The sequence below is a fragment of the Pantoea sp. OVA07A genome (assembly GCF_019969975.1).
Lineage (GTDB): Bacteria > Pseudomonadota > Gammaproteobacteria > Enterobacterales > Enterobacteriaceae > Pantoea > Pantoea agglomerans.
The window spans coordinates 691,690-916,367 of sequence record NZ_JAHXYM010000001.1; the positions used below are offsets into that span (position 1 = coordinate 691,690).

At 55.1% G+C, this 224,678-nt stretch carries 234 protein-coding genes and 2 pseudogenes (2 of these 236 only partly in view); 102 read left to right on the forward strand and 134 right to left on the reverse strand.

Annotated elements, in window-relative coordinates:
* A protein-coding gene (locus LC417_RS03185; protein ID WP_223565438.1) for an FUSC family protein crosses the window boundary here: on the forward strand, positions 1–1,665 show its 3' portion. It extends 381 nt beyond the left edge of the window; the window shows 1,665 of its 2,046 coding nt (coding positions 382–2,046); the start codon falls outside the window, past its left edge; the stop codon is at positions 1,663–1,665.
* Positions 1,666–1,897: 232 nt separating this feature from the next.
* Here the strand turns inward: LC417_RS03185 and LC417_RS03190 are convergent, their stop codons facing one another.
* The 8 genes from LC417_RS03190 to LC417_RS03225 all read right to left on the reverse strand — a co-directional run bounded on the left by LC417_RS03190 (position 1,898) and on the right by LC417_RS03225 (position 11,650).
* Complete coding sequence (locus LC417_RS03190) at positions 1,898–2,233, reverse strand: gamma-glutamylcyclotransferase family protein (RefSeq protein ID WP_158149307.1); 336 nt, start codon at positions 2,231–2,233, stop codon at positions 1,898–1,900.
* A 225-nt stretch (positions 2,234–2,458) separates the two neighbouring features.
* On the reverse strand, positions 2,459–3,175 hold the full coding sequence (locus LC417_RS03195; protein ID WP_172608564.1) for a fimbrial assembly chaperone: 717 nt from the start codon (positions 3,173–3,175) through the stop codon (positions 2,459–2,461).
* Positions 3,141–4,466, reverse strand: a complete 1,326-nt coding sequence (stbD, locus tag LC417_RS03200) for a fimbrial usher protein StbD (protein WP_033771784.1) — start codon at positions 4,464–4,466, stop codon at positions 3,141–3,143. The genes LC417_RS03195 and stbD overlap by 35 nt, the downstream gene beginning before the upstream one ends.
* A 4-nt stretch (positions 4,467–4,470) precedes the next feature.
* Entirely contained in the window at positions 4,471–7,032 is a 2,562-nt protein-coding gene (locus LC417_RS03205; protein WP_223565439.1) for a fimbrial outer membrane usher protein, read from the reverse strand.
* Positions 7,004–7,750, reverse strand: coding sequence for a fimbria/pilus periplasmic chaperone (locus tag LC417_RS03210; protein WP_223565440.1), 747 nt, complete (start codon positions 7,748–7,750; stop codon positions 7,004–7,006). The genes LC417_RS03205 and LC417_RS03210 overlap by 29 nt, the downstream gene beginning before the upstream one ends.
* Positions 7,751–7,807: 57 nt before the next feature.
* Positions 7,808–8,353, reverse strand: a complete 546-nt coding sequence (locus LC417_RS03215; protein WP_223565441.1) for a fimbrial protein — start codon at positions 8,351–8,353, stop codon at positions 7,808–7,810.
* A 20-nt stretch (positions 8,354–8,373) separates the two neighbouring features.
* Positions 8,374–8,892, reverse strand: a complete 519-nt coding sequence (locus LC417_RS03220; RefSeq protein WP_223565442.1) for a LuxR family transcriptional regulator — start codon at positions 8,890–8,892, stop codon at positions 8,374–8,376.
* 1,738 nt (positions 8,893–10,630) lie between these two features.
* A complete protein-coding gene (locus tag LC417_RS03225) occupies positions 10,631–11,650 on the reverse strand; it encodes an alpha/beta hydrolase (protein WP_010244912.1) in 1,020 nt (339 codons plus the stop codon).
* Positions 11,651–12,391: 741 nt separating this feature from the next.
* On the opposite strand from LC417_RS03225, the gene uraH reads away from it, so the two are divergent.
* Positions 12,392–12,814 (forward strand): hydroxyisourate hydrolase, encoded by a 423-nt coding sequence (gene uraH, locus LC417_RS03230; protein ID WP_010244915.1) that lies wholly within the window; start codon positions 12,392–12,394, stop codon positions 12,812–12,814.
* A gap of 14 nt (positions 12,815–12,828) precedes the next feature.
* Here uraH and LC417_RS03235 read toward each other — a convergent pair whose 3' ends face one another.
* Complete coding sequence (locus LC417_RS03235; RefSeq protein WP_223565443.1) at positions 12,829–13,752, reverse strand: LysR family transcriptional regulator; 924 nt, start codon at positions 13,750–13,752, stop codon at positions 12,829–12,831.
* Between the two features lie 152 nt (positions 13,753–13,904).
* Between LC417_RS03235 and LC417_RS03240 the strand changes: the two genes are divergently transcribed.
* Positions 13,905–14,654, forward strand: a complete 750-nt coding sequence (locus LC417_RS03240; RefSeq protein ID WP_223565444.1) for an SDR family oxidoreductase — start codon at positions 13,905–13,907, stop codon at positions 14,652–14,654.
* Between the two features lie 263 nt (positions 14,655–14,917).
* Positions 14,918–16,018, forward strand: coding sequence for an NADH:flavin oxidoreductase/NADH oxidase (locus LC417_RS03245; protein WP_223565445.1), 1,101 nt, complete (start codon positions 14,918–14,920; stop codon positions 16,016–16,018).
* A gap of 43 nt (positions 16,019–16,061) precedes the next feature.
* On the opposite strand, the gene LC417_RS03250 is transcribed toward LC417_RS03245, so the two are convergent.
* Positions 16,062–16,646 carry an NUDIX domain-containing protein gene (locus LC417_RS03250; protein ID WP_010670144.1) on the reverse strand — a complete coding sequence of 195 codons (585 nt, stop codon included), beginning with the start codon at positions 16,644–16,646 and terminating at the stop codon, positions 16,062–16,064.
* A gap of 83 nt (positions 16,647–16,729) precedes the next feature.
* On the opposite strand from LC417_RS03250, the gene LC417_RS03255 reads away from it, so the two are divergent.
* Entirely contained in the window at positions 16,730–17,479 is a 750-nt protein-coding gene (locus LC417_RS03255; RefSeq protein WP_223565715.1) for a DeoR/GlpR family DNA-binding transcription regulator, read from the forward strand.
* Here LC417_RS03255 and LC417_RS03260 read toward each other — a convergent pair.
* From LC417_RS03260 to LC417_RS03270, 3 genes are all read right to left on the reverse strand, one after another.
* A complete protein-coding gene (locus LC417_RS03260) occupies positions 17,472–17,990 on the reverse strand; it encodes a glutamate racemase (protein WP_223565716.1) in 519 nt (172 codons plus the stop codon). The genes LC417_RS03255 and LC417_RS03260 overlap by 8 nt on opposite strands.
* A gap of 120 nt (positions 17,991–18,110) precedes the next feature.
* Entirely contained in the window at positions 18,111–18,509 is a 399-nt protein-coding gene (locus LC417_RS03265; protein WP_223565446.1) for a VOC family protein, read from the reverse strand.
* A 141-nt stretch (positions 18,510–18,650) separates the two neighbouring features.
* On the reverse strand, positions 18,651–18,794 hold the full coding sequence (locus LC417_RS03270; protein ID WP_223565447.1) for a hypothetical protein: 144 nt from the start codon (positions 18,792–18,794) through the stop codon (positions 18,651–18,653).
* A 433-nt stretch (positions 18,795–19,227) separates the two neighbouring features.
* Here LC417_RS03270 and LC417_RS03275 point away from each other — a divergent pair, with 433 nt between their 5' ends.
* A complete protein-coding gene (locus LC417_RS03275) occupies positions 19,228–20,259 on the forward strand; it encodes an NADP-dependent oxidoreductase (protein WP_010244937.1) in 1,032 nt (343 codons plus the stop codon).
* 41 nt (positions 20,260–20,300) lie between these two features.
* Here LC417_RS03275 and LC417_RS03280 read toward each other — a convergent pair whose 3' ends face one another.
* From LC417_RS03280 to LC417_RS03310, 7 genes are all read right to left on the reverse strand, one after another.
* Positions 20,301–21,161, reverse strand: a complete 861-nt coding sequence (locus LC417_RS03280) for a PfkB family carbohydrate kinase (protein ID WP_223565448.1) — start codon at positions 21,159–21,161, stop codon at positions 20,301–20,303.
* A gap of 2 nt (positions 21,162–21,163) precedes the next feature.
* Positions 21,164–22,021, reverse strand: coding sequence for a MurR/RpiR family transcriptional regulator (locus LC417_RS03285; protein ID WP_010244943.1), 858 nt, complete (start codon positions 22,019–22,021; stop codon positions 21,164–21,166).
* Positions 22,021–22,992, reverse strand: coding sequence for an ABC transporter permease (locus LC417_RS03290; protein ID WP_010244946.1), 972 nt, complete (start codon positions 22,990–22,992; stop codon positions 22,021–22,023). Before LC417_RS03290 ends, LC417_RS03285 begins: the two co-directional genes overlap by 1 nt.
* Before the next feature lie 32 nt (positions 22,993–23,024).
* Entirely contained in the window at positions 23,025–24,527 is a 1,503-nt protein-coding gene (locus LC417_RS03295) for a sugar ABC transporter ATP-binding protein (RefSeq protein ID WP_223565449.1), read from the reverse strand.
* Between the two features lie 16 nt (positions 24,528–24,543).
* On the reverse strand, positions 24,544–25,584 hold the full coding sequence (locus tag LC417_RS03300; RefSeq protein ID WP_223565450.1) for a substrate-binding domain-containing protein: 1,041 nt from the start codon (positions 25,582–25,584) through the stop codon (positions 24,544–24,546).
* Between the two features lie 55 nt (positions 25,585–25,639).
* The gene (locus LC417_RS03305) at positions 25,640–26,620 is read right to left on the reverse strand and encodes a TIM barrel protein (RefSeq protein WP_022625661.1); all 981 of its coding nucleotides are present in this window, start codon (positions 26,618–26,620) and stop codon (positions 25,640–25,642) included.
* A gap of 307 nt (positions 26,621–26,927) precedes the next feature.
* Entirely contained in the window at positions 26,928–29,285 is a 2,358-nt protein-coding gene (locus LC417_RS03310) for a membrane-bound PQQ-dependent dehydrogenase, glucose/quinate/shikimate family (protein WP_010670139.1), read from the reverse strand.
* Positions 29,286–29,953: 668 nt separating this feature from the next.
* On the opposite strand from LC417_RS03310, the gene LC417_RS03315 reads away from it, so the two are divergent.
* Together LC417_RS03315 and LC417_RS03320 are read left to right on the forward strand one after the other, a co-directional pair.
* On the forward strand, positions 29,954–30,967 hold the full coding sequence (locus tag LC417_RS03315; protein WP_223565451.1) for a GT-D fold domain-containing glycosyltransferase: 1,014 nt from the start codon (positions 29,954–29,956) through the stop codon (positions 30,965–30,967).
* A 191-nt stretch (positions 30,968–31,158) separates the two neighbouring features.
* Positions 31,159–32,481, forward strand: coding sequence for an MFS transporter (locus tag LC417_RS03320; RefSeq protein WP_223565452.1), 1,323 nt, complete (start codon positions 31,159–31,161; stop codon positions 32,479–32,481).
* Positions 32,482–32,573: 92 nt separating this feature from the next.
* Here LC417_RS03320 and LC417_RS03325 read toward each other — a convergent pair whose 3' ends face one another.
* Together LC417_RS03325 and LC417_RS03330 are read right to left on the reverse strand one after the other, a co-directional pair.
* Entirely contained in the window at positions 32,574–34,004 is a 1,431-nt protein-coding gene (locus LC417_RS03325; RefSeq protein WP_045140358.1) for a cytosine permease, read from the reverse strand.
* A 353-nt stretch (positions 34,005–34,357) separates the two neighbouring features.
* Complete coding sequence (locus LC417_RS03330) at positions 34,358–34,813, reverse strand: helix-turn-helix domain-containing protein (RefSeq protein WP_223565453.1); 456 nt, start codon at positions 34,811–34,813, stop codon at positions 34,358–34,360.
* A 129-nt stretch (positions 34,814–34,942) separates the two neighbouring features.
* On the opposite strand from LC417_RS03330, the gene LC417_RS03335 reads away from it, so the two are divergent.
* On the forward strand, positions 34,943–36,154 hold the full coding sequence (locus LC417_RS03335) for an MFS transporter (RefSeq protein ID WP_223565454.1): 1,212 nt from the start codon (positions 34,943–34,945) through the stop codon (positions 36,152–36,154).
* Complete coding sequence (locus LC417_RS03340) at positions 36,151–37,035, forward strand: EamA family transporter (protein ID WP_061703966.1); 885 nt, start codon at positions 36,151–36,153, stop codon at positions 37,033–37,035. Before LC417_RS03335 ends, LC417_RS03340 begins: the two co-directional genes overlap by 4 nt.
* Before the next feature lie 13 nt (positions 37,036–37,048).
* On the opposite strand, the gene LC417_RS03345 is transcribed toward LC417_RS03340, so the two are convergent.
* From LC417_RS03345 to LC417_RS03360, 4 genes are all read right to left on the reverse strand, one after another.
* The gene (locus LC417_RS03345; RefSeq protein WP_010244979.1) at positions 37,049–37,681 is read right to left on the reverse strand and encodes a DapH/DapD/GlmU-related protein; all 633 of its coding nucleotides are present in this window, start codon (positions 37,679–37,681) and stop codon (positions 37,049–37,051) included.
* A gap of 626 nt (positions 37,682–38,307) precedes the next feature.
* Positions 38,308–39,609 (reverse strand): sorbosone dehydrogenase family protein, encoded by a 1,302-nt coding sequence (locus tag LC417_RS03350; protein ID WP_010670132.1) that lies wholly within the window; start codon positions 39,607–39,609, stop codon positions 38,308–38,310.
* Between the two features lie 12 nt (positions 39,610–39,621).
* Positions 39,622–40,029: a hypothetical protein gene (locus tag LC417_RS03355; protein ID WP_010244987.1), complete on the reverse strand. Its 408-nt coding sequence runs from the start codon at positions 40,027–40,029 to the stop codon at positions 39,622–39,624.
* A 165-nt stretch (positions 40,030–40,194) separates the two neighbouring features.
* A complete protein-coding gene (locus tag LC417_RS03360) occupies positions 40,195–41,310 on the reverse strand; it encodes an ABC transporter substrate-binding protein (RefSeq protein WP_223565455.1) in 1,116 nt (371 codons plus the stop codon).
* Between the two features lie 346 nt (positions 41,311–41,656).
* Here LC417_RS03360 and LC417_RS03365 point away from each other — a divergent pair, with 346 nt between their 5' ends.
* The 6 genes from LC417_RS03365 to LC417_RS03390 all read left to right on the forward strand — a co-directional run bounded on the left by LC417_RS03365 (position 41,657) and on the right by LC417_RS03390 (position 48,108).
* On the forward strand, positions 41,657–42,811 hold the full coding sequence (locus LC417_RS03365) for a mandelate racemase family protein (protein ID WP_010244993.1): 1,155 nt from the start codon (positions 41,657–41,659) through the stop codon (positions 42,809–42,811).
* Between the two features lie 123 nt (positions 42,812–42,934).
* The gene (locus LC417_RS03370; RefSeq protein WP_191921255.1) at positions 42,935–44,566 is read left to right on the forward strand and encodes an ABC transporter substrate-binding protein; all 1,632 of its coding nucleotides are present in this window, start codon (positions 42,935–42,937) and stop codon (positions 44,564–44,566) included.
* On the forward strand, positions 44,563–45,594 hold the full coding sequence (locus LC417_RS03375) for an ABC transporter permease (protein WP_010245000.1): 1,032 nt from the start codon (positions 44,563–44,565) through the stop codon (positions 45,592–45,594). The genes LC417_RS03370 and LC417_RS03375 overlap by 4 nt, the downstream gene beginning before the upstream one ends.
* Positions 45,591–46,496 carry an ABC transporter permease gene (locus LC417_RS03380; protein ID WP_010670128.1) on the forward strand — a complete coding sequence of 302 codons (906 nt, stop codon included), beginning with the start codon at positions 45,591–45,593 and terminating at the stop codon, positions 46,494–46,496. The genes LC417_RS03375 and LC417_RS03380 overlap by 4 nt, the downstream gene beginning before the upstream one ends.
* Positions 46,468–47,334, forward strand: coding sequence for an ABC transporter ATP-binding protein (locus LC417_RS03385; RefSeq protein WP_010245006.1), 867 nt, complete (start codon positions 46,468–46,470; stop codon positions 47,332–47,334). The genes LC417_RS03380 and LC417_RS03385 overlap by 29 nt, the downstream gene beginning before the upstream one ends.
* A gap of 9 nt (positions 47,335–47,343) precedes the next feature.
* Positions 47,344–48,108 carry an ABC transporter ATP-binding protein gene (locus tag LC417_RS03390; RefSeq protein ID WP_223565456.1) on the forward strand — a complete coding sequence of 255 codons (765 nt, stop codon included), beginning with the start codon at positions 47,344–47,346 and terminating at the stop codon, positions 48,106–48,108.
* 70 nt (positions 48,109–48,178) lie between these two features.
* Here the strand turns inward: LC417_RS03390 and LC417_RS03395 are convergent, their stop codons facing one another.
* The gene (locus tag LC417_RS03395; RefSeq protein WP_003853539.1) at positions 48,179–48,817 is read right to left on the reverse strand and encodes an RpiB/LacA/LacB family sugar-phosphate isomerase; all 639 of its coding nucleotides are present in this window, start codon (positions 48,815–48,817) and stop codon (positions 48,179–48,181) included.
* Between the two features lie 139 nt (positions 48,818–48,956).
* On the opposite strand from LC417_RS03395, the gene LC417_RS03400 reads away from it, so the two are divergent.
* From LC417_RS03400 to LC417_RS03410, 3 genes are all read left to right on the forward strand, one after another.
* Positions 48,957–49,286, forward strand: coding sequence for a cupin domain-containing protein (locus LC417_RS03400; protein ID WP_033757603.1), 330 nt, complete (start codon positions 48,957–48,959; stop codon positions 49,284–49,286).
* Positions 49,287–49,551: 265 nt separating this feature from the next.
* Positions 49,552–49,791: a hypothetical protein gene (locus tag LC417_RS03405; RefSeq protein ID WP_010245020.1), complete on the forward strand. Its 240-nt coding sequence runs from the start codon at positions 49,552–49,554 to the stop codon at positions 49,789–49,791.
* Between the two features lie 322 nt (positions 49,792–50,113).
* A complete protein-coding gene (locus LC417_RS03410) occupies positions 50,114–50,608 on the forward strand; it encodes an ATP-binding protein (RefSeq protein WP_158149317.1) in 495 nt (164 codons plus the stop codon).
* 19 nt (positions 50,609–50,627) lie between these two features.
* Here the strand turns inward: LC417_RS03410 and LC417_RS03415 are convergent, their stop codons facing one another.
* A complete protein-coding gene (locus tag LC417_RS03415) occupies positions 50,628–51,521 on the reverse strand; it encodes a dihydrodipicolinate synthase family protein (protein WP_223565457.1) in 894 nt (297 codons plus the stop codon).
* Positions 51,522–51,646: 125 nt separating this feature from the next.
* On the opposite strand from LC417_RS03415, the gene LC417_RS03420 reads away from it, so the two are divergent.
* From LC417_RS03420 to LC417_RS03440, 5 genes are all read left to right on the forward strand, one after another.
* Positions 51,647–51,961, forward strand: coding sequence for an antibiotic biosynthesis monooxygenase (locus LC417_RS03420; RefSeq protein WP_223565458.1), 315 nt, complete (start codon positions 51,647–51,649; stop codon positions 51,959–51,961).
* A gap of 1 nt (position 51,962) precedes the next feature.
* Positions 51,963–52,346, forward strand: a complete 384-nt coding sequence (locus tag LC417_RS03425) for an amino acid-binding protein (protein WP_223565459.1) — start codon at positions 51,963–51,965, stop codon at positions 52,344–52,346.
* Positions 52,347–52,350: 4 nt separating this feature from the next.
* Positions 52,351–53,061 carry a helix-turn-helix transcriptional regulator gene (locus LC417_RS03430; protein WP_010670123.1) on the forward strand — a complete coding sequence of 237 codons (711 nt, stop codon included), beginning with the start codon at positions 52,351–52,353 and terminating at the stop codon, positions 53,059–53,061.
* Positions 53,062–53,386: 325 nt separating this feature from the next.
* On the forward strand, positions 53,387–54,694 hold the full coding sequence (locus LC417_RS03435) for an MFS transporter (RefSeq protein WP_304622685.1): 1,308 nt from the start codon (positions 53,387–53,389) through the stop codon (positions 54,692–54,694).
* A 10-nt stretch (positions 54,695–54,704) separates the two neighbouring features.
* Complete coding sequence (locus tag LC417_RS03440; protein WP_223565461.1) at positions 54,705–55,514, forward strand: substrate-binding domain-containing protein; 810 nt, start codon at positions 54,705–54,707, stop codon at positions 55,512–55,514.
* Here the strand turns inward: LC417_RS03440 and LC417_RS03445 are convergent.
* Both LC417_RS03445 and LC417_RS03450 read right to left on the reverse strand, forming a co-directional pair.
* The gene (locus tag LC417_RS03445) at positions 55,489–56,388 is read right to left on the reverse strand and encodes a LysR family transcriptional regulator (protein ID WP_223565462.1); all 900 of its coding nucleotides are present in this window, start codon (positions 56,386–56,388) and stop codon (positions 55,489–55,491) included. The two genes, LC417_RS03440 and LC417_RS03445, sit on opposite strands and share 26 nt — an antisense overlap.
* Positions 56,389–56,402: 14 nt before the next feature.
* Entirely contained in the window at positions 56,403–56,894 is a 492-nt protein-coding gene (locus LC417_RS03450; protein WP_010670119.1) for a MarR family winged helix-turn-helix transcriptional regulator, read from the reverse strand.
* A 73-nt stretch (positions 56,895–56,967) separates the two neighbouring features.
* On the opposite strand from LC417_RS03450, the gene LC417_RS03455 reads away from it, so the two are divergent.
* Entirely contained in the window at positions 56,968–57,906 is a 939-nt protein-coding gene (locus LC417_RS03455; RefSeq protein WP_010670118.1) for a zinc-binding alcohol dehydrogenase family protein, read from the forward strand.
* Here the strand turns inward: LC417_RS03455 and LC417_RS03460 are convergent.
* From LC417_RS03460 to LC417_RS03535, 16 genes are all read right to left on the reverse strand, one after another.
* A complete protein-coding gene (locus LC417_RS03460; RefSeq protein ID WP_033779212.1) occupies positions 57,893–58,342 on the reverse strand; it encodes a thiol-disulfide oxidoreductase DCC family protein in 450 nt (149 codons plus the stop codon). The genes LC417_RS03455 and LC417_RS03460 overlap by 14 nt on opposite strands.
* Positions 58,311–58,934 carry an AAA family ATPase gene (locus LC417_RS03465; protein WP_223565463.1) on the reverse strand — a complete coding sequence of 208 codons (624 nt, stop codon included), beginning with the start codon at positions 58,932–58,934 and terminating at the stop codon, positions 58,311–58,313. Before LC417_RS03465 ends, LC417_RS03460 begins: the two co-directional genes overlap by 32 nt.
* Complete coding sequence (locus LC417_RS03470; protein WP_010245049.1) at positions 58,931–59,368, reverse strand: PTS sugar transporter subunit IIA; 438 nt, start codon at positions 59,366–59,368, stop codon at positions 58,931–58,933. Before LC417_RS03470 ends, LC417_RS03465 begins: the two co-directional genes overlap by 4 nt.
* Before the next feature lie 9 nt (positions 59,369–59,377).
* Positions 59,378–59,647, reverse strand: coding sequence for a hypothetical protein (locus LC417_RS03475; protein WP_010245053.1), 270 nt, complete (start codon positions 59,645–59,647; stop codon positions 59,378–59,380).
* 95 nt (positions 59,648–59,742) lie between these two features.
* Positions 59,743–60,585: a class II fructose-bisphosphate aldolase gene (locus LC417_RS03480; RefSeq protein ID WP_010670115.1), complete on the reverse strand. Its 843-nt coding sequence runs from the start codon at positions 60,583–60,585 to the stop codon at positions 59,743–59,745.
* Positions 60,572–61,939, reverse strand: a complete 1,368-nt coding sequence (locus LC417_RS03485) for a PTS sugar transporter subunit IIC (RefSeq protein ID WP_008925155.1) — start codon at positions 61,937–61,939, stop codon at positions 60,572–60,574. Before LC417_RS03485 ends, LC417_RS03480 begins: the two co-directional genes overlap by 14 nt.
* Positions 61,932–62,246, reverse strand: a complete 315-nt coding sequence (locus tag LC417_RS03490) for a PTS sugar transporter subunit IIB (protein ID WP_010245062.1) — start codon at positions 62,244–62,246, stop codon at positions 61,932–61,934. Before LC417_RS03490 ends, LC417_RS03485 begins: the two co-directional genes overlap by 8 nt.
* Before the next feature lie 10 nt (positions 62,247–62,256).
* On the reverse strand, positions 62,257–63,237 hold the full coding sequence (locus LC417_RS03495; protein WP_223565464.1) for a 6-phosphofructokinase: 981 nt from the start codon (positions 63,235–63,237) through the stop codon (positions 62,257–62,259).
* A gap of 458 nt (positions 63,238–63,695) precedes the next feature.
* Positions 63,696–64,280 carry a YceI family protein gene (locus LC417_RS03500; RefSeq protein WP_010245067.1) on the reverse strand — a complete coding sequence of 195 codons (585 nt, stop codon included), beginning with the start codon at positions 64,278–64,280 and terminating at the stop codon, positions 63,696–63,698.
* A gap of 114 nt (positions 64,281–64,394) precedes the next feature.
* Positions 64,395–66,671 (reverse strand): pyrroloquinoline quinone biosynthesis protein PqqF, encoded by a 2,277-nt coding sequence (gene pqqF / locus LC417_RS03505; RefSeq protein ID WP_223565465.1) that lies wholly within the window; start codon positions 66,669–66,671, stop codon positions 64,395–64,397.
* Positions 66,671–67,837 carry a pyrroloquinoline quinone biosynthesis protein PqqE gene (gene pqqE / locus LC417_RS03510; protein WP_161939645.1) on the reverse strand — a complete coding sequence of 389 codons (1,167 nt, stop codon included), beginning with the start codon at positions 67,835–67,837 and terminating at the stop codon, positions 66,671–66,673. The genes pqqF and pqqE overlap by 1 nt, the downstream gene beginning before the upstream one ends.
* Positions 67,800–68,078: a pyrroloquinoline quinone biosynthesis peptide chaperone PqqD gene (gene pqqD, locus LC417_RS03515; RefSeq protein WP_010245072.1), complete on the reverse strand. Its 279-nt coding sequence runs from the start codon at positions 68,076–68,078 to the stop codon at positions 67,800–67,802. The genes pqqE and pqqD overlap by 38 nt, the downstream gene beginning before the upstream one ends.
* Positions 68,079–68,081: 3 nt before the next feature.
* Positions 68,082–68,837, reverse strand: a complete 756-nt coding sequence (gene pqqC, locus LC417_RS03520) for a pyrroloquinoline-quinone synthase PqqC (protein WP_010245074.1) — start codon at positions 68,835–68,837, stop codon at positions 68,082–68,084.
* Positions 68,838–68,840: 3 nt separating this feature from the next.
* Positions 68,841–69,758, reverse strand: coding sequence for a pyrroloquinoline quinone biosynthesis protein PqqB (gene pqqB / locus LC417_RS03525; RefSeq protein WP_061901461.1), 918 nt, complete (start codon positions 69,756–69,758; stop codon positions 68,841–68,843).
* 54 nt (positions 69,759–69,812) lie between these two features.
* Positions 69,813–69,884: a pyrroloquinoline quinone precursor peptide PqqA gene (gene pqqA, locus LC417_RS03530; protein WP_010245082.1), complete on the reverse strand. Its 72-nt coding sequence runs from the start codon at positions 69,882–69,884 to the stop codon at positions 69,813–69,815.
* A 143-nt stretch (positions 69,885–70,027) separates the two neighbouring features.
* Positions 70,028–71,044 carry a dipeptidase gene (locus LC417_RS03535; protein ID WP_033767177.1) on the reverse strand — a complete coding sequence of 339 codons (1,017 nt, stop codon included), beginning with the start codon at positions 71,042–71,044 and terminating at the stop codon, positions 70,028–70,030.
* 195 nt (positions 71,045–71,239) lie between these two features.
* Between LC417_RS03535 and leuA the strand changes: the two genes are divergently transcribed.
* Positions 71,240–72,955 carry a 2-isopropylmalate synthase gene (leuA, locus tag LC417_RS03540; RefSeq protein WP_223565466.1) on the forward strand — a complete coding sequence of 572 codons (1,716 nt, stop codon included), beginning with the start codon at positions 71,240–71,242 and terminating at the stop codon, positions 72,953–72,955.
* Here the strand turns inward: leuA and LC417_RS03545 are convergent.
* Both LC417_RS03545 and LC417_RS03550 read right to left on the reverse strand, forming a co-directional pair.
* Positions 72,876–73,655 (reverse strand): helix-turn-helix domain-containing protein, encoded by a 780-nt coding sequence (locus LC417_RS03545; RefSeq protein WP_010245094.1) that lies wholly within the window; start codon positions 73,653–73,655, stop codon positions 72,876–72,878. The genes leuA and LC417_RS03545 overlap by 80 nt on opposite strands.
* Positions 73,652–74,638: an NAD(P)-dependent oxidoreductase gene (locus tag LC417_RS03550; RefSeq protein WP_255601827.1), complete on the reverse strand. Its 987-nt coding sequence runs from the start codon at positions 74,636–74,638 to the stop codon at positions 73,652–73,654. Before LC417_RS03550 ends, LC417_RS03545 begins: the two co-directional genes overlap by 4 nt.
* Positions 74,639–74,706: 68 nt before the next feature.
* On the opposite strand from LC417_RS03550, the pseudogene LC417_RS03555 reads away from it, so the two are divergent.
* Positions 74,707–74,979 (forward strand): annotated as a pseudogene (locus LC417_RS03555) (TonB-dependent siderophore receptor); the annotation flags it as partial.
* 152 nt (positions 74,980–75,131) lie between these two features.
* Positions 75,132–75,203, forward strand: coding sequence for a pyrroloquinoline quinone precursor peptide PqqA (pqqA, locus tag LC417_RS03560; protein WP_010245103.1), 72 nt, complete (start codon positions 75,132–75,134; stop codon positions 75,201–75,203).
* Positions 75,204–75,233: 30 nt separating this feature from the next.
* Here the strand turns inward: pqqA (LC417_RS03560) and LC417_RS03565 are convergent, their stop codons facing one another.
* The 6 genes from LC417_RS03565 to LC417_RS03590 form a co-directional block, all read right to left on the reverse strand.
* Positions 75,234–75,557, reverse strand: a complete 324-nt coding sequence (locus tag LC417_RS03565; protein ID WP_223565468.1) for a phage repressor protein — start codon at positions 75,555–75,557, stop codon at positions 75,234–75,236.
* Positions 75,558–75,559: 2 nt separating this feature from the next.
* Positions 75,560–75,799: a DNA polymerase V gene (locus LC417_RS03570; RefSeq protein ID WP_187501001.1), complete on the reverse strand. Its 240-nt coding sequence runs from the start codon at positions 75,797–75,799 to the stop codon at positions 75,560–75,562.
* 212 nt (positions 75,800–76,011) lie between these two features.
* Positions 76,012–77,184 (reverse strand): tail fiber domain-containing protein, encoded by a 1,173-nt coding sequence (locus tag LC417_RS03575; RefSeq protein WP_223565469.1) that lies wholly within the window; start codon positions 77,182–77,184, stop codon positions 76,012–76,014.
* A 62-nt stretch (positions 77,185–77,246) separates the two neighbouring features.
* A complete protein-coding gene (locus LC417_RS03580) occupies positions 77,247–77,531 on the reverse strand; it encodes a TonB family protein (RefSeq protein ID WP_223565470.1) in 285 nt (94 codons plus the stop codon).
* Between the two features lie 81 nt (positions 77,532–77,612).
* Entirely contained in the window at positions 77,613–78,263 is a 651-nt protein-coding gene (locus LC417_RS03585) for a hypothetical protein (RefSeq protein WP_223565471.1), read from the reverse strand.
* A gap of 311 nt (positions 78,264–78,574) precedes the next feature.
* Positions 78,575–81,781, reverse strand: coding sequence for a host specificity protein J (locus tag LC417_RS03590; protein ID WP_223565472.1), 3,207 nt, complete (start codon positions 81,779–81,781; stop codon positions 78,575–78,577).
* Positions 81,782–81,859: 78 nt separating this feature from the next.
* Between LC417_RS03590 and LC417_RS03595 the strand changes: the two genes are divergently transcribed.
* Entirely contained in the window at positions 81,860–82,201 is a 342-nt protein-coding gene (locus LC417_RS03595) for a YkvA family protein (RefSeq protein ID WP_223565473.1), read from the forward strand.
* A gap of 2 nt (positions 82,202–82,203) precedes the next feature.
* Here LC417_RS03595 and LC417_RS03600 read toward each other — a convergent pair whose 3' ends face one another.
* The 29 genes from LC417_RS03600 to LC417_RS03740 form a co-directional block, all read right to left on the reverse strand.
* Entirely contained in the window at positions 82,204–82,827 is a 624-nt protein-coding gene (locus LC417_RS03600) for a tail assembly protein (protein ID WP_223565474.1), read from the reverse strand.
* Positions 82,820–83,539, reverse strand: a complete 720-nt coding sequence (locus LC417_RS03605) for a C40 family peptidase (protein ID WP_223565475.1) — start codon at positions 83,537–83,539, stop codon at positions 82,820–82,822. The genes LC417_RS03600 and LC417_RS03605 overlap by 8 nt, the downstream gene beginning before the upstream one ends.
* Positions 83,540–83,541: 2 nt before the next feature.
* Positions 83,542–84,279, reverse strand: coding sequence for a phage minor tail protein L (locus LC417_RS03610; protein WP_191939816.1), 738 nt, complete (start codon positions 84,277–84,279; stop codon positions 83,542–83,544).
* 52 nt (positions 84,280–84,331) lie between these two features.
* Positions 84,332–84,673: a phage tail protein gene (locus tag LC417_RS03615; RefSeq protein WP_191939815.1), complete on the reverse strand. Its 342-nt coding sequence runs from the start codon at positions 84,671–84,673 to the stop codon at positions 84,332–84,334.
* 2 nt (positions 84,674–84,675) lie between these two features.
* Positions 84,676–88,023 carry a phage tail tape measure protein gene (locus tag LC417_RS03620; RefSeq protein WP_223565476.1) on the reverse strand — a complete coding sequence of 1,116 codons (3,348 nt, stop codon included), beginning with the start codon at positions 88,021–88,023 and terminating at the stop codon, positions 84,676–84,678.
* A 241-nt stretch (positions 88,024–88,264) separates the two neighbouring features.
* Complete coding sequence (locus LC417_RS03625; RefSeq protein ID WP_191939813.1) at positions 88,265–88,633, reverse strand: phage tail protein; 369 nt, start codon at positions 88,631–88,633, stop codon at positions 88,265–88,267.
* A 56-nt stretch (positions 88,634–88,689) separates the two neighbouring features.
* A complete protein-coding gene (locus LC417_RS03630; protein ID WP_223565477.1) occupies positions 88,690–89,142 on the reverse strand; it encodes a phage tail protein in 453 nt (150 codons plus the stop codon).
* A 33-nt stretch (positions 89,143–89,175) separates the two neighbouring features.
* Positions 89,176–89,577, reverse strand: coding sequence for an HK97-gp10 family putative phage morphogenesis protein (locus LC417_RS03635; RefSeq protein WP_223565478.1), 402 nt, complete (start codon positions 89,575–89,577; stop codon positions 89,176–89,178).
* A gap of 2 nt (positions 89,578–89,579) precedes the next feature.
* Positions 89,580–89,963, reverse strand: coding sequence for a hypothetical protein (locus LC417_RS03640; protein ID WP_191939810.1), 384 nt, complete (start codon positions 89,961–89,963; stop codon positions 89,580–89,582).
* Complete coding sequence (locus LC417_RS03645; RefSeq protein ID WP_223565479.1) at positions 89,956–90,291, reverse strand: phage head closure protein; 336 nt, start codon at positions 90,289–90,291, stop codon at positions 89,956–89,958. Before LC417_RS03645 ends, LC417_RS03640 begins: the two co-directional genes overlap by 8 nt.
* A gap of 7 nt (positions 90,292–90,298) precedes the next feature.
* Positions 90,299–90,628, reverse strand: a complete 330-nt coding sequence (locus LC417_RS03650) for a head-tail connector protein (protein ID WP_223565480.1) — start codon at positions 90,626–90,628, stop codon at positions 90,299–90,301.
* Positions 90,628–91,614 (reverse strand): phage gp6-like head-tail connector protein, encoded by a 987-nt coding sequence (locus LC417_RS03655; protein WP_223565481.1) that lies wholly within the window; start codon positions 91,612–91,614, stop codon positions 90,628–90,630. The genes LC417_RS03650 and LC417_RS03655 overlap by 1 nt, the downstream gene beginning before the upstream one ends.
* Positions 91,607–92,965, reverse strand: a complete 1,359-nt coding sequence (locus tag LC417_RS03660; RefSeq protein WP_223565482.1) for a phage portal protein — start codon at positions 92,963–92,965, stop codon at positions 91,607–91,609. The genes LC417_RS03655 and LC417_RS03660 overlap by 8 nt, the downstream gene beginning before the upstream one ends.
* A gap of 19 nt (positions 92,966–92,984) precedes the next feature.
* On the reverse strand, positions 92,985–93,206 hold the full coding sequence (locus LC417_RS03665; RefSeq protein WP_223565736.1) for a hypothetical protein: 222 nt from the start codon (positions 93,204–93,206) through the stop codon (positions 92,985–92,987).
* A complete protein-coding gene (locus LC417_RS03670; protein ID WP_223565483.1) occupies positions 93,175–95,112 on the reverse strand; it encodes a phage major capsid protein in 1,938 nt (645 codons plus the stop codon). The genes LC417_RS03665 and LC417_RS03670 overlap by 32 nt, the downstream gene beginning before the upstream one ends.
* 57 nt (positions 95,113–95,169) lie before the next feature.
* A complete protein-coding gene (locus tag LC417_RS03675; protein WP_052271412.1) occupies positions 95,170–96,831 on the reverse strand; it encodes a terminase large subunit in 1,662 nt (553 codons plus the stop codon).
* Between the two features lie 2 nt (positions 96,832–96,833).
* Positions 96,834–97,334 (reverse strand): terminase small subunit, encoded by a 501-nt coding sequence (locus LC417_RS03680; protein ID WP_052271452.1) that lies wholly within the window; start codon positions 97,332–97,334, stop codon positions 96,834–96,836.
* 171 nt (positions 97,335–97,505) lie between these two features.
* Positions 97,506–97,814, reverse strand: a complete 309-nt coding sequence (locus tag LC417_RS22520) for an HNH endonuclease (RefSeq protein WP_223565484.1) — start codon at positions 97,812–97,814, stop codon at positions 97,506–97,508.
* A complete protein-coding gene (locus LC417_RS03690; RefSeq protein WP_255601846.1) occupies positions 97,792–98,415 on the reverse strand; it encodes a hypothetical protein in 624 nt (207 codons plus the stop codon). The genes LC417_RS22520 and LC417_RS03690 overlap by 23 nt, the downstream gene beginning before the upstream one ends.
* Entirely contained in the window at positions 98,397–99,854 is a 1,458-nt protein-coding gene (locus LC417_RS03695) for a glycosyltransferase family 2 protein (RefSeq protein WP_223565486.1), read from the reverse strand. Before LC417_RS03695 ends, LC417_RS03690 begins: the two co-directional genes overlap by 19 nt.
* A 50-nt stretch (positions 99,855–99,904) precedes the next feature.
* Positions 99,905–100,690 carry a DUF4393 domain-containing protein gene (locus LC417_RS03700; protein ID WP_223565487.1) on the reverse strand — a complete coding sequence of 262 codons (786 nt, stop codon included), beginning with the start codon at positions 100,688–100,690 and terminating at the stop codon, positions 99,905–99,907.
* Positions 100,691–100,928: 238 nt separating this feature from the next.
* A complete protein-coding gene (locus LC417_RS03705) occupies positions 100,929–101,363 on the reverse strand; it encodes an Rz lytic protein (RefSeq protein WP_223565488.1) in 435 nt (144 codons plus the stop codon).
* Between the two features lie 14 nt (positions 101,364–101,377).
* Positions 101,378–101,794 carry a structural protein gene (locus LC417_RS03710; protein WP_223565489.1) on the reverse strand — a complete coding sequence of 139 codons (417 nt, stop codon included), beginning with the start codon at positions 101,792–101,794 and terminating at the stop codon, positions 101,378–101,380.
* Complete coding sequence (locus LC417_RS03715) at positions 101,778–102,131, reverse strand: phage holin, lambda family (RefSeq protein ID WP_210456362.1); 354 nt, start codon at positions 102,129–102,131, stop codon at positions 101,778–101,780. Before LC417_RS03715 ends, LC417_RS03710 begins: the two co-directional genes overlap by 17 nt.
* A gap of 156 nt (positions 102,132–102,287) precedes the next feature.
* Positions 102,288–102,695: a type II toxin-antitoxin system HicB family antitoxin gene (locus tag LC417_RS03720; RefSeq protein WP_223565490.1), complete on the reverse strand. Its 408-nt coding sequence runs from the start codon at positions 102,693–102,695 to the stop codon at positions 102,288–102,290.
* Between the two features lie 48 nt (positions 102,696–102,743).
* The gene (locus LC417_RS03725) at positions 102,744–102,920 is read right to left on the reverse strand and encodes a type II toxin-antitoxin system HicA family toxin (protein WP_052271421.1); all 177 of its coding nucleotides are present in this window, start codon (positions 102,918–102,920) and stop codon (positions 102,744–102,746) included.
* A gap of 304 nt (positions 102,921–103,224) precedes the next feature.
* Positions 103,225–103,653: an antiterminator Q family protein gene (locus LC417_RS03730; RefSeq protein ID WP_107319670.1), complete on the reverse strand. Its 429-nt coding sequence runs from the start codon at positions 103,651–103,653 to the stop codon at positions 103,225–103,227.
* A 21-nt stretch (positions 103,654–103,674) separates the two neighbouring features.
* Positions 103,675–104,691: a DUF968 domain-containing protein gene (locus LC417_RS03735; RefSeq protein WP_223565491.1), complete on the reverse strand. Its 1,017-nt coding sequence runs from the start codon at positions 104,689–104,691 to the stop codon at positions 103,675–103,677.
* Between the two features lie 7 nt (positions 104,692–104,698).
* Positions 104,699–105,478 carry a KilA-N domain-containing protein gene (locus LC417_RS03740; protein ID WP_223565492.1) on the reverse strand — a complete coding sequence of 260 codons (780 nt, stop codon included), beginning with the start codon at positions 105,476–105,478 and terminating at the stop codon, positions 104,699–104,701.
* A 380-nt stretch (positions 105,479–105,858) separates the two neighbouring features.
* Here LC417_RS03740 and LC417_RS03745 point away from each other — a divergent pair, with 380 nt between their 5' ends.
* Complete coding sequence (locus LC417_RS03745) at positions 105,859–107,367, forward strand: AAA family ATPase (RefSeq protein ID WP_223565493.1); 1,509 nt, start codon at positions 105,859–105,861, stop codon at positions 107,365–107,367.
* Positions 107,357–108,031 carry an HNH endonuclease gene (locus LC417_RS03750; RefSeq protein WP_223565494.1) on the forward strand — a complete coding sequence of 225 codons (675 nt, stop codon included), beginning with the start codon at positions 107,357–107,359 and terminating at the stop codon, positions 108,029–108,031. The genes LC417_RS03745 and LC417_RS03750 overlap by 11 nt, the downstream gene beginning before the upstream one ends.
* Positions 108,032–108,257: 226 nt before the next feature.
* Here the strand turns inward: LC417_RS03750 and LC417_RS03755 are convergent, their stop codons facing one another.
* The 7 genes from LC417_RS03755 to LC417_RS03780 all read right to left on the reverse strand — a co-directional run bounded on the left by LC417_RS03755 (position 108,258) and on the right by LC417_RS03780 (position 112,213).
* Complete coding sequence (locus LC417_RS03755) at positions 108,258–109,589, reverse strand: chromosome partitioning protein ParB (protein ID WP_223565495.1); 1,332 nt, start codon at positions 109,587–109,589, stop codon at positions 108,258–108,260.
* A complete protein-coding gene (locus LC417_RS22405; RefSeq protein WP_255601829.1) occupies positions 109,586–109,708 on the reverse strand; it encodes a hypothetical protein in 123 nt (40 codons plus the stop codon). The genes LC417_RS03755 and LC417_RS22405 overlap by 4 nt, the downstream gene beginning before the upstream one ends.
* Complete coding sequence (locus LC417_RS03760) at positions 109,705–110,139, reverse strand: PerC family transcriptional regulator (protein WP_223565496.1); 435 nt, start codon at positions 110,137–110,139, stop codon at positions 109,705–109,707. The genes LC417_RS22405 and LC417_RS03760 overlap by 4 nt, the downstream gene beginning before the upstream one ends.
* A 12-nt stretch (positions 110,140–110,151) precedes the next feature.
* Positions 110,152–111,036, reverse strand: coding sequence for a conserved phage C-terminal domain-containing protein (locus tag LC417_RS03765; protein ID WP_223565497.1), 885 nt, complete (start codon positions 111,034–111,036; stop codon positions 110,152–110,154).
* Entirely contained in the window at positions 111,014–111,208 is a 195-nt protein-coding gene (locus LC417_RS03770; RefSeq protein WP_223565498.1) for a DUF4222 domain-containing protein, read from the reverse strand. The genes LC417_RS03765 and LC417_RS03770 overlap by 23 nt, the downstream gene beginning before the upstream one ends.
* A 186-nt stretch (positions 111,209–111,394) precedes the next feature.
* Complete coding sequence (locus LC417_RS03775; protein ID WP_223565499.1) at positions 111,395–111,943, reverse strand: YmfL family putative regulatory protein; 549 nt, start codon at positions 111,941–111,943, stop codon at positions 111,395–111,397.
* A gap of 54 nt (positions 111,944–111,997) precedes the next feature.
* Positions 111,998–112,213 carry a helix-turn-helix transcriptional regulator gene (locus LC417_RS03780; protein ID WP_223565500.1) on the reverse strand — a complete coding sequence of 72 codons (216 nt, stop codon included), beginning with the start codon at positions 112,211–112,213 and terminating at the stop codon, positions 111,998–112,000.
* 108 nt (positions 112,214–112,321) lie between these two features.
* On the opposite strand from LC417_RS03780, the gene LC417_RS03785 reads away from it, so the two are divergent.
* From LC417_RS03785 to LC417_RS03800, 4 genes are all read left to right on the forward strand, one after another.
* A complete protein-coding gene (locus tag LC417_RS03785) occupies positions 112,322–112,969 on the forward strand; it encodes a LexA family transcriptional regulator (protein ID WP_223565717.1) in 648 nt (215 codons plus the stop codon).
* A gap of 168 nt (positions 112,970–113,137) precedes the next feature.
* Entirely contained in the window at positions 113,138–113,422 is a 285-nt protein-coding gene (locus LC417_RS03790) for a type II toxin-antitoxin system HigB family toxin (protein ID WP_223565501.1), read from the forward strand.
* Complete coding sequence (locus LC417_RS03795; protein ID WP_255601830.1) at positions 113,410–114,012, forward strand: transcriptional regulator; 603 nt, start codon at positions 113,410–113,412, stop codon at positions 114,010–114,012. Before LC417_RS03790 ends, LC417_RS03795 begins: the two co-directional genes overlap by 13 nt.
* A 28-nt stretch (positions 114,013–114,040) precedes the next feature.
* Positions 114,041–114,469 carry a protein-export chaperone SecB gene (locus LC417_RS03800; RefSeq protein ID WP_223565502.1) on the forward strand — a complete coding sequence of 143 codons (429 nt, stop codon included), beginning with the start codon at positions 114,041–114,043 and terminating at the stop codon, positions 114,467–114,469.
* Here the strand turns inward: LC417_RS03800 and LC417_RS22580 are convergent.
* A complete protein-coding gene (locus LC417_RS22580; protein WP_374197795.1) occupies positions 114,436–114,750 on the reverse strand; it encodes a DUF2767 family protein in 315 nt (104 codons plus the stop codon). The two genes, LC417_RS03800 and LC417_RS22580, sit on opposite strands and share 34 nt — an antisense overlap.
* 818 nt (positions 114,751–115,568) lie before the next feature.
* Between LC417_RS22580 and LC417_RS03810 the strand changes: the two genes are divergently transcribed.
* The 12 genes from LC417_RS03810 to LC417_RS03870 all read left to right on the forward strand — a co-directional run bounded on the left by LC417_RS03810 (position 115,569) and on the right by LC417_RS03870 (position 119,803).
* The gene (locus LC417_RS03810) at positions 115,569–115,733 is read left to right on the forward strand and encodes a DUF1317 family protein (protein WP_223565503.1); all 165 of its coding nucleotides are present in this window, start codon (positions 115,569–115,571) and stop codon (positions 115,731–115,733) included.
* Positions 115,734–115,743: 10 nt separating this feature from the next.
* Positions 115,744–116,187: a hypothetical protein gene (locus LC417_RS03815; protein WP_223565504.1), complete on the forward strand. Its 444-nt coding sequence runs from the start codon at positions 115,744–115,746 to the stop codon at positions 116,185–116,187.
* Positions 116,184–116,588 carry a hypothetical protein gene (locus LC417_RS03820; protein ID WP_223565505.1) on the forward strand — a complete coding sequence of 135 codons (405 nt, stop codon included), beginning with the start codon at positions 116,184–116,186 and terminating at the stop codon, positions 116,586–116,588. The genes LC417_RS03815 and LC417_RS03820 overlap by 4 nt, the downstream gene beginning before the upstream one ends.
* Before the next feature lie 12 nt (positions 116,589–116,600).
* The gene (locus LC417_RS03825; RefSeq protein WP_223565506.1) at positions 116,601–116,912 is read left to right on the forward strand and encodes a hypothetical protein; all 312 of its coding nucleotides are present in this window, start codon (positions 116,601–116,603) and stop codon (positions 116,910–116,912) included.
* A complete protein-coding gene (locus tag LC417_RS03830; protein ID WP_223565507.1) occupies positions 116,912–117,184 on the forward strand; it encodes a hypothetical protein in 273 nt (90 codons plus the stop codon). The genes LC417_RS03825 and LC417_RS03830 overlap by 1 nt, the downstream gene beginning before the upstream one ends.
* Positions 117,181–117,525 carry a hypothetical protein gene (locus LC417_RS03835; protein WP_223565508.1) on the forward strand — a complete coding sequence of 115 codons (345 nt, stop codon included), beginning with the start codon at positions 117,181–117,183 and terminating at the stop codon, positions 117,523–117,525. The genes LC417_RS03830 and LC417_RS03835 overlap by 4 nt, the downstream gene beginning before the upstream one ends.
* 199 nt (positions 117,526–117,724) lie before the next feature.
* Positions 117,725–118,300: a hypothetical protein gene (locus tag LC417_RS03845; protein ID WP_223565510.1), complete on the forward strand. Its 576-nt coding sequence runs from the start codon at positions 117,725–117,727 to the stop codon at positions 118,298–118,300.
* Positions 118,297–118,572 carry a hypothetical protein gene (locus tag LC417_RS03850; RefSeq protein WP_223565511.1) on the forward strand — a complete coding sequence of 92 codons (276 nt, stop codon included), beginning with the start codon at positions 118,297–118,299 and terminating at the stop codon, positions 118,570–118,572. The genes LC417_RS03845 and LC417_RS03850 overlap by 4 nt, the downstream gene beginning before the upstream one ends.
* A gap of 5 nt (positions 118,573–118,577) precedes the next feature.
* Positions 118,578–118,784 (forward strand): hypothetical protein, encoded by a 207-nt coding sequence (locus LC417_RS03855; RefSeq protein WP_223565719.1) that lies wholly within the window; start codon positions 118,578–118,580, stop codon positions 118,782–118,784.
* Positions 118,777–119,115 carry a hypothetical protein gene (locus LC417_RS03860; protein ID WP_223565512.1) on the forward strand — a complete coding sequence of 113 codons (339 nt, stop codon included), beginning with the start codon at positions 118,777–118,779 and terminating at the stop codon, positions 119,113–119,115. Before LC417_RS03855 ends, LC417_RS03860 begins: the two co-directional genes overlap by 8 nt.
* Before the next feature lie 27 nt (positions 119,116–119,142).
* Entirely contained in the window at positions 119,143–119,565 is a 423-nt protein-coding gene (locus LC417_RS03865; protein WP_223565513.1) for a DUF2513 domain-containing protein, read from the forward strand.
* 46 nt (positions 119,566–119,611) lie between these two features.
* Positions 119,612–119,803 carry an AlpA family transcriptional regulator gene (locus tag LC417_RS03870; RefSeq protein ID WP_008926250.1) on the forward strand — a complete coding sequence of 64 codons (192 nt, stop codon included), beginning with the start codon at positions 119,612–119,614 and terminating at the stop codon, positions 119,801–119,803.
* Here LC417_RS03870 and LC417_RS03875 read toward each other — a convergent pair.
* Positions 119,784–120,962, reverse strand: a complete 1,179-nt coding sequence (locus LC417_RS03875) for a site-specific integrase (RefSeq protein ID WP_223565514.1) — start codon at positions 120,960–120,962, stop codon at positions 119,784–119,786. The genes LC417_RS03870 and LC417_RS03875 overlap by 20 nt on opposite strands.
* 212 nt (positions 120,963–121,174) lie before the next feature.
* On the opposite strand from LC417_RS03875, the pseudogene pqqU reads away from it, so the two are divergent.
* Positions 121,175–123,049 (forward strand): annotated as a pseudogene (gene pqqU / locus LC417_RS03880) (TonB-dependent receptor PqqU); the annotation flags it as partial.
* A 51-nt stretch (positions 123,050–123,100) separates the two neighbouring features.
* Here pqqU and LC417_RS03885 read toward each other — a convergent pair.
* From LC417_RS03885 to LC417_RS03895, 3 genes are all read right to left on the reverse strand, one after another.
* Positions 123,101–123,661, reverse strand: a complete 561-nt coding sequence (locus tag LC417_RS03885; RefSeq protein ID WP_010245270.1) for an isochorismatase family protein — start codon at positions 123,659–123,661, stop codon at positions 123,101–123,103.
* 15 nt (positions 123,662–123,676) lie between these two features.
* The gene (locus tag LC417_RS03890; protein WP_010245273.1) at positions 123,677–124,102 is read right to left on the reverse strand and encodes a MarR family winged helix-turn-helix transcriptional regulator; all 426 of its coding nucleotides are present in this window, start codon (positions 124,100–124,102) and stop codon (positions 123,677–123,679) included.
* Between the two features lie 66 nt (positions 124,103–124,168).
* Positions 124,169–124,726 carry a helix-turn-helix domain-containing protein gene (locus LC417_RS03895; RefSeq protein ID WP_045140377.1) on the reverse strand — a complete coding sequence of 186 codons (558 nt, stop codon included), beginning with the start codon at positions 124,724–124,726 and terminating at the stop codon, positions 124,169–124,171.
* An 84-nt stretch (positions 124,727–124,810) separates the two neighbouring features.
* Here LC417_RS03895 and LC417_RS03900 point away from each other — a divergent pair, with 84 nt between their 5' ends.
* The 4 genes from LC417_RS03900 (at position 124,811) to LC417_RS03915 (ending at position 132,891) form a co-directional block, all read left to right on the forward strand.
* Positions 124,811–126,022 carry a benzoate/H(+) symporter BenE family transporter gene (locus LC417_RS03900; protein WP_152545237.1) on the forward strand — a complete coding sequence of 404 codons (1,212 nt, stop codon included), beginning with the start codon at positions 124,811–124,813 and terminating at the stop codon, positions 126,020–126,022.
* Between the two features lie 172 nt (positions 126,023–126,194).
* On the forward strand, positions 126,195–127,562 hold the full coding sequence (locus LC417_RS03905; protein ID WP_223565515.1) for an SrfA family protein: 1,368 nt from the start codon (positions 126,195–126,197) through the stop codon (positions 127,560–127,562).
* Between the two features lie 2 nt (positions 127,563–127,564).
* Positions 127,565–130,528 carry a virulence factor SrfB gene (locus LC417_RS03910; protein WP_060680157.1) on the forward strand — a complete coding sequence of 988 codons (2,964 nt, stop codon included), beginning with the start codon at positions 127,565–127,567 and terminating at the stop codon, positions 130,526–130,528.
* Positions 130,525–132,891 (forward strand): virulence factor SrfC family protein, encoded by a 2,367-nt coding sequence (locus LC417_RS03915; protein ID WP_223565516.1) that lies wholly within the window; start codon positions 130,525–130,527, stop codon positions 132,889–132,891. The genes LC417_RS03910 and LC417_RS03915 overlap by 4 nt, the downstream gene beginning before the upstream one ends.
* On the opposite strand, the gene LC417_RS03920 is transcribed toward LC417_RS03915, so the two are convergent.
* From LC417_RS03920 to LC417_RS03930, 3 genes are all read right to left on the reverse strand, one after another.
* Positions 132,888–133,151, reverse strand: coding sequence for a barstar family protein (locus LC417_RS03920; RefSeq protein ID WP_010670099.1), 264 nt, complete (start codon positions 133,149–133,151; stop codon positions 132,888–132,890). The genes LC417_RS03915 and LC417_RS03920 overlap by 4 nt on opposite strands.
* Positions 133,152–133,153: 2 nt before the next feature.
* On the reverse strand, positions 133,154–133,588 hold the full coding sequence (locus LC417_RS03925) for a ribonuclease domain-containing protein (protein WP_010670098.1): 435 nt from the start codon (positions 133,586–133,588) through the stop codon (positions 133,154–133,156).
* A gap of 86 nt (positions 133,589–133,674) precedes the next feature.
* Positions 133,675–134,016 (reverse strand): helix-turn-helix domain-containing protein, encoded by a 342-nt coding sequence (locus LC417_RS03930; protein ID WP_009090299.1) that lies wholly within the window; start codon positions 134,014–134,016, stop codon positions 133,675–133,677.
* A gap of 302 nt (positions 134,017–134,318) precedes the next feature.
* Here LC417_RS03930 and LC417_RS03935 point away from each other — a divergent pair, with 302 nt between their 5' ends.
* Both LC417_RS03935 and oqxB read left to right on the forward strand, forming a co-directional pair.
* Positions 134,319–135,473 (forward strand): efflux RND transporter periplasmic adaptor subunit, encoded by a 1,155-nt coding sequence (locus LC417_RS03935; protein WP_010245312.1) that lies wholly within the window; start codon positions 134,319–134,321, stop codon positions 135,471–135,473.
* A 12-nt stretch (positions 135,474–135,485) separates the two neighbouring features.
* A complete protein-coding gene (gene oqxB, locus LC417_RS03940; RefSeq protein ID WP_223565517.1) occupies positions 135,486–138,638 on the forward strand; it encodes a multidrug efflux RND transporter permease subunit OqxB in 3,153 nt (1,050 codons plus the stop codon).
* A 234-nt stretch (positions 138,639–138,872) separates the two neighbouring features.
* Here oqxB and LC417_RS03945 read toward each other — a convergent pair whose 3' ends face one another.
* The 4 genes from LC417_RS03945 to LC417_RS03960 all read right to left on the reverse strand — a co-directional run bounded on the left by LC417_RS03945 (position 138,873) and on the right by LC417_RS03960 (position 141,586).
* Positions 138,873–139,298 carry a type II toxin-antitoxin system HicB family antitoxin gene (locus LC417_RS03945; protein ID WP_010245317.1) on the reverse strand — a complete coding sequence of 142 codons (426 nt, stop codon included), beginning with the start codon at positions 139,296–139,298 and terminating at the stop codon, positions 138,873–138,875.
* Positions 139,299–139,320: 22 nt separating this feature from the next.
* Positions 139,321–139,503 (reverse strand): type II toxin-antitoxin system HicA family toxin, encoded by a 183-nt coding sequence (locus tag LC417_RS03950; protein ID WP_010245321.1) that lies wholly within the window; start codon positions 139,501–139,503, stop codon positions 139,321–139,323.
* A 196-nt stretch (positions 139,504–139,699) separates the two neighbouring features.
* A complete protein-coding gene (locus LC417_RS03955; protein ID WP_010245324.1) occupies positions 139,700–140,194 on the reverse strand; it encodes an Rrf2 family transcriptional regulator in 495 nt (164 codons plus the stop codon).
* Between the two features lie 207 nt (positions 140,195–140,401).
* The gene (locus tag LC417_RS03960) at positions 140,402–141,586 is read right to left on the reverse strand and encodes an MFS transporter (protein ID WP_223565518.1); all 1,185 of its coding nucleotides are present in this window, start codon (positions 141,584–141,586) and stop codon (positions 140,402–140,404) included.
* A 202-nt stretch (positions 141,587–141,788) separates the two neighbouring features.
* Here LC417_RS03960 and tus point away from each other — a divergent pair, with 202 nt between their 5' ends.
* The gene (gene tus / locus LC417_RS03965) at positions 141,789–142,718 is read left to right on the forward strand and encodes a DNA replication terminus site-binding protein (protein ID WP_033757557.1); all 930 of its coding nucleotides are present in this window, start codon (positions 141,789–141,791) and stop codon (positions 142,716–142,718) included.
* 43 nt (positions 142,719–142,761) lie between these two features.
* Here tus and fumC read toward each other — a convergent pair whose 3' ends face one another.
* Positions 142,762–144,159 (reverse strand): class II fumarate hydratase, encoded by a 1,398-nt coding sequence (fumC, locus tag LC417_RS03970; RefSeq protein ID WP_010245332.1) that lies wholly within the window; start codon positions 144,157–144,159, stop codon positions 142,762–142,764.
* A 199-nt stretch (positions 144,160–144,358) separates the two neighbouring features.
* Between fumC and manA the strand changes: the two genes are divergently transcribed.
* On the forward strand, positions 144,359–145,534 hold the full coding sequence (gene manA, locus LC417_RS03975; protein WP_223565519.1) for a mannose-6-phosphate isomerase: 1,176 nt from the start codon (positions 144,359–144,361) through the stop codon (positions 145,532–145,534).
* Between the two features lie 132 nt (positions 145,535–145,666).
* Positions 145,667–147,166, forward strand: coding sequence for a YdgA family protein (locus LC417_RS03980; RefSeq protein ID WP_010245343.1), 1,500 nt, complete (start codon positions 145,667–145,669; stop codon positions 147,164–147,166).
* A gap of 42 nt (positions 147,167–147,208) precedes the next feature.
* On the opposite strand, the gene malI is transcribed toward LC417_RS03980, so the two are convergent.
* Positions 147,209–148,234, reverse strand: coding sequence for a Mal regulon transcriptional regulator MalI (gene malI, locus LC417_RS03985; RefSeq protein ID WP_033779241.1), 1,026 nt, complete (start codon positions 148,232–148,234; stop codon positions 147,209–147,211).
* Positions 148,235–148,408: 174 nt separating this feature from the next.
* Between malI and malX the strand changes: the two genes are divergently transcribed.
* The 3 genes from malX to add all read left to right on the forward strand — a co-directional run bounded on the left by malX (position 148,409) and on the right by add (position 152,326).
* Entirely contained in the window at positions 148,409–149,998 is a 1,590-nt protein-coding gene (malX, locus tag LC417_RS03990; protein ID WP_124889941.1) for a maltose/glucose-specific PTS transporter subunit IIBC, read from the forward strand.
* 16 nt (positions 149,999–150,014) lie between these two features.
* Positions 150,015–151,187 carry a MalY/PatB family protein gene (locus tag LC417_RS03995; RefSeq protein ID WP_223565520.1) on the forward strand — a complete coding sequence of 391 codons (1,173 nt, stop codon included), beginning with the start codon at positions 150,015–150,017 and terminating at the stop codon, positions 151,185–151,187.
* A gap of 143 nt (positions 151,188–151,330) precedes the next feature.
* A complete protein-coding gene (gene add / locus LC417_RS04000; RefSeq protein ID WP_158149336.1) occupies positions 151,331–152,326 on the forward strand; it encodes an adenosine deaminase in 996 nt (331 codons plus the stop codon).
* 80 nt (positions 152,327–152,406) lie between these two features.
* Here add and LC417_RS04005 read toward each other — a convergent pair whose 3' ends face one another.
* From LC417_RS04005 to LC417_RS04025, 5 genes are all read right to left on the reverse strand, one after another.
* Positions 152,407–153,453 (reverse strand): oxidoreductase, encoded by a 1,047-nt coding sequence (locus LC417_RS04005; RefSeq protein ID WP_010670085.1) that lies wholly within the window; start codon positions 153,451–153,453, stop codon positions 152,407–152,409.
* Between the two features lie 102 nt (positions 153,454–153,555).
* Positions 153,556–154,473: an arabinose operon transcriptional regulator AraC gene (gene araC / locus LC417_RS04010; protein WP_003853440.1), complete on the reverse strand. Its 918-nt coding sequence runs from the start codon at positions 154,471–154,473 to the stop codon at positions 153,556–153,558.
* Between the two features lie 76 nt (positions 154,474–154,549).
* Positions 154,550–155,533, reverse strand: coding sequence for an L-arabinose ABC transporter permease AraH (araH, locus tag LC417_RS04015; protein WP_010245363.1), 984 nt, complete (start codon positions 155,531–155,533; stop codon positions 154,550–154,552).
* A gap of 12 nt (positions 155,534–155,545) precedes the next feature.
* Positions 155,546–157,066: an L-arabinose ABC transporter ATP-binding protein AraG gene (araG, locus tag LC417_RS04020; protein WP_010245364.1), complete on the reverse strand. Its 1,521-nt coding sequence runs from the start codon at positions 157,064–157,066 to the stop codon at positions 155,546–155,548.
* Positions 157,067–157,165: 99 nt separating this feature from the next.
* Positions 157,166–158,149 carry an arabinose ABC transporter substrate-binding protein gene (locus tag LC417_RS04025; protein ID WP_010245365.1) on the reverse strand — a complete coding sequence of 328 codons (984 nt, stop codon included), beginning with the start codon at positions 158,147–158,149 and terminating at the stop codon, positions 157,166–157,168.
* A gap of 365 nt (positions 158,150–158,514) precedes the next feature.
* Between LC417_RS04025 and LC417_RS04030 the strand changes: the two genes are divergently transcribed.
* The 3 genes from LC417_RS04030 to LC417_RS04040 all read left to right on the forward strand — a co-directional run bounded on the left by LC417_RS04030 (position 158,515) and on the right by LC417_RS04040 (position 163,449).
* A complete protein-coding gene (locus LC417_RS04030) occupies positions 158,515–160,218 on the forward strand; it encodes a ribulokinase (RefSeq protein ID WP_010670083.1) in 1,704 nt (567 codons plus the stop codon).
* A 202-nt stretch (positions 160,219–160,420) separates the two neighbouring features.
* Complete coding sequence (gene araA, locus LC417_RS04035) at positions 160,421–161,920, forward strand: L-arabinose isomerase (protein WP_010670082.1); 1,500 nt, start codon at positions 160,421–160,423, stop codon at positions 161,918–161,920.
* A 1,061-nt stretch (positions 161,921–162,981) separates the two neighbouring features.
* Positions 162,982–163,449: a GNAT family N-acetyltransferase gene (locus LC417_RS04040; protein ID WP_022625709.1), complete on the forward strand. Its 468-nt coding sequence runs from the start codon at positions 162,982–162,984 to the stop codon at positions 163,447–163,449.
* A gap of 44 nt (positions 163,450–163,493) precedes the next feature.
* On the opposite strand, the gene yjfF is transcribed toward LC417_RS04040, so the two are convergent.
* From yjfF to ytfQ, 4 genes are all read right to left on the reverse strand, one after another.
* Entirely contained in the window at positions 163,494–164,480 is a 987-nt protein-coding gene (yjfF, locus tag LC417_RS04045; protein WP_010245373.1) for a galactofuranose ABC transporter, permease protein YjfF, read from the reverse strand.
* Positions 164,477–165,493: a galactofuranose ABC transporter, ATP-binding protein YtfT gene (ytfT, locus tag LC417_RS04050; protein ID WP_031591461.1), complete on the reverse strand. Its 1,017-nt coding sequence runs from the start codon at positions 165,491–165,493 to the stop codon at positions 164,477–164,479. The genes yjfF and ytfT overlap by 4 nt, the downstream gene beginning before the upstream one ends.
* Positions 165,486–167,006 carry a sugar ABC transporter ATP-binding protein gene (locus LC417_RS04055; protein WP_010245377.1) on the reverse strand — a complete coding sequence of 507 codons (1,521 nt, stop codon included), beginning with the start codon at positions 167,004–167,006 and terminating at the stop codon, positions 165,486–165,488. Before LC417_RS04055 ends, ytfT begins: the two co-directional genes overlap by 8 nt.
* Positions 167,007–167,082: 76 nt before the next feature.
* Positions 167,083–168,039 (reverse strand): galactofuranose ABC transporter, galactofuranose-binding protein YtfQ, encoded by a 957-nt coding sequence (gene ytfQ / locus LC417_RS04060; RefSeq protein WP_010245380.1) that lies wholly within the window; start codon positions 168,037–168,039, stop codon positions 167,083–167,085.
* A 687-nt stretch (positions 168,040–168,726) separates the two neighbouring features.
* Here ytfQ and ydgT point away from each other — a divergent pair.
* From ydgT to LC417_RS04120, 12 genes are all read left to right on the forward strand, one after another.
* Complete coding sequence (ydgT, locus tag LC417_RS04065; protein WP_003853427.1) at positions 168,727–168,942, forward strand: transcription modulator YdgT; 216 nt, start codon at positions 168,727–168,729, stop codon at positions 168,940–168,942.
* A gap of 110 nt (positions 168,943–169,052) precedes the next feature.
* Positions 169,053–169,496 carry a DUF2569 domain-containing protein gene (locus tag LC417_RS04070; protein WP_010245382.1) on the forward strand — a complete coding sequence of 148 codons (444 nt, stop codon included), beginning with the start codon at positions 169,053–169,055 and terminating at the stop codon, positions 169,494–169,496.
* A 123-nt stretch (positions 169,497–169,619) separates the two neighbouring features.
* Positions 169,620–170,201: an electron transport complex subunit RsxA gene (gene rsxA / locus LC417_RS04075; RefSeq protein WP_003853423.1), complete on the forward strand. Its 582-nt coding sequence runs from the start codon at positions 169,620–169,622 to the stop codon at positions 170,199–170,201.
* A complete protein-coding gene (rsxB, locus tag LC417_RS04080; protein WP_010245386.1) occupies positions 170,201–170,779 on the forward strand; it encodes an electron transport complex subunit RsxB in 579 nt (192 codons plus the stop codon). The genes rsxA and rsxB overlap by 1 nt, the downstream gene beginning before the upstream one ends.
* Complete coding sequence (rsxC, locus tag LC417_RS04085; protein WP_223565521.1) at positions 170,772–173,468, forward strand: electron transport complex subunit RsxC; 2,697 nt, start codon at positions 170,772–170,774, stop codon at positions 173,466–173,468. Before rsxB ends, rsxC begins: the two co-directional genes overlap by 8 nt.
* Positions 173,469–174,527, forward strand: a complete 1,059-nt coding sequence (rsxD, locus tag LC417_RS04090) for an electron transport complex subunit RsxD (protein WP_010670076.1) — start codon at positions 173,469–173,471, stop codon at positions 174,525–174,527.
* 3 nt (positions 174,528–174,530) lie between these two features.
* Positions 174,531–175,163: an electron transport complex subunit RsxG gene (gene rsxG, locus LC417_RS04095; RefSeq protein WP_010245397.1), complete on the forward strand. Its 633-nt coding sequence runs from the start codon at positions 174,531–174,533 to the stop codon at positions 175,161–175,163.
* The gene (locus LC417_RS04100; protein ID WP_010245400.1) at positions 175,156–175,860 is read left to right on the forward strand and encodes an electron transport complex subunit E; all 705 of its coding nucleotides are present in this window, start codon (positions 175,156–175,158) and stop codon (positions 175,858–175,860) included. The genes rsxG and LC417_RS04100 overlap by 8 nt, the downstream gene beginning before the upstream one ends.
* Positions 175,857–176,489: an endonuclease III gene (nth, locus tag LC417_RS04105; protein WP_010245402.1), complete on the forward strand. Its 633-nt coding sequence runs from the start codon at positions 175,857–175,859 to the stop codon at positions 176,487–176,489. Before LC417_RS04100 ends, nth begins: the two co-directional genes overlap by 4 nt.
* A 207-nt stretch (positions 176,490–176,696) precedes the next feature.
* Complete coding sequence (locus tag LC417_RS04110) at positions 176,697–177,416, forward strand: HPP family protein (RefSeq protein WP_010670074.1); 720 nt, start codon at positions 176,697–176,699, stop codon at positions 177,414–177,416.
* A gap of 257 nt (positions 177,417–177,673) precedes the next feature.
* Entirely contained in the window at positions 177,674–179,017 is a 1,344-nt protein-coding gene (locus LC417_RS04115; protein ID WP_022625714.1) for an MFS transporter, read from the forward strand.
* Positions 178,995–180,338, forward strand: coding sequence for an enolase C-terminal domain-like protein (locus LC417_RS04120; RefSeq protein ID WP_061703994.1), 1,344 nt, complete (start codon positions 178,995–178,997; stop codon positions 180,336–180,338). The genes LC417_RS04115 and LC417_RS04120 overlap by 23 nt, the downstream gene beginning before the upstream one ends.
* 39 nt (positions 180,339–180,377) lie before the next feature.
* Here LC417_RS04120 and LC417_RS04125 read toward each other — a convergent pair whose 3' ends face one another.
* The gene (locus LC417_RS04125) at positions 180,378–181,073 is read right to left on the reverse strand and encodes a CTP synthase (RefSeq protein WP_111533765.1); all 696 of its coding nucleotides are present in this window, start codon (positions 181,071–181,073) and stop codon (positions 180,378–180,380) included.
* A gap of 669 nt (positions 181,074–181,742) precedes the next feature.
* Here LC417_RS04125 and dtpA point away from each other — a divergent pair.
* Both dtpA and gstA read left to right on the forward strand, forming a co-directional pair.
* Complete coding sequence (gene dtpA / locus LC417_RS04130) at positions 181,743–183,239, forward strand: dipeptide/tripeptide permease DtpA (protein WP_010245419.1); 1,497 nt, start codon at positions 181,743–181,745, stop codon at positions 183,237–183,239.
* 151 nt (positions 183,240–183,390) lie between these two features.
* A complete protein-coding gene (gene gstA, locus LC417_RS04135) occupies positions 183,391–183,996 on the forward strand; it encodes a glutathione transferase GstA (RefSeq protein ID WP_033757533.1) in 606 nt (201 codons plus the stop codon).
* A gap of 32 nt (positions 183,997–184,028) precedes the next feature.
* Here the strand turns inward: gstA and pdxY are convergent, their stop codons facing one another.
* The 4 genes from pdxY to LC417_RS04155 all read right to left on the reverse strand — a co-directional run bounded on the left by pdxY (position 184,029) and on the right by LC417_RS04155 (position 187,358).
* On the reverse strand, positions 184,029–184,889 hold the full coding sequence (gene pdxY, locus LC417_RS04140) for a pyridoxal kinase PdxY (RefSeq protein ID WP_010245428.1): 861 nt from the start codon (positions 184,887–184,889) through the stop codon (positions 184,029–184,031).
* A gap of 57 nt (positions 184,890–184,946) precedes the next feature.
* A complete protein-coding gene (tyrS, locus tag LC417_RS04145; RefSeq protein WP_223565522.1) occupies positions 184,947–186,221 on the reverse strand; it encodes a tyrosine--tRNA ligase in 1,275 nt (424 codons plus the stop codon).
* Between the two features lie 140 nt (positions 186,222–186,361).
* Complete coding sequence (gene pdxH / locus LC417_RS04150; protein WP_010245431.1) at positions 186,362–187,018, reverse strand: pyridoxamine 5'-phosphate oxidase; 657 nt, start codon at positions 187,016–187,018, stop codon at positions 186,362–186,364.
* Positions 187,019–187,043: 25 nt separating this feature from the next.
* On the reverse strand, positions 187,044–187,358 hold the full coding sequence (locus tag LC417_RS04155; RefSeq protein ID WP_010245432.1) for an MliC family protein: 315 nt from the start codon (positions 187,356–187,358) through the stop codon (positions 187,044–187,046).
* Positions 187,359–187,547: 189 nt separating this feature from the next.
* On the opposite strand from LC417_RS04155, the gene LC417_RS04160 reads away from it, so the two are divergent.
* From LC417_RS04160 to LC417_RS04175, 4 genes are all read left to right on the forward strand, one after another.
* Entirely contained in the window at positions 187,548–187,751 is a 204-nt protein-coding gene (locus tag LC417_RS04160) for a hypothetical protein (protein ID WP_003848989.1), read from the forward strand.
* Positions 187,752–188,124: 373 nt separating this feature from the next.
* The gene (locus LC417_RS04165; protein ID WP_039391948.1) at positions 188,125–188,358 is read left to right on the forward strand and encodes a YgdI/YgdR family lipoprotein; all 234 of its coding nucleotides are present in this window, start codon (positions 188,125–188,127) and stop codon (positions 188,356–188,358) included.
* A 15-nt stretch (positions 188,359–188,373) separates the two neighbouring features.
* Positions 188,374–188,604: a YgdI/YgdR family lipoprotein gene (locus LC417_RS04170; RefSeq protein ID WP_010245445.1), complete on the forward strand. Its 231-nt coding sequence runs from the start codon at positions 188,374–188,376 to the stop codon at positions 188,602–188,604.
* Between the two features lie 443 nt (positions 188,605–189,047).
* Positions 189,048–189,320, forward strand: coding sequence for a hypothetical protein (locus tag LC417_RS04175; protein ID WP_022625718.1), 273 nt, complete (start codon positions 189,048–189,050; stop codon positions 189,318–189,320).
* Positions 189,321–189,585: 265 nt separating this feature from the next.
* Here LC417_RS04175 and LC417_RS04180 read toward each other — a convergent pair whose 3' ends face one another.
* From LC417_RS04180 to umuD, 5 genes are all read right to left on the reverse strand, one after another.
* Positions 189,586–189,726, reverse strand: a complete 141-nt coding sequence (locus tag LC417_RS04180; RefSeq protein ID WP_223565523.1) for a hypothetical protein — start codon at positions 189,724–189,726, stop codon at positions 189,586–189,588.
* A gap of 145 nt (positions 189,727–189,871) precedes the next feature.
* Positions 189,872–190,486, reverse strand: a complete 615-nt coding sequence (locus LC417_RS04185; protein WP_033771678.1) for a TetR/AcrR family transcriptional regulator — start codon at positions 190,484–190,486, stop codon at positions 189,872–189,874.
* Positions 190,487–190,672: 186 nt separating this feature from the next.
* Positions 190,673–190,948: a hypothetical protein gene (locus LC417_RS04190; RefSeq protein WP_033771676.1), complete on the reverse strand. Its 276-nt coding sequence runs from the start codon at positions 190,946–190,948 to the stop codon at positions 190,673–190,675.
* Positions 190,949–191,099: 151 nt separating this feature from the next.
* On the reverse strand, positions 191,100–192,368 hold the full coding sequence (umuC, locus tag LC417_RS04195; protein ID WP_223565524.1) for a translesion error-prone DNA polymerase V subunit UmuC: 1,269 nt from the start codon (positions 192,366–192,368) through the stop codon (positions 191,100–191,102).
* 2 nt (positions 192,369–192,370) lie between these two features.
* On the reverse strand, positions 192,371–192,790 hold the full coding sequence (gene umuD / locus LC417_RS04200; RefSeq protein ID WP_010245460.1) for a translesion error-prone DNA polymerase V autoproteolytic subunit: 420 nt from the start codon (positions 192,788–192,790) through the stop codon (positions 192,371–192,373).
* A 335-nt stretch (positions 192,791–193,125) separates the two neighbouring features.
* Between umuD and LC417_RS04205 the strand changes: the two genes are divergently transcribed.
* Complete coding sequence (locus tag LC417_RS04205; RefSeq protein WP_010670062.1) at positions 193,126–193,377, forward strand: hypothetical protein; 252 nt, start codon at positions 193,126–193,128, stop codon at positions 193,375–193,377.
* A gap of 109 nt (positions 193,378–193,486) precedes the next feature.
* Here the strand turns inward: LC417_RS04205 and LC417_RS04210 are convergent, their stop codons facing one another.
* Positions 193,487–193,711 (reverse strand): hypothetical protein, encoded by a 225-nt coding sequence (locus LC417_RS04210; RefSeq protein WP_010245468.1) that lies wholly within the window; start codon positions 193,709–193,711, stop codon positions 193,487–193,489.
* A gap of 540 nt (positions 193,712–194,251) precedes the next feature.
* Here LC417_RS04210 and LC417_RS04215 point away from each other — a divergent pair.
* The 3 genes from LC417_RS04215 (at position 194,252) to LC417_RS04225 (ending at position 196,575) form a co-directional block, all read left to right on the forward strand.
* On the forward strand, positions 194,252–194,509 hold the full coding sequence (locus LC417_RS04215) for a biofilm development regulator YmgB/AriR family protein (RefSeq protein WP_022625723.1): 258 nt from the start codon (positions 194,252–194,254) through the stop codon (positions 194,507–194,509).
* A 289-nt stretch (positions 194,510–194,798) separates the two neighbouring features.
* Positions 194,799–195,647: a manganese catalase family protein gene (locus LC417_RS04220; RefSeq protein WP_223565525.1), complete on the forward strand. Its 849-nt coding sequence runs from the start codon at positions 194,799–194,801 to the stop codon at positions 195,645–195,647.
* A gap of 64 nt (positions 195,648–195,711) precedes the next feature.
* A complete protein-coding gene (locus LC417_RS04225; RefSeq protein ID WP_033757525.1) occupies positions 195,712–196,575 on the forward strand; it encodes an SDR family oxidoreductase in 864 nt (287 codons plus the stop codon).
* Here the strand turns inward: LC417_RS04225 and LC417_RS04230 are convergent.
* Positions 196,568–197,578: a UV damage endonuclease UvsE gene (locus LC417_RS04230; protein WP_129062893.1), complete on the reverse strand. Its 1,011-nt coding sequence runs from the start codon at positions 197,576–197,578 to the stop codon at positions 196,568–196,570. The two genes, LC417_RS04225 and LC417_RS04230, sit on opposite strands and share 8 nt — an antisense overlap.
* 101 nt (positions 197,579–197,679) lie before the next feature.
* Between LC417_RS04230 and LC417_RS04235 the strand changes: the two genes are divergently transcribed.
* Positions 197,680–198,045: an MmcQ/YjbR family DNA-binding protein gene (locus LC417_RS04235; RefSeq protein ID WP_010245482.1), complete on the forward strand. Its 366-nt coding sequence runs from the start codon at positions 197,680–197,682 to the stop codon at positions 198,043–198,045.
* A gap of 105 nt (positions 198,046–198,150) precedes the next feature.
* Here the strand turns inward: LC417_RS04235 and LC417_RS04240 are convergent, their stop codons facing one another.
* The 3 genes from LC417_RS04240 to zinT all read right to left on the reverse strand — a co-directional run bounded on the left by LC417_RS04240 (position 198,151) and on the right by zinT (position 199,536).
* Positions 198,151–198,435 carry a helix-turn-helix transcriptional regulator gene (locus LC417_RS04240; protein WP_010245485.1) on the reverse strand — a complete coding sequence of 95 codons (285 nt, stop codon included), beginning with the start codon at positions 198,433–198,435 and terminating at the stop codon, positions 198,151–198,153.
* Positions 198,428–198,748 carry a type II toxin-antitoxin system RelE/ParE family toxin gene (locus tag LC417_RS04245; RefSeq protein ID WP_010245489.1) on the reverse strand — a complete coding sequence of 107 codons (321 nt, stop codon included), beginning with the start codon at positions 198,746–198,748 and terminating at the stop codon, positions 198,428–198,430. The genes LC417_RS04240 and LC417_RS04245 overlap by 8 nt, the downstream gene beginning before the upstream one ends.
* Before the next feature lie 140 nt (positions 198,749–198,888).
* Positions 198,889–199,536 (reverse strand): metal-binding protein ZinT, encoded by a 648-nt coding sequence (gene zinT / locus LC417_RS04250; RefSeq protein ID WP_010245496.1) that lies wholly within the window; start codon positions 199,534–199,536, stop codon positions 198,889–198,891.
* Positions 199,537–199,925: 389 nt separating this feature from the next.
* On the opposite strand from zinT, the gene katE reads away from it, so the two are divergent.
* Complete coding sequence (gene katE / locus LC417_RS04255; protein ID WP_010245500.1) at positions 199,926–202,190, forward strand: catalase HPII; 2,265 nt, start codon at positions 199,926–199,928, stop codon at positions 202,188–202,190.
* A gap of 68 nt (positions 202,191–202,258) precedes the next feature.
* Here katE and LC417_RS04260 read toward each other — a convergent pair whose 3' ends face one another.
* Positions 202,259–203,917 (reverse strand): methyl-accepting chemotaxis protein, encoded by a 1,659-nt coding sequence (locus tag LC417_RS04260; RefSeq protein WP_223565526.1) that lies wholly within the window; start codon positions 203,915–203,917, stop codon positions 202,259–202,261.
* Positions 203,918–204,139: 222 nt separating this feature from the next.
* Here LC417_RS04260 and LC417_RS04265 point away from each other — a divergent pair, with 222 nt between their 5' ends.
* Complete coding sequence (locus tag LC417_RS04265; RefSeq protein WP_039391856.1) at positions 204,140–205,396, forward strand: mechanosensitive ion channel family protein; 1,257 nt, start codon at positions 204,140–204,142, stop codon at positions 205,394–205,396.
* 54 nt (positions 205,397–205,450) lie between these two features.
* Here the strand turns inward: LC417_RS04265 and LC417_RS04270 are convergent, their stop codons facing one another.
* Positions 205,451–205,747, reverse strand: coding sequence for a hypothetical protein (locus tag LC417_RS04270; RefSeq protein ID WP_033767119.1), 297 nt, complete (start codon positions 205,745–205,747; stop codon positions 205,451–205,453).
* Between the two features lie 426 nt (positions 205,748–206,173).
* Here LC417_RS04270 and treZ point away from each other — a divergent pair, with 426 nt between their 5' ends.
* The 4 genes from treZ (at position 206,174) to LC417_RS04290 (ending at position 213,510) form a co-directional block, all read left to right on the forward strand.
* A complete protein-coding gene (gene treZ, locus LC417_RS04275; RefSeq protein WP_064691270.1) occupies positions 206,174–207,958 on the forward strand; it encodes a malto-oligosyltrehalose trehalohydrolase in 1,785 nt (594 codons plus the stop codon).
* Positions 207,955–210,483 (forward strand): malto-oligosyltrehalose synthase, encoded by a 2,529-nt coding sequence (treY, locus tag LC417_RS04280; RefSeq protein WP_223565527.1) that lies wholly within the window; start codon positions 207,955–207,957, stop codon positions 210,481–210,483. The genes treZ and treY overlap by 4 nt, the downstream gene beginning before the upstream one ends.
* Before the next feature lie 60 nt (positions 210,484–210,543).
* The gene (glgX, locus tag LC417_RS04285) at positions 210,544–212,619 is read left to right on the forward strand and encodes a glycogen debranching protein GlgX (protein WP_010245519.1); all 2,076 of its coding nucleotides are present in this window, start codon (positions 210,544–210,546) and stop codon (positions 212,617–212,619) included.
* Positions 212,620–212,745: 126 nt separating this feature from the next.
* Complete coding sequence (locus LC417_RS04290; RefSeq protein ID WP_010245522.1) at positions 212,746–213,510, forward strand: SDR family NAD(P)-dependent oxidoreductase; 765 nt, start codon at positions 212,746–212,748, stop codon at positions 213,508–213,510.
* A 114-nt stretch (positions 213,511–213,624) separates the two neighbouring features.
* Here the strand turns inward: LC417_RS04290 and LC417_RS04295 are convergent, their stop codons facing one another.
* Positions 213,625–213,897 (reverse strand): hypothetical protein, encoded by a 273-nt coding sequence (locus LC417_RS04295; RefSeq protein ID WP_010245525.1) that lies wholly within the window; start codon positions 213,895–213,897, stop codon positions 213,625–213,627.
* A gap of 380 nt (positions 213,898–214,277) precedes the next feature.
* Between LC417_RS04295 and LC417_RS04300 the strand changes: the two genes are divergently transcribed.
* The 3 genes from LC417_RS04300 to LC417_RS04310 are packed head-to-tail and all read left to right on the forward strand — an operon-like array spanning position 214,278 to position 216,124.
* Positions 214,278–214,436, forward strand: a complete 159-nt coding sequence (locus LC417_RS04300; protein ID WP_022625733.1) for a hypothetical protein — start codon at positions 214,278–214,280, stop codon at positions 214,434–214,436.
* Between the two features lie 3 nt (positions 214,437–214,439).
* Positions 214,440–214,979, forward strand: a complete 540-nt coding sequence (locus tag LC417_RS04305) for a TetR/AcrR family transcriptional regulator (protein WP_010670050.1) — start codon at positions 214,440–214,442, stop codon at positions 214,977–214,979.
* Entirely contained in the window at positions 214,976–216,124 is a 1,149-nt protein-coding gene (locus LC417_RS04310; RefSeq protein ID WP_223565528.1) for a sugar MFS transporter, read from the forward strand. Before LC417_RS04305 ends, LC417_RS04310 begins: the two co-directional genes overlap by 4 nt.
* Before the next feature lie 151 nt (positions 216,125–216,275).
* Here LC417_RS04310 and LC417_RS04315 read toward each other — a convergent pair whose 3' ends face one another.
* Positions 216,276–216,509: a hypothetical protein gene (locus LC417_RS04315; protein ID WP_010670048.1), complete on the reverse strand. Its 234-nt coding sequence runs from the start codon at positions 216,507–216,509 to the stop codon at positions 216,276–216,278.
* Between the two features lie 289 nt (positions 216,510–216,798).
* Between LC417_RS04315 and LC417_RS04320 the strand changes: the two genes are divergently transcribed.
* The 3 genes from LC417_RS04320 (at position 216,799) to LC417_RS04330 (ending at position 219,095) form a co-directional block, all read left to right on the forward strand.
* The gene (locus LC417_RS04320) at positions 216,799–217,320 is read left to right on the forward strand and encodes a GNAT family N-acetyltransferase (RefSeq protein WP_010670047.1); all 522 of its coding nucleotides are present in this window, start codon (positions 216,799–216,801) and stop codon (positions 217,318–217,320) included.
* 100 nt (positions 217,321–217,420) lie between these two features.
* Positions 217,421–218,632, forward strand: coding sequence for a diguanylate phosphodiesterase (locus tag LC417_RS04325; protein WP_223565529.1), 1,212 nt, complete (start codon positions 217,421–217,423; stop codon positions 218,630–218,632).
* A 229-nt stretch (positions 218,633–218,861) separates the two neighbouring features.
* Entirely contained in the window at positions 218,862–219,095 is a 234-nt protein-coding gene (locus LC417_RS04330; RefSeq protein WP_010245542.1) for a DUF4060 family protein, read from the forward strand.
* Between the two features lie 46 nt (positions 219,096–219,141).
* Here LC417_RS04330 and anmK read toward each other — a convergent pair whose 3' ends face one another.
* On the reverse strand, positions 219,142–220,263 hold the full coding sequence (gene anmK, locus LC417_RS04335) for an anhydro-N-acetylmuramic acid kinase (protein ID WP_033767108.1): 1,122 nt from the start codon (positions 220,261–220,263) through the stop codon (positions 219,142–219,144).
* Between the two features lie 282 nt (positions 220,264–220,545).
* On the opposite strand from anmK, the gene slyB reads away from it, so the two are divergent.
* Positions 220,546–221,013, forward strand: coding sequence for an outer membrane lipoprotein SlyB (gene slyB, locus LC417_RS04340; protein ID WP_010245548.1), 468 nt, complete (start codon positions 220,546–220,548; stop codon positions 221,011–221,013).
* 40 nt (positions 221,014–221,053) lie between these two features.
* On the opposite strand, the gene slyA is transcribed toward slyB, so the two are convergent.
* Positions 221,054–221,491: a transcriptional regulator SlyA gene (gene slyA / locus LC417_RS04345; protein ID WP_010245551.1), complete on the reverse strand. Its 438-nt coding sequence runs from the start codon at positions 221,489–221,491 to the stop codon at positions 221,054–221,056.
* 150 nt (positions 221,492–221,641) lie between these two features.
* Between slyA and LC417_RS04350 the strand changes: the two genes are divergently transcribed.
* The 3 genes in view from LC417_RS04350 to LC417_RS04360 are tightly spaced (at most 5 nt apart) and all read left to right on the forward strand, a layout consistent with a single transcriptional unit that may run on beyond the window.
* Positions 221,642–221,878: a DUF1656 domain-containing protein gene (locus LC417_RS04350; protein WP_010245554.1), complete on the forward strand. Its 237-nt coding sequence runs from the start codon at positions 221,642–221,644 to the stop codon at positions 221,876–221,878.
* Between the two features lie 5 nt (positions 221,879–221,883).
* A complete protein-coding gene (locus LC417_RS04355) occupies positions 221,884–222,741 on the forward strand; it encodes an HlyD family secretion protein (RefSeq protein ID WP_223565530.1) in 858 nt (285 codons plus the stop codon).
* Positions 222,738–224,678, forward strand: the 5' portion of a protein-coding gene (locus LC417_RS04360) for an FUSC family protein (RefSeq protein ID WP_223565531.1). The gene runs 60 nt beyond the window's last position; only the first 1,941 of its 2,001 coding nucleotides appear in the window; the start codon lies at positions 222,738–222,740; the stop codon falls past the right edge of the window. Before LC417_RS04355 ends, LC417_RS04360 begins: the two co-directional genes overlap by 4 nt.

Genomic DNA, 224,678 nt, shown 5'->3' on the forward strand with positions numbered 1-224,678 from the left:
CCGTTGGCAATCATCAACACCGTAGTTTCACGTATTGAGGAGATTACGCTGGGCATCCTTTGCAGCACGCTGGTTCACCGGCTGGTGTTTCCGGTTTCGATGCATCATCTGCTGGGGCAGAGCGTTAATCTCTGGTTTCAGAACGCGCGCAAACTCTGTGATGAACTGATCAGCGGAATGGCAAAGAACAAATCGCTGGAGCGCGAAGATATCCTGATTCAGATGGCGGGTTATCCGTTGAATGTTGAAACGCTGCTGACCCACTGCGTCTATGAGGGCGAAGCGGCGCGTAATGTCATCCGTCTGGTCAGCGTACAGTATCAGCATCTGACTTATCTGCTGCCGACACTGACGGCGATTGAATCACGGCTGGGTGTGCTGGCCGAACTGAATATTCGTTTTCCGCCGTGCGTCACCGACGTGTTTCAGCAGTTCCTGTTGTGGCTGCATCACGATCGGATTAACGATATTGCCGGACTGCGTGAAGCGATTGCTGCCAGTCAGGCAACCCTGGAGCACGAATGGCGGGCCGGGCTGCTGGCAACCGAAGAGAGCCTGCTGCTGATTGGTCTGCTGGAGCGGCTGGCTAACTTTGTGCGCATTGCCGATGCTTATGAGAATGTCAGTGCGCGCGCAGGGGATCTCTACAGCCACGGGGATGGGGCGGCGATCCGCAATATCCGGGAACACCGGCATATCGACAAGGGACTGTTACGGCTGTCCGCGCTGACGGCATTTATGGCGACCTTCCTCTCCAGCTTGTTCTGGATCGGCAGCGGCTGGGCCGATGGGGCGAATGCACCTCTAATGGCGGCGATCATCAGTTCATTTTTTGCTGGTGTCGATTCCCCGGTAACGCCGATGAAGCTGTTCGTGAAAGGGGTGATGATTGCGCTGGTGGTCAGCCTGTTCTACATCGCTTTTCTGATCCCGCAGGCCAATACCTTACAGGCGCTGATGATCATACTGCTGCCCGGTCTGATGCTGCTGAGCCTGGTTATTGCCAATCCGGCGACCAATCTGGTAGGGCTGAGTGTCGCCATCCAGATCCCGGGTTTTATCGGCTTAAGCCATCACTATGTCCCGAATCTGATCGTCACGCTGAATGCGGCCATCTCCTCGATGGTGGGGATTATGTTTGCGGTGGTGCTGACGGCGTTGATCCGCAACAAACGGCCGTCATGGATAGCCAGAAGAGCGGTGCAACGGGGACTGCGCGATCTGTTAGGGTTTATTAAAATGGTGGAGCGCAATTCCGCCACGCTATTGTCACGGCAGCAATTTATTGCGCGGATGCTCGACCGGGTGAATATCATTCTGCCGCGTAAAAGGCTCGATCCGGTGCCGGATATCGTGGTGGGGGGGTATCTGATTACTGAAACCTGGCTGGGCGCCAACTGTTATGACTTCTACGCACGTTATCGTGAGGTGCTGGAGAGTCATCAGATTGATAGTGGTCAGATGTTTCACGAGCTGGCGCTATACCTGAAGCGCAAGATGAAGTCGCTGCAGTTAGCGCCACATCAGGATCTGCTGGAAGAGCTGGATCTGTTGCTGCTAAGACTGGAGCCGATCGCCCGAGAGGAGAGTGTGGCTATTGCGCCCTTAATCCATCTGTTTAATATTCGGGTATCACTGTTTCCACATCAGCGCTGGCCAGATTAACCCGATATAACAAGGCTGGCTGGTGGATTTAAGATAGCGTAAAGCGGGACCAGAGCGGACGATCTCATTTTAGTTACATCATACATTAGATCTTAATTAAATTGAGAATCAGGCAACGTGCCCGTATATATTGTCTGACAGGAAAGTAGGGTCAGCAGACAATAAGAGCAGGGCGCGCGCATCTCACTGCAGAAAAGCAGGGTTGATGCAGGAAAAGTTCAGCGGTAATAACTCAGCGGCTTTCCTGCGGCTGAAGCTGATAAATCCACGCACTGTATTGCCGATTATCTTCGGCAGAAACACAAACTTCGACGCGATCGTAGCCATCTTCAAACGCATCCAGCATCGGCCAGTGGGCGTCCAGCTGGTCGGAGAGAAACAGATAACCCGGCACGTCGGGCCCATGCTCATCCAGAACGATGCCCGGAAAATCAGCCGCTGCGCCCCAGCCGCGCTGATAGAAGGTACCGTTCACCGAACCGGCCAGCCATTCTCCGCCAATATTTTCCAGGATATGGGCATTCTCGCGGCCCGGACAGAGCGTGCCATAGACAAATAAGCGCTTCATTTTTTCTCGTCGTTGAAACAGTGGAAGCCAGCAACTCTAGCGCGGCTAAAATGGATTGTCTTGCGGAACTGCCTCTTGAGCCTCTCAAAACGCCATGCGTAGGTAAATTCTGCGTACTGCCCAGCCCCATCAGATGCGCAGAATTCATGTAGCGACGCCCTGGACTGCCGCAAAAGGTCGGATTTATGTGCACTCTGCCTGTCGGCAGAGGGCACTCCCGTCCGGTTACTTCAAGGTTGTCGTGTAGTTAACCGGAATCCCCTGGTCATTGATCACCGCATAACTCACTGACTCACCGGGTTTCGGCGGAGTGTGACTGTCAATGTAAGCATCAGATTGTGGGGCAAGAGTGAGATTTTTTATTGATTGCTGACCTTCAGAATAGACATTCATGCTCATGAACCAGGGAGTAGGGTTGGTTATGGCGATTTTATTTCCCTTTACCGCGAAACGGAGCTTTTCCGGATCGGTGGTCAGCGGGGCGTTTAGTCCCTCAGGCCGTATAAAGATTTTTAGCCGGATTCGCAGCGGTAACACCACTTTACGTTCAGCCGCGTTAAGCTCTTTTTTCAGCGCAGGGATCTGATAAATATTTAACCAGTAGAGGCTCTCTTTGTCCGCGGGCAGCGCCTGACGTGAAGTGAGTACCAGACGCAACGATCGCATTTCTCCCGGATACATTTTTACCACCGGCGGTATGACTATGACGGGCGTGATGCTGGCGTCGGGTGAGAGAGTCAGGTCACCGTCATCTGTCCAGATTTGCAAATACGTTTCGTTTCCGCCGCTGTTGACGACGTTAACAGACTGGCTCAGATCCGATTGATTGAAAACGATCCGGGTTTTATCCACATTGACCACCGCCCAGACGCTGAATGAGAGCAGGACGCCAGATAACACAACGACGTTACTGAAAACTGACCACAACCTGTAACTGCGCATTGACTGTTCCTGCTGTAATAGTTTGCCCGCTGAGCGCTTCAAGAGAGGCGGTGAAATCACCACTGTAAATATCAGCGCCTCCTGAGGAGATTTGCGACGTTAAATCTTTATAGGCATACCAGCCACGGCTGTTGCCCGTGCCCGTCACTGTTCTGTCAGGCAGTAAATTGAGCGCCATATTATGACTGTCATAAATTTTTATACCGACGCCGGAGGCGGCAGCGCTGCTACCATAGTGGGTATCCAGCAGCCAGGTTAACCCGCCGCCAGCTGTAGTCAGCCCCAGATTTCTTGCCTGCGTTACCGCATTTGACTGGTTAACGAGAAAGCCCATAGCGACATTTGCTGACGTGATCGTCGATGTACTGGTGCCGGAGATGGCACCGGACTCGCACTGGATAGTGATAGTAAAAGGAGCCTGACTTTTCCCGCCCGCGGCAAGGGTATTCACGCTTACGGTAGGCAGCAGCACCACCGAAGGATAATCCTGGACTTCGCATAGCGCGCCACGCACATAGGTGACATTTGAGAAGGTGCTCCAGGCAGCGGGCCAGTTACGGTAAAAACCATACCAGTAAGAAAGACTATCCTGGCCCACTTTCAGATTATTGGTATCCAGCCCGGGTCCTTTAAAAGCAATATATCCGCGAGGTTGTGTCCAGTTGTCCACATAGCGATTGCTGTTGCTGGCGTAATAGCGCGTAGAGTCTATTTTAAACATTTCATACAGCACATTGCTGAAAGCACTGGCCGGAATATAAATATAGGTGCCATCAGAATACCAGTCACTGGCTGTCAGCTGTCGGGCTTTCCAGTAGCGACTGTAATATTCGCCGGTTGTCAGGTTAGTTAGCCTGACGGCAACATTTGCAGCGACATCATAATAGGCGCCGTCCACTTCAGAGGTAATATATTGACCGGCATAGGGGCTGTCGCCATTGGTGGCATACATCTCATACAAACTGTCTGCATCTGCCACGGCGCAGCGGTAAAGAATCTGGTTAGCTGAGTAGGAAACATTGCTGGCCGATGACAGAAAGCTGCCTACCGAGCTGGCCAGCAGTGTGCCAGAGGGCTGGAAGGTCTTTCCGCTATTGATGCTGATCACAGATGGCAGGCCCACATTCCCTGAGCAGGTGTCGCAAGCGCCGGTCCAGTAGGCGGCGGTATAGCCTGCTGCAATCGCGCTTTGAGACAACGAGGATGTGGCGGTAACAACACTGCAATTAGCCCAGGCGGGCACATTGAACAGCAATAATAAGATATACAGGAAATATTTTTCGATTCTCACACGATTAACCCTTATGGCAGACAGCATCCAGGCGAACAATATTCTCATTCACGCGACCGGTTATTTGATAATTAACAAAACATGTTTTATTGCCCTTATATTCCCAGTTTACCTTTAAGGTTCCAGAGTCATGCGGTACACGTGCATATAATTGACCACCCTGGCCCACAATACCTATCACGGTATTATCAGCATCACGGACCTCGGTGCCCATTGGCGGGATTTCATGATCTTCATTTTTGAGCGCGATTAAGACGGCCTTACCCTGCAGCGTGGCAAAATTAATTCGGGTAACGGAACCGGCATAGGGCACAACGCGCTGGCTTCCGCCGCTTAATTCGGCATCAGCATTCATATAGCGTGTATCAAGGCTGACGGTGTTGGCCTGATATGGCGTCAGCGACGGCAGGATAGCGTAACCAAAATGATCAATGACGGCACCCTGACCATTGCGTACGCTGGCGCCCTGGGCACCATCCGCATGGATAAGCGCAAAAGTGTCGCTGGTATAAGGTCCGGCGGTGACGCCGCCGCGATGAATCAGCAACGTACCAGAAAGCCCTAATCCAGCCTGGCGATAATTATCCCCCTGACCATAATTCGCTCTGACCGCGCCTGCGCGCGTATTCTGCTGAATATTTCCGCCGAACGAGACACTGTGGCCGCTGTTACTTTGCGTATTTTCGGTTCCGCCATACAGGGACCAGGATCGCTGATTGTTCTCGCCAGATGAACCGGTCAGTGAGAGCGTCGAATTGCGCGTTTCTTTAGACTGGTTGTAGTTATAGGCCACAGAGGTAGTGTGATTGCCCCAGTTCAGCGGAACCGAGACATTCAGTGAAACGGTATTTTCGGTATATTTCTCGCGGTATGCGTTATCACCATCGTCCAGGTTCAGCCCGAAACGATCATAATTCCAGGTAGTACGCTGACGGGCAACGTTGAGACTGTAACTGATGTTATTCCAGCTGTTGCTGTAACCTAACTGAAGCTGAGTAATACGTGACCGGTTATTATAGTAATCCGCCGTGCTGCCGCTCAGGCTGATTAAGCCATAATCGGCCATTGACTGACTCAGGGTCACAGAAAAATTATTACGCTGATGCAGCGTATCTGAATAGTAACTGATGCCATTGTCCTGCTGGCGCCGAACGCCCAGCACATCCTGCAGGTCGCGATAACCGCTGGTTGAGTAACGATAGGCGGCCAGGACCAGGTTGGTGCCGGTAGCAAAGGTTTTGCTGTAGCTCAGCTCGGCGCGCCATCCCGAGGCATTTCTGTTCTGTGCGACCTTTGCATCAGAAAAGGTGGTGTTTAATCCCACTGCGCCCGCTGCCGAAGTCCAGACACCGCCAAGCAGCCAGGCCTGATAGTCCTGAGCCAGCCGCGATCCTGCCGTAGCGGTCAGTCGGTTACTGATACCGCGCTGCAACAGCCCTTCAAAGAAGGTGTTATTAACTGAGTAGAATTGCCGTACCCGACCCAGTGCAACCGAGTAATGCCAGTTTCCCGGCCTGACCGAATCAGGCACAGAGGCATAAGGAACGGTAAACGAGGACGTTTTGCCATTGGCTTCAATAATCTCAACATCGAGATCGCCCTGGCTACGGGTATTGTACAAATCGTTGATCATGAAGGGACCAGGCGCCACGCTGGTCTCATAAATAACGCGATTCAGTTGTCTGACGATAACCCGGGCACTGGAGGAGGCCACACCGCGAATTTCGGGCGCATAACCACGCCGGCTTTGCGGACGCATCCTTTCATCGGTAGTGAGCTTAATGCCATTATAAGAAAGGCTGCCAAACTGCGAACTTTCTGTATAGCTGTCGCCCAGTGTCAGCAGACTGTTCAGCGGTTCAATGGGGCGCTGAAGCCAGGTTCTGACCGTTGTGTAGCGAACGTCGCTGCCGGTAACGTTATTGTCGATAAACCGCAGATTGCCCTGATGGCGCAGCTGCCAGTTATCAATATTAGTGCCCGCCGTGATGCCACTCCAGAGATACTGGTATCTGTAACCGGAAGCGCTATTTTCCGTCCAGCTATAATTGGTGTTATGCCGGATGAAAAGGGCGGAGATCCCTTTATCCCATTCGGCGACGGGAATATTTCCCCTGGGCAGATGAATTAACTCCGCATCCGGAATGGTGAACTGCAGCCGCAGTGAAGCCTGATCAAATTGCCAGCGGGCCGCTGATGACCAGTGACGCAAGGGCTGACAGCCCTCGCTGGCTGAGGATTTATTCAGTGACTTAAGGCTTAATGATTCAGCCACCGTCAGCGGGAGACAAGGTTCTATCGGCTGACCTTTCTCAGCTGACAGAAAGTTCAGGGTGACGCCGCTTTTAACCAGCTTATTGTTAACATAGATATCGACATAATAGTTGCCGGGGGCGATAGTCTGATGGTTAAACTGATCAATATTCTGGCCAAAGGCGGAACCTTTAAACAGCGAAGGATCGAAGTAGTATTCATCAGCGTGTCCATACGGTGAAAAAGTAAATGATGCACAGAGAGGCAAAAAAAAGATGCGGATATTACCTGCCTGCAATCGGATAGTCTTCACTGACTTTAGCTCCCTGGTCATTCATTGCTGAAAGAGAAATCACGCTATTAGCTGATAAAGAGTGCGTTGCCGGTTTACACCTGACTATTTTTTTGGCAAAGGGCGCAATCATTTCGGCTTCGCAGGCTGTTTTTTTGCCTGCTGTTTTTATTACAACTTCTGTAAGTGAGAGATACCAGGGTTGAGTGTTGTTGATTTCAACCCCCTCTTTTTGCATCGTTACTTTTACACCGTCGAAAACATTAACCGGCTGACCAATCGCTTTAGGACGATAAAAGAGTTTCATGCGGTTACGTAACATTAAAACAATACTGTTACGGCCTGATTCCGCCTGAATATTACCAGGGGGGACCTGCAGGGAGTTGAACCAGTAAATCGTCTCGCGATCCTGTGGTAATGAGATATTAGGTATGAATCGGATTCTTAAAACCTGGCCGGTCAGAGGCTGGATCCGAAACAGCGGTGGCGTGATAATAAAAGGCACGTCACTCTTATCGCCAGGTTGCGAATCCATATTGCCATTATCAAGCCAGGCCTGAATGACATAAGGAATATTATCGTTGTTCTTTAACTGAACATCGACGGAGAGAGCATTACCCGGATAAATAATTCGGCTGCCAAGAATAGTGACGCTTGCCTGGACGTTATCCGAAATAAACGTCATCAAAAAAATCAGTATTACCATTTTTAATGGGAACAGCATAATGCGCGAATACATGTCGGATATCTCAAGCGTGGCGTGCGTATCTGGCTATCCAGATACGCACGAAAAATATTACTGGTAAGTCACGGCATATTGCAGTGATGCGGTAACGGTACCCGCCGTTGGCGTGCCGGATGCGTAATAACGGGCAGAGTAAGTGGCAGAGCCAGAAGTTTCACCGGTCTGCAGTGTCAGATCACCGCTGCCGGTATAACCACTGGTCAGATTAACCACCGCATCTTTCGGATCGAGGATTTGTACCTCAACATTTTTTGCGGTTCCGGTGTTAGATAAATTACCGGCAGCGCTAACGTTATTCCCCACAAACACCGTCGAGATTTTGGTGACCGAGGTACTGTCCCCGGCGCAGCCGCTAACGCCCACGGTGAAGGTGGTATCACCCGCAGTTGCACCAGAGGCAGCAAGGTCCGAAGTACTGACCGTTGGCAGCAGCACGACAGGGGACGCATTGTTGCCATTTACGGAAACAGAACAGGTTTCAGTGGTCACTTCTCCCTGAAAGTTGATGGTGTTATCTGAAGCTGCAAACACGCTGGCTGACACCAGCCCGGCACTGATTAACACAGCAAGATTAAGCGTTCTGAATTTGGTGTTCATTTAATACTCCTTTATCATAATTATGCGGAAAATAACTGATTGAGGCTGATGCCCATTTTCCGGCGAATGGCATCTTTGATGTTATAAACACGCTTGACTTCAACTCCCATTTCTCTGGCAATAATCGGTAGTGACAGTCCGTTCATCGCCAGATCAAGGAACCGAACTTCATCCTGTTTAAGTGCATTCACTTTTTTCCTGACCTCGCCTTTTAAACCGAAATAACAGCCCTGGATTTGTCTGTTTATCTCATCCAGGGACAAATCGGCATAAATCACAGTTTGTATACGCAGGTCCTCTTTTTGCCAGTACGCCGCAAGCGGCTCCATATGGCGATCACTGACGATAATCAGCATTAATCCCGTATGTTTCAAATACTCAATCCAGTTGCTATTGGTAAAATACCTGACATTTTCCCTGGAGAAGTCAACGAATACACATCCTCTGCAAAAGAGGCTCTCATATTTTCCAGCGACCATGCTGAGTATGGATGAAGAGAAAAAATGATTCCCTCCAGGCCAGGTGGTAATTTTTTGCAACGGACATCTGTTATAAATGTCTGATGCGCGATGGGTGAGATCACAGCCATATTTACAACTGGCGCAGCGAATTTCCTCTCTGGTTATCTTTATCATAATATTTTGGCGTTGTTGCGAGAGTTGTGATTATTTTATCGATAAAAATCTCCGCGTTTCAAGGCGATGAAAATTATCCGCTATTTTCTTCATTCGGATTTTTCTTAAGGGGTCACCTCCACGGGCGGGAGTAATATTTGTTGAAAATTCGGGACAAAAAGGGCGACGACGCCCTCAGCAGTGCTGAGAGACCAGGATTTTTTTACGTCCGTTAGGAATATTTCGCAAATAACGCCACTTTGATCAATAAAAATTCCGCACTCAATGCTAAATATGAGCGAATTTTGTTCAGTGATCAATTTTGTATATAGCGGCCACTATGATGGCATTGATAAATGATTTTTTACTGACTCTATTATTGCTTTCTCCCTTACTTCATTGAAACGATCTGCATTTTAAATGGCTTTTATAAAAAAATTAGCGACGATATTTATAGTTCACATCCCATTTTATTAAGAATACTCCTGGTAACAAAGATGTTAATTGACGCACTTGCTATAAATATTGATCTAAATCAGTTATTTAGTGCATGGAAACATCACTATTTTGGTCAGTGTCATTAAAAGAAAAGAGATCTATATTTATTTCTTTCCCGGGCGTTATCATTCAGATTTTGTATACGAAGAATCATTCTTGCTGTGCGAAATTTACGTTCTGCTTTTTTGTCAGATTATACAAGATAGTTATTGGATGACAGGACAGAGCAGGGACGTTACACCTCATTTTGCGTGTCGCTGATAGTGCTGAAAACGACCGGATGTTACTGACTCTTATTTTCAATGCTCAGGGCAAAAGCATCACTGCGCTGCGTTGACTGCCTTGCAATCGCAATGCGAATAGCCGGTACGAGTCCGGCTGACCAGACAGCCAGCAGAAAGCTGACTCAGGCTTTCTTGCTCATTACAGGATTAACCTGGCAAGGAACAGAGTGAAGAAAGCGTAGTTACACGTGGACGCGTTTACGACAATTTAGTGGTACGCACGGCAGACAACGAGGATGAACATAAAGCGGTGATGCATAGACGCCTCTACAGCATTTTTGTGGCCGACAGCCCTGATGAATGCGCTAATTTTCACGTAGCGACGTCACTGCTTAAGTTGTGCAAAGCACCTGAGCAGAGAAACGGTCAGAATGCGCAGCAGTGCATCCAGCCAGCCGCAAAGGGCGAAGTCGTCATTGCATCGTCCGGCTGCAAATCTCCGATATCAGGTTTGTTGATGAGAGGATAGCGTGTAGAGTCGCTGAAGAAGATGTCCCGCAGGGAAAGCCATGCTGAATAACGTAGCATCACATTATTTCAGTTTCGGAACAGAATAAGCGACAGTAACAAGGTCAGGCAGACATTGTGATCGTTTCTGACAGATTTTGCTGTAAAGAGTAAAACAGTCAGGATCAGCCCAAAATGGTGAGCAGACCATACAATAGAGCATCACGCTCCCAATCATAATCAATATGCGCATAATGTATATTATGTTAAATTAGATATTAACAGCGCACTTATCGGCTGGATACTGCTCCGTTCTTTCCTGGTGTTCCGGCAATCGCACTGCCCTGCGTCTTAGAACTGATTCCTTCAAACTTACTGACCGATAAGAACCCCAGACGACGATTAGGTCCGGGGTTGGTTTCATGACCGGTCAGTTATTTGAGATGCGAACGCAACTCTTCACCCGCCTGATTAATAGCTGTTCTGACCGTGGGTTCCTGACTTAACGCGTTCAGCAAACCGTAATCATGAATCATGCCATTGTAGCGCGTTACGGTAACCGGCACGCCTGCAGCATCCAGCTTACGACCGAACGCTTCACCTTCATCACGTAACACATCCAGCTCTGCAGTCTGAATCAGCGTTGGCGGCAGCCCTTTCAGCTGTTCAGTGGTGGCACGCAACGGTGATGCCAGGATGTTATTACGATCTTTTTCCGAAACGGTATAGTTATCCCAGAACCACTTCATCATGTTCTTCGTCAGGAAATGTCCGTCAGCAAATTGATCATACGACGCGGTGTCGAAACGCGCATCGGTAACCGGCCACAGCATCACATCATAACGGATGGCCGGCGTTTTAAACTGCTTCGCCTGCAAGGCAACCGCCGCCACCATGTTACCGCCAACGCTATTACCAACCAGCGCCAGACGTTTTCCGTCAACGCCAATTTCAGCGCCATGTTCGGCGACCCATTTAGTGGCTTCATAAGCCTGAGTAATTGCCACCGGGAAATGGGCTTCTGGCGATGGTTGATAATTGACAAATACCGCAGCAGCGCCGGATGCATTCACCATGTCACGTACCAGTCGCTCATGGGTCGGAAAATCACCCAGCACCCAGCCACCGCCGTGGAAGAACATAAACACCGGCAAGGTGCTGCTGGCGTGCTCGGGCTTAACGATGGTCAGCGTCAGAGGCTTGCCCTGTACGGTAATGATCTTCTGTGAAATCTGTGCCGGCGGCAGTTCTGCGCCCTTCTGCGCCCCCGTCAACACCGCTCGGGCATCTTTGACGGAGAGTTGCTCAATCGGTTTACCACTCCCGCTGTTGAGCGCCTTCAGGAAAGCGGCCACGCCTGCGGTCGGTTGCGGACTGTTTTCAGTGGGTGCAGCAAACGCGGTACTCATCTGGCTGGCTAACAATAATGCACTGGCGATCAGTTTCATTTTCATCACAGGGTTCCAATTAACTTGCTATTAAGTAGTGTGCTATCTGGTTGGCAGGACAATGACACGGCGAACCTGGATTGTAAACTACTAAATAGCACACTATTTATCTCAAGCTTTTACCCTCTCTGACTATTTTCGTCATTAACAGACTACTTTGCTGCTATCTGTATCGATTTTCAGCAATTAAGCACTGCGCCTGAGCACCTGAAAAAAGTTAAAAGCATAGAGTTTTTTTCTGGTTAAGTTCAGCATGGACGCCAACGGTGCTCGCTACCCTATCCCGCTGCCGCTGCTGAGTCCGTTCGGTTATACACCCTGTCTCGGTCAGACCTTTGTACGTATCCGGCTCGCTGACCAGACGTGCCGGATTCACATTCTCACGTCATTCGCGACGGAAAGCAGCCCGCCCACGAGTCGATACATGTCCGGTAGTTGATAACTGACGAGACGATTCTGTGGATAGATCAGAGGATTGCTATCGCTACGTTGCCCGCCAGGGGCCAGGCTTTGTTTTATTGCTGAATTCAGAGAGGATTTCATCTGGTGCCTCTGTTCCCTGATTAGCTATGACTGCACAGGTGCTGGACTATGATTAAGCAGAAACTTTGTATGATGTAACTAAAGACATTTTCCTTCTTTCTCAGAAATTTCACATTTCCTGCGGCTAAATATCTCTTTGCCCTCAGGCGCATTACTCTCTCTGCACTGTCACCCGACTTCAGACAATCAATAAAGGAAACATTGATGAAAACTTCATATGCCTTGATCGCAACATTACTGATGACCTCTGGCGCATCCGCTATCGCTGCTCAGCCTGCTACCGCTAAAAACCCACTGAGCGTGCACGTTCTTAACCTGCAAACTGGCCAGCCAACGGCAGGCATCGAAGTTGAACTGGATCAGAAGCAGCAGGATAACTGGGTGAAACTGGCATCAGGCGTCACCGATAACAATGGTCGCATCAGCGCCCTGTTCCCGCAGGACAAAACAGCCAGTGCGGGTAGCTACCGCGTGGTGTTTAAAACCGGTGACTTCTATAAAAAGAACAACCAGAAAACCTTCTTCCCGGAGATCCCGGTTGAGTTCAACATGGAAGCCAGCGGTGAGCACTACCATATCCCGTTGCTGCTGAGCCCGTTTGGTTACTCTACCTATCGCGGCAACTGATCCCGATCCGGCACTCAGGTGCCGGATCTCCCCTCTCCCGCTACCCGCGCCGGAAAGCACTCCACCAGCCAGTCGATAAATACCCGTAGCCGTTGCGTCACGTGCCGGTTTTGCGGATAAACCAGATGAAACGGAAAACCCGCCGGACGCCAGTCGTGCAGGATCTCAACCATTTCTCCCTGCCGCAGAATCGACGACAGCGAATAATTAAATGTCTGAATGATCCCAAGCCCTGCCAGTCCCGCGACCAGATGCGCGTTGCTTTCATTGACGCCAATGCGATGCGCACTGGTGATCTCAATTTTCTCTCCCTGACGTTCGAACCGAAGCGGAAATGGCTTGCCGGTTTGCGGCGAGAGATAACTCACCAGCCGGTGTCCGTTGCGCAGTTCATCAGGATAGGCGGGCACGCCAAACGCTTTAAGGTAGGCGGGTGTCGCGCAGGTAATGAGCGTAGCGTGCCCTATCAGGCGGGCAATCAGTGAGGAATCGACCAGCGGACCGCCGCGGATCACACAATCAACGTTGTCACTGATAAGATTGACCGGGCGATCGGATACGCCCAGATCCAGCGTAATATCAGGATAGCGGGCAAAGAAATCAGGCAGCAGCGGAATCAGAACGTCCCTGGCGGTAGATCCGCCGACATCGATGCGTAACTGCCCACGCGGCTTACTGCGCAGTGAATTGAAACAGGCATCAATATCCTCGAGATCGTGCAGGATGCGCAGCGCTTTCTCATAGTATTCACGCCCTTCTGCGGTGACGGTCACGCGTCGGGTGGTGCGCTGCAGTAGCCTGACGGAAAGATGCGCCTCCAGCTCCTGAACCAGCTTACTCAGCGTCGCCTTCGGCATATTCAGCGAGTCCGCCGCCCGGGTAAAACTGCCGCTTTCCACCACCCGTGAAAAGGCTTTTATCGCCAGCAGCTGATCCATTCTATCTCCCTATTATCCACCCGTGTGGATAGTCATTTTCATTTTAGCGGATTTATCCGCCAATCCTCCTCTCTTACAGTAGCAATCAGTCCGGCAGCCCCGCTGACCGGGAATAACCCAAACTGTCTAAGAGACTATCCGGAGAAGAACTTATGAAAGCATCACTCGCAGGAAAAATTGCACTGGTTACGGGCGGAACAAGCGGAATTGGCCTGGCTACCGCCCGGGAGCTGGCGGCACAGGGCGCACAGGTTTTTATAACCGGCCGTCGTCAGGCGGAGCTGGATGCCGCCGTCGCTGAAATCGGCGGAACCGTCAGCGGCATCCGCGCAGACGCCTCACAACTGCACGATCTCGATGAGGTTTACTCGCGAATTGCAGCGCAGGCGGGACGCCTCGATATTCTCTTTGCCAACGCCGGGGGCGGCGACATGCTGCCGCTGGGGGCGATTACTGAAGAGCATTTTGACCGTATCTTTGGCACTAACGTACGCGGCGTGCTGTTTACCGTCCAGAAAGCCCTGCCTCTGCTGGTTGATGGCGCATCGGTAATTCTGACCGGATCGACTGCCGGAGCGCAGGGTACTGCGGCTTTTAGCGTCTACAGCGCCAGTAAAGCGGCAGTGCGCAATTTTGCCCGTTCGTGGGCGCTGGATCTGAAAGATCGCGGAATCCGGGTCAATGTCGTGAGCCCCGGCCCTGTCCGTACGCCTGGGCTGGGTGATCTGGTCAGTGAAGATCAGCGTCAGGGCCTGTTTGATGCGCTGGCAGCACAGATACCGCTTGGCCGCCTGGGTGAACCGCAGGAGGTTGCCCGCACCGTTGCGTTTCTCGCCTCGGATGCCGCCAGCTTTATCAATGCGGCAGAATTGTTTGTTGATGGCGGAATGGCACAGGTCTGAGACTCACCCTGTAGCTGAAAATCAGACCCTGGTGATTGTCCTTACCCGTTACGTAAAATCCCGGTTCGCCGGGCGTGAGCAGCAAAGCGCGCCAGGCTGAACCGTTAACGTATCAATGCCTGCCTGAGACATCAGGCTGTGTTGATCTGTAACCTGAATCCGGCACGCCGTCATAAAATGTCACGTTGAAGAAACACCCGCCTGGCAAATCCCCCGCTATAGTTATTGCCTGTCACGTCAGTCATAAAAACCATGGAGATAACATGAGCCAACTTTTTTCCACTGTCTCGCTGGGCGAACTTACGCTGGATAACCGCATTGTGATTGCGCCGATGTGCCAGTACTCCGCTGAGGCGGGCAATGCGACCGCCTGGCACCGTATCCATCTTGGCCAGCTGGCCTTTTCCGGCGCAGGTCTGATGATTATTGAAGCCACCGCCGTAGAGGATATTGGTCGCATCTCCCCAGGCGATCTCGGTTTGTGGAATGATGATAATGAAGCTGCGCTGAAAACGGTTCTGGAAGATGTCCGCCGCTACTCCTCTATTCCGGTTGGTATTCAGCTGGGCCATGCGGGACGCAAAGCGTCGTGTGCCGTACCCTGGGAAGGCGGTAAGCAGATTGCGCCTGAAGCCGGCGGCTGGCAAACCGTGGCTCCGTCCGCACTGAGCTACAGCGCGGATGAAGTGAAACCGGTTGCCATGAACACTGACGATCTGGCGCGGGTAAAACAGGCCTTTGTCGACAGCGCCCTGCGAGCGGTGCGTCTGGGAATTCAGCTCATCGAAGTGCATGCCGCACACGGCTACCTGCTGCATCAGTTCCTGTCGCCGCTGTCGAATCAGCGCAGTGATGAATATGGCGGCTCGCTGGAAAACCGTATGCGCTTCCCACTGGAAGTCTTCAAAGCCGTTCGCGATGCCGTACCCGCTTCCGTGCCGGTAGGCGTGCGCATTTCTGCCACTGACTGGGTTGAAGGCGGCTGGGAGATCAATCAGTCAATCGCCTTCTCGCGTGAGCTGGAAGCGCTGAACAGTGCTTATATTCATGTCTCAAGTGGTGGTTTGTCGGAAGACCAGAAAATCAGCGTCGGACCTAATTATCAGGTGCCGTTCGCCCGCGATATTCGTGAGCAGGTGTCGATTCCGGTGATTGCGGTCGGCTTAATTACTGAGCCGCAGCAGGCAGAAGATCTGCTGCAACAGGGTGAAGCTGACCTGGTGGCGCTGGCGCGCGGTATTCTCTACGATCCGCGCTGGCCGTGGCACGCAGCCGCTGCGCTGGATGGTAAAGTCCAGGTTCCGCCACAGTATCTGCGTTCTGAACCGCACGATGTAAAAGGCATTCTGACGCAGGAGCAGTAAGCTTTAACGGGCAGACCGCATTAACAACGGTCTGCCCGTTCTCTTATAAAATGCCTTTCAGCCGCAGATGCTGCAGCAGCATGATGGTCTTGGCATCCACAATCTCACCCTGGTCAATCGCCTGTAGCGCCTGGTCGAAACCGATCTCAAGCACCTCAATATCCTCACCCTCTTCCGCTATTCCGCCGCCTTCACCGCTACGCTGCTGATCGCCATACTCGGCAATAAAAAAGTAGAGTTTTTCAGTAACCGAACCGGGGCTCATAAAGGCTTCAAACACCTTCTGGACATGGCTGACGCGAAAACCGGTTTCCTCTTCGGCTTCGGCAACAATACGCGCTTCCGGCGAGGCGTTATCCAGCAGACCGGCGGCCGCTTCAATCAGAAAGCCATCATGCCCGTTAAGGAAAATCGGAAAGCGAAACTGACGGGTCAGTACCACCGTACGTTTGTCACGGTTGTAGAGCAGGATCACTGCGCCGTTACCGCGGTCATAGGCTTCACGGCTCTGCTCCTGCCAGCGACCGTCACGGCGCAGCAGTGAGAACGTATATTTCTTCAGGGTATACCAGTTGTCTGACAGCAACTGCTCATTGATGATGCGCACGCGGGGATGGTTCTGCTGCATGATGCTCTCCAGGATAGGTAGACAGCCATCACGCTATCATGCATAATCGTGCAAATTCAAGAAAAAGCATGCAAAGGCCAGTTATGCTATCCAGCCAGCGAAAACAGACGATTCTTGCCCTGCTCGCCCAGGAAAAACAGGTGCAGTCGCGGGACCTCAGCCAGCGATTTGGCCTCTCCGAAGACTCTATCCGCCGCGACCTGCGTGAACTGGCGGCAGAAGGATTATTGCAGCGGGTACATGGCGGCGCGCTGCCGGTTTCCGCTGCGCTGGCCACCTTTGAAACGCGCAAAAGCGTGCAGACTGCTTCCAAACAGGTTATCGCGCAAAAAGCCGTTTCGCTGATTCAGCCGGGGCAGATCGTACTGATTGATGGCGGGACAACCAGCGCGGAACTGGTGCGACGGTTACCCGCCACGCTGAGCTTTACCGCGGTCACGCACAGTCCCAGCGTGGCGCTGGCGTTAGCCGATCATCCACTCGTGGAGATCATACTGATTGGCGGGCAGCTCTATAAACATTCAGTGGTGACGGTGGGCGCAGCGATGCTGGAGTCGATCAACCGCATCAATGCCGATCTCTTTTTTATGGGCGTCACCGGCGTGCATCCGGCGGCAGGCTTGACCACCGGTAATTTCGAAGAGGCGACGGTCAAGCGTGCGCTGGCAGGACGCGCAGCGGAAACCGTGGTGCTGGCGTCAGCGGAAAAGCTTAACTCCGGCTCGGCATTTGCCATAGGCGACCTGTCGCTGGCCAGCACGCTGGTCGTGGAAACGCAGCCGGACGAGGCGCTGCGACAGGCGCTGAGCCAGCAAGGTGTGACGGTCATCTGAGTTCGTAGCAGGCCTGCAGCGCAAGATGCGGACCGGTCAATGGTCGCTGTGTGTCAGGAAACTGCTGTGCTACGGGCGTCATTGAGCTTTGCGCCAGGGCCACCGCAACGGCTCCCTGCTGATAAGCCTGCTCTGCTGCTGCTGCAATCAATGCAAAATAGCGTGTTGTCTCCCCCGCTTTAAACGCCGTCCACGCTCCCTCCACCAGCGCGACCTCCACCTGGCTGCCGGGCTGACAGAAAAGTGCCCGCGTCGCCGCCAGCGTTGATTCTGCCGCACAGAGCGCGACTGTGCGCCCTGCCTGACGCTGCAGCGCCTCCGCCAACATCCCGTCGGTGCGCATAACCCGATCCTGTGCGCTGAAATCACCGGCAACCGGCCCCAGCGTCGAGCAGGTGATCAGTACCGCATCAAACTGCGGCAGCAGCGTTTCAATCATTTGGGCAATACGGCGGCGTAACGCAGTCGTCATCCCGCCGCTGCATTCCGCTTCTGCCAGCAGCGCAGGCATCACCAGATGATTCAGCGGCGGATTGTCACGCGCCAGTGCGCTGGCGGCATCATCAAATATCGCGATATTACTGGCCGCGGTGTGAAAGCAAAGAATGTTCAGGGTGAACTCCGGTACAGGTCAGATTGCGGATTGCCAGGCTGCATGCTGGATAACAACACGATAACCATCCCTGTCGATAAATGTCACGCCCCGTTGATCCCAGTAAGGATTCAATGCAGGAACCCGCATAAATCCTGCCTCATCCATACAGGCACATCGGGCCAGCCAGTCAGGCCGTTGCGGAATGTAGAGCACCAGCAGGTCCTCATCTGTCGGCGATGGCCGGACGGGATGCGTGTGACAGAGCGTGAATTCGAGATGCCAGCCCACCCCTTCAGCGCCCAGCATCACGCCACTGAACCCCTGATGATCAGTAAACTCACCGATTTCTTGCAACCCCAGCCCGTGGCAATAGTTCTGACTGCTTTGCGTCAGGTCTGTCACCGGTCGGGCAATACGCAGATGCTGGATAATCATGGTTCTCTCCCTGTAGAGTTCACTGATATTTATCACAATCTTCAGAGCTTCCTATGACGCCGGATGCGCAGCAACTTCCCATGCCCATAAATTGAAGGCATAAAAAAACCCGCCTTAGCGGGTTTTGGAGGAAGCTGACAGTCAACCAGCCTTTGCTTCGCGTGAACGCACTGTGCCTGAGCGCTCCGCAAGATCAAAAGATTCTTTGAGCTGACGCATTGCTTCCGTTTTACGCTCTGCAACTGTCATTTTTTTCAGGGTTGAAATATCGTGTTTTGAGTACATAACCTCTTCCTCCTTCGCCTATGGCGGTATTCACTTCATACATTACATCACGGGGCGGATGCTGTAAAACCCGGTCTAGAAGCGTTTTAGCTTCTCTGTTTCGGCAATCGCAAAATATGCCCTGGCCCTGTAAGTCTTGTGGTGAAGCGTAATGATAGTCGCCTCCCTCTGACCAGGATGCGTGTCATGCCGCACTGCTGTTGACTCGCCTGCCCGTTTTTTGCAAGCGGATGTGAACAGCCATCAGACTGAATCCATGACGCCAATGGTCCTGCATCCGCTGTGTCCCCGTGGTTAGCACCCTATGCCCTGTTATCGGTAAATCAGTTTACCGCTCACAGCGCTAAACGCATTCCCACCGCTGTCATCTACACTTTCCCGGTATTCATATGGTGATGCCCTGAGCATTGCCCGGCTATAAAAGGATGACAATATGACTGAACAAGCAACCCAGAACCATGCCTGGTTACTGGCTTCACGCCCACACGGTGAGCCGACCAAAGAGAATTTCCGCCATGTGGCGCAGCCCGTCCCGGAAATCAAAGAGGGTGAAGTACTGCTGAAAACCATCTATCTCTCGCTTGACCCCTACATGCGTGGGCGGATGGACGAGGGTAAATCCTACGCCGCGCCGGCAGAGCTGGATCAGCCGATGGTGGGCGGCACCGTCTGTCAGGTCGCCGAATCGAAAAACAGTGATTTTAAGACCGGTGACTGGGTGCTGGCGCAGAGCGGCTGGCAGGAATATGCCGTCTCCGATGGCAAAGAGATTGCGAAGCTGGGCAACGATCTGCCTCATCCCTCATGGGCGCTGGGTATTCTCGGTATGCCAGGCTTTACCGCCTATATGGGTCTGATGGATATTGGTCAGCCAAAAGCGGGTGAAACCCTGGTCGTTGCCGCCGCAACCGGTCCGGTGGGCGCAACGGTCGGCCAGCTGGGTAAACAGAAAGGCTGCCGTGTCGTTGGTGTGGCGGGCGGTGAAGAGAAATGCCGTTACGCGGTCGATACGCTGGGCTTTGATGCCTGCCTCGATCACCACAGCGCCGACTTTGAAGAGCAGCTGAAAAACGCCTGCCCGGATGGCATCGATATCTACTTCGAAAACGTCGGCGGCAAAGTGTTTGATGCCGTATTCCCGCTGCTGAACACCGCTGCGCGCGTGCCGGTCTGTGGTCTGGTCTCGGCTTACAGCCAGCGTGAGCTGCCGCAAGGCCCGGACAGAACCTCTCTGATCATGGCGGGCATTCTGAAACGCCGTATCCGTATGCAGGGCTTTATCATCTTCCAGGATTATGGTGACCGTTACCCTGAGTTCCTGGAGGCGATGCGTCCGCTGGTGGAGAACAAAAAAATCCACTATCGCGAGCACATGATTGAAGGATTAGAGAACGCGCCACAGGCGTTTATCGATATGCTGAATGGCAAAAACTTTGGTAAAACCGTGGTGAACGTCGGCGCCTGATGACGTTAGCGTGCCGCGTCACTGACGTGGCACGCCATTAATCAGTGCGGCTGCCGGGAAACGTGTTCGGCAGCTGCACGATTTGCCGCACTCACCGCTTCTGCCAGCGTTGCCCCGCTACTCAGGCTCTGACACAACACGCCGACAAAACAATCCCCGGCACCGTGGGTGCTTACCAGTGTCACCTTCTGCGCCGCCAGTGTATGCGTCTCTCCCGCCTCGCTGTAAGCCACACCATGTTCCCCAGCGGTAACCACCACTCTGGCAAACCGGCTGGCCAGCGATTCTGCCGCTGAGCGCGCCGACGTCAGATCCTGCACGCTAATCCCGCACATATCGCGCGCTTCAATGGCGTTCACCACCAGCAGATCAATACAGTTTTCAAACGCGGCTGACAACGGCCGGGCGGGCGCGGCATTGACGCAGACCGTAATCCCCCGCTGCTGTGCCGCCTGGGCCGCACAGAGGTTCACCGCTTCCGGGACTTCATTTTGCAGCACCAGCAGCGACACCCCCTGCCAGAAGCCGGGCTGCTCAAAGGTCTCCAGCGGGATCTGCTGATTGGCATTGGAGACCACCACCGCACCGTAATCTCCTTCGGCATCGGTAATCGCCACGCTCATCCCGGAGGGAAGCGCATCAATGATGCTGACGGCGGTGCAATCGACCCCGGCCTGCTGCAGATGATCCAGCAGGAATTGCCCCTGCTGATCGCGCCCCACTGAACCGGCGAAGCGCACTGCGGCACCCGCGCGTGCCGCTGCGACGGCCTGATTCCCCCCCTTGCCACCAAACTTATAGTGACAGGCGCTGCCCATCACCGTTTCGCCTTTTTCCGGGCGATGGTGTGCATCCAGCATAATGTCGTAGTGAAGACTGCCGGTGACTGCAATTTTGCTCATAGCTAGAATTCCCGCAGATCCTGAACCGCATGCTGGGTTTTCATCAGGTTCTTCTCCGCCCGCTTCAGATCTTTCTTGGCGATAGCGACAAACAGCGCATCCAGAATATTGAGCTGGGCGATGCGTGACGCGGCGTTTTCACCCAGCAGATGCGATCCCTGAGAGGTTGAATTGAGGACCACATGCGCACTCTTCGCGATCGGGGATTCGGCGTAGTTGGTAATGGCGATAACTTTCGCGCCATTCCTCCCCGCCAGTCTGACCGGATCGTTCACCGCGCGCGTAGCACCCGAATGGCTGATGGCGATAACCACATCGTCATCAGATAACACGGCGGCTGACATCAGCATGATGTGGGCATCGTCATAGGCAGTCGACTTAATGCCAATCTTCAGCATCTTGTGTGACAGGTCCCGCGCCACGGCGGCAGAACCGCCCACGGCGTAGAGATCGATATGACGCGCTTTAAAGATAATGTCCGCCGCACGATTGAATTCAGAAACATCCAGAATCGATAAGGTCTCTTCAATCGCCTGGATAGAGGTTCTGAAAACTTTGGCCAGCAACTGCTCCGACGAATCATCCGGCTCAATTTCCGCATGCAGCCCTGCCACTTCAGACTGGTTGTAATAGATCAGGCCACTTCTGAAATGCCTGAAGCCGGTGAAGTTAAGTTTTTTGGTAATCTTAACGATCATCGCTTCAGAGACATTATTCTCCCGCGCAATCTCCTTTAATGAGGATTGCTCGGTAATGTCGGTTCGGGCAATTATCGCCTCAGCTACCCGACGTTCTAACGGCGTCAGCTGGGGCAAACGCATACGAATCTGAGCGCCAATGGCTCGCGGATCTTGCTTCATTACTTGCCTCGGGTCGCCCGGTCAATCAACATCGCTATGATAATAATAAGGCCGGTAGCGAGCAATTGGTAAAAGGCCTGAATGTTCAGTAAGGTCAAGCCATTACGTAACGCACCGAGGATAACCACGCCGATCAGCGTCCCGAAGATACTGCCCTTGCCGCCCATTAACGACGCACCGCCAATGGCCGCCGCCGCAATCGCATCCAGTTCCCACAGGTTGCCGATGGTCGGTTCGGCAGCCCCCAGACGACCAATCAGAATCAGCGAGGCCAGTGAGGCAAGCAGGCCGGAGAAGATATAGACCGTGACCTTGGTGCGCTTAACCGGCACACCTGCGACCCGCGCCGCCTCTTCATTGCCGCCAATCGCCAGAATATATTCCCCCAGCGGGGTCTTATTCATCACCGTCCACAGCAGCAGCGCAATCACCGCCACAATCACAATCGGCGTGGGGATACCGAAAAGCGTACTGTTGATCAGGCTGCGAAATTCCAGCGGAATACCAAAGATGGGATTGCCGCCGGTGTAGATCAGCGCTATCGCCCGGAACAGCGACAGGCCGCCCAGCGTCACAATAAACGGCTGCAGCCCGGCATAGGCGATCAGCGTGCCGCTGAACAGCCCGCACATCGCGCCCACACCCAGCGTCGCGAGGATCGCCAGCGGCACCGGCACGCCCGATGCCATCAGGGTTGCACCCAGCACCGCAGAGAGCGCCGCCGTGGGGCCGACCGAGAGGTCAATCCCGCCGGAGATAATCACCAGCGTCATGCCCAGTGCGATCAGGGCGTTGATTGAGGACTGCTGCAGAATATTCAGCAGATTAGGCAGGGTGAAAAAGACCGGCGACAGAAACGAAAATGTCACCACGATAATCAGTAAGCCAATTAAGGTACCGGCATCACGCAGATTAAATTTAAGCCGCAGCGCAGGTCGGGTACCCGGCCCGGTAGATGTCTGAGTTGTCATAGTTATAACCTTAAATAGTGTCAGGTAAGCGGTCAGGCGGTCTGGTCGATATCTTTGATGGCATAACGGGCAATGTTCTCTTCGGTGATCGCGCTGCCGGTTAACTCTTTGGTTATCCGGCCCTCGCGCATCACCAGCACCCGATCGGAGATGCGCATGATCTCGGTCATTTCTGACGACACCACCACAATGGCTTTGCCCGCCTGGGCCAGTTTTTCAATCAGGTGATAGATTTCAGACTTGGCACCAATATCGATACCGCGCGTCGGCTCATCAAACAGAAACACATTGGTATCCGCCGCAACCCAGCGGCCGATGATCACTTTTTGCTGATTGCCGCCGCTCAGCGTGCCGATGGTTTTCTCAATGTCGAGCGGGCGCAGTTTCAGGTCGCCCATGACCCTCAGCGCCTCGCGGTCCAGCCGGGCCTGGTTCATCAGCCCCGCCGACGTGAAGCGGTGCATCGACGGCAGCGCCATATTCATCTTCACCGCCCGCTCTTTGATAATGCCCTCTTTTTTGCGGTCTTCAGGTACCAGGCCAATGCCCGCCTTGATCGCCGCACGCACGTTGTGGTTCTTCACCGCGGCACCGTTGACGCTCACCGTGCCACGGGTGCGCCTGTCGATACCGGCAATCAGCTTCAGCAGTTCGGTGCGCCCCGCGCCGACCAGCCCGGCAATGCCCAGCACTTCGCCCGCACGAACGCTGAAGTTTGCCGCCACCACCTCATTGCCACGCGTCAGATCCTCTACCCGCAGCACTTCGCGATCGGTGACAAACGCCTGATGGTCAAGCTTGTCGATCTTCCGTCCGACCATTTTGGCGACGATGCTCTCCTCATCCTCATCACTGATGTTGACCACCCCAACCTGCTTTCCGTCACGCATAATGGTGGCGCGGTCGCACACCCGGAAAATCTCATTCATCTTGTGCGAGACATAGATCAGCGAGACGCCGGTCGACTTCAGATCGCCAATCAGCTCCGCCAGCCGGTCAAATTCGCGTGGCGTCAGGCTGGAGGTCGGTTCATCCATGGCAATGATTTTGGCGTCATCCAGCAGCGCCCGGGCAATCTCAACGATCTGCTGCTGCGATACCTTGAGGTTCCTGATCGGCGTATCGGGATCGATAGTGGGATCCAGCGTCTTCAGAATCAGGGTGGCCCGCGCCAGCTGGGCCTTTTTATCCACCCACCAGCCCCCGGCGCGGGTCAGCGGGCGACCCAGAAACATGTTCTGCGCCACGGAAAGCTCAGGCACATGCTGTAACTCCTGGTGGATCATCGCGATCCCGGCCTGACGGGCGCTGAGCGGACTGCGGATCTGCACCCGGTTTCCATTGACGCTGATCTCTCCGCTGTCCGCGCCGCGAACGCCGGAGAGGATATTCAGCAGCGTCGACTTACCCGCGCCATTTTCCCCAATCAGCGCGTGCACCTCGCCGGGCCGCACTGAGAAATCGACATCCTGCAGCGCGGCGGCGTTACCGTAACTTTTGCTGATGCCACGCATCATTAAGCGAAACTGTTCCATACCCGCTCCCGCTGACTTATTGTTGAGCCAGCAGCTGACGCAACCGGTTGTTGTCTTTGGTTGAGAACGCTTCGACATTCTCTTTGGTGATCAGCGCCTGGGGTGTCGAGACAACGCGCGACAGTTTCTGTCCATTGATCAGCCGGATAATGACGTCCATCGCCACTTCACCGGTCAGCACCGGGAAACTGTCGACCGTGCCGGTCAGCTCGCCGCGCTTAATCGAGGCGTAGGCATCGGAAATACCGTCAGTGCCAAAGATGGCCACCTGTGACGCTTTGTTCTGCGCGCGTACCGCCTCCACCACGCCCAGCGCCATGGTGTCGTTGTTAGCGTAGAAGCCGATTAAATCAGGATGCTGCTGCAGAATGGTCGATGCGGCGTTAAAGGCCTGCTCGCGACTCCAGTTAGCGGGCACGCTGGCCACGATGGTGAACTTCCCGGCGCTGTCCAGCGTCTCTTTAAAGCCACGGGTGCGCTGTCCGGCGGCATAAACCCCTGGCTGCCCTTCAATCACCGCCACTTTGCCGCCCTGCGGATGGTGCTGAATAAACCATTTCGCCACCCGCACGCCATTGTCTTTCTGGACGTTGCCGACGTAGTAGCGCGCATTCGGCATTACCGCATCATTAACGTTCACCACCGGGATATTTTTACTGTTGGCACTCTCCAGTGCAGGCTCCAGGTTGATATCGGTCTGCGGCGAAACCAGCAGGCCGTTAAAGCCCTGCGAGATCAGGGTTTCCGCAATGGAGAGCTGACCGAGCTGATCGTCTTCATTGGCCGCCGCCTGATAAGCGACAGTGAAACCATACTTTTTAGCCGCGTTCTGGTAGCCCTGGCCGAGTGAGCGCCAGTACTCATTGGTCAGGGTTTTCGATACCCCGCCAATCTTCAGCGACTTATCGACTTTTGGCAGTGCGCCATATTTGGTGTCGAGCTGGGTCCAGTCGGTGCGATCCGGTTCAGTATCGGATTGCAGCGGTGCCAGTTCTGCCGCATAAATCGTGCTGCAGAGCAGTGAGGAGGCGATAAGAGCAAGCAGGCGTTTTTTCATTTTTTATTCTCAGGGTGTTGGGTAGAGGTGTGATGTTTTTATGATTAATCGGCTGTCAGCGGGCCAGCATGATGTCATTGACGATCTGCTGAGAGGCCACCGCATCCTGACGCCCGATGGCCGCCAGTAACGCCGCGTTGTCGTGCAGCTGGTCACAAAGCCTCAGCAGACGAGTCACGGTCGCAATATTGCTTTCTGCCTCACGGATCGGGTCAAGACCGCTGGCATCCGGGAAGGTATCGAAGTAGTAGGCACCACGGTAGCCATCACGCTGCATCTGCCAGAGAAACTCCAGCGTGGCGCGTGGGTTAACTGAGCCGACCATCAGGCCGTCATCACGCTTGCCCCAGCCGTCGTTAAGGTCCAGCCCCAGCAGCCGTGAGCGGCGCGCCACCATAGCGGCGGCGTAAGCCGGGATCTCATTGGCAAACAGTACATGAGCAAAATCCAGTGTGATCCCCAGGTTGGCGCAGCCCGCCTCTTCCACGGCCAGCAGACAGGTGGTGGCGTTGGGAAAGATGCTGTAGGCGCGTGGCTCATTGGGTTTATATTCGATGCTGACGTCAACGTCCGGTGCATACTCCGCCACTTCACGCACGGCGCTGACCGCATCCTCCCAGATCTTCTTATAGTCCGCCTGGAAGCAGTAATCGAAACCGTCCTGCCCCATCCACAGCGTCATCAGCCGTGAACCAAATTCCCGACCCGCGTCAATGCCGCGCTTGGTCAGCTCAATCGCTTCGCGACGCACTTTCGCGTCGGGATGGGTAAACGCGCCGATTTTGAACTGCGGCGCGTCCCAGCGCATCTGCATACCGTTAACGGCCAGACCCGCATCACTGATCGCCTGGCGCAGTGTGGGAATATCGCTGGTGAGATGTTGCGGAAAGTTGAGGTCGAGATGCGTTAAGCCTTTGACCTTGCCTGCACGGGCAACCATCTGCAGCACAGAGGGCTTGCCCTGCTGATCGGGCCAGTAGAGGTGCGCCCCCGAGGCGAAAGAGTTAAGACGGGTAGCAAATTTCAGTTCCGACATGAGCATCAATCCTTCAGAGTGCGTATTGTGAAGTACTTTTCGTATTCACGATTAATTGTGAAGTCATATATTAATCTACGCCTCGCGGCTTAATGCGCAAGTCTGTCAGGCAGGAGAAATCGTTAAAGCGGGAGCGCTGTCACGAAATGGTTTCGATGCGTTATCAGATGATGTGAATGCGGAGATGAAAGAATTGAGATGAAATACAACAGGTTGTCGCGCTAAGCCGGGTGTGAGATCTGGCAGGTAGAGGTGTGAAAAAAGCTGAGCGCCAGGGCGGCGCTCAGCGGGTCGGTTTTTTAAAAAATCACTTCAGACGGAAAGCGACAACGCTGTCGCCCGCCGTGGTGCCGAGCGAGCCGTGGCCGCCCGCGGCAATCACCACATACTGCTTGCCATCTTTGCCCATAAAGGTGGATGGCGTGGCCTGCGCTCCGGCACTCAGTTCAGTCTGCCACAGCAGTTCGCCGGTGGTGCTGTCGTAAGCACGGAAGAAGTTATCTGCCGTTGCACCGTGGAACACCAGATCACCCGCCGTCAGCAGCGGTCCGCCGTGCGCCACCATGCCCATCGGGAAACCGAGCGGGAAGCGGCCAGGCAGGAAGCTGGTCTTGAGGTTTTTGGTGGTGCCGACGCGACGCAGCCATTCGGTTTTGCCGGTGGTCAGATCCACACCGACCATCCGTCCCCACGGTGGCGCGATGCAGGGAATACCCAGACCCGACGCCATCTGCTGGATGTGGATAGCGTAGTCACCGTGGAAGTTCTCATTCCAGTACGGCGTACCATCTTTGGTGAAGGTACGCTGGGTTTCGGTTTCCGGCGTGCGTCTGATGAGGTTGTATTTGTAAGCCAGGCGTACCGGTGCCGCAATCAGCATCTGACGCTGTGGATCAACCGCTACTGAACCCCAGTTAAACACCCCGATGTTGCCCGGGAAGATCAGCGAGCCTTTCTCCGTTGGTGGCGTCCACGGGTTACCGTCATAGCGCAACTCACGGAACGTGGTGCGGCAGGCCATCTGGTCAAACGGCGTAATGCCCCACATTGACTTCTCAGTCAGCGGCTGCGGAATGAAGTTCAGGCTGGAGACTGGCTGGGTCGCCGCATACTGCTCGCCTTTAATGCCATCCGTGGAGACCTTAACCTGCTCTACCGGATAAACCGGTTCGCCGGTCAGGCGGTTCAGCACAAACAGGTTGCCGGTTTTGGTCGGCAGGATCACCGCCGGTTGCGGTTTGCCCTGATAGTTGATGTCCACCAGCGACGGCTGTGACGGGTTATCACGATCCCAGAGGTCATGGTTTGAACTCTGATAGCGCCATTTGAACGCACCGGTTTTCAGATCCAGTGCCACCAGCGCATCACGGAATTTTTCAGTGTTGCTGGCGGGATCGCGTTCAAGTCCCACTTCATCCGGCGAGGCGTTACCAAACGGCACATAGACCAGGCCGTTTTTCAGATCGGCGCTCAGGGTGGCCCAGGCGACCGGGGTATCCTGCGGATAGGTTGCCCCTTCAGCGACCGGTGCGGTGTTATCCGGGTTAGCCGGATCGAAGTTCCACACCAGACGACCGCTGACGGCATCATAGGCACGGATCACACCTGATGGGTTACCGCTGTTGAAGCCGTTATCCATCACCGAACCGCCGACAATCACCAGGTTGCCCGCCACCAGTGGCGCGGCAGTCTGCATCAGCGCGTGCGGACGCACCTCGCCCATGTTGGCGCGCAGATTCACCACACCGTTGTCACCAAAGTCAGCACAGGCTTTACCGGTATCGGCATCCAGCGCCAGCAGGCGGGCATCGGTGGTGGCATTGAAGATACGCTTGCGGCAGATGGCCGGCGATGCGCCCGTCTGCGCCTGCGCCTGCTGACCGGCATCGAAGTAGCTCACGCCACGACAGGTCTGGTGCTGCTGCAGATAAGAGCGGTTTTTATCCGGCGTCGTTTTCCACTTCACCGCACCGGTTTCCGGGTCAAGAGCATGGACTTCGTTGTGCGGCGTACAGAAGTAGAGCATGCCGTTGGCTTTCAGCGGTGTCGCTTCAAAGGTGTATTCGGTCGCATCATCACCCTGACGCAGGTCGCCGGTGTGATAGGTCCAGGCCACTTCAAGATCTTTCACGTTATCTTTAGTGATCTGCTTCAGCGCCGAGAAGCGCTGGCCATCTGTGGTTCCGCCATAGGCGCTCCACTCTTCAGCGGCACCGCCGGTCGCAGAGGCGTTGCGCGGCGTATTAATGGCGCCCTGCTGCGGCAGCGGATCGTAGAAGCAGAGACCGATGACCAGCAGCACCATCAGGACGACGGAACCCCCGAGGAAAGGATGGAAACGACGCTGCCCCTGATAGAGCGGACGCACCACCCACGGCAGCGCCAGCCAGAGACCCAGCACGCCAAACAGGTCGCCGCGCGGGATCCACTGCCATTTGTCGAAGCCCACTTCCCAGATAGTCCAGAACAGAGTGATCCACATCAGCAACGCATAAAGCGTCAGTGCACTGCGTTTGTTCATCAACAGCAGAATCGCGCTGAGCAGAACGCCCACGCCCATCAGCGCATAGAACGCGCTGCCTCCTGCAAGCAGGAGTTGTCCTCCCATGTAAATCAGGGCGATAGCAAATATCACCATGATTATACTGGTTATTTTATTGATCATGATCCATCCTCGGGTCATTAGCGGCAATTGAAAGGTTAAGCTGGAAACATAAATTCAACGAGATTTTAACTTACGCACGAAATATGTAAAAACGTGTATAAGCGTTAATCATTAGAAATATTTATTATAAATGTCACCTGTTAATGCGGTCAGGCCGCTTTTTTTACTTTCTGAAGGGCTGATTACGGGATATCCATCACAAAAAATTAACCATAGGCTGCTAACGACCGCACCTTTTGTTCAAAGGCGATTAATTAACAGACAAGCCGCCCTTCTGTAACGCCAGCTAAAGTGTGCCCGACGAAAGTTTTTCAGAGTCAAATAATCATAATGGTTTATTAACTCTGCTCTGAAATAACTCTTATTGCTGAAATCGGGAATGTTACTGCCCTGCTGTTATTATTGGCGGCTTCATCAACGCTGGTGCGGTGTCGCTGCTGTTCAAATGATTTAATTGTGCCAGCCTGAACGCGTTTTTTATTATTTTCCTGAAAAATAACACTCAGGAAATAGATTAATGAACAAAGGGATTTTGCCGATGAAAACGATTTCAGATATTCCGTAGCATGACGCTTATTTTATCTGTGATATATATCAGCTCTCTTATATTCGTTTATCCGGCCAGCAGGCGGGATTTTTCTGGCAGCAATAAACCAGGCAGGTTAACTATGACCGCACTTCATGCTATTTATCGCAAGTTTCGTTTCCCTTTTAAGTTTCTTAATGCTGCCATTCGCTATCCTGCCGCGCAGGCACGGGTAAAGCGTTATTCCGTCATGTCGATAGAAGAGACTGTCGATCTGTTATTACGTAACCCACAATTATCTCTGGCCCGTTATGGCGACGATGAACTGGAAATGACCTGGTATAAAAATATCGGTTTTCAGCCATTTGACCCGAATCTCTCTGCACGGCTCAAAGCCTTGCTGCAGCAGGATTCAGGAGCCAACCCGAACTGTCTGATCTGTCTGCCGGATGCCTTTCGTACCACCCGTAATATGCGGGGCGGGTCGGCCCTGTTCTGGTTCTTCCATAAATCATTTTATTTTAAATATTATGAGGGTCTGCTGAATAAACAATACCAGTATGGAAATACCTCGGTGACCCGTCCCTATCACGATTATAAAGGCAAGCAATTATCCCGGACGATATTTGATAAGTTTAAACAGCTCTATCAGGGCCGCCGGGTATTAATTGTGGAAGGCAGTGGAACGCGCCTGGGATTAGGCAATGATTTACTGGAGGGAGCCAGCGAAGTGAAACGTATTACGACGCTGAACCGTAATGCCTTTTCCGTCTATGATCGTCTGTTTGATACCGTTTTAAAGAATGCCGTCAACTTTGACCTGGTCTTGATTTCATTAGGGCCGACCGCAACCGTGCTGGCATATGATTTAAGTCAGCACGGTATCCGCTGTATTGATAGCGGCCACGTCGACATTGAATATGAGTGGATGCTGGCCAGTGCCACCAGCAAAATAAAAGTGGACGGAAAAAACGTCAATGAGGCTGGCGTACTGCTGAGTGAACAGACTACGGTGGCAGATGCGACTTATCAGCAGCAGATTTTACAACACGTGGGCGAAATACCCCAGGTCGGGACGGCTGATACAGAAGCAGTCACGCAAGCCGTGGTTATCCCGCTGCCACACGTCAGCCCCAACCATCATAACGCCGCCTGAGCCTCACCACCGACAGGCAGCGGCTGCACCGCATTGAAGCGCAGGCGAATTATTAGCGGGATCAGTTAAGCCTATTCGGGGCGGGCTCAGGGGCCCGAATTCTGTGCTTGTCCGCTGTTTGCCGGATAAATGCCCTTTCCGGCATCAATTTTGCTTATGCTCTCCTGAGACATTTATTCAGGAGAAGTGAGATGACAACCAGCCGTTACCGTTACACCATATTTTCACTGCTGTTCCTGATCGCCCTGATCAACTATATCGATCGCGGCGCCCTGTCGTTTGCGGCCAACGCCATTGCGGCGGAGTATCACTTCAGCAAAGTCCAGCTCGGTGCAGTGCTGGGCTACTTTGGCTTTGGCTATCTGTTTGGTTCGCTGTGTGGCGGCTTTCTTGCCGACCGTATCGGCACGAAAAAGATCTGGCTGCTGGCAGGCGTACTCTGGTCGCTGCTGGAGATCGCCACCGCCTGGGCGGGGGAACTGGGCATGGCGCTGTTTGGCGGATCCGCCATTATGGGCTTTGCTGCCCTTCGTATTATGTTTGGTTTTTCCGAAGGCCCGGCCTATGCGCTGATGAACAAGGCGATTGCTCACTGGGCACCCGATAATGAGCGCGGCTTTGCGCTGGGCATCGGCCTGCTCTCGACCCAGGTTGGCGCGCTGCTGACCGCCCCGATTGCGGTTGGCCTGCTGCTGCTGACCCATGACTGGCGCATGATGTTTATCCTGCTCGGTGTTTTCTCCCTGCTGGCGATGGCGCTGTTTGCCCGCACCTTCAGCGACAGCCCGGAGAAAAGTCCACATACCAATGCCGCAGAACGTCAGCTTATCCAGACCGGTCAGCGCCGCAGCGCGGGCGACAGCGTACCACTGCCCTGGTGGCGCTTCTTTACCAGCCGCACCCTGGTCTGCAACGCGCTGGGCTACTTCTCATTCCTCTACATCACCTTTACCCTGGTGACCTGGATGCCGAAATATCTGCAGGATAATTTCCATTACGATCTGCACTCACTGTGGTACGTCGCGATGATCCCGTGGAGCGGCGCCTGTATCACGGTGCTGCTGGGCGGTCGCATTGCCGATGCCCTGCTGGCTCGCTTCCGTAATCTGCGTCTGGCGCGCAATCTGTTTGCCGCCGTCACGCTGTGCGGCACCGCCTGCTGCTTTATGGAGATCCCCTATGTGCAGTCGGCTGCGGGGATTATTGCACTGATGACCCTGGGCAATGCGCTGAATGCACTGGTAAACAATGTCTACTGGTCGGTGGTGATTGATGTCACCCCTAAAGCGTCGGTGGGCACCTACAGTGGCATGACGCTGGCGATAGCCAATCTGGCAGCGATTATCTCTCCGATGCTCTGCGGCTGGCTGGCGGAATATTACGGCTACAACGCGATGTTTACCGTCACCGCGCTGATCGCCTTTGGCAGTATGCTGGCAATGACACTGCTGCAACCGGAGAAGCCGCTGGTGGCAGAGGCGCAGACCGGCGCAGCGGACGTTTCTGCCGCCTGATCTTAAAAGAGGATTTCCTGACACGCGGGTGATCACACACCCGCGAAGAGTGACACTCCCTGAAAGGCAGCCGCTCAGGCGGCCTGACCTTGTTATTGGGCGGGATAAATTGACTGTTCGGGGATGCCCCGACGATCCCAGCGGCTGGCGATCAGCCATAACAGTGCCGTCGCAAACCAGCCGATGATCCACGAGACATCATTACCGGCAAAAATCCAGGTTAGCGATCCATGGTGCAGCGGATTATCGATAAACGGCAGTTGCACCAGCACGCCCAGAAAATAGACGGTAATACCGGCCAGGTTCCAGCGTCCATAGCGCCCGTCCGGCTGCGACAGTGCCGGGACATCAACCCTGCCCCTGGTGATCAGATAGAAATCGGTCAGGCTGATCGCGCTCCACGGCACAAAGAAAGCCAGCAGAAACAGCAGGAAGTGGGTGAAGGATTTCAGAAAGGCCGGTTCACTGAGCAGAGCAATGACGCAGGCCAGCGTAACCATAAGCACCACAAACAGAATGCGCCCACCCCGACTCAGCGTGGTTTTCTGCCGGAAGCCAGAGACAATGGTGGTCAGTGACATAAAACTGCCGTAGGCGTTCAGCGTGGTAAACGTGATTTTTCCAAAGCAAATGGCGAAATAAATCACCATGGCCATGGTCGCCGTGCTACCCATGCTCACGATGTAACCGACCTCATTGCCTGCAAACGCACTTCCGGCAATGGCAGCGACAATCACCCCCAGCGTCATTGACGCCTGCGTGCCAAGTACGGTGCCAAAAAAGACTGAACTGAAGAGTTTCTTCGCAGAGACATCAGCTGGCAGATAGCGTGAATAGTCAGAGACATAAGGACAGAAGGCAATTTGCCAGGATGAAGACAGGGAGACCGCCAGCAGGAAATTTGCCAGGGTAAAGTGCTGATTCTGCCACACGGCTGATAAGTCATGCGCAGAGAACAGCGTGATAAACAGATAAGCAAAGGCTAAAACGCCAATGACGCTCGCCAGCTTGCCCAGTTGATGAATCACGCGATAGCCCAGCACCGCAATGATCACGATGAGGGTGCTGAACAGGATCATCCCGGTTGAATGACTGACATGGATAAGTTTAGCCAGCGCCTGCCCGGCTAATACTGTCCCGCTGGCTGAAAATCCCACATACATAATGCACACCAGCACCAGAGGAATAACAGCACCAAACACGCCAAACTGCATACGGCTGGTGATCATCTGCGGTAAACCCAGGCGCGGACCCTGGATCGCATGCAAAGACATGATCGCTGCACCCAGAATCTGCCCCACCAGTAAGCCGATAAGAGACCACACGACGTCTCCACCCAGCACCACGGCCAGCGCACCCGTGACAATAGCCGTGATTTGCAGATTGCCACCAAACCAGAGCGTGAACTGGTTAAAGGGATGACCATGACGTTCACCCAACGGGATGTAATCAATGGAGCGGGTTTCTGACAGGCCCTGTTTCTCTGAGCCTGAATAATCTGATACAGATGATTTGACCGACATAGATTCCTCGCTGGAACAGTGAGAGACGTGTTGACTGAAAGCGTGATTTGCCCAATCCAGAGTTGAGTGTACATGTCTATACAAGCAGCGATATTGTCATGCGCATCGGGAAGTTACAAGGCAACCGGTCATTGGAAAATGTGATGATATCGACAGGCCTGTCATGATGGGGCAGGAAAGGATGAGGGAGCGCGGGGACCTGTTTCCGGGGATAACGCCCTTACGGCGGGGCGTAAAACGGGAGTAAGGCATTTTGTTCGATCACCGCTACAGGCGACAGCGATGATCGGGTAACGCGTGCGATGTCAGGCCTGTCAGTCTCAGAGTGTGCAGAGGAGAAAATACCCTGACGGTTACCCGTCAGCCACTACCCGCTGACGATGACAGTCGGCCGGTTCCAGTTTTTGCCCCTGTGAAGAGATAACCTCCAGGCGTGGCAGCGGCTTTCCTTCCGCATTATCCAGCAGCACGGAGTGGGTATCGCCCTTCTCAAACAGGTAACGCTCGCCCCACTGGCGCATCGCGACCACAACCGGAAACAGCGAACGGCCTCTTTCGGTCAGGACATATTCGCTGTAGGCGCTGCCGTCGGAGGCCGGCGCAATCTCAAACACCCCTATCACCACCAGCTGCTTCAGGCGTGACGCCAGGATATTTTTCGCCAGCCCCAAATTCCGCTGGAAGTCACTGAATCTGCGGACGTCATCAAAGGCTTCACGCACGATCATCATGCACCAGCGCTCACCTATCGACTCCAGGGTTCTGGCGACCGGACACTCGCTGGTTCTCAGGGATTCCTGCTTAGCCATGCTCTTCTCTCACGCTGCCTGTCTCATGATGGCAGTTTAGCCACTCCGAAAAGAAGTTGCAAAAAAAAACCAGCCCGGTTAAAGATATCGCCAATCCAGTTTCAAAAAAAAACCAGAAAGGAAAGCAACATGACCTGTACGATTGGCAAGATGCGTGATCCTGAAGCCGATTCGCCTCCAGCCGCGATCCCGGTGCTCTCGTCCCGGATGATCTTTTTGTTCTCACTCACCTCTGCGCTGGCGGTCGCCAATGTTTACTCGGCACAGCCACTGCTGGAGTCGATCGCCGCCAGCCTGCAGGTTTCCACCGGCACCATTGGCACAGTGGTAACGGCCACGCAGAGCGGCTACGCCCTCGGGCTGATCTTTCTGGTGCCGCTGGGCGACTGCGTGAACCGCAAAAAACTGGTTATTACCCAGTTGCTGTTTTCCGTGCTGGCGTTAATCACTGCTGCGGTTGCGCCAGACCTGATGACGCTGCTCTGCGCAATGCTGCTGGTGGGATTAATGGCGGTGGTCACGCAGTTAATGGTGGCGTGGGCCGCCATGCTGGCGTCACCAGAACAGCGCGGACAGGTGGTGGGCAGCGTGACCAGCGGCATCGTGATCGGCATCCTGCTGGCGCGGTTTATTTCCGGGATGATTGCTGACCTGGCGGGCTGGCGGGCGGTCTATCTGACGGCTGCCTGCCTGTTACTCCTGATCTCGCTCATCCTGGCGAAAGTGCTGCCCGCCACAGCAGGTCAGACGCGGCGCACATCTTATCCTCACCTCTTACTGTCCGTTTTCCGTCTCTTCCTCACGGAACCGCAGCTGCGCAGACGCGGGATCCTGGCGCTGCTGATTTTTGCAGCCTTCAGTATGCTCTGGTCTTCGATGGTACTGCCACTTACCGCCCTGTCACTGTCACACACCCAGACCGGGATGTTCGGCCTGGCCGGAATTGCCGGTGCGCTGGCGGCCTCCAGAGCAGGCGCATGGGCTGACCTGGGCCTGGGGCAGCGTGCCACTGGCTTAGCCCTGGCGTTGCTGACCTTCTCCTGGCTGCCGATAGCCGCGCTTCACACCTCGTTGCTGTTGCTGATTTTCGGGGTGATCCTGCTCGATTTCGCCGTCCAGACGGTACATGTGATTAATCAGAGCCTGATCGTGGCCGCCCGACCCGAGGCGGCAAGTCGTCTGGTGGGCGCCTATATGTGCTTTTACTCGCTGGGCAGTGCGCTGGGGGCCATCGCCGCCACTCAACTTTATACGCACTGGGGATGGCAGGCTGTCTGCTATGCCGGTGCAGCGGTCAGTGCCTCTGCCTTTCTCTGCTGGTCCGGAGTTCGTCACTCATGAAATTAACGCATCTGCTGCTCGCCGTCATGATCACCGCCATCTGGGGGGTTAACTTTTCAGTTATTAAGCTCGGCCTGCAGGCGGTCGACCCGTTTATCCTGGCAGGTATCCGCTTTACGCTCTGCGCCCTGCCAGCGTTGTTCTTTATTAAGAAACCGGACGTGCCGTGGCGCTACCTGATCAGCTATGGCCTGGTCTTCGGGATTGGCCTGTGGGGTCTGGTAAATCTGGGAATTAAAACCGGACTGTCGGCGGGCATTGCCTCGCTGCTGCTGCAGTTCAGCGCCTTCTTCACGCTGCTGCTCGGTGGCTGGGTATTTAAAGAGCGTCTTAACCGCTATCAGATCGCCGGGTGTGCGCTGGCCTGCGCCGGTCTGCTGAGCATTTTTTTCATTACCGATGGCTCGGTGACGTTTTCCGGCATGCTGCTGGTGCTGGCAGGCGCGGTCGCATGGAGTATTGCGAATATCATCAATAAAAAAGCGGGCACCCGGCAGGTTTTTGCTTTTCTGGTCTGGTCGAGCGCCTTTGCACCCATTCCGCTCTTCCTGCTGGACGGGCTGGTCAATGGCAGCGCGGGCTATCACGCACTCTTCACCCAGCTGGATGTGAAGGCGGTGTTGTCGATACTGTTTCAGGTCTATCCCAATACCCTGCTGGGCTACTGGGTGTGGAACTGGCTGCTGAAACACTATCCGGTTTCAACGGTCGCGCCACTGTCGCTGCTGGTACCGGTGTTCGGCATCCTGGGTTCAGTGGCGATATTTGGCGAAACGGTTTCACCTCAGAAAATCGCCGCGCTGCTGCTGATCGTCGCCGGACTGGCCGTCGGGCTCTATGGCCAGCGGGTTGTGCGCTATTTCGGCGTACAAACCGGCTGACGGCGCCGTGGGGTTATGCACCGTGCCGCTGGCAGAACGCTTCGATGTCACCGTGCTGAAAATCGGGCAGATTCGCCAGCAGTTTCTCCAGCGGCCAGTTCCACCAGGCAATGCGCTGGAGACGTGCGGCGATAGCCGGTGTAAAGCGCACCCGCAGTGGCCTGGCCGGAACACCGCCCACGACGCTGTAGGGCGCGACGTTTTTCGTCACGACTGCACCCGCAGCCAGCACCGCACCATCACCAATGGTGACGCCAGGCAGCACAATTACGCCGTGACCTATCCACACATCGTGACCGATTATCACCCGATCGGCGCGACGGGCGGAAAAGAACCCCTGATCGCGTCGGGCGTCGGGGTGGTAATACTCCGGGCAGTAGGTAAAGCGATGCTGGGAGGCGCGGTCCATGGGATGATTCGGCGCGCCAATGCGTACCTGATTAGCAATGGCGCAGAAGCGCCCCACCTGGGTATCGGCCAGGCAGCAGTGTTCACCGACATAGGAGAAGTCACCCAGCTCGCTATATTCCAGCGTGCTGTGCGCCAGGATCTCACACTGCTGACCCACAGTGGTTTCGCGCATCTTCACACTCTCATCAATCCAGGTGTGCGCTAATCGGGCGGGCATAACGGCGGCAATGGACATAAAACTCCCGGTCTGGATAAACAGCGCCCCGGCGGCGTGCTTTGCCGCACCACCTTACCCGCCTCCGATGACAGAGAATTGACAAAGAAAAAAGGCGGAGTGGTTAGCTCCGCCTTGTTTCAAGTTCCGGTTAACCTGCGTGACCGGTCAGTTGCATAAGGGCAACGATGATCTGCAAGATGATCCGGATAAGATCCAGAATCAGCTTAGTCAGTTCCATCACTTTCCTTCTCCTTTTACAGGAGCGCGCTGTTCGGCAACCAGGGCTTTGACTCTACCCGCCGGGCGCCTAAGCACATCTTTGTGGAGAGAGCTGAGCGGCACTCATGGTTAAAGCCACAGGCCAGCACCACCTGATGCCTGCCGGGATTTTAAAACCGTGCCCCTGGGAGCGGCCAGTCGACAATGAGGCGATGCTCAACACTCAACACCTGTATAAACATACAGCATTTTGGCGAAACTTGAAATCCTTAGCCGCACATTTTACAATCTTGTTTGTGGAGAGTGCTGAGCACCTCGTTCGCAGCGCGGTTACCAGCCGGGTAGCGAACAAAAAATAAAGGATTTGGCGAAATGCCAAATCCTTTTTTTATGCCTGCTTTCTGCTTAAAAAAGCAGCGCAATGCTTACTTCGCGGCGCTGATTCGCCACACGGTATTACCCGCATCGTCAGCAATCAGGACACCGCCCTGTTTGTCGCTGGCCAGACCGACCGGTAATCCACGCACCTGCTTTTCGTCGTCCGTCAGGAAGCCCGAGACCACCGTCTGCGGCTGACCCACTGGCTTGCCGTTTTCAAATTTCACCCACACCACTTTGTAGCCATTCAGCGGCGTACGGTTCCAGCTGCCATGTTCACTGATAAACGCACCGCCCTGGTATTGCGGCATGTTATCTGCACCGTAGAACAGCAGCCCCAGCGGAGCGACATGCGAACTCAGGGCATAATCAGGCTTAATCGCTTTCTCAACCAGATCGGGACGCTGCGGTTCGGCACGGGTATCCACATGCTGACCAAAGTAGCTGTAGGGCCAGCCATAGAAGCCTTTGTCCTGCACTGAGGTCATGTAGTCTGGCACCAGATCGGAGCCGATTTCATCACGTTCATTGACGATGGCCCACAGTTTTCCGCTCTGCGGTTCCCACTGTAAGCCGGTCGGATTGCGCAATCCGCTGGCGTAGATCCGGCTGGCACCGCTGGCCGCGTCCACTTCCAGCACCGCGGCGCGGCGATACTCTGCGCCAATGCCGTTCTCGGTGACGTTACTGTTGGAGCCGACACCCACATAGAGCTTGCTGCCATCGGGGCTGGCCAACAGCGCTTTGGTCCAGTGGTGGTTAATCGGCCCGCCCGGCAGTTCCGTCACCTCTTCAGGCGCGGTGCGGATCTCCGTCTCCCCTTCGCGATAGGGGAACTTCACCAGGCTGTCAGCATTCGCGACGTAAAGGGTATTGCCAATCAGCTGCATACCAAACGGCGAGTGCAGATTCTCAATAAAGCGGTGCTGCTCCCATTTGCCATTGACGTTGCGCAGCAGCGTAATCCGGTTGCCGCCAGCGCCGCCCTTACCTGACGCTTTCTGCACAATGCCCATAATCAGCTGTTTAGGCCGGGTGGTGGGTTTGGCCGGGCCGTTGGATTCCGCCACCAGCACATCGTTATTCGGCAGCACATAAACCTGACGCGGATGCTGCAGATTGTCAGCGATCTTTTCGATTTTCAGCCCGTCAGCCACTTTTGGCATTTCGCCCGCTTTCCACGGCGTGCCTTCCGGCACCTGCATCGGCGGCATAAAGAAGTTCTGTGCCTGCGGCAGTTCAGGATTCGGTCCGATCTGCTTCTGCGGATCGACAAGCGCACCATCATCACAGCCTGCCAGCAGTGCTGTCAGGGTAAGCGCGAGCAACGTTTTATGCGGTATCTTCATGGTGGCTCCTCCTTAAGCGCTACGCTGACGTAACGCAAGTTGCACATTCGCCAGCAGCAGCAGCGCTACCACCAGCGTCGAAAGCGTCACGCCCAGCGGGATGACAGCGGCGGCATCACGGCTGTGAATAAACGCATTGACGATAGCGATCACAATCGCCACCAGCCAGAGCCAGAAATGACTCTTTTCCGCACTGTCACTGCCGCGGAACAGATAAACCAGCGCGATGAGTCGCGGCACAATCGCCAGTATCAGTCCCAGCGCAATCAGCCAGCCTGCGGCATCCGTCCAGAACAGCACAAAGGTCTGGCTATAGAGAATATCGAACAGCCAGGCCGCGACAAAAAAGCCCAGCGGCACCGGCTCCAGCAGAGCGTACAGCGTCACGGCAAAGGCCGATCTTCCCAGGGTATTGCGCATGTTTCTCTCCATTTTTAACGTGAATGCGGACCGCGTCAGACGTCGCGCTGCTCAGAGCAACTGACTCCGCGCCTGTAAAAGATTAGTAAATCTGAAGAGAAACAGAGGGTTTATTCGGGAGGAATTGCAAATCAGGCGGATGACGTCCCTGTCATCGCCGGTCAGTCAGGGTTTATCAGCGGGTAAAGTGACCCAGTATCCTGGCTGATAAGGCAGCGGCAGGAACTTCTCGTGGAACGTGCGGAAGGTGGCGTCCGGATCCAGATCGGCAAACAGATCGGGATGCAGCCATTTCGCCAGCGCCTGGATAGCCACAAACTGGTAAGGGCTGTCGTAGAACTGATGCCAGATGGCGTGGACATTGCCGTTGTGCGCCACCGGCAGGGTTTTAAAAGCATCGCGCATCATCAGCCCCTTAAGACGCGCGGTAGCCTCGGTGACATTGGCACCCGGACCGACGCCGACCCATTTGCCCACGGTATTGTAATTCTTCCAGTTAGCGCCGGTCACTACCACCACATCCGGCTGGCTGGCGATAATCTGTTCCGGGTTAACGGTGCCGAAGGTGCCAGGGATCAGATCTTTAGCGATGTTACGACCGCCCGCGATCTCGACCATCTGACCAAAGTTTTCATTGCCAAACGACATGCAGCACTCGTCGCTGTAGCCGCCTGCACGGTCAATCATCACTTTCGGGCGGTAGCCGGTAAAGTTCTTCAGACGCGAGGTGACAAGGTCAATCTGCTGCTGGCGGAAGGTGATAATTTCCTGGGCACGCGCCGGTTTGTTCACCAGTTCGCCCATGATGCGGATACTTTTCTCCGCATTCACTATCGGCGCTTCGCGGAAATCGATAAACACCACCGGCACGCCTACTGCCTGCAGTTTTTCAATCAGCTTGCCTTCATCGGTGGCGGCTTTGGATTCCAGATTCATCAGCACCAGATCGGGCTTCAGGGTTAACGCCTGCTCGACGTTGAAAGTGCCATCTTTCGCCCCGCCAAAGGTCGGTAATTTTTTAATTTCCGGATAGCGTTTTTCGTAAGCCTGATAACCGTCCCAGTCCGCTTTCGGGAAGTCGTCACGCCAGCCAATCACCCGTTTAAATGGGGCATCAGTATCAAATGCCGCCAGCAGATACATCTGACGGCCCTCACCCAGAATGATGCGTTTTGCCTCCTGCGGCACCTCGACCTGACGGCCTGCGACATCGGTAATCAATTTGGCCGAAGCCGTCCCTGCCAGCGTGAGCAGCCCCAGCGCTAAAAACCATTTTTTCATTGTAAAAACCCGCACAAATGATAATGAGAATTATTAATGTAAAGCGGCGTTACTATCACCTAAAACAGTGGTCAGGGGAAGTCATCCGGTTAAATGTTTTTTGCGGCGGGGTTAACTGGCGGAGTTTCGCTCAAAGAGATCCCTTAAGAGGAAAAAGCGCAGCGTGTCGCTGCTCACAAAACGGTCAGCTTTCGTGAATATGTTCACAACACCCTGGGCAGTTGCACACATATTAGCCATTAATCGTATCGTTTTGGCTAATGCGTTAATGAATTGTGAAGGCTAGATTGAAAATGAAACAGCGTTTTAATAATTCATCAGGACAGACTGCCACAGGAGCTTAACCGTGAAGATCAGCGCCATTGATGTCACCCTTTTTACCTATCCCACCCAGCGTTGCGCCGACAGCGCCGGGCACTCCCACCCTGGCCCGGAAAATGATGCGCAGATGGCGCTACTGACCCTGACCAGCGAGGAAGGCGACTGTGGTTACGCCTTTGCGCCGCCGGAAGTGGTGCGATCCCATGTGGTTAATGCCTTTTTCCGCAAAGTGCTGATCGGTCAGAACGCCTTTGACCGGGAGCGTCTTTGGCAGGATCTGGTGCACTGGCAGCGCGGCAGCGCCCATCAGCTCACCGAGCGGGCGCTTTCCGCTGTGGAGCAGGCATTGTGGGATCTGATTGGACGGAAGCTGAAACAGCCTGTCCACAAACTGCTGGGCGGCTATCGCGAGAAGATCCCGGCTTACGGCAGCACCATGTGTGGTGACGAGCTGAGCGGTGGATTATCAACACCGGATGAGTATGCGCAGTTCGCGGAAAAGCTGGTGGCACGCGGGTATCAGGCGATCAAGCTGCACACCTGGATGCCGCCGGTCTCCTTCGCCCCCAGCCCGGCGATGGATATCAAAGCCTGCGCGGCGGTGCGTGAAGCGGTGGGCCCCGATATCGCGCTGATGCTGGATGGCTACCACTGGTACAGCCGCAGTGACGCGCTGACCATCGGCAAGGCGCTGGAAAAGCTTAATTTCGCCTGGTTCGAGGAGCCGATGGAGGAAGAGAGCATGGCCTCTTACGCCTGGCTGGCCGAAAACCTCTCTATCGACGTGCTTGGTCCGGAGAGCCTGGGCGGTAAACATCACAGCCGCGCCGACTGGGTGCGTGCCGGAGCCTGCGACATTCTGCGAGCCGGTGCCAACGGCGTAGGCGGCATCTCGCCCACCCTGAAAGTGGCGAATCTGGCTGAAGCCTTTGGCATGGATTGCGAAGTGCACGGCAACGGTGCGGCCAGCCTGGCGGTGGTCGGGGCGATCCGTAACTGCCGCTGGTATGAGCGCGGCCTGCTGCATCCCTTCCTGGATTATGAAACACCGCCCGCCTACCTCAACAGCCTGATCGACCCGATGGACGATCAGGGATTTGTCACCCTGCCCACCCGCAGCGGGCTGGGTGAGGATATTAACTTCAGCTGGATTGAGACGCACACGCTGAACCGCTGGTAAATCGCACTACCGAAGTACGGCAAACAATAATAACCCCGTCGCCCGCCTGCTGCCTGCCATCCCGGTGGCCAGCAGCAGGCAGAGTCGTAAACGGGAAAACCTCTGACCTGCTGGACTTTACCTATGACCCTGACACAACGATGTGGCGCGTGGCTGATCACGCTGCTGGTGCTGACGGGCAGCGCGTCAATCCAGGCAAAGACCCCGGATGACCAGCTTATCGTCGGCATGAATATGAATAACCTGCTCACCCTGGATCCGGCCGCTATGACCGGCAACGAGGTGGTCGGCATTGTCGTGAATCTCTATGACGGACTGGTCGAGCTGAACCCGCAGCAACTCACCGAGGTGCGCCCGGCGCTGGCGGAACGCTGGTCAGTCAGTCCGGATAACCGCACCCTGACTTTTCACCTGCGCGACAACGTCAGGTTTCACTCCGGCAATCCGCTGACCAGCGCCGATGCAGTCTGGTCGATGCGGCGGGTGCTGCATCTGAACCTGGCGCAGGCGTCGGTGTGGAAATCGTACGGCTTCAGCCGCGACAACGTTGACCAGATGATTACCGCGCCCGACGACCACACACTGGTGATCACCCTGCCGAAGCCTAACGATCCGCAACTGGTGATCTACTCGCTGGCGGCGCTGGGCAGCATGGTGGTGCTGGACAGCAAAACTGTGCAGCAGCATGAGGTGGATGGCGACTGGGGCAACCGCTGGCTCACCACCCATGAAGCGGGCTCCGGCCCGTTCCGGCTGGATGTATGGCAGGCAAAAGATGTGCTGCGCATGAGTCGTGCGGCTGATTACTGGCGCGGCGAGGCGAAGATGTCACGGGTGGTGTTCCGCCATTTGCAGGAGTCGCAGACCCTGCGGCTGATGATGGAGAAAGGCGATCTGGATATCGCCAGTAACATGGCGATCCCCGACGTGCGCGCCCTGCGGCACGACCCCGACCTCACCATTGATGCGGTAAGAAAAGGAACGATCTACTACCTGGCGATGAGCATGAAAGATCCGCACTTCGACAATATCAAAGTGCGGGAGGCGGTACGCTACCTGGTCGATTATCAGGGCATCAATAAAAGCCTGATGACCGGCTATGGCGAGCTGCATCAGCGCCCGATTCAGGCTGGCATGCCCGCCACGCTGCCCGATCCCGGTTACCGGCTCGATGTGCCGCGCGCCCGCGCACTGCTGGCTGAAGCGGGTTATCCGGACGGCTTCGACACCACGCTGCGGGTGCTGGCCGATCAGCCATTTCTGAACATCGCCATCGCCGTGCAGTCGACGCTGCTCCAGGGCGGAATCCGCGCAAAAATCATCACCGGCACCGGTAACCAGATTTATGGCGCGATGCGCGATCGCCAGTTCAGTCTGCTGGTCGGGCGCGGCGGCAGCGGCGTAGAGCCGCATCCCCACTCCAGCCTGCGCGCGCTGGTCTATAACCCGAATAATGCTGACAGCGCCCGGCTGACCAACTTCCAGGGCTGGCGCACCGGTTTCTACGACGCGCAGCTCAACAGCATGATCGATCAGGCGCTGGTGGAGCGCGACAAAACCCGCCAGCAGCAGGCCTATTACGCCATCCAGCAGCGCTATGACCAGCTGCTGCCTGCACTGATGCCGATTTCACAAATGCTCGACTCCGTGGTGGTCAGCAACCGGGTGCAGGCTTATCAGCCGCATCCCTCAGCGACCACCTTCCTCCGCGATGTCTGGAAAACCCCTGAAGCCAAAGCGGGAGGCACCCTATGATCCTGACCCTGACCCGAACTCAGTGCCGCCGCATCAGCCATCGCGCGGTGCAGGTAGTGATTACCCTGTTCGGCCTGCTGCTACTGACCTTTTTTATTGGCCGGGTGATGCCGCTGGATCCGGTGCTGGCGATTGTCGGCCCCGACGCCGATCAGGCCACCTATCAGCAGGTTTATCACCAGCTCGGCTTTGATAAACCGCTGTGGGTGCAGTTTGGCATCTACCTTAACGCGCTGCTGCATGGCGATCTCGGCCATGCGCTGCTCACCGGTCAGCCGGTGGTGCATGACATTGTGCGCGTCTTTCCGGCAACCGTAGAGCTGGCCACGCTGGCGATTGTGATTGGCGCAGGACTGGGCGTGCCGCTGGGGGTGCTGGCGGCGGCGCGTCGCAACAGCGTCATCGACTATGTGGTGCGGATGCTCAGCCTGGCCGGTTACTCCACCCCAATCTTCTGGGTCGGCATGATTGGCCTGCTGCTGTTCTATGCCCATCTCGGCTGGGTCGGCGGCGCAGGTCGGGTGGACTTCAGCCTGGATGGCATCGTGCCACGTCGCACCGGCTTTATGCTGATTGACGCCCTGCTGGCGGGCAACAGTCAGGTGTTCTGGAATGCGCTGAATCATCTGGTGCTGCCCGCCTCGCTGCTTGGCTTTCACTCCATGGCCTATATCAGCCGCATGACGCGCAGCTTTATGCTCGCGCAGCTGTCGCAGGAGTTCATTCTGACCGCGCGGGTCAAAGGCCTGACTGAATGGCAGGTGATCTGGCAGCACGCCTTCCGCAATATCCTGGTGCAGCTGCTGACCGTGGTGGCGCTGGCCTATGGCTCGCTGCTGGAGGGCGCGGTGCTGATTGAAACCGTCTTCTCCTGGCCCGGCTTTGGCTCCTACCTCACCGGCAGTCTGATGCTGGGCGATATGAATGCGGTGATGGGCTGTGTGCTGGTGGTGGGCCTGATTTTTGTGCTGCTTAACCTGATCTCCGACCTGCTCTATCAGGTGTTCGATCCGAGGACCAAAGTATGACGATCTCTTTTGACGCTGCGTCTGTGAGTCATTCCCGTGAGCGGCTGGTGCGCTGTCAGCGTTTTGCTGCCCGCTGCGGCTATTTCCTCTGGCGCATGGCCTGTAATCCCCTGACCGCGATTGGTGGCGGCATTGTGCTGGTGCTCTGCATCGTGGCGCTGTTTGCGCCCTGGATCGCGCCGTATCACCCGCTGGTTCAGGATCTGAACAATGCGCTGACGCCTCCCGGCGCGGCCCACTGGTTCGGCACCGACGAGTTTGGCCGGGATATCTTCAGTCGCCTGGTGTGGGGCGCACGCATCACGCTCTACATCGTGCTGCTGGTATCGGTCACCGTCGGGCCGCTGGGCCTGCTGCTGGGCGTCACCGCCGGTTATTTTGGCGGCAAAGTCGACGGCGTGCTGATGCGCGTCACCGATATCTTTATCTCCTTCCCGAGCCTGGTACTGGCGCTGGCCTTTGTTGCCGCGCTGGGGCCGGGTCTGGAGCATGTGGTGATCGCGATTACGCTCACTGCCTGGCCACCCATAGCCCGTCTGGCCCGCGCTGAAACGCTGTCGCTGCGTCAGGCGGACTTTATCTCGGCGGTGCGCTTACAGGGCGCGTCGCCGTTGCGGGTGCTCTGGAAGCACATTATTCCGCTCTGCCTGCCGTCGGTAATTATCCGCATCACCATGAATATGGCGGGCATTATCCTCACCGCCGCCGGGCTGGGGTTTCTTGGGCTGGGCGCGCAGCCGCCGGATCCGGAATGGGGCGCGATGATCGCCAGTGGCCGCACCTACATGCTGGAGTGCTGGTGGGTGGTGACCGTTCCCGGTCTGGCGATCCTGATTAACAGCCTGGCATTTAACTTTTTAGGAGATGGCCTACGTGACCTGCTCGATCCCCGCAGTGAGTAACGCCTCGCCGTTGCTCGACGTGCGCGATTTGCACGTGAACTTTGTTAACGGACGCCAGATAACCCCGGCGGTGCGTGGCGTCTCCTTTCAGCTCGGTCAGGAGAAGCTGGCGATTGTCGGTGAGTCCGGCTCCGGTAAATCGACCGTGGGTCGCGCCCTGCTGCAGCTGCATCCGGCTAAGGCGCGCATTGAGGCGAGCCGGATGCAGTTTGGCGATATCGACCTGCTGCACGCCAGCCCGGCAGAGATGCGCGCCATTCGTGGCAAACGCATCTCGATGATTATGCAGGACCCGAAATATTCGCTGAATCCGGTGATCCGGGTTGGCGAACAGATTGCCGAAGCCTGGCGCAGTCACCATCGCGGCCAGAAATCGGCGGCACGTCAGCGGGCGCTGGCGATGCTGGAGGAGGTGCAGATCCGCGATCCTGAACGGGTATATCAGCTCTATCCCCATGAGATTTCCGGCGGCCAGGGGCAGCGCGTGATGATCGCCATGATGCTGATCACCGAGCCGGAACTGGTGATTGCCGATGAGCCCACCTCTGCGCTGGATGTCTCGGTTCGCCTGCAGGTGCTGGCGCTGCTGGATGATCTGGTGAAAGCGCGCGGTCTGGGACTGATTTTTATCAGTCACGATATCAATCTGGTACGCAGCTTCTGCGATCGGGTGCTGGTGATGTATGCCGGGCGCGTGGTGGAGTCGCTGGCCGCCAGCGAACTTGACCGCGCGCAGCATCCCTACACCCAGGGACTGCTGGCAGCACTGCCCGACCTTGATCGGCGGCGCACCCGTCTGCCGGTGTTACAACGTCACGCCAGCTGGCTAACTGACTAAGGAGTTACGATGATTGAGGTAAAAAATCTCAACCTGAGTTTCGGTGAAGAGGGTCGCCGTAATCAGGTGCTGTTCGACGTCAGCCTGCAGGTTAAACAGGGTGAAATCTTCGGACTGGTCGGTGAGTCGGGCTCGGGCAAAACCACGGTGCTGAAGTGTCTGGCGGGCCTGTTTAATCACTGGCAGGGAGAGCTGACCATTGATGGCCAGCCGCTGGCGCACCGCATCGATCGGGCGCGCTGCCGTCAGGTGCAGATGGTGTTTCAGGACCCTTATGGCTCGCTGCATCCGCGTCACACACTGGGCGCTATTCTTGAAGAGCCATTACAGATTCAGGGTATCGGGCAGCGCCAGCAGCGCGTCGTGGCAATGCTGGATAAGGTCGGGCTGAATCGTGCCTGGCAGACGCGTTATCCGCACCAGCTTTCCGGTGGTCAGCGTCAGCGCGTGGCGATTGCCCGGGCGCTGATTTTAGAGCCGCGCGTACTGCTGCTGGATGAGCCGACCTCCGCGCTGGATGTTTCGGTGCAGGCGGAGATCCTCAATCTGCTCAGCGATCTGCAGCAGCAGGAGAACCTGACCTATCTGATGGTGACACACGATCTCGGCGTGGTGGCGCACCTCTGCCATCGCGTGGCGGTTATGCAACAGGGCAAGGTGCTGGAGACGCTGGATGTGCCGACGCTGGTGGCCGACCGCGCCGCGATGCCCTACACCCGGATGCTGGTGGAGGCGAGTCGCCATTACAATCCGGCGCTGGCGCAGCAGAGCTGACGTTCAGCTGATGTCGGGAAAGAGAGAATAAAAAAAGGCCGGTCAGACCGGCCTTATGACCCCGGATGCGTTAGTGGGTCAGCTGACGCACAAAAGCGACGATTTCCTGATTTTTGCCATGCTCAAACAGACACTGCTGGAAGCGTGGGCCACTAACGGCAGTACGCACCAGTTCAGGGTCGATGGCGCGCAGCGTGTCGAGGTAGTTCTCTTTGATCACGGCAGCTTTGACCTGATTCAGCAGACCGGCATTACGCACCTGCGGCTCTTTACGCTCTGGCGGATAGCCATTGCCCTTCTCGCCGGTGAAGGCTTTTTCAAAGATAAAGCGCAGGTTAAGTTCAGCGCCCCAGCCAAAGCCTTTGGCGAACGGCAGAGATAAGGCATTACCGTTGTTGATCTGCGCAAACAGGTAGGCATCAGCCGGATCGATACAGTAGCCGCAGACAACGCCCGGATGAATGTTAAGCGACATCAGCGCGCCCTGCCCGGTGCCGCAGCCCGCGACCACGAAATCCACGGCCTGGCTGTTGAGCAACACGCTGGCCTGAATGCCGAGATGAATATAGGTCAGGTGGTGATCCTGCTCATCGCTCATACCGACGTTGAAGACCTGATGGCCCAGTGGCTGTGCGACGCCTTCCAGTTCTTTCAGCACGGTAACGTTTTTAGCGGCCTGGCTGTTTTCCATCATTAACGCGATTTTCATGATCTACCCTTATAAATTAATTGAAACACCGTTTCATTTTAGTGAAAAACCACTAAAGTGCATGAACTAATTCACCCGAGTGCTGTGAGATCCATCACAAAACGGTCACCGCAGCAGGGGCAACCGCAGGAGGATTGCGATGTTTATCTACCATAAAGAGCGACCACTGGAAGATCTGGGCAATGGCGTGACCCGCCGCGTGCTGGCGTACGGCGGCACCATGATGGCGGTAGAAGTGATTTTTGAGAAAGAGGCTGTCGGCCCGCTGCATCACCATCCCCACGAGCAGCTGACCTATGTGCTGAGCGGACGTTTTGCCTTCACCATCAATGGTGAAACGCGTGAGGTGGGCGCAGGAGATACGCTCTACAAAGCGCCCAATGTGGTTCATGGCTGTGTCTGTCTTGAGGCGGGCACATTACTGGATACGTTTACACCGCAGCGCGAAGATTTCCTGTCCGCTAAATAAAGCAGGTGGCCCGGTGGGCCGCCTGCTGACCTGACGCAGGACTGACCTGGTTTTTCCCGCCTCCGCATCCGGCTTCAGGCCCGCAAAATTTTCTGAAATTCCTGCTCCCGCTAACTTAATGATTAGCTGACATTTACGCCGCAACCGCGCTGCGCTTAGCTTCGTCCTGAAAATCAATCGGGCAGATTTCTGTACAAATTCCGGATCGTTGTATAAGTTTAATAGCAATCGCCGAACATTTTTTAACCCGAAACAGGACAATATTATGCCAATGCAAAACACCCTCACGTTGCCGGTGAATCACAGTGGCCCGGTCAAAAATGAGTTTAGTTCATCCTTTGCGGTGTCTGAACAGGACAAACTCAACTTTCTGATCGAAGAGTTACTGGAAGCGGGCAAGGAAAAAAGCTGTATGGAACTGCTGCGCCACCTGGCATCCGCAGACAGTGCAGAAGAAGAGGCATGCTGCCGCGAACTGCTGACGTTGCTGATGGCACAAAAATGAAGTCAGTTGCCAGCTGTTCAGCGCCGATTCACCCCTTTCTGAAAGCGTATCTGATATTGCACTCAACGCCTGACCGCACTTCCCCGTTCAGGCGTGTCAACATGCCCAGCGAAAGCCGCGGTTTTTGCTGAATGCAGTAACACCCGCAGCAGCAAAGGCTGTTACGCGCGGTAAATCCGGGTTTTACTCACCAGCAACTTTATGCCTCTCATTGCTTATCTCTCCCCTGTTTTGTTAGCCTGAATCCCGCTTCGGCGAGACCTGCTTTACTTTCCCTTCGCGTAATGCGCGCGGTTCACTATCAGGCTGACACAGGAGTGATATGACCATGACTTTTGCCCCCGCCACGCTGCATCTGCTGTGTGGAAAAATTGCCTCCGGGAAATCGACGCTGGCGGCGAAGCTGAGTGCCGCCCCCGGTTGCGTGGTGATCAGCGAGGATCAGTGGCTCGCCGCGCTCTATAAGGACGAGATGCAGTCGGTGGCCGATTACGTGCGCTATGCGGCAAAACTCAGAAAGGCGATGACGCCTCATCTGGTCGCGCTGCTTAACGCAGGGGTGTCGGTGGTGCTCGATTTTCCTGCCAACACCCGGGCGAATCGCGACTGGATGATGTCGGTGATTAAGGCATCCTCTGCCGACCATCGCCTGCATTATCTGGACGTACCGGATGCGCTGTGTAAATCGCGCCTGCACGCCCGAAATCAGGGCGGCGAACACGCCTTTGCCGCAACGGACGAGCAGTTCGCGCTGATTACCCGCTATTTCGAAGCGCCGCAGGAGGAAGAAGGCTTTAACCTGGTGCGCCACGGTTAATGCCTTCTGGCGCGGGATCTTAAGAGAGGTCGAGTGCCACGAGCACGTCAGCAATCTGCTGGCAGTGCGCCGCGGAGAGCGGCTGCAGCGGGCGCGGCAGGCAGTCGCGTTCGGTCAGTCCCAGCAGCCCCGCCGCGGCGCTGATCACCCGGAAACTGCCGCCATGCTGGCGGAACAGCGCCCATAATGGCTGCAGGCGATCGGACTGCGTCCTGACGCTCTGATGGTCGCCTGCGGCCGCCGCTTCGGTCATCGCTTTTGCAACGCGCGGAAAGAGCCCACCGCACACCGAATACCAGCCATCACAGCCCGCAATCAGCCCGTTGGCGGCAGAAGCATCGCCACTGACGCCAATCGATACGGAATCTGGCAGCGTGCCGCGCAGCTGAGCGAGGCGATCGTTAGCCGCAGATTGCTCCGCCGGTACCCCAGGAATTTTCACTGACCCGACACCGGAAAGTGCGGCGATCCGGCTCAGCAGCGCATCGGAAAACGTAAAATGGGTGGTGCCGGGATTGTCATAGATACAGACTGGCACCGAGGCGTGTCGCGTTACGGTCTCGAAAAGCGTGAACACCTCATCTTCATTCAACGTCTGATAACCCAGCGGCGGCAGCAGTAAGGCGGCCGCGCCCGCCTGTTGCGCGTCCTCCGCCAGCGCCAGCACCTCGTCAGTGCCCACCGCACCTATGCAGATCATCACCGGAATCGACTCTGCATGTTCCACCGCCAGTTCTGCGATACGCCTGCGCTGCGCGCGGGTGAGATAGGCGTAGCTGCCGGTGGACCCCAGCACGCCAAGGGAATCGACTTTTGCATCAGTCAGCCTGCGCAGCAGCCGCAAAAAAGCCGCCTCATCGGGCTTGCCTGCCGCAAAGGGAGTAAGGGGGAACGCACTGAGTCCGCTGAACATATCATCTGCTCCATTACAAGATTGCACCGGCTGGAGGTCGCCCCTGCAGCCATATTTCGTTACCGGCCGAAGCATCAACCCGCCCCGCCCGCTATTTTTGCGCTATCACCCAAAGGAGGATAGCGATGATTGCCGTACTATTTGAAGCCGAAGCCCGACCCGAACACCAGATGCGTTATCTGCAACTGGCTGCCGACCTTAAACCGCTGCTGATGCAAAACAGCGGGTTTATCTCTCTTGAGCGCTTTCAAAGCCTGACCGATGAGAAAAAAACTCTCTCGCTCTCCTGGTGGCGCGATGAAGAATCGGTGCTGGCCTGGAAGCGCAACCTTTGTCACCAGGCCGCACAGCGTGAAGGCCGCGAGACCCTTTTTGCCGGTTACCGTCTTCGCATCGTCACGCTGATCAGAGAATATGCCTCACAACAGGGAGTAAATTAACATGTTCGATATTCATGTCATCCTGCAAAATAGTCCAGGCACACTTTCCCGGCTCACCACGCTGCTGGGCCTTCATGGGATTGGCCTGGAAGGCGGCGGCCTATTCTCCTTTGGTGAACAGAGCCACGCTCATTTTCTGGTTGAGGAAGGCGAACGGGCGCGGGCCGTGCTTGAAGCAGAAGGTATCGCCGTCGAGGCAGTTAACGTCCCGCTTATTCGCAGGTTACCGCAACAGCGTCCCGGCGAGCTGGGGGCAATCACTGCACGCCTTGCCGATGCCGGAATCAACATCCTGGTGCAATACAGCGATCACGCTAACCAGCTGATCCTGATCACCGATAACAATCGATCAGCCGCCGGGCTGACCACAGAATGGGCACTGTAATCTGATGGCAACTCCACAACCGCATAACGCACCTGACGATAGCGAAGCACTTGAGAATGCGATTGTGGGCGTCGCCGCCGCAATGGCCGATGCGTCACGGGTTAAGATGCTGTCCGCGCTGATGGATGGACGCGCCTGGACCGCCACCGAACTTAGTGCCGTCACCGACGTGGCGCCCTCAACCGCCAGCGCCCATCTGAACCGGTTGATCAACAGCGGCTTGATCGTCTGCGTGGCGCAGGGGCGTCACCGTTATTACCGACTGACCGGCAGTGATATCGCTGCGCTGATTGAGAACATGATGGGCGTATCGTGGCGACGGATTGCCGCGCCGGCGAGCACCACCCCAACATCGCTTCGCACCGCCCGCACCTGTTACGACCATCTGGCCGGTGATATTGCGGTGCAGATCTATGCCGTAATGGCGCAACAGGGCTGGATCACACCGGAAGGCAGCGCTGTCACCTTATATGGACAGCAGCAGTTTGCGGCGTTGCAGATTGATCTGTCGCAGCCCGGACGCCGCAGAGCCTGCTGTGGCTGTCTCGACTGGAGTGAGCGCCGGTTCCATCTCGGCGGCTACGCGGGTGCAGCGCTGCTGAGTGCCTTTGAAACGCAGGGCTGGCTAACCCGGCAGCCTGGCTACCGTGAAGTGGTGTTTACCGTAGCGGGCGTCCGACATTTACATCAGATTTTTGGTATAACCTTTCCCTGACGCCTTGCTGCCTGCGTTCTGAACCTTTTTTTTGCCGCCAGACTCTGCGCTGATGGCCTCAGACAAGCCAGATTCCCCCTATTCGCCTGCAACACGCTTATGAAATCTGTCACATTTCCGCAAACTCATCTCAAACCCACTAACAGGCACAAAAAAACCACCCCGCCACTTAACCCATTGAATCAAAATAATTTTAAGTGATAACGCCTGGCAATCATGCGGCTGGCACATTAATCGATGCCCTTTTTGCACTTATTTAGCGCCGGGCGCTGATCCACTCTTCAGTGACAGGCGCGGCAAAAAGCGTCAAACCTTACTGGAGTTACTGATGCAGACAACCTCACCCATGACTCACCGCGCCAGGATTGGCGCAATATTCCGTGTTACCTCAGGCAACTTTCTCGAACAGTTCGACTTCTTCCTGTTCGGTTTCTATGCCACCTATATCGCCCATACCTTTTTCCCGGCCAGCAGTGAGTTCGCCTCACTGATGATGACCTTTGCCGTGTTTGGCGCAGGGTTCCTGATGCGCCCGATTGGCGCGGTAGTGCTGGGGGCGTACATCGATAAGGTTGGCCGTCGTAAAGGGCTGATCGTCACGCTCTCCATCATGGCAGCAGGCACCTTTATGATCGTGCTGATCCCCTCTTACCAGAGTATTGGCCTGTGGGCGCCGCTGCTGGTGCTGATCGGTCGGCTGCTGCAGGGCTTCTCCGCCGGTGCAGAGCTGGGCGGCGTGTCGGTCTATCTCGCAGAGATTGCCACACCAGGCCGCAAGGGCTTCTACACCAGCTGGCAGTCAGGCAGTCAGCAGGTCGCGATTATGGTGGCGGCGGCGATGGGCTTTATCCTCAACGCGGTGCTGGAAGAGAGCGCCATTCGTGAATGGGGCTGGCGCATTCCGTTCCTGTTTGGCTGCCTGATTGTGCCGTTTATTTTCGTGCTGCGTCGCAAGCTGGAAGAGACCCAGGAGTTCAACAACCGTCGCAGCCATCCCGATGTGAAGCAGGTGTTCCGCATCCTGCTCGCCAACTGGCAGATGGTGATTGCCGGGATGCTGATGGTAGCAATGACCACGACTGCGTTTTACCTTATTACGGTTTACGCGCCGACCTTTGGCAAGAAAGTGCTGCTGCTCAGCGCCTCTGACAGCCTGCTGGTGACGTTGCTGGTGGCGGTGTCGAACTTTATCTGGCTGCCGATTGGCGGCGCGATCTCCGACCGCTTTGGCCGTAAGCCTGTGCTGGTCGCCATGACCCTGCTGGCGATCGTCACCACCTATCCGGCTCTGAGCATGCTGGCCGCCGCACCGGGCTTCTCGATGATGCTGGGCGTGCTGCTGTGGCTTTCAATGATTTATGGTCTCTACAACGGCGCGATGATCCCGGCGCTGACCGAAATCATGCCAGCGGAAGTGCGCGTGGCGGGCTTCTCGCTGGCCTATAGCCTGGCAACTGCGCTGTTTGGCGGGTTTACGCCGGTGATGTCAACCGGCCTGATTGAGATGACCGGCGATAAAGCCTCGCCAGGCTACTGGATGAGTTTTGCAGCAGTCTGCGCCCTGGGGGCAACACTTTATCTCTATCGTCGTACACGCAGTGCCGTATCACCTGCCCATGAAACCGTTAGCTGAGGAACGTAAAATGAAACTGAAAACGATGTCGCTGTACGCTGCTCTGCTGTTCAGCGTGGCGGGCAGCGCCACTGCGCAGGCAAAAGAGCTGACGGTGATGATCTCCGGCGGGTTTAAAGCAGCGTGGGATACGCTCTCGCCCCGCTTCGCCCAGCGTGAAGGGATCACTATCAACACCGTCGCCGGTCCGTCTATGGGCAAAACCCCGCAGGCCATTCCGGCACGACTGGCGCGCGGTGAACCGGCCGATGTAGTGATTATGGTCGGCGATGCGCTAAGCGATCTGCAAAAGCAGGGCGAGACGCTGCCGGGTACACGGGTTGAGCTGGCAGACTCCCGCATCGGCGCGGTGATCAAACAGGGTGCCATGCCGGTTAAGATTGGCAGCGAAAGCGCGCTGCGAACTGCTCTGCTGAACGCCAGCTCCATCGCCTACTCTGACAGCGCCAGCGGTAAGTATGTCAGCAGCCAGCTGTTCAGCCGCCTGGGCATTGAAGATCAGGTTAAGGGGAAAGCGGTGAAGGTTGAGCGCATCCCGGTGGCCTCAGAGGTCGCGGCCGGTAAATACGCTATCGGCTTTCAGCAGGTCAGTGAGCTGCTGCCGGTGCCGGGCGTTACTTTTATTGGCGAACTGCCGGACAAGCTGCAATACACCACCCGCTTCGCCGGTGCCGTGGTGCGCAAGTCAGCGCAGCCGGATGAGGCGGCTAAGCTGCTGCGCTGGCTCGCCTCCTCTGAGGCACAACAGGCGGTGCACGCCAGCGGACTGCACACCGTGAAAGCGTCTAAACCGGTCAGAGACGCTGATACTGTTCAATAATCAGGTTCTCCAGTTCGCCCGCAATATGCGACAGCGACCGGCCATTTTTACGTAGCAGACCCACGGTGCGTTTCACCTGCGGATCGGTCAATGGAACCGCCATCAGCAGGGCGTGATCGTAGCCAGGCATCGACATGGCGGGGACGGCAGCAATGCCCAGCCCCGCCTCAACCATCCCCAGCATGGTGGTGACGTGCCGGGTTTCACAGATAAAGGGTTTCTCCGGCATGATCGCCTGCAACGCCTGATCCAGCAGGTTGCGATTGCCGGAGGTTTTATCCAGCCCGACCCATTCATACTGATAAAACGCCTGCCAGCTCAGACTCTTTTTGCCAGCTACAGGATGGTCACGCCGACAGGCCGCCACGTAGGGATCATCCATAAGCGGCTGGAAATGCACATCCGGCTGCGAGCGGCTGGAAAAACTGATGCCAAAGTCGGCCTGACCGCCAATCACCGCGTCATAAACGTTAGCCGCACTGCTGTCGATCAGTTTGACTCGTACGCGGGGATAGCGCGCCTGAAACAGCCGGATAATGTTGGGCATAAAATAGTAGGCGGCTGACGGCACGCAGGCCACGGTAATCAGGCCGGTGCGTGCTAAGCTCACCTCACTGAGATCGGCCATGACCTCTTCAAAATCAGCCAGCAACTTATCCGAGCGCTGAGCAAACGCATGCCCCTTCAGGGTCAGCGTGACGCGGCGCGTGGTACGCATAAACAGTTTGATCCCCAGCGAGGTTTCCAGCTTATCTATCCTGCGGCTCAGCGCCGACTGTGAGAGGCAGATCGATTCTGCCGCCAGGCGAAAATTGCCAAACTCCACCAGCGCGCGAAACGCGTAGAGATCGTTTAGATCGAAATTAACCGGCATAAATCCCTCTTCCCTTAAACCGCATCATGCTTGTCATCATTTTCGTCACCTTCCGTGAGGGTAAAATCGGTAACAAATCTGCTGAGCAGTTGCTCCAGCGCCTCGCGATCGCTGTCCGGCCAGTGCCGGAAAACGCGCTGATAGACCTGCACGCGCTGCGCATCGATTTTATCGGTCATCGCCCGGCCATCTGCGGTAATGGCTGCCTCGTTAATCCTTTTGTCCTGCTGATTTTTCTGCCGCACGACCAGCCCGGTTTCCTCCAGTTTCGCCACCTGACGGCTGACCGTGCTGTAGTCACGCCCCACCCGATCGGCCAGTTCGCCTACGCCGATCGGCCCGAACCGGCTGACCTGAACCAGCAGCGGAAACAGCGCCCGATCCAGTTCAATACCCGCCGCTTTAATCATCGCCATATCGCGCTGGGGGCGGTTAAGCGCGCCTGCAATCGTCAGCAGACAATTATGCAGCGCATCGTATTTATGTGTATTTTGCACACTTTTCATTGACGCCATCCTGAGGCAGGAATAATGTGTGTACTTTACACCTAATAACTCCCAGACAGAAGGCAGACCAACCATGAAAGCAGCGATAATCGATCAGGCAGGCGCAAAACCTCACTACGGTGACAGACCGGAACCCCAGGCCGGTGAGCATCAGCAGCGGATCACCGTCAGAGCCGCAGCACTCAGCCAGCTGGCGAAAGCCCGGGCGGCGGGCAACCACTACAGCGCCGTTTCGCAATTCCCGTTTATTCCGGGCATTGACGGAACGGGCTACCTCGACAACGGCGAGGCTGTCTACTTTCTGGCTTTTGACTCCGCCTCGGGCAGTATGGCCGAGCGGACGGTGGTCAGTAGAGAACACATCATCCCACTGCCTTCTGGCCTTGATCCGGTGCTGGCAGCAGCTCTCGCGAATCCGGGCATGTCCTCCTGGACAGCGCTGACCCGTCGGGCCGCACTTCGCCCCGGCGAGACCGTGCTGATCAATGGCGCGACCGGCACTTCGGGTCGCCTGGCGATCCGCATTGCCCGCGCGCTGGGTGCAGGCAAAATCATTGCCACCGGCCGTAACAGAGAAACGCTGCAGCAGTTGCACAATGAGGGTGCTGATATCACTCTGACGCTGGATGCGCTGCCCACCGAACTCCCCGCCCTGATGGCAGAGGGCGTTGATGTAGTACTGGATTATCTGTGGGGTGAGAGCGCACTGGCGATCATGACTGCGGCGGTTCGGGGTGGCGAAAAAATCGTGCGCTTTGTGCAGATTGGTTCGCTGAGCGGGCAGGAGATTTCCCTGCACAGTAAGCTGCTGCGCTCATCCGGGCTAACACTGATGGGAAGCGGGCTGGGCAGTGTGCCAGACCGTGAACTGATCGCCTCAATAGGGGAAATGCTGCAGGCCGCCGGACCGCACGGTTTTACCATTCCTTTCCGGTCGCGTCCATTAAGTGATATCGCGGAGGAATGGCAGAGCGACGACAGCCGTTGCCGGACGGTATTTACCCTTCCGTGACCGTCTGCTCCACCTCATGCAGAAATCGACCAGGATAATCGGGTTGGATAGCGTGCTGGGCGCTGTAACGCCCAAACAGCTTATAGCGGTTTAACGCGATGCGGTCATAGGCAAAATTACTGATCGCGTCGGGAAAGTGGCGCAGCACCGCCAGCCCGCGCCACGGGGCCGGCAGGTGCTGCATCACGCGGAACACTGCTTGTGCCCGCAGCCAGTGCTGGTTATCGGCAATGTAGACAATGGTGCTGATGTTCTCTTCCGGCAGTCCGGCCCAGCGCAGCAGCGCTTTGCCCTGCTCGCTCTGCACTGAGGCAAAACGGACCTGCCGCGCCAGATGGTGACGCAGCAGGAACTGAACCCAGCCGTTGCACAGCTTACAGACACCGTCGTAGAGCACGGCGCTTTCACCGGTTTGCAGATAAGGGGGCGACGACATCCTGCAACTCCTCACTCCTCTGATGATGAACTGAAGTGTAGCGGGTTCTGGTCAGTTGCTGCTGCAGCCAGTGAATGACGGCAGCGTGATCCTGAACGCAGGCATCAACCTCATACACCTGGCCCAGCGCCATCGGAGTGGCCTGTTGTGCCAGCTGGCGCAGTTCCGGCAGATACTCAGCCCCTGGATGGCCTGGCAGCCGCTGCGACAGCCGCGCCTGATAGCGCGCCACCGCCACCTCCGGCTCAATCTTCAGCCACAGCTCCAGCACCTCTTCGACGCCCGCCTGTTTCAGTCCCTGCTCCAGCAGCGTACGGGGCTGGAACCCAAACCAGGCGTCGATCAGCCAGATCTGACTGGCGGGAGCCTGCGCGACGATGTTCCAGATCGCCTGATAGGCCGCGCAGCCCAGTTGCCGGTTACGCTGGCGATCGACCGGCGCAAAAGCGTGCATAAACGGCTCTTTCAGGCTGTCGAGCGTCAGCACCGGCCAGCTAAAGTGTTGTGACAGCACGCGCGTCAGGGTGCTTTTACCCGATGCCGGAATACCGTTAACCAGCACCACGCGTTTGGGGGGGATGTTTTGCGTCATAAGATATCGATGACCTCCGCGACACTGCTGGCCTGACGTAACCGGACCAGCGTTTCCTCATCTTCCAGCAGCGACACAATCGCGCGGATCCCCTCTTCGATATGGGCATTGCTGTCACGCGCACCAAACATAATCACAATGTCCGCTTTGTCACTGCCCTCAAACGAGATCGGCTCATTCAACAGAATCATACTGAAACAGTCGCGGATCACCCCCGCGTCCGGTCGCGCATGGGGAATGGCGATCCCCTCTTCAAACACGTAGTAAGCGCCATGGGCCAGCGTATTGGCAATGACCGCATCAGGATAAGAAGCATCGAGATAGCCGCCACTGACCAGGGGTTCGGCAGCCAGCGCGATAACCTGACGCCAGTCCGTGGCGTCGATACCAATCTGAATGGCGTTTGCCTCTTGCAATAACTGCTTAATCGTCATCAGCTCTCCTTAAATCGACTGGCGAACCACATTGCGTAATTCATCGATTTTGACAAACAGCGCATCAATTTCATTGCGATAGCGACGGCTTTTCGCAAATAAGCTTAATGCCCGGTTATATTCCAGCATTAATTGTTTTTGCGTTTCGCCATCACGCGGATTAATAGCCAGCTGCTGCTCCAGTTGCGTTATTTTCTCGCGACTTAATTCCGCCAGATGATCCTGCTGCTGCTCGCTGGGTTGTTCCACAGCCGGAGACTTTTTTAAGAATCCAAACATAGGCTCTCCTGCCCCGTAGCATGTCGGGGTGGCTCAGATTAATAGGTAATTATAAAAGGTTTGACGCAATAAGCCGGTGATGGCGAAACGGGCGATTACCGGAATAATTGCATCTTCTCTACCAGCACACTGGTTACCGCATCATTGGCCGGCACCAGGAAATTACGCACGCTGTCATTGACCTTGCCTTTTTCAAAGGTCGATTTGCACTGCGCCACCCACTGAACATTCATTTCGGTGCCGACATTGACCTTCTCAATACCGCTGCTGACCGCCAGCCGCATATCTTCATCGCTGACGCCGGTGCCGCCGTGCAGCACCAGTGGCGTGTGGGTTGCCGCCGTGATATCTGCCAGCCGCTGATGCTGAATATGCGCTTTACCGGTGTAAAGCCCATGCACGGTGCCGATGGAGATCGCCAGCATATCGACGCCGGTCTCTTCGACAAAGCGGCGCGCATCTTCCACCGGCGTAAACGCAATCGCCTCCATCTCCACACATTTACCATCTTCCGAGCCGCCAATCGCACCCAGTTCGGCTTCTACCGAAACATTGTGCGGGCGCGCCATATCAATCACCCGGCGGGTATTGGCAATATTCTCCTCAATTGACAGATGGGAACCGTCATACATCACGGAACTGAATCCGGCATCAATCGCGGTCTGAATCGCCGCTAAATCGGAACAGTGATCGAGATGCAGACAGGTCGGGACATTCATACTCTCTGACAGCGATTTAATGGCATCGACCAGTAATTTATGGCCGAGATATTTTGCCGTGCCGGTGGAGATCTGAATCATTAACGGACTATTGGTTTTCTCTGCCGCTTTAAAATAGGCGGGCAGCATCTCCAGGCAGTGAAGATTAAAAGAACCCACCGCTTTAAAGTCGCGCTGTTTAGCCAGCTGTAACAGATCGGCGAAGTTATAAAGTTTCATGGATTTTTTCCTCTTGAGGTTTTGTGGATTTGCCATTAACAAACCAGGCAAGCGCGGTAACAAAGGCAATAAACAGAGCGACGAACAGCCAGTTATTCTGGAAGGCGTGGCCCAGCACCAGGCCGGTACTGATAACGTCTGAGTCACTGAAGGTCACACCGGTGAAGCCATAGCTCTCCAGCATCGGCACCAGGATGGCGGGCAGAATGGTGATAAAGAGGCCGTGGACGAAGCCGCCGATCATCGCGCCGCGCCGTCCGCCCATGGCATTACCAAATACCCCGGCGGTGCCACCGGCAAAGAAGTTGGTCAGCAGGCCAGGCAGGATCATCGCCAGACCAAACATCGGGAAGACGAGCATGCCGACAATTGAGCCGAGCGTGGTGGCGAGAAAGCCAACAATCACCGCGTTCGGGGCATAGGGAAACATCACCGGGCAGTCCAGCGCCGGTTTGGCATCCGGCACGACACGCATGGCGATACCGCGGAAGGCAGGCACCAGCTCGTTCAGCAATAGACGAACGCCGCTGTAGAGCACAAAGACTCCGGCCACGAACTGAATCGACTGCATAAAGGCGTACATCAGGTAGTTCATGCCGTTGCTGTACTGGGCGATAAACGCCGGACCGGCCGCCACGGCGGGGATCAGGTACATCGGCACCATCACCAGCGCCATCGACAGATAGGTATCCTGCAGAAACTTGAAGTTATCGGGCAGCTTAAGATCTTCAGTGGATCGCGATCCTTTGCCGACCACTTTGGCGACCGCCGCAGTGACCAGATAACCAATGGTGCAGAAGTGACCCAGGGCAACGTCGTCCGAATCGGTAATACGCCGTACCACCGGCTGCGCCAGCGCAGGCATCACCACGGCCATGATCCCGCCAAAGATACCGCCGGTCAGGATCAGCGGCAGACCGGTCAGCCCCGCTTTATAGCCAATCACCGCGCCAATCGTCGCCATCCACAGCAGGGCCTGGCCGGTGAGGAAGATGTACTTAAAGGGCGTCAGTCGCGCGATGATGATATTGACGATAAAGATCACCAGCAGCGTCAGTGCCACTTCAGACCCCAGCTCACGGTTAGCCAGCCCGGCAATGGCGGCAACATCGGTGATATAGCCGCGCATGCCAAAGCCGTGGGTAAAAATGGTATTGAGGAACGTCAGGGTTCCCACAATAATATTGATACCCGCCATCATAATTAAAAAACCGAGCAGGGTTTTAAAGGTGCCTTCCACCACCTTGCCTGCAGATTTCTTTTGCAGCAGCAGACCAATCAGGGCAATAAAGGCGATCAGAATAGACGCCTGCCCCAGCAGATCTTTTACCAGGAAGTCGATCACACTATTCATGGGCGGCGACCTTTACGTTGCGTTCTTTTAAAAAGGCCAGGATCTTCTGCTCTATTTCCGCTTTATCGGTGAGCCGGTTAAGAATAATGACCCGCTTAATCTGTTCCGGACTGGCGTCGGCATTTAACACATCGGCAAAGGCTTTTTGCGTCAGAATCATGTCCGACTTAAAGGCATTCGCTTCTGAAATGGTGGTGTGATCGATATCGGCCTCAATCTCCAGTTTTTTTAAAACCGCTTTTGCGCTCATCTCAATCGCAAAACTGGATCCTAAGCCACAACCACAGACACATAATATTTTCAGCATGGTTTTCTCCTCACAATATATTGAGTTGTTTAGCGAGTTTGTAATGGTGCCCGTCAATATCGACCAGGCGTTTTTGCATGCTTATTAAATCAATCGGAATCGGTTTATTGCTGCCGTTAATAATGACCGCTTTATTCCGCATGCCTGACTGAATACAACGCACCACTTCACTGGCCATAATGGTGCCCTGATAAATCTCTTCGCAGGTGGGATCACCATTCCGCAGCCCGTAACCGAGGATAGTTTTACGGACGCGTACGCCAATAAGCGGCTCAAGCTGTTTGATTAAGGTGTCGATAGCCCCCTGAAAACCGGGCGAATATTCGCGGGTGTAGCCTTCTGAACAGAGAATGATCACGCTGTTCTGTTCTGCCAGTCGCTGGGTGATGCGCTGCGCCAGCTGTGGCAAAGGAATCTGGCACTCCGGGATCAGCGCAATGTCCGCATTGGATTTAATCGCCGACTGCAGGGTTAATTCGCCGCAGTAGCCGCCGAGTAACTCCAGCATAAATACCCGGCCAGGTAAGGCGCGCCCGGTATTCCGCAGTTTCGCGACCTCTTTTAATACCTGCTCGCAGGCGGTGGAAAAACCCAGGGTGTAATCACTGCCGAAGACATCATTATCGATAGTCATGCCGACGCCGAAACAATTAACGCCAGACTCCGACAGGGTATGGAGAAATTGCAGCGACCCGTCTCCGCCCGCCATAATTAATACGTCAATACGGGCGTTTTTCAGCTGGCGGGCAATACATTCATATTCGCTGCGCACCAGTTTCTTTTGCGTGCGTCCCGATTGCATAACCGGAATTGAGGCAATTGAAAAGTCGAGCAGATCACGCTGGCTGATATCACGATGGTTATTTGTCAGCAGGCCGGGAATGCCACCATCAAATATCACGATCTCCGCCTGCGTCATACGCCCTAACTGGAAGACAAAATTATTAATGCCGGTTACATCACCGCCACTGATCACCATTCCAATTCGCATTTCCCTCACCTCGCTGTCTTAATCTGCTGAGGGCCATTCTTCCGGTTCGTGGGGTTGCTATTTGCAGAGGAGATCACAGTTACGAGCGGTATTTTTTGGGCGGAGTTATTGACAGGGGTGTCTGAACGGCGGTTTTTGAGATCAAAATCACACTATTTGCGGGAAGGCCGATTAGAGTGAAACGATATAGATCAATGAGTTAGCTCAGAAGGCATCTGAATTTTATTTCGCCACACAGCGGCACAGAGTGGCTTATTCCGTGCTGTTGCAAATTTGTGACTTTCGCCTCATTTTTCCCGGTTCCGGGCCAGATAAAGCGTTCAGAAGATAATTGATGAGGAGATATCCGGATTATTTTATGGCAGATAAACAGGCGGGCAGAATAGATTTCAGAGGGGAAGAAGGCGCAGAAAAAACGAATAAGGGGCATAGCTGCAAGCCGCTACGCCCCAAAAAGCTTACTTCGCGTAGGCTTCAGTAGACAGAGTCAGAGTGACCTCGTCGCTTACCGCTGGGACATATTTGTCCAGCTTGAAGTCAGAACGCTTGATGGTGCCGGTGGCATCAAAACCAATCGCCTGCTTTTTCACCATCGGATGCTCGCCCTGCTTGTTCAGCGTCGCGTGCAGCGTAACTGGCTTGGTGATCCCTTTCAGGGTCAGGTTGCCTTCAACATCAAATTTGTTGTCGCCCTTCGCCACCACTTTGGTGCTGTGGAAGGTCGCAGTCGGATATTTAGCGGTGTCGAAGTACTCAGCGCCTTTGAATTCTTTGGTCAGCGCAGCCACGTGGCTGTCGATTTTGCTGACTGGCAGGGTCACGTCAACGCGTGATGCCTCTGGATGATCTTTATCAAACACCAGGTTACCGGTTGCATCAGGGATATCAGCGGTTGGGTTTGAGAAGCCGAAGTGGTTCCAGGCAACAATCACCGACGTATGCTCAGGATTCAGCTGGTAGTGCATCGCCTCAGCCTGAGACAACGGGGCGTAGAGGGTGGCAGCGGCTAACAGGGGCAGTGCAATACGTTTGAAGTTTTTCACGGTCAATTCCTTATGCGGACAATGTGAATTGAGTGTGGTCCAGTTCGCCCGGAATAGACAGTGAAGAGATTTGTCGGTAATTTTCAAATAAATTCAGCAACTTTATACCGGGCGCTACACATTTTCACCGCCGGTGAACAGCACCCGCCAGCGGCGGCGATCCTGAATCAGCGTGCGGTGAAGCTGTTGCAGATCCGCAAGTGTCAGCGCCTCAATCTGCGCCGCATCCGGTTCTGCCAGGCCATTGTCTGCGCGTAAGCACGCCAGTGGCTGATCCACTTCCCGGCTCAGAAGACGCGCTTTCAGTGCCGCCAGATCGTAACCCGCCAGCGTCTCGTTCAGTGACCGCAGGAAGTTGCGGCAGTAGCGCAGCAGTGACAGCGCGCTGTAATCGGGCGACTGCAGCGCAAACAGTACCCCATCTTCATCGGCACAGCGCATATAGCGGCTGCTCACCACATAACCGATAGGCTGCTCAACGCGATAGCGCTGGAAAAAGCGCGGCTCGTAGATCAGCGCCAGCGCGCGTAGCGCCGCCAGCTGTTCAGGTCGATGCAGCGGGATAAACAGCAGCAGAGCATTGTCCGCGCTGCTGTGTGGCAGGCGCGTCATACCGGTTTGTGTCGTCATGCGCTTTGGCGGCGTGTCAGGATTAACCGGTAGCGACAGTGCGCTCAGCCGCCGGGCAATCAGTGAATGCAGTGCCGCGTTGCCGCCTTTCAGCGCCGCCCGCCAGCAATGTGGCGTAATGGTGGCGGCCAGCTGCCAGGGCAACTGCCGCAACAGTGCACGAATCGCGATGCTTTCCCCCGAAGAAGGCTGCGCCGCCTCAACCGGCAGCGTCAGTGCGGCGACAATCTGGCTCAGCGCCCGGTCAGCCACCGCCTCATCCGGCGTCAGTTGTAGCGTCAGTTGCCACACGCCCTCCACTTCCTGCCAGCTGCCGTTGCCGCCCTGATGACGCAACGCGGCAAACAGCGGACGTAACCGCCGCCCCAGCGCTTCGCCTGCCGCTTCGCTGAACGTTGACCAGAACTCTGGTCGCAGGATCAGCGTCGCCTGCAGGTCATCAGGCTGATGATGCGGCAATGCCACCGCCTGTGCGGGCAGCGGCTCAGACGTTAAGGCGGTCTCGAACGGATAGAATGTGAAATGCGCCGCTGGTAGCGCCTCAGACGGGGCTGGCTGCCAGGCGGTCAGCGCAAGGCTGAATCCCTGCGTCTGAAGGGTTTCCTCAGCCGGGTGCGACGTGCAGAACAGCAGCGTGCCCGGCGCGTCGGTGAGACGCGCCAGCAGCGGCTGTAACGCAGGCACGGCTTCATCTGGTGCAAAGCCGATTGCGCGCTGGCGTAACTGCTCCATTGGTGACAGTGTCACGAATCGCTGCTGCGCCAGCTGGTGGTAGTGTTGATGTTGTGGCTCATTCGTCTGGCGCAGTGCATCCAGATAACGGTCGATCAAGACATTAACGGTTTCGGGTTGATGCGTTTCAACGCCCAGCGCCAGCCAGAGCGCGCCTCCCGCCTGATAGATCCACTTCAGCTCCAGCGACTCCGCCAGCCCCTGCTCACGAAGAGTAGCCAGCAGCGATCCGGGTGCTTCATCCAGCAGAAATTCACGCCATAACGTGACACCGTCACTGTTATCCAGTATCCAGCTGCGCCATAGCGCCCCAGGTGCGGTCTCTGCCAGCTGCCAGCAGGTATCGCTGGTCAGCTGCGGCGGTGGCAGATCCTGTCGCCACTGACCGGAGGGCAGCGCGGCAGCAACGTTACGCGCCAGCTGTTCCAGCTCATCCAGTGAGTGTGGCCCCTGCAGCCAGAGCCGCATATTGCTGGCGAAGTAGTAGCGCTGGTGGAACTGGCGCAACGCCCGCTGCAGTGCAGAGAGCTCATCGCCAAAACTCGCCCGGCTGCCAATATGGAACCGGTGGAATTCCGCAGGTGACGCGGCGGCGTGCAGCAGTGCCGCTTCAATGCGTGACGGCTGATGACGCTGCAATAGCTGATATTCCGCATCAATCACCGCCACTTCCTGACCGATTGCCTGATTATCAAGCAGCGGATGGCAGACCATATCCTGCAGCCGCGCCAGCCCGTCAGCCAGCAGCGACGGCGTGACCTCAAAAAAGAACGCGCTGCGCCGGGCCAGCGTGGTGGCGTTAACCCTGCCACCCTGCGTCTGAATCCAGCTCATCAACCGGCCCTCATCAGGCCAGCCGGTGCTGCCGGTGAACAGCAGATGTTCCAGCAGATGCGCCAGTCCGGGCCAGCGATCGGGTTCGTCGTGACTCCCCGCGCCCACCTGAATCAGGGCGGCGGCCTGGCTGGCATCGGGCTGATGCACCAGTTCAACCGTCAGACCGTTTATCTCCAGGCAACGCGTTTTCATCAGAGGTTCCGTGTTTTATAGATCAGTTGTGAGTTGCTGCGGTTACGGAACTGCAGCTGACCAATTTTAATGTCGCTGCAATCCGCCTCACGCCGGGCGTCAAGGATTTTGCCGTGATGCGGTGATTTGCTGCAGACCGGATCGGTGTTGTCGGCATTGCCGGTCAGCATGTAAGCCTGACAGCGACAGCCGCCAAAATCTTTCTCTTTCTCATCACAGGAGCGGCATGGCTCTGGCATCCAGTCAAAACCGCGATAACGGTTGAAGCCGAATGAGTTATACCAGATATCGTCCAGACTTTGCGTCAGCACTGAGGGAAATTCTATCGGGAGCTGACGCGCACTGTGGCACGGCAGCGCGGTGCCCTCTGGCGTAACGCTGAGGAAGATGGCGCCCCAGCCACCCATGCAGGGCTTAGGGCGCTCTTCGTAGTAGTCTGGCGTCACAAACAGCAGGTTGGTCAGATTGCCGGTGGTGCTCATCCGCTCGCGGTAGGTTTTCACCACCGCCTCTGCGCGGGCGATCTGCTCGCGGGTGGGCAGCAGGCCTTCACGGTTAAGCTGCGCCCAGCCGTAGAACTGACAGGTCGCCAGTTCCACGTCATCCGCTTCCAGCTCAATGCAGAGATCGATGATCCTGTCGATCTGGTCGATGTTATGGCGATGCAGTACAAAGTTCAGCACCATCGGATAGCCGTGGGCTTTCACCGCTTTCGCCATCTCCAGCTTCTGCTGAAACGCTTTTTTCGAACCGGCCAGCGCCGCATTCAGGGTTTCGTCACTCGCCTGGAAGCTGATCTGGATATGATCCAGACCCGCCTCGCTGAACGCATCCAGCTTCTTCTCCGTCAGGCCGATGCCCGAGGTGATCAGGTTGGTGTAGAAGCCGAGGTCGCGCGCCGCTTTGATGAGCTCCGGCAGATCTTTACGGACCAGCGGCTCGCCGCCGGAGAATCCGAGCTGCACGCTGCCCATCGCCCGCGCCTGACGAAACACCTCAATCCACTGCTCGGTGGTCAGCTCCTTCTCCTGCTGGGCGAAATCCAGCGGGTTGGAGCAGTAGGGACACTGCAGCGGACAGCGATAGGTCAGCTCGGCCAGCAGCCAGAGCGGCGGATTCACGTCAGGTTTATGCGGGGTCACGGAACTGTATCCACTTCTGTTCATAGGCTGATTGCAGGAACTCTAAAACGTCTGCACCCACGCCGCCCGCTTCCGGAAAACGGCTATCCAGCGTTGCGATAATCGCGGCGATATCCTGCTTGCCATCCACCAGTTCAAGGATGGCGGCGGCGGTTTCGTTCAGCTTCGCCATGCCTTCGGGATAGAGCACCACATGAGTATCCTGGGCGGCTTCCCACTGCATACGGTAGCCGCGACGAAACGCGGCAATCGAGTTTTCATTCATCTGTTATACCAGTCGGGTGGTGTGCCACGCCGCTTTATCAGTCACGGTGTGATAAGGCGGACGTTTCAGCTCGTATGCCATGGTCATGGCGTCCAGCATGCTCCATAAAATATCGAGCTTAAACTGCAAAATTTCCAGCATGCGGTTCTGCGTCTCAGCGGTGGTGAAATATTCCAGCGCCAGCGCCAGGCCATGTTCCACATCGCGGTTCGCCTGACCCAGACGACTGCGGAAGTAGAAATAGCCCTCTTCTTTGATCCACGGATAGTGCTGCGGCCAGCTGTCGAGCCGTGACTGGTGGATCTGCGGGGCGAACAGCTCGGTGAGTGAGCTGCAGGCTGCCTCCTGCCAGTTGGCGCGGCGGGCAAAGTTAATATACGCATCCACCGCAAACCGCACGCCTGGTAGCACATGCTGCTCTGAAAGTAGTTCTTCGCGCGTCAGCCCGACCGCCTCGCCCAGCCGCAGCCAGGCCTCAATGCCGCCCTCTTCGCCGTTGCTGCCGTCGTGGTCGAGGATGCGCTGCACCCATTTACGGCGGGTAGCCGGATCGGGGCAGTTGGCCATGATCGCCGCATCTTTCAGCGGAATGGTGGTCTGGTAATAGAAGCGATTCGCCACCCAGCCCTGAATCTGCTCGCGCGTGGCCTGACCGTTATGCATCGCGATGTGATACGGGTGATGGATATGGTAGTAAGCGCCTTTGTCGCGCAGGGCCTGTTCAAAAGCCTGCGGCGACAGCGTGTCAGTGATCTGCATGTTTTAGCCCTGAAGGTGGATCGCCATTCCGTCCCAGCTCACCTCTATTCCCTGCTCCGTCAGAAACTGACGCTGCGGTGATTGCTCGTTAAGGATCGGATTGGTGTTGTTAATGTGGATCAGAATTTTGCGTTTTGCCGGCAGCGATGCCAGCAGCGCCATCAGCCCCTGCTCTTCCGCCAGCGCCAGATGGCCCATCGCCTTGCCGGTGTTGTGTCCCACGCCGGTGGTCAGCAGCTCATCATCCTGCCAGACGGTGCCATCAATCAGCAGGCAATCCGCTTTTTGCAGCCACGGCAGGATCACCGCATCCGGCTCGCCCAGGCCTGGCGCGTAGAGCAGCGTCTGGCCATTCGCGCGGTTTTCAATAAACAGCGCCACGTTATGGCCCGGCAGCGGCCGGTCGCGATACGGCGAGTAAGGCGGTGCATTACTGATAATCGGAATCGCGGTGAACTGAAGATCATCACAGACATCGACGCTGAACGGCGTCAGTGGCGCAATGGGACGGTGCTGTAAGCCTCCATTCCAGTGGGTGAGCATAGGAAATATCGGGAAGCCGGTGCTGAGGTCACCATGCACTTCCGGCGTGCACCACACCTGATGCGGACAGCCCTCACGCAGGCTCAGCAGCCCGGTGGTGTGATCGATCTGGCTGTCGGTAAGGATAATCGCGCCGATCGCCGTGCCGCGTAACACCCCTTTGCGGGTCAGTTCTGGCGTATGCAGGATCTGCTGGCTGATGTCGGGTGAAGCGTTGCATAACACCCAATCTTCGCCGTTATCGCTGAGGATAATCGACGATTGCGTGCGTGCCTGGGCCTGGATCGTGCCGTTACGCACGCCGTGGCAGTTGGCGCAGTTACAGTTCCACTGCGGAAACCCGCCGCCCGCGGCTGAACCGAGGATTTTGATAAACATAGAGGAAAACCAGAAGTTGAAAAAAAATGCCCGCTCAGAGGGCGGGCAGAACGATTAACGGTTGGAGATGTAGAGAGTCACTTCCAGACCGAGACGCATATCAACGAAAGTTGGTTTTTTCCACATGAGTTACTTCCTCTTGGTTAACAGTAAATGAGCTGCCTGAAATCAGTGTGACCGGCATTGAATGAGACCGCCGTCACAATTTCCAGGCAGATGTTGCGCCAATGGCGCGTCAGGATCAAGCCCGGAACATCAGGAAATTGTTATCACAGCCCGGTCAGATGTAAAACCCGCTGCCAGTTTCCCCATGCCAGTTTCTCTGTCAGTGTCTGATCATAGCCCGCTTCCTGAAAAGCGGCGAGCAATCGCGGCAATCCGCTGACATCGCCCAGCGCTGCAGGAGGAGTAATCCCGTCGAAATCAGAGCCAAAGGCTACATGGTCGCTGCCCATTATCTTCAACAAGTGATCACAATGCTTAACAATTTCTGTTAATGGCGTGTCAGCGTCGCGTTTACCGTCGGCGCGCAGAAAAGCGTTGCCGAAATTAATGCCGACCAGACCGCCGCTGTCGCGGATTGCCACCAGCTGGTCATCCGTCAGATTACGCGGCTGCGGACAGAGAGCATGCGCGTTGGAGTGGCTGGCGACCAGCGGCGCGCTGGAGAGCCGGGCGGTGTCCCAAAAGGCTTTTGCATTCATATGCGACACGTCAATCATCATCTTCAGGTCACTCGCCTGCTGAATCAGCCTCTCTCCGGCGCGGGTCAGGCCTGGCCCGGTGTCGGGCGAGCCAGGAAAGGTGCCGCTGACGCCTTCACCAAAGCGGCTGGCCAGATTCCAGAATGGCCCGATGCTGCGCACCCCCGCCTGCCAGAAGGCGTGCAGTTGCTCGCCCTCCTCATCCAGCGCATCAGCACCTTCGATGTGTGCCACCATCGCCAGTACGCCTGCGGCGCGGCAGGCGACGATCTCGTCATGGCTGCGGCAGAGTCGCGCCCGCCCGCCTGACGCATCAGCCAGCTGCTGCAGGATCTCAAGCTGTTGCCACATGATCTGAAGCGGTTGAAACGGCTCGTCGGCACGTGCCGGAACGGTGCGGGCAATGTACTCCTGCGGAGGCACAAAGATTGCAAACAGCCCGCCGCCGAGCCCGCCCTGCTGAATGCGCGGAAAATCGAGGTGGCCCCGTTCAATCCCCTGATAAAACGCCTGCGCGGGCGCATCACGATGATGCAGCCAGAGGTTAAGCAACAGATCGTTGTGACCGTCAAAAATCAGCATATGAGTCCACCCAAATAAACAGGCGACCATGCTAACCCTGCCCGGCGGATTCACCAAACCAGAGCGCACGCAGGGCCACGCAGGTCATGCAGGTCATGCTGGGTATTGTCACTTTTGCGCGTCAGGTTGTCAGCCCTGCGCGCGCGGACCCGGAGGCGTGTCGGCAGACTGGTAAAAAAACCACAGGAGACTCCTATGCTGACCCGACCCGCTGATAAATATCGTCCCTCCCCGCTGATCACCCTGCCCGATCGCCAGTGGCCCTCACGCCAGCTGACCCAGGCGCCGCGCTGGCTCTCCACCGATTTGCGTGACGGCAATCAGGCGCTGGCAGAACCGATGGATCGGGAACGCAAAATGGCCTTCTGGGATCTGCTGCTGCGCTGCGGGTTCCGGGAGATCGAGGTCGCCTTTCCCTCTGCGTCGCAGACGGATTTCGATTTCGTCCGTGACCTGATTGAGCAGCAGCGTATCCCGGAGGATGTGACGTTACAGGTGCTGACTCAGGCGCGTGAGGACCTGATTGCCCGCACGTTTGTGGCGCTGCAGGGTGTGCCACGCGCCATCGTACATCTCTATAACGCCACCGCGCCGCTGTTTCGCGAGCGGGTATTTAAACAGAGCAAAGCGGAAATCGTGGCGCTGGCCACCGCTGGTGCACGGCAGATCCGCGCCGAATGCGAGGCCCAGCCGGAAACTCAATGGACCTTTGAATATTCGCCAGAGACCTTCTGCTTTACCGAGCCGGAGTTTGTGCTGGAGATCTGCGAGGCGGTAGCCGATGTCTGGCAACCGGACGCGCAGCGCCCGATGATCATTAACCTTCCCGCCACGGTGGAGGTGAACACACCCAACGTTTATGCCGATCAGATTGAGTTTTTCTGCCGTCACTTCAGCCGCCGTGATGCCGTCTGCATCAGCGTGCATCCGCACAACGATCGCGGCACCGGCGTTGCCTGCGCAGAACTGGCGCTGCTGGCGGGCGCTGACCGGGTCGAGGGCTGTCTGTTTGGTAACGGTGAACGCACCGGCAATGTGGATCTGGTGACGCTGGCGCTGAATCTCTATACCCAGGGCGTTTCGCCCCAGCTCGATTTCAGCCAGATGCATGAGGTGATTGAAGTGGTAACCCGCTGCAACCAGCTGCCGGTTCATCCGCGCCATCCCTATGCGGGCGAGCTGGTCTTCACCGCCTTCTCTGGTTCTCATCAGGATGCGATTAAAAAAGGGTTCGCCATCCGCGCCGAACAGCAGGAAACAGAGTGGCAGATGCCCTACCTGCCATTGGACCCGGCCGACATTGGCTGCAGCTATGAGGCGGTGATCCGCGTTAACAGCCAGTCGGGAAAAAGCGGGGCCGCCTGGCTGCTGGAGCAGAATCACGGGTTACAAATGCCGCGAGCGCTGCAGCAGGATTTCAGCCGCTGTGTTCAGCAGGAGACTGACCGGCACGGCGGAGAGATGACGCACTACGCGCTGTGGCAGCTCTTCTGCCGCCAGTATGGCGTCACGCAGCCCGCGGTGGCCTTACAGCGGGCTGACAGCCAGAGTAACAGCAGCGGGCAGACGCAGATTAGCGCCAGCGTGGTGTATCAGACGCAATCGCTGACGCTGACCGGCAGCGGCAACGGCTGGCTGTCGGCGGCGGTCAATGCCCTGCGCAGCGCGTTTGATCTGCATCTGACCATTGAGGACTATCACGAGCATACGCTGGGACGACGCAGTGACAGCCGCTCGGTGGCCTATATCAGCTGCGTGGATGCCCGTGGCGCGCGAGCCTGGGGAGTAAGTATCGACAATGACACCGCCCGCGCCGCCCTGCAGGCGCTGCTCAGCGCGGCAGGCCAGTTTCTGCAGGCGGAAAATAGTCAGTCGGAGAGACGCCCAGCAGACGACGAAACATCGCACTAAACGCGCTGGGGCTTTCATAGCCCAGTTCCAGCGCCACCCGCAGCACGGAGTCGCCCTGAGCCAGTCGCGTCAGGGCGATAGCCAGTCGGGCGCGCCGCACCCAGTCGCTGAACTGCAGGCCGGTTTCGCGCATAAAATGGCGGGCCAGAGTGCGGCCCGAGACATTCAGGTGGGCACTGGCCCGCAGCAGCGTCCAGCTCTCACCGGGCGTCTGCTGAATCAGCTCGCACAGCGCCTGTAAACGGGGGCTGTCGGGCGTCGGCAGCGCAAAGGGCAGCACGTCCATGCCGCGGATTTCATCCAGAATCAACTCCATCACCCGCTCGGCCCGACTGCCTGCGGCGTAACGCTCTGGCAGGCTCAGCGCCGTGACAATCAGTTCGCGCAGCAGCGGTGAGATTTGCACCACCTGACAACTGGCGGGCAGATCGGCGCGCGCCAGCGGATCGATAAACAGCGTGCGCGCCGCCACACTGCCGGTAATCTGCAGCGCATGACGGGTAAATGCGGGCAGCCAGACGCCGCGACTCGGCGGCACAATCCAGCTGCCATACTCCGTCTCCACCCGTACCACGCCGCTCAGGGTGTGGATCAGCTGGGCACAGGCGTGCTGGTGCCAGGGTTCGCTGGCACCGTGCAGGTAATCGTGCGCCAGCGGCACCAGCGGACGCGTGCTGAAGTCAAAATGCTGCTGACTCATTGCGCCTTCAGGTAGCGGTAGATCACCGCCAGATCCTCTTCACCGTGTCCGGCCTCCACCGCCTGCTGCCAGAGCTGGGCGATATTCTCCAGCGCCGGCAGCGGCGTCTCTGCGGCATCCAGCGCCAGGCGGGCATCTTTCAGCGCCCAGACCAGATGCATCTGCGGCGTGAAGTCGTCGCTGGCGATCATCCCGAGCTTCATTTTTGCATAGGGTGCGGCCAGCGGACCGCCCTCCAGCACCTGCCAGAGATCGTCGGTGGAAAAGCCGAACTGCTCTGCCAGCCGGGTACTCTCCGCCAGGCTTTGCATCATGCCAATCAGCCAGCTGTTGATGACCAGCTTCATCCGGGTGCTTTTTCCCGCCTCACCCAGCCACTGGGTACCTTTACTAATGGCAGCAAATACCGCTTCTGCCGCCTGCGCCCGGCTCTGATCGCCGCTGGCCAGCACCAGAATCTGCGCATTCTCTGCTGGTGCTTTGGTGCCGGAGACCGGCGCGTCGATCAGTAACAAATCGGGGCGTTTTTCTGCGAAAAAGGCGATTAGCGCGTCGGTTTTTTCTACGCCGATGGTGCCCATCTGGCAGAGCGTCGCGCCCTGCTTAAACGCCTCTTTGACCTGATGCAGCACCTGCTCAGTGGTGTCGCCATCAGACAGCATGGCGATCACGACATCTGCTTTACGCACCGCCTCAGCTGGCGAGTCAGCCAGCTGCAAACCCGCATCCAGCAGATCTTCGCCGCGCGCGCGGGTGCGGTTCCAGCCATGAACGTGAAAGCCTTTTTTCAGCAGGTTGGCGGCAAATGCGTGCCCCATTGCGCCTAATCCCAGAACCGCCACTTCAGGTTGTTTCATGCTGACTCCCGTGAGTTTTTTGTCTGCATCCGGGTGAATCGGACGTCTGATCACTGCAAAAGATGGATTCCAGCCTGGCGGTAAACAGAGAAAAAATCCAGCCCGAAACGATGTACCCCAGCGCATCAAACCCTTACCATATGCGGAAATTGTTCCACCTGGTTCATATCCTCTCTTTTTTCAGGCCACATATAATGAAAATAATCTCTCTGCGCCAGGCGACGCTGTTGATGTTGCCTGCCATTTTGCCGCTGCCGCTGCTGGCGGCGGCGGATAATGACAATACCCTGGTCGTCACGGCGGCACCGCCGGAAATGGGCCTTAACGAACTCGATACGCCTGCAGCCCTGAGCGTGGTCAGTGGCGACGATATGCGAAAGGCAGCACCGCGCGTTAACCTGTCGGAAAACCTCAGCAGCGTGCCGGGTCTGCAGATCCAGAACAGACAGAGCTATGTACTTCACCTTTAAAAATCATGGCTAATTCTATGTTATCTTTATATTTATTAGGATATCGCAGAATGAGTCATGAAAAATATTGTACTCATTTATGTACTCAATTTAGCTTTGATTTTTTGAAGTATAATTGGGTGGTATTTTACTTTTAGGAGGGAATTGCTATGTGGAAGAAGCCAGCATTTATTGATATGCGCTTAGGTCTGGAAGTGACTTTGTACATTTCTAACCGTTAATGGAGATGCCCGCAAATGTGCGGGCATTTTTTAGATGGTCGGCCTACAGCACTCATACACAGCAATGATCTCGGCCGTGACCTTCCCCAGCACGATAATCCCTTCCATGCCCTCTCCGTCGATCTTCTCACCGTCCTGCGTTATAATCCCTGTCCTGAACAGTTTACCCAGCTGACAATAATCTCTAAGCTGAAATGCAATCTGGTCGCCAACTTTTCCTTGAACCGTTCTGTCCACAATAGCGAATCCGCCCGGTGTCTCAATCATCAGCATGTGGGCAGGGTGAGGCATCAGCAGTTTGTTCAGGTCTATGCGGCCTTCAACGTAATCATTTGCCGGTGATGGAAAGCCCACTTTCAGATTCCCCCGTTCGGGTTGAACTGCTTGTAAGTTTTCGCTTCACCCTCCTGAGTCGAGGCGTCGCGAAACGTTACCGTGTTGACCTTTATCCACTGGTTAGCCTCACGCAGGCTGAAGTGCCAGTTAAGCAGCTCCAGCTGACGGACAAACTCCTGAGTAGTTACAATAACGCCTTGACCCGGCTCTCGCCTCATAGCGTTCATAAATGCATGTTTGATTTCATAGTCACGCGGCATAATTAATCCTCCTCTGACAAATACTGTATGGATAAACAGTAATATCGATCGGTAGATTTGATCAAGGCGCGCGGGTACACAGATTTGTAAAGGGCTTGAGGCAAAAGGTTTTTTTGGTTGGCGATTGCTATGGTAAGTGACTAATCTCAAATCATACCCGCAGCCTGCACAGATCGGCGCGATTTAAAAAACTTCCCCGTCGCCGGGGTTTTTTACGCATCCAGGCCATCAATAGCTTTCATACGCTTTTGCAGTTCACTGATTAAGTCATCGCGTTTCTGGATTGCTGTTTTCGCATCCACGAGCACATCCAGAATATCTGCCATAATGGCTCTGTCAGAAACGCCCATTATCGGCGACCCGGCTGGCGTATAAGCGTATTTATTATCTACTTTAGCCAGTTCCTGTGCGATAAATCCCCGATCCGCTCTGCCATCTGATTTCCAGTTAAAGTCTCGGGTTTTGATTTTGCTTAACCTGTCCCATGCTCCGGCTTTATCGCTGTCCTGAATATTTTCTTTAAGTGCTCTATCCGAGCTTACATATGCAAATGCACCTCTTTTAGAGTCACCACAGCCAGTGACGCCTGCATAAAAGGCATTAAAATCGCCGCCGTTGAATGCTACCAGCCGCGCCTGAATATCCGAGCCATTATCGAAACAGTCCATCTCCCAGCGTTGAGAGGCATTGTTGTTGCATCGTGCAAAGAGATTTCGCGTTGTACCTGATCCAACAACCGCTCCGGCCGCTGTTTTATTAAATCCAAAATCGGCACCATAACCACAGAAAAAAGACCCAATGTTAATGGTCACGCTTCCGGAAATGAGTCCCCCAGATTTGCCATCTACGCTGGTTAACCGGGAGTCATTGCCTTGGGCTACGGTGCCCTCTTTAGTTCCATAAGCTACGCCTAGGATTTTTCTAGCCTCAGCTTTATCAGAAAGGTCTGCCAGGTTCTGGCTTTTATCCATTTTCCCGGTGACGGAAGTAGCGACGGCGTTCCATGATGGTCCGTTATACTGGCTGCCATCCGGGAGAGTAACAGTAATATTTCCCGATGCACTGTATACCTGCTGCCAGTTAGCTTTGTCGAGATTAAGCCCACGAATTGCCTTAGCAACATCAGCTGCAACCTGAGCTGTTATGCCTACCAGCGCTGCGTTAGGCACGGCTGTCCACGCTACACCTGTTGCTGTGGGTCCATTGTAAGCAGTGATCAGCGTGAGGCTTGTAGCCGAATTTACTGACTGTACGCCCAGCGTATAAGTCACGCCGCCAACAATTGCTACCAGGAAATCGTTAACATTCAACTCTGTTGAGAAATTGGTACCTGTACCAGTAATAGTTGTGGAATTATTAGTTAATGCGATAGTGCCCGCTGGCATATAGGTCTCCTGACAATAAAAAAACCCGGCACAATGGCCGGGTTCTCATGACTTAGATTGCGTCAATTCACTTTAAAAACGACCCTCAAGGCAACATCTTTTCGCGGGTTATTTTTAGGGTAATTCCATGTTGCTATTTGTCTTTTAACATCACGGTCAAAAAAATATTTAGGATTAACGCTTATGATCCTGATATTTTCCGTTTTACCTTCACGGGATATGTCATAGACCACATTAATCTCACCACCGACCCGAAGGATTTCGGCCCTTTCAGGATAAGTAATTTTATTGTCTGCATGTACGACTATTGAAAAAACAATGAGCAAAGCCGTTAGAAATTTACGCATAATTGCCTCCATAATTGGAAGCATATCACCGCTATATTTAAGTAAAATCAAGTCAGAAAAATGATCGTGTAGATCAATATTTTAACTTAGATTTGAAAGTATTCCGTATGGGATACGCATTCCGTATGGCTTTAGCGTACTGGCCCATGACTGCTGATTCTTGTTCACCCATTGGCACTGCAAAGTCCCATTAATAAATCTGAAGAAAGGACCTGAAAAGCCAGTTACAGATCCATCATCAGAAATGTTTCCACCAGGAATAGAACTAATAAGAAACCAGGTATTGGTCCCTATGTATTGGGAGTAAACCGTGTTATCTAAGTCAAAGTTTGCTGGCACATCAAAGAATCCCAGTATGCGTGGTATTTTTGCTGCCATCACTGCAGACCAGACAAGCTGTCCCGCTGAGTTGAATACATCTCTGTAGCCGCTTTCTACAGGCATGTCGCTCCGTGTGCGCGCCATTGAACCAGCATTGGCAGTCATCCAGTCTGGGCCGGTGAAAAACATTTTCGCGTTATTATTTGGTTTAAACCATCGCAGGCTATCATCAAGTGGAACGCTGGCGCTTACGTGCCCCATGTCAGTTGAGTTTCCCAATTGGCATGAGATATCGTAGTAACCGATATCGGTGATGCCTGCATAATTAACCGCGTCCTGATAATAGGTTCCCTTAAAATCTGAATCGATTACAAGGGCCCCCGCCGAGTTCCATACCTGATATCCACTCATATGAATGCGTACATGTCCAAAGTTAAGGTAACGGCAGCGGTATATGCTGAAAGTTTAAAGATTCGATAGCCACCATCGTATGCACGAGCAGCAAAGTTAGAGGGTGTGAAATAAACAGAACTTGAAGCCGAAACGACAACTACAAATGATCCTGATGTCGTCAGCCCCCCGAATGAGCCAGCTACCTGATTGGTATTCGCCGCCATAGTCACTGTCGTTCTTCCGAGGTACCGAGTGTTATAGTCTCCAATATCGACGATCAGCTTTCCAGTTGCGTCCCAGCATTGAAGCCCCCCTGCCATATCACCTCCTTACCAAAGACCGTCTCTGATCCGTAATGTGCCATTTGCGTCATATACCTGCCGCAACGTGCCAGTATCGATAACTCTTCCGGAACCGTTTGCTGCATTCCGCTCAAAGGTCCCGTCTTTACCGAGTCGCCAGCCAGCAGCATTTGGTACATAGTTAGTTGACTGTATGTATGCAGCGATCATCGCGCTGGTAATTGTTGCTTCACCGATGAACGCCTGATTGATAATTGTCTGGCCGTTCTGAATGGCAAAGAAAGTTTTCGGGGTCGCTCCAACCTGTGACATCACAGCAAACCGATCAGCGAGGAACAGCACCTGCGTCTGCATACCAGCAGGGCTGCTTTCAACACCAATACCCATCCCTGCAGCGTACTGACGCCCGTTACTGTCTACGGCCACTTTTACAGAATACTGTGCTGACAGCTTGCCGTTGGTATCGGCCAGCGCGGTAGATGTCTGCTGAACTGCGGCAGTGTTCTGGTCAACTGTGGCCTGTACCTGTTCAAACTTCTGCGCATAAGCCTGATCGTTTGTCGCGATTGTTTGTTTGACCGTCAGGATATCAGCACGGTTTTTGCCCGACTCAGCCATCTGATGATCAACGGTTGCGTCGAGGTTGAGCGCGTTCTGCAGCATGGCATCGATGTTGGTATCAACTTTGGCTATGAGTTGCTTACCGGCATCGGTTTTAAGAACCTGTTCGGTAATGTCGCCCAGTAACGCGGTTGCATCTACGCTGCTTGCGCCCTCAACATACGACGTCCAGTCGCCAGTGTTGCCGATACGGTCCACCAGCCGGGCGCGGTACCAGCGGCGAACACCTGCGGGCATAGGGCCGTGCTGGTAGCTGACGCCGGGATAAGGAACATAGGCAAGAAACTGTGGATTCTGTCCGTCCGGCGTTGTGGCCACCTGAAGTTCAGTGTAAGAGGTGTCGCCTGATCCATCCGGAAAGGCCCACGTCACATCAATCGCCCACACCACGTTATCCGTTGCTTTCAGGTTAACGGGCGTGCCTGGCTTACCTGCTTTACCGTTCAGCGAAGTTGAGTCAGCATAGCCCCATGGAGAAGAAACTTCTGCCGCGTTAACTCCGCGCACCCGCACATCATAGACGCCGGTATAAATGCCCTGAATGCTGAAACCCTGCGCGCTGGTGACTGCGACGTTAATCCAGTCGCCTTTGTCTTTTCGCCACTGACCCACGTAGCTGATTGCACCCTCAACACGATCCCATGTGACCTGCATCGAGGACACAGAAAGGCCCTGCTCAACAAAGCTGACTTCACTGATGTTGATGTTGGCCGGCGCTTTCAGAACGCTGATTGGCGTAACCGTAATTGGGGCTGGCTCAATGCGCACGCCATCGTCAATGTAGCGGTACTTATTCGGGTCGTGTTGCACGCCGGTAATGGTAAACGTACCGTCATCATTCCCGGCCACGGAGGTCACACGGAAATACTGAATTGCCAGATTATTGCTGTCGATAGCCCATACCGCACCCGCCACCGGCGTGATACGGAATGAGGTGTTAACGCTGACCGTTTTTTTATCAGTGCTGATACTGCCAATCGTCCGGGTCTGCGCGGTACCGTCCGGCAGGTTCACCACCAGCCGATCACCGGCTGCGTAATCAACAGGACGGTCAAGAGTAACGCGCAGGCCGTTGATAGAACTGATGCGACCGCCATTCTGCTTGCCCGACCTGAACGGGTCAGCCACACCGATGATTTCAGCGGGGATCGGAATATAACCATCCAGGCCGACGCCAAATGAAACAGTGCCATCTTTGGCATTGGAGAGAATAGCCCAGCGCCCGCGTCGATGCGCTTCGCTCTGTGACGTGCAGCCGATGGCCGTGAGGCTCATCTCTCGCACATCATATCGCTGCACCAGCTCAGAATCGTAAACACCCTCGACAGTGTCGGAGTAGTGATTAATCGGATCGGACCAGCTTACCTGGCACGATGAATATCGATTTTTATAGCTGCCCCCCGCATAGGTGAACAGACCATCAATGACGTTCGCGGCGTGGTAAACAAAATCAACGTCTATGTTGCCGTCAGAGTCAACCTGCGGCACGTCAGCATTGACGAAAATCTGGCTGTTGCCCCAGAACGTGATACCACGGAATATCGCCGCAATGTCTTTCAGGACCGTATAAGCATCCTGCTGGCTCTGGATGAAAACGTTACAGGTAAAGCGCGGCTCAGTGCCGCCAGCACCGTCAGGAACCATCTGATCGCAGTACTGTGCGATGCTGTAGAGTTCCCACTTGTCGATCATGGTGGCATCGACACGCGTCCCCATACCAAAGATTTTATCCAGCACCAGATCATAGAAAATCCATGCCGGGTTATCTGTATAGGCGTATTTGAAATCACCCTGCCATGTTCCGGCATAAGTGCGTGAAACAGGGTCATAGGTTGTCGGAACGCGAACCAGCCGCCCTTTTGGCTTGCAGGTTACTTTTGGTGCCTGACCGCTGAACTGACTGGCATCAACCTCGATATACAGCAGCGCGGTATTGGGGTAGCGCAGTTTGCTGTCGATGACCTCTGCGAACGAAAAAACTTTGAAAGCGTTAATCAGCTTTGAGGAAGAGGAATCAGCGGTAATGCGACGCACCCTGACTGACCAGCCGGAAGTGGCTTTAGGTAAGTCGATGCGATGATCGCGCTGATATTCAGACGTGGTTTTACCGTCAAACCTTCCGTCCATCACCGTGACCCATGAACCGCCGTCAGTTGAGAGATCAATGGCATACTGCGTCACGGTACCAACCATGTCGCCGTTGTCTTTGTACTGATACTGCACCGGCAGACTCAGCTTAATGCGAACGGCATCCAGCGTCAGATTGGAAAACTGGCGGGTCCAGGCGATGGCCTGCGTTACTGTAACACCAACCGAAAGCTCATTATCGACTTCAGGCATACCCTGAATATAGGTCTGGTCCTGCGTACCTTTACGCCAGTCCCACAATACGCCGGTGAAGTTGTAGGTGCCGTCTTCGTTCGCCAGTTGGGTGTCGTTCAGGTAAATCTGCTGAGCGGTTAAATCCCCCTGAATCTCACCCTCTGAGATAGCCAGCAGCATTTTTAATTTGGCGATAGACAGCAAATCGTCTGGCTGTTCAACCGGAGTATGAGCGCTGCCACCCCCGCCACCTTTACTGCCTGATAACGAGTCATTGATAAGCTTTTGCATAGCGATATAAATCCACAAAGAAATAAAGTCGCCTGAAAAAATGCCGATATTAAATTGCGACTAAATTCAGGAGGAAACATGGAAAATAAGTTCACTACAGCTAACGATTTTAATGATGGTGGTTTTTGGTCAAAAATCGTAAAGCATGCGAAAAAGGCTGGCAGCGGAGTAATTGAAAAAGCCCTTTGGCTCTACTACGCAGCACAAAGACCTGATACGCCAATTTGGGCAAAAACAACAATCTACGCTGCTCTTGCATATTTCGTTTTACCTATCGACGCAGTACCTGACGCATTACCTGTAGTTGGTTATTCAGATGATTTGGGCGTGCTTGCTGGTGCGCTTGCTGCCGTGTCTATGTACATTGACGACAATGTTAAAGAGCAAGCTCAGGTAAAAATGGCCGACTGGTTTAACTGAGTTTATTGTTGATCACTGGTAAAGCTGCCGGCGCTGATTATCGCGCCGCCAATTTCACGCTTGCCGTAAAGCACTGGCACCGGATAGCCCATCGCAACCGTATTCACAGGCGCACCAAACGCATAGTTCGGCTTATTGTCCGTACTGGATGACGCACCCACGTTGAGCTTGGGTTGCGGCGTCAGCATCTGTACGACACCGCCGAGCAGCATGCTGATACCAATACTGGTCAGTGCTGTAGTAGCCAGGCCAACTGCGGTCGTGGTGCCGATAGCCGCACCGTATGCAGCCAGTGACGCACCAGCTGTGAAGAACGCGGCCACAATCGCAACGGCTCCGATGATGATCTGCAGCGTGCCGCCCCGCTTCGAACCCTCCAGAACCGGCTCCATTTCAAACTCAGTCGCGGCTGAAGACATATCAAATTCCTGCAGGCCAATGTTGTCTTTGCCGCTGAAAAAGGCAAAGCGAACACCGTTAAGATGCGCATTCGACACATACTTTTTGAACCCTGGCACCTGGGAGCACATCGCACGCAGCAGCTCCGGCAAATCAGCGACGTGAAACTGGTGAACCTGACCAAACATTTTTGCCATCCGGCCTTTGAGTCGCATGGTTTTAAGCATCCATAAGCTCCTTTCGGCGCACGATGCGCACGGTACGGTTACGCCAGTATTCGCCATAAGGCACCCGCGTAGACAGGCTCCCGGCGTTATGATGAAGAATGATATTGTTGCCCAGATAGATTGCGGCGTGGTTCGTTACCGGGGCGCTGATGCGCATCATGATCATGTCACCTTCACGCATTTCATCAGGTTCAATCTCCACAAACCCCTCTGACTGCCAGTTGTCGTCATACAGGTTTTCTTTGCCGTCCACCCACCACTCATAATCAACAGACCAGTTTTTCAGGGTGATGCCGTGCTCACGCTGGTAGTAGTCCATGATGAGTGTCCAGCAGTCATTACCGCCAATCAGCCAGGGGCGACCTGTGTAGTCGCGATCAATGCGCGGGCTGATGGTGCAGAAGTCACCATCGGGCCAGGAGATGATCCCCCACTCCACGCCGGAAAAGTCGCACTGAACCCGGTCACGTTCTGACGGGATAAGCTGCGGCACGTCCGGGTGAGAATGGATGACCATCAGAATGTCACCCTGCGCTTCCGCTGCCCGCTTATCCTCCGGCGACAGCGTGAAATGCTCAGTCGGCGATTCAGCGATATTCCTGCAGGGGATGTAGTTCTGCGTCCGGCCAGACTGGATGACCAGACCGCACGCTTCTTTCGGGTATTCGGCGGCAACGTGCTCACGGATTGCCTCAAGATTTTTTTTGCGCATGGTTATTTGCCCTGAAGGTTTGCAGCCGGGAACCCGCCAAAAGGCAGTGGCTGATCGTCGCCAAAGCGTGCTTTGCAGTCTGCCATTCGCCCACCACAAACATCTTTAGATGGGTCATTCGTGGGCGTGCCATCTTTCGCAAAGTACCGGTTGCCCGCGTAATCACACCCGGTGCCGGTGCGATACCAGCCACGCATGCACCAGGTGCATACCGGCGTAATCTGACGTGAAGGCAGCTGCAGACTCTGAATGTCAAAGGGAGAGCAGAGTTCAAAATCCACCTGCGCGCGTGTCTCGGACGTTTTCGCATTCACATAAAACAGCTGTACCCGCTCTTCCTGCGGATTGGCGTTGGGGTTGCCTGCCGTCCAGTTTGCCGCATCAAGATACTTTGCCAGCGTGGTATGAATACGGACCTTCGCCTTAACCATGTCGTCAAACTGCAGGCAGAGCGCCGTGACATAGTTGCCTACGTTGCCGACTGAAAGCTTTGGCGTCGGCTGTGAACCCGTACTGCTCATCTCCATGCCGGTCAACTCATACGGGTGCGGATCGTACTCGTTGCCCTGCCAGATGATTGATGGCAGGTTTTCCGCTGCAAAAGACTTCCAGCCTTCGGTCGGCAGGTTATACGCATGAAAGCGCAGCACGGTATCAAGCCCGAAGGCTGTACCGTCAATCTCAATCAGCTGGACCAGACTCCCCGGCTCCAGCGCCTGAATGTCTTGGTTAAAACTCATTTTTCACCCAATAAAAAAGGGCGCATAAGCGCCCTGTTGCTGTCGTGACATGTCACGGTGCGAAAGCCTGTTCGAAGGTAAAGCTGATCTCGGCAAATCCGCCGTTGATAAACTTCGGATTAATCGAATCTGCTTTCACCCTATACAGTTTTTTTTCGCCCCATGGATTTGTCCACCAGAATGAGGTGGTGACGTGGGTTTTCAGGAACGCCCGGACAGACGCCATAACGGGCACCTGACCGTTACAGCTCAGCGACCAGCTTTCAGCAGCATCGTTGATCCCTTTCCCGGCAACCTGTTTGTAACCATCGCCGTACTGCGCCTGAATGGTGGAAACGCTGAGCTGTTCGCTCGCCTGAATGCGCGTCGCCCAGGTAAATGTATCTGTCGCCATAATCAGCTCCGACCGCTATAAAGAATGCCGCCCGGTGAAATTTCCTTCTTCAGCCTGTCCGTTATCGTCTGTTGAACAATGGATTTGAGCTGTGAGGCTGCCGCCGAGGTGCCCGTAGCAGATGCGTCACCGGCCCCGCTTTCCTGCATGATTGTTACCGGGGCATCTACCTGAATAATGGTATTGCCACCCGCGCGGCCACTGCCGGGCAGCGCTGCAGGTCGCTCCGTGGGGGTATCGACCAGCCCGCCGCTGGCGTATCCGCGCATCATCCCGTAAAGATTTTCAACGCCAATACGCTCGGTGGCCTCTTTAGTAAAGACGAACTCACCCTTGTGAACCACGCCAGCCGGGTCATATTTGCCACCAGCCCCGGTAAAACCGCCGCCATCGTATGCCTGAAAGCTGGTACTCATTCCCATCGCGCCGGTACTGCCAGCCGATGCGGCTGCACCGGTGCCGACTGCGCCGACCGCTGCACCCCCAAAGCTCATGAAGGATGACAGCACTGTTTTAGTCAGCAGTGCCTGCGCAGTCATTTCAATCAGACTTTTGATAACGCTCTGCGCCAGCGAGGCAAACAGATTTGAAATGCTTTCCCGGAAAGACTGCGTGCCGGTAAGCAAACCGGTCAGGGAGTTAGTCGTTCTCTCCGCCGCCGTTTCCGCCAGGCTCACGATCCCTTTATTCAGTGTGCTCTGCCCGGCATACAGATTGAGCGCAGCCTGATACTGAGCGTCTGCCGAATCGCGTGATGACTTCTGCATCAGCGCTTCATACTGATCCTTATTCAGCCTGCTATCTTCATAGTAAGCGGTATAAAGGCTCTGCTGCTGCACCAGCTGATTCTGAAGCTGCGCAACCGGATCAACTTCTCCGGCTATGTTGAGCTTTGGCGCGGCAGCCTGGCTGGCCTGCGCCTGAATCATCTTCTGAGCAGAATCGTTTGCCAGCGTAATGCGGGCTGACTGGTACTCCTGCTCAGTGACCAGGCGGGCGTCATACAGCTCTTTCAGGTTGCGGCTGGCTTCGGACTCCTGACGGATAATGGCTTTAGCCGGTGAGTACTGCTCGGCCAGTTCCTGACGCTGGCGCTGATAATTAGCCGCATTCAGGGTCAGTACGCGCTGCACCTCCGCCTGACTCACACCAGCAGCTTTGGCATCCTTCAGAATTTTTTCCTGCGATACCTTTTCCTGAAGGTTGATTTTTTCCAGGCTTGAGGCGTGCGCCTGCTCAATCTCGTTACGCAGCGCAGTAAACTGCTTCAGCGTCTGAGCGCCTTTCTTGTCAGCCTTAGCCGGGTCCTCTCCGCCCCACGGCGATGCGACTTTACCGGCCTCAGCTGCTGCAGCTGTTGCAGCCTGCACATCGCTTTTGAGGTTTTTAGCAGAATCAGCAATGCCCGTTTTCACCAGGAACCGCGCTTTGTCGACGTTCTCCATATTGTCTTTAAGCGTTTTCAGACCGACGTTTACGGACTCAAGGTCGGCTTCTGCGCGGGTCTTCCCTTTCTCAACACCGGCAAGCTGACCGAAGGGATCAAACCCCTTCAGGCTGTCCATACGGCTGTCAGCGTCCTGAATTTCCTTAATCAGCTGGTTTCTCTGCGTGACCTGATTTTCATACTGGTCCTGCAGGTCGAGCTGCTTCACGGAAAGCTGCTTGTCCGAAAGCTGCATCAGTGCGGCAGTAGTTTCAACCACAGCACCTTTGAGATCGAGTGCAGACTGACGCGCCTGTTTTGCCTGCTCATGGAAATAAAGCAGCGCGGAACCGGCAAGCATCGCCGCACCAACCGGACCGCCGATGAGCGACAGCGCGCCACGCGCCAGCCCGGATGCAACAGAGGCGGCGCGGGCCGTGACAGACATCTGTGCATTGGCCGCCGCCAGTCTCTCCGTTGCTGCTGTTTCCGCAATTCTGGACTCACGGATAGTGCGGCTCAGCGCGACCTGCTCTTTCTGATAGCCAACATTGATACCCGCTGCGGCGTTTGCCGCTGTGCGCGTACCCAGATAGCGGGCCTCTTCCTGTGCCTGCTGGCGCGTGGCCTGTGCAGCGGCAATAGTCTGCTTAGCCGTTTCGGCCTGCTGCAGAGCATTTTTCCGCACTGCGGCTTCGTTCGCCGCCCAGCCTGAGATGTTTTCCCTCAGCCCCGCGGTGAGCTTTGTAGAGAGAACGGGAATAAGCGTGTAAAGCGCGACAGAGGCAACGGCATTAAAATTATCGGAAAGCGTGTTGATGCTTTCAGAAATCGCCTGGATGCCGGAGCGCAGAGGTCCGCTGCCAGACTGACCTACTTTGATGATCAGCCCTTCAAAGGCGCTGGTGAGCCCCATCAGGTCGCCGTTCAGGTTGTTCACCCTTACCGCTGCCTGTTCATGCGCCGTCTGCGTGCCGGTGAGGGATTTGGTCAGCTCATCAATTTTGCCGCGATTGCCCGTCAGGATCGATGCGGCGTTGATGTTCTCAACACCAAACAGTTTTACGGCCTGCGCGGTTGACAGGTTTTTGCCAGCCAGATTTTCCAGCGCCTTACTGAGCCCTACAACGGACGGCTTGAGGGTTTTATCTGTGCCTTTTTCAAGGCTGAGGATAATGTTGCGCAGCGCAGTACCTGCTTCACCTCCTTTGATTTCACGCGATGCCAGCACCTGAATGGCGGCATTCAGCGTTTCAAAGCCGATACCGGCCTGTGCGGCAGCCACGCCACCATTTTTAATCGCGGCGGCGGTGTCGTTAATTTCGGACGCGCCAAATTTTGCACCGGCTGCCAGGACGTTTATATAACGGTCGGCCTGCTCAGCACCGGCACCGAACTGATTCAGTGACAGCGCCAGCGTTCTGGTGGCATCCGGCAGCGTGCTGCCACCCGCCTGAGCCAGCAGCAGTGCGCTATTAGTCGCTTTTTGCAAACCATCAGCCGTATCAAGCAGCTCCGGTTTCGCTGACGCCATCAGTTTCAGCGCCTCAACAGCCTGGCTGGCGCTGTACTCGGTAGTGCGCCCCATCTGCTGAGCCGCTGCATCCAGATCGCGCAGCTTATTACCGGTTGCGCCGGTAATGGATGACAGGTCAGACAGCGCCTGAGAATACTGCCGCGAAGTCTGGATAATGGTACCCAGTGACAGTCCTACGCCAGCCAGGCCGGCAATCCGCCCGGCCAGTCCGCGAACGGCAGAATTTACGCGCCCGTAAGCCTCTTCCGTTTTTTTTGCATCGTCCTGCGCCTGTCTGTTGAACTGACGGGACTGTTTACCGGCATCGCCATAGGCACCGACGAGCTGGCTTTTAAAATTTGCGGCGTTGAGATGTAACCCTACCGCCAGCGATGCTACGTCAGCCATTACATTAACGCCCTCATTACGGCGTCACACTGCTGATCCACGCTGTGCGTGGGCGTGATCTGCCTGGTGTCGTTTGCGGTGTTTGCGGATTGTGGTTCGGAGTGGGTCAGGATGCCTTGCTGAAGAAAGTAAGCTCGCCAGTGGTTCAGCGTATCGCAGGGTAATGCGGCTATGACTGACGGGTCAGGCTCACCCCACCTGTCAGCAAGCCAGAAGATCAGCTGCAGCCACGACGAGCCGGTCAGTTTTTTTCGGCGGCGTCCAGTTTACCAATGGCATGCGTTTTGACGCGTTCAATAGCGGCCATCAGCGCCGGGTTATCGTGAGCGTCCAGCAGCTCTGCTGCAGTCGGAAGCAGTTCAGGCTTAATGGCTGAACCATCAGGATTAACCAGGCTGTCGAGAACCAGCTGGACGCTCATTTCTGAAATTGCACGCACATTGCCGGTCGCCTGCGCCGCATCCATCTCTTCCTCGTAGCGGATGAGCTCACCGGCGGTGCGGCGGCGAATGTACACCTGAGCGCCCAGCAGTTCTGTTTTGATGGCGGTAGACTTAGGCTGCAGCAGAACTGCTTTTAACGTGGCCGCACTGAATTTTTTCTCGGACATTATTCGATCCCGTAAAGTGGTAAATGCCGCCATTCAGGCGGCGTGGCTGATGGAAATCAGGAGCCTGCGACTACGCCCCACTCGATGTTGTTCTGTTTACCCTGAACGGTAATCTGAATCACCTCACTTGCTGGCGCGGTGATTTCATTCATCTGCCAGCCGGACAGCGCCAACACCATGTTGGCTGTGCGCCCGTTGGGCAGTTCAACGTAGAACTGGACCGTCTGGCGATTTTGCGCGGCATTCAGGAAGTCGGCAAAATCGGCATTGGCAGGATCATCGATAAAGCCCAGCGATTTCTCCGGGCCTTCCGGCAGGTCAGAAATAAACTGTTTGCTCTTATCAATCAGCGTGGTGCAGTCCACGAAGCTGCCGGTCTGGCCGGTAGCACCCAGCGCCTTACAGTTAATCAGCGGCTTCATCGCTGAGACAGCGGCACCGGATGGCCCCCATTTCACTACGGTTCCTGCAGGCAGCATCGCGTATTCTGGCGAAGTTTTATCAGCCATGACTTTCTCTCTCTTTGAAGTTGGTAGCGGCTGCTACCCGTTGTTTTGAATGCGGTCCCGTATTTCTACCGCGAGGATTCGGAGAACGCGGGATTTGTTGTAATCCAGCGCCGGGCGAATGAAGGGATCAGGAATCTGCTTAACCGTACCGAACTCCTGAGCCAGTGCCTTGATGTAATGCTGCTTACTCGGACCGACCCGCAGCACGACGACGGCGTTACCTTTAGTCCGGGTTGTTGAACGGATTTTGATGGAGTCACGCATGTGCGGCCCTTTCGCTGACTCGTCATAACCCGCATGCTCTTTCATATCCTGTTCCACGATTTCAAGCGCAGCCCGGCCAGCCTCGCGCAGAACCTTTGTCCCGGCTTTTTCGCCCAGGGCAATCAGCTGGCGCTCAAGCTCATCAAGACCTGTAACTTCCATTCTCAGCATGCTCAGACCTCACTGAAGTAGATAATAAAATCTCTGGTCAGGCGGTACTGCACTGCGTTGTTGGGCAGCGTGGATTTATCCTGTTGTAGCGAACCGCGTTCAACGTACTGAACCGGATAGCCGCCAATATCACCATGCCGGATGCCCTTCCACATCTGCCAGAGTTGGGCATCTAGCGCCAGCAGGCCCGAGTAGTCAGAGACTTTCACAAAGGAAATCTGGAATCGACCCGCCACCAGCGATGTTCTGACAAGACCGCTTTCAATCTCGGGATCGGAAATACGCTGATAAGTAATCCCTTGTTGCTCAGTGTCAGGAATCAGAAGTGGATAGACGTCCAGTTCGGAAAGTGACTGAAGGGATTTATAGATGCCTGATTCAATCATGACGCACATCCCTTTCAGCTGTGATGACAGCACGATCCCGACTGCTGCGGTCAACAGCCCTGATTGTGTAAATCTCATTCCCCCAGCTTATTTTCCAGTCCGTCTGAACATCGCTGCGTGGCCGGATGGTGAATTGCCATGTCTCCACAATCTGCTGCTGATCCATACTGCGTATTTTGCGGTTTGATATGTTTTCAGCTTTAGCCCATATAAATGGCGAGCTGATTACAACTTGCCCCGGTAACACTTCACCCAGCGGCCCGCGCTCTGACTCAGTACGTTGAACCTTGATGCGTTGATTAAGCTCACCGGCTTTTAAGCCACTCATAAGCACCTCAGCAAATAGTTGGTGAGCGAAGAGAGTAAATCAGACTTGTCACAGAGAAAGGTAAATGGCCCTGCCGATACTGACTTTCTTCCTCTCCGCCACGAACGCGATCCATAATGCCAACCAGAATCAGGGTTGCCTGTTTTACGCGCTGAAGTTCAGGTGCGGCATCAATGATTTTGCCATCTTCGCCGACAACTTTGTCACGGCTCCCCTGTATGTAATCCAGTACGGCCGCACTCGCAGAGTAAATTTTTAACTGCAGGTCTGAATCACCATCATCCGTGTCAATACGAAGATGCTCTTTGGCTTCGCTGAGCGTCACAAATTCCAGCATTACTTAGCCCTCGCATCACGACCGCGCTTAACAGCTAATTTCCAGCCTTTTGATCCATCTTCACCAGGCTTATCGCCTGTTTCCTGATGGCAGTACCAGACCGATCCACCCCAAGTAACGCTGTCACCCGGGTAATACTTCTCACCCTCTTTGAAAATGTCGCGGTAGATCATTACTGGCACGCTGAACTTTTTCTCTGTTTTCTCACCGCTTGATTTCACCGCGGTGACAGTGAATTGACGCTCTTCGGCCTGAGTGATATCAATGTCGCTGATACCGTCCACCAGGCACTCCCAGCCATTCATACCCGTTGTTTTCTGGAATGATCGCCACAGGCCGCCATGATGAATAGCATAGGTGCCACGCGGGTATGATTTCTCAGCATCGATATGCGGCATAATTTCAATCTGAAGCGCGTCTTTTCCATCTTCGCCAGGCTCACCATCTTCCGGCTTAGGTATTTTAGCCACCACATCTTTCACCATCTGCGCGATATCCGGCAGCGGCTCGGGTTGCGGCATTTCAATGGCAGAAACGGCCCGTTGTATCATGCCGTCAATATCAGGCAGAACTGGCGATTCCGGCACCGGAATCTCAGCCACCGCATCTTTCACCATCTGCATGATATCCGGCAGCGGCTCGGGTTGCGGCACCACAATGGCAGAAACGGCCCGTTGTATCATGCCGTCAATATCAGGCAGAACTGGCGATTCCGGCACCGGAATCTCAGCCACCTCATCTTTCACCATCTGCGCGATATCCGGCAGCGCCGGCGCGGCAGGAACATAAATCTTCGCCAGTACTAAATCGGCAATAGCCTGTTCATCCGGTACTGACTGTTGATACTCTTCGACCTGAGATTTAAGCCTGTTAATTTCTTCTGCCTGTTCCGTCAGCGCGGTTTCATAGCGTTTTTGCACTGCAAACAGCTGCTCTTTTACTGCTTCGCTGACAGCCTTAAGCAGTGACATGTCACGTTCATTCATGGGTAAGCAGTCCTTTCAGCATTGCCTTGACCATGAAATGCTCATGCTCAGTAAGAGCTTTGCTCCTTTCATCGTCAACAGGTGGTGTCGGCGTGGTGGCCGCTTCAGATTTGGATTGAGTGCCAAACGGATCGTCACTGGCGTCCCTTCTGGCTAAAGCTGACAGCGCAAAGTTCTGCTGCTGCAGATATGGTGTATCGCCACCTTCAACAGGCGGCATATTTTCGCTTTTGCGTGCCTGATTGGGGGTGAGGAAACCAGCACCGATGCCTTCGCTGTAGGTTTTGTAACGCCCTTCAGTGTCCATGCGGATCAGTGTATTCAGGTCGAATTCCACCCCGGTCTGCGCGTCCAGTTCTAATGCCTCATCCAGAAGAAGTTCAATACCTTCAATGTGTGTCTGGAGACACTGCGAGTAATACCCCTGGTCGAGAGCTTCAATATTGTTATAGGACGGTGTTGATGCCGTGTTGACCTTATAAATCGGGACGTGGAATGTTGAGCAGATGATTTCAGCAGTCAGTTTTAACTGCTCCACCATCTGAGCATCTACGGCTGTCATAGCAATAACTTCAAATGATGCATTATCAGCCAGCAATGCTGTTCTTCCGGCATTTTCGCCGGAATAACCCTCGTCCCAGTTCTGTTTTATTTCCCGTGCTTTATCTGCATCGACCGCCCCCGGAACTTTAATAACGCCTCCGGGTTTTCCGCCGTTTTTAAAATGATTTGCGGAGTTTGTCAGGATCGCATCGCCCTGCATTGCTGTCAGCCCACAGGCATAAATGGGTGACAGTCCGCAAAGAGGATGGAAAAAGCAGTTGAACCGATCGTGAATAATTTCCCGTGCCGGCACCATTACCTGCTGCTCCAGCCCGTGAATATTATCCGGCCTGACCTGATAGAAAATTTCTCCATCATCGGTCACGTAAGGCGTAACTTTGTTTGGGTCCAGCACGCGCAGTTGCTTAACGTTCCCGCTGACATCACGCAACTTCAGCACATAGGTGTTGCCATCAGAAAGCTTTGAATTCATCCAGCACTCGAAGAACTGCATGCGTGTCTGAAAGCTGTTTGGCTTTCTCAGCAACGGGGAAATCTTCGCATCGCTGTGATCCGACCAGATACCGCTGCTCAGTTTCTTTTTAAGCAATATCGGCATTTTCGCGATATCTGCGGCAATTAGAGAAATGCAGGTGAAGACCGCGTGGTAAGCCAGCACTGTTGTACTGTCTACTTCTATATTTCGCTGCCATGCGCCGGAAAATGACTCAAAAATCCTTCGCCACCAGCCACCATTAGCAGCCTGAAGCGCCTTTTCTTCCTTTGGTTTTTTGCGGAAACCGAACATTGGCTGCTTCTCCTGAGCGTTAATTCTTTTTCTGGCTCTTTGCCTTTTTCACGACAATATCGATAAATTCAACATGGCCGGTTAAGCGGAGAACCTCAGCGTGATCGTCACGCAGAAAGCGTTTTTCACCCGCATGTGCATCGTGGGTGTTTTTGAGATAACGAACCTGTTTCATAGAGAAAAGAGCGGGGATTTCTCCCCGCATCTCCTTAGCTGCCAGCGTTAGCGCTGTAATTAACACCGGTAATCACCGCCACCGCCGCAGTACGGCGACGCTTCCAGTTGATCCAGCGTTCGGCGCGGATTGCCACGCTGTTGGTCTGGAACATGGAAACCATTTCAGTCGGATTCGGCGTGATGCTGTCGCCGGTAGGTTCGCTCTCCATTTCAAGAGATGCCTCACGGGACATATCAACCGCAACGCCACCATCATCTGCCAGGTAGATATCCGGCGCGTTAACCAGCACCAGAAGATTACCTACATACTGAGAGACGATGGCTGGCAGACCTTCGAAAGTACCGCCAAACATGGTCATGTCCGGATACTCTCTCTGGCCCAGCGCATTTTTACGTTTTGACAGCGCCAGCGCTGTAGTGCTTGACATCAGCCATACGCCACCGGTCGGTTGCAGACCCGCATCGATAAACACCTGAAATGCGTTAGTGCTGTCGATGTCAGGGTTGCCTGCACTTGGAATTTGCTGCGCGCCATTGGTGATAGAGGCCGGAGACACATTAGCGACTTCTGCTTTTGCCGGATTGACAAAGTCAGCATCCAGTCGGGCGATTACCGCTTCAGCCAGGCTGTTGCGCACCAGTGCATCAGCGGCATGATTAGAGAAGCGGATCAGCTCATCAGTCAGCACAGCAATGGCAGCGACTTTGGAGAAGCCAAAGGTGATTGATTCAAAATCGAATTTAGTCAGGGGCTTAGCTTTACCCTGACCAACCCAGTTCGCAGAGCCGCCAGAAGTCTGAGCCGGAATGCGGATGTTGAATGGAACCTGACGCAGTGCAGGAATATCCCCCTGACCAAAGCGGCCGATAATGGTCTGTGGCCGCAGGAATTCGACGAAGTCCTGAGCGTACTCCTGATACTCCACCAGGCTGCCAGCCCACTGCGGATCAGTTGTGGTACCTGCACCTACAGCAGCTTTCAGAACGTGGTGAAGCTTGGCATCTCGCGGATACTGACGCTTTGCGATCTCCAGCGCTTCGGTACGGCTGCCATTTGCAGCGGCCAGTGACTTGGCGAAACGCGCAAAAGCGATCCCTTTTTCCAGCGGCTTCTCAACATGGATCACAGCAGGAGCGCGGTTATCAACAGTGTTTACCACCGTACCACCTGCTGCTTTCTGAACTGGTTGAGCGGTCGCGGCTTTAGTCGATTCCATGTCACGAAGGCGAGCCAGGTGCGCATCAACGGATTTAATTTCCGTACTAACTTCGTCATACTTATCTTCTTCTTCCGCATCAAGCGTGCGGCCTTCATCGAAGGCTTTTGACATAACATTTTGACGCTCAGCATCGAGCGTAGCGCGCTTGGTTTCGAAAGTTTTAATCATCTCGGCAATGTTCATCTTGGTTCCTTTAGTCTGAGAATTTTTAACTGCTGTAGCGCCAGCGGGTTTTATTTTTTTCGAGTCGTTCTGCACTACGCCTGACGCGGCCCGCAGCTTCTCATCGATGGATTTAACGGTCTGGATCGTGCCTTCGGCATTGGCCGGCACCGTTACGACAGAGAGTTCGTACCACTCCCACTTCGTGAACCGGATGCCGCCTTCGTCGATGTAGGCGTATTCAATAGGCCGGAAGCCGATCGACAATCCTTTTACAAGGCCAAGCCGGATGCTCTGCCATGCTTCTTCAAGTCGTGCCGCGAGCTGACTGGGTGCATCTGCCTGCGCCAGTGTGGCTTTGATTTCGATACCCTCAGCGGTAACCTTGGCGCTGGTCACCTGGCCGATGGGAGACTGATGGTCATGCTGCCAGAGCAGCGGGATGGGTAACTGAAACTTTGCGCCCTCGGGCATCACAATGTCGCCATACCGATCCGGTGACGGCGTTGTCGCGATGCCGGTGATTTCCCGCGTATCCTCATTGACCGCCTTTACCTTCAGAAGGCTGACGGCGTGCTGATTCTTCATTTCCCTTTCTCCAGAAACGAAAAAACCCGCCGGAGCGGGTCGTTGAAAGCGGAATTTCTAAATGAAAAACACGCTGTATTCTTTTTTGGTAGCAGCCGGATTCAGCGCCATCAGATATATGGCATTAAAGAGAGCCATCAGCGGGTCGATTTTACCGACGCCGCTGGCACCCTTGGTTACCAGTGGTGCATTGCCGCTGATGACAACTTTGGCGTTACCAACGCACCAGTTCATCAGGGGCTGAGGTGCATGCTTCAAAGCACCCTCTGCCAGTTTGCGCTCAGTAGTCTTACATGCGCCGCCCAGCCGCCAGCCCTGACTGACACCCACAACTGAATCCTGCGGTATTCCTGCATCAATCAGCGTATCCAACAGCACCCCGATCCCTGCCGGGTCCATACCTACCTTATCCAGCAGGCCTGCTTCGTAAATCTGCGATACATACATCGCAACTTCATCCGCATCATCACCAACTCTTTTCACGATGGTAAGATCGCCCTGCTTTTCAAAGTCACGCAGTTTGCTTTCTTCGCTTTTGCGGCGCTCCAGCATCTTTTCATGGCACCAGGCATGAGACCAAGTGAGCCAGTCGCGGGTTTTCTTATCGCGACCAGCCACAGAAAGCCCCAGAAGGTCATCCAGCCCGCCCCCGTCGATGCCGACAGTGATAACTTCGCACCGGGTTAAAATCTGTTTGAATGTCACAGACGGATCAGACTGCGTTTCCCAGAACTCCGCACCGGCCCAGCGGTCGTTACGGAGATTCATGCCGATTTCAACGTTCAGATGTTTGGCGAGAAACTTTCTCAGGCTGCCTTCATCTTCCTGCGACCGCTTAAGATACTCATCATCAAGCCACTCTTTACTGACAGAGCGGCCCATGTTCGGGTTGGTGATATAAAAATTATCCGGGTTGCGGAAACCTTCATTTTCCACCATTTCAGGCGGGAACTCATAAAGGATGCCGAGCGTTTTGCCATCCTTGATGATCCCGTCACGGACGTTACGCCAGTAATCCAGTTTCTTTTTGAAGACACCTGCAGGCGGCTCATCGCTCTGCGTGGTCAGGTAAATCACCCAGCCTTCATTACGCGACACCTGCCCGCCCAGCGCCTCAATAAACATCGCATCCGCTTTGGCATTTTTGCCAAACAGCCACAATTCCTCCACCAGAATTCGACCGGCCTTTTTGCCCGACACCGTATCGCTGTCAGCAGCCACGACCTTCAGGCTGTTACGATTAACCCGATGGGTAATGGTGCGAATGTGATCCTGAACGTGAAAAAGTGCTGAGAGCTCTTCATCTTCACGGACCATGCTGGCAGCGGGTTTAAAGCAGTTGTCGGCAACCTCTTTTGTCGGTGCCAGAATCAGATGCTCTTCATCAGCACGCCAGCAGATAATCAGCGCGGTCAGCATAATCCCGGCAGCAATAGTTGATTTCGTGTTCTTCTTGCTGATGAGAAGACCATACTCCCGGATCATCTGATTGCCGGTTTGCTGGTCATAGCCGCCGAATATTGCCAGCACAAAATCAAACACCCACTGTTCTGAACACTCGCCAAATGTCGGCTTTCCAGGCAGGTCAGTTACCCTGAGTTCTTTAAAGATAGACAGTGCGTGCTCACCAGAATCTCTGAAAATAGGCGGCGGAATTATTGACTCACGGTTAATGAGCCTGCTGGCCCAGTCAGCGCATGCGGTGGACCACTCAGGCATCTTTATCTCCCGTTATTCACAATCAGCTGTGGCGGAGCCATGCCCATGAACTTGCTGGCAACCGCCTTAGCAGCAGCCTGCTTCGCATCCTTCTTGCCGCCCTCACCTTTTTTGCTATGTAGGTAGGGGAGCATCGCCTTTGCGGCATCTTTGCGGGTATCAATATCCTCAGCACGGTCATTCATAACCGACTTCAGAAACTCAAGCGGGTCATCATACTCACCAGCCGCCCGGACAATTTCCGGCACTGGCTCGGGATCAGGATTCAGTGGCGTGTTTATCGCTGGGGTATTAACTTTTTTTCCATGCGTTGGCACGTCGTCAACTTCAACTTTTTCATTCTTTTTGCGGCTCATAAAAGCGATGACTTCCGGGTCTTTAGCAAGCTGCGAACCCTTGGAGCGTGCGGAGTTTGCGGAATACCCAGCCTTTATAGCCGCATCTTTTTTCGACATACCGGAAATCAGCGCCAGCGCGAATTTTCGCTTCTGGGCTGTTAACATGTTTACACCCTCCAAAAGGGGATATTTTCTGTGCATGAGAGGGGGCGAGGTTTCGTAAAGAGTTGTCCTGAAGCTTTCGGACTACCCCCCCACCCTCAGATGATAACCAATATCATTCACATTGAGATGATTTCAAATGCAACCATTAGCCAGGCTTAATGATAATTTTTATCAATTGCCTTTCATGTCGTCATTGGTCTTCTTGCGGTGGCACCCATCAGCACCACAGCAAAGGATTTGACAGTTGGAATCAGTGTCTTCACCACCCTGATGCAGAGCAACCTTATGGTCCAGCTCGAAGCCGTTAGGATACTCAGTCAGGCGGCCACACATCGCGCAGCATGGATTGGCAGACCATAGTCGCTTACGACGAGCCTGCAGCTTCCAGCCAGTGATGCGCGTCTCAGCTACGGTTGCAGTCCTCACGCGTTGCGTTCGGTCAACTGAGAGCCGGGGCTTAAGCGTTGCGAGTCGTGCCATGATGCTCCTTTAAGTCCAGCCGCCATGCTCTGCGGCGCTCTGTACGCGGTGTGTTGTCAGGGTGTGTCTCAACAGTATTGCTATCCATGTGATCCACCAGCGAGAAACACGGATAAACTATCGGTCCACCATATGCATCACCGACTGCATAATCAGCAGGTGATCGATGATTCCAGCGTGACATCACCTGCTGTAACCTCTGCATTGGGACGCTGTAGCAGACGCCATGAATGAGTCGGTTGATAGTGATGTGTTCTGCCTGATGCCGGTCTGTATCAATCAGCTTTGTCGCTATCTCAAGCTGATACTGAGGCGGCCTGCCGGTACCGAGGTAAAAGCTCAGCAGGTCATCAGGGAAGCGCGACAGCCACTCAGCCACCTTCTGCGCGAAGCCAGGCACCGGCAGTGCATCATCTTCGAGTATCACTACCCGGCAATCCTGCTGACAGGCCCACTCGATAGCGCGCCGATGATTCCAGTTCGCGCCATGCTGACCCTCATCTATTAGAAGGTGTGCGTTAAGCAAGTCTGCCAGCTGTTCGGCTTGGTGCCTGCGTGAATGGTGACCGACCACCACAAACTTTATTTGTGTTTCCACCAGGCAAACTCCTTACCAATGCCATCTGACTTAAATACTGTATGTACACTGGGACCGGTGATCAGCCTGTCGCTGTAGCGGTGTGCGACGATGCCGAACGCCATCATGTCACCAATGGCAGAGGCCGATAATTCCTGCCCCCAAAAGCGCAGCGATTCGATGTGGTAATACAGTCGTAGGATGCCATGCGCGATTGCCATCACATCATTTCGTGTACCACCGAGCAGGCCAGCGTTAAGCATCACCTCATTACGGTGCGCATTAATGAACGCCTGATAGGTTGATTCGGGGTGTGATTGCTTAGCCCATGGATCGGCATAGGTTTTTGGTTCAGAACCTGCGTAGACTTTGCCGGGTTCCATTTCTTCCCATGGTTCTCGCAGCATCTCAACATCAGTGCCATCGGTACACCAGACGAAGTGATATTCAGGGTGATCGCGAAGGTGCTGCCAGATATGCAGCCAGCGCCGGAAATAGACGTTCATTTTCACATCAGGGACGGCTACCAGCGAAGCCCTTGCAGGTGCGGTAGTCAGCTCATCGGCCAGCACCACCGCGTCACCACCTTTTACCGAAGCGGCCCACGTAGCCAGCAGGTCAGGCGATGCTTTCATTTTGGTGCTGCGCTGCGGGTCAGGCTGGCTGGTCAGGAGTGTAGTAATCACCACATTGCGCTGCTGCCGGTATTCGGCGTAGCCGGTATAGCCGCTGTTGCGCCGCTCATTGTGAATGGTCACATTGCGCTTAACCTGTGCTTCACGGTCAGGTTTAGGCACTGAGCGCTCAACTGCCTGGTGCTCATCAAGTGAGTAAATAAGTTTTTCAGAACCGACGACATCAGCGAACGCCCAGCTGGTTAACCCTGCGTTGTGGATGCGCAGCGCCAAATCAGAGTGCTCATACATGCCGCGCTGGTAGATGGGATCGAATCCTCCAACCTTCTCAATCGCGCTACGGTGGTAATAGAGCATCACGCCGCGCTGGCCGGTGTAGGCTATGTGCCGGTCATCCCTGTAGAGAACCGCAATGTCGTTAAGCTTCTGCCCTGTGGCAAAGTCCTGAAATTGGTAAGCCAGATGGGGCTCAGGCGATTCGATGTAGGATTTTTCCCAGCCACCAGCGGTGGGCCATGCATCATCGTCCCACAGGAACAGATGCTCACACCCGGCATCAATCAGTGCCTCAAGGCTGGCATTCTTAGCGGCCACGATACCGCGTGAGACGTCATGCCGAATAACCCGGACACCTTCAGGCGTTGTCACTGGTTTTGCTGAGCCATCATCAATAACAATCACCAGCGCACCGGCTGGCAAAAACTTCAGTTGATGATCCAGTGCGCGGGATATGACGTCATGGCGGTTATGGGTGCTGATGGCGATACCAATATTCGATGGCCGCACAATGACCGGTGCGTAGCGCATGCCATCTATAATAACTTCCATATTCACCCCAATAAAAAAGCCGCCCTTAGGCGGCTTTTTAAAACCTGAATTTATGCATCAAGCTCGGTCAAAGCATCTGTACAACATTCAAAGAAAAGCTGACCAAACTTAGTCAGCTGAATGCACCACATATCATACCCAGGCACTTCCAATCCTGACCACCTTGCCCAGTCCTCTGATGTGGCTTCATTCGTATACTCCAGTAATCCAAGTTCATTGAGATGTTCAATGTAAATGTAAAAGTTTTCTGGATAAAAAAATTGCTCTGGCTGAAGCGCCACATCAATAAGCGATCTTTCAACTCCATAAAAAGGAAAAACTTTGCCTTCGATTAATGTTTCTCTGTCATTTTTTGTAACTTGATCCCATGAACCAAGCTTTCTTACGTAGATTGAGGGTTTATTTTCAGAAAGGCGAAGAAGAAATAATGCCTCGTCTGATGAGAGCTGTCCGATTATTGGCAGAAAGGCTGGATGAGCTTGATTGTTCCTTTCTTGATCCATGGAAGCTGACAGCAACTCTACATAGAGTTTACCAATTAATGTCTCGCTACCGTGATGCTTTAGCCGATCCGCAATATCTAAAGCTAACCCTTCCGGTGGGGCTACTCTTCTTTCCTCGGGAATTTTTTCTAATGCGTTTTTAAAGCCCTTATCAATTCTATCTTGTATAAAGGCAGTACACTGAACTGGAAAAGTGATTAGCCTCAAAGTTTTCGCCAAGTCTTCACCAAGCTTACCAAACTGCCGAAGCATGGGCTTAGGCGCATCACTGTAAAGCTGAAGCCAGACATCTTTTGGTATGGATTGAATTAAATCCAATGTCTCTTTATCCACGATAGCTCTCCCTCAAATAAGAGAACTATACCACTGATACAAAAGACTGGTTCAATTCGGATGAAGAACTTTTTCCAAAATAAAAAGGCGTTAATGTAACCGGGCCTGCATCTTACGAATTGCTGCACGATCAATATTACAGCGCCCTAGTGTTTCATAAAGCTCTGCATTCAACACCACGCTGCCACCGAACGTCAAAGGCTCTGGCACAGTGGGAACATCAAGCTGGCTGATCAGCTCAGCTGGAAGGCTTAGCTGTGGCTGCTTTACTGTCCGGTACTCCACCAGCGGCTTTTGCTGCGTCACGCAGCCTGTCAGCAGCATCAGGGGGAACAGGAGCAACAGCACACTTGTCCGCAGCAAGGTAACGCTTAATTTCATTCTGTAGTTTCCGATTCTGCTGGGCTGTTACGGCGCGTTGTTCTGCGACCTGTCTCATCACATCGTTCTGCTGCTTAACCGCGGTAACGAGGTCATTAACGCTGGCTGCTAAACCATCGTTCTTGGAGCGCAGATCGTTAATCTGATCGTCTTTGCTGTTGGCTAACTTCTCCAGCCGCTGGTTGGTTGCCTCAAGCTGTGAGCTGCGGGCATTCAGCATCCATAGCGCCAGGCAGATAAGTGCAATGACAAAAATATGTGAATAGTTTTTGATGAACTGGAAAACGGCCATGCGGCCTCCTGCTGTCAGACGAGATCGAGCGCCCGAATAAACAAATCATATTCGTAAGGCTGCTTGCCGTTCTCGTGCTTGATGATTGCCTGCAAAAGAGGAAAAAGTTTGCGGCTGTCTGTCAGGTCGATGGGCTTATCAGCATCAGTCCCTGTCGCCATCGCCACGCTGCGGATGTATGCCTGAGTGTCATTCTCGTTCGGCGGTGCCCAGCGCTTGATGATGCCGGTAATAGTTTTCAGGCCGTATTTGCTCTGGTAATTGCGAAGAATGATGATCATCGCCCGGATGCCAAATTCTGGCGCTTTGAACTGACAGAATGATTTATCAGTGCGCTGGGCTTCAGGTACCAGACCTTTCCACTCATCGCCCCAGCGGATATTGCCAGGATTGTTATTGCGTATGCCGCGTGAATTATTGCTGCCCGTCATTAGGTTCCCCTGATTTTCTGTCTATCCACCCGCGCAGTCTGGCGCTGATGTAGTCATTGCCTACATACCCGATGTAAACCGCGAAGACCTGTGCGGCTGCGTCAGGAATGTTCCAGTTGAATAGAGCGCCGACTACCTGCAGGGTGGGCGCTGCGAAGAACGCCAGCGCGCTGCAGGAGACAGCGTCGAGAACCCGCTTACTCCACGGGCTTTTTGCATAGGCACTGCGTAATAGTGAAAACATGCCTGCTACCCCGGCATATCCCCATTCTGTTTTGTGGGCATACAGCCACAGCAGCACTGTGGCCCAAAAGCCCGGGTCTTTTTCTGGAGGCATGCTCTAATTCCCGCCACCGGGATGATGGCGGCTGACTGTCGTTAAAGGAGTTGCGCAGCACCACGGCGTCAAAAGTGTGTGTGGAGACTGATTGGCGTGCGCAAAAACGAAAAAGGCCCACCGAAGTGAGCCTTTGAATTTATTATTTGATGCCTGTCAGGCAGCGACTAATTCAAGTCGCTTACCCAGCGCTGAGAGCGCCTTCTGAACAGTATCTATTTTGGTCGAGTGGTGCAGATCGAAGATGCGCGTTACCTCCTGCTTTTTAACTCCCATACGTGAAGCCAGCTCAACCTGAGTTAAGCCGGAAGCAAGGAAAGCATTCAGCAGTAGCACCTTCGCCGACACACTCGCCGGAACCTCTACAAAATCCCCTGTCACCGGTCCAGGTGCCGGAACAGGCTGGTTATCTTCAAAGTAGAAATCAAATGAAGTAACCAGCGCATCCAGCCCCATCTCTAACGCCTCCTCACGCGTATAGCCCTGAGTAAGCGCCTCCGGTATATCCGGGAACGAAACCACATATCCGCCGTCGCACGGCTCAAGATTAATCGGGTATCGCATATCGTCTTAGTGAAACTCTGCGAGAACCAGCCCCGAAGGGCTGGTTAATTATTTCAGGCCTAACTGCTTCATTATGGCCTTTCGCAGTGGTTCTTTTAACTCAGCGCCGGGATGCCTCGGCATTACACTTCGCTTCCCGTTGTATCTCAGCTTCAGATGGTTAGTACCGTTTGAAACTTCGACTCCCTGAGATTCAAGCCACCGCCTGAACTCGCTTTGCTTCACTACTCCTCCTGTCTGTTGAACATGAAGCTATAGTAAACATTTATGCTTACTTGGTCAACATTTTTGTTTACCGGAGGCCGATATTTATGAAAAATAACCCTGACGCAAAAGCGGTAAGTGCCTTGCCCGTCGGCAACAGGGTGAATTTCTTATCCCCTGCAAGGGATAGATATATCGCTATCCCCTTTAGGGGATATTTAAAAATAAAAAACGCCTCCGGGCTGGTAAGGCCCGAGGCGCTTTGACATCCACATTTGGAACTGACTTTTAGCAGATAAGCTGCACTGCTTGGTAATCAACCTTATCAGATTACTAAGGAAAATGCGGACCGCGTGAGAGGTTTTTTCAATATTTTTTTCGGCGTCAGTTCGTCGTCCATATCCAGCCGCACATCCAGCATTGCCAGGCAGCCTTCAATGAACCCCTCAGCCATCTGGATTTCAATTCTCACTATCTTTTCATCGCGCTTGGCCTGCTTCGCAAGGGTGCGCTTTGAGATATTGAAAAAGTAATGCAGCACAATGATCGCGTGCTCATCAGGGCGCTTGGCTTTAAGCCGGGACAGGCAACCTTCAATAATCAACCCGTCTCCATCGCTGCAGGTAAGCGTTAACTTTGAATCCTGCGGCAGCAGCCCTTTAAACCCCGCTGCGATTGCTGAGTAATCAACACCGCTGCTGTCTGACTTAGCCCATCCGGCCCAGCGCTCTAATACCTGTGACATGTCACGCATATTTAATCCTCTCCACACACTTTATTTTTTGTCTGTCCCAATCACGCCGACTGCAATCGCGAAATCAAGGAACCTGAATAGCAACTCAACCTGGCTGCCATATTTTGCTTCAAAAGCTTTCATATCCCGGTGCAGCTCATCGTGATGCGCTCTGCATAGCGGTATCACAAATAAATCATGCGCCTTCGTTCCCATTCCCCCCTGTCCGTGTCCAATGATATGATGAGGATCGTCAGCCTGTATGCCGCAACATGCGCAAGTCTGCGACTTTACCCATCGTGTGTATTTCTCACTTTCCCAGCGCTTACGCTTGGGGCGCTTCATGAAAGATTCTGGTGATTCCGGGTCGGTGCGCAGGTCGATTATCTTTTTGACCAACTGAGCAGCATCCTGAATCACCTCGCGAGCTGGTCGCGCTGGAACAATACGGGCTTCTTTCAGCTCACCGCTCTGGATAGTCTCTTTCGGCATACGCAGAACGCGCCGGGCCGGTGCCTCTGGTATCAGGTCAATCACATCATTCAGGGTTGCCCACCAGCACAGTTCCGGCAGGGTCAGTTGATGGTCACCGTTTAGCGCCATCTGGCTGCATGCCGCCCTGATTATCCAGAGTGCGGTGTTACCTTTGGCGATATTCTCCAGGCTACCGAGTACGCCGTTTTCCCTGAATTCATTATCGTGGCTATAGCAAAGAGACACCAGGCCGTTTTCGATTTCTGACACTGTGAATTCATGGTGATGCCATACGTCCAGCTTCTCCCACTGACAGCAGCCGAAGGACTGGACGAAAGATGCCAGCGCATTCGGTCCACCAGCGGCCTTTATCACGCGCTCGTGACTGAAGAAGGGAATCAGTGAGGGCTCATCAAGTAACGGCTGCGTGCCGTCATTCAGCCGCCCTGATGGCAGGTCTTCCATATCCATTGTCGGTGTGCTGATCACCACCCTGCCCTTAAACAGCTTCAACAGGTCTGGTCCTGGCTTCAGCAATACAATCCCAGTGCGAGGTGCTACCTCTGGCGTAAGTAATGCTCTCACAGTCACCTCAATGCACGGTGTCGAGCAGGCGGAGAAGCTCGGCAAATTTTGATTCGAAGAAATGAGGCTGGGTTTCACGCGGATTAGCCGGGCTGGTGATGTTTTTACCGTACATGCAGCCTTTAGCCGTCAGTGACCAAAATAGCTTCACACCATCGGTGCCTGACCGGCTGGCTCTACTTTTATGTTCAACGATCCCCAGCTTCTCAAGCTGACGATAGGGCTGGCTCGCATTCATTCGAATACTCTTGGCCTTAAGAAGTGCACTCAGTGAGAGCGTGGGACGGCTTGACCCGTCTTGTGCGTCAATAGGTGCATCAATAGCATACGCAGGCATCATGTTGGGGATACCGTAATGCTGTTGAATCTTCTGATATGCGCCAAGCTTTGAGGAATTTGAAAAGTTCAGCATTCGGGAGGCTGATTCAAGCAGGATGATGCTGGCCTGCACTTCTTCTGGCATTGAAACTACGGGGGGCTTTGATGCCAGAGAATCGTACGTGCGGATTACTTTTAAACTGAATTCGGCGCTGATCCACATCGCATATGAGTAGACCAGCTCTTTGCATACGAACGTACCCTGGTTCATGCCACCCTTAATAACCGATACAGGGATTCCTGTATCGCTCAGAAGCTGAACGAGTTCGTTGGTCTGTTGAAGGTTACGCCACAAGGAAGGCTCATGTCTGCGTTCGCCGCCTGCGGCACGATGAAGATCATTAAGGCAATAAAGGCCGGAGTTGTCCTGACGAACGGAAACCCCATCAATCACTAAAAGCTGATTCATGCTTTCTTCTCCACACACTGTTTTTAACTGGCCCCGCCCCATCATCTGCAAATGAACGGGACCAACCTTTGCCTAAGGCATCTGCAACATGCTTCAGGTATTCTAACTATAAACATTATTTAGGTTGATTTCACTGAAACCATAGTCGAGCGGATTGTAACCTTTGCTATACCCTACTATTATGCGAAAGTTGACTTTTTAGCTGCCAACCTAGGCCTAAGAATTAGGATCATCATCATGAAAAGGATAAGTTACTCGACAGCGATTTTCGCTACCTTTATCCTTATGCAAAACTAAACTTTGAAAGTCATATAGTTAGCTTGATACACCATTAATGAAAAATAAAATTAAGGATTTCTATGTTTAGAATAAGTTCAATCATGAACGAAAGTCGTGATAAAGTAAGTGTCTATGACTTTAATGAAGATTCATACCATAATTACTACACAATCCTTACTGGCGACAATGCAAGCGGGAAGTCAAGCTTATTAAGTAAAGCTATAAATTTTTTCTTATTTGATAATAAAAAAGATGATTATCTTGAACCAGCTATCTCACTTGAATTTTTATCCGAAAGAAGCCCTAGCAAAATAATTGCCCTATGCAATTCAAGATTTGATAAATTCACATCAAATCTTTACTTAAAAAGGAGATCTTATGTTAAGAAATCAGCCATGAGGTCAATGTTTTATATCCATCCAGAAGTGAGCGACAACCCCAAAAAAGGAATAGCTGATGTAGTTACTCAATGCGTTAAAAATACATTGAGCCAAAATAAATCTATAGATTTACTTAGAAATGAAAGAGTCAATGAAGCCTTTGCAATGTTTGGACTGCAATCTCAACTTCACCTTAAATGTGCCATATCCACAAATAATTTACAGTATATCCTGGCTATCTTAAGCAGTCTTATTAATGGAAAGATGATTCTGTCCGATAAAGGCATTGTATACCGCAGAAAAGAAAACGCCTTTCTAGATTCCGCTTTAGACAACCGGAACAACACTCTGGATGAGTCGATTGAATTTGTTTGGAGAGATATTAAAAAAGAACATAACCCAAATGAGCTCTATGACATCCTATTAATGATACAAGCTGAAAAAATTTCTGCAGGGGATCTTGGTGATGTTTACTTCTCCATTTCTGAAGGGATAATATACACGGAAGGAAAATCCTTACTATATGACTTTGGTAAAATGGAAATAATTAAGCATCTATTTATATTAGATGTGTTTTATGTTTCTGATCTTCAGGTGATGCATAGTGATTCCAATAAAGAAGTCAGCATGCTGTCACTAAGTTCCGGGCAAAGAACCTTATTCGGACATGCAATTGTTTTAAGTAGCTTCTCTGAGAATAATTGCATGATTTGTATTGATGAGCCAGAAAATAGTTTGCATCCAGAATGGCAACTTAATTTTATGCGCTTCATCTCTCTTTTATGCCCAGACAGACTTGGGGCGCACATTTTTATCGCGACTCACTCACCTCAAATCATTTCTGGCATGCAATTTGACAATGGGTGCGTGCTGTCTCTTGCAAATAAAAATAATATAGAGTCAATAACAATAAGAAAGGATAATAAATATTTCGGCGATAGATTTTATGAACTGCAACCTTTGAGAATTTACAGAGAGCAATCCGCTGACAAACAATTAACAGGTGTGTTTAAAAGCCCTGGATATAAAAACGACTTCATTATAAGAAAGCTACTACTAATACTATCAAAAATATCAAAAAAAATAGAGCCAACACATAATGACGACGAATTTATTAACCAAATCGGTGTTCTAATTGAAAAAAACAGAGTGCCCGATGGCGATCCTGTGCAATTTTTATTCAAGCAGATTATGAGCTTCAAAAGATTGAGGGCGTCTGATGATTACTAAACCTATCGTGTATAGCGCTACAGCTCAGGCACATGTAGACACATTCGATGAAAAAGCCACGCATTGGGATGGTACATGCTCAGTTCGAAAAGCTTTCCGAAAAGAGGTTAGGGATTACTATCGCAATGAGCAAAATTTTACCTGCCCTTATTGTGGAAGATTACGAGAAGAGTTCCATGGCGGACAGTGGGATATCGACCATATTATTCCAAAATCAACACATCCAGCATATCTCTATACCCCGGAAAATCTTGCGGTCACGTGCAAAGACTGTAATACGCATAAATCTAATAAAAATCCTCTATCTTCTCCAGTAGCAAATACATCACCATACCCTAACAATAAGGGAGCATACAAAATAATACACCCACACTTTGATCCTTATCACATACATATTAACCTCACTCAAGACAAGAATGGGAGGTCTTGCCACGAGGTAATTACGGAGAAAGGTGGTGAAACTTTCGAAATGTGCAATTTAATTAGATTTAGCGAAGCGTTTTCTGGTACATCTGAATTTGTAGAAGAACTGGGGACTGAGGTTGGTATTACTGACGATTTCAGTAAATCTGTTCAAATGTTGTTAGAAAATTATGACAGTTTGAATGATGCTGATGCTGATATGGCCTTTAAGGCTATAATGAAAAAAAGAAAGTTACGTTGACGCTTATGTCCCGAACTTTGGAGATTAACGATGTTCGCAAGTGGTTCATTGTGAGCATCCTTTTTCTGCTTAAGCTTTGCAAAGTTGGATTATGAGTGCTGTTACCGTGCTAATAATCGCCTCATAATATTTGATGCGCAACAGCGCCCGAAGGCGCTGAACAATACTCCCTTTCTGGTGTTACGCCAGTACGTGTTAACGCTTGGCGGGAACGGGAGAGTTAACTTCATGCAGTCTCCCCAATACCCGGAATTGTCATCTGACTGACAACTTCACGAACTGCCTGACGCAACATGCGGATATTCAACCAGCAATCACGGTTAGTCTGCTCCACCAGCGCGATAAACTCCTGAACTGTGCACGGCCTGTCCTGGCGAACGTCAATCAGCACCGCAGAAAAACGCTGCAACTGTTCTTTTGCCAGCTCTGGATCATCGTACTGCTCTGACACCCACAGCTTCAGTTCAAGATCGTCATGATGCTCTTTGATGAGGCGCACCGCTTTAGCAATGGTCTCTGCCGGAACTGTCACACAGGTAGGGTTCTCAACAGAGTCCGCTGCCCAAGTATGCGCGTACTTTGATTCGCTGTAGGTGTACTCAGCTTTCATTTTGAACGCGGCAATAACGCACGCCCACGCTTCAACACCGCTTTGCTCAAGGATTTCGTGCTTCAGCAATGGCAGGTCATCACCGTCCTCTGCCTTAACTGCTGCCGGTTGTTTGCTTACTGATTGAGTCACGCCGTAGTGCTCTTTGGCGATCAGGATAATATCCATCAGCTCAGCGGCCTGCAGGTCAGTTTCAAACGTCAGCGTAATGCGTGCGCCTTCATCGCTCTGCTCTGTCTGAGAATGTTTAGCAATCAGTTCTGCAAGCTTACGTGCCTGGGCAGCACTGAACTGCGGCATAGCATCGGTCTTAGTCAGCTTCTTCTTCCCTGCCGCTTTCGCCTTCTGCATCTGCTCCTGCGCAACGGATGAGGCTTTAACGCCATGTTCGCGCTGCAGGGCTACTGCTGTGGTTGCGGCCACTTCGCCAGACTTCACCATCTCAATCAGAGGTTCTCCAACCGTCAGCAACTGCAGGTGCTGTTCAACGTCGGTGATCGAACGTTTCACCTTGGCGGCGATCTCAGCTGGCTCTAAGCCCTGATTAACGAGGCGCTGATAGGCGGCTGCACGTTCCAGCGGCAATAGGGCTCGGCCCTGACTACTGGTGACCATGAATGCCACACTGTCTGCCTCACTCCCCACGAAGTCTTTGCACTCAAGGCGCAGCGTATAGCCCGCTTCCTGAGCTAGCTTCGCACCGTAATAGCGGTGATGGCCATCGATGATCTTAATGCCCTTCTCGGTGACCTTAACAGCCAGCGGAGGCACATGTTCACCAGCGATAAAGGCGTCGCGGAACTCCTCGACATGAGTCTGATCGATATCACGAATGTTGTAATTAGTTTCGACATACAGCTCATCAACGCCCAGCAGGTAGGTTTTACGGGTGGTGATATCGGTATCGCTATTTTTCTTGTCGTCGTAAATGCGCGCTAATGTGCTCATGCTGTGGTCAGCTCCCATGTCAGGACAATAATCAGGGCGGCAATCATCACCGCTGCGGTGCGGATGGCCTGGTAGAAAATCTCATTGCGTTGGTAGTGCCTCTTCAGGTGCGCTTTCATTGGCGATCCTCACTCAGGAAGCTTTCGCCAACACGGCCTGTATCAAGCCCGCCATAGCTGCCACAGTTAAGTGAGCCTCTAGCGGCACAGCGGTCGCAGTTCTCTTTGGCTACATTGCGGGATGCATCGAACCGGGCCACCAGCATCGCTTCACGCCAGACCTGTGCAGCACGCAGCCAGAACCCTTTAGCTTCCAGTTCGGTAGCCTGCATCGCCAGCTGGCGATGCTTTTCGCTCTCTTCTGGCACCGGAGCGGTGTTGATCGAATAACTCCAGTCGCTGGCACGCTTGAGAGTCCCTCTGGTAAAAAGCGGTTTGATAAAGCGCTTCACTGAGGTCTCATGCAGGCCGGTAAGCTTGCAGAGTTCGCGCACCTTCAGCGGGCCATTGCGGATAATCAGTTCAAGAATTTTTGATTCGTGGTTAATCATCGCTCTATCCCCTTATGCGCCGCGAAAACCGTTAGGAATTTCATAGTCCATTGATGAGATAGCCATCACATCACGCTGCCACTTACCGTTGATGCACTTAGGCCGCCCCGCTTTATCCCATTTCTGCGCTGAACTCAAATAGCCGGGGAACTTACCCGGACGGAAAATTGTTTCCGGTCGGACGTACTCACACATTTTTGGGTCTTCAGCCCACTTCGCGATTGAATAATCCACAGTGAGGATCAGTTCATCAGCAGTGAAATCTTCAGCCAGGCGACCGCGAATTGGTGCCAGTGAGGATTTTGATTTCTGAAAGCGCATGCCTGCTGCGCGGTTCAGGTGCTCCAGCACGCTAAAAGCAGCCTGATTTGCATCAGGGGCATGGTCGGGTTGCCCCACAACCTGACAAGAAGGGGTTGTTGTAATCTCTGTAGTATTCTCTGTTGTATTCTCTGTAAGACGAGGGCAATTTGCCCCCATCGATGGGGTTAAAATGCCCTTATCGATTGGTGCAGATTGCCCTGTTCGATGAGTGCAACTTGCATCCTTCGATGAGGGCAATTTGCCCTCATCGGCCAGCAAAGGGTTTGCGTGGTTAATTGCGTAATAATTAGTCCGATCATGCTGTGCTTTTTTAAGTTGCTCGACAAAAATTAAGTTGCGTTTTTTGAGTGATGTAAGTGCGCGTTTTACGGTGTCCGATGACCAGAATGGGAACTGATTAGTCCAATCTTCGATGGTGTTATAAACCCAGCGTTTTCCGTCATGCTCGACGCCGGATGTGGTGTCTTCCAGCCAATAGCAAATCTGCTGCAGCACAATCGCCTCATTAAGACCAATGCGCTGCGCAAGCTCAGGGCTTATCACCAATGGTTTAACTTTCAGAAGTAGGCTCATGAATTACTTCGACCTCCCTGAAATAATGCTTGAACCGTTTAAGAGAGCTGAAACACTCGCCATGTTCATAGTTGGCACGCAGGTAGATAACCCTGTCGTTCTCTGGCTCCCAGCGTATGACCCGTACAGGGACGCCGCGCTTATCGCGGAAGATTCGGTCAAGCTCTCGCATTTGGTCGCCTTCATTCGCTGGTTAGCATCGCCCACAGCCCAGTCAACAAAGCTGTGGTTAACTTCCTCTGCGCCGCCTGGTACATTAAGCACATACCGCAGCGGCTCACTGCTGAAGCGGCCACCAGCTGAAGGGAGGCAACGGAATTGCGGTAACCCTGGTAATCTGGTTAAATTGATCACGCGATTAGTTCTCCACACACGTTGATTTAGTCGCATCGAACGCCGCGGGCTGCAATCCTGCGGCGTTCACCTTTTCTGGGGGGCAAAACACGCGGTACAGCAGCGTCAGATGCTCCTGCCACTTAGCCATAACCTGATAGCTGTTCTCTTCAATCTGCTCACGCTCCGCCGCATCAATTAGGCCGTCAGCTGTTGCTTTGCGAATATAGGCAGAGTGCTTGCCAATCCACTCAACTGACTCCATCAGTCGCTGATTGATATCTGCGTTATCAACATCCTCAATATCCACCAGCGGAACGTTGACGCTGTTTGACTGACGGGACACCGCATTAGCGATGTGCTTGGTGCCGCTTGCCTGTTGCAGGACCATCGCCCAACCCATTGGGAAAATCTGATCACCATTAGTGCGCAGGCGGTTGAACAGAGCATCCTCTGTAACGCCCAGCCATTCGGCAGCTTCTGCATACCCACCCGGAAGACTTGAGATGGTCTTTTTAATTGCTGCCACCAGCCAGGCTGGTTGCTTTTCTACTTGCCAGTGCTTCTGATCCACGGTTAAGCCCTCTTGTCTGTGGTTACTATGTGAAAATGGAACTTTTAAAGTCTGTTACCTCTTCACTCTGCCGGGCGGGAATACATCATCCAGAGAGCAATTGGCTCCAAGCTTGTTGAGTCCTAAAACAATCATTCTGCACTCATCAAGACCTGGCTTACGGATGCTTAGCTCGTAATTGGCTACTCGCGATTGGCCCCAGCCAATAACATCAGCCAAAACCGACTGGGAAATACCGAGCTTCTTTCTTTGCTCAGCGATAGTGTTCATTGGCTTCTCCAAAAGTTAATCACAAAGCAATTACACACAATTCGTGATTAAGAGTCAATGACAAAACGTGTAGATACAGCAATCACGCTACGTGTTAAATTTGATAGGATGAAAACAATGCATGAGTTGATAGGGGAAAGGATTAAAGCCCTAAGAGAAAGCAAGGGATTGAGCCAAGCGCAGCTTGCCAGACTATGTGGCTGGGCAGCTCCGTCACGTTTGGGGAATTATGAATCTGGAACGAGGAAGGTCAGTTCTGACGATGCCATCCTATTAGGGTCTGCTTTAGGCATATCTCCAGCCCAGATATTGTTTGGAGAAGATGCTGATACAGTCTTTAAGCAGTATGAATACCCCCTTTTCACTTATGTCCAGGCTGGTGATTTTTCTGAGGTGGGTAGCTTTACCTCCAGAGACGCTAAGGCATGGGTCCCTACAACGAAGAAGGCCAGCGATAAAGCTTTCTGGCTTGAAGTTAAAGGTCACTCAATGACCGCGCCGCAGGGCGTTCGGCCAAGTTTCCCGGAAGGCATGCTGATCCTCATAGACCCGGCAGAACCGGTCGAGACTGGCGATTTCTGTGTTGCATCTGCTAACACAGACTCTGAAGTGACTTTCAAAAAGTATGAGAAAGATGCAGGTGTGAGCTACCTTGTGCCGCTTAATCCAGCCTACAGAATTCTGGACTGTGACCACAGCTGCCGCATCATAGGTAAAGTTGTTAAGGCTCAGTGGCCGGAAGAGACATTTGGGTGAACTCCCTCTATAACGTAAGTTCTCTCTGAAATAATGCAACATCACATATTATTAACTTATTGTTTTTATTCAAATTTTAATCATTACCAATTTTTTTCCACTAAAAACTAAAAATTCCCTTTTAGGGAAAACCGTTTATACTTCCCAAAAGGGGAACCAAAAGTTGCTATGAAGGTCAGAGGATTGGAGGAGCTTCATAAGTTCATTAGGAAGCATAATCAGGCTAAGGGCCCACTTGAAGCGTGGCATGACGAAGTTTGTCGCTCAACTTGGAAAACTCCCCAAGATATTAGAGATAAGTACAATCATGTAGATTTTAGGCCAAAAAATAGAGTGATATTTGACATCAAAGGCAACGATTATCGCTTAGTTGTTCAGGTAATCTACGTTGCAGGTGTAGTTGTCATAGAAAAAATTGGTACACATGCGGAGTACGATCGTTGGAGACTGTGATTATGGATAACTGGCGGATTATTAAAGATAAAAAAAGCTATGATCATGCCATGAACAGATTGCTCGAATTAGCTGATACTGACCTGAAAGAAGGGACTCCAGATTTTGATGAGTTTGAGCTTTTAAGTTTGTTAATCGGCCACTATGAGGAAAACAACTTTCCTGTAGAAAAGCCCGATCCTATAGAAGCAATAAAATTCAGGATGGACCAAATGGGATTAACCCAAGCTGATATGCGTAAATATCTTGGTTCTCCATCAAAGGTATCGGAGGTTCTGAATTATCGCAGACCTCTAAGCCTTACTATGATTAAAAGCATTCACACTGGATTAGGAATTCCTGTTGACATCCTCATCCAAGATGTTTCGAACGTTGAGTGGGAACCACTCCCTTTAAATACAGAATCTTTTGCGTTAGCTATTGGAAGAGTATGTGAAGATGCGGTTCACCTTGAAGTAGGATTTTCTAAAACCAATGGGTTCAGTGAGTCTACATATTCAAGTGAACGCGTAACACTTGTGGCTCCTAGTACCAATGAAAAAAGGATGCCTAATTTTCAGATTCGAAGCCTAAGCTACGGATTACATTGAAATTAAACGTTTCTAAAGTGTGATAAATATGAGCTTTAATATCCTTACATCCAGAGTAACTAGCTTAACTATTACTGAAATAGAAAGCACAAAAGAAAGTAGTAAAAAGACAAAGAGAAAAGAAAATAAAGAACATGACGCTCAACTTGATTTTAGCAATGAATTTTACATGAATAATCATAGTGACAAATTATTCAGAGTTAAATATAGAATCAAGGTTAATGTACCTGAAAGGTATAAAATTGATCTAGATTATGTTTTTGACTTTCAATCTGATGAAAGTGTTACGAATGATTTACCAAAAACTATGCTTGCTAGAGCTACGGTTCCTAACCTAACTTATCCTTATATGAAAGTTTTCATTGAAAATTTAGTAATGATGTCTGGATATGGAAACATACCGCTACCTCATGTTGATTTCACTCAAAACCCAGTCCCACTTAGTACTGAAGAATAGTTGCAGACTTTTAAACTCATCAAGAATGAATTATTCCAAATGAAATTTATCCCGGCCATTGCGCCGGGTTTTTTATACCTATCTATCCAGTCTGTGGCCGCAGCTTCCATTGCTTTAGTCATTAACTCAGACCTGGCAGGGTTCTTTGATGCCAGCGCCGTTCTGAGTGCATCTGTTATCACTATCTGCTTCGACTCAACCCCATAATCGTGGAGCGTGAATACCACGTCACCAACAACCCTGCACATCTCATCATATAGCTTATCTGATTGCTTGCTCATGATACCCCCACTATAAAGGCGTTAGACAGCCACATGACATCATCATAACCCACTCAAATATCACGAAATATTATTTATCACACGAAAAATCATGCACATATTGTGTTTTGAGCTTTCACTACACGTTTTGTGATTGACTATCAAATCACATTATGTGTATATTTAACCCATCAATAGCGAAAAGGCAGGATGCCTACGAAGTAGCCGCCCGAGGCGTAAGAAGACCGGGATGATTCGCTAAGCGTTTTGCAGTGGTGTGAGGACGGTGCTGTGAAAGTGATTAAGAACATGTCGAACACAACGCTCCGGGACCTGATTACCTTTTTGAGGCTCTTCCCAGATGCTGATGTTGTCTGTTGTGGTGATGCCGGTGTGGTGAGTGTGCAGTGTGATGCTGAAGACGTGGTTCGCGGACCAGCGTTTTAAAAGTACTGAATTGCTTTGTTGGCGGTTACTCATGAGGGTTTGTTTAACCGCCCTTTTTCATAACGGTGAGAGCATTTCTCAGTGGCGAAGGAAACTCCAGAAGACCTCCCTGAACCGATTAATGCTCTCAGCCGTTGTGGTGAATGCGGCCAGCGCGCGCGGAAGACTGACAAAGATTGCACACAGTCTAAGAGTTTCCGCTCTGGTGTTTGTCAGTCTGACCAGAGCACCGGGAGGCACCCGGCACCGCAGCAACCTTTCAAGTGTGTGGAGTAATCGGGCTGTGGGTTATTGCAGTAACCCACCAGCCAACTTAAACGAATCCCAAAAGTTTTTTATTGCCATCACTGGCAAGGGATTCATGCAACCAAAAATCGTGTGTGGAGACTTTCATGGAAAAGCCGAACGACCATATAACCGTAGGCATTATCACCCTGCCCTACAGCCATATCCTGAACGGCTGGATCATGCCTGATGGCTCGGTAATCAGTAATCCCACTAAGGCGCAGCGTGAAGCTGAGCGGCTTAATAAAACCATCAACATCACCATTCACTGAGGGCGATGACATGCATCATTTCAAATCGAATAAAGAAGTCGTCGCTGCCGGCCACCAGTTCGCTAAGAACATCGGGATGGATACTCCTCTGATCGAAATGGCAAAGATGGTGACTGAGCTGTCGTCGCGTCTCGACGTTGCCACCGTTCGTGCCAATCTGATGGCTTCAGAAGTGCTGCGTATCAACAGCGTGCTTCCTGACACTATTTCAGCCCTACAGGCTGCAGGCGCAGACCTGACACTGATTGATGACCTGAATGCAGCACTTGCTACGCCAGCCTGCGATCAGTGGATTCGAACACTGCGCGGTGAAGCACTCGGTGAAGCGCGCCTGGCGGTGTCAACTGTGGGTAATCAACAGCTGCCCGGCATTTCACAAGCGATCAACATCATTTCCCAAATGGAAATGGATTTACTTCGCTCACGTACGGTAACGCTGAAGGTGGTGTCATGAGAAAGGTCGCCCAATTTCGCCGCAGCAATGGCCCAAATTCCGGTTTCAGTGAAAAGCTGGCCTGGCAGTTATCAAAAGGCCCGGCAACGGGTCGGGAGCTGGCGCAGAAACTCGGTATGACTCTCAGTGAGTTCAACCGTTTGGTTCTTCACATCATGCGCCGCGGTGGTGAAACTCTTCAGGTTGAGGCATCCAATCAGGTCTGTCTCGGTGGCGGATCAATTGACCGCACTTACAACCTAGTCAGAAATCCGCGCCGTGTTGCTCCACCGCCATGTAAGCCAATGATTATCAACTACAGCAACAACCGTTCTGAAGAGGCTATCAAGCGCCATCGTGAAGCAGCTGCACGCCGTGCTCGTCTGATTGCCAGCGGGCTGTATCTGGAATGCATGGGTTAAGGAGAAGATTCAATGAGCATTAAGCCCTTAGAAGTTAAACGCAACCAATATGGCTATTGGTCTCATCCAGATTATCTGGCGTTCTGTGATGGTCGTGAATTTATCCCTACCGCTGAGTTTGATCAGTGGATGTCCGAGCATGATTTGCAGTGGAAGGTTGAGTACCTTGATGAAGACATGATCGACCCTACTGTAGATGGTTGCAATAACTCTACCTGGCAACCTGAAAGCCCTGAAGGTGAAGGCTGGTTCGTTGGCTCCATCCATGACACTGAAGACGGTGCGGTTTGTATTTGGCTGCGCGCCGGTAAGGATGGTGAGTGATGGCTAAATCATCAGACGTGCATGACCTGTTAAGCGCTTATCAAAAACAGGCCCGGAAAATACCCGCGAAAGGTGTTTATGCCACCAGACAACGCCAGGAAGCGGTAAATGCAGCCCATGCGCGCAAGGTAAGACGCAAGCGTCGGCGGTCAGTAGGCAAGTCAAATAAGCTCGGTTGTCGCTTCACGGCGGAAATGCGCGTAGCACTAATTTGCGATATGAATTTTTGGGCTTTGGTTTGCCGCTCCAACCGCGCAGGAGAGCCATCATGACCGAAGAGCAGAAGCAGGCGCTGATTGAGCGTTGCGGAAAAATATCAGAATGGCGTGAGAAATATGGCGACTATGCAAACGTCATGCTTCCTGCCGTAGAAGCCCAGCAGATTGCGCAAATCGCACTGTCCGCTCTGACCGCGCAGCCGGACTCAGCTCCCTGTGATTGGGTTTATATCCGATTTACCGACATCAGCAAAAGCCAGCGGATGAAATGTCAGATTGCATGGTCAGATTGGTTAAACAGTGTGATTTATGATGAAGAGGGAGCGCCGTTATTAATTTCCAATAGTGATTTCCAAGTCATCCGCGCAGCCGGTTATCAGGTGGAGGGTGAGTGATGGATACTCGTGAGCCAATGCGACGCCGTAAAAATGACAGTGACAAAATGAATCTGCCTGAAGGAAAGGCATGTAGTGACTGCGTTCATTGCCGCCGCTGCACAATGATGTTTGGACACATCCCTACAGATGAGGTGTGCGACTGGGCACCATCAAGATTCCGCCAGGCTGAGCCAGTTATCCGCGCAGGAGAGCCATCATGACAGAAGAGCAGAAACAGGCGCTGATTTCTAGATGCAGATGCCGCATTGAGCTTACTGAGATGATTTTGCGTAATCATCGTCCCGGTAGAGAAATGCGAAAAATTCTTGAAACTGAAATGCGAGTCTTTCAAATCGCACTCGCCGCCCTGACCGCGCAGCCGGATGACTGGCAGCAGCGCGCAGAAGCAGCAGAGGTGGAAGGAGAGAAAAATCTCTTGGGCGCTCACGCATGGGAAGAGCACGCGCGAAGGGCAACAGCAGAGCGTGATGTGCTTCAGGCGCAGCTGGCAGAGCTGGAGAAGCAGAAGCCGTATGGTTACGTTGTGATAACGGGTACGGGTGCTAAAAAATTCTCTACTCGCCACCCGAGACTGCGAGTAACCAATGAGCCGCCTGTTGCCGTATTCACCCGTCCCGCGCCCGCCGCTGACCTGGCTGATTTGGTTCCGGATGAATTGACGCGCGAAGCTTGGAGGCAGCTTTTCATTAATGAAGACTACCAAGACACATTCCGTTGTGGATTCAGTGCCTGCCGCGCCGCCATCCTGCGCAACATTGAGGAGGCGAAATGAGCGACAAAAAATATCCCAGCAACCTCTATCTTGAGTCTGTGACAACAAGCGTTGATTTTGCGAGCCATGTTTCGGTCGAGGCTGTCATTGTCATGGCAAAGGAGTTGTTGGCGCTGCGTAAGGGTCGCGAGATACCGGAGGGATGGAAGTTGGTACCAGTAGAGCCGACAGAGGAGATGATTGCTGCTGGCGATCAGTTCATGTATGGCCTGTCTCGTCTGGGTGATGCTTACGACGCAATGCTGGCAGCAGCGCCTGGAGGCGAACAGTGAGCAAGATGCTGCTTGAGGTTTGTAACGATTGGCAGATAGAGAGAGCGGCCATACTGGAAAGAAACCCTGACTTACGCCGCATTGTGCTTGAGTGTGATGCATTGATTGAGCGCGCCGTTTCGTCTGCCAGGCAAATTGCTCACGCTGTGGAGTGGGATACCCGTGAAGCGGCAAAGAAGGCTGCGGAATTGCCGGGAGGTAAAGGTGGCTAAATCCCCCGCCGAACGCAAAGCATCGCAGCGTGCCAGGCAGGCCGCTGCCGGAGGTAAAAAGCTGGAGCTGGCTCTGGATAGTCAGGAACTGGAGATGCTGGCGCAGAACTGCGCCGCACGCCGCCCCGGTCGTGAACCGTATGAGCTGAACGAATATATCGCGCTCTTAATCCGGAAAGACTCCGCTGAGCTGGCGCAGCAACTTGAGGCGCTGGCCCACCAGCAGTGCGGGAAATGCAAAGACCAGCTGCCGGTGCAGTCATGCCCTTGCCAGGGTGAGTCTAAATGCTGGGTTACAAAGGGCTGGTACTCGCTCAAGTTGGTGATATAAATGCTGTGACATGTCACGGAGGAAGTTATGAAAATTGACCAGCAGTACTTAAAAGACTTATTGATTGCATTTGAAGATACGGAAGGATCGGATACTTCTGAGAACGATCTCTTAAAGGCAGGAATAGACACAAAAAGCCCTGAATTCAAGTTTCATATGCGCCTATTAGGAGATAAAGAGTTCATTTCCAGACTGAACGGAGAGCCTGGTTGGGAGTTCTACAGACCAGTTAATGTAGGCTCCTTCACAATGCATGTAGAAAGTTCACTTCGATTAACAGCTAAAGGACACGACTTCATCTCAGATTTACGTCAAAAAGAAGTTTGGAATACGGTAAAAAATAACTTCTCAGATGCAAGCTTATCTACTTTATCTGATGTTGTTAAAGAGCTGGCTAAAGGTTATGCCAAACAAAAAATCAAACGCTTGACGGGTTTCAATCCTGAATAATATTTATCAAGTATCCTGATGCAGCGGGAATGTGTGGAGAAAAAGAATGGCTAATATTGAAATGATCTTTGAAAGCGAAGCGATGCAAAAAATTGGTGTTACCTCACGAACAACAATGAGGACTTATGTGCTGAATCATTCCTTCCCCAAGCCAGTAAGAAATCGCCCAAAAAAATACTTACTGGCTGAGGTAGAGCAGTGGATTTTAAACGGCGGCGTTAATCAGAGATCAGCTTGATCTGCTCGAAAATCTTGTCAGCGTAGAGCTCATAAGCAACCTTCTGTTCCGCTAACCAGTCGTGCTTGTTATACACTGCAAGCACGCCTCCAAGATCATGCCCCAGCATTTTCTCAATGACATGGGGCGCAATCCCTTCCTCTGCCAAACGAGTAGCCATCGTTCTGCGAAAGTCATGAGCGGTAAAATCACCAAAGTTAAGCTGATCGCGTAGCAATCTGACATACCTGGTTGAAGAACCGATGCTCAGCGGAATGTTCCTTTCGAAAGCACCGTGAAACAGTAGGCCATTGCCATTATCGATTGACTGTTTAAGTAGTGGCTCGATTTGTTTGAAGATCGGCCTCCTGATGATTTTATTTGTTTTGCTACGGTCTGATGGCAATGTCCAGATACCCTCTTCAAAATCAAAATCCTCCTTTCGTGACTCTCTCAATTCGCTATTGCGTGATCCATACAAAATGAGGGACTTGATGAGCATTTTGCTCGAAAACGTTGCGGTAGATTTTTCGTTCTCAACCCATATCTTTGCCAACTGCCGATAGGTAAGAACCGTGTCGCCGGTTTTAGGGTTCCTGCCAAATTCTTTGGGATTCAATCTCAAAAGCGATGAGTCTTCAATAAACTGTCTTCGTGAGCACCAAGCTATTGCTCCGCGCAAATGTACCAATAGCTTACGGGCTTTTAATGGATTAGCCTGTTCTTGCTCCGTGAAAAAGTCTACCCAGGCACTGACCGGGATGTGCTCTATTGGTATATCCGCAAAATACTTTTCCATCTCATTAAGCACTATGCGCTCGTACACTTCAGCGGTGCTTTTTCTCAGTGACTGAAGCACATAGTTGTCATACCAATACTTGATGCATTCATGTACGGTAGGCTTCTTCTTTTTAACAAGAAGTTGATGCTTAGGATCGATCCCTTCAGCAATGAGAGATTTATACTCACCGACTTTTATACGAGCATCACGTAGAGATACCGCGGGGTAACGGCCTATCCCAAGTCTGTGTTGGCTGCCATTTATTCTGTACCGGTATTGAAAGCTGACTATCCCTTTAGGGGTTATCCTTATCCCTAATCCGTCAGCATCGGTTATTTCCGCTGGACCGCTGTAAGGCTTGCCATGTAACCCGCGCAGTTTCGTATCGCTAATAGCCATTATGTACTCACCATCAAATATCATGACTCAATTTGTACTTATATGGCATTGTACACAGATGTTTATAGGTGTACAGAAGTGATGGCAAGTGCAATTAAATGAGAAAATATTATATTTAAAATCAAATGCATATGAACATAATTGGTGATTGATGATCGTTACTGTTTTTAGATGAACATTAGATTCGAGACCGCCAGAACTCTAAACATAAGAGGCAAAATTACGCACAGGACCTGCAGCTGTCGATGCGTGGCTTTGGCTCCCGCTCAACCTACGGCGTACGCGGGCTGCGCATCTATGTGGATGGCATCCCGGCCACCATGCCGGATGGTCAGGCGCAGACCTCCAATATCGATATCGGCTCGATTGATCATGTTGAGGTACTGCGCGGCCCGTTCTCTGCGCTGTATGGCAACGCTTCGGGTGGCGTAATCAATGTCACTACCCAACAAGGACAACAGCCGACCACGCTTGAAGCCAGCAGCTGGTATGGCAGTTACGGCAGCTGGCGCAATAGCGTCAAAGCCAGCGGCGCGACCGGTGACGGCAGCCATGCCGGAGATGTTAACTACACCGTCTCCGCCTCACGCTTCACCACTCACGGCTATCGTGATCACAGCGCTGCGCAGAAAAACCTTGGCAACGCCCGACTGGGCGTGCGTATTGATGATGTCAGCACCCTGACGCTGCTATTTAACAGCGTTCACATTGACGCGCAGGATCCCGGCGGCTTAACCGAGGCGCAGTGGCGTGACAATCCACGTCAGGTGGTCAGCAACGTCCCGCTTTATAACACCCGTAAGACTGTCGATCAGACTCAGGGCGGCCTGCGTTATCAGCGCCAGATGAGTGAAAATGACGACCTCAGCGTGATGCTCTATGCGGGCATGCGCGAAACTACCCAGTTCCAGTCGATCCCCGCAGCCGTGCAGCGCAACCCGTCTCATCCCGGTGGCGTGATCGCCCTGACCCGCCACTATCAGGGCGTCGATACCCGCTGGACCCATCGCGACACGCTGCTGTCTATTCCGGTGGCGCTGACCGGCGGACTCGACTACGAAACCATGACCGAGCGCCGCAAGGGCTATGAAAACTTCACGGTCAGCAACGGGGTGACACAGCTGGGCGAACAGGGCAATCTGCGCCGCAACGAGCGCAACCTGATGTGGACGCTCGATCCCTATCTGCAGACCGCCTGGCAACTGACCGATAAGCTGTCGCTGGATGCGGGTGTGCGGTTCAGCACCGTTAACTTTGACTCTAATGACTTCTATATTCAGCCCGGTAACGGCGACGACAGCGGTGATGCGCGCTATCACAAATGGCTGCCCGCTGCGGCACTGAAGTATGCCTTTGACCCAGGCTGGAACGCGTGGATCTCCGCCGGTCGCGGCTTTGAAACCCCGACCATTAATGAGCTCTCTTACCGCTCGGATGGCGCGACCGGTCTGAATCTGGGGCTGAAACCGGCCACCAGCGATACGCTGGAGATTGGAAGCAAGAAACGCATCGGCAACGGCCTGATCAGCGCGGCGCTGTTCCAGACCGATACCCAGGATGAGATTGTGGCGGATGCCAGCAGTGGCGGACGCACTACCTATAAAAATGCCGGTCAGACCCGCCGTCGCGGTCTGGAGTTAAGCCTGGACCAGCAGTTTGCCTGGGACTGGCGGCTGAAGATGGCCTACACCCTGCTGGATGCGCGCTATCGCACTAACGCTTGCGGCAGCGACAGCTGTGACGGCAACCGCATTCCTGGCATTGCCCGTAACATGGCTTACGCCGGACTCGGTTACCTGCCGGAACAGGGCTTTTATGCAGGCAGTGAGGTGCGTTATCTGAGCCAGATCGCCGCTGAAGATCAGAATAGCGTGAACACCCCGTCCTACACAGTGGCAGCAGTAAACAGTGGCTATAAGTGGCTGGTTGAGAACTGGACGCTGGATCTGTTTGGCCGGGTCGATAACCTGTTTGATCGGCACTATGTGGGTTCAGTGATTGTGAATGAGAGTAATGGTCGCTATTTCGAATCCGCGCCGGGCCGCAATTACAGCGTCGGTTTAACGCTGGGTTACGCCTTCCGCTAAAACAATTCGGGCCACCGTCGCGGTGGCCCGACGCTTAACGTCACACGCCAATCAGGCGCGCGAATTCAGCTGCGCCTTAATATCCTCACAGCTGCCGGTTTCACCCAGGCGTGGGAAGATCAGGTTCACGCTATTGTTGTGCGTATCGAGGTTGAGATCGGTCATCGCATCGGTCGCCAGCGTGACGTTGTAACCCAGCTCATACGCCTGTCGTGCGGTGGATTCCACGCCGATACTGGTCGCGATACCGCAAATCACTACCTGAGTAATGCCGCGCTTTTGCAGCTCATCGTGCAACGCCGTGGCGTGAAACGCACCCCAGGTTTTCTTGGTGACCGTAAGGTCATTCTGCTGTGGGGTCATCGCCGGAACCAGCGTGGCCCAGTCGGCGGGCAATTCGCCGCTGTGACGTGCCTGCTCATTGCGGCCCGGCGCCCCACCAGCCACGTTAACCAGCACAACCGGCAGATCGTGCGCGCGAAACGCCTCAGCCAGTCCGGCACAGCGTTCGATCACCGGCTGCGGTTCATGAACCAGCGGCAGCGCCACAATGCCATGTTGCAGGTCGATAACAATCAGCGCAGTTTTTGCATCCAGTGTGGTTACAGCCATGTTGAATCCTCAGATTTAATAGTCAGTGAGTCGTTGCAGCAGAGGGAGAACGTCGGTCAGTTGCTGCTGTTCTGCCGGACTCAGTCGCGCTTCCAGCGTCCGGACCAGCCAGTCATCGCGCATCGCGCGACTCGACGTAATCACCGCCAGGCTGGACGTCGTGGGAAGATAGCGGGTTTTACGGCCATCATGGGGATCCGGCTCGCCCGTCACCAGTTCCGCCGCCAGTAACCCGGCGACGGTCGCGCCCATTGACTGGGTGCGTACGCCCTCGGCCGCCGCCAGTTGCGTTACCGTCATCGCCCCATCGCGAACCAGATGACCCAGCACCGCGACCTGCGACCAGGTTAATTCGCCAGGCGGTGCTGACTCGCGCAACCGGCGGCCCAGCTTGCCCACCAGCATGCGCAGCATTGCAGCGGATTCAGTCAGATCGCTCATTACCCGTCTCCATCGATAAGCGAAAGTATAAAGATACGAAGGTAAACTGTGTAGTTTGCTCAGGTATCAATTTGTAACGTCCGGGCGCTGCAGATAGTGGATCAGACTGTGGAAGCGCAGCGGCGTGCTGAGCGGGTTACGGTAGCTGTGCAGCACATCGGCCCTGAACTGGAACGCCTCCCCGGCGAGCAGACGTCGCCAGAGATCCCCGACGCCCAGCAATAGTTCGCCCTCGATGATCACCACCTGCTCCACACAGCCCGCTTCATGGGGCGAAGAATGACTCTGCGCGCCCGCTGCCAGCTCCACCGCCAGCAGATCAAAACGCAGTTGCGGATCGTAAGGCAGCAGCGACCGTACCGACATGTCGGCATTGGGCTGACTGAATCCAGGCGCGGCGCCTGAAGGCAGTACGCTGCCGTCGATAAAAAAGGAAAACGGAACGTTGAAACCGGTGGCAATCTTCCACAGCGTCGCCACAGTGGGACTCGATTCGCCGCGCTCAATCTGGCCCAGCATCGCTTTACTGACGCCGGTTCGCTCCGCCGTCAGCGTCAGGCTCCAGCCATTGGCCTGCCGCAACTGTCTGAGCGCGCTGCTCAGGTGTTGCTGAAAATCCGCCATTTTTTCTCCTGCTTTCTCGTCATCCTGGTGAGTGACGTTATGGCAATAGTGTAACACTTGTGCGTTATAGCGCATCATGCGACCATGTGCGCTATAACGCACAACCTCATAAAGAGTCTGACCATGACGAGAGCGGAACCTCCCCGTTTTACCCTGCCGATGCTGGTCTCCGGCTTCGTGGCTGTGCTGGTGGGCTACAGCAGCAGTGGCGCGATTATCTATCAGATGTTTCAGGCGGCGGGCGCCACGCCCGCGCAGATTGGCGGCTGGCTGTCGGTGCTGGGCATTGCGCAGGGGATCGCTTCGCTGAGCCTGTCACTGCGCTACCGCATGCCGGTGCTGGCTGCCTGGTCAACGCCCGGCGCCGCGCTGCTGGCGACCAGTTTTCACGGCATTTCGCTGAATGAGGCGGTAGGCGTCTTTGTTTTCGCCAACCTGCTGATCGTATTGTGCGGCGTCACCGGCCTGTTTGCCCGGCTGATGAACTACATTCCTGCCTCGCTGGCAGCGGCGATGCTGGCAGGTATTCTGCTGCGCTTCGGGCTGCAGACCTTTGCCGATTTGCAAAGTAACTTTGTACTGTGCGGCAGCATGTGCCTGGCCTGGCTGCTGGCCCGCCGCTGGCTGGCCCGCTATGCAATTCTGGTCACGCTGCTGGTGGGTGTTGCCGTCGCGCTGGCACAGCACGCCATCCACTTTCCGCCTCAGCCGATTAGGCTGGCAATGCCGGAAGTCGTGATGCCGCACTTTACGCTCACCACGCTGCTGGGGATCGGCGTGCCCTATTTCCTGGTGACGATGGCGTCACAGAACGCCCCCGGCATCGCCACGCTGCAGGCGCACGGCTACCGTCCACCCGTCTCTTCACTGATGAGCTGGACCGGATTAATTGCGCTGCTGCTGTCGCCATTAGGGGGTTTTTCGGTCTGCGTGGCGGCGATTACGGCGGCCATCTGCATGAGCGATGAGGTCGACCCAAATCCTCAGCAACGCTGGCGTGCGGCGGCGCTGGCGGGGATCTTCTATCTGCTGGCGGGCGCGTCCGGTGCGCTGATCGCCGTGCTGTTCAGTGCCCTGCCTGTGGTGCTGATTGAGGCGCTGGCGGGTCTGGCTCTCCTTGCCACGCTGGGTGGCAGCCTCCACCGCGCACTGGATCTGCCTGCCGAACGCGACAGCGCGCTGATCACCTTTCTGATCACCGCATCCGGCGTTTCGCTGCTGGGCATTGGTCCGGCCTTCTGGGGACTGGCGGGTGGCGTCATCGCCCACCTGTTGCTGGTGCGCAAATCCGGCTGATTGCGTCATACTCTCTGAAATAGCGGTGGTTTTTCCGTCAGCCGGTGAAAAAAACAGTGGATTTACCCCCTTTTTCTGCCGTTTGATTTGTCATTGCCCCGCGTAAAATCAACCTAATCGTCGATAACACGCGATTTTCTGCCTCAGACAACGACCGATAAGGGCCCAACAGGTGGCAAAAACTTTTCTGCGCAGCGGTAATTTAGATGCAGTTCTGGCGTTAGGTGAAAATGGCCAGCCGGTCTACGCCTCAGCATTGCAAATTCGTGAAACCCTGCGCCTGCGCCGTCAGAGCGCACTGGCAGATTGCCTGGCCATTCCTCAGGCCAATGAACGGGGCGATCGCCTCGACTGGTATGCCCCTTTTAGCGGCCGGGTAAAATCCTGGCTGGGTGCCAGCGATCATGAACGTCGCGCGGCGCTGCAACAGCTCACCGCCTGTCAGCAGGATATGCAGGATCTCAGTACGCGCGCGCGCGCGGCAGAGAATCCATCGATGCGGCTGTTTGGTGCGCTGCTGAGCAAAACCCTGCAATTCCCCGACCAGCAGTATGTTTACTTGGTTGATGGCAAACCGGTCATCACCTTCTGGGGCTTTGTCGATGCCCAGGCGCGCAGTCGCGATGACGCACTGGCCTGCCTGCGTGACACGCTGGAAGAGAACCTGCCGGTGGCGCTGGTTGAACCGCTGCCTGAGCTGCCTGCCGCGCCGGTCATCGCTGAACCAGTGATGATCGCTGAGCCCGAACCTGAACCTGAACCTGTGGCTGAACCGCTGCCGGTTGCGGCACCCGTTGAAGCTCAGCCGGCGACGCCTGTAGCGGCTCGCCGCCGTTTCCGCGTCTGGTATCTGTTACCGCCGGTGGCGATTGCTGCCGCCGTGACGGTGGCCGTGTTGCTGCATCGTTCAGAACCCGTAAAAACACCGGTTGCCACTGCGAAGCCAGCGTCAGCCCCGGCGACGGTATCCACTCCGGCCCCGGCTGCGACTCCGGCACCGGTTGCGGCGACACCGTCTGTCACACCACCTGCAGAGCGGGCAGCACCGGAAAAACTCCCCGAATCGCAGCCGCAGAAACCGGCCAACACCACCACCGATACCGCACCGGCAACCTCATCTGCTACCCTTGCCACAACGGTGACGGCGCCGGTTCCGGCCAAACCCGATGACCTGATCGTGACGCCGGATGCGGTGCGCGATGGCCAGGTACGGGTGATTGATGGCCGCTGGCGTGTCACTATCGACCAGATGCCGACGCCAACCGGTAAGCCTCCGGTAATGCGCTTCCAGTTTAAAAACGGCAAAGGCAGCGTGCAGATCGCCCAGGGCAATACTACCTGTAAAGCGGATGTCAGCGCGGCCATGACCAGCGCCGGTAACCTGGTGATTGAGAGCCGCTACACGGCGAAGTGCCAGAACAATTCGCGCTACCGTATGCCACTGCTGGTCTGCCATGCGAGTATCGGCGCCGCAGTGTGTGAAGCGCAGTATGCTGATGACCGGGTCTTCCCGATGACGATTAAGCGTGAGAGTAAATAACGATGCTGGCTCCCCTGATCGATGACAAACAAAAAATTTCGCTGATTGAAAACAGCGGCGTGCAGTTTCTGGATTTCGGCCTGCAACTCTCAGATACCCCGGCGCGCCGCCAGTTTGTGCGCCAGACCGCCAACGGCCCGCTGCTGCGCCTGAACGTCGATGGCAACAGCGGTAAGTTCCTGCTCTATCCGGAAGATGGCGGCGCTGCGGAAGTGGTGCGCCCGGAGTCTGATATCGCGCTGGCGGACTCGCTCTCTCTGCTGTCAGCCTGCTGGCTGCCGCTGCCGATGCTGCGCTGTGCCAGCGGACGTCGTTTTATCGGCGGTCCTGAAAACTGGGCGCGGATGCGTCTGGTTGCGCTGCCCGCGCCCGATGCAGCGGGCAATACCCATCGCGTCAGCCTGGCCTTTGATACCCGCTGCGTAGCGGAACAGGATGGCGGTGAACAGCTCGGCCTCAGCCCGGCTGATGCACAGAACGGTGTGACCTTTGCGCTCGCCTGGCACAACTACGAGCTGGGTGATTTTCTTGACCTGACCTGGGTTGACGGCTGGCTGCGCGAATCCTTTACCGACCGCGTCTCCGATCGCCGCGAACAGGCGATTAATCAGGCGCTGCGCGAGTTTGAGTATCAGGCGCACTACCTCAATCTGCTGGAACTGCTGGGCGAACAGCTCGACCTCAGCGAGATCCATATTCAGGCTGCCACGCTGCAGACCCCGGCGGTCAACGTCGATATCATTCTGGATGTCGGTAACTCCCATACCTGCGGCATTCTGGTGGAAGATCACCCTGAAGAGAGCAACGGCCTGAAGCAGACCTATGAGCTGCAGCTGCGTGATCTGTCGCAGCCGCATCAGGTTTACAACGAGCTGTTTGACAGCCGTCTGGAGTTTGCCGAGACCCGTTTTGGCAAAGCGAACTTCTCGCTGGAGAGCGGTCGTGAGCAGGCCTTTATGTGGCCTTCTCTGACCCGCGTCGGCCGTGAAGCGAGCCGTCTGGCACTGCAGCGTGTGGGACTGGAAGGCAGCACCGGCCTCTCCAGCCCGCGTCGTTATCTGTGGGATGAGGCGCGCTATCAGCCAGGCTGGCGTTTTAACACGCCCGGCGAACAGACTGAACCGCTGGCCTATGCCGCGCCCTTTACCACCCTGCTCAACGACGAAGGCCAGCCGCTCTCGACGCTGGCACCCGACGATCGTCTGCCGGTCTTTTCTCCGCACTACAGCCGCAGTTCGCTGATGACCTTTATGCTGTGTGAGCTGCTGGCTCAGGCGCTGATGCAGATGAACAGCGCGGCACAGCGTCAGCGGATGCCACAGAGCCACGCGCCACGTCAGCTGCGCCATGTGATCCTGACGCTGCCGTCAGCGATGCCGAAGCCGGAGCGTGAAATTTTCCGCCGCCGGATGCAGGAAGCGCTGGCGCTGGTCTGGAAAGCGGAAGGCTGGCTGGCTGACGAAGATGACCTTTCACCAGCACTGCCACGTCAGAACCCGAAACCGCTGCCGGATGTGCAGATGGAGTGGGATGAAGCGACCTGTGGTCAGATGGTCTGGCTGTTTAATGAAACCCAGGTCAACTTTGCCGGTCGCGCCGAAGACTTTTTCAGCAGCATGGCCCGTCCGGATCGCCCGCGCGATGCTGACGAACTGCCAGGCAAGAGCCTGCGCATCGCCTCGATTGATATCGGCGGCGGCACTACTGACCTCGCCATCACCCAGTATCGTCTGGATGATGGTCAGGGCAACAACGTCAAAATCACGCCGCGACTGCTGTTCCGCGAAGGCTTTAAAGTCGCGGGCGACGATATCCTGCTGGATGTGATTCAGCTGTGGATTTTACCGGCGCTGCAGCAGCATCTGCAGAAAGCGGGCCTGACGCTGGCGGAACCGCTGATGAACAAGCTGTTTGGTCACGACAGCCGCATGGACGGTCAGGCCACGCTGCGTCAGCAGATCACCTTACAACTGTTTATTCCGCTGGCGCAGGCGGTACTGGAACGCTACGAAAACTGGGATCCGCTGGAGAGCCACGCGGAGATCAACGCACTGTTTGGCGAGCTGGTCGATCAGCCGCCGGGCGAAGCGGTACTGGCCTTCGTCAACGGCGAGATTCAGCGCGAGCTGGGCGGTAACAGCCGCTTTGACCTGCTGCAGGTACCGCTGGTGGTGAGCCTGTCACAGCTGCACGGTGAATTTATGCAGCACCGGATGGCGATTATCCCGGCGCTGCGTTCAATGTGTGAAGTGGTGTCGCTCTATCAGTGTGACGTGCTGCTGCTGACCGGTCGCCCGTCGCGCTTCCCGGGCATTCAGGCGCTGGTGCGTCATCTGCAACCGCTGCCGGGCAGCCGTATACTGTCGCTGGAAGGCTATCACACCAGCGACTGGTATCCGTTTAACAAACATGGCCGCATCGACAACCCGAAATCGACCGCGGCGGTCGGCGCGATGCTCTGCCTGCTGGCGCTGGATCTACGCCTCAGCAGCTTCTGGTTCCGCGCAGGCGATTTTGAACCCTACTCGACGATTCGCTATCTTGGCATGCTCGACGAAAACCAGGCGCTGACGGACGAGAACCTCTGCTACAGCGAAATTGACCTCGACGATCCCGGCTATGTGCTGGATAAAAAGCGCAGTTTCCGTATTCGCGGCAACGTCTGTCTCGGCTTCCGCCAGCTTGATAACGATCGCTGGCCCGCCTCGCCGCTCTATAGCCTGACGCTGAACGACGCCACCCTGGCGCGTAAAGTGGCCGGTGAGAGCGTGCTGCGCATCCGGCTGGCGGTAAAAGCCGGACCCGACGCGTCCGGCCCGGAAAGTCTGGTGCTGAGCGATGCCCGTCTGGATGATGGCACCCGCGTGCCGCTGGAGCAGTTGAGTCTTAAGCTGAATACCCTGTCGGCGACCGGCAATGCCAATGCGCAATACTGGATTGACAGCGGGAGCGTGTGTAAACGATGAAAGCCCTGAAACCCCGTCAGCCGCAAACGCTGGCAAAACGTCTTGGCCTGTTGCAGGACGCCCTGAATAACAGTCTGGCCTGGATTGAGAGCAGCCGTGAGCAGTCGCCGCGTCTGGCGCTGGAAGCAGAAACCCTGACGCTGCAACTGCGCCAGGCGCGCGTGCAGACTCAGGCGCTGGCGCAACAGGTGGCGCGTCCGGTGACGCTGGCGCTGTTTGGCCAGTCGCAGGCGGGTAAAGCCTGGCTGCTGAACGAAATGGTGGCCGACGCACAGGGCCAGTTAGTGACCCGCATGGGCGATAAACTGCTGAACTGGTTTCAGCATATCAATCCCGGCAACCTCGATTTTGCTACCGCCACCCGTTTCAGCCATCAGCGCGAGCCGCTCTCAAACGAGTGGCCGGTTGAACTGACGCTGCTGAGTGAAGCGGAGATCGTACGGCTGATGGTCGCCTGTGCCGGCGCGACAACACCCGACACCGCACAGATCGACAGCGCACTGCAGCGCCTGCAGCGTCATCGTCTCGCCACGCCGCTGGCGGGTCTGGAAGGCGATGCGCTGGTAACACTCTGGTCCTGGTGCCGTCGTCGTGCGCACCACGATGCGCGGCTTGATCGTCATTTCTGGCCGCAGGCGGTTGAGCTGGCGCCCTGGCTCAGCGTTGACGACCGGGTACAGCTTTTTTCACTGCTGTGGCCTGGTCAGCCTGAACTGAATGAGATGCTGCGCACCCTGCTGCATCTGCGTCACCAGCTGCGTAACAGCAGCCGGGTGCTTGCTCCACTGAGCCTGCTGACCGACACATCACTGCTGCCGGCCGAGCAGCTGATTGTGCCAGCCAATGAGCAGGATCAGCAGCAGCTGGTGGAAGTCTGCCCGCTGAATGGTAACCGCATCGGTAAGGCGCAGAACGTGCCGCTGGGATTACTGGCGCTGCTGACGCTGGAAGTGCTGGTCCCGCTGAGTTCCACACCGCGAACCGCGCTCTATGATGATGCCGATATGCTGGAACTGCCCGCGCCAGGCCAGTCCGGTGACGCGGCAACCCAGGAAGATCGTCAGCGCCTGCAGCAGCAGGATCCGCTGCGTGCCCAACTGCTGGAACAGAAACGTGCCCTGCTGCCCGGTTTTTACGCCGCGCGTCAGGCAATTGATCTGCTGCTGGTCTGTACCGCAGCCAGCCAGCGTCAGGATGCCGACCTCGCCAGCGAAACGCTGCGCGAATGGCTGCGTCAGCAGCCCGCACAGGAATCTGCAGAGAAACCGCGCCTGATCTGGGCGATTACCCCTTTCGATGCCCGCCATCAGCAGGTCAATGTGGATGAAGCGGTGCAGCGTCAGATGGGACAGCCCGGTCAGCACTGGGGATCGATGCTGGCACTGGATCGCGCGGGCGTCGACCGCATGGCGAGCTGGTTGCAGGATGAGATGCAGCCGGAAGCCCGCCGCGACATGCTGCTGGCTCAGCTGGCGCAGATTCAGCACACTGTGGTGGAGCGGCGTTTATTGCCCTGGACCGAAGCGGGTGCCAGCCCGGAACAGGCGGCACGCAAACAGAATATCGCCGATACGCTACTGAAGTGTTTACAGCATCGGACCGGCCTGCATGGCGAGCTGCTGGAACGCCTGCAGCCGCCGCGTGAGGCGCTGCGTCAGCTGTGGCTCAATCAGTCCGCCTTACAAGGCAGCAAACCGGCCAGTATTCAGGCCCCGGAAAATCAGTTTGGCATCGGGTTTGAATTTGACCTGTTCAGTGAGAGCCCGGCTGAAGCGCCGGTTCAGCCGCGTCAGAGTCTGCAGAGCGCGCAGCACTATCCGCGTCAGGTGCTGCTGCTGTGGCTGGATCATCTGCGTCAGCTGCCGGAAAACCGCAGCCTGCTGGCGTTGCTGAACGTGGATAAGCCAACGATGGAGTGGCTGGTTGAAGAGCTGATCACGGCCGGATTCCGCACCGATATCACGCAAAAGCTGCAGCAGGCGCTGCATGAGCCCGATACGCAGAGCGTCAGCCATGAATCACGCGCGGATCGTCAGGTGACGCGGGCAATGACGGTGCTGGGGGATTTTGTGGCCTGGCTCGGCTTTTTACAGCGTCCTGAAAATGAACGCCCTGCCAGCCGCGTTAACCGGGGTCAGGTGATTTTCTCGCGGCCTCCGGCTCCCAGCGTCAGCTTCAGTTCCGGTCAGCGTCTGACCAGACTCTCTGCCGCCCCGGCCAACCACACGGCCTACTATATCTACGACTGGCTGGTGGGGCTGAACCAGGTCATCATTGAGAACAATGGTTACACTGGCGGCGGCGATCTGCCGCTGGCAGCACGCGAAGCGCTGGTTGCGCTGCTCAAGCCGCTACGCGCTTAATCAATGATCAGGCGCAGTTCGCCCTCCAGCGACTGCGCCGCCTCTTCCAGCAGCGCCAGCACCGGCGCTAAATCGGCCTGATGCGCGGCATAGTGCTGCAACCACATTGTCGCAGGCAGCGCCATCCCGCCCGTCAGCCAGTCCCATAACGCATCCAGATTATGTCCGAAGGTCTGCGGACAGCCGCTCTGCTCAGCAAACTGCTGATAAAACGCCGCGCGCGTGGTGAGCTGACGCAGGTCAAAGGTCAGATTAAGCATGATCAGGGCACCTGCCTGAAACTGCGGTAGTGATCGGTGGAGAGAAACACCAGCCCGTCAGAGGAGTAAACCAGGCGATCGGCGTCGCGATGCCCGCAGCGATAATTCACATCCGCTTCATACCACTGACGGCCCGCACGCGCGGGCAGACGCTTTTCACGGTTCGTAAAGCGATCGCCGCCAATGGCTCTGCCTGGCAACACGTCACACAGGTTGCCTTTGGCCGGATTCCAGCCACGCTTGCGCGCGTCGTTTTTGGTGAGGTAGTAGTCCGGCAGTTGCTGATGCTGCAGCACCCAGCGCGCCACGGTATGGGCGTCAGTCAGGGTGGCGATATCCGCCTGGGCAGGGGCTGAAACGGAATTCAGATAGGGTTTAAGGCCGTAGAAACAGGCCGCGAGGACGAGAAAAAGTCCAATCCAGAGTTTTTTTGACATGATGGCATCCGTGACGACAGGACGCAGATGATACCAGTTTTGCGAGCAGAGAAAAGCGCGGGCCAGACAAGCTGGCCCTGGCGAGGTTATGCTGCGTGTGAATCCCCGCTGTGCCGACGCCATGCACCCGGCGCGACGCCATACTGGCGTTTGAAGCTGCGGTTAAAGGATTGCTGGGAGTCGAAACCTAACGAGATAGCCACATTGAGAATCGGTTCATCAGTGCTGGTCAGGCGGTCGGCTGATTTCTTCAGCTTCTTAACCCGGATGTATTCACCCAGTGGATAACCGGTATGCTCTTTAAACATGCGCTGCAGGTGCCATTTGGAGTAGCCCGCGCGCTCTGAAACGGTATCCAGATCCAGACGTGCTTCGATGTTGTTATCAATCCAGTCGATTAAATCGTGAATAAAAGCATCACTCATCATTCCAGTCTCTCCTGTCGCCGTGGCGAAAAGTATTAGTATCAGTTGCAGTTACACTTAAGGGTGGCTGACTATGCCATTTAATGCAAGTTTTATTAGTACATTAAATGCCGCACTATTTGTGGGGTTTTAGCTAAGTTGTTCAGGCTTTCATCGCCCTGCCCTAAACCGCACATAAAGTGTATCTGTTATTCTTGCAGTTGCCAGCCACGCAAGCCTACACTCACCGCGATTAATTGCAATCTTAAAAGTTGCAAATATTGGCCTGCAGGCCGCCTGTTTATATCTATCGCGGAATAACAACAATGATTACGAACCGGGTTCGTCAGGGTTTAACCCTCTTAGGGATGGTACTGCTCATCACGCAACTGAGCGGCTGCGATAAAGGTGTGGCGCAAAACGCCGCTCCCCCGCCGCCTGAAGTGAGTGCCGCACCCGTGCTGATCAAACCGGTCAGTCAGTGGGATAATTTCAATGGCCGGGTTGAAGCGGTGCAGAGCGTGCAGTTGCGTCCGCGCGTCTCTGGCTACATTGATGCCGTTAACTATCGTGAAGGCGATGAGGTTAGAAAAGGTCAGGTACTGTTTACCATTGATGACCGGAGTTACCGCGCGGCGCTGGAGCAGGCCAAAGCGGAACTGGCCCGGGCGCGCAGTCAGGCGAGTCTGGCCCGCAGCGAATCGGGCCGCAGCGAGAAGCTGATCGGCACGCAGGCGATTTCCCGCGAAGCGTGGGAGCAGCGTCGTTCTGCCGCCAGCCAGGCGCAGGCGGATGTGCTGGCCGCAGAGGCCGCGGTCGATATGGCGCAGCTGAACCTCGACTTTACCCGCGTTACCGCGCCGATTGATGGTCGCGCCAGCCGGGCGATGATCACCGCCGGTAACCTGGTGACCGCCGGCGACAGCGCCAGTGTGTTAACCACGCTGGTGTCGCAGCAGCAGATGTATGTCTATTTCGATGTCGATGAGAACACCTTCCTGAACTATCAGGCGATGGCGCGTCAGGGCCAGCAGCGCCATGCGCTGCCGGTTGAGATTGCGCTGGTCGGCGAACAGGGTTTCCCGCACCAGGGCAAAATTGACTTTCTGGATAACCAGCTGACCGCCAGCACCGGCACCATTCGTATGCGCGCCCTGCTCGACAATCAACAGCGTCAGTTTACGCCTGGCCTGTTTGCCCGCGTGCGTCTGCCCGGCAGCGCGCAGTTCGAGGCGGTGCTGATCGATGATAAAGCGGTATTGACCGACCAGGATCGCAAATATGTCTACGTGGTGGATGGCGAAGGTAAAGCGCAGCGGCGCGATATCCAGCCTGGCGCGATGGTGGATGGTTTGCGCATCGTTAAATCGGGTCTGCAATCCGGCGACAAGGTCATCATCGCCGGTCTGCAAAAAGTATTTATGCCCGGCATGCCGGTCACTGCTCAGCCGGTCGCCATGCGTGCGGCAGCCGCTCAATAACCCGAGGCCGCTATGGACTTTTCCCGCTTTTTTATCGACCGGCCCATTTTTGCTGCGGTGCTGTCGATCCTGATTTTTGTGACCGGGGTGATTGCCATCCCGCTGCTGCCAGTCAGTGAATATCCCGACGTGGTGCCACCCAGCGTGCAGGTGCGCGCCGAGTATCCAGGCGCTAACCCGAAAGTGATTGCGGATTCCGTGGCGACGCCACTGGAAGAGGCAATCAACGGCGTCGAAAACATGATGTACATGAAGTCAGTAGCCGGTTCTGACGGCGTGCTGGTGACCACCGTCACCTTCCGTCCAGGCACCGATCCTGATCAGGCGCAGGTACAGGTGCAGAACCGCGTAGCGCAGGCGGAAGCCCGTCTGCCGGAAGATGTTCGTCGGCTGGGGATCACCACCCAGAAGATGTCGCCGACCCTGACGCTGGTCGTCCACATGTTCTCACCGAACAATACCTACGATTCGCTCTACCTGCGTAACTACGCCACCCTCAAGGTGAAAGATGAGCTCGCCCGGCTGCCGGGTGTCGGTCAGATTCAGATTTTCGGCGCAGGCGAGTATGCGATGCGCGTCTGGCTTGATCCTAATAAAGTGGCGGCGCGTGGTCTGACCGCCTCTGACGTAGTGACGGCGATGCAGGAGCAGAACGTGCAGGTCTCTGCCGGTCAGCTGGGTGCCGAGCCGCTGAAAAAACAGAGCGATTTTCTGCTGTCAATCAACACCCAGGGACGACTGGAGAGCGAGCAGCAGTTTGGCGATATCATCCTGAAAACCTCGGAAGATGGTTCGCTGGTGCGGCTGCGTGACGTGGCGCGGATTGAGATGGGCTCGGGAAGCTATGCCCTGCGCTCGCAGCTGAATAACAAAGATGCGGTCGGTATCGGCATCTTCCAGGCGCCTGGCGCCAACGCCATCGACCTCTCCAATGCGGTTCGCGCCAAAATGGATGAGCTGGCGACCCGCTTCCCCAATGACGTGAAATGGGCCGCGCCTTACGATCCGACGGTATTTGTCCGCGACTCGATTAAAGCCGTGGTGCAGACCCTGCTGGAAGCGGTCATTCTGGTCGTGCTGGTGGTGATTCTGTTCCTGCAGACCTGGCGCGCCTCCATCATTCCCCTGCTGGCGGTGCCGGTTTCGATAGTCGGTACCTTTAGCGTGCTCTATCTGCTTGGCTTCTCGCTGAATACGCTGAGCCTGTTCGGGCTGGTGCTGGCGATTGGTATCGTGGTGGATGACGCCATTGTGGTGGTGGAGAACGTCGAACGTAACATTGAGATGGGGCTGTCGCCGCGCGCCGCTGCGCATCAGGCGATGCGTGAGGTCTCCGGGCCGATCATCGCCATTGCGCTGGTGCTGTGCGCGGTGTTTGTGCCGATGGCGTTTCTCTCTGGCGTCACCGGGCAGTTCTACAAGCAGTTCGCCACTACCATCGCCATCTCTACAGTGATCTCTGCTATTAACTCGCTGACACTCTCGCCTGCGCTGGCGGCGATGCTGCTGAAAGATCATCACGCGCCGAAAGACCGGCTGACGCGGATCATTGATGCGCTGTGTGGCTGGCTATTCCGGCCGTTTAACCGCTTCTTCCAGCGCAGTGCCCATGGTTATGAATCGCTGGTGGGCCGTACGCTGCGTCGCCGTGGCGCCGTGTTTGGCGTCTATATTCTGCTGCTGGCGGGTGCCGGATTTATGTTCCACACCGTTCCAGGTGGATTTATTCCGACGCAGGATAAGCTCTACCTGATTGGTGGCGTGAAGATGCCGGAAGGTTCCTCTCTGGCGCGCACGGATGCTGTGATTCGTAAGATGAGCGAAATCGGTATGCAGACCGAAGGCGTCGCCTATGCGGTAGCGTTCCCTGGCCTGAATGCATTGCAGTTCACCAATACCCCGAACAGCGGCACGGTGTTCTTCGGCCTGAAGCCGTTTAATGAGCGCAAACATACGGCGGCGGAGATCAACGCTGAGATCAATGCGAAGATCGCTCAAATCCAGCAGGGCTTTGGCTTCTCGATTATGCCCCCGCCGATTCTGGGGCTGGGCCAGGGCTCGGGCTATTCGCTCTATGTGCAGGACCGCGCGGGTCTGGGTTATGGCGCACTGCAGACGGCGATTAATACGCTGTCAGGCAGCATCATGCAGACGCCAGGGATGCACTTCCCCATCTCCTCTTATCAGGCCAACGTTCCGCAGCTTGATGTGAAGGTAGACCGGGATAAAGCCAAAGCGCAGGGAGTATCGCTGACCGCGCTGTTCAGCACGCTCCAGACCTATCTCGGCTCGTCGTATGTGAATGACTTTAACCGCTTTGGCCGCACCTGGCGGGTGATGGCGCAGGCTGACGGGGATTTCCGCGACAGCATCGAAGATATCGCTAACCTGCGTACCCGAAACGATCGCGGTGAGATGGTGCCGATTGGCAGCATGGTCAACATTACCACCACCTACGGTCCCGACCCGGTGATCCGCTATAACGGCTATCCGGCGGCGGATTTGATTGGTGATGCCGACCCACGCGTGCTCTCCTCGGCGCAGGCGATGAGTCAGCTCGAAGCGATGTCCGGTCAGCTATTGCCAAACGGCATGAACATCGAGTGGACCGATCTGAGTTATCAGCAGTCAACGCAGGGCAATACCGCGCTGATTGTCTTCCCGATGGCCGTGTTGCTGGCGTTCCTGGTGCTGGCCGCGCTGTATGAGAGCTGGACGCTGCCGCTGGCAGTGATCCTGATTGTGCCGATGACCATGCTCTCTGCGCTGTTTGGCGTCTGGCTGACTGGCGGTGACAACAACGTCTTCGTGCAGGTCGGACTGGTGGTGCTGATGGGGCTGGCCTGTAAGAACGCGATTCTGATCGTCGAGTTTGCGCGAGAGCTGGAGATTCAGGGCAAAGGGATTGTGGAAGCGGCGCTGGAAGCGTGTCGCCTGCGTCTGCGTCCGATTGTAATGACCTCCATCGCCTTTATCGCCGGTACAATACCGTTGATTCTGGGTGAAGGCGCGGGTGCAGAGGTCCGTGGCGTTACCGGTATTACGGTCTTCTCCGGCATGCTCGGCGTGACGCTGTTCGGCCTGTTCCTGACGCCGGTGTTCTACGTCGCACTGCGCAAGCTGGTGACGCGCCGGTCAGGTAGTGCATCGTCCGTGACGGCGTAAACCGTAAAAGTTAAAAGGGGCGACCATATGATCGCCCCTTTTTTTGCCTGTGATTCACTGATTCCAGCAGACCCCACCTTGCAGGTTAGCGCCGCTTCAATCTTTCATTCAACGTTTCAATGATAAACGCATTCAGCGAGGTTTCATTGATCATGGCGGGTTGCCCGGCGACATTAGCCAGATCTGAATTATTACTCATCTTTGACCTCCAGCGTTCTGCTTGCGGGCAGATGATCAGGTACGAATTTCAATCCGGGCTTTGCGTCCCAGCTGAGCCAGCGCCAGCTCCACATTTTCGACTTTCGATGAGTGCTCTACATCCAGTAGTCGATCAACCTGTGGGCCATTCACGCCCAGCTGACGTGCCAGATCGACTTTACGGGTGCCGGTTTCAATCATTGCGTTGTAAAGTGCCGCTTTCATTGCCACCAGTACAGGCACAGAGACAATGTACTCTCCTTCCAGCGGTTTACTGGCAACCGGAATCGGACGACGCGTATCCATCTCGAGAGAGATTGCCGTCACCAGTCCATCTTCGGCTTCTGCAAGTGCTTCCTCAACGGTGTCACCGACGGAATGCAGTAACGGCAAATCACGACACGAGACCTCATAGGTATCGGTTTTGGCGTCATGAGTTAATCTGACGGCATAATTAAACATAGAGTTACCTCTCTGATCGGGCTCACAGGCCCAGATCTTTTAAAATTTTTCTGCGCGTACCTTCAGGCATTTCTTTTGCTCCGTGATCCGGAAAAATGGATTGCCTGTCGCCCAGGAAGACCTTGAAATGGCTGCTTCCACTGCGGTGCTTAGTCAAAATAGCGCCCTGCTGAATGAGCCAGCGTCTGAATTCACTGTACTTCATCGCGTTCCCTCGCTGTGTATAACAGCAAGAATAACATTGGTGATAATCAATACAACATTAATGTTGTGATGGATGCTGAATTTTCAAATGTTTATCAGATTCAGCGTGATAACCGACCCCAGGAAAGTGAGTTATTGGCTTATGGCAGATTTAAGGCAGGAAGTTAGTGACCAGCAGGCATAAAAAAAGCCGCTAATCAGCGGCTTTTTTTGCAGAGATCATCAATCTCTTCGGGTTCAGGTTCCGGCACGGCGGTGCAGTTGCTGGTGTCGCGTTTCTTCAGTTCGTTCAGTGCGTCTGCCACGGTGCGTTTTGCCAGCACATCCAGCGACGCCTGCTCGGCTTCATCGGCTATCGACTTGAAGTACCAGCAGAGGTTGGCACTGACCAGACAGCGCGGCGCGACGTCAGGACGCGCGGCCCAGATTTTTTTGTCTTCGATCACGGAGACATAGATATCCCGCAGGGTAATTTCCGCAGCAGGACGGCCCAGATGAATCGAACCGGTACGGCCCAGCGTGGAGACGATAATGCCGTCACGGGTCAGCGGGACCATTAATTTTCGTATGAAACTGGGATTCGCTTCCAGCCCGTAGGCCAGAATCGCGCTGGTAGAGCGTTTTCCCATTTGCTCCGCCATCGCTACGCTCAGAACCATTTGCAAAGCTGTCGGGAAGCGGTAATCAAGCATTTCTTTATCCTGAGTTGCGGTGCATCTTATTGTTTTATTGCCGCATAAGTGAACAATCAATGAGCAATAAATATAACAAACACTGTTGCTTTTTTGAAGCAAACCGGCGGTGACAAGGCACGTATTCACCAAAGGCTGAGGCCCGATAGCACAAGGTGCTTAGCCTGCTAACGGCCCTCTTCCTGCGGAGCAAGGAGAACCGTTCCGTTATGCCGTGGTGGCCGCTGTCGCCGGTAATCGCTGCTTCAGCGCCATAACCAGTACCACGTTAAAGATTGCCAGGGCGCAAAGCAACCACAGCGTCGCCGATGCTCCCATCTTTTCAAACACATATCCACCTATCAGCGGCGTCAGTGCCTGCCCCATCAACGCCGGGCGGGCCATTTTACCCACCACAATCGCATAGGACTCTGGTTTGACCATCGCCAGCGGTAAAGTTCCCCGCACGATGGCACGTAAGCCATTTCCTGCGCCATACAACACCATGCTCAGCAACGCCATCTGCGGAAACAGTGCCAGCAACAGCAAGCCCAGTGCCACCAGCCCGACGGAAAAAAAGGTGGTGCGGATGGGATGACTGCGTTTAAAGGCGATATCGACGAGTCGGGATCCCACCTGACACGGGCCAAGTACGGCGCTGATCGCCAGCGACGAGGTCAGCGTATGACCACTCGCCTGCAACAAAGCGATAAGCTGCACGGAAATAGCCGTCATGATCACGGACGCCAGGGTAAAGATGGCACACAGTAGCCAGAACAGCGCAGGCGCAATCTCCGCCGTGCCAGGCTGCGGACTCAGTCGTTTCACCGGCCGCTTAGCATGACTGTCGGGTAAGGCAAACAGATAGGCGGGCAGCACGCAGACGACCATCAGTGCCGCAATTATCAGCGACGCGTTTCGCCAGCCGAATCCGTGGATTAACAACGCCGTTCCCGGCCAGACCAGCGTGGTGCAGAAGCCAGATATCAGGGTGATACCGGTGATCGCTACACGCGCCTGACCGCCATAGCAGGTGCCGAGCGTGGCAAACAGTGCGTCATAAAGGCCCATCGCCATACCGATGCCAATAATTACCCAGGCAAACAGAAACAGCGGCAGAGAGTGGCTATAAGCCATGATCACCAGCCCTACCGCCATCACCATGCCACTCAGTGCCAGCAACAGGCGGCCACCGGTGCGGGCGATAATCCTGCCTGCCAGCGGTGACAGCAGGCCCGATACCAGAATCCCGGTCGAGAGCGCGCCATAAATCCACTGCTGTGACCAGCCTGTCTCAGCCGCAATCGGATTCGCCATCACCGCCATCAGGTAGAACGACCCGCCCCATGACAGGATCTGCACCCAGCCCAGGGTAATAATGGCGGCGATGCCGGGTTTGTTGTTCTGATTCACAGGCAATCTCCTGGTTAGCAGGCGAACCGTTTTTATAACATGTTCTGTGATAAGCCAAAATGCGTGATGCCCTTTTGACTGGATAGCTATGCAGGCCGCACGATTGTGAGTACAACTCTTTCAGTATGTTGTAACTATATGGCGCTTGCATCCTCGTCAGGCTTCTGCCACATTGTGGACGTTGTAACTATGGAGGCACAACATGACGCGCTACGACTTAGTGGCTGATATGCATCAATGTGTAAATGACCTGGAACTGGCGCTGGGTGAATTGCGTCAGCAGATTGAAGCGCAGCCTCTGCTGATCGCCCGCGTCTTCAGCCTGCCGCCGGTGGTTAAAGGCCGCGAACATGAAGCGATCACCCGGATTGCTGTCGAGCAGCATCTCGGGGAGAGCGCGTTAAAGATGGCGCTTGACCACTACTGCCGCCTGTTTATGCAGCATCAGTCAGAACAGCTGAGCACCAAGGCTGCCGTGCGCTTGCCTGGCGCACTCTGTATCGAATGCGACGCGCAGCAGGAGGCGGAGATCGGCGCACTGGTCGACGTCATCAATCAGCTGAAAGCACGGCTGGAGCAGCTGATTACGGTGGACTCAGGCCTGCCGAGTGAAGCGCGTTTTGAGTTCGTCCACCAGCATTTGCGCGGACTGATCACCCTGAATGCCTATCGCACTATCACCCTGCTGAGCGCACCGGATAGCCTGCGTTTCGGCTGGGCCAACAAGCACATTATCAAGAATCTCAAGCGTGAAGAGGTGATCGCCCAGCTGGAAAAAAGCCTGAAGTCGGGACGTGCAAAAGCGCCGTGGTCACGTGAACAGTGGGCGGAGAAAGTGCAGGAGGAGCTGGCAAGCGTGCGCGCCCTGCCCGCCTCGGCACGATTGAAAATCAAGCGCCCGGTGAAAGTTCAGCCGGTTGCACGCGTCTGGCGCGCGGATGAACAAAAACAGACTCAGCTGGCCTGTCCTTCACCGATTCTGGTTATCTGTCGCGATCGCAGCCAGGTTCCGGTTCTGGGTGAATTGCTTAACTACGATGCCGATAATATTAACCATCGTTATAAACCTGCTGCAGAACCGCTGAATCTTTTAATCCCCAGACTGCATCTGTGGGTCGATTGTCCGATATAAATAAAAAAGGCCAGCATTTGCTGGCCTCTGATTCACGCAAACCCTACGACTTCATGCTGCCGACCATCTCTTCCGGACGAACCCAGGCATCAAACTCCTCTTCGGTAAGATAACCCAGCTTCAGCGCCGAGCCTTTCAGCGTCAGCCCCTCTTTGTGCGCCTTCTTGGCAATTTCTGCCGCTTTGTCATAGCCAATATGGGTATTCAGCGCCGTCACCAGCATCAGCGATTCGTTAAGCAGTTGATCGATGCGCTCACGCACCGGCTCAATACCGACCGCGCAGTGATGATTAAAGCTGTCCATGCCATCCGCCAGCAGGCGAATCGATTGCAGGAAGTTATGGATTACCATCGGACGGAACACGTTAAGCTCAAAGTTACCGGATGCGCCGCCCATATTGATCGCCACATCGTTACCCATCACCTGACAGCAGAGCATGGTCATTGCTTCGCACTGGGTCGGGTTAACTTTACCCGGCATGATGGAGCTGCCTGGTTCATTTTCCGGGATGGCGATTTCGCCGATGCCGCAACGCGGGCCGGAAGAGAGCCAGCGCACGTCGTTCGCGATTTTCATCAGCGAGGCGGCCAGCCCTTTCAGCGCGCCATGCGCATGCACCAGCGCATCACAGGTTGCCAGCGCCTCAAACTTGTTTGGCGCAGTGACAAACGGCTGCTGCGTGAGATCGGCCAGCGCCTTCGCCACGCGCACCGCATATTCCGGATGGGTGTTCAGGCCGGTGCCTACTGCCGTGCCGCCCAGCGCCAGTTCCGCCACGTGCGGAATGCTCTGCTCAATATGCTTCAGGTTATGCTCCAGCATCGCCACCCAGCCGGAAATCTCCTGGCCCAGGGTCAGCGGCGTGGCATCCTGCAGGTGAGTACGGCCAATCTTGACGATATCTTTAAAGGCGTCGGACTTCTGGCTCAATGTCTTTTTCAGTACCTGAATCTGAGGGATCAGCTGTTCGCGCAAGGCGATAACGGCGGCAACGTGCATCGCCGTCGGGAAGACATCGTTGGAACTCTGGCTCTTGTTCACATCATCATTGGGATGAACCAGCCGCGCCATACCACGCTCGCCGCCGAGGATTTCACTGGCGCGGTTCGCCAGCACTTCATTCATGTTCATATTGGTCTGGGTCCCGGAACCGGTCTGCCAGATCGCCAGCGGGAATTCATCCGCATGCTTGTCAGCCAGCACCTCATCGGCCGCGCTGACAATCGCCTCGGCGCGGTCAGCGGGCAGCAGTCCCAGATCGCGGTTAACGCTGGCCGCGGCGCGCTTGGTCAGTGCCAGCGCATGCACCAGCGCGGTCGGCATTTTTTCGGTTGAGATGCGGAAGTGTTCCAGTGAGCGCTGTGTCTGCGCGCCCCACAGTTTGTCTGCCGGTACGTCGATGGGGCCCATTGAATCTTTCTCTATGCGATTGGCTGCCATGAATACGTCTCCTTCATCTGGTTTTTAAAAGAATGACCGCCCGGTACGTCATTACGATCGACTGCCGGGCGGTCAGGATAGTAATACACAATAATTTAACATTATCAGAGCTTAGCGTCCTTTTGCGCTGGAGATGTATTTTTACCGGCAGTTTCTGCTTTAATACTGGCAATAATTTCCCGTGATAAAGGGTTATACAATGCAAAAAATGAACAATACGCTGCAAAACTACGCATGGGGCAGCAAAACTGCGTTGACTGAGCTTTACGGAATCGCCAATCCACAGGGACTGCCGATGGCGGAACTCTGGATGGGCGCACATCCGAAAAGCCCCTCCACCGTGATTGACCAGGGCAGCGAGCGTTCGCTGCGTGACGTGATTGATGCCGCGCCTGCCGCCATGCTGGGCGAAGCGGTGGCACAGCGTTTTGGTGAACTGCCCTTCCTGTTCAAAGTGTTGTCTGCCGATCAGCCGCTGTCGATTCAGGTCCATCCCAGCAAACGCGCGGCCGAAGTGGGCTTTGCCCGTGAGAATGCGGCGGGTATTCCGCTGACGGCTTCTGAGCGTAATTATAAAGATGCCAACCACAAGCCGGAGCTGGTCTACGCGCTGACGCCCTTCCAGGCGATGAATGGCTTTCGCACCCTGACGGAGATGGTCTCACTGCTGGAGCCGGTTGCGGGCGCACATCCACAGATAGCCCATTTTCTGCAGCATCCCGATCAGGATACGCTGGCCGCGCTCTTCTCTACCCTGCTGTCACTGGAGGGTGAGGCGAAATCGCTGGCGCTGGGCATCCTGAAATCCGCGGTTGATGCACAACAGGGTGAGCCGTGGCAGACCATTCGCATGATTGCGGCAGAGTATCCTGACGACAGCGGCCTGTTTTCGCCGTTGCTGCTGAACGTAATCACGCTGCAACCGGGCGAGGCGATGTTCCTCTACGCGGAGACCCCGCACGCTTATCTGAAAGGCGTGGCGCTGGAGGTGATGGCAAACTCTGATAACGTGTTGCGGGCCGGTTTAACCCCGAAATATATCGATATCGCCGAGCTGATGGCGAACCTGAAGTTTGAAGAGAAGCCTGCCAGCACCCTGCTGACTGAGCCGGAGCAACAGGGCAACGCGCTGCGCTTCCCGATTCCGGTGGAGGATTTTGCCTTTGCCATTCATACCCTGAACGCAGAGCCACAGCCGCTGGCGCAGCAGAGCGCCGCAGTGCTGTTCTGCATTGAAGGCCAGACGGTGATCGCCAAAGGCGAGCAGCAGGTAACGCTGAAACCAGGTGAATCCTGCTTCATTGCCGCCAGCGAATCCCCCGTAACGGTCGCAGGCACGGGCCGACTGGCGCGGGTATTTAACGACTTAGGGTGAAGCGGCTGACGGAGTGCCTGTTAACTGCTATTATTTCAACCTATTAGCTTTTAAACGCCTGCGGGCGTTTTTCTTCAGTCGCTGGGGTAAACCTGCGGCATAAGCGGACTCAAGGATAAGGACGAATCAGCAATGAAAAAGACCAATGTTGCCGTAGGTGTCATCATCGCACTGGGCGTAGTCTGGACTGGCGCGGCATGGTTCACCGGCAAGCAGATTGAAAGCCACAGGGATGAGCTGGTGCAGAACGCCAATGCCCAGCTGAATGCTTATGCCCCTAACAGCCGACTGAAGATCAGCTATCAGGACTATCAGCGCGGCGTGTTCAGCAGCAAAGTGAATCTGGTGATTCAGGCCAACTCGCAGACGGAAGATAATCCCCTGCTGAAACCAGGCCAGAGCATCATCCTGAACGAAACCATCGATCATGGCCCTTTCCCGTTTGCTCAGCTTAAGCATTTCAATCTGATCCCGAGCATGGCGTCGGTTCATACCGAACTGGCTAACACCGATGCGGTGAAAAAGCTGTTTGAGCTGACCGGCAACAAGTCGCTGATTAACGCCGATACCCGTATCGGCTACAGCGGTGCCACCGATACGGCGCTGCGCGTTCTGCCGGTTGATTATCAGAATGCGCAAAGCGGCGAGCGTCTTGCCACCAATGGGGGCACCTTCAACGTCAGCGCGGATAACAAAGGCGACAAAGTGTCGCTGGACAGTGACGTTGATAGCCTCGCGCTGACCAGTAAAAATGAGATGGGCCAGCCGGTGCTGTTCACCATTAATGGTCTGAAGCTGAGCGGTAACACCCATCTCAGCCCGGAAGGCGTGCGTATTGGTGACCAGTCAGTGGATATTGAGAAGGTCAACGCCAGCATCAATGGTCAGGACGCCCTGACGCTGCACAAAATGAAAGGCACCTCCTCTTTCGATAACAGCGCCGGTAAGATTGGCGGCAATATCGACTACAAAGTTGAAGGCATTCAGCTGCAGAAGCAGGATTTTGGTCAGGCAGCGCTGAAGATGAAACTGTCACAGTTTGATGCGCAGGCGGTAAAAGCCTTCTCCGATCGTTACAACGCGCAGATGCAGGAACTGCTGAGCCAGCCTGGCGTCGCGGAAGATCCTATCCGCTACCAGGCGGGTGTGCATCAGATTCTGATGAGCAATCTGCCGATGCTGCTGAAGGGCTCACCTGCGATCAGTATCGCCCCGCTGAGCTGGAAAAATGATAAAGGTGAAAGTACCTTTAACCTGAACGCAAATTTCAACGATCCCTCTGCGGTGACCGGCGAAGCCCAGACACTCAGCGCCATGGTTGATCGGGTACTGAAGAGCCTGGACAGCAAGCTGGTCATCAATATGCCAATGGCGACCGAAACCATGCATAAAGTGGGACTGGCTGAAGGATATCAGGCCGATGACGCACAGAAGCTGGCAGATCAGCAGGTGAAAGGACTGGCGGCGATGGGTCAGATGTTCCGCCTGACCCAGCAGCAGGATAACAATATCGTCACCAGCCTGCAGTATACCAACGGTCAGGTGAACATGAACGGCGACAAAATGACGCTGGAGCAGTTCCTCTCCCGCTATATGCTGGGTATGCCGACCAGCGAAGGGATGCCGCAGTAATTCTCTACTCTTCCTTCAAAGGCGACCTCCGGGTCGCCTTTTTTATGCCGAGCCGCGAATAACCAGCTGCGGCGGCATAATCACGTTCTGCCGGGCGGCATCCGGTTGCGCTATCCGTTGCAGGATACGCTCAGCTGCCACACGGCCAATCTCCCGGGCTGAACTGGTGACAAACGTCAGCGGCGGATCGGTCAGTTCCGCCTGCGGTTCATCGCCAAAGCCCATCAGAGCCAGCTGCTGATCGTAATAGCTGTCGACTGCACCCCGGGCGAATGTTCGCCCGGTGCGCAACAGCCCAAAATAGCATCCCAGCGCGGTAGTGGCGTTATAGGCCAGCACGGCAGTCAGCCGCGGATGGTGCTGAAACAGCTGTACCGCCGCATCAGCCGCCTCTTTTTGCGTGTTACCGCATTCAATAATCCATTCAGGCCGGAACGGCAGCCCATATTGCAGCAGGGTGGCGCAATAGCCGCCAAGACGTTCTGCCCGGGTCAGTGATGCGCTATGACCGCCCAGCCAGGCAATGCGCTGATGCCCCTGACGAATCAGGTATTCTGTGGCCAGACGCGCAGCCTGAGCATTATCGGGGCGGATAGCGTCTACCTCCTCCAGGCTACTGGCGCGCGCGGCACAGACTAAGGCCATATTCACCTCTCTGGCCCGCGTCACGATCTGGCTGGCCTTATCGGCACCGCCTCCCAGCACCACGCCATCCACTCCCTGAGCGACCAGTGACTCAAAGCAGCGATGCAGATGCTGTCCCTGGGCGCCGCTCTGCGTCAGGAACAGCAATTTGCCCTGCTTCTCCAGCGCCTCACTCAGACCTGCCGTCATTTCGGCATAAAATGGCTGGCTGAGATCGCGGACGATCAAGCCAATCACGCCACTCTCACCCCCGCGCAGCATGGTTGCCGAACGGTTACGCACGAAACCGAGTTGCTCAATGGCCTCGTTCACGCGCGCCATGGTGGCCGCAGAGATCCGTCCTTTGCCGGATAACACCAGCGATACCGTGGTCACCGACACGCCCGCCGCCGCCGCAACATCATTGATGGTGATTTTACTCATCAGATTACTCAACTGAACTACAGCATTAGAAAACAAGGTAAAACGTTACACCTTATGACGTCAGAATTATATCGTCCATGACCTGAAGAGTGTGATTCAGCGCGCATAAGATCCAGGTAAAACGTTTTATCATCCCGCCACTTCACTCAGTGGTCCGTTTATCCAGGAGCGTTCATGTCACCCTCTCACCAAAAAATGTCCGTCTGGGAATTTTTCCAGAGTCTGGGGAAAACCTTTATGCTGCCGGTTGCCCTGCTTTCCTTCTGCGGCATCATGCTCGGGATTGGCAGTTCGCTGAGCAGTCGTGATGTCCTGACCCTGTTACCTGTGCTGGATCAGCCCTGGCTGCAATATCTGTTTCTCTGGATGGCCAAACTCGGATCGTTCGCCTTTAGCTATCTGCCGGTGATGTTCGCCATTGCGATTCCGCTGGGTATGGCGCGCGAGAACAAGGGCGTGGCAGCGTTTGCCGGCTTTGTGGGGTATGCCGTGCTAAACCTCAGCATCAACTTCTGGCTCAATATCCACGGCATTCTGCCAACCACCGATGCCGCCGTGCTGAAAGCTAACAACGTTCAGCCGATCCTGGGGATCCCGTCGATCGATACCGGCATTCTGGGTGCGGTCATTGTGGGTATTGTGGTGTTCTGGCTGCATGAGCGCTTTCATAACATCCGACTGCCCGATGCGCTGGCTTTCTTTGGCGGCACCCGGTTTGTGCCAATTATCACCACGCTGGTGATTGGCTTACTGGGACTGGTCGTCCCGCTAATCTGGCCTTTTTTCGCGCGGGGTATCACCGGATTAGGTTGGATGATTAACAGCGCGGGTGATTTTGGCCCGATGATCTTTGGTACCGGCGAACGTCTGCTGCTGCCGTTTGGCCTGCAGCATATTCTGGTCGCCATCATGCGCTTTACCGATGCAGGCGGCACACTGGATGTGTGTGGCAAGAGCGTAAGCGGTGCCTTAACCATTTTCCAGGCGCAGCTCGCCTGCCCGGAAACCCACGGTTTTGCTGAAAGCGCGACCCGCTTTCTGTCACAGGGTAAAATGCCTGCCTTCCTCGGTGGCCTGCCAGGTGCCGCCCTGGCCATCTATCACTGCGCCCGCCCGGAGAATCGCCATAAGATCAAAGGTCTGTTGATCTCTGGCGTGGTGGCCTGCGTGGTTGGCGGCACCACCGAACCTATCGAATTCCTGTTTCTGTTTGTCGCCCCGTTCCTCTATCTGATCCACGCCCTGCTGACCGGCGTTGGCTTCAGCATCATGGCGATACTGGGCGTCACTATCGGCAATACAGACGGCAATATCATCGACTTTGTGGTGTTTGGTGTGCTGCACGGGCTGTCGACCAAATGGTACTGGGTACCCGTTGTTGCAGCGATATGGTTTGTTGGTTACTACCTGATTTTCCGATTCGCCATTCTGCACTTCAATATCAAAACACCGGGACGCGAAGTGGAAAGTGCCAGTGCGGTTGCGCAGCAGGTCAGCAATGCCGGTAAAGGTAAATCTGGCTATAACTCACCGGCTATTCTGGCGGCACTTGGCGGCGTGGAGAATATTACCTCGCTGGATAATTGTCTGACGCGTCTGCGTCTGACCCTGGCGGATATGAGTAAAGTGGATGATGCGGCGCTGAAAGCCAACGGCGCGATAGGTGTGGTCCATCTTAATCAGACCAGCCTGCAGGTGGTTATTGGTCCACAGGTGCAGTCGGTGAAAGATGAACTGTCACACCTGATGAATGTCCCTGCCTGAAGTGCCGGAGCCGATAATGTTTAACTTTGACGAAGTCATCGATCGCCGCGGCAGCTGGTCGACCCAGTGGGATTTCGTGGCTGACCGCTTTGGCGTCCCCGATCTGCTGCCGTTTACCATTTCGGATATGGACTTAAGAACTGCGCCAGCGGTTCAGCAGGCGCTGGCACAGCGCGTAGCACACGGCGTGTTGGGTTACAGTCGCTGGCAGCATGACGATTTTCTTTCCGCCTGCTGCCACTGGATGTCCAGCCGTTTCGGCTACCAGCCCGATGCTGACACGCTGGTTTATGGACCCTCGGTGATCTATATGGTGGCGCAGATGCTGCGCCGCTGGAGCAGCCCGGATGATGAAGTGGTGCTCCACACCCCCGCCTACGATGCTTTTTATAAAACGGTACGCGGCAATCAGCGACAGGTGCTGGAGATGCCGCTGCAGCGAGATAATGGTAGCTGGCGATGTGATATGGCCGCGCTGGAGACGCGCCTGGCGCGCCCGCGCTGCAAAATCCTGTTGCTCTGCAGCCCGCACAACCCCACCGGCAAAGTGTGGACAGCAGCTGAGCTGCACCAGATGGCGGCGCTCTGCGATCGTCACGGCGTGCGGGTGATCAGCGATGAAATTCATATGGATATGATAGTGGGTAATCAGCCCCATACTCCGTGGGCCAGCGTGGCGCCCAGTGACTGGGCGCTGTTTACCTCGGCGTCGAAAAGCTTCAACGTGCCAGGCCTGACCGGTGCGTGGGGAATCATCCCGGATGCGGCGGACAGAGCCGCCTGGTTTCAGGCGCTGAAAAATGCTGACGGCCTTTCTTCTCCGGCCGTGCTGGCCGTCACGGCACACGTTGCGGCTTACCGTCAGGGCGCACCCTGGCTGGATGCCCTGCGCAGCTATCTTTATGATAATTTCACACTGGTTGCCAATCGGCTTAACGCTGAGTTTCCCGCACTTGACTGGCACATTCCCGAGGCGACCTATCTCGCCTGGCTCGATATCAATCCGCTGGGCATTCCAGAAGAGGCCCTGCAACAAGCGCTGATCCAGCAACGGGTCGCAATTATGCCCGGATCGATCTACGGTGATGCAGGCAAAGGGTTTTTGCGTCTTAACGTTGGCTGTCCGCGCAGCAAAGTTGATGAGGGCGTTTCACGCCTGATTGCGGCGATCCATCAGTTGCAGGGCTGACCTTAACCGGCGAGGCAACCATTGCTCGCCGGTTATGCGTAATTAAGCAGCATCCGGCGCGGCTGTTGCGCAAATAGCTGGCGCTGTTGCGCAAGATATTTTTATAATGCTCTGCACTTCACCGACAACTGAGCGAGTGCGCCATGATCGATTCTAAAATTCCTCTGACTGATATTCACCGCCACCTTGATGGCAACATCCGTGCACAAACCATTCTCGATTTAGGTCGCCAGTTTAACCTCGCCCTGCCTGCTTCCACGCTGGAGACGCTGCGTCCGCATGTGCAGGTCGGCCAGAATGAACCGGACCTGGTGAGCTTCCTGCAGAAGCTCGACTGGGGTGTAAAAGTGCTGGGTGATCTGGATGCCTGCCGCCGGATCGCGCAGGAGAATGTCGAAGATGCCGCCCGCGCGGGTATTCACTATGCTGAACTGCGTTTTTCCCCTGGTTATATGGCGATGACCCACAACCTGCCGATTGCCGGTGTGGTTGAAGCGGTAATTGAGGGCGTGCGCGCAGGCCGTCAGCAGCACGATATCGACGTGCGTCTGATCGGTATTATGAGCCGTACCTTTGGCGAAGATGCCTGCCTCGGCGAACTGGAAGGTTTGCTTGCCCATCGCGATCACATCACCGCGGTCGATCTGGCGGGTGATGAGCTGGGCTTCCCGGGCAGCGAGTTCCTGAGCCACTTTACCCAGGCGCGCGATGCCGGTTTCCGCGTGACCGTCCATGCGGGCGAAGCGGCCGGACCCGAGAGCATCTGGCAGGCGATTCGGGAGCTGGGTGCAGAACGTATCGGTCACGGCGTGAAAGCGATTGAAGATCGCGCGCTGATGGATTTCCTGGCGGAGCACCGTATTGGTATTGAATCCTGCCTGACCTCCAATATCCAGACCAGCACCGTGCCATCACTGGCGCAGCATCCGCTGAAGACCTTCCTGGAGCATGGCATTCTGGCGACGATTAACACGGATGATCCGGCGGTTCAGGGCATTGAACTGGCGCATGAGTATCATCACGCCGCTCCGGCTGCCGGTCTGAGCGCGGCGCAGATCCGTCAGGCGCAGGAAAATGGTCTGACGATTGCGTTCCTTAGCGAAGCAGAGAAAGCGGCTCTTCGCGCACGGGTGCAGTAATCCTGAAGCGTAGCGACAAAAAACGGGCCGGATATCCGGCCCGTTTCGCTTTTTTACTTATTTCGTTAAGCACTGACCCATTAAACGCGCTTCAGCGACATCGTCTGGCGTTTCTCGGCGGATTGCAGACCTAACTCGATCAGCTCCATCACATGAATCGCCTCTTCCGCTGTCACCGGATTGTTACCACGTCCGGCAATCGCATCGCGGATGCCTGCATAGTAAGCGGGATAGTTGCCTGGCTGGGTCAGCTGGGTCGTTTCGGTCAGGGAATCTCCGTCAACCAGCGTCAGAGTGCCATCACGCATGTCATAGCCCCAGTCTTCCTGCGGCGGGAAGTCACCTGACTTCAGGCGATCTTCCTGCGGATCAAGACCATATTTGACGTAACTGCCGCGCGTGCCGTGGACGGTATAACGGGCAGATTCTGCCGCTACCAGCATGCTGGCGTGCAGCACGACACGGCGCTGCGGATAAGTCAGCGTCGCGTGGAAGTAGTCGGTGGTCTGCGCGCCCGGACGCATCTCGGCCAGATCAACCGTGATAGCGACCGGCGGGCCAAACAGCTGCAGCGCCTGGTCCAGCAGATGCGGCCCCAGGTCATACCAGATTCCGCTGCCTGCGCCTTTCATTTCACGCCAGCGATTACGCACTTCCAGACGGAAGCGGTCAAAGTGCGATTCGAAGTAGCGAACTTCACCCAGCGTACCGGCCTCAATCAGCGATTTCAGCGTCAGGAAATCACTGTCCCAGCGGCGGTTGTGGAACACCGACAGCAGCAGCCCTTTGGCTTTCGCCAGCGCATCCAGTTCGCGCGCCTGTGACAACGTCACGGTGAACGGCTTATCGACCACCACATGTTTACCGGCGTTCAGCGCTGCTTTTGCCAGCGGGAAGTGCGTGTCGTTCGGGGTAGGAATAACAATCAGTTGCAGCGTCGGGTCGTCCAGCAGCGCCTGAGGGTCGGCCACCACCTTAACGGCAGGCCAGTCGGCGTGGACTTTGCTGGCGTCGCTACTGGAAATGGCTGCCAGTTCGACGTCTGGCGTCCCCGCAATCAGCGGGGCGTGAAACGTTTTACTGGCAAAACCGTAGCCGATCAGACCAACACGTAATTTATCGCTCATTTGGATTCCTCTCAGAGCCTGATTGACCAGGCTCTTAGTTGATAACCTGATTGATTTAAGACTATTAACCAAATGACGACAAGCCGGAATTCCCCGAAAAAACTAAGAGATAGCACTTCGCGCCAGCGGCCAGGCGGTCTGAGCGGCCAGGCTGTCGTGCGCATCCTGATTACGGCGGCGGAAGTCGCTGGGACTGACGCCGACCCGCTTGCGGAACACCCGCGAGAAGTAGAGCTGATCGTCATAGCCCACTTCACGTCCTACCGAGGCGATCGGTTCCTGGGTGGTCTGCAGCAGCAGTTTCGCGCGGATTACACGCTGATCTTCACGCCAGCGCAGCAGGTTCACACCCATCTGCTCGCGGAACAGGTGCGCCAGCCGCGACGGCGACAGACAGACGTGGCGCGCCACCTCTTCAATCTTAACCTCGCTGGCGAGATGGTTGGTGACGTACTGGCAGGCTTCAATCACGCGCGGATCGCGAATTAACTGATGGCTACGAGGATCTTCTTCAACGGCGCGCAGCAGCAGCCGTTCCAGCAGGTTCATCGCCAGCTCTTCCGCAAACCGACGGCCCGAATTGTGGGTCTGTTCGATACTGGCAAACAGGCGATCAAATTCGCCACGCAGCGATTCAGGCAGCAGCAGTCGTCCCACGCCCTCCTGCTCATCCTGCCAGCGTAGCCAGTCGTGCCAGTAGGCGCGCGGACGGAAATAGACCCAGCGGTGAAACCACTGCGGGCTGTCCGGCGCGCGACCATAATAGTGAGCCGTTTTCGGCTGAAACAGCAGCATTTCGCCAGGTTCGCAGTCAAATGCCCGCTCGCCGTCAAATACCCGCCCTTTACCTTTGATAGTGAGATTCAGAATGTAACCTTTCATGCCGTGCGGGCGATCGATAAAGAAATCGAGCGGACCATCGGCGGTGATCGGCGTCAGCCCCGCCACCAGCCAGGCATTGAATGAATAGCCCGGCAACAAGGGGTTTTGCTGCTCGGCCGGTAATTCGCGGTGATACATAGCGTCCTCACTCAGTCTGTTATTGTTCGGATAGCCCGCAGAGGCTTCTGCCTCTGCGGACCAACGGCTCGCTCAATCAGGCTTTTTTCTGTTTGTAACGGTCAAAAATCACCGCAGCTAACAGTATCAGACCGCGTACCACATACTGTGAGAATGGCGAGATATTCAATAAATTCATCGCATTCTCTACCGTGCCGAGGATCAGCACCCCTGCCACCACATAGGAGATTTTACCGATGCCGCCCTTCAGCGAAACGCCACCCAGCACGCAGGCAGAAATCACCACCAGCTCATAGCCGATGGAGGTCATTGGCTGGCCGCTGGTCATACGTGACGCCAGAATGATGCCCGCCGCCGCTGAAACCAGACCGGAGAGGATAAAGATGATGATGCGGGTGCGCACCACCGGCACACCGGCCAGACGTGCGGCTTCTTCATTGCCGCCAATTGCCAGGGTGTTACGGCCAAAGGTGGTTTTGTTGAGCAGGAAACCGAAGATCAGCATGGTGGCCAGAGTCAGCCAGATGGGAGCGGGCACGCCAAGCCAGTTGGCAAAGCCCAGTTCGAAGAAACGCTCATCTTCGATACCGACCGCTTTACCGTCAGAGAAGATATAGGCCAGGCCGCGGACAATCTGCATGGTCGCCAGCGTGGTGATCAGCGCATTGATCTTGAGGCGGGCAATGACAAAGCCGTTGATAAAGCCGGTGATCATACCGAGAACCAGGCCGGCACCCACGCCAATCCACAGGCTTTCGGTCATGTTAATCACCACGGCGGTAACCACACCCGCACAGGCGATGACGGAAGCGACCGACAGGTCAAAATCACCGGAAGCCAGACAGAACAGCATGCCGCAGGCGACCATGCCGGACATCGACATTGCCAGCCCTAAGCCTTTCATATTGATAAACGAGCCGAAGTTCGGCACAAAGATCGCACAGACAATAAACAGCAGTGCAAATACCACCAGCATGCCGAAGTTGTCCCAGATGCGACCTAACTGCAGGCCGCCGCGTGAAGCGGGCTGCGGCGTATTTGAGGTCGTGGATGAAGCCATGATGATCTCCTGTCAGGCCACGGCGGCCGCTTGAGTGGTTTTGGGCATCGCCAGGCTCAGCGTCTGCTGTTCCGTGGCGTCGTCGTGTAGCAGTTCACCGGCAATGGCACCTTCGCGCATCACCACGATGCGATCGGCCAGGCCCATCACTTCCGGTAAATCGCTGGAGGCGAACAGCACCGCAATGCCCCGGTTCGCCAGCTGATAAATCAGGTTATAGATTTCATGTTTGGCACCGACATCGATACCGCGCGTTGGCTCATCCAGCAGGATCACCTTCATATCCTCTGACAGCCAGCGTCCCAGAATCGCCTTCTGCTGGTTGCCGCCGGAAAGGTTCATGATCAGCTGATCGGCGCTGGGCGTTTTGATGTTTAGCGAGCGGATATGGCTGTCGGCATTTTTATTTTCCCAGCCGTTTTTAATCAGGCAGCCCGCAGTAAGGTTATGACGACGGGCGCTGATGTTGATGTTGTCGCGCACCGAATGCACCGGAATAATGCCCTCGGCTTTGCGATCTTCCGGGCAGAGCATGATGCCCGCACGGATGGCATCGATCGGCTCCCGCAGCGGCAGCGGTTTGCCGTCCAGAATCACCTGACCGCCGCGCAGACGCGTGCCGCCAAACAGCCCTTTCAGCAGTTCACTGCGACCGGCACCGACCAGGCCAAACAGGCCGACGATTTCACCGGCATGGACTTTCAGCGAAATCGGCGTCCGCACGCCCTTCGCTTCGACCTTGTCCAGCTCCAGCCGCACCGCGCCTTTGGCACGCGGTGAATAGCCATAGATATCACCAAGGTTTCGTCCCACCATCGCCTGCACCAGATCGTCGTGATGGGTGTTAGCCATATCGGTAAACGTCCGCACGTAGCGGCCATCTTTAAAGACGGTGATGGCATCGCTGAGGGCGAAGATCTCCTCCATGCGGTGTGAAACGTAGAGCACCACCCGGCCCTCCTCACGGAGCTGACGGATGACGCGGAACAGGTTGTCGATTTCACGCGCTGAAAGTGAGCTGGTTGGCTCATCAAAGGCGATAATACGCGCGTTACGCGCCAGCGCTTTGGCAATCTCCACCATCTGCCACTGCCCCAGCGACAGGTATTTCAGCGGCATATCGGGATCGATATCCATGCCGAGATTTTTCAGTTGCAGGCCCGCCTCAAAACGCATCAGCTTACGGTTGACCAGCCCATGTTTGTGCGGGATCTGACCGAGATAGATGTTCTCTGCCACGCTCATTTCCGGCACCAGATGCAGTTCCTGGTAAATAATGGCGACGCCCGCGTCCAGCGCATCGGTGGTGCGCTGAAAGCTCATCGGCTGGCCTTTAATACGAATCTCACCGCCGCTCGGCTGATAACTGCCGCTGAGTATTTTTAACAGCGTCGATTTGCCTGCGCCGTTCTCGCCCATCAGAGCATGGACTTCACCGCCACGGCAGTCGAAGGAGATATCCTGCAACGCTTTGACGCCAGGGAAGGTTTTACTGATGCCATGAAACGACAGAAATGCTGAATCAGTGTTCATGTTTTTCCTCACTCTTTCGCGCCACCGGCCGGTTATGGCGGGCGGCGCGAAATTGGCTATTAAGGATGCCAGGCGACAAACTGCCTGGCAGGCTCAGGGTTACATCAGTCCTTTTTTCGCCAGTTCAGTTTTGAAGTTGTCACGGGTGATCAGCACCACATCGGTAACTTCGGTGAATTTCGGTGGCTCTTCACCTTTGCTGACCCAGTTGTAGAGCATCTGGCTGCTTTTGTAGCCGTGGATATCCGGGCTTGGCAGCAGCGATCCGTAGAAGCCGGTCGCTTTCTCTTTCGACAGTTCACTGATGGCATCCACGCCGTTGATGCCGATACCGATGACGTCAGCCGCTTTAAAGCCCTGACCTTCGGTCGCGCGCACGCCGCCCAGCACGGTGTTGTCGTTCATACCCACAATCAGCCAGTGTTTGACTTCAGGATGCTGAACCAGCAGAGAGTTACCGGCGTCAAATGCGCCAGGGATGTCGTTAGATTTGGTCGGGACCTGGTAGATCTGCGCTGCCGGGAAGCCAGCGGCTTTGATGGCGTCCATGGAGCCGCCGGTACGACGACGAGCGGTGTCGAGTTCGTTAGCGGTAATCGCCATCACGCCGGTGGTTTTCACATCCCAGCCGCGTTTCTGCATCTCTTTATAGAGTTCCTGACCCTGACGCTCACCAATTTTGGTCGCAGCCATCATCACCAGCGGCACGGTATCCATTGGTTTGCCTTTGGCGGTGACGAACTGGTCATCGACCGCGATGACTTTCAGACCGTAGCCACGCGCTTTTGCCATGATGGCAGAGCCGAGTTTCGGATCGGGCGTACAGATAACAAAACCTTTCGCGCCGTTAGCCGCCAGGCTGTCGATGGCATTCAGGGTTTTTTCACCATCCGGCACGGCAATTTTAATGACATCAAAGCCAAGATCTTTGCCCGCTTTGTCGGCGAATTTCCATTCTGTCTGGAACCAGGGTTCCTCTGGTTGCTTGACTAAGAATCCCAGCTTCATGGTCTCGGCGATAGCGGATTGTGACATAACCGCTGCCAGACCGATGGCCGCGAACGCTTTAGTGAATTTATGCATGATGCTCTCCGGTACCAGGTTATTTTTCGCTGCTAATAACGAATCGGTGTAAACGCTACCAGTTTATTTTGTTTTGTGGGTACAGCCATAAATCAGTGCGTTAGACTGGCATGTGCTGACAGACTGTCCAGACGCTGGGCTAGTTTTAGCGGTATTAGCGAAGAAAAATGTAGAGCGGTATCACATCTTAAAATCACGACAAAATGATCCATATATTCAGCAAATTTAACCGGACCTTAACTTTTGCAATGGATCACAAAATCACTGCCGATGACAGAAAAGTGCATATTGTCAGCCAGCGATGACTAACTGATTTCGCGCGCCGAACCCAGGATACAGGAGTTAACTAACTACAGGAGATTCCGATGCGTGCTGGAGCCATCACCCTTGGGCTGGACTTTGGTAGTGATTCGGTGCGTGCGCTGGCCGTGGATTGTCATAGCGGCAAAGAGCTGCAGAGTGCGGTGTTCAGCTATCCGCGCTGGCAACAGGGCTTATACAGCGATCCGCACACTAACCGTTTTCGTCACCATCCACAGGATTACATCGACGCCATGGAGCAGGCACTGCTCGGCGTGCTGAATGCACTGAGTGAAGATCAGCGCAACGCCGTGGTCGGCATTGGTGTTGACAGCACCGGTTCGACCCCTGCCCCTATTGACCGCGACGGCAACGTGCTGGCGCTGCGTCCGGAGTTCGCCGACAACCCCAACGCGATGTTTGTGTTGTGGAAAGATCACACCGCTATAGAAGAAGCGGAAGAGATCAATCAGCTGTGCCACAGCGGCCGCTTCCAGGATTACAGCCGCTATATTGGCGGGATTTACTCCTCTGAGTGGTTCTGGGCGAAGATTCTGCACGTGTCGCGTGAAGATGCGGCCGTGCGTGACGCCGCTGTCTCCTGGGTCGAACTGTGCGACTGGGTGCCAGCCTTGTTAAGCGGCACCACTGCACCTGACAAATTGCGTCGGGGGCGCTGTGCGGCCGGGCACAAGGCGCTGTGGCACGGCGACTGGAACGGCCTGCCCGATGTCGATTTTCTCAATGCGCTGGACCCGCTGTTAACGCAACAGCTCGACTCTCCCCTGTTTACCGATACCTGGACCGCTGATCTGCCTGTCGGCACGCTTAGCCCTGAATGGGCGCAGCGTCTTGGCCTGACGCAAACCGTGACGCTTTCGGGTGGCGCATTTGACTGCCATATGGGCGCGGTCGGTGGCGGTGCCAAACCCTATACCCTGGTGAAAGTGATCGGCACCTCAACCTGCGACATCCTGATTGCTGACACTGAAAAGGTCGGCGATCGCGACATCAAAGGCATCTGTGGTCAGGTCGATGGCAGCGTAATGCCAGGCGCTATCGGGCTGGAGGCGGGTCAGTCTGCCTTTGGTGATATCTACGCCTGGTTCAGCCGTTTACTGGGCTGGCCGCTGCAGCTGGCGGCGCAGCAGCATCCGGAGCTGAAGCCTCAGCTGGCTGAGATGCAAAAGAGTCTGATTAAAGATCTGACCGAGGCCTGGGCCGCAAACCCGCAGCTCGACCATCTGCCGGTGGTGCTGGACTGGTTTAACGGTCGCCGTACGCCAAATGCCAATCAGCGGCTGAAAGGGGTAATTACCGACCTCAATCTGGGCACCGATGCCCCCGCGCTGTTTGGTGGTCTGGTCGCCGCCACCGCATTTGGCGCACGCGCAATTATGGAGTGCTTCGAACAGCAGCAGATCCCGGTCGAGAGCATTCTGACCCTGGGCGGCATCGCGCGGAAATCCCCGGCAATTATGCAGGCCTGCTGCGATGTGATGAATCGCCCACTGGATATCGTCGCCTCTGACGAGTGCTGTGCGCTGGGTGCGGCCATTTTCGCCGCCGTCGCCGCCGGTGTGCACGCCAGCGTTCCCGACGCCCAGCAGGTGATGGCCAGCCCGATTGCCGTGACGCTGCAGCCCGATCCGGCGCGCGTCGCCCGCTATCAACAACTTTATCAACGCTATCAACAATGGTGCGTGGCGGCTGAACCGCAATACGCCGCACGCCCCGCTTCCGCTAAGAGCCTATCTCAGCAGGCGTAATGTTGCAGGCAGTCTGGACACGGACAGCGCGGAACAATCCGTAGTACACGGAGTACGTGAGGATGACTCGCTACGCTCGCCCTTTCAGGGCCGCCCTGACGGGCGTTCAGGTTGCTAAAGCAGCCTGTGTGAGCACTGCCCAGGTTCAGACTGACAAATAAAATAGCCTATTGAGGTAGGCTCAAAGTAAAGGAGTGGTTTTATGGAACAGTCAAACAGCTACAGCGTGTGGTTTGTCATCGGCACGCAGCACCTCTACGGGGCGGAGACGTTACGCCAGGTTGAACAGAATGCACGTCAGGTGGTCGAGGGTTTAAATCAGGCCGGTTTACCGCTGCGTCTGGAGCTGAAACCGCTGGTTAAGTCACCGGATGAAGCGCTGGCTCTGTGTCGCGATGCCAATTATGACAAGGAGTGCGTCGGTATCATTACCTGGCTGCACACCTTCTCCCCGGCCAAAATGTGGATCGGTGGCCTGAGCGTGCTGAATAAGCCGTTGCTGCAATTCCATACCCAGTTCAATGCGGAGATTCCGTGGGACAGCATGGACATGGACTTTATGAACCTGAACCAGACCGCACACGGCGGCCGCGAGTTCGGTTTCATCGGCGCACGTATGGGCCTGCAGCACAGCGTGGTGACCGGTCACTGGCAGGATAGCGCCAGCCAGCAGCGCCTCGGCAACTGGATGCGTGCAGCACTGACCAAACAGGCCAGTCAGCAGCTGAAAGTCGCGCGTTTCGGCGACAACATGCGTGAAGTGGCCGTGACCGAAGGCGATAAAGTCGCCGCGCAGATTCAGTTCGGTTATTCGGTGAATGGCTGGGGCGTCGGCGATCTGGTTGAGGTGATCAATGGCGTCAGCGATGGCGACGTGAATGCGCTGGTCGACGAATATGAAAGCCTGTATCGCTTTACCGATGTTGCCGCTTCCGGCGGCGAAAAGCGTCAGAACGTGCTGGATGCCGCACGCATTGAGCTGGGTCTGAAACGTTTCCTGGAAGCAGAAGGCTGCCACGCTTTCACCACCAACTTCCAGACGCTGCATGGCATGACGCAATTGCCAGGCCTGGCGGTTCAGCGTCTGATGGGTCAGGGTTATGGCTTCGCAGGTGAAGGTGACTGGAAGACCGCTGCGCTGCTGCGCATTTTCAAAGTGCTGGCAGGCGATCGCAAAGGTGGCACCTCCTTTATGGAGGATTACACCTATCACTTCTCACCCGGTAACGATCTGGTCCTCGGCTCGCATATGCTGGAGGTCTGCCCGTCGATTGCCATTGAAGAGAAGCCATTGATCGATGTGCAGTTCCTGGGCATTGGTGATAAAGCCGATCCGGCGCGCATGATTTTCTCAACGCCAGCGGGTCGCGCGATTAACGCCAGCGTAATTGATATGGGTGATCGTTTCCGTCTGCTGGTTAACGTGGTGGATGCTATCGAACAGCCGAAACCGCTGCCGAAGTTGCCGGTTGCGCGCGCACTGTGGAAAGCCCAGCCGTCACTGGCAACGGCATCCGAAGCGTGGATTCTGGGCGGCGGCGCGCACCATACGGTGTTCAGCCAGGCGCTGACGCTGGATGATATGTATCTGTACGGTGAGATGAACGATATCGAAGTGCTGGTGATTGATGAGCACACGCGTTTACCTGCGTTTAAAGACGCACTGCGCTGGAACGAAGCGTATTACCGTTTGAAACGTTAATAACTAAAGGGCGCTGTTCAATTTTTTAATTAACAGCGCTCTTAAGTAAGTTAATGAAACGGCCGACGCAGGATTATGCGGCATCAGTTTTTGATAAATACTGTGCTATTCAGTCGGGAATTGAAAATCCCATGCGGCGAACACCTTAATTCACTGCTCGTTATCTACCCCTTATTAATACTTTCTCGCATGTTTTTAAAAGCAATGATCAAGCCTAATCGGGAAGGAATGGTATGCCTGAAAAGCAAAGCGTCCGCGCCAGGGATGGCGCGGCCGATCCGCATGGATGCGGGAATCCTTTGCGATCAGGCATATCTTTCCTGACCTTTCTCATCAGCCAACAGCAATTTGAATTAATCCACCATCAATAGAAATATCCACTGTCCTGCTTCTTAAAGCGATGCATCAGCCCAACCGGGAAGGAAAGATATGCCTGAAGAGCAAAGCGTCCGCGCCAGGGATGACGCGGCCGATCCGCATGGATGCGGGAATCCTTTGCGTTCAGGCATACCTTTCCTGACCTCTCTCATCAGCCAACAGCAATTTGTATTAATCCACCATCAATAGAAATATCCACTGTCCTGCTTCTTAAAGCGATGCATTAGCCCAACCGGGAAGGAATGGTATGCCTGAAGAGCAAAGCGTCCGCGCCAGGGAAGGCGCGGCCGATCCGCATGGATGCGGGAATCCTTTGCGATCAGGCATACCTTTCCTGACCTTTCTCATCAGCCAACAGCAATTTCTATTAATCCACCATCAATAGAAATATCCACTGTCCTGCTTCTTAAAGCGATGCATCAGCCCAACCGGGAAGGAAAGATATGCCTGAAGAGCAAAGCGTCCGCGCCAGGGATGGCGCGGCCGATCCGCATGGATGCGGGAATCCTTTGCGATCAGGCATACCTTTCCTGACCTTGCACCTAAATCCAATAGCGATTGTTTTTACTGTCATACAAAAGAGAACCTAAGTCTTTGCTATAACTTAACCCTTTCATGAACTTGCACTTTCCCCCACCAGCCTGTATTGCTTGTAGCCTGACAAAACAAAGGTCGCCAGCGCCATGCACATTGCCGAGCTAAACCAACATCCCGGCTTCGCCGGACAAACCGCACAACTGTTGCACACTGAATGGTCACATCTTCCTGCATGGTCTCACCCGCCTGCCATCCTTGAGCGTTTAAAACAGCGCAATCAGAAACCTTCGGCAGAATTTACTCTTATTGCCACACCGGATGGCGAAACGGTGGTCGCGACCTGTAGCGTCATTCGCTATGAACTGGATGACATTCCGGCACGAGAATTCTGGATTGGTGAGGTGGTGACGGACAAGGCATTCCGGGGTCAGGGCGTGGCAAAAGCGTTAATACAGCAGGCGATTGCGCGAGCCAGACAACAGCAGATGGGTGAACTGTGGCTCTATACACCCGATCAACAGGCGTACTATCAGCGTTCAGGATGGCAGGCGGTGGAACAGCGGCAAATCGCGGGTGAAGAGGTCACGGTCATGGTGCTGCGCCTTGCGCAGTAAAAGGCGGCTCCTGCGAGCCGCCATTGATCGGAGTACTGAAGAACTCAGGAAGGTAATCGCTTAACGGGCGCGTTCTGCTGACGATCCCAGATGACCGTCAGTAACCGCTGCAGGGCGATAAACGCAAACAGCAGAATTCCGATGGCGATCTTGGTCCACCAGGAACTCAGCGTACCGTCGAAGTTAATCCAGGTCTGAATCAGCCCCTGAATCAACACACCGAACAGCGTGCCCAAAACTGTACCGACACCACCCGACAGCAGCGTGCCGCCAATCACCACTGACGCGATCGCATCCAGCTCCACACCCAGCCCTGCCAGCGCATAACCTGCCGAGGTATAAATCGAGAACACGATCCCGGCCAGCGTCGCCAGCGTGGTGGAAAGCATATAAATCTTAATGGTGGTCGCACGGGTCGAAACGCCCATCAGCTGGGCGGATGTCATATTGCCACCGATGGCGTAAACCCGGTTACCAAAGCGCGTGCGGTGCGCCAGAATAATCCCGCCAGACACCACCACCAGCATAATCACCGCCAGCAGGCTGAGACGCCCACCGCCCGGCACTTTCCACGCCAGACTGGAAAGCATGCTGTAGAACGGATGATCGATAGGAATTGAGTTCTCCGACACCAGATAACTGCATCCGCGCAGGAAAAACATCCCCGCCAGCGTAATGATAAATGCCGGAATCTTCAGCGCATCGATCAGCCAGCCCATCATGGCCCCGAACAGCGCGCCCAGCGACAGAATCAGCGCAAATGCCAGCAACGGATCGATATGAAAATCACCGATCGCCCGGGCAAGAAACACGCCGGTAAAGGCGATCACCGCACCCACCGACAGATCGATACCGCCCGATAAAATCACGAAGGTCATGCCGACGGCGATAATCCCAAGGAAAGCATTATCGGTCAGGATATTGCAGATTACCCGGGTGGAGGCAAAGCCCGGAAACTGACTCAGACAAAACAGGTAACCCGCCACAAACACCAGCAAGGTGATCATCAGCGGAAGATGACGTTTAATCATGTCGGGCGTCTCCGTTTCAACATCGCAATAAACCGTGGTGACTGCAGCAACAGCACGCACATCACCACCACCGCTTTCACCACCTGATTCAGCTCAGGCGGGAAGCCGGAGAGCAAAATCCCGGTATTCATCGACTGAATAATCAGCGCGCCTATCAGCGACAACACCAGATTAAAGCGGCCACCCATCAGCGACGCACCGCCAATCACCACGGCGAGAATCGCATCCAGCTCCAGCCATAATCCGGCGTTATTAGCATCCGCACCGCGAATATCCGCCGCGACGATCAGTCCCGCAACAGCGGCACAAACGCCACTTATGGCGTAGGTTGACATTACCACCAGCCAGCCTGTCACCCCCGCATTACGGGCCGCGCGCAGGTTAATCCCCACGGCTTCGATAAACAGACCCAGCGCGGTTTTGCGCGTCAGCAGCCAGACCGCCAGCGCTACCACGAGTGTGATCCAGACCGGGACCGGCAACATCCACAGCGAGCCGTTACCAAACCAGCCAAGACTGTCACTGTCGAACGTCACAATCTGCCCCTGCGTAATCAGCTGAGCGATTCCGCGCCCGGCGACCATCAGAATCAGCGTGGCAACAAATGGCTGAATACGCAGCAGCGCCACCAGCACGCCATTCCATATGCCACAGGCTAAACCGGTTCCCAGCGTGCAGAGAATAATAAACGGCACACCGTGTCCGGCTACGGTCAATGTCGCAGCCGTCGCGCCTGCGATCGCCATCACCGCACCCACGGAAAGATCGATGCCGCCGGTGGCGATCACCAGCGTCATCCCGATCGCCAGCAGGGCAACCGGTGCCGCACGGTTAAGAATATCGATCGGACTGCCGAACAGACGCCCATCCTGCAGATGCACGGCAAAAAAGTTATTGGCCACCAGACTGTCAATCAACAGCACCAACAGCAGCGCGGCGATTTGCGGCATCCCTGGCGGGAGTTTCAGCTTACGACGTGGCGTTTTTTCAGATGTCATAGGGGACTCAAGCATGTTTTACCCCTCCGTCCGCGATAGCATTGACGATCGACGCTACCGAAAGCTGCTCCAGCGGAATTTCTGCCACCTGCTTCAGATCGCGCATAATCAACACCCGATCGGCATAACCGACCAGCTCTTCGAGTTCAGAGGAGATCACCAGCAGCGCCAGACCATCAGCGCACAGGGATTCAATTAAACGGATAATCTCGGCGTGCGCGCCCACATCAATGCCGCGCGTCGGTTCGTCGAGGATTAAAAACTGCGGTTTGGTCACCAGCCAGCGCGACAGCAGCACCTTCTGCTGGTTGCCGCCCGATAACAGCTCCACAGGCTGCTCTGCATGCGGCGTACGAATACCCAGACTCTTGATAAAACGATCGGCAATCGCCTGCTGCTCACGCTTCTTAATTGGCCGTAACCAGCCGCGCTGCGCCTGCAACGCCAGAATAATATTTTCACGAACCGAGGCCGCGCCGATAATCCCGTCAGTCTTACGATCTTCCGGGCAAAAACCCATGCCCAGCTGCGAGGCTTTCGCCGGATTAGTAATGCGCTGCACCTTGCCTTTGATCTTCGCTGTTCCTCGGTCGGCACGACGAATACCAAACAACACCTCGGCGGTTTCGGTGCGGCCCGAACCCAGCAGCCCCGCCAGTCCCACTACTTCGCCTGGACGAACTTCCAGATTAAAGGGCTCAATGGTGCCTTTCCTGCCGTAATCTTCAAACGACACCACCGGCTGATTGCTGCGCAGCGTGCTGCCCTGCCGCTGCAGCGCCGTCTCCAGCAGTTCGCGACCCAGCATCAGCTTAATCAGCTCAATCTGCGGCAGCGTGGCGGTATCGCGGGTGGCGATAAACTGCCCGTTACGCAGCACGGTAATCCGGTCAGTAATGCGGTACACCTGGTCGAGAAAGTGCGTCACAAAAATCAGGCTCATCCCTTTGGCTTTTAACTGCGCCATCAGGGTAAACAGCATCTCAACCTCGCTGGCATCCAGACTGGCTGTCGGCTCATCCAGGATCAAAACCTGGGCGGAAAGATCGACCGCGCGGCAGATGGCGATAATCTGCTGCATCGCCACCGAGTAGTGGCCCAGCGGACGTGTCACATCAAGGGAAAAACCATAGTTCCGCATCAGCGCATCGGCCTCCCGCACCATCCGGCGACGGTCAATCATGCCAAAGCGGCGTGGTTCGCGGCCAATATAGAGGTTATCTGCCACCGACATGTTCGGCAGCATATTCACTTCCTGATAAACGGTGCCGATGCCCATCTCCTGCGCCTGCGCCGTATTATGCGGCGTAATCGGCTCACCATTCAGGGTGATGGTCCCTGCATCACGGCTGTAAACACCGGTCAGCACTTTAATCAGGGTGGATTTGCCGGCACCGTTCTCCCCCAGCAGCGCCATGATCTCCCCTTTACGGATATCAAAGGAAACATTATTCAGCGCTTTGACGCCGGGAAAACCTTTGCTGACGCCGCTGATGGATAACAGCGGTGTTTCATTTTGCGTGGTCATTCTGCTCACTCCGCCTCACGTCATGAAAAACCGCCCCGTAGGGCGGTCTGCGGCTGGTCTGCGGCTGATCGGTGAATCAGTAACCCATGCCTTTTTTGGTATCCAGCTCCTTCTGCGCGTCGGCAGGCAGGAACAGCTTAGATTCGGTCTTGATCACTTTTGGCGGCAGCGTGCCATCTTTCTTGAATTTTTCCAGCGCATCAAACGCCGGGCCAGCCATGTTTGGCGTCAGCTCCACGTTGGCGTTAGCCTCACCCGCCAGCATCGCTTTATAGATATCCGGTACACCATCAATCGAGCCGGTCAGAATATCTTTGCCCGGTTTCAGGCCAGCTTCTTTAATCGCCTGAATGGCACCGATCGCCATATCATCGTTATGCGCGTAAACCATGCAGATGTTTTTGCCGTTGTTCTCCGCCTTGATAAAGCTCTCCATCACCTCTTTACCCTTACTGCGGGTAAAGTCACCCGACTGCGAGCGGATCACTTTAATGTTTGGATGGTTGCTGATCGCTTCAGCAAAGCCTTTCTTACGATCGATTGCCACGCTGGCACCCACCGTGCCCTGCAGTTCCACCACGTTACACTGCTTGTCGCCCACGGTTTTCACCAGCCAGTCGCCAATCAGCTTGCCTTCCAGCACGTTGTCAGCCGTCACCACCGCCTGATACAGCGATTTGTCTTTTACCACAATGGCGCGGTCCAGCAGGTAAACCGGGATTTTGGCATCTTTGGCTTCTTCCAGTACCGGCTCCCAGCCGGTCTGCACCACCGGTGCGATGAAGATGGCATCAACGCCCTGAGCGATGAACGAACGTACCGCCTTGATCTGATTCTCTTGTTTCTGCTGTCCGTCGGCGATTTTCAGGGTGATTCCGCGTTTTTTGGCTTCGCTTTTCGCTACGTTGGTTTCCGCCGAACGCCAGCCAGATTCCGAACCTACCTGCGAGAAGCCGACCGTCATATCTGCAGCGAGTACCGGGCCGGTTAACGCGGCGCTGACCAGCGTGGTCAGAAGTAAACGTTTCCACATAGTTTTTAATCCTCTGAAAGGCGTTTGCTGTTTAGGGTAGAGAGCCTGCTTAGACTGGACTAAAAAAGCGTGCATAATGGCGACACACTTCACAAAACAGAGCAATTTAAAGGGGTTACGTGTAGTCACACGGTTTGACTGACGAGGGAGTTATGGATAAAACGGCTGAGTAGAAAAAATCTGCTCGTTAAATAATTGTAATAAACAGAATCGCTTATGCTTACTGCCACTGGAAACGATTACAGCCAGGCGTACAAAACGGGTTATCCGGCCTGCGATGAACAAAAAATGGGATTTGTGATAGTCCGCACAGTAGATTGCTGGCCTGAGTCAGTGGCGAAACGTTTCTCTGGCACTAAGTGCAGAATGGTTAATTTTTTTGGGCTAAAAGGGTGAGAAAGAAGCCACTAATGCATTGTCAGCGCTGAATAAGAAAAAAAATAATATTTAACCTCTGCTTTTAAACACTTTATGCCGACTCTGTCCGTAATTAGTTAGTGAGGTGTTTAAGATAGAGACGCTGAGTTGCTGGCTCAGACAATAGTAAAAAAGCCAGATATGGAGTTTTAGTGACTAATAAGGTGCTTTTATCTGATTTTCGCCTTTTTTAAGCCGCATGATCTGGACAGCATAAGCTTGCCCCCTATACTGAGCACTCCTTTGTTACTTCTATCTGTTATGGCAATGATGACTGCGCACGATTACCTGCTTAAATTCCGCAAAGTAAATAATTCAGACAGTCTGGAAAAGCTTTTCGATCATCTTAATTACTCCCTGACGAATGATCTGGAAATCATCAATATGTACCGGGCTGCCGATCACCGACGTGCTGAACTGGTCTCTGGCGGACGGTTATATGATCTCGGCTGTGTCCCTAAAACGGTGTGGCGCTACGTGGTCTGATTTCCGGCTGATTTATCGCTGTTTATCCCGCTGATCTTGTCCGGATGGGCGTGCCCCTCTGGACATGTTATTCTGCTGCGCTTCGACTCCCCGAGACAGGAATAACCACGATGAATGAACAGGTTGCTGCGCCGCGTATTGGTGGCTGGCTTTTGCTGCCGCTGGCCTGGCTGATAATGACCCTGTTAACCACCGTTCTGGTGCTGGCGATGTATCTGACACCACTGTTTAATCCGGAATGGCGTGTGGCGCTGTTTTCTCACGGCAGCACACTCTTCTCTTACTGGGCTATTTCCCTGCTCACCGCCGTGGCGGTCTGGGCTTATAGTCTCTGGATCAGCTGGCTGTTCTTTAAGCGCTCCCGCCGCCTGCCGCGTCACTACCTGCTCTGGCTGCTGATTACCGTGCTGCTGGCGCTGAAAACCTTTGCCTTTACGCCGGTTACCGATAGCCGTGCCCTCCAGACATTACTGCTGTCGCTGCTGGCCGCTGCGGTGTTTGCGCCCTACTTCAAACGCTCAAAACGGGTAAAAACGACCTTTATCGCGCCATAACGCTGTGAGTTATGTCAGGAATTTAATTCTGAGTGCGGTCTGCCGCTCAGCAGATGGCGCAGGTGTTGAGATACGCCGCGCTATCAATGATAATAAGCCGCTTTCTGGCTCCCAGGCGAAAAAATGACCGATTATCTGCTTCTCTTTGTTGGCACCGTGCTGGTGAATAACTTCGTCTTAGTGAAGTTTCTCGGCCTGTGTCCTTTTATGGGCGTTTCCAAAAAACTGGAAACGGCGATTGGCATGGGCCTCGCCACGACATTCGTCATTACCCTGGCCTCGATCTGCGCATGGCTGGTCAACCATCTGATCCTGCTGCCGCTGGATCTGGTCTATCTGCGTACCATGGCCTATATCCTGGTGATCGCCGTCGTGGTGCAGTTCACCGAAATGGTGGTGCGTAAAACCAGCCCGTCGCTCTATCGTCTGCTGGGTATCTTTCTGCCGCTGATCACCACCAACTGTGCGGTGCTGGGCGTACCTCTGCTGAGCGTCAACCTTAACCACACCTTTATGCAGGCCGCGCTGTATGGTTTCAGTGCCTCTATCGGCTTCTCGCTGGTGATGGTGCTGTTCGCCGGTATGCGCGAGCGGCTGGTGCTGGCCAATGTTCCTGCCCCGTTTAAAGGCAACTCCATCGCCCTGATTACCGCGGGCCTGATGGCGCTGGCGTTTATGGGCTTCAGCGGTCTGGTGAAATTCTGATGACCGCGATCTGGATTGCTGTTGCCGTATTAAGTGCGCTGAGCCTGGTGTTCGGCGCGCTGCTGGGTTACGCCTCGCGCCGCTTTGAAGTCGAAGAAGATCCTATTGTTGAGCAGATTGATGCCATTCTGCCGCAGAGCCAGTGCGGTCAGTGTGGCTATCCGGGCTGTCGCCCCTATGCGGATGCGGTCGGTAACAATGGTGAAGCGATCAATAAATGCGCGCCAGGTGGTGAGCAGACCATGCTCAAGCTGGCAGCCCTGCTTAACGTTGAACCGCAGCCGATTGATGGCGATGAAACGGCGAAAGAGCCGGTGCGCACCGTGGCGTTTATTGATGAAGCCAACTGCATTGGCTGCACCAAATGTATTCAGGCTTGTCCGGTAGATGCCATTGTCGGGGCAACCCGCGCCATGCACACCGTGCTGAGCGATGTCTGCACCGGCTGCGATCTCTGTGTCGCGCCCTGCCCGACTGACTGTATTGAAATGCGTCCGGTTGCCACCACGCCAGCTAACTGGAAGTGGGATTTAAATACCATTCCTGTACGGGTGATCCCGGTAGAAACTCATGCTTAATCTGTTTAACTTCCTGAAAAAAGAGAAGGTCTGGGATTTTCAGGGCGGTATTCATCCGCCGGAAATGAAAACCCAGTCCAACGGCACGCCGCTCTCCGAACTGCCGTTGCCGCACCGTTTTATTATCCCGCTGAAACAGCATATCGGACATGAAGGTGAGATCTGCGTTGCGCCTGGCGACAAAGTGCTGCGCGGTCAGCCTCTGACATTTGGCACTGGCCGCATGCTGCCAGTCCACGCGCCCACCTCCGGCGTGATTGAAGATATCGGTCAGCATATGACCGCGCACCCTTCAGGTCTCTCTGAGCTTTGCATTTTCCTGACGCCAGATGGCGACGACCGCTGGATGCCGCTGGATCCGCTGCCTGACTACCGGCAGCATCCGCGCGCCGACATTGTGCAGCGTATTCACGACGCCGGCATTGCCGGTCTCGGCGGCGCGGGTTTCCCCACCGCCACCAAACTGAAGGGCGGCCTGCGCGGGGTTAAAACCCTGATTATTAACGCGGCGGAGTGTGAACCTTATATCACCGCTGACGATCGTCTGATGCAGGACTACGCTGCCGAAGTCCTGGAAGGCAGCCGTATTCTCGCCTGGGTGTTACAGGCTGAACAGGTGCTGATTGGCATTGAAGATAACAAGCCTGAAGCCATTGCCGCACTGAAGCAGGCGCTGGGTAGCGAGCGCGATCTGCACATCCGGGTCATCCCGACCAAATATCCCTCCGGCGGTGCCAAGCAGCTGACCCGAATCCTGACCGGGAAGGAAGTGCCGCACGGCGGACGTTCCTCCGATATCGGCGTGCTGATGCAGAACGTCGGCACCGCCTGGGCGGTTAAGCGGGCCATTATTAATGGTGAACCGATCACCGAACGCGTTGTGACGCTGACCGGCGAGGCGATCGCCCAGCCGCGTAACGTCTGGAGTCGTCTCGGCACCCCGATCAGCCATCTGTTACACCAGGTCGGGTTCACGCCTGCGCCGCGTCAGATGGTGATCATGGGCGGTCCGCTGATGGGCTTTACCCTGCCATCACTGGATGTGCCGGTGGTGAAGATCACCAACTGTATTCTGGCCCCGTCTGCCAGTGAGATGGGCAACAACGACGAAGAGCAGTCCTGTATTCGCTGTTCAGCCTGTGCCGATGCCTGTCCGGCCAAACTGCTGCCGCAGCAGCTTTACTGGTACAGCCAGGGCGGCGATCACGATAAAGCGCGCGCTCACCATATTGATGACTGCATCGAATGTGGTGCCTGCGCCTATGTCTGCCCGAGCAATATTCCGCTGGTGCAATATTACCGTCAGGAAAAAGCGGAACTGCGCGCCATCGATCTGGAAGCGAAACGCACGCTGGAAGCCAAAGCACGCTTCGAAGCACGCCAGGCGCGACTGGAGCGTGAAAAGCAGGCTCGTGAAGCGCGTCATGAAGAGGCGAAGCAACGCGTTGCCCGCACCGATACCAGCGAACTGGCTGCGGCCAAAGCGCGGGTGAAAGCCCGCCAGACGGCCGAACCGGATGAGGCAACGCTTGAAGCCCAGCGTGAAGCCCGCCATGCGCAGGCGCGTCTGCGTCAGGCCGAGGCGCAGGCTGAAACCCAGCCGGTGACGCGTCAGACCGTCGATCCGCGTAAAGCGGCGGTTGAAGCGGCTATTGCCCGGGCGAAAGCGAAGAAAACAGAGCCGGTTGAGGCGGCGGATAACCAGGCTGAGGCCAGTGTCGATCCGCGTAAATCGGCAGTAGAAGCCGCCATTGCCCGCGCCAAAGCGAAGAAAGCCGCTCAGGCTGAAGGCACCGAGGCACCGCAGGCCGCAACCGACAGCGCTGCAGAAGCCGTGCCAGACGCCGCCGCTGAGACCGATCCGCGTAAAGCCGCGGTTCAGGCTGCCATTGCCCGCGCCAAAGCGAAGAAAGCCGCACAGGCTGAAGGCGCCGAGGCACCGCAGGCCGCAACCGACAAAACTGCAGAAGCCGCGACAGACGCCGCCGCTGAGACCGATCCGCGTAAAGCCGCGGTTCAGGCCGCTATCGCCCGCGCCAAAGCGAAGAAAGCCGCACAGGCTGAAAACGCCGAGGCACAGGCCGCAGGCGACAGCGCTGCAGAGGCTGCCGCTGAGACCGATCCGCGTAAAGCCGCGGTTCAGGCCGCCATCGCCCGCGCCAAAGCGAAGAAAGCCGCACAGGCTGAAGGCGCCGAGGCACCGCAGGCCGCAACCGACAAAACTGCAGAAGCCGCGACAGACGCCGCCGCTGAGACCGATCCGCGTAAAGCCGCGGTTCAGGCCGCTATCGCCCGCGCCAAAGCGAAGAAAGCCGCACAGGCTGAAAACGCCGAGGCACAGGCCGCAGGCGACAGCGCTGCAGAGGCTGCGCCAGATGCCGCCGCTGAGACCGATCCGCGTAAAGCCGCGGTTCAGGCCGCTATCGCCCGTGCCAAAGCGAAGAAAGCCGCACAGGCGGAAAGTGAGGCGGATGCCGCTTCACGTGATGCCGCAGCACTGGCCACCGCCGCGCATTTTGCGGTGGATAAAGCGGAGCAGGCCCAGGAGCAGGCAAACAACGCCAATGCAGAACCTGAACAGGCACCTGAACTGAATCAACCCGATGATGCGCGCAAGGCCGCTATTGCTGCCGCCATCGCCCGTGCCAAAGCGCGTAAAGCGCAGTCGTCTACGACGCTTGAGGATTAAATGGCTTTTCGTATCGCAAGTTCTCCTTACACCCATAATCGCCGCAGCACCGGCAATATCATGCTGCTGGTGGTGCTGGCCGCGGTGCCAGGTTTTGCTGCACAGTGTTATTTCTTTGGCTACGGCACCTTTTTACAGGTCTTACTGGCGACGCTGACCGCCTGGCTGACAGAGGCAGCGATTCTGCGACTGCGCAAAGCGCCCGTTGCCAGCACGCTGGCAGATAACTCGGCGCTGCTGACCGCCGTCCTGATCGGTATCAGCCTGCCGCCGCTGGCGCCGTGGTGGCTGGTGGTGATCGGTACCCTGTTTGCTGTCGTCATTGCGAAGCAGCTCTATGGCGGACTGGGCCAGAATCCGTTTAACCCGGCGATGGTCGGCTATGTGGTCCTGCTCATCTCCTTCCCGGTGCAGATGACCAGCTGGTTGCCGCCCGATACGCTTCAGGCGATCAAACCCGGGCTGATGGACAGCCTGAGCATGGTGTTCCAGGGCCACACGCTGGCGGGTGAAACCATGCAGCAGTTACAGATGGGTGTTGATGGCATCAGCCAGGCGACGCCGCTTGATACGTTTAAAACCGGTTTACGCGCGGGGCACAGTGCTGAACATCTGCTGGCGCAGCCGATTTACAGCGGTGTGCTGGCGGGCCTCGGCTGGCAGTGGGTTAACGTGGGTTATCTGGCCGGCGGCCTGTTCCTGCTTTGGAAAAATGCTATCCGCTGGCATGTCCCTGCCGCCATGCTGCTGTCACTGGCCTTCTGCGCGACGCTGGGCTGGTTCTTCTCACCAGAATCGCTGAACAGCCCGCTGATTCATCTTTTCTCCGGTGCCACCATGCTGGGTGCGTTCTTCATTGCCACCGATCCGGTGACCGCTTCAACCACCAACCGTGGCCGCCTGGTGTATGGCGCGCTGATTGGACTGCTGGTCTGGCTGATCCGCAGTTTTGGCGGTTATCCCGATGGCGTAGCGTTTGCTGTGCTGCTGGCGAACATCTGTGTGCCGCTCATCGATTACTACACCCAGCCGCGCGTTTACGGCCATCAGAAGGATTAAGCGATGCTGGAGACGATTCGCAAAAACGGGGTTACGCTGGCGATTTTTGCTGCGATCACTACCGCCGCCACGGCAGTGGTAAATACGGTAACCAAGCCGACGGTGGAACATCAGACACTGTTGCAGCAGAAAAACCTGCTGGACCAGGTGGTGCCTGTTGAGCTTTATGACAACAACATCCAGCAGGACTGTTACGTTGTCACGGATGCAGCGCTGGGCAACAGTGCGCCGCATCATCTCTTCCTGGCGCGTAAAGGCGGCCAGCCGGTCGCGGCTGCGCTGGAGACGACTGCACCTGACGGCTATTCTGGTGCGATACAGATGCTGGTCGGTGCCGATTTCCAGGGTAAAGTATTGGGCGTGCGGGTGATTGAACACCACGAAACGCCCGGTCTGGGGGATAAGATCGAACTGCGTATCTCTGACTGGATCAACAGCTTTAATGGCAAAGTGGTTCATGGTCCGGCGGATAAAGCTTTTGCGGTTAAGAAAGATGGCGGTGAATTCGATCAGTTCACCGGTGCCACCATTACCCCACGCGCGGTGGTCAATGCGACCAAACGCACCGCGCTGTTAATGAAAACGCTTCCGGAGAGACTCTCTTCGTTACCGGTATGTGGAGACGCAAATGAGTGAAGCTAAAAGCCTGCTGGTTGGTGGATTATGGAAGAACAACTCAGCGCTGGTGCAGCTGCTGGGCCTCTGTCCGCTGCTGGCGGTCACGGCAACCGCCACCAACGCGCTGGGTTTAGGTCTGGCGACCACGCTGGTGCTGACCCTGACCAACAGTTTTATTTCCGCCTCGCGCCGCTGGGTGCCATCGGAAATCCGTATCCCGATTTATGTGATGATCATCGCCTCGGTGGTGAGCTGCGTACAGATGCTGATCAACGCCTATGCCTATGGTCTTTATCAGTCGCTGGGGATTTTTATCCCGCTGATCGTGACCAACTGCATCGTGGTTGGCCGTGCTGAAGCCGTCGCCTCTAAAAGCAGCATCCCGCTTGCCGCGCTGGATGGCTTCGCCATCGGCATGGGCGCGACCTGCGCCATGGTGGTGCTGGGATCGCTGCGCGAAATTATCGGCAGCGGCACGCTGTTTAACGGTGCCGACCAGCTGCTCGGTCCCTGGGCGAAGTCGCTGCGTATCGAAGTGGTCCATTTCGACTCGCCAATGCTGCTGGCGATGCTGCCGCCAGGCGCCTTTATCGGTCTGGGCATGATGCTGGCGGGTAAATATCTGATCGATCAGAAGATGAAACAGCGGGCAGCACTGCGTGCTCAGGCGGCCGAAACCGCGCCGCCTCAGGACGCTGTCGGGAAACCGGTGTGAATCAGACCAAACGCACCGAAATTCTCCGTCGGCTGCAGCAGAATAATCCGCATCCGACCACCGAACTCAACTTCAGCACGCCGTTTGAGTTGCTGATCGCGGTGCTGCTCTCGGCGCAGGCGACCGATGTCAGCGTGAACAAAGCCACCGCAAAGCTCTATCCGGTGGCCAATACGCCTGCCGCGATGCTGGCGCTGGGTGTGGATGGCGTGAAGGAATACATTAAAACCATCGGCCTGTTTAACAGCAAAGCGGAAAATGTGATTAAAACCTGCCGCATTCTGCTTGAGCAGCACAACGGCGAAGTGCCGGAAGATCGTGCGGCACTGGAAGCCCTGCCCGGTGTCGGCCGTAAAACCGCCAATGTGGTGCTCAACACCGCCTTTGGCTGGCCGACGATTGCCGTCGATACCCATATTTTTCGCGTCAGCAACCGGACGAAATTTGCGCCGGGTAAGAATGTGGAAGAGGTGGAGCAGAAGCTGCTGAAGGTGGTTCCGGCGGCGTATAAGGTTGATTGCCATCACTGGTTGATTCTGCACGGTCGCTACACCTGCGTGGCGCGTAAACCCCGCTGTGGCTCCTGCCTGATTGAAGATCTCTGTGAGTATCCCGACAAAGTCGAGTGATTGCACTGATGAAAGACCCGCTGCGGCGGGTTTTTTATTATCCGGCGATCACCTCTGCCAACGCGTCTCCTGCCCGATCCCCCTTTTCGCTGCTCTCCCTGCTCGTACGAATAACGGTACAGTTTGTCGGGTTGTTACATTGATGTTGATGATGGAAAATCGCCGCCCCTGACGATAAGAAAATGTTATGACACAGTGAGTAAAGTAATGAACAAAAGCGCTTCTGCCGGAAGCCATCCTCTGCGCCTGTTTCTGGCGCGCCTCTGGCCACATCCGCTGGCAGTGAGTAAAAAGCATGTGGTGATCGCCGGACTGGGTGCCGGTATCGGCTTGATCCTGACCAGCCTGCTGAGCCACTGGGTGCTGGGCGAACTGAACCTGTGGTTTGTCGCGCCGGTCGGTGCCTCGGCGGTTTTACTCTTTGGTCTGCCCGCCAGTCCGCTGGCTCAGCCGTGGGCAATCGTCGGCGGCAACAGCCTGTCAGCGCTGGCGGGCGTTACCGTCAGCCAGCTGATCCCTGATCCTGCCCTTGCCTGCGGCGTCGCAGCCTGTGTGGCGATCCTGTTAATGTTCCAGTTGCGCTGTCTGCATCCGCCCGGCGGTGCCGTTGCGCTGACCGCTATTCTGGGCGGCCCTTCGGTGCAGCAGCTTGGATATCACTTTGTCCTGACGCCGATCCTGCTCAATTCACTGACCCTGGCCCTGCTGGCACTGCTGTTTAATAATCTGGCTGGTCGTCGCTATCCGCATCCGCTGGCCCCGGAAGAAGTTAAACCCGATCCGGTAGCCATGCCGGTCCCGCTGACGCGCGCCGATCTGCATCAGGCTTTGCAGGACGGTGAACTGCTGGATATTGACGAGGATGATTTGCAGGCGCTGCTGCTGCGTGCTGAAGAGATTGCCCAGCGCCGTCAGTTCAGTGGCTGAAACCTGTCTGCCCGCACTGTTACATCTTTCACTGTCGGCGCGACTTCTGGCATTCAGGTCTCCCCTGAACCCTGGTCCTGAGAAGTTGATCGCTGCCACAGTTTTACTCTGCCGCTTCGCCCACGCCACTCCGTAACATACTGATAACACAACCGTCCAGGCCGTACGCCCATCGGCTCCTGGGCGGATGCCCATAGAGCTGGCCTTTTCAGCGCCCTACACTTTGCTCTTCTTTACGTTTCTCACGAGGAAGACCGATGGATAGCGCCTTGTCCCCGCAGCACGATGAGCTGATCGCCTCCGCCATCAAAAAGTTCTTCACCCATATCATCCCGATGCTGGTGGTGATGCTGATTATTAACCAGATCGACCGCGCCAATATTGGCTTTATTAAAGCGGAGTTGCGAACCGATGCCGGGATCAGCGCGGCGGCCTTTGGGCTGGGCGCGGGCCTCTTTTTTATCGGCTATGCGCTGTTTGAGGTGCCGAGCAACCTGATGATGAAGCGCTTCGGCGCCCGCGTCTGGCTGACGCGCATCATGATTACCTGGGGACTGGTGGTGGTCCTGACCGGTTTCGTCACCTCACCGATCCAGTTTTACCTGCTGCGTTTTTTACTTGGCGTAGCGGAAGCAGGCTTCTTTCCTGGCGTGCTGTTCTATTTCCGTCAGTGGGTGCCCAATGCCTGGCGCGGCCGCGCCACCGCGATGGTGCTGAGTGCCACCGCTGGTGCCTTTCTCTTCTCCGGCCCCATCACCGGCGCGATTCTGATGATGCACAATTTCCTGGGGATTGCTGGCTGGAAGTGGGTGATGTTTCTCGAAGGCGGTGCGTCGGTGCTGGTCGGCATTCTGGCCGCCTGGGTGCTGGTGTCACGACCTGGCGAGGCGCGCTGGCTGAGTGCCGCGGAGAAACAGGCGCTGGTGCAGCAGCTGCAGAATGAAGAGGCGCAGCGTGACGAGCTTAACCGCGAGCCAGGCAAAATGTCGCTGCTACGTAATCGCAGCCTGCTGTTCTTCTGCGCGATCTTTTTCACTATGACCATGACCGGCTATACGCTGGTGTTCTGGCTGCCGCAGATTATTCAGCGCATTCAGGGCTTCAGCAGTTTTGGCATCGGCATTCTCACCGCCGTGCCCTGGCTGTGCGCCATTATTGCCATTAACCTGCTGAGCCGCTTTTCAGACCGCCACCGCGACAAGCTCGATAAAGCGCTGGGTGTCGCCATGCTGGTCGCGGCCTGCGGCACCTTTATGGCCACGCTGGGTTCCCCGTGGTTTGGCTTCCTGGCGATGATCGTGGCCTGTATCGGCTCTAAAGTCAGTGCGACCTTTTTCTGGCCGATGCCACAGGGAGAGCTGCCCGCCTCGATTGTCGCGCCGGGCATTGCGCTGGTGAATTCCGTTGGCAACCTTGGCGGCTTCTTCGCACCGACAGTGTTTGGCTATCTGGAGATGAAGACCGGCTCTACTACCGGCGGTCTCTATGCCCTGACCAGCGTCTCGCTGCTGACCGGGCTGTGGCTGCTGCTGCGCCGCAAGCCATCCCCGCCTTCCCTTGATCCTATGGAGAATCAACATGTCAGACAGTCCAGTCATTAAAACAATGCGGGTAGTGCCGGTCGCCGGATATGACAGCATGCTGCTGAACATTGGCGGCGCACACAACTGCTACTTTACCCGTATCCTGGTGATCCTGACTGACTCGGCTGGCCGTACCGGCGTCGGCGAAAGTCCCTGTCACGCTTCAACGCTGGCGCTCCTTGAGCGCTTTCGTCCGCAGATTGAGGGCAGCGAACTCCTGCGGCTGAATGCCACCATCGCCACGCTGTTTGCCAGCGACGCACGACACCAGCAGACCGCGCATACCGACGACATTCATATTCCGCAGATGAACCCGGAGAAGTTTTACAACGCCACCGCGGCGATTGAAGCGGCGCTGCTTGATCTGCTGGGTCAGCACCTGAATCTGCCGGTTGCCGAGTTACTTGCCAGCGGCAAACAGCGCGATCGGGTGCCGGTCCTCGGCTATCTGTTCTATATCGCCGACCGTAACCTGACCAGCATGAACTATCAGGCGGGCCACGCGGGTGGTGATGCCTGGCTGCAACTGCGTCATGAGAAAGCGATGGACGCGGAAGGCGTGGTGCGGCTGGCGGAGGCGGCAGCGGATCGCTATGGTTTCCGCGATTTCAAACTCAAGGGCGGAGTCCATCACGGCGAAGTGGAAGTGGAGACGGTCAATGCCCTGCTGGCGCGCTTCCCGCAGGCGCGGGTAACGGTTGATCCTAACGCCAGCTGGTCGCTGGATGAGGCCATTTATTATGGCAAACAGCTGGCGGGCCGCATTCCCTATCTGGAAGATCCCTGCGGCGCGGAGCATGGCTATTCCGGCCGGGAAACGCTGGCAGAATTCAGGCGGGCCACCGGCATTCCGGTTGCCACGAATATGATCGCCAATGACTGGCGACAGTTGCAGCATGCGCTGCAGCTCAATGCCATCGACATTCCCCTGGCCGACCCACACTTCTGGACGATGCGTAACGCACACACCGTGGCGCAGCTCTGCCATGAGTGGGGCCTGACCACCGGCTGCCACTCAAACAACCACTTTGACGTGTCGCTGGCGATGGTGGCGCATCTGGGGGCCGCCGCACCCGGTGATCGCCTGACCGCCTTTGATACCCACTGGATCTGGCAGGATGGGCAGCAGCTGACGCAGCATGCGCCGCAGATTCGGGATGGCTATCTGGAACTGCCAGAGGGGCCAGGGCTGGGGATTACCCTGAATATGGAACGGGTTGAAGCGGCACATGCGCTCTACAACTCCCTACCGGACAAAAACCGAAACGATGCGCTGGGCATGCAGTTTCTGATCGATAACTGGTCCTATAACGCGAAACGTCCGGCCATGCTGCGCTGATGAGCATCACTCTGTGACAGTGTCACAGAGTGATCGCGTTTAGCGTTGCGCCAGCGCCGCCTGCATCCAGGCAATCACCAGCGGAGAATCTTTGTCCTCCAGTGCGGCGCGTTCCGACTGAAACAGCGTCGCGACATAGAATGGGTGATCCGGAAGCTCAACGCCACGCACATCGCCCGCGTTGTCCCAGGCAGTAATGCGCAGCGTATTATCGCCCAGCGCTGCACTGAATTCCGGGTTAACACCAAAGTTACAGTGATAACCTTCATCACTCTCCAGCGCGCCATAGGCTCTGGCAATGCGTGACCCGGGTCCGAACCTCACCGCGCCGCGCTGTTCCACCAGCGAGCAGCTCAGCGGGGCAATCACCATCCTTCCCTCGGTGTCCGTCTCGGCATGACTGGCATCCTGCCAGCCCAGTACGTTGCGCGCATACTCGATCAGCGCATACTGGAATCCACCGCAGGAGCCAAGAAAAGGCTTTCCGGTTTCACGCACCCAGCGGAGTGTGTCAAACACGCCGGCATCATTTCGATAGGGGCTACCGGGCACCACCCAGACGGCGTCGCTGAGTTGCAGTTCTGACTCATCCAGTCGGTCAGTGGCGATCCACTCCGCTTCAGCGGTGATATTCAGCCAGCGGGCAGCACGTTCAATAGCAAGGGGGATAGCCTGATGGGCAACCGCATCGGCACGGTAGTCACCAACCAGAGATAAACGCAGGGGGGACGACATAAACAGATCCTTCTCGGGGAAATTGAGAGGTTACAGTAATGTTAATTTTCTGTCGAGGGCGAGCTGAAAGCGGATTATCGCGATACGTTTTTTAACACGCACGGGCGGCTTTTCACCGGCAGGCTGAGCTGATTTTTATCTTGCCTGCGCCTGCGAGCCCCCTCAGCTCCCGCGTCAGACGAGACGACGCAACCGGTTTCTTTTTTTCCTTTCTGAAATAAATCATCTGTTTGTGCACAGGATCATCATTTGACGGTTTTTGCGGCAATGCCAGGCGTGTAATGTCCGATAATTCGGCAGATTGACTGTGAATTAATCAGCAACCTGCCGTTAGTGCTGCCTGATTATCATTCAGCAAACTATTTATCTGGTTAACCGCGCATTAGCAGTTAATGTTAATACTCTCCAGTGCTAGGCGCTTATCCAGCGTTTATGCGCTGCTATTTTCACTACACTCAAAATTAAAAACCAATTAACAGTTTTCTATAAGTTTTTTAACCCAACATTCCAGGGTCAGGCGGGTTGTCAGAAAATTCTTGCCCTGCCGCCCGTAATCAGCCAAATTAGTCGCCGCTTTTCCCTTCTAATAACAATCTTGCGCATGGAAAACTCACATGACGCGGACTTAATTCCTGTCCCGAAACAGGGTATGAAAAAACTGAGGTACATGTGTCAACTGCAAACAAACACACTGATGAGGCTGTCAGTCTCAATGCGTTTAAACAGCCGAAGGCGTTCTACTTAATCTTCTCGATTGAGTTATGGGAACGTTTTGGCTTCTATGGCCTGCAGGCCATTATGGCGGTTTACCTGGTGAAGCAACTGGGATTGTCTGAATCAGACTCCATTACCCTGTTCTCTTCATTCAGTGCGCTGGTGTATGGTCTGGTCGCGATTGGTGGCTGGCTCGGTGATAAGGTGCTGGGTACCAAACGCGTCATCGTGCTGGGTGTCCTGGTGCTGGCGCTGGGCTATGCGCTGGTGGCGTTCTCCGGTCATAACGTCAGCATTGTCTACATCGGTATGGCGACCATCGCGGTGGGTAGCGGCCTGTTTAAGGCAAACCCCTCTTCGCTGCTCTCTACCTGCTATGACAAAGATGATCCGCGTCTCGACGGCGCTTTCACCATGTTCTATATGTCGATCAACATCGGTTCACTCTTCTCAATGATGCTGACACCGTGGTTAGCGGCGAAATATGGTTATAGCGTAGCCTTCTCACTGTGCGTTATCGGTCTGATCATCACCCTGTTTAACTTCCTGTTCTGCAAACGCATGGTTAAGGATTACGGTTCTAAACCCGATTTCGCTCCGTTGCAGATCGGAAAACTGCTGATGACGCTGGTCGGCATCGTCGTACTGATCGCACTGGCCAACTGGATGCTGCATCACCAGTCTATCGCACGACTGGTGCTGGCGGTGATTGCCCTGGGTATCGTGCTGGTATTTGCCAAAGAGGCCTTTGCACTGCAGGGTGCGGCACGTCGTAAGATGATTGTTGCCTTCCTGCTGATGGTCGAAGCGATTCTGTTCTTCGTGCTTTATATGCAGATGCCAACGTCACTCAACTTCTTTGCTATCCGCAACGTTGAGCACACCATTCTCGGCATTACTTTTGCCCCCGAGCAGTTCCAGGCGCTGAACCCGTTCTGGATTATGCTGGCCAGTCCGCTGCTGGCGGCGCTCTATAACAAGCTGGGCGATAAACTGCCGATGCCGCACAAGTTTGCCTTTGGTATGGTGCTCTGCTCCGCTGCGTTCCTGGTGCTGCCGGTGGGTGCGAAGTTCGCCAGCGATGCCGGTATCGTTTCCGTTAACTGGCTGATCCTGAGCTATGCGCTGCAGAGTATCGGTGAGCTGATGATCTCTGGCCTCGGCCTGGCGATGGTGGCACAGCTGGTGCCTCAGCGTCTGATGGGCTTTATCATGGGTTCCTGGTTCCTGACTACCGCTGGCGCGGCGGTGATTGCCGGTAAAGTGGCAAACCTGATGGCCGTGCCTGAAAACGTTACCGATCCACTGATTTCGCTGGCGACCTACAGCCGCGTATTCCAGCAGATTGGTATCGTGACGGCGGTGATCGCCCTGCTGATGCTGATTACGGCGCCGATGCTGAACCGCATGGCGCAGGATCCTGACGCGAAAAAAAATAACGTGCAGGCGTAATTCACGCTGCACTTCAGCTAAGCCGGGCTCTGCCCGGCTTTTTTTATGGCTTGCCGCAACGCCCTTCGCAGATCCCTGATCTTTGTCACTGGTAATCCCGCTTTGACTCTTTACTATGCAAGGATCCCATTGCAACAAGGAGTACCTGGTCATGAAACTGTTTTGCAAAGCGGGTGCCTGCTCTCTCTCACCCCATATTGTTATGCGTGAATGCGGACTCGACTTCACTCAGGTGAGTGTTGATCTGGCCACAAAAATCACTGAACGGGGCGATGACTTCCGCCAAATCAATCCTAAAGGCCAGGTGCCCGCGCTGCAGCTCAGCGACGGTTCTGTGCTGACGGAAGGCGTCGCCATTGTTCAGTACCTGGCGGATCTGAAGCCCGATCGCCATCTGCTGGCACCGGTTGGCAGCCTGACGCGTTATCACACCGTGGAGTGGCTCAGCTACATCGGCAGTGAGCTGCATAAAAGCTTTGGGCCACTGTTTCGCCCCGGTTACTCCGATGAGGTGAAAGCGCAGACCCGCAGCCAGCTGGAAGCAAAATTCCGCTATGTCGATGAGTCACTGCGCGACAAACAGTGGCTGATGGGGCTGCATTTCAGCGTGGCGGATGCCTATCTGTTTGTGGTGACGCGCTGGGCAAAAGCGCTGGGACTGGATTTATCCGGCTTTACGGCGCTGGGCGCGTGGTTTGATCGTGTCGCGGAACGTCCTGCGGTGCAGGCGGCGCTTAAAGCGGAAGGCTTAGCCTGAGTCAACAGGGCCGGTTATCCGGCCCTGATGCGTTACAGTTTTTCTGCCGCGAAGTGCTGCGTCGGCGTGGCGATGGCATCCTGTGCCGCCACCAGCTGCAGTTCATATTCGCCCATCTGATGGGTTTTCAGCATCACCTCGTATACCGCTGCGGTGACATGCTCCAGCGCATCCTGCAATGATTTGCCGTGTAGCAGATTCACCAGCAGCAGACCGCTGGTGAGATCGCCCACGCCGACCGGCTGACGGACACCGAAATCGACCAGCGGACGGCTGATGTGCCAGGCATCTTCAGCCGTCACCAGCAGCATTTCAAAGCGATCGCTGCGACGACCCGCACGCGCCAGATGCTTCACCAGCACCACGCGTGGTCCCTGGGCAATCAGTGCCCGCGCAGCGTCTACCGCCGCGTCGACGTCTGTGACGGTGCGCTCGCTCAGCATCTCCAGTTCAAGCAGGTTCGGAGCGATAATGTCGCTGGCAGGCATCGCCATTTTACAGTGAAACTCCGCCACACCCGGCGCCACGATGCAGCCTTTCTCCGGATGGCCCATGACCGGATCGCAGAAGTACCAGGCATTCGGGTTGGCCGCTTTGACCTGACGGACAATCTGCAGAATCTGCTCGCCCTGCTCTGCCGAGCCCAGATATCCGCTCAGGACCGCGTCACAGGTCTTCAGGCGGTCGATGTCAGCAATGCCTTTAACAATGTCGGTTAAATGCGTTGCAGGCATCACCGTGCCGGTCCAGTGGCCATATTGCGTATGGTTGGAAAACTGCACGGTATTCAGCGGCCAGACGTTTGCGCCCATACGGCGCATCGGAAACTCAGCCGCCGCGTTACCGGCGTGACCAAAAACAACGTGCGACTGAATCGCTAAAATATTTTTCACTTGTTTGCCCTGTCCTGCCTTGCCATAAAAAAAGGGCCGGAAACCGGCCCTGAAATCTTACTGCCAGTTAATCAGGCAGTAATGTTTCTTGCCGCGACGCAGCAGCGTATAGCGGTTAAACAGTTTGTCATTGTCGCTGAAGCGGTACTCCGCATCGGACTGCTTTTCACCGTTCAGTGAAACGGCATTGGAGCCGATCATGGTGCGCGCCTGGCCACGGGACGGCACCAGCTCTGCTTTCACCAGCGCCTGCTGCAGATCATCGTCAGCGCCCAGCACGATAGTTGGCATACCATCCTGCGCCAGCTGTTCAAAATCGGCTTCGGTCATTTCGCTCACGGATCCGGAGAAGAGGCTGGCAGTAATACGTTTCGCCGCCGACAGACCGGCTTCGCCATGCACCAGACGCGTCACCTGCTCAGCCAGCACGTACTGCGCACGTGGCGCGGTACCGCTGTTTTTGTCCTCTTCTTCCAGCGCGTTGATCTCTTCCATGCTCAGGAAGGTGAAGAACTTCAGGAAGCGATAGACGTCAGCATCCGCGGTGTTGATCCAGAACTGATAGAACTTGTACGGGCTGGTTTTCTTCGCATCCAGCCAGACTGCGCCGCCTTCGGTTTTACCGAATTTGGTGCCGTCAGACTTGGTGATCAGCGGAACGGTCAGGCCAAAGACCTGGTTCTGATGCAGACGACGGGTCAGATCGATACCGGAGGTGATGTTGCCCCACTGATCAGAACCACCAATCTGCAGGGACACACCGTGCAGCTCGTTCAGACAGGCGAAGTCATAGCCCTGCAGCAGATTATAGGAGAACTCGGTAAAGGAGATGCCCTGATCGTCACGGTTCAGACGCTGCTTCACCGCTTCTTTGTTGATCATCTGGTTAACGGAGAAGTGCTTGCCGATATCACGCAGGAAGGTCAGCACGTTCATGCCGCCAAACCAGTCGTAGTTGTTGGCGGCGATGGCGCTGTTGCTGCCGCAATCGAAGTCGAGGAATGGCGCCACCTGCTGGCGGATCTTTTCAACCCATTCGTTGACGGTTTCACTGGTATTAAGTTTACGCTCTGCGGCTTTGAAGCTCGGGTCACCAATCAGGCCGGTTGCACCACCGACCAGCGCCACCGGCTTGTGGCCGGCATCCTGAAAACGCTTCAGGCAGAGCAGCGGTACCAGATGGCCCAAATGCAAGCTGTCAGCAGTGGGGTCAAAGCCGCAATAGAGCGAAATTGGCCCCTGCGCCAGTTTCTCTGTTAACGCGTCTTCATCCGTCACCTGGGCGATTAGGCCCCTCTCCTGCAATTGTTGTATCAGGTTACTGCTGGTCATTACTGACTCCAAATTGATCAGACTGCACCTATGCTGGTACACAGCTTTCCGCTGAGTTGCGGAATCGAAAAAAATCAGGGCTATAGCATAAAGCGCTGACGCTTTCTGTGCCAGCGCTGATAGGGGCGAATCGTGCAGATTCAGGGTGCCAGACGGTCGATTTTCCAGCCGTCGTGATCGCGCTGATAGATGAAACGATCGTGCAGACGATGTTCGCCACCCTGCCAGAACTCCATCGTGTGAAATTTCACCCGGTAGCCACCCCAGAAGCTGGGCAGCGGCACTTCGCCCTGCTGGAACTTCTGTTTAAGCTCCAGGAACTTTCCTTCCAGAATACCGCGTGCCGAAATACGGCTTGACTGCTTCGACACCCAGGCACCAATCTGACTGTCGCGCGGACGACTGTGGAAATATTTCAGCACCTCGAGGGGCGACAGTTTTTCCACTTCACCCAGCACCATCACCTGACGCTCCAGATAGTGCCACGGGAAGTGCAGAGAGATGCGCGGATTGTGCGCCAGCTGCAGCGCCTTACGGCTGCCGAGGTTGGTGTAAAACACCATGCCCTGCGCATCGTAGTGCTTCAGCAGCACGATACGCTGCCATGGCTGGCCCTGCTCATCCACGGTTGCCACGGTCATGGCGGTAGGATCGGGCAGTTTTGCCTCGCAGGCCTGGCTTAGCCACTGTTCAAATAGCGCGATCGGATCGTCCGGCAGATCCTTACGACGCAATCCACCGCGGGTATATTCACGCCGCAGATGGGCAATGGTGTGTAGCGTTTCGCTGTCGCTCATAATGCTCGCCTATTCAGATAACAAGTCAGCTGGCAGGTTGCAGCTCACAATCATTCACGACAATTTTATCGTTACGTTCGATAAATGCGCCGTTTCCTTTGGACCAGAACACATAGGTGTTATCGCTGTAGCGTGCGCCGGACGCGGATACCGTCTGCTTCAGCGTCAGAGGCTGCCCATCCATGATGAAACTGACCTGCTGCTGCGCCTCGTCCAGCGTCACGGTCAGGGGCATGGTTCCGCAGCGATAGTGCAGGGTCTGCGGCGACGGCGGCTGTTTATGCATCAGGCTACAGCCTGACAGCAGTAGCACCGCGGCAACGGTTAATCCTTTCAACATAAGCGGGTCTCCTTCACGAGTGAAGCTGGCATTATAAGAAGGATTGGGCGCGAAGTAAGTGGGAATCCACGCCAATCTGGCAGATGCTGTCAGTCAGGCTGAATTATTGCGCCTTTTCAGACGGTTGTCTGAATGCACAGGCCGCGTTCTCAGGCTACGCTCTATAGATCTTAAGCGAGGAAGACAAACATGAAATTTGATAACGAAGATGCATTTAAGCTGGCAGTGGCGTTTATGAACCACAAAGAGAATGCCACCATCGCCAGCAGCTACTTTAAAACCTTTATCGACACCTACCAGAAATTTGACCGCTGGCTGAGCGCATCAGACCCGGTCAGCGCCATGAAAGCAGAAAAAGCGGCCGCCAAAGCGGGCGAAGACTCCATCCTCTGATCCCCTTCTCCACGGGTCCGATAGCCTTCAGGGTATCGGACCCGTGAATCCCGCCAGACATTCACCCACATGCTGACTATTTCCGCACCGCTATTCTGGCTTTTACGGAAATATCCGCTCTGGCTGCCGTGCTTATTTCCCGCATCAGCATCGATCTTATTTCGGTACAGCGCATCCTCTGCTGAAATGGCACAGAACGGCTGGGTACATTTGCAATAAATGCTATTTCACGCCGTCATCCCCCCTAATCAGCACCACACACTCCGGTTTTGTTTAAAAAACAGGCAGCGAGACGCGACAGGGCCAGCAAACCTGATAAAGCCGACTATGCTGTAAACGTTCGGATATACTTCATGGAGCAGAAAAAATGAAAATGAAAATGAAATCCCTGTCAGCCGTCGCGTTGCTGGCTCTCACTTTAGGTACGCTGGCAGGTTGTGCCTCAAACCAGTCGATTAAGACCACCGATGGCCGCACGATTGTCACCGATGGCAAACCGCAGATTGATTCAGATACTGGTCTGGTTTCTTACCGCGATGCTCAGACAGGAAAAACTGAGCAGATCAATCGTAATGAGATCAGTAATATGAGTGAACTCGACAACTAATATAAGGTGAATAAGATGAAAAAAGCGCTGATTTTACCTCTCGCCGCATTGATTGGTATGACCGTATTAACCGGCTGCACCCGTACCAGTTATGCGATTCAGACTAACGATGGACGCACCATTATTAGTGATGGCAAGCCTTCTGAATCGGATGCCGGCCTGCTGGCTTATACCGATGCAAATGGCGTGAAGCAGCAGATTAATAAAGCGGACGTTAAAGCGGTCTCTGAAGTACCGAAGAAATAATCTGATCGCTGTTACCCAATGAATAAAGCCGCCCATGGGCGGCTTTATTTTTGTCTGCGCCTGGCACGAAGTGGTGCACAGTCCTGGTTTTATTCCCCGGTGGTTTATAAATCAGAAATATCCGCTACGGCGTGGCCATAATATGGCAGGCAACCGTGCGGATAGTGGTGCAGATAATAATCTGATAACGAAATGCGCTGTTCCGCCCTTATCTGAATTTCCGGCAACTCCCAGCTTTTTTAACCAGCATAATAGCTCATCTTATTTCTCACAAAAAACCTCAGCCTGTTTTTATGCTTTGATATGAGTGGTTTACCGCCTCGATTAAAGGTTCACTTTATTTTCGGTAAATTTTAATCATAGCGCCCTGCTGTTTCCCACCTTTTAGTCCAGAGCGCCTTTAACTAGACTCTTTATATCGCTACTTAATCAGGAGGGTGCAGATGGTTTATCACGACAAAACAACGGGTCATATGATTCTTGGTGAAGCTGCAATTAATCTGGCTTTTGACGAACAGGAGATTACGCTGGTAGCACTGATTCGCCAGTTGAGCGAAATGGCCGAACAGGAGCGCAACGATGAGCGGGTCACGCAGATTGCCGATGCGCGGAACTGGCTCAAAGGTTTTATCGAATCCTCAACGCGCGACCGTGCCGAATTAAACTGGCTGGTCGAGACCGGACAGGCGCCGGTTAATCTTAAAGATTATCGTTAGTTATGTGCGGGTCATTGCTGTTTATTTTGGGTGCCGGGCACGCGCCTGGCCTCTCAGCCAGAGAAGCAGGGACAGCGTGGCAGTGGAATAGTGCATGTCGGCCAGAACGTGACCAGAACGTGAATTGCAACGCTCTGCACCCGGCTCCCGTGTCGGCCTGAAACGGCTTCCACGCAGATTGATGAGTGCTATTGCTCTGCACTCATCGGCCGGCCATCTGGTCGTTAACCGGCCTTCGTCGGCTTCTCCCCACCTGCCGTCACGGTCAGCGCGTCAGCGGCTCCCCGTTTTCAGTCACCTGCAGCGTTTGTGGATGTTTCGCTGTAGTGGTTTCAAACCCACCACGGGCGGCAAAAACAGAACAGCCAATGGCTGCCACGAGTGTCAGTAAGATTGAGGTTTTCACGAAACGCGCCTTAATTTTCTTCGCTACAGGATAAAGCGTGAAAGCCTGGCACATAATCAGATGGGGGGAAAGGAAAGTGCAGAATTTCTCTGTCTGGAAGCCCATGTCCGGGAAGTCTGTTTACTGATTGAGCGGCCTTGCCTGGTTACCCCAGTACTTTCAATGCCAGCGCCAGCGTCTTTTCTTCGTTAGTCACATCGCTGACCTTACCTGCCACCCGCAATCCAAAAGCAATACAGAGAATTAAACCGGCTGCCGCCTCGCTGTCCAGCGTGTTATCGATAGATCCATCCTGTTGTCCCAGCTCCAGCAGCGAGACCAGGAAGCGTTGATTACGCTGAACGACCTCATCAATGCGCTGCGCGAGTGGCTGATCCATCGTCTGCAGCGCAATCGCGCTGGAGACGACCAGACAGCCGCAACGCCCTTCTGTGGCACGTGCCGAATCCAGGTAGAATTGCAATAGCTCGGTTATTTTCCCCCGCCCGCTGGCACAGGGTGCCAGACGACGGTGCAACTCACTATTTCTCAGCAACAGATAGCGTTCGAATACCAGCAGGAAGAGCGAGCGCTTATCTTTAAACGCCTTATAGATGCTGCCTGCGGAGAGATGCATCGCCTCACCCAGATCGTTCATTGAGGCCGCATGATACCCTTTTTGCCGGAAAACGATCATGGCGTGATCCAGAGCCTGTTCGATCCCGAACTCTCTGGGGCGTCCCCGCTCTTTGTTTTTATACGTTGTGGCTGTCGTGGTCATTGTTACCGGCCTGGGGAGGTGTGTTGCTGTCAAAATCAATGGCGATTCTATCCCAGGCGCGGGTAACAAGCCAGGCCGTCCGTCGCCCGTCACGCGCAGACGGCCCGTTATTTCCCGGACGCGTTAATATGATTCGCCGCTGTCTGACCAGCCGCCGTCTGGTCTGCGGTGCAAGCCGGACGCGATTCATTCAGATAAGGATGTTGTCTCTGTGCGGTCTTTTTCCCGCTGCTGGCTGCGCTTCAGCGCGTTTATTTTTAACAGCCATAACGTAAATTGCTTAATAAGCAGGCTGGCGTGGTTTTCATTGTCAGCAAAACAGAGAAAGAGTCGGGTTTTTATATTGCTGTTATCGTCGATCGCATAAATCTCATATTCGTCATGATGGCGGGATTTTATGATTGCTGTGAAATGTATTGCGGGCCAGAGCATCACTCTGGCTTCAAACTGCCTGAAATCCATTATATTTACCTGGTAATTTGCTTAAATTACCCGATGAAAAACTACTCATCGGGTCAGGCAAAGCATAACTTCCTGCTACTTTAATCGCGTGATAAAAAAAGCTTTTAGCAGAGGCCGCGGTTTCAGCAGCAGAGGAACATCGGGTCAGCCTTCACTTAAGCGCAACCACAGGCAGATCGGTTATCCGGGTGGTATAGGCAGGCGACAGCATCTCGCGTTTCATCGACCAGGCTTTGTTGATCCCCTGCCCGGCAAACCACAGCTTCCCGCTGCCGAGCTTGTTGACTGTGTCGATCAGCTTCATCAGCTCTTCGCTATTGCGGCGTGGCTGATGTTCGTCAAACAGATCAAACTGAGCCACGCCCTGGCTGAAAAAATCCCCCAGCACGATGCCGGCCTTCATATAGCGATGTCCCTCAATCCAGATGTTATCCAGGCACGCCATTGCAACTCTGATGATGTCGCGTGTGTCCTGCGTCGGAATCAGCAGTTGCTCCATCGACTGATTGCCATAAAAGGGTTCGTCAGTCGCATGCGGACTGGTGCGTACAAATACCCCTACCTGACGACAATATTGATTCTCACGGCGCAGCTTCTCCGCCGCGCGCTCGGCATACGCGCAGACAGCCTCGCGCATCTGATCGTAGTCGGAGATACGGCTGCCAAATGAGCGCGAACACATGATTTGCTGTTTTACCGGCGTCACTGACTCCAACTCCAGACAGGATTCGCCACGCAGCTCTCTGACAGTGCGCTCCAGCACGACGCTGAACTGTTTGCGGATGGCCTCGGTGCTTTGACCGGCCAGATCTTTTGCCGTCATAACGCCCATAGCGTTGAGCCGTTTGCCGATCCGATGACCCACGCCCCAGACTTCCGCCACATCAATCAGCGCCAGCAGCTTTTTTTGTCGTTCAGGGTTCGACAGGTCGACAATGCCGCCGGTTTTGCTCCACTTTTTGGCCGCAAAATTCGCCAGCTTGGCCAGCGTTTTGGTCTGTGCAATGCCGACGCCCACGGTCAGATGGGTCTCTTTGCCTATTCGTTCTCTGACCTGATGACCAAAGGTCTCCAGCGCCATACAGTTCTGCACGCCGGTGAGATCCATAAAGGCCTCGTCGATCGAGTAGATCTCCACCGACGGCGCCATCTCTTCCAGTATGGTCATCACCCGATGGCTCATGTCAGCGTAGAGCGCATAATTTGAGCTGAAGACCTGCACCGCGTGACGCGTTAGTTCTTCACGCATCTTAAAATAGGGCGCGCCCATTTTGATGCCGACTTTCTTTGCCTCGGCGCTGCGCGCAATCACGCAGCCGTCGTTGTTCGACAGCACTACTACCGGTTTACCTTTAAGATCAGGCCGGAAAACGGTCTCACACGACGCGTAAAAGCTGTTTACGTCGACCAGCGCGAACATGGTCAGTGGGTCGCTTTAATAACAAAGGTCACAACGCCAAACACCTCCAGCGCATCTTCGGTCTGGATAGCGATCGGTTTAAATTTGGTATTCATCGGCATCAGTTGCAGACAGGGATGAAGCTGGAGACGTTTAACGGTGAATTCACCTTCGACCGCGGCGACCACAATATCGCCGTGTGAGGCGGTGAGTGAACTGTCGACCACCAGCATGTCACCATCATTGATGCCCGCCTCAATCATTGACTCGCCGCTGACCCGGACAAAATAGGTGGCGCTGGGGTGCTGGACCATCAGCGCATTGAGATCAATACGTTGTTCGACATAATCCTGCGCCGGGGATGGAAACCCGCACGGCACACGTTCGATATATAGCGGTAAAGGCATAACGGCACGAATGTCCGCAGGTTTAATGAATTCCATAATTTCGCTCCTTTTTCAGATTGCTGTATATAAACACAGTAATAGCTAATCCCCCTTTTAATCAAGTGACATGGAACATCTTTAAGCGAAAGGGTTGATGGTAATGCACTTTTTTTTAAACGTTTTTTCGCATTGCCGTCAGAATAAGCAGAAACGGGTTACTTTAGCCGCATCGCCGGAATAGCGTCGATTTCCTCTTACAGTAAAGAATCTTATAAATTCACCGGCTGATTATTTTTACTTAAGGAAAATCTGACAACGCTTCTCTGGCATTCGGAGAGGTTTGAATATTACGGGCGGGCTGGTTATTCTGCTTTTTTAAGCATGGAGGGATTATGGCAGACGACGATCGAATCAAACATCTTGAAGAGGCAGTTGCGCAGTTAAGGGTTGAGACTACGGTATTAAAAGCGATACTCGGTCAGCAAATTGCGCTGAATAATCTCAATTACAAAGGGAAGTTTGACGATGTACTGGCGGCGCTGGCGAAAGAGTATGCCGAACGCGGTCTGGAAGAGGGCAATAACCAGGCTATCCATGATGCCCTACGTCAGTATATTAAATATGAGCCACCCGCAATGGAATAAGCGGATTTTCCGGCAGCGTCCGATTGCCGGACTTTATCGGCTCCTGAACGCTGCCACCGCCCTGTCCTGCACCGCCTCCGCATAAGCCTCAGACGATACCGGTTAGTGTTTACACCTCGCTGTCACTCTCCAGCGCATCCTGAATAGCGTCGGCCAGATTAGCAACTTCATTCGCCACGGCCTGCAGATCCCAGGCGGTTTTTGAGCCGGTTGCAGAGGTGGAGGCGCTGACGGACTCCTTTGCCACTGACAGAGCAGCAGCCACGGCGACCGAACGTTTATGTTGTTCCTGAGTCATGCCCGCAGGCGGAATTGCGAAATAGTCGTGAACCATGATCATTTCCTTGTGATAAATAAGGGGTCAACCTTAGCCTTCTGCATCAGGCGTGGGAAGTGAATTATGCGGCATGGCCTGTCAGACGGCCAGGATTGCAGCAGCACAATCGCACCCGCCACTTTTCCAGCGTTGAAACCTGTACAACTTTGGCTGAAATCTGCGGAAAAAAGCGGTTTTAACGCGTTGATGTGTCGTCAGCACAATCCCCAGCCTGCTGGTCTGAAAATCGCCACCCCTCTGAAAACCTCACCAACTCACTGTATTTATTCAATTAACCATCGAAAACCTCTTTTTTCACTTTAAACATGCTTTTTATATACACCACCGACCAGTTAAATTTTGTCAAATTTCATTGTACAACTTTGCGATTCTTGTATAACTTTGTCTCGTGATGTTAAATCACTTGTAACGAAAGGTGCTTTGCACCGCATCTGAAGGTGTTGTGGATTTCCACCTTCAGATGCATTTTTTTTTGCGTCAGCCGGTGACCGGATCTGAATCGACGCGTTCTTCCCCCCATTTCTTATGAGGCCTGACATGCAAACAACGATGAATACAGAGTCTCAGATTTCTGATTACTTCATGAACTCTGGCACAGCGCTGACCACTGAAAAACAGGTTATCGCCGCAGTCCATGCCGAACTTGCCCATGCGAAAACCCATGTCTCCGATAAAGACATTGTGCTGGGCCTGATTCACCGCCTGGAGAGTGAGCGTGACGTGGTTAAGCAGGATATTTACCGTCAGGCGCTTGAACATGTTCTGCAGCGCGCTTCGGCGACCAGCGACAGCTAAAAATCTGTGTCTGTTATGAGGGAACGCGAATTAGCATGGATGCTTTTCCCGTCCGGAATCAGCCCCTGTTATGGGGCTTTTTTTATTTCTCCTGCTCTGAATCACTTGTCCCCTTCACACCGCTAAGATTGCCTGCCCCACCGGACCAGATATAGCTCCGGAAAACACCGTTTTCGCCATTTATTCAACCTGAAATTCCGGTTAATTGCTGTCGTTTCGCTTTATTTATCCGATATCTGTGTCCAGGCTTTTTCTGCATCCACTGCAAACACAGACGAGGAAAATAATCATGTTTCATCATTCATCAAAACTTCAATTCCCGGTTCGTGTAGAGAAACCCGATCCAGAATTTGCCATGCTGCTCCAGCAGGCCATCGGCGGCGTCGAAGGTGAGATTCGTGTAGCGATGCAATACTTTTTCCAGGCGATGGGCGCGCGCGGTGATGTGCGGATTCGTGATCTGCTGATCTCGACCGCTACCGAAGAGCTGAGCCATATCGAAATGCTGGGCTACGCCGTGGCGCTTAACCTTGAAGGCGCCCCGCTCTCTTACCAGGAAGCGTCAGCGAAAGATCCGGTGGTTAATGCGATTCTGGGCGGAATGAACCCGCGCCATATCCTCTCTTCCGGTCTGGCAGCAATGCCGGTTAACGCCAACGGCATGCCTTTTGATATGGGTCATATCTATGCGTCCGGCAACGTGGCGGCCGATATGCTGGCTAACGTCACCGCAGAAGCCACCGGCCGCGTACTGGCGACCCGCCTCTACAACATGACGGAAGACAAGGGCATGAAGGACTTCCTCTCCTTCCTGATCGCCCGTGACACCATGCACCAGCAGCAGTGGCTGGCGGTGATCGAAGAGATGGGCGGACTGAACGCGTCGCTGCCGATCCCGAACAGCTTCCCGCAGGAGCATGAGGCGCAGGAGCACTCTTACTACTGTCTGAATACTTCGCTGGATAAACCGCTGCCGGAAGGTCGCTGGAGCAGTGGCCCGGCTTACGATGGCCATGGTCAGTTCAGCGCGAAACAGCAGCCAGAGATTCTGGGTGATGAGCCGCTGCTCGGCAATGCGCGTCCCGGTTCTGGTGCGCAGTCTGAGCAGATTGACGGCGTCACACCACCGAAACTGTAATGACTCGCCTGTCAGGGTTTGATGCCCTGACAGGCTTGTCCCACCTTTTGACGGAGGAATAGTCATGTCATCCACTCAGCGTCCACAACCCCCTTTTGCAGAGCAGCAGCAGACCTGGCCTGGCACTACCGCGGCTATGCAGCCTCAGCCCGATCACGGCGAAGAGAGTTATCAGGGTTCAGGCCGTCTGGCGGGTAAAAAAGCCATTATTACCGGTGGCGATTCCGGCATTGGCCGGGCTGTCGCCATTGCCTTTGCCCGGGAAGGGGCCGATGTCCTGATCTCCTATCTTGATGAACATGAGGATGCGCAGGATACCGCCCGGCTGGTTGAAGAAGCGGGACAGAAAGCGGTTCTGGTGCCTGGCGATATTACTGAGGCGTCACACTGCAACGCCCTGGTCGATAAAGCCGTCGAAGCCTTTGGTGAGATTAATATTCTGGTGAACAACGCGGCGTATCAGATGACGCGCGAATCGCTGGATGAGATCAGCGACGAAGAGTTTGACCGGACCATGAAGACCAACCTTTACGCGATGTTTTACATCACTAAAGCGGCAACACGGCATATGCCTGCTGGTGGATCGATCATTAATACGGCCTCGATCAATGCTGACCAGCCGAAACCGAAGCTGCTCGCCTACTCCGCCACCAAAGCCGCCATCGTTAATTTCTCTGGCGGCCTGGCAGCCTTACTGGCTGAAAAAGGTATCCGTGCCAATGCGGTCGCACCTGGCCCCATCTGGACGCCACTGATCCCGTCGACCATGCCGGTTGAACAGGTGAAGAACTTTGGCAGCGAAGTGCCGCTGCAGCGTGCCGGTCAGCCTGCTGAACTGGCGCCAACCTATGTGATGCTGGCCAGTGACGAAGCCAGCTACATTTCAGGTGCGACCATCGCCGTGACGGGCGGTGTGGCCATTATTTAACGTTCGCCGATTCCCTGGTCGCCTCGGCCAGGGGATTAGCTATTAGCTTCTGTGTTATCCCCCACTGGTAGAGTTGTTCCCGCGCCAGATTCTTCATTTTCACTTCGCACATGATATCGAAATCCTGAAACGACAGTGCCCATGCATTCAGCGTCGGGTTAAAGAAGTAGTCAGAGTGCGCCCGCAGCTTGCTTTTGCTCACGCCCAGCTGCTGCTGATCGGGCCAGCCCTCCTGCGGAATCATCCCCTCCTGCGAAATCGAATAGTGCAGCACCGGCCGCACGCCGCGCCACGAATCGATCACTCTGGCAACACGCGCGTCATCCGGCTGAATAAACTCACTCTCTTTTACCCAGTGATGGTGAATATCCAGCACCACCGGACAGAGCGGTGCTGCCTGCAGCACGTCATCCAGCGAGCAGGAGATCTCATCATTCTCCACCGTCAGCATCCGCCGCGCTTCCGGGCTGAGCTGATTAAACGACCGTTTGAAGCCGTCGAATCCCGCCTTGCCATTCATATGAATGTTGATTTTAAAATCCTGAAAGGTCTTGCCATATCCCATCAGACAGGCGCAGAGCGTGTGATACTCCACATCCTCCAGCGCGCGCACCACCACATCGGGATTATCGGAGGCGAGCACGGTATATTGTCCTGGATGGAATGAGAGACGGATGTGATGCGCCCGCGCCAGCTCGCCACAGCGGGCAAAGAGCGGATAGAGTTCAGGCAGAAATTCGGTGAACAGTGGCGTGGCCTCGGGAACCGTATAGAGCGGTAACAGATCGCTGCCAATACGCATCATCCTGAGTGGCTCAGGTAAGGTGGCCAGATGCTCAAGCGTCAGGTAGAGATTGTTGAGGTTGGTGACGGTAATCTCATAGATCAGCTGATTGCGTTCATCGTGCGATAAACTCAGAAACCGTTTACGGGTGGTGGCGCGAAGCGGGAAAAACTGTTTGCCATCGCTGTTGAGATACTTACATGCAAAGCCTAATTTCATGTCTGCTCCTGATTTATGCTTATCAGAAGTGTAACAGGCCCCTGGCGACCAGCCAGTCGCGGGCCGCAGACTCAGGCTGAATAATTACAGGGAGACTCACTATGCAGGGCCATGAGATCCAGCGCATCGCCATTGAAGCGGCTGAGCGGCTGCCCGCCGCTGAATGCAGCTATCCATTCGGGCCGGAACATCAGGTCTATAAAGTGTGTGGAAAAGTGTTTTTACTGCTGACCGAACTGCGGGGTGTGCCGATTATCACCCTGAAATGCGAGCCGCAGCAGGCGGAGCTGCACCGGGTGATCTATCCCTCGATCACCGCCGGTTATCATATGAATAAACGTCACTGGATCACGGCCTATCCCGGTGACGACCTCTCGCCTGGCTTGATTCAGCAGCTGGTTGAGGATTCGTATCAGCGTGTGGTTAAGGGTATACCCGCCTCGCGCCGCCCGGCCTGGGTGGGATAAACCCCGTGGAGGGGATACGTGTGCACCGGAAAGAAAGTTTGCTTGATAGCAGGCAAGATAAATAGCAGGGCCAGCATTGTTCTGGCACCTGCCGTCATCTCTCAATCAAAGAGAGATCTGGGGATTTTCAACGCCACAGGCACGGGCATAGCGGGCGAGTGTTTCAACTGTGGCTTTATCTGCGCGACGCTCGGTGCGTGACACTGCCGACGGGCTGACACCGAGCGCCTCCGCGACCTGAGCGCTGGTCATTCCGGCGCTTTCCCGCCATTTGGCTAACTGCTCGCGCAGGTGCTCTGCCCGAACTTCTGCCTCGTAATGTTCGCGAACAGCCGGATCAGATAAAATTTCTTTGCGGGCCGTCGTCCACGCAACTGATTTCTTACTCATCGTTTAACATCTCCTCTAAACGGTGCGCCGCTGCCGTCATGACTGCTGCTGGCGTTTTCTTTGTCTCTTTCACAAAAGCTTTCAGGATAAAAATACGTCTGCCTTTCTGGTAAACATACACCGCTCGCCCAATCTCATTGGCCTTCGCCCTGAGCTCAAAAAAACCCGATCCTAACGGTTTGGTATCCGGCTCTCTCAAATCAGTTCCACGGGCAGCCAGTTTATCTATTTGCCGGGCCAGCTTAGCCCGGAGCATCTCTGGCATTGCCTTAATTTCAGTGAGCGCGTCCTTGTGTATCGTTATCTCAAACATAGATCCTCCGTTGGAGTTAAGTTAACTCATGAGTTAACTTAACTCAAGGATCTATATTTCCTCAAACGGGGGAAATGAATCCAGTCGCTATCCTTGCGAAACAGCTCTGATCCGCGGAGCATCTGACACCGGCCCGGCACTCAGTGGTGCAGCATCTCCTCCACGACCTGTGAGTTCATCATCTGGTAAGGATAATAGGTCGGCCAGTTATCCATCTCCGCCAGCAGGGCTTGCTGAGAATCGTTGCCCATAAAGATATGGAAATGGGCAGATTTACGCGGCCCGATGGTGTGGTCGCTGAACTGCACATATTTCGGCGCTTTGCTGCCCGCGTCCTGGCATTCAAACAGGTAGCGCACCCCTTTTTTACCTGAGGCATAGGTCAGGATTTTGTGGCCCGCATACCGGTAGTGGCAGGCGCTGACCTGATCGCCGATGTGAAACTCCATCACGCCATTTTCAATACCGATGGTATCGACGTCGGTGGCGTAGCCTTTGCGGTAATACGCTTTATACTCCTCTGCCGTTTTGCTGTGATCCTGCTGCGCTTTCTTCTGCCAGACCGGGTCCAGCTCCCCGCTTTGCAGCAGCGGATAAACCGACTGCCACAGGCCATCCCAGTCAGCGAGCGGACGATCTTTCACATCGCTGTCAGCAAAAACCCCTTCTGCCGCTTTCTGCTCCAGGGCTGACAGCGGTTTTCCATGTGCATGCGTGCCGTGTGCCAGCGACGGCTGGCTGACTAACAGTGCGCCCAGTAGCCCAATCCATTTACCTGCATGATTCATCAAAGTCTGATACCCCGGTCAACGTTACAAAATGAAATGTTATGATATAACATTTCTAACTTCAACCAAAAGCAGCAAACGCCAGCATTAATTTTATTAATCGGTTAATGCCCTGCATCAGGCAATGAGCGCCTCCTGCGGCGGCAGATTCTGCATCCTCTGAAAGCTCACTTTCCGTATAGCAGGCGCGGGCTGGAACGCCGTTAAGCCAGACGGCACAAGGCATGAATAAGCGAAGCGATAATCCGGATTGAGAGATAAGTGCGCTTTTCTGGCGGACAAAAAAGGCACAGTCGTCACAGTTAAATGCCCGATTTAACCTCAGTATTGTTCAGGTTGTTCTATATTTAGTGTCGTCGAAAGTAAAATAACAGCTGGAGCATGAATTAATGTCGAAAGAAACAGAGAAGAAACCCCTGAGCGAGCGCGCCCCCACCACCGGTCCGGAATCCTCAGAGCCGGGTCTGGGTTCACTGGCACCAAAAGATGGTTCGCATCAGCCCCCAGCCGAACCGACTCCGCCAGGCAAGCAGCCCACCGCCCCAGGCAGCCTGAAAGCGCCTCAGACGCACAACGCCAAACTTGACCAGCTTGAAGCCAGCCGCAAAAACGGCACCGACCGCGCCCTCACCACCAACCAGGGCACACGCATCGCCAACGATCAAAACTCACTGCGTGCCGGTTCGCGCGGTCCGACGCTGCTGGAAGACTTTATTATGCGTGAGAAAATCACGCACTTTGATCATGAGCGTATCCCGGAACGTATTGTTCATGCCCGTGGCTCAGCCGCACATGGCTATTTTCAGCCTTACCGCTCCCTGAAAGATCTGACCAAAGCGCAGTTCCTCAGCGATCCCGAGCAGACCACGCCGGTTTTCGTGCGTTTCTCCACGGTTCAGGGCGGTGCCGGATCGGCTGATACCGTGCGTGACATTCGCGGTTTCGCCGCCAAGTTCTACACCGAAGAGGGTGTCTTTGACCTGGTGGGCAACAACACGCCGGTGTTCTTTATTCAGGATGCGCATAAGTTCCCTGACTTTGTGCATGCCGTTAAGCCGGAACCGCATAACGAAATCCCGCAGGGCCAGAGCGCCCATGACACCTTCTGGGATTACGTCTCTCTGCAGCCGGAAACCATGCACAACGTTATCTGGGCGATGTCTGACCGGGGTATTCCGCGCAGCTATCGCACCATGGAAGGTTTTGGTATTCACACCTTCCGCCTGATTAACGCTGAAGGTAAAGCGACCTTTGTCCGTTTCCACTGGAAGCCGGTGGCCGGTAAAGCGTCGCTGCTGTGGGACGAGTCACAGAAACTGACCGGTCGCGATCCCGATTTCCATCGCCGCGATCTGTGGGAAGCGATTGAAGCGGGTGATTTCCCGGAATATGAACTGGGCCTGCAGCTGATCCCGGAAGAGGATGAGTTCAAATTTGACTTCGATATTCTGGATGCCACCAAGCTGATCCCGGAAGCGCTGGTGCCGGTTGAGATTGTCGGCAAGATGGTACTTAACCGTAACCCGGACAACTTCTTTGCTGAAACCGAGCAGGTGGCGTTCCACCCAGGCCATATCGTGCCGGGCCTCGATTTCTCCAACGATCCGCTGCTGCAGGGTCGTCTGTTCTCCTATACCGATACGCAGATCAGTCGTCTGGGCGGACCGAACTTCCATGAGATCCCGATCAACCGTCCGACCTGCCCGTACCATAACTTCCAGCGTCAGGGCATGCATCGTCAGGATATCGACACCAATCCGGCGAACTACGAGCCGAACTCGATCAACGATAACTGGCCGCGTGAAACTCCACCTGCTGCAGAAGGCGGCGGCTTCGAGAGCTATCAGGAGCGGATTGAGGGCCATAAAGTGCGCGAGCGCAGCCCCTCATTTGGTGAGTACTATGCGCAGCCGCGCCTGTTCTGGCTGAGCCAGACTGAAGTCGAGCAGCAGCACATCATAGGTGCCTACTCGTTTGAACTGAGTAAAGTGGCACGTGCTTATATCCGTGAGCGTGTGGTGGATCATCTGGCACGCATCGATACTAAACTGGCGCAGGGCGTGGCGGATAACCTGGGACTCGCTCTGACGGATGAGCAGCTCAACATTCAGCCGCCTGCGCCGGTGAATGGCCTGACTAAAGATGACAGCCTGAGCCTCTACGCCATTCCGGATGGCGAGATCAAAGGTCGCCAGGTCGCACTGCTGCTCAGTGATGGTGTGAAGGCGGCTGATGTGCTGGCGATTTTGCAGGCGCTGAAAGCGGTGGGTGTTCACGCCAAACTGCTGGCTCCGCATATGGGCCAGGTGCGCGCCGATGATGGTTCGGTGCTGCCGGTCGATGCGACGTTCGCCGGTCTGCCCTCTCTGACCTTTGATGCGGTGATGGTGCCGGATGGCAATATCGATGCCCTGCTGCTGAGCGGCGATGCCCGTTACTTCCTGCTGGAAGCCTACAAGCACCTCAAGGTGATTGGTCTGGTGGGCGAAGCGCGTCGCTTTAAAGCGCAGTTCGGTCTGGAAGATGCGGATCAGGAAGAAGGTATTGTGCAGGGCGACTCGGCGGAAAGCGCGCTGATGTCTGAGTTCACTCAGGCGATGAAAGCGCACCGCGTCTGGTCGCGCAGCCAGAAGGCACAGTCCGTCCCGGCCTGATGTCAGCGGCATGATGCTGCATGCCGCGTCACAAAATAAAAAAACCGCCCTTCGGGGCGGTTTTTTTATCAGAAGGTCTGCCAGTTATCGTTGTCCGCCAGGCGGGCAGGCTGAAGTTTTGGCACGGCAAGGGCTTTCGCCACCGGCGCAGCAGAGAACGCCGCCTGCAGAGTGCCGGTTTTGAATACCGATACCGTTTTGCGCAGGTAGCTCGCCTGCTCTTCCAGTGAGGCGGCGGCAGTCGCGGACTCCTCCACCAGCGCGGCGTTCTGCTGCGTCACACCATCCATTTCCGAGACCGCTTTGCAGACCTGCTCAATGCCACGGGTCTGTTCAGTCGAGGACGCCGCAATCTCTTCGATCAGCTGCGTGACACGACTCACCGACGTCACGATGCTCTCCATCGCGACGCCCGCCTGAGAAGCATGACCGGCACCGGTTTTAATCCGCTCGGCTGAGCGGTCGATCAGTCCCCGGATCTCCTGCGCGGCGCTGGCGCTGCGTCCGGCCAGCGAGCGCACTTCTCCGGCAACCACTGCAAATCCACGACCCTGCTCACCGGCACGCGCGGCTTCAACGGCGGCGTTCAGCGCCAGAATATTGGTCTGGAAGGCAATACTGTCGATAATGGCGATGATACCGGCGATCTGATTCGAGCTTTCGCTGATCTGATCCATGTTGGCGATGACCCGGGCGACAGTCTCACCGCCCTGCAGGGCCGTGGCTGAAGCCTCTTTCGCTACCGTGGTCGCCTGCTGCGCATTGTCTGCATTGAGTTTCACCGTTGAGGTGAGCTGCTCCATACTGGCTGCGGTCTGTTCCAGCGCGGCAGCCTGCTGTTCGGTACGGGAAGAGAGATCGGTGCTGCCCGCAGAGATTTCCGCTGCACCGATAAAGATAGAGCGGGTGGCGTCATCGACCGAGGTAATGGTCACCACCAGCGCATCGCGCATCTGTTGCAGTTCCTGAATCAGCAGGCCCATCTCATTGCGGCCTTCATGCTGAATATCGGAGGTCAGATCGCCGCCCGAAATGGCGCGCATATGGCCGGTCAGCCTGCCCAGTGGGCCAATCAGCAATTTCTGCAGCCCAATCCAGACCGCGACCCCAATCACGCCGGTGATCAGGCCAATAGTCAGCAGCGCCCAGAGCGCATCCGTCAGGCTACGCTGGTTATGCTCCGAGGACGCTTTCATCAGCTGGATGTTCACTGCACGCCAGGCCTCATAGGCACTGTCGAGCTGGTCCTGCGCCGCCTGTGCTTCAAGGTTGCCGTAGCCCGCGTAGTTGCCCTGCTTCAGAAAGGTAATCGAGGCCAGCATGGTGTCACGCATCTGCTGGTAGGCGGTCTGCACCTGCGTCGCCTGGGCTTCACCCTGGCCCTCTTTGCGCGGCAGCGCCTGCCAGGCTTTGAAGTCCGCATCGGCGGCAGCGGCTGACGTTTCAGCCTGCTCCAGCAGCGCAGCCATGGCCGCCAGTGATTTTGGATCCTGCTGATTTTTCAGGAAACGGATTGCCACGCGGTTGATGGTGACGCGGGTTTTAATCAGGGTTTTTACCGCGTCACTCAGGTGCTGCTGCTGCAGCGTAAGCTGCTCTGCCGCCACGAAGTTTTTGTCGGCTTTTGAGACGCCGTTATAGAACAGAAATCCGGTCAGGGTCAGTAACGTCACAAAGACCACCAGAACAGCAGCGATACCGTGAGTGATTTTAAGATTTTTAAGCATGTCCGCAGGCTCATATCAGAGGAGATAAAGCTGTTATCGGCCAGCGCGGCGTTTATCTGAGTGTTGCACCAGAGAAGGTAACAATCCGCAGGATGGAGGGTGCTGTCAGCGCGCCGTTACGCAAAAAAAGCGGTGCGGCTCAGCCTGAACGCATTCGGCGCTTAACAACCGTCCCCGTGCTGTGGTTGAATTCGCCCCTTATCTTTTTTGCACGTGGTTATCATGCATTACATTCAGAGTCTGATGAGTTTTATTGAGGGAAACAGGGTACTTTCGATCAGCTTCAGCCTGTTGCTGCTGATTATGGCCGGGATGGTCACTCACCTGATCTGCAAATTTTTCATCGTCAAAGTGATCAGGAAGGTCTTTTTCAGCGGCCACAAAAAGGGCGTGCCGCTGGATAAAGATGTCCGCCTCTCTCAGAAGCTGTCAAATTTTGTGCCGGTGATTGTGGTCTACAATTTCCTGCAGTTTATGCCGGGCCTGCCTGAAAATCTGAAAGTGGCGATTCAGACCATCTGCGGCATCCTGTTTTTTGTCTATCTGTCGATCTTCTTCAACGAAGTGCTGGAGATTGTTAACAACTCCTATTCGCGCAAATCAAAACGCAAGAATCACTCGATCAAAGGCTATATCCAGATCGGCAAAATTCTGGTGCATATTATCGCCGCGATCATGATTCTGGCGATTATGTCCAACAAGTCACCGGCGATTATCATCTCCTCGCTGGGTGCGGTCGCCGCGGTGCTGATGCTGATTTTCCAGCATACGCTGCTGTCGCTGGTGGCGAATATTCAGCTCTCCTCTAACGATGTGCTGCAACTGGGCGACTGGATTGAGATGCCGGACAGAAATATCAGTGGTGAAGTGATCGATATTGCCCTGCATACCATCACCATCCGCAACTGGGACAACACCATTTCGCGCATCCCGACCAAGAACTTCCTGACCGAGACCTACACCAACTGGCAGGCGATGTTCTCCTCGGGCGCACGCCGCATCATGCGCAGCTTTTATCTTGATCAGAAGTCGATCACCTTTGTGAATCAGGAGATGCTGCAGGCGATGAGCCAGATCCGCCTCGCTGGCGAATCGATCACTGAGCTGCTGGATGGACGTGATATCAATGCCGTGGGCGACCGCTGGTTTATGGAGAACGGCATCACCAATCTGATGGTGTTCCGTAAATACCTGACCGCCTGGCTGGCGCAGCGTGACGACATTCAGAAAGAGATGTATATCGTGGTGCGACCGCTGAAACCGTCACCGGATGGATTGCCGGTGGAGATCTACTGCTTCACCTCCTCTATTTTCTGGGCCGATTATGAAAATACTCAGGCAGCGATTTTTGAGTATATCTACGCGATGGCCCGCCACTTTGAGCTGCAGATTTATCAGCATCCGGCAGGATCCGATTTTGCCCGTCTGGCTCAGCCGCGCCCCGACAGCCGGGACGCACAGCAGAGCGGCGGGCAGTAACCAGAATGCGCGGTGGCGATCTGCCGCCGCCGTGATTCACGTTTGCTCAGCGCATTAACTTTTACTCAGCGCATAGTTCAGCACTTTGTCATTTTTCATCTGCACGGTCAGCGTCTGCCCTTCGGTGGTATTCAGGGTGCGCGCCTCGCTGTAGGTCCACTTCAGCAACCGCTGCCCGTCCGGGTAAGGCGTTTCACTGTCAGGCTGACCGAACAGCGCGATCAGCTGGGCTTTGGTGGTCTGACCGGCATGAATTTGCTGCAGATTACTGCTGTCCAGCCTGTGTCCGACCCGGTTAGAACAGGCGGAGACCAGCAACAACAACGCGGCTAACAGAACTCTTTTCCTCACGTAACATCCTTCTGAAGTGTTCAGCGCCGCAGGTCATCCGGAGCGACCTGCGCCATCGCGCATAAGCTTATAGCGAATCGGCGCCATCCGGCAGGCTTTTCTGCGCCTGGTTCCTGCTTTCGCCCCGCCGGATGCAGATTCACAGCAATTAACGCAAATTAATGCCTCTCCACCTCCCGCCGCCCTGCGATTGCAACATCTTAGTCTATGATTACTCTCTGTATGCCGCGTGGAAGCGGTCTCACGGCCCGTTTTCCGCCACACCACGCTGAATACCAGTCCGGCTTTCTGACTGAAGAGACGCGCCAGCCCACCTGGCCTCCTGGTCTCGCTGATAGCTTTAAGATTTTTTGACGCTTGCGTCATCGACATCCTTTTCGTGCGGTGGCCACCATCGCGCATTTCCAGGCTAAATGAGGCAACTGAATGGAATCCAAATCTTTTTTTAAAAGTTGGGGCGCTGAACGGGTTGCCAGCGACGAGGTGCGTTTCCGCCTCTGGGCAACCGGTCAGCAACGCGTGACGCTGCGGCTCTCCGGTAAAGACATTGAGATGACGCCGCAGGCTGACGGCTGGTTTGAAACTCAGGTCGCTGGTGTGGCAGCCAATGCCGAATATGATTATGTGCTGGCCGATGGTACAGCGGTGCCCGATCCCGCCGCCCGCGCTCAGAAAGCAGAGGTCAATGGCCCGTCGCTGGTGATCGATCCTGACGCTTATCAGTGGCAGAACACGAGCTGGAAGGGTCGTCCATGGCAGGAGTCGGTGGTCTATGAACTGCACATCGGCACCTTTACGCCTGAGGGCACCTTCCGGGCGGCGATTGAGAAGCTGCCAACGCTGGCTGAAACCGGCATTACCATGATTGAAGTGCTGCCGGTGTCGCAGTTCGGCGGTAATCGCGGCTGGGGCTACGATGGCGTGCTGCTCTATGCACCGCATGCCGCCTACGGTACACCCGATGATTTTAAAGCCTTTATTGACGCAGCACACGGCCACGGTCTGTCGGTAGTGCTGGATATCGTGCTGAACCACTTCGGCCCGGAGGGCAACTATCTGCCGCTGCTCTCACCAGACTTCTTCCACAAAGAGCGCCAGACGCCGTGGGGCGCCGGTATCGCCTATGACGTTGATGCGGTGCGCCGCTATATCGTGGAAGCGCCGCTCTACTGGCTGCAGGAGTTTAATCTGGATGGCCTGCGCTTTGACGCCATCGATCAGATTGACGATCCCAGCGACAAGCATGTGCTGATTGACATTGCTGAGCGCATCCGCGCCACGATTACCGACCGCCCTATTCATCTGACTACCGAAGATTGCCGTAACGTCACCTTCCTGCATCCGCGTGACGAAAACGGGGACGCTCCGCTGTTTACCGGCGAATGGAACGATGACTTCCACAACGCCGTGCATGTGCTGGCAACCGGTGAAAGCCACGCCTATTACCAGGATTTCGCCGACCAGCCGGAACAGCGGGTAGCGCGGGCGCTGGCAGAAGGCTTTGTCTATCAGGGCGAAGTCTCGCCGCAGTCGGGCGAGCCACGCGGCGTGAAAAGCAGCAGCCAGCCGCCGGTCGCCTTTGTCGACTTCATCCAGAACCATGACCAGACGGGCAACCGTGCGCAGGGCGAAAGGCTCATCAGCCTGGCCGGCGCAGAGCGCACCCAGGTGCTGCTGGCGATGTTACTGGTCTCGCCTCATATTCCGCTGCTGTTTATGGGTGAAGAGTATGGCGAAACCCGGCCGTTCCTGTTCTTCACCGATTTCCACGGCGATCTGGCCAAAGCGGTGCGTGAAGGTCGCGCCAGAGAGTTTGAAGGCCATGCCGGTCACGGCGAAACCGTGCCGGATCCTAACGATGTCACCACCTTTGAACAGTCGAAGCTTAACTGGCAGCGAACAGAAACGCCGGAAGGTCAGCAGTGGCTGGCGCTGACGCGTCAGCTGCTGGCCCTGCGTCAGCAACATATCGTGCCGCTGCTGCAGACCGCCGGTGGCGATGCAGGTCAGGTGGTGAAAACGGCGGAAGGTTTCCTCGCGGTGCGCTGGGACTTCCCGCAGGGCACGCTGTCACTGGCGCTGAACGTCGGCAACAGCACACAGCCGATCCCCGATCTGCCCGGCGAAACGCTGTTTGCCTGGCCGCAGGCCGCCAGCGAACTGATTCCCAACGCTATCGTGGTTCGCCTGGCTAAGAGAGAAGCAGAATGAATATTCCAACCGCAACGTACCGCATTCAGTTCCGCAACGGCATGACGTTTGACCGTGCGGCGGCGCTGGTGCCCTACCTGAAACAGCTGGGTATCAGCCATCTTTACGCGTCACCGATCTTCAGCGCTACTGCTGAATCGACCCACGGCTATGACGTGACCGACGTTAACCAGATCGAGCCGTCGATTGGCGGCCGTGAAGGATTTGATCGCATGGCTGCTGCGCTGAAAGCGGCCGGGCTGGGGCTGATCCTCGACATCGTGCCTAACCATATGGCCGCCTCGCTGGAGAACCCGTGGTGGCGCGACGTCATTGAGCATGGCGAAAAGAGCCGCTATGCGCATTACTTCGATATCGACTGGTCACGCCGCCTGACGCTGCCGTTCCTCGGTGACACCTTTGAGGCGGTGCTGGCCAACGGCGAGATCAGCGTGAAGCGCGATCCGCAGACCGGCAAACCGGCGCTGGCCTACTTCGACAATTTCTATCCGCTGGCACCTGATACCTGGCAGGATCGGGAAGAAGCGGTACTCGCCCTCCGCGACGCGGCGGAGATTGCTGAACTGCATGACCAGCAGCCGTGGCGGCTGATGTCCTGGCGCGATGCGCCCAACGATCTCTCCTACCGTCGCTTCTTTGAAGTGACCGGTCTGGTGGGCGTGCGCGTGGAGGACAAAGCGGTCTTTGATGCCGCACATCAGCTGATCCTGGAACTGGTTCACAGCGGTGCGGTGCAGGGCTTACGCGTCGACCACGTGGATGGCCTGGCCGATCCGCACGGCTATCTGGAACAGTTACGCCAGGCTGCAGGTCCCGACTGCTATCTCACCGTGGAGAAAATCCTGGGTGACAATGAACAGCTGCCTGATGCATGGCCGGTTTCCGGCACCACCGGATATGAATTTATGGCCGCGCTCGCCAATATGCTGGTCGACAGCGATCAGCTGAGTGGACTGCGCAAAGCGTATCAGGCCGTCATCGGTAAAACCGTTGATATGAAAGCGGAGCTGCGCGCCGCCAAACTGCTGATGGCAAACCGCAATTTTGCCGGTGAATTTAACCGGTTACTGCAGCTGGCACTGAAGATTGCCGACGCAGAAGGCACGCCACAGCCGGAAGCGGAACTGAAGAATGCGCTGCGTGAACTGCTGGTGGCTTTCCCGGTCTATCGCACCTATGGTACGCCGCAGGGCCTGACCCCAGCCGACACCGCGCTGTTGCAACAGGTCGTCAGCGAGGTCAAAGCCAGTGCCCATGCGCCCGACAGTCAGGCGCTTGATTTCCTGACCCATATTCTGCGCGCAGAGGTTGCCGACTCCGCTCGCGACGATGCCACGCAATTCCGCACCCGCTTCCAGCAGCTGACCGGACCGCTGATGGCGAAATCGGTGGAAGATACCCTCTTCTTCCGTCAGCACATGGCGCTGGCGCTGAATGAAGTCGGCGCTGAACCGCTGGCGCGCCACTTCTCGCTGGATCAGTTTCACGCTGAAATGCAGGCGCGGCGCGAACATCAGCCCGATGCGCTGTCGGGCACCTCTACGCACGACACCAAGCGCGGTGAAGATGCACGTGCGCGACTCTATACCCTTACCGAAGCGCCGCAACGCTGGGCGGAATGCGTCAACCGCTGGCGGGAGATGAACCACGATCAGGTCGTACGTCTGAAAGATGGTCCGGCACCCGAACCGGCCGTGGAATGGATGCTGTATGAAGCGCTGGCGGGCGTCTGGCCAACCACCCTGCAGCCGCAGGATGCGGAAGGCTTGGCGGCGCTGGAAGCCCGCTTTGTGGTCTATGTGGAAAAAGCGCTGCGTGAAGCCAAGCTGCGTACCGACTGGGCCAACAACAACGACGCCTATGAGGAGGCGGTGCTGGGCTATGCCCGTCACCTGCTTGCGCCCGCCAACAGCACCTTCCTCAATGACTTCTGCCAGTCGCTGCAACCCTTTATGCGTGCCGGTCTGGTCAACAGTCTGACCCAGACTGTGGTGAAGCTTACGGCGCCTGGCGTACCCGATATTTATCAGGGCAGTGAGGCACTGGACTTCAGCCTGGTCGATCCCGATAACCGCCGCGAACCCGATTTCGACGCGCTGGCGGCGATGCTTAACGCGCCACAGCACGACGGCAGCGAGGCGCACTGGCTGCGCGGTCAGGTCAATCAGCAGGCGATTGTGAAGTTGCTGAGGCTGCGTCAGCAGCAGCCTGCCCTGTTCCGCCACGGTGACTATCTGGCACTGTCGGCAGAGGGCGAGCAGCAGAATAATGTGCTGGCCTTTGCCCGTACCGAACAGGATCAGGCGGTGATAGTGGTTGTGTCACGCCGGGTCTTTAACCCGCTGCCGGAGAATCTCGACCAGCCGCCCGCTGCACGCTGGGCTGACACGGTCATTGCGCTGCCCACCGCACTGGGCCAGCGCCGCTACCAGGATGTGCTGACCGGTAAAACGGTGGCTGCGGGCGACCAGCTGCCGCTTACCGGGCTGGCATCGCAGTGGTGTGCCGTGCTGGTGGCACAGTGAATTCCGGAAAGAACTTTTTTTTATTACGCGTCAATCTGTTCATTGAATAACGAGGCATAAATGTCAAACAGTCAGCGTTTTGAAATTACGGCGGGATACAGCCATTTACTGGGAGCCAACTTTGATGGTCAGGGCGTGAACTTCGCCCTGTTCAGCGCCCACGCCGAGCGGGTTGAACTCTGTCTGTACGATCCCAGCGGTAAAACGGAAATTGCCCGTCTGGAGCTGCCGGAATATACCCATGAAGTATGGCACGGCTATATTCCGGGCCTGCAGCCCGGCGCGCTTTATGGCTATCGCGTTTATGGCCCTTATGACCCGGAAAATGGTCATCGCTTTAACCCGAACAAGCTGCTGCTCGATCCCTACGCCCGTGAACTGGCGGGTGACATCGCGTGGAACGAAGCGCACTTCGCTTACGATCTCTATCATGACGATAAAGATCTGACCTTCGACAGCCGCGACAGCGCGCCGTTTACGCCAAAGTGCCGGGTGATCGATCCCAACGAATTCGACTGGCAGGATAAAAACCGCCCGAATGTGCCGTGGCCGAAAACCGTTATCTATGAAACCCACGTTAAGGGCTTCACGCAGCTCAACACCGCCCTGCCACCTGAAATGCGCGGCACCTTTGACGGCATGAGCCACAAATCGACCGTCGACTACATCAAAAGCCTGGGCATTACCTCGGTCGAACTGCTGCCGGTACACTGGTTCCCGGATGACCAGCACCTGCTGGATAAAGGGCTGAAAAACTTCTGGGGATATAACACGCTGAACTTCTTTGCCCCCGCCACCCGCTACTTCGGGCCGCGCGGCATTCAGGGCTTCCGTGACATGGTGCGAGCCTTCCATGATGCCGGTATTGAGGTGATCCTCGACGTGGTCTACAACCACACCGCCGAGGGGAATGAGCTGGGGCCAACGCTGTCGTTTAAAGGCATCGATAACTTCTCCTATTACCGTACGTTGCCAGACCAGCATCGCTATTACATCAACGACACCGGTACCGGTAATACCGTCAACACCTCGCATCCGCGTGTGCTGCAGATGGTGCTCGATTCGCTGCGTTACTGGTCAGAATCAATGCATATCGACGGCTTCCGTTTCGATCTGGGTACCATTCTCGGCCGCGAGCCTGATGGTTTTGACCCGCGCGGCGGCTTCTTCGATGCCATCATGCAGGACCCGGTCCTGTCGCAGAAAAAGCTGATCGGTGAACCCTGGGATATCGGTCCGGGCGGCTATCAGGTGGGCAGCTTCCCGCCAGGCTGGGCAGAATGGAACGATCAGTATCGCGATACGGTGCGTGACTACTGGAAAGGCAACAACGTCTCCACAGACTTTGCCGCCCGCCTGCTGGGTTCCGGCGATCTCTACGATCAGCACGGTCGTCGTCCATGGGCCAGCGTCAACTTTATCACCGCGCACGATGGCTTCACCCTCAACGATCTGGTGTCGTACAACGACAAACATAACGCGGAGAATGGCGAAGACAACAACGACGGCCACAACGACAACCGCTCCTACAACTACGGGGTTGAAGGCCCGACCGATGATGAAGGCATCAACGCGGTGCGCGAGCGTCAGAAGCGCAACTTCCTCGCCACGCTGATCTTCTCACACGGTACGCCAATGCTGCTGGCGGGCGACGAGTTTGGCCGCAGCCAGATGGGCAACAACAATGGCTACTGCCAGGACAGCGAAATCTCCTGGGTACACTGGGATAACCTGCCGGAATCTGCCGAGGCGCTGCGCGAGTTCACCCGCCAGATCCTGACGTTACGTGCTCAGCAGCCGTTACTGCGCCGTGAAAACTGGCGTGATGGCATGGATATCAAATGGTTTAACGCCGGTGGCGGCTTCCAGCAGGCTGAGCAGTGGGATGAGGGATCAACGCTGGGGGTTTATATCGGCCGACCGGACCTCCAGACCGAGGAAGGCATCTGGCACGACGTCCTGATGCTGTTCAATCCGTTTGAAGGCAATGTACCGTTCCAGATCCCGCAGTTTGGTGAAGGCGGCTGGGTGCTGGAACTGACCACCAGCGACACCGCGAAGCGCGGTCTGGTGATCACCAAAGAGAAGGATTTCGAACTGGAAGGACGCAGCTTCGCCCTGTTCAGACGTCCATAGCCGCTCACCCGGTTAAAAAGCAGTCATCTGGCGCAGCGCATTTCGCGCTGCGCTTGTGTTTCTGGCGATCGCTGCCAGGCTTAACCGGTTGTTAACAGTGAGAATTGATGCTGAAAAGGAGGCATAATGTCCAGATTTACGCAGAAAGTTGTGGTTGTGACAGGTGCCGGATCCGGCATTGGCGAAGCCAGCGCAAAACGCTTCGCTGAAGAGGGTGCATCAGTAGTGCTGGTGGGCCGTACCGCGCAGAAACTGGAAGAGACGCTGGCCGACATGACGCCAGGCGATCACCTGGTGGCTGCCTGCGACGTCTCAGAAGCCGCACAGGTTAAACAGCTGTCAGAAACCGTGCTGAAGAAGTATGGCCGTGTTGACGTGCTGGTAAATAACGCCGGCGTCATCGTGCAGGGCCGCATCCATGAAGTCGATCTCGACGCATGGAAAACCCTGATGAAAACTGACCTTGATGGGGTTTTCCACGGCGTACACTATTTCATGCCTGCCCTGTTAAAGAGCAAAGGCAACGTGGTTAACATCTCTTCCGTTTCCGGTTTAGGCGGCGACTGGGGCATGAGCATCTACAACGCGGCTAAAGGGGCGATTACCAACTTCACCCGTGCGCTGGCGATGGACTACGGCGCAGATGGCGTACGGGTCAATGCAATCTGTCCCGGCTTTACCTTTACCGATCTGACCGAAGATGCCAAACAGGATCAGGCGCTGCTGGAGCGCTTTTACGACCGTATTCCACTGCGCCGGGCCGGTGAAGCGGATGATATCGCCCGTGCCATTCTCTTTATTGCCAGCGATGAAGCCAGTTATATTACCGGCGTTAATCTGCCGGTCGATGGCGGAATTACCGCTTCAAATGGCCAGCCTAAACAGGCTTAAATAAAGAACAGGGCAGCGTCTTTACGCTGCCTTTTTTTATTCTAACCGGCCCGCAGCATTAATTCCCTTTATTATCCTTCTGCCACAGCAGAACAATAACTGCCTGCATACAAATTAATGTTTTGGCGTATGGCGGGTTGGCGTTGCCGCGCGTGCCGGTTTAATTGCCGTGCTGCTGGTCGGGCAAATAAAAGTGCTCAGGCAGGCATTACAGAGTATGGCATTAGCGTGATGGACTTTCGCCACGGCCAGCGCCTGCTGGCGGGTATAAAGCGAACCAATAAAAACGCGTTTATCGTTCTTTGACAGATTAACGCAACCTTCTTTGTGTAAAATCCATCCACCCATGGGACGCGGGCACAGATAATAGTAGCTGGCTTTGAGCATGGTAGTCATCCTGATAGTTGCTGTATGTATCTTAAAAAACGAACCAAAATTCGTAAGAGGTTTTTTTTGTAATCTGAAGCTTTATTAAACTAACTGAGAATTATCCCTAAAACCACTTTATTGCGTGAGTCTGGCTGACTTTGAGAATATGCCCTTTTTCATTGCTTATGTCGCTTCAGGCATTCCACGCGCTGTAACGCCCTCACCCTCACTGTCGCCCCGCTTACATTTATACTGCTAATGCATCATTAAAAAAGCAAAAATCAAAACAATACCTTAAAAACAATACCTTATAAAATCAACCTGCGCGCCAGGGGTGACGCGCTACTCAGATATGATTAGAGCAGAAGCTGAAAAATATCATCCCCGCAGGGGTATTTATGAGTATTGATAAACTGAACCTGAATAAGAGTGAAAGTGGTGCACAGCGTGCCTTTAAGCGGAACGCCAGCTCCCCTGGCATCAGGGATTTATCAATACCAGCGGGCGTAATTAACAGCGACCGGCTTGAAAAAGTAAAACGATCGGTTTACTTTTAAAGCATGAAAAAGAGAAACGATATCATCCAGGCCGCCGAGCGGCTCTTCTACACCCACGGTTTCCACGCCACCAGCACCGACAATATCTGTCGCGAAGCGGGCGTCTCTACCCGCACGCTCTATCATCACTTCGCCTCACGCGAAGCGCTGACCGCAGCGGTACTCGACGCGCGCGAGCAGCGCTTTATGGCCGATCTGCTGCCACCGCAACAGCCTGATGCGATAGCGCATCTGTTCAGGGTGCTGGGCGAGTGGACGGCAGCGAACGGTGCCCGTGGCTGCTTCTTTCTTAAAGCCTGGGGAGAGTATGCCGAGCGGGACAGTGAACTGGCCGCTCAGGCGCTAGCCTTCCGGGCCACGATGCGGGCTTATATCACCCTTTGTGTGACGCATCTGCGCGGTGCTGAAAATAAGTCGCTGAGTGATGCTATCTGGATACTCTTTGAGGGTGCCATTACCACGGCGCTGATTACCGGTCCCGCCGCTGCTCAACAGGCGGCGCAGGTCGTCAGTCAGTTACTTCAGAACAGGGCGACAGGATGAGATCGCCCATCGCGCTGGCGCTGACCGGCTTCAGCCTGATCGCCGTGACCTATGGCATGGCGCGCTTCTCATGGGGATTGATGCTGCCCGCTATCTCAGCGGAGATCCCGTTCAACCCGCAGCAGGCGGGTATGCTGTCAGCCTGCAGCTTTGTGGCATATTGCCTCACCATTCTTACCGCAGCCGCGCTGGCGGATCGCTATGGCACCCGGCTGACGGCGCTGCTGGCCTCACTCAGTGCGACGGCGGGTCTGCTGCTGCTCGCCTGTGCCTCATCAACGCTGCTGCTGGCGGCCGGACTCTTTATTGCCGGATTGAGTGCCGGTCTGGCTTCACCTGCTCTGGCGGCGGCGGTCAATGATCGAATTCCTGCTGCAGGTCAGCCGCGCATCAATACCCTGATCAATGCCGGCACCAGCGCGGGCATTATCCTGACGGTGGTCATCCTGAGCGTTCTGCCCGGCGGCTGGCGTGCCACCTGTCTGCTGTTCGCTCTGCTGTCGCTGGCCTGTGTGCTGCCGGTGATGCGCGTGTTATCGGGTCACGCCGCCAGTCGTCCCACCAGAGTGCGTCACTGGCACCAGCGGCTGTATCGCCGCTCCATGCATCGGCTGATGAGTATTGCGTTGATTTCGGGTCTGGTCAGTGCAGCCTGGTGGAGCTTTGGGTCAGCGCTGCTGCGACAGCATGTCGGTGTGGATGAAGAGACCGCCCGCTTACTCTGGCTGATTGCCGGAGGAGCAGGCATCGTGGGTGCGGCAACCGGCCCGGTCGCTGCCCGTATCGGGCTGAAGGGTGTATACCGGCTCTCACTGTGCGGGATGGCAGTGCCACTGCTGGTGCTGGCCTGGAGTCGGGGCGAATCCACCGGTTTAGCGATCGCGGTTGCCTGCTGTGGCGCAGGTTACGTCACGCTATCGGGCGTGCTGCTGGTGTGGGGCGCACGCGCCACTGCTGAAGATCCGGCGACCGGCGTCGGCATCCTGTTTTTTATGCTGGCGGTGGGCCAGGTAGCGGGATCGCTGCTGTTTGGTCAGCTCTACGCCTCTTTGGGTGCCAGTACGGCATTGACGCTGTTTGCGGTCAGCGCCCTGCTGTTGCTGTTTATTGCACCCGCGCAGAACAGCAGCGAGTCGGCTAAATAAGCAGGCGTAAACGAATGGGTTGGCAGAAAACAGGGAAGTTAGAAATAGCGTCGATGCTATTTACCAGACAGTGCCAATATTATCGCCCGGAGAATGAGGAAATATTACGCAGGTGTTATGGCTGAAGCGATAAACTCATCGCGGCGTCCGTTCAGATCGCGCGGATATTTTTAATGCGTGGATTTATTTTCTGCTGAAGCAAATCTTCTTCGGGACCCAGATAATAAGGCACAGCACACTGCTTACCATCTTTGGTAAAAATAATCTGGTTATCATGCAGGAATAACGCAGTAAAATGGCCCAGTACCACACCATTTAATTCAAAGCAGTGATTTCTTGCTGCACGCAGCCCCTGCTTACTATTCAGAAAATCAACAAATCGCATCACGCTGCGCCTCCAGTTAATAAATCAACCTCATCAGAACCGCGACGATAATAGCCTTAACGCCGGCCCGGATCATCCGGCTGACGCTGTTTTCAGAATAGGCTTAATTACCATTCAGTAGTGGCACTAAACCGACGTGATTTTTTATCTGCTTCCTGCCAGGAATAATCCTGGCGAACGACGCACTCATAAAATTTCATGAGCGCGTAATATTTATATTGCGCCCTCACATCGCCCGCTATACCGTTGTTTTTCCACCAGGTGCAGACTTTCGGGGCAAAACCGCATAATGGAAATTTTTGAGGCAGATGAACGCCACATCACGGCGATTCAGCAGATCTACGCCTGGCATGTCCTTAACGGCACCGGCTCATTTGAGACAGTGCCGCCCGACGCGGCAGAGATTGGCGAGCGGATGCGGAAGATTCAGCAGGCGGGCCTGCCGTGGTTTATCGCTGTCAGCGACGGAGAAGTACGTGGGTTCTGCTATCTGACGCCTTATCGCCCGCGCCATGCCTACCGGCATACGCTGGAGGACTCAATTTATATCGATCCCGGATTTCAGAAGCGCGGAGCCGGTTCGCGCCTGTTAAACCATGTAATCCGCTGGGCTGAGCAGGCAGGGTTCCGCCAGTTGATCGCCAACGTCGGCGACAGCGAGAACCAGGGCTCGATTGCCGTACATCGCGCCGCAGGCTTTGAGATGACAGGTATCCTGCGCTCGGTAGGTTTTAAACAGGGTCGCTGGCTGGATACCGTTTTTATGCAGCGCTCTCTGGGAACGGGCAATACCACGCTGCCGGTTGATTAAAACAGAGTCAGAGTGAGAAAGACGTACTGGCCCTCGTTTTCCCCGGAAGAAGCTTCTGGTAAGGTGCCATAACAAAAAATAAAAAATTCCGGAAACCTTTATGTTGTCGACAATCATCTATCGCAGCCACATTACTGAACATGTGCCGCTTGAGATCCTGAATGGTTTGGCGCGGAAAGCGAATAAAATCAATAAATCCTCAAGCGTCACCGGAATTTTATTATTCAATGGCACGCATTTTTTCCAGCTGCTGGAAGGTCCGGAGGCGGCGGTCAATGCAGTTTACAGCCGGATTTGCCAGGATCCACGCCACCATAATCTGGTCGAACTGCTGCGCGATTACGCCCCGGCACGCCGTTTTGGCCACGTCGGTATGGAGCTGTTCGATCTGCGGCTGCATGATAAAGAGACGGTACTGGAGGCGGTACTGGCAAAGTGCACCACAAAGTATCAGCTGACCTATGCCGATCGCGCACTGCAGTTCCTGCGCACCTTTGTCGAAGCGCGGGAAAAAGAGAACTATTTTGAGATCCCGGCCGCCAGCGGCTGGACGTTTATCCGTGACGAGTCAGAACAGCGTGAAGGCAACGCATCGCTGGTGGCTGCGGATGAGGTCAGCTTTGCTTTTCAGCCGATCGTCGACCCCTTCGCCTGCGAAATCGTCTCGCTGGAAGCGCTGCTGCGCGGCCCGCAGGGTGAACCGCCGCTCGACTATTTTGCCCGACTGTCACGTGAGCAGCTCTATCAGCTCGATCTGAGGTCGAAAAAGATCGCCTTCGCCCAGGCGAAGCATCTGGGGATTGAGGGCATGACCCTGTCGATCAATCTGCTGCCGATGACGCTGGTGGAAGTGCCCGACGCCGTCCCGTTTTTGCTGGATGAGATTGCTGCGCAGGGACTGGTGCCAGAGCAGATCATGGTTGAATTCACCGAGAATGAAATTATCTCGCAGCCTGAGGCCTTTGAAGCCGCCATCAGGCAGCTGAAGGCGGCCGGCATCAGCCTGGCGCTGGATGATTTCGGTGCCGGTTTTGCCGGTCTGTCGCTGCTGACGCGCATTCAGCCCGACAAGATTAAAATCGACCGAACCATCATCGCTGATGTGCATAAAAGTGGGCCGAAGCAGGCGATCATTCATGCCATTCTGAAATGCTGCTCCTCGCTGGAAATCGGTGTTATCGCCGAGGGCATTGAACAGCCGGAAGAGTGGATGTGGCTTGAAGCGGCAGGCGTGACCCAGTTTCAGGGCTTTCTGTTCTCAAAACCTGTACTCAATGGCGTTGCGGCCGTGGCCTGGCCGGAGCTGATCTGACCGCCTCTGCGATTTGGATGAATTTGCAATTTCCTGCCTTGCTGGATCACCCGGCGGCTGCTAAATAATTAACAGCCCCGGGGGATCATCTTTCTGTCATCTTCCCGCGGCAGAGTCAGTCATTACCCAGTCAGTGATTAAATGTTTAGCAGTCAGATGTTCAGTGTTTAGGCCAGCGCTACGCGCCATGCGTGCGACGTGACTCCAGGGACAGCATTTGAGGAACTGAATGAAGCAAATCATCCGCGGTGATAAAGAACCCTCCCATATTCTCGCAGCGACCCGTGCGCTTGAAGCGCACTACTCCCGCTACGGAGAAGGTAATAAGTACCATCCCGTTATCTATTCCATCGCCTACCGCAGCCGGTTTTATCAGGTTGAGGTGATTACCCGACGTGAAACCATGGTTGCCTCGGTGATTACTGGCGTTCGCAACCTGACGCATCTCTCCGGCGCCGCCTGACGGCCACCTGTCATCCTGCGGGGGCAGATTGCCCCCGACTCCCCGCTTAGCGTCGGTAGAGTGAATTCGCCGGAAAGATTGCGCCAATCACGCTTTTTTCCCGTGCGCCCGTCACCGCAGGCAGATTGCCCGGCAGGCCGGAGAGCGTGCGGAAAGCCAGCCAGGCAAACGCCAGCGCCTCCATATCGTCACCACTGACACCCGCCGCATCGGTAGTCGTTACTTCCGTTCCCGGAAGATGCGCTGCCAGTCGTGCCATCAGCAGCGGATTGCGGCTGCCGCCGCCACACACCAGCAGACGGTCGCAGCCATCATTGAGTAACACCTGCTGCGTGATGGTGATGGCGGTCAGCTCGACCAGCGTAGCCTGCACGTCCTGCGCAGCCAGACCCGGGAAATAGCGCAGATGCTGCTCCAGCCAGCTGAGGTTGAAATGTTCGCGCCCGGTGCTTTTCGGCGGCGGCAACGCAAACCAGGGCTCACGTAGCAGCGCCTCCAGCAGTGCCGGAATCACCGACCCGCTGCGCGCCCACTGCGCATCTTTGTCATACGGCTGAGCCTGATTACGCCAGATCCAGGCGTCCAGCAGCATATTGCCGGGGCCGGTATCGAAGCCGCGCACCGGCTGACCCGGGATCAGCAGCGAGAGATTGGCGATGCCGCCAATATTCAGCACCATGCGGCGTTCAGTGGCATCCATCAGCAGCGCCTGATGAAAGGCAGGCACCAGCGGCGCGCCCTGCCCGCCCAGCGCCATATCACGGCGGCGGAAATCCCCTACCACGGTGACGCCGGTGGCCGCCACGATCTGATTATGATCGCCAATCTGCAGCGTATTGGGTGCGTCACTCTGCGGCTCATGCCAGACGGTCTGACCATGACAGCCAATCGCCGTGATATCGCTGGCGTCAAGCGATTCGCGCTTCATTAATGTCACTACCGCTTCAGCAAACAGCTGGCCGAGGCGGGTATCAAGCTGGCCGAGCTGCGACAGCGTCAGGGACTGTCCCTGACATATCGCCAGAATCGCCTGACGCAGTTCTGGTGGCATCGGATGGCAGTAGCTCGCCTGCTGCGCCACCATATTTTCATCAATGGCAGCCAGCACCACATCCACTCCATCCAGGCTGGTGCCTGACATTACCCCAATATAGCGTCCTGATTTCATAGCCATTCCTTACTTCCGGCCGGAAGTGCAATTCATCTGCGGTTAGCCTGACAAATAATGATCGCTAATTCTATGATTAAATTCTTTTTATCCAATCGTGCTGACTGATAACGTAATGGGACTATTTTTAGTCCACGATTGAATTATTGTTGATCCTGCATAGTCTATGCTTCGTCCAGCCGTGTTTTATTCGGACAGGGATTAATTTGCCAGGTTTGTGTCTTATACTGTGAGCAGGATACAGCGGTAAACGTGGCACCTTCTCGACTAAAGGAGTTTCAAATGATCAAGCGTGTAATTGTGGTCGCTCTGGCCGGTGTGATGCTGGCAGGTTGTAGCAATACCAGTACGCTGTCGGGTGATACCTACAGTGCCAGTGAAGCTAAGCAGGTGCAGAGCGTTTCGTACGGTACCTTAGTCTCAGTACGTCCGGTGAAAATCCAGGGCGGCGATGAGAGCAATGTCATCGGTGCTATCGGTGGTGCGGTGCTGGGTGGCTTCCTGGGTAACACCATTGGTGGCGGCAGCGGACGTAGCCTGGCGACAGCCGGTGGTGCGGTTCTGGGTGGCGTAGCAGGCCAGGGCGTACAGGGCGCAGTCAATAAAACCGATGGCGTTGAGCTGGAAATCCGTAAGGATGATGGCAACACCATCATGGTGGTTCAGAAACAGGCCGCCACGCGTTACTCTGTTGGCCAGCGTGTTGTGATGGCATCCAACGGCAGCCAGGTGACGGTTTCACCTCGCTAATGAAGCTAAACAAAAAACCGACGCCTGGGCGTCGGTTTTTTTATTTCTCTTTATGCTGAAGTTCGAGAATGTTTTTCTCAAGCCGGGCGATCAGCGTCACCATCTGACTGATCTCTTCCCGACTGATGCCGGACAAAATGTCATCCCGCGTCTCATCAATCACACTCTCAACCTGTTCGATAATCGGCTCGGCCTGCTGCGTCAGCTTAATGCGCTTGGCACGACGATCGTTGGCGCAGGTCGAACGGGTGATTAATCCTTTCTCTTCCAGCTGATCCAGCGTGCGCACCAGCGAAGGCTGTTCAATACCAATCGCCTTGGCTAACTGAATCTGGGACTGTTCGGGCGGCAGTTGATGAATATTGTGCAACGTCACCCAGTGAGTCTGAGTCAGCTCAAGCGGCTTCAGCCGCTGATCAATCAACGCGCGCCAGATGCGCACCAGGCGAGATAAATCCGTTCCGAGGGGCGTATCCATTTCATCTCCTTATAATTAGCTTGCTAGCTATCAAGCCAGATTTTACACTATTCTGCGAGTTTACAGGACAAATTACAAATCCCGGACCAGGCCACCATAACGTGGCAGCGCTTTCACTCTGCTGTTTGGGTTAACGAAGGATGTTATGACGTGCTCACTCCTGCTTTTTCAGGTGCGAATCCGCTGACCGATCTGGTGGTGGGCGCCTCACTGTTTTTCCCGCCGATATTCAAAGCGGTGATCCTCGGCTTCTTTTTCTGGCTGCTGATCCACCCTCTGGTGCGTGGCTGGATCTACTCCGGCGATGTCTGGCATCCCACCCTGTTTGATCTCTCCCTGTTTGTGCTGTGCGTTACCGCCGCACTCTGGCTCATCGGTCACGGATAATCGATATGAAATTTAACGCGGTAAAATACTTCTCCACGCTGATTATGTTTGCCCTGGCGCTGCTGGCCGCTGGCTGGCTCTGGAACTACTACATGCAGTCGCCCTGGACCCGTGACGGGAAAGTACGGGCAGAGCTGGTGGATATCACGCCTCAGGTATCGGGCCGGATTACGCAACTGAAGGTCAGAGACAATCAGTTTGTGCATCAGGGCCAGCAGCTATTAACGCTGGACCCGGTGCCGTGGCAGATCGCGCTCGACAATGCCGCCGCCCAGCTCAGCAAAGCGCAGGCGGATCTCGCGAAGGCGCAGCATGAATTTAACCGTCGCAGCAGCCTGCCGCGCAACATTATCTCCGCAGAGGACCTTGATGCCGCGCGATTAAGCGCCGGCGCGGCGGCCGCCAGCACCAAAGCGGCACAGGCGGAGTGGGAACGGGCGCGCTGGAATCTGCAGCAGACGACGCTGACCGCACCGGCGGATGGCTGGATCACCAATCTGACGCTGCGTCCCGGCAACTATGCCACCGCGGGTTCGCCTCTGTTTGCCCTGGTCGACAGCCACTCTTACTACGTAATGGGCTACTTCGAAGAGACAAAACTGCGCCATATTCACCCAGGCGCAGCGGCCCAGGTGGTGCTCTACAGCAATGGCATGCGGCTGCAGGGTCAGGTGGATAGCATTGGCCGCGCCATCTATGACCAAAGCATTGAGACCGACAGCGGCCTGGTGCCCGATATCAAACCTAACGTGCCCTGGGTGCGGCTGGCGCAGCGAGTGCCGGTGCGTATTCGTCTCAACCCGCTCCCTGCCGATGCAGACCTGGTGGCGGGAACCAGCTGCACCATCACCATCCAGCCATGAATTTTCAGTGGCTGGCCTGGGATCAACTGCCCTGGATTAAGGCGAACGCCGGCCAGTGGCGTTATGCGTTGCGTAACGCTATTGCGATGTGCCTGGCGCTGAGCATCGCCTACGGACTGGATCTGGATGAGCCCTACTGGGCAATGACCTCTGCCGCCGTGATTAGCTTTCCCACCGTCGGCGGCGCGATCAGTAAAAGTCTGGGGCGCATTGTTGGCAGTCTGATGGGGGCCAGCGCCGCGCTGCTGATCGCCGGACATACGCTTAATGAGCCGTGGCTGTTTACCTTTGCCATTGCCGGCTGGCTGGCGCTCTGTACCGGCATAGCGAATCACTACCAGAATAACGTTGCCTACGCCTTTTCGCTGGCGGGCTACACCGCCGCCATCATCGCCTTTAGCAGCGTTAACATCACCGATATCACCTCGCTATGGACCATCGCTCAGGCACGGGTCTGCGAGGTGATCTCCGGCATTCTCTGCGCCGGATTGATGATGATGGTACTGCCGAGTACCTCCGATGGTGAGACGCTGATTACCTCACTGAAACAGATGCATGCCCGGTTGCTGGAACATGCGGTGTTACTGCTGCAGCCCTCAGCCAGCGAGACCATCCGGACCGCGCATGAAAATGTCATCAGCCAGATCCTGACCATGAATCTGCTGCGGATTCAGGCGTTCTGGAGCCACTACCGCTTTCGCCGACAGAACAACGTGCTGAACTATGTGCTGCACCAGCAGCTGCGACTCACCAGCGTGCTCTCCAGCCTGCGACGCATGCTGCTGAACTGGCCCGACGCGCCTGAGGCGCTGTTTGAGGCGCTGCAACAACTGATGGTGGAGCTGGCGAAACCGGCGTGTGATAAATATCGTCTGGCGCAAATCCTGCGCAGCGTGACCCCGGCAGCGGATGGCGACTACCGGCAGCGCGCTTTTTGTCAGCGGCTGCGCTACTTCTGCTGGATGTACCTCAACGTGCTGCGCTGGATCCGCCTGCTGGATCGCGCCGATGCCGACACCCGCTTTCAGCCACCGCCGGTTCCGGCGCTGGCGCGCGACAGTGACAGCGCCGAGGCGGGCTGGAGCGCCCTGCGTACCTTCTGCGTTATCGTGCTGGGCTGCGCCTTCTGGATCAATACGCAATGGTCTTCCGGTGCCGCCGCGCTCACCTTAACCGCCATTGCCTGTGTGCTCTACGCTTCATCACCCTCACCTGGCGGCAGCGTCACGCTGCTGCTGAAGACCCTGCTGTGGCTGTTTGCGTTTAGTTTTGTGATGAAGTTTGGGCTGATGGTGCAGATCAGTCAGCTGTGGCAGTTTTTACTGTTTCTGTTCCCGCTGCTGGTGACGCTGCAACTCTTTAAGCTGCAGCAGAAGCAGCGCGCCGGGATGTGGGGACAGTTCATCGTCTTTATGGGTTCGTTTATCGCGGTGACTAATCCGCCCACATGGGATTATCAGGACTTCTTTAACGATAACATCGCCAAAGTCTGCGGGGTGCTGCTCGCCTGGCTGGCGTTCCAGATTCTGCGACCCAGCTCCGATGCGCGGCGCAGCCGACGGCATATCCGGGCGCTGCGGCTGGCGTTTCTCGATCAGCTGCGGCAGCGGCCCCGGCTCAGCGAGAGCCGCTTCGAATCGCAGATTTACCACCGCATCAGCCAGCTCAGTCACAGCCGGGATGAGCAGGCACGCGTCTGGCTACTGCGCTGGGGCGTGGTGCTGCTCAACTGCTCGCATATCGTCTGGCAGCTGCGTGAATGGCGCGCCGGTTCAGCCGCACTGATGGGGTTTCGCGATCACTGCCTGCAAGACTTACAGCAGATTATCAGCAGCCGCGGCGTGCGCCACAGCTCGCTGGATCGGATGCTGACGGAACTGGAGGAGACCATCACCGCGTTACTGGCACTGGAAAGCAATGAGGCCAGCGAGCTGGCG

Bases quoted from the DNA above. Each gene is read 5' to 3' on its own strand.
- LC417_RS03190 (WP_158149307.1), bottom strand. From the start codon at position 2,233: ATGAAGCGCTTATTTGTCTATGGCACGCTCTGTCCGGGCCGCGAGAAT.
- LC417_RS03195 (WP_172608564.1), bottom strand. From the start codon at position 3,175: ATGCGCAGTTACAGGTTGTGGTCAGTTTTCAGTAACGTCGTTGTGTTA.
- LC417_RS03210 (WP_223565440.1), bottom strand. From the start codon at position 7,750: ATGTATTCGCGCATTATGCTGTTCCCATTAAAAATGGTAATACTGATT.
- LC417_RS03215 (WP_223565441.1), bottom strand. From the start codon at position 8,353: ATGAACACCAAATTCAGAACGCTTAATCTTGCTGTGTTAATCAGTGCC.
- LC417_RS03225 (WP_010244912.1), bottom strand. From the start codon at position 11,650: ATGAAAATGAAACTGATCGCCAGTGCATTATTGTTAGCCAGCCAGATG.
- uraH (WP_010244915.1), top strand. From the start codon at position 12,392: ATGAAAACTTCATATGCCTTGATCGCAACATTACTGATGACCTCTGGC.
- LC417_RS03235 (WP_223565443.1), bottom strand. From the start codon at position 13,752: ATGGATCAGCTGCTGGCGATAAAAGCCTTTTCACGGGTGGTGGAAAGC.
- LC417_RS03240 (WP_223565444.1), top strand. From the start codon at position 13,905: ATGAAAGCATCACTCGCAGGAAAAATTGCACTGGTTACGGGCGGAACA.
- LC417_RS03245 (WP_223565445.1), top strand. From the start codon at position 14,918: ATGAGCCAACTTTTTTCCACTGTCTCGCTGGGCGAACTTACGCTGGAT.
- LC417_RS03250 (WP_010670144.1), bottom strand. From the start codon at position 16,646: ATGCAGCAGAACCATCCCCGCGTGCGCATCATCAATGAGCAGTTGCTG.
- LC417_RS03255 (WP_223565715.1), top strand. From the start codon at position 16,730: ATGCTATCCAGCCAGCGAAAACAGACGATTCTTGCCCTGCTCGCCCAG.
- LC417_RS03260 (WP_223565716.1), bottom strand. From the start codon at position 17,990: ATGCCTGCGCTGCTGGCAGAAGCGGAATGCAGCGGCGGGATGACGACT.
- LC417_RS03265 (WP_223565446.1), bottom strand. From the start codon at position 18,509: ATGATTATCCAGCATCTGCGTATTGCCCGACCGGTGACAGACCTGACG.
- LC417_RS03270 (WP_223565447.1), bottom strand. From the start codon at position 18,794: ATGTACTCAAAACACGATATTTCAACCCTGAAAAAAATGACAGTTGCA.
- LC417_RS03275 (WP_010244937.1), top strand. From the start codon at position 19,228: ATGACTGAACAAGCAACCCAGAACCATGCCTGGTTACTGGCTTCACGC.
- LC417_RS03280 (WP_223565448.1), bottom strand. From the start codon at position 21,161: ATGAGCAAAATTGCAGTCACCGGCAGTCTTCACTACGACATTATGCTG.
- LC417_RS03285 (WP_010244943.1), bottom strand. From the start codon at position 22,021: ATGAAGCAAGATCCGCGAGCCATTGGCGCTCAGATTCGTATGCGTTTG.
- LC417_RS03290 (WP_010244946.1), bottom strand. From the start codon at position 22,992: ATGACAACTCAGACATCTACCGGGCCGGGTACCCGACCTGCGCTGCGG.
- LC417_RS03295 (WP_223565449.1), bottom strand. From the start codon at position 24,527: ATGGAACAGTTTCGCTTAATGATGCGTGGCATCAGCAAAAGTTACGGT.
- LC417_RS03300 (WP_223565450.1), bottom strand. From the start codon at position 25,584: ATGAAAAAACGCCTGCTTGCTCTTATCGCCTCCTCACTGCTCTGCAGC.
- LC417_RS03305 (WP_022625661.1), bottom strand. From the start codon at position 26,620: ATGTCGGAACTGAAATTTGCTACCCGTCTTAACTCTTTCGCCTCGGGG.
- LC417_RS03310 (WP_010670139.1), bottom strand. From the start codon at position 29,285: ATGATCAATAAAATAACCAGTATAATCATGGTGATATTTGCTATCGCC.
- LC417_RS03315 (WP_223565451.1), top strand. From the start codon at position 29,954: ATGACCGCACTTCATGCTATTTATCGCAAGTTTCGTTTCCCTTTTAAG.
- LC417_RS03320 (WP_223565452.1), top strand. From the start codon at position 31,159: ATGACAACCAGCCGTTACCGTTACACCATATTTTCACTGCTGTTCCTG.
- LC417_RS03325 (WP_045140358.1), bottom strand. From the start codon at position 34,004: ATGTCGGTCAAATCATCTGTATCAGATTATTCAGGCTCAGAGAAACAG.
- LC417_RS03330 (WP_223565453.1), bottom strand. From the start codon at position 34,813: ATGGCTAAGCAGGAATCCCTGAGAACCAGCGAGTGTCCGGTCGCCAGA.
- LC417_RS03335 (WP_223565454.1), top strand. From the start codon at position 34,943: ATGACCTGTACGATTGGCAAGATGCGTGATCCTGAAGCCGATTCGCCT.
- LC417_RS03340 (WP_061703966.1), top strand. From the start codon at position 36,151: ATGAAATTAACGCATCTGCTGCTCGCCGTCATGATCACCGCCATCTGG.
- LC417_RS03345 (WP_010244979.1), bottom strand. From the start codon at position 37,681: ATGTCCATTGCCGCCGTTATGCCCGCCCGATTAGCGCACACCTGGATT.
- LC417_RS03350 (WP_010670132.1), bottom strand. From the start codon at position 39,609: ATGAAGATACCGCATAAAACGTTGCTCGCGCTTACCCTGACAGCACTG.
- LC417_RS03355 (WP_010244987.1), bottom strand. From the start codon at position 40,029: ATGCGCAATACCCTGGGAAGATCGGCCTTTGCCGTGACGCTGTACGCT.
- LC417_RS03360 (WP_223565455.1), bottom strand. From the start codon at position 41,310: ATGAAAAAATGGTTTTTAGCGCTGGGGCTGCTCACGCTGGCAGGGACG.
- LC417_RS03370 (WP_191921255.1), top strand. From the start codon at position 42,935: ATGACCCTGACACAACGATGTGGCGCGTGGCTGATCACGCTGCTGGTG.
- LC417_RS03375 (WP_010245000.1), top strand. From the start codon at position 44,563: ATGATCCTGACCCTGACCCGAACTCAGTGCCGCCGCATCAGCCATCGC.
- LC417_RS03380 (WP_010670128.1), top strand. From the start codon at position 45,591: ATGACGATCTCTTTTGACGCTGCGTCTGTGAGTCATTCCCGTGAGCGG.
- LC417_RS03390 (WP_223565456.1), top strand. From the start codon at position 47,344: ATGATTGAGGTAAAAAATCTCAACCTGAGTTTCGGTGAAGAGGGTCGC.
- LC417_RS03395 (WP_003853539.1), bottom strand. From the start codon at position 48,817: ATGAAAATCGCGTTAATGATGGAAAACAGCCAGGCCGCTAAAAACGTT.
- LC417_RS03400 (WP_033757603.1), top strand. From the start codon at position 48,957: ATGTTTATCTACCATAAAGAGCGACCACTGGAAGATCTGGGCAATGGC.
- LC417_RS03405 (WP_010245020.1), top strand. From the start codon at position 49,552: ATGCCAATGCAAAACACCCTCACGTTGCCGGTGAATCACAGTGGCCCG.
- LC417_RS03410 (WP_158149317.1), top strand. From the start codon at position 50,114: ATGACCATGACTTTTGCCCCCGCCACGCTGCATCTGCTGTGTGGAAAA.
- LC417_RS03415 (WP_223565457.1), bottom strand. From the start codon at position 51,521: ATGTTCAGCGGACTCAGTGCGTTCCCCCTTACTCCCTTTGCGGCAGGC.
- LC417_RS03420 (WP_223565458.1), top strand. From the start codon at position 51,647: ATGATTGCCGTACTATTTGAAGCCGAAGCCCGACCCGAACACCAGATG.
- LC417_RS03425 (WP_223565459.1), top strand. From the start codon at position 51,963: ATGTTCGATATTCATGTCATCCTGCAAAATAGTCCAGGCACACTTTCC.
- LC417_RS03430 (WP_010670123.1), top strand. From the start codon at position 52,351: ATGGCAACTCCACAACCGCATAACGCACCTGACGATAGCGAAGCACTT.
- LC417_RS03440 (WP_223565461.1), top strand. From the start codon at position 54,705: ATGAAACTGAAAACGATGTCGCTGTACGCTGCTCTGCTGTTCAGCGTG.
- LC417_RS03445 (WP_223565462.1), bottom strand. From the start codon at position 56,388: ATGCCGGTTAATTTCGATCTAAACGATCTCTACGCGTTTCGCGCGCTG.
- LC417_RS03450 (WP_010670119.1), bottom strand. From the start codon at position 56,894: ATGAAAAGTGTGCAAAATACACATAAATACGATGCGCTGCATAATTGT.
- LC417_RS03455 (WP_010670118.1), top strand. From the start codon at position 56,968: ATGAAAGCAGCGATAATCGATCAGGCAGGCGCAAAACCTCACTACGGT.
- LC417_RS03460 (WP_033779212.1), bottom strand. From the start codon at position 58,342: ATGTCGTCGCCCCCTTATCTGCAAACCGGTGAAAGCGCCGTGCTCTAC.
- LC417_RS03465 (WP_223565463.1), bottom strand. From the start codon at position 58,934: ATGACGCAAAACATCCCCCCCAAACGCGTGGTGCTGGTTAACGGTATT.
- LC417_RS03470 (WP_010245049.1), bottom strand. From the start codon at position 59,368: ATGACGATTAAGCAGTTATTGCAAGAGGCAAACGCCATTCAGATTGGT.
- LC417_RS03475 (WP_010245053.1), bottom strand. From the start codon at position 59,647: ATGTTTGGATTCTTAAAAAAGTCTCCGGCTGTGGAACAACCCAGCGAG.
- LC417_RS03480 (WP_010670115.1), bottom strand. From the start codon at position 60,585: ATGAAACTTTATAACTTCGCCGATCTGTTACAGCTGGCTAAACAGCGC.
- LC417_RS03485 (WP_008925155.1), bottom strand. From the start codon at position 61,939: ATGAATAGTGTGATCGACTTCCTGGTAAAAGATCTGCTGGGGCAGGCG.
- LC417_RS03490 (WP_010245062.1), bottom strand. From the start codon at position 62,246: ATGCTGAAAATATTATGTGTCTGTGGTTGTGGCTTAGGATCCAGTTTT.
- LC417_RS03495 (WP_223565464.1), bottom strand. From the start codon at position 63,237: ATGCGAATTGGAATGGTGATCAGTGGCGGTGATGTAACCGGCATTAAT.
- pqqF (WP_223565465.1), bottom strand. From the start codon at position 66,671: ATGAAAACGCGTTGCCTGGAGATAAACGGTCTGACGGTTGAACTGGTG.
- pqqE (WP_161939645.1), bottom strand. From the start codon at position 67,837: ATGAACAGAAGTGGATACAGTTCCGTGACCCCGCATAAACCTGACGTG.
- pqqD (WP_010245072.1), bottom strand. From the start codon at position 68,078: ATGAATGAAAACTCGATTGCCGCGTTTCGTCGCGGCTACCGTATGCAG.
- pqqC (WP_010245074.1), bottom strand. From the start codon at position 68,837: ATGCAGATCACTGACACGCTGTCGCCGCAGGCTTTTGAACAGGCCCTG.
- pqqB (WP_061901461.1), bottom strand. From the start codon at position 69,758: ATGTTTATCAAAATCCTCGGTTCAGCCGCGGGCGGCGGGTTTCCGCAG.
- LC417_RS03535 (WP_033767177.1), bottom strand. From the start codon at position 71,044: ATGCTGATTTTTGACGGTCACAACGATCTGTTGCTTAACCTCTGGCTG.
- leuA (WP_223565466.1), top strand. From the start codon at position 71,240: ATGCTGACCCGACCCGCTGATAAATATCGTCCCTCCCCGCTGATCACC.
- LC417_RS03545 (WP_010245094.1), bottom strand. From the start codon at position 73,655: ATGAGTCAGCAGCATTTTGACTTCAGCACGCGTCCGCTGGTGCCGCTG.
- LC417_RS03550 (WP_255601827.1), bottom strand. From the start codon at position 74,638: ATGCGCTGGGGTACATCGTTTCGGGCTGGATTTTTTCTCTGTTTACCG.
- LC417_RS03570 (WP_187501001.1), bottom strand. From the start codon at position 75,799: ATGCCGCGTGACTATGAAATCAAACATGCATTTATGAACGCTATGAGG.
- LC417_RS03575 (WP_223565469.1), bottom strand. From the start codon at position 77,184: ATGCCAGCGGGCACTATCGCATTAACTAATAATTCCACAACTATTACT.
- LC417_RS03580 (WP_223565470.1), bottom strand. From the start codon at position 77,531: ATGCGTAAATTTCTAACGGCTTTGCTCATTGTTTTTTCAATAGTCGTA.
- LC417_RS03585 (WP_223565471.1), bottom strand. From the start codon at position 78,263: ATGAGTGGATATCAGGTATGGAACTCGGCGGGGGCCCTTGTAATCGAT.
- LC417_RS03590 (WP_223565472.1), bottom strand. From the start codon at position 81,781: ATGCAAAAGCTTATCAATGACTCGTTATCAGGCAGTAAAGGTGGCGGG.
- LC417_RS03595 (WP_223565473.1), top strand. From the start codon at position 81,860: ATGGAAAATAAGTTCACTACAGCTAACGATTTTAATGATGGTGGTTTT.
- LC417_RS03600 (WP_223565474.1), bottom strand. From the start codon at position 82,827: ATGCTTAAAACCATGCGACTCAAAGGCCGGATGGCAAAAATGTTTGGT.
- LC417_RS03605 (WP_223565475.1), bottom strand. From the start codon at position 83,539: ATGCGCAAAAAAAATCTTGAGGCAATCCGTGAGCACGTTGCCGCCGAA.
- LC417_RS03610 (WP_191939816.1), bottom strand. From the start codon at position 84,279: ATGAGTTTTAACCAAGACATTCAGGCGCTGGAGCCGGGGAGTCTGGTC.
- LC417_RS03615 (WP_191939815.1), bottom strand. From the start codon at position 84,673: ATGGCGACAGATACATTTACCTGGGCGACGCGCATTCAGGCGAGCGAA.
- LC417_RS03620 (WP_223565476.1), bottom strand. From the start codon at position 88,023: ATGGCTGACGTAGCATCGCTGGCGGTAGGGTTACATCTCAACGCCGCA.
- LC417_RS03625 (WP_191939813.1), bottom strand. From the start codon at position 88,633: ATGTCCGAGAAAAAATTCAGTGCGGCCACGTTAAAAGCAGTTCTGCTG.
- LC417_RS03630 (WP_223565477.1), bottom strand. From the start codon at position 89,142: ATGGCTGATAAAACTTCGCCAGAATACGCGATGCTGCCTGCAGGAACC.
- LC417_RS03635 (WP_223565478.1), bottom strand. From the start codon at position 89,577: ATGCTGAGAATGGAAGTTACAGGTCTTGATGAGCTTGAGCGCCAGCTG.
- LC417_RS03640 (WP_191939810.1), bottom strand. From the start codon at position 89,963: ATGATTGAATCAGGCATCTATAAATCCCTTCAGTCACTTTCCGAACTG.
- LC417_RS03645 (WP_223565479.1), bottom strand. From the start codon at position 90,291: ATGAGTGGCTTAAAAGCCGGTGAGCTTAATCAACGCATCAAGGTTCAA.
- LC417_RS03650 (WP_223565480.1), bottom strand. From the start codon at position 90,628: ATGCTGGAATTTGTGACGCTCAGCGAAGCCAAAGAGCATCTTCGTATT.
- LC417_RS03655 (WP_223565481.1), bottom strand. From the start codon at position 91,614: ATGAATGAACGTGACATGTCACTGCTTAAGGCTGTCAGCGAAGCAGTA.
- LC417_RS03660 (WP_223565482.1), bottom strand. From the start codon at position 92,965: ATGTTCGGTTTCCGCAAAAAACCAAAGGAAGAAAAGGCGCTTCAGGCT.
- LC417_RS03670 (WP_223565483.1), bottom strand. From the start codon at position 95,112: ATGAAGAATCAGCACGCCGTCAGCCTTCTGAAGGTAAAGGCGGTCAAT.
- LC417_RS03675 (WP_052271412.1), bottom strand. From the start codon at position 96,831: ATGCCTGAGTGGTCCACCGCATGCGCTGACTGGGCCAGCAGGCTCATT.
- LC417_RS03680 (WP_052271452.1), bottom strand. From the start codon at position 97,334: ATGTTAACAGCCCAGAAGCGAAAATTCGCGCTGGCGCTGATTTCCGGT.
- LC417_RS22520 (WP_223565484.1), bottom strand. From the start codon at position 97,814: ATGGCACGACTCGCAACGCTTAAGCCCCGGCTCTCAGTTGACCGAACG.
- LC417_RS03695 (WP_223565486.1), bottom strand. From the start codon at position 99,854: ATGGAAGTTATTATAGATGGCATGCGCTACGCACCGGTCATTGTGCGG.
- LC417_RS03705 (WP_223565488.1), bottom strand. From the start codon at position 101,363: ATGGCCGTTTTCCAGTTCATCAAAAACTATTCACATATTTTTGTCATT.
- LC417_RS03710 (WP_223565489.1), bottom strand. From the start codon at position 101,794: ATGACGGGCAGCAATAATTCACGCGGCATACGCAATAACAATCCTGGC.
- LC417_RS03715 (WP_210456362.1), bottom strand. From the start codon at position 102,131: ATGCCTCCAGAAAAAGACCCGGGCTTTTGGGCCACAGTGCTGCTGTGG.
- LC417_RS03720 (WP_223565490.1), bottom strand. From the start codon at position 102,695: ATGCGATACCCGATTAATCTTGAGCCGTGCGACGGCGGATATGTGGTT.
- LC417_RS03730 (WP_107319670.1), bottom strand. From the start codon at position 103,653: ATGCGTGACATGTCACAGGTATTAGAGCGCTGGGCCGGATGGGCTAAG.
- LC417_RS03740 (WP_223565492.1), bottom strand. From the start codon at position 105,478: ATGAATCAGCTTTTAGTGATTGATGGGGTTTCCGTTCGTCAGGACAAC.
- LC417_RS03745 (WP_223565493.1), top strand. From the start codon at position 105,859: ATGAACGAAAGTCGTGATAAAGTAAGTGTCTATGACTTTAATGAAGAT.
- LC417_RS03750 (WP_223565494.1), top strand. From the start codon at position 107,357: ATGATTACTAAACCTATCGTGTATAGCGCTACAGCTCAGGCACATGTA.
- LC417_RS03755 (WP_223565495.1), bottom strand. From the start codon at position 109,589: ATGAGCACATTAGCGCGCATTTACGACGACAAGAAAAATAGCGATACC.
- LC417_RS22405 (WP_255601829.1), bottom strand. From the start codon at position 109,708: ATGAAAGCGCACCTGAAGAGGCACTACCAACGCAATGAGATTTTCTAC.
- LC417_RS03760 (WP_223565496.1), bottom strand. From the start codon at position 110,139: ATGATTAACCACGAATCAAAAATTCTTGAACTGATTATCCGCAATGGC.
- LC417_RS03765 (WP_223565497.1), bottom strand. From the start codon at position 111,036: ATGAGCCTACTTCTGAAAGTTAAACCATTGGTGATAAGCCCTGAGCTT.
- LC417_RS03770 (WP_223565498.1), bottom strand. From the start codon at position 111,208: ATGCGAGAGCTTGACCGAATCTTCCGCGATAAGCGCGGCGTCCCTGTA.
- LC417_RS03780 (WP_223565500.1), bottom strand. From the start codon at position 112,213: ATGAACACTATCGCTGAGCAAAGAAAGAAGCTCGGTATTTCCCAGTCG.
- LC417_RS03785 (WP_223565717.1), top strand. From the start codon at position 112,322: ATGAAAACAATGCATGAGTTGATAGGGGAAAGGATTAAAGCCCTAAGA.
- LC417_RS03790 (WP_223565501.1), top strand. From the start codon at position 113,138: ATGAAGGTCAGAGGATTGGAGGAGCTTCATAAGTTCATTAGGAAGCAT.
- LC417_RS03800 (WP_223565502.1), top strand. From the start codon at position 114,041: ATGAGCTTTAATATCCTTACATCCAGAGTAACTAGCTTAACTATTACT.
- LC417_RS22580 (WP_374197795.1), bottom strand. From the start codon at position 114,750: ATGAGCAAGCAATCAGATAAGCTATATGATGAGATGTGCAGGGTTGTT.
- LC417_RS03810 (WP_223565503.1), top strand. From the start codon at position 115,569: ATGGAAAAGCCGAACGACCATATAACCGTAGGCATTATCACCCTGCCC.
- LC417_RS03815 (WP_223565504.1), top strand. From the start codon at position 115,744: ATGCATCATTTCAAATCGAATAAAGAAGTCGTCGCTGCCGGCCACCAG.
- LC417_RS03820 (WP_223565505.1), top strand. From the start codon at position 116,184: ATGAGAAAGGTCGCCCAATTTCGCCGCAGCAATGGCCCAAATTCCGGT.
- LC417_RS03825 (WP_223565506.1), top strand. From the start codon at position 116,601: ATGAGCATTAAGCCCTTAGAAGTTAAACGCAACCAATATGGCTATTGG.
- LC417_RS03830 (WP_223565507.1), top strand. From the start codon at position 116,912: ATGGCTAAATCATCAGACGTGCATGACCTGTTAAGCGCTTATCAAAAA.
- LC417_RS03835 (WP_223565508.1), top strand. From the start codon at position 117,181: ATGACCGAAGAGCAGAAGCAGGCGCTGATTGAGCGTTGCGGAAAAATA.
- LC417_RS03845 (WP_223565510.1), top strand. From the start codon at position 117,725: ATGACAGAAGAGCAGAAACAGGCGCTGATTTCTAGATGCAGATGCCGC.
- LC417_RS03850 (WP_223565511.1), top strand. From the start codon at position 118,297: ATGAGCGACAAAAAATATCCCAGCAACCTCTATCTTGAGTCTGTGACA.
- LC417_RS03855 (WP_223565719.1), top strand. From the start codon at position 118,578: ATGCTGCTTGAGGTTTGTAACGATTGGCAGATAGAGAGAGCGGCCATA.
- LC417_RS03865 (WP_223565513.1), top strand. From the start codon at position 119,143: ATGAAAATTGACCAGCAGTACTTAAAAGACTTATTGATTGCATTTGAA.
- LC417_RS03870 (WP_008926250.1), top strand. From the start codon at position 119,612: ATGGCTAATATTGAAATGATCTTTGAAAGCGAAGCGATGCAAAAAATT.
- LC417_RS03875 (WP_223565514.1), bottom strand. From the start codon at position 120,962: ATGGCTATTAGCGATACGAAACTGCGCGGGTTACATGGCAAGCCTTAC.
- LC417_RS03885 (WP_010245270.1), bottom strand. From the start codon at position 123,661: ATGGCTGTAACCACACTGGATGCAAAAACTGCGCTGATTGTTATCGAC.
- LC417_RS03890 (WP_010245273.1), bottom strand. From the start codon at position 124,102: ATGAGCGATCTGACTGAATCCGCTGCAATGCTGCGCATGCTGGTGGGC.
- LC417_RS03895 (WP_045140377.1), bottom strand. From the start codon at position 124,726: ATGGCGGATTTTCAGCAACACCTGAGCAGCGCGCTCAGACAGTTGCGG.
- LC417_RS03900 (WP_152545237.1), top strand. From the start codon at position 124,811: ATGTGCGCTATAACGCACAACCTCATAAAGAGTCTGACCATGACGAGA.
- LC417_RS03910 (WP_060680157.1), top strand. From the start codon at position 127,565: ATGCTGGCTCCCCTGATCGATGACAAACAAAAAATTTCGCTGATTGAA.
- LC417_RS03915 (WP_223565516.1), top strand. From the start codon at position 130,525: ATGAAAGCCCTGAAACCCCGTCAGCCGCAAACGCTGGCAAAACGTCTT.
- LC417_RS03920 (WP_010670099.1), bottom strand. From the start codon at position 133,151: ATGCTTAATCTGACCTTTGACCTGCGTCAGCTCACCACGCGCGCGGCG.
- LC417_RS03925 (WP_010670098.1), bottom strand. From the start codon at position 133,588: ATGTCAAAAAAACTCTGGATTGGACTTTTTCTCGTCCTCGCGGCCTGT.
- LC417_RS03930 (WP_009090299.1), bottom strand. From the start codon at position 134,016: ATGATGAGTGATGCTTTTATTCACGATTTAATCGACTGGATTGATAAC.
- LC417_RS03935 (WP_010245312.1), top strand. From the start codon at position 134,319: ATGATTACGAACCGGGTTCGTCAGGGTTTAACCCTCTTAGGGATGGTA.
- oqxB (WP_223565517.1), top strand. From the start codon at position 135,486: ATGGACTTTTCCCGCTTTTTTATCGACCGGCCCATTTTTGCTGCGGTG.
- LC417_RS03945 (WP_010245317.1), bottom strand. From the start codon at position 139,298: ATGTTTAATTATGCCGTCAGATTAACTCATGACGCCAAAACCGATACC.
- LC417_RS03950 (WP_010245321.1), bottom strand. From the start codon at position 139,503: ATGAAGTACAGTGAATTCAGACGCTGGCTCATTCAGCAGGGCGCTATT.
- LC417_RS03955 (WP_010245324.1), bottom strand. From the start codon at position 140,194: ATGCTTGATTACCGCTTCCCGACAGCTTTGCAAATGGTTCTGAGCGTA.
- tus (WP_033757557.1), top strand. From the start codon at position 141,789: ATGACGCGCTACGACTTAGTGGCTGATATGCATCAATGTGTAAATGAC.
- fumC (WP_010245332.1), bottom strand. From the start codon at position 144,159: ATGGCAGCCAATCGCATAGAGAAAGATTCAATGGGCCCCATCGACGTA.
- manA (WP_223565519.1), top strand. From the start codon at position 144,359: ATGCAAAAAATGAACAATACGCTGCAAAACTACGCATGGGGCAGCAAA.
- LC417_RS03980 (WP_010245343.1), top strand. From the start codon at position 145,667: ATGAAAAAGACCAATGTTGCCGTAGGTGTCATCATCGCACTGGGCGTA.
- malI (WP_033779241.1), bottom strand. From the start codon at position 148,234: ATGAGTAAAATCACCATCAATGATGTTGCGGCGGCGGCGGGCGTGTCG.
- malX (WP_124889941.1), top strand. From the start codon at position 148,409: ATGTCACCCTCTCACCAAAAAATGTCCGTCTGGGAATTTTTCCAGAGT.
- LC417_RS03995 (WP_223565520.1), top strand. From the start codon at position 150,015: ATGTTTAACTTTGACGAAGTCATCGATCGCCGCGGCAGCTGGTCGACC.
- add (WP_158149336.1), top strand. From the start codon at position 151,331: ATGATCGATTCTAAAATTCCTCTGACTGATATTCACCGCCACCTTGAT.
- LC417_RS04005 (WP_010670085.1), bottom strand. From the start codon at position 153,453: ATGAGCGATAAATTACGTGTTGGTCTGATCGGCTACGGTTTTGCCAGT.
- araC (WP_003853440.1), bottom strand. From the start codon at position 154,473: ATGTATCACCGCGAATTACCGGCCGAGCAGCAAAACCCCTTGTTGCCG.
- araH (WP_010245363.1), bottom strand. From the start codon at position 155,533: ATGGCTTCATCCACGACCTCAAATACGCCGCAGCCCGCTTCACGCGGC.
- araG (WP_010245364.1), bottom strand. From the start codon at position 157,066: ATGAACACTGATTCAGCATTTCTGTCGTTTCATGGCATCAGTAAAACC.
- LC417_RS04025 (WP_010245365.1), bottom strand. From the start codon at position 158,149: ATGCATAAATTCACTAAAGCGTTCGCGGCCATCGGTCTGGCAGCGGTT.
- LC417_RS04030 (WP_010670083.1), top strand. From the start codon at position 158,515: ATGCGTGCTGGAGCCATCACCCTTGGGCTGGACTTTGGTAGTGATTCG.
- araA (WP_010670082.1), top strand. From the start codon at position 160,421: ATGGAACAGTCAAACAGCTACAGCGTGTGGTTTGTCATCGGCACGCAG.
- LC417_RS04040 (WP_022625709.1), top strand. From the start codon at position 162,982: ATGCACATTGCCGAGCTAAACCAACATCCCGGCTTCGCCGGACAAACC.
- yjfF (WP_010245373.1), bottom strand. From the start codon at position 164,480: ATGATTAAACGTCATCTTCCGCTGATGATCACCTTGCTGGTGTTTGTG.
- ytfT (WP_031591461.1), bottom strand. From the start codon at position 165,493: ATGCTTGAGTCCCCTATGACATCTGAAAAAACGCCACGTCGTAAGCTG.
- LC417_RS04055 (WP_010245377.1), bottom strand. From the start codon at position 167,006: ATGACCACGCAAAATGAAACACCGCTGTTATCCATCAGCGGCGTCAGC.
- ytfQ (WP_010245380.1), bottom strand. From the start codon at position 168,039: ATGTGGAAACGTTTACTTCTGACCACGCTGGTCAGCGCCGCGTTAACC.
- ydgT (WP_003853427.1), top strand. From the start codon at position 168,727: ATGACTGCGCACGATTACCTGCTTAAATTCCGCAAAGTAAATAATTCA.
- LC417_RS04070 (WP_010245382.1), top strand. From the start codon at position 169,053: ATGAATGAACAGGTTGCTGCGCCGCGTATTGGTGGCTGGCTTTTGCTG.
- rsxA (WP_003853423.1), top strand. From the start codon at position 169,620: ATGACCGATTATCTGCTTCTCTTTGTTGGCACCGTGCTGGTGAATAAC.
- rsxB (WP_010245386.1), top strand. From the start codon at position 170,201: ATGACCGCGATCTGGATTGCTGTTGCCGTATTAAGTGCGCTGAGCCTG.
- rsxC (WP_223565521.1), top strand. From the start codon at position 170,772: ATGCTTAATCTGTTTAACTTCCTGAAAAAAGAGAAGGTCTGGGATTTT.
- rsxD (WP_010670076.1), top strand. From the start codon at position 173,469: ATGGCTTTTCGTATCGCAAGTTCTCCTTACACCCATAATCGCCGCAGC.
- rsxG (WP_010245397.1), top strand. From the start codon at position 174,531: ATGCTGGAGACGATTCGCAAAAACGGGGTTACGCTGGCGATTTTTGCT.
- LC417_RS04100 (WP_010245400.1), top strand. From the start codon at position 175,156: ATGAGTGAAGCTAAAAGCCTGCTGGTTGGTGGATTATGGAAGAACAAC.
- LC417_RS04110 (WP_010670074.1), top strand. From the start codon at position 176,697: ATGAACAAAAGCGCTTCTGCCGGAAGCCATCCTCTGCGCCTGTTTCTG.
- LC417_RS04115 (WP_022625714.1), top strand. From the start codon at position 177,674: ATGGATAGCGCCTTGTCCCCGCAGCACGATGAGCTGATCGCCTCCGCC.
- LC417_RS04120 (WP_061703994.1), top strand. From the start codon at position 178,995: ATGTCAGACAGTCCAGTCATTAAAACAATGCGGGTAGTGCCGGTCGCC.
- LC417_RS04125 (WP_111533765.1), bottom strand. From the start codon at position 181,073: ATGTCGTCCCCCCTGCGTTTATCTCTGGTTGGTGACTACCGTGCCGAT.
- gstA (WP_033757533.1), top strand. From the start codon at position 183,391: ATGAAACTGTTTTGCAAAGCGGGTGCCTGCTCTCTCTCACCCCATATT.
- tyrS (WP_223565522.1), bottom strand. From the start codon at position 186,221: ATGACCAGCAGTAACCTGATACAACAATTGCAGGAGAGGGGCCTAATC.
- pdxH (WP_010245431.1), bottom strand. From the start codon at position 187,018: ATGAGCGACAGCGAAACGCTACACACCATTGCCCATCTGCGGCGTGAA.
- LC417_RS04155 (WP_010245432.1), bottom strand. From the start codon at position 187,358: ATGTTGAAAGGATTAACCGTTGCCGCGGTGCTACTGCTGTCAGGCTGT.
- LC417_RS04160 (WP_003848989.1), top strand. From the start codon at position 187,548: ATGAAATTTGATAACGAAGATGCATTTAAGCTGGCAGTGGCGTTTATG.
- LC417_RS04165 (WP_039391948.1), top strand. From the start codon at position 188,125: ATGAAAATGAAATCCCTGTCAGCCGTCGCGTTGCTGGCTCTCACTTTA.
- LC417_RS04170 (WP_010245445.1), top strand. From the start codon at position 188,374: ATGAAAAAAGCGCTGATTTTACCTCTCGCCGCATTGATTGGTATGACC.
- LC417_RS04175 (WP_022625718.1), top strand. From the start codon at position 189,048: ATGGTTTATCACGACAAAACAACGGGTCATATGATTCTTGGTGAAGCT.
- LC417_RS04185 (WP_033771678.1), bottom strand. From the start codon at position 190,486: ATGACCACGACAGCCACAACGTATAAAAACAAAGAGCGGGGACGCCCC.
- LC417_RS04190 (WP_033771676.1), bottom strand. From the start codon at position 190,948: ATGGATTTCAGGCAGTTTGAAGCCAGAGTGATGCTCTGGCCCGCAATA.
- umuC (WP_223565524.1), bottom strand. From the start codon at position 192,368: ATGTTCGCGCTGGTCGACGTAAACAGCTTTTACGCGTCGTGTGAGACC.
- umuD (WP_010245460.1), bottom strand. From the start codon at position 192,790: ATGGAATTCATTAAACCTGCGGACATTCGTGCCGTTATGCCTTTACCG.
- LC417_RS04205 (WP_010670062.1), top strand. From the start codon at position 193,126: ATGGCAGACGACGATCGAATCAAACATCTTGAAGAGGCAGTTGCGCAG.
- LC417_RS04210 (WP_010245468.1), bottom strand. From the start codon at position 193,711: ATGGTTCACGACTATTTCGCAATTCCGCCTGCGGGCATGACTCAGGAA.
- LC417_RS04215 (WP_022625723.1), top strand. From the start codon at position 194,252: ATGCAAACAACGATGAATACAGAGTCTCAGATTTCTGATTACTTCATG.
- LC417_RS04220 (WP_223565525.1), top strand. From the start codon at position 194,799: ATGTTTCATCATTCATCAAAACTTCAATTCCCGGTTCGTGTAGAGAAA.
- LC417_RS04225 (WP_033757525.1), top strand. From the start codon at position 195,712: ATGTCATCCACTCAGCGTCCACAACCCCCTTTTGCAGAGCAGCAGCAG.
- LC417_RS04230 (WP_129062893.1), bottom strand. From the start codon at position 197,578: ATGAAATTAGGCTTTGCATGTAAGTATCTCAACAGCGATGGCAAACAG.
- LC417_RS04235 (WP_010245482.1), top strand. From the start codon at position 197,680: ATGCAGGGCCATGAGATCCAGCGCATCGCCATTGAAGCGGCTGAGCGG.
- LC417_RS04240 (WP_010245485.1), bottom strand. From the start codon at position 198,435: ATGAGTAAGAAATCAGTTGCGTGGACGACGGCCCGCAAAGAAATTTTA.
- LC417_RS04245 (WP_010245489.1), bottom strand. From the start codon at position 198,748: ATGTTTGAGATAACGATACACAAGGACGCGCTCACTGAAATTAAGGCA.
- zinT (WP_010245496.1), bottom strand. From the start codon at position 199,536: ATGAATCATGCAGGTAAATGGATTGGGCTACTGGGCGCACTGTTAGTC.
- katE (WP_010245500.1), top strand. From the start codon at position 199,926: ATGTCGAAAGAAACAGAGAAGAAACCCCTGAGCGAGCGCGCCCCCACC.
- LC417_RS04260 (WP_223565526.1), bottom strand. From the start codon at position 203,917: ATGCTTAAAAATCTTAAAATCACTCACGGTATCGCTGCTGTTCTGGTG.
- LC417_RS04265 (WP_039391856.1), top strand. From the start codon at position 204,140: ATGCATTACATTCAGAGTCTGATGAGTTTTATTGAGGGAAACAGGGTA.
- treZ (WP_064691270.1), top strand. From the start codon at position 206,174: ATGGAATCCAAATCTTTTTTTAAAAGTTGGGGCGCTGAACGGGTTGCC.
- treY (WP_223565527.1), top strand. From the start codon at position 207,955: ATGAATATTCCAACCGCAACGTACCGCATTCAGTTCCGCAACGGCATG.
- glgX (WP_010245519.1), top strand. From the start codon at position 210,544: ATGTCAAACAGTCAGCGTTTTGAAATTACGGCGGGATACAGCCATTTA.
- LC417_RS04290 (WP_010245522.1), top strand. From the start codon at position 212,746: ATGTCCAGATTTACGCAGAAAGTTGTGGTTGTGACAGGTGCCGGATCC.
- LC417_RS04295 (WP_010245525.1), bottom strand. From the start codon at position 213,897: ATGCTCAAAGCCAGCTACTATTATCTGTGCCCGCGTCCCATGGGTGGA.
- LC417_RS04300 (WP_022625733.1), top strand. From the start codon at position 214,278: ATGAGTATTGATAAACTGAACCTGAATAAGAGTGAAAGTGGTGCACAG.
- LC417_RS04305 (WP_010670050.1), top strand. From the start codon at position 214,440: ATGAAAAAGAGAAACGATATCATCCAGGCCGCCGAGCGGCTCTTCTAC.
- LC417_RS04310 (WP_223565528.1), top strand. From the start codon at position 214,976: ATGAGATCGCCCATCGCGCTGGCGCTGACCGGCTTCAGCCTGATCGCC.
- LC417_RS04315 (WP_010670048.1), bottom strand. From the start codon at position 216,509: ATGCGATTTGTTGATTTTCTGAATAGTAAGCAGGGGCTGCGTGCAGCA.
- LC417_RS04320 (WP_010670047.1), top strand. From the start codon at position 216,799: ATGGAAATTTTTGAGGCAGATGAACGCCACATCACGGCGATTCAGCAG.
- LC417_RS04325 (WP_223565529.1), top strand. From the start codon at position 217,421: ATGTTGTCGACAATCATCTATCGCAGCCACATTACTGAACATGTGCCG.
- LC417_RS04330 (WP_010245542.1), top strand. From the start codon at position 218,862: ATGAAGCAAATCATCCGCGGTGATAAAGAACCCTCCCATATTCTCGCA.
- anmK (WP_033767108.1), bottom strand. From the start codon at position 220,263: ATGAAATCAGGACGCTATATTGGGGTAATGTCAGGCACCAGCCTGGAT.
- slyB (WP_010245548.1), top strand. From the start codon at position 220,546: ATGATCAAGCGTGTAATTGTGGTCGCTCTGGCCGGTGTGATGCTGGCA.
- slyA (WP_010245551.1), bottom strand. From the start codon at position 221,491: ATGGATACGCCCCTCGGAACGGATTTATCTCGCCTGGTGCGCATCTGG.
- LC417_RS04355 (WP_223565530.1), top strand. From the start codon at position 221,884: ATGAAATTTAACGCGGTAAAATACTTCTCCACGCTGATTATGTTTGCC.